At 68.9% G+C, this 173,076-nt stretch carries 156 protein-coding genes and 3 tRNA genes; 89 read left to right on the forward strand and 70 right to left on the reverse strand.

Going from position 1 to position 173,076, the window contains the following annotated elements:
• The first annotated feature begins 153 nt into the window (after window positions 1-153).
• Entirely contained in the window at window positions 154-822 is a 669-nt protein-coding gene (gene plsY, locus C5708_RS14615; RefSeq protein WP_242922276.1) for a glycerol-3-phosphate 1-O-acyltransferase PlsY, read from the forward strand.
• A gap of 25 nt (window positions 823-847) precedes the next feature.
• Here the strand turns inward: plsY and C5708_RS14620 are convergent, their stop codons facing one another.
• Window positions 848-2,407, reverse strand: coding sequence for a glycosyltransferase family 39 protein (locus tag C5708_RS14620; protein ID WP_242922277.1), 1,560 nt, complete (start codon window positions 2,405-2,407; stop codon window positions 848-850).
• Between the two features lie 346 nt (window positions 2,408-2,753).
• On the opposite strand from C5708_RS14620, the gene C5708_RS14625 reads away from it, so the two are divergent.
• The 3 genes from C5708_RS14625 to aguB all read left to right on the forward strand — a co-directional run bounded on the left by C5708_RS14625 (window position 2,754) and on the right by aguB (window position 8,112).
• Window positions 2,754-6,098, forward strand: coding sequence for a TonB-dependent receptor (locus C5708_RS14625; RefSeq protein WP_242922278.1), 3,345 nt, complete (start codon window positions 2,754-2,756; stop codon window positions 6,096-6,098).
• Between the two features lie 125 nt (window positions 6,099-6,223).
• The gene (locus C5708_RS14630; RefSeq protein ID WP_242922279.1) at window positions 6,224-7,231 is read left to right on the forward strand and encodes an agmatine deiminase family protein; all 1,008 of its coding nucleotides are present in this window, start codon (window positions 6,224-6,226) and stop codon (window positions 7,229-7,231) included.
• A 2-nt stretch (window positions 7,232-7,233) separates the two neighbouring features.
• Complete coding sequence (aguB, locus tag C5708_RS14635) at window positions 7,234-8,112, forward strand: N-carbamoylputrescine amidase (RefSeq protein WP_242922280.1); 879 nt, start codon at window positions 7,234-7,236, stop codon at window positions 8,110-8,112.
• A gap of 11 nt (window positions 8,113-8,123) precedes the next feature.
• Here the strand turns inward: aguB and C5708_RS14640 are convergent, their stop codons facing one another.
• Window positions 8,124-8,507, reverse strand: coding sequence for a DUF2237 domain-containing protein (locus C5708_RS14640; protein WP_242922282.1), 384 nt, complete (start codon window positions 8,505-8,507; stop codon window positions 8,124-8,126).
• Window positions 8,508-8,666: 159 nt separating this feature from the next.
• Between C5708_RS14640 and C5708_RS14645 the strand changes: the two genes are divergently transcribed.
• Together C5708_RS14645 and C5708_RS14650 are read left to right on the forward strand one after the other, a co-directional pair.
• Entirely contained in the window at window positions 8,667-9,551 is an 885-nt protein-coding gene (locus tag C5708_RS14645) for a CoA ester lyase (RefSeq protein WP_242922283.1), read from the forward strand.
• Between the two features lie 11 nt (window positions 9,552-9,562).
• Window positions 9,563-9,985: a hypothetical protein gene (locus C5708_RS14650; RefSeq protein ID WP_242922285.1), complete on the forward strand. Its 423-nt coding sequence runs from the start codon at window positions 9,563-9,565 to the stop codon at window positions 9,983-9,985.
• Here the strand turns inward: C5708_RS14650 and C5708_RS14655 are convergent.
• The 3 genes from C5708_RS14655 to C5708_RS14665 form a co-directional block, all read right to left on the reverse strand.
• The gene (locus tag C5708_RS14655; protein ID WP_242922287.1) at window positions 9,969-10,418 is read right to left on the reverse strand and encodes an HIT domain-containing protein; all 450 of its coding nucleotides are present in this window, start codon (window positions 10,416-10,418) and stop codon (window positions 9,969-9,971) included. The genes C5708_RS14650 and C5708_RS14655 overlap by 17 nt on opposite strands.
• Before the next feature lies 1 nt (window position 10,419).
• Entirely contained in the window at window positions 10,420-11,472 is a 1,053-nt protein-coding gene (locus C5708_RS14660) for a MaoC family dehydratase (RefSeq protein ID WP_242922289.1), read from the reverse strand.
• A 69-nt stretch (window positions 11,473-11,541) separates the two neighbouring features.
• The gene (locus C5708_RS14665) at window positions 11,542-12,924 is read right to left on the reverse strand and encodes an FAD/NAD(P)-binding protein (protein ID WP_242922290.1); all 1,383 of its coding nucleotides are present in this window, start codon (window positions 12,922-12,924) and stop codon (window positions 11,542-11,544) included.
• A 160-nt stretch (window positions 12,925-13,084) separates the two neighbouring features.
• On the opposite strand from C5708_RS14665, the gene C5708_RS14670 reads away from it, so the two are divergent.
• From C5708_RS14670 to C5708_RS14680, 3 genes are all read left to right on the forward strand, one after another.
• Window positions 13,085-14,608 carry a S41 family peptidase gene (locus tag C5708_RS14670; protein WP_242922291.1) on the forward strand — a complete coding sequence of 508 codons (1,524 nt, stop codon included), beginning with the start codon at window positions 13,085-13,087 and terminating at the stop codon, window positions 14,606-14,608.
• Window positions 14,609-14,697: 89 nt separating this feature from the next.
• Window positions 14,698-15,660, forward strand: coding sequence for a malate dehydrogenase (mdh, locus tag C5708_RS14675; protein WP_242922292.1), 963 nt, complete (start codon window positions 14,698-14,700; stop codon window positions 15,658-15,660).
• Between the two features lie 74 nt (window positions 15,661-15,734).
• The gene (locus C5708_RS14680) at window positions 15,735-16,271 is read left to right on the forward strand and encodes a GNAT family N-acetyltransferase (RefSeq protein WP_242922293.1); all 537 of its coding nucleotides are present in this window, start codon (window positions 15,735-15,737) and stop codon (window positions 16,269-16,271) included.
• Window positions 16,272-16,275: 4 nt separating this feature from the next.
• Here the strand turns inward: C5708_RS14680 and C5708_RS14685 are convergent, their stop codons facing one another.
• Entirely contained in the window at window positions 16,276-17,187 is a 912-nt protein-coding gene (locus tag C5708_RS14685) for a LysR family transcriptional regulator (RefSeq protein ID WP_242922294.1), read from the reverse strand.
• Between the two features lie 91 nt (window positions 17,188-17,278).
• Between C5708_RS14685 and C5708_RS14690 the strand changes: the two genes are divergently transcribed.
• The gene (locus C5708_RS14690) at window positions 17,279-18,274 is read left to right on the forward strand and encodes an NAD-dependent epimerase/dehydratase family protein (RefSeq protein WP_242922295.1); all 996 of its coding nucleotides are present in this window, start codon (window positions 17,279-17,281) and stop codon (window positions 18,272-18,274) included.
• Here the strand turns inward: C5708_RS14690 and C5708_RS14695 are convergent.
• On the reverse strand, window positions 18,271-19,074 hold the full coding sequence (locus C5708_RS14695; RefSeq protein ID WP_242922296.1) for a LytTR family DNA-binding domain-containing protein: 804 nt from the start codon (window positions 19,072-19,074) through the stop codon (window positions 18,271-18,273). The two genes, C5708_RS14690 and C5708_RS14695, sit on opposite strands and share 4 nt — an antisense overlap.
• A 98-nt stretch (window positions 19,075-19,172) precedes the next feature.
• On the opposite strand from C5708_RS14695, the gene C5708_RS14700 reads away from it, so the two are divergent.
• The 6 genes from C5708_RS14700 (at window position 19,173) to C5708_RS14725 (ending at window position 29,264) form a co-directional block, all read left to right on the forward strand.
• The gene (locus tag C5708_RS14700) at window positions 19,173-19,607 is read left to right on the forward strand and encodes a DUF2141 domain-containing protein (RefSeq protein ID WP_242922298.1); all 435 of its coding nucleotides are present in this window, start codon (window positions 19,173-19,175) and stop codon (window positions 19,605-19,607) included.
• A 40-nt stretch (window positions 19,608-19,647) separates the two neighbouring features.
• A complete protein-coding gene (locus tag C5708_RS14705) occupies window positions 19,648-21,108 on the forward strand; it encodes a carotenoid oxygenase family protein (RefSeq protein WP_242922300.1) in 1,461 nt (486 codons plus the stop codon).
• An 89-nt stretch (window positions 21,109-21,197) separates the two neighbouring features.
• Window positions 21,198-21,914: a TetR/AcrR family transcriptional regulator gene (locus tag C5708_RS14710; RefSeq protein ID WP_242922302.1), complete on the forward strand. Its 717-nt coding sequence runs from the start codon at window positions 21,198-21,200 to the stop codon at window positions 21,912-21,914.
• 252 nt (window positions 21,915-22,166) lie between these two features.
• On the forward strand, window positions 22,167-24,374 hold the full coding sequence (locus C5708_RS14715) for a TonB-dependent receptor (RefSeq protein WP_242922304.1): 2,208 nt from the start codon (window positions 22,167-22,169) through the stop codon (window positions 24,372-24,374).
• Between the two features lie 100 nt (window positions 24,375-24,474).
• On the forward strand, window positions 24,475-25,761 hold the full coding sequence (locus C5708_RS14720; protein ID WP_242922306.1) for an MFS transporter: 1,287 nt from the start codon (window positions 24,475-24,477) through the stop codon (window positions 25,759-25,761).
• Window positions 25,762-25,976: 215 nt separating this feature from the next.
• Complete coding sequence (locus tag C5708_RS14725; protein WP_242922307.1) at window positions 25,977-29,264, forward strand: polysaccharide deacetylase family protein; 3,288 nt, start codon at window positions 25,977-25,979, stop codon at window positions 29,262-29,264.
• Window positions 29,265-29,335: 71 nt separating this feature from the next.
• On the opposite strand, the gene C5708_RS14730 is transcribed toward C5708_RS14725, so the two are convergent.
• Window positions 29,336-30,166 (reverse strand): phosphatase PAP2 family protein, encoded by an 831-nt coding sequence (locus tag C5708_RS14730; protein WP_242922309.1) that lies wholly within the window; start codon window positions 30,164-30,166, stop codon window positions 29,336-29,338.
• Window positions 30,167-30,320: 154 nt separating this feature from the next.
• Between C5708_RS14730 and C5708_RS14735 the strand changes: the two genes are divergently transcribed.
• Window positions 30,321-32,453, forward strand: a complete 2,133-nt coding sequence (locus C5708_RS14735; protein ID WP_242922311.1) for a TonB-dependent receptor — start codon at window positions 30,321-30,323, stop codon at window positions 32,451-32,453.
• A gap of 60 nt (window positions 32,454-32,513) precedes the next feature.
• Here C5708_RS14735 and C5708_RS14740 read toward each other — a convergent pair whose 3' ends face one another.
• Window positions 32,514-33,368: a MaoC/PaaZ C-terminal domain-containing protein gene (locus C5708_RS14740; protein WP_242922313.1), complete on the reverse strand. Its 855-nt coding sequence runs from the start codon at window positions 33,366-33,368 to the stop codon at window positions 32,514-32,516.
• 176 nt (window positions 33,369-33,544) lie between these two features.
• Here C5708_RS14740 and C5708_RS14745 point away from each other — a divergent pair, with 176 nt between their 5' ends.
• Window positions 33,545-34,339, forward strand: a complete 795-nt coding sequence (locus C5708_RS14745) for a SapC family protein (protein WP_242922315.1) — start codon at window positions 33,545-33,547, stop codon at window positions 34,337-34,339.
• Window positions 34,340-34,374: 35 nt separating this feature from the next.
• Here the strand turns inward: C5708_RS14745 and C5708_RS14750 are convergent, their stop codons facing one another.
• Window positions 34,375-34,773 (reverse strand): acyl dehydratase, encoded by a 399-nt coding sequence (locus tag C5708_RS14750; protein ID WP_242922317.1) that lies wholly within the window; start codon window positions 34,771-34,773, stop codon window positions 34,375-34,377.
• A 235-nt stretch (window positions 34,774-35,008) separates the two neighbouring features.
• On the opposite strand from C5708_RS14750, the gene C5708_RS14755 reads away from it, so the two are divergent.
• Window positions 35,009-37,171, forward strand: coding sequence for a thioredoxin family protein (locus C5708_RS14755; protein WP_242922319.1), 2,163 nt, complete (start codon window positions 35,009-35,011; stop codon window positions 37,169-37,171).
• 16 nt (window positions 37,172-37,187) lie between these two features.
• Here C5708_RS14755 and C5708_RS14760 read toward each other — a convergent pair whose 3' ends face one another.
• A complete protein-coding gene (locus tag C5708_RS14760; protein WP_242922321.1) occupies window positions 37,188-37,661 on the reverse strand; it encodes a hypothetical protein in 474 nt (157 codons plus the stop codon).
• A gap of 96 nt (window positions 37,662-37,757) precedes the next feature.
• Between C5708_RS14760 and pgi the strand changes: the two genes are divergently transcribed.
• Entirely contained in the window at window positions 37,758-39,374 is a 1,617-nt protein-coding gene (pgi, locus tag C5708_RS14765; protein ID WP_242922323.1) for a glucose-6-phosphate isomerase, read from the forward strand.
• Here the strand turns inward: pgi and C5708_RS14770 are convergent.
• Complete coding sequence (locus tag C5708_RS14770; protein ID WP_242922325.1) at window positions 39,371-39,817, reverse strand: hypothetical protein; 447 nt, start codon at window positions 39,815-39,817, stop codon at window positions 39,371-39,373. The two genes, pgi and C5708_RS14770, sit on opposite strands and share 4 nt — an antisense overlap.
• Window positions 39,818-40,108: 291 nt before the next feature.
• Between C5708_RS14770 and hisS the strand changes: the two genes are divergently transcribed.
• From hisS to hisG, 3 genes are read left to right on the forward strand one after another with little or no spacing between them, the layout of a single operon-like run.
• Window positions 40,109-41,614 (forward strand): histidine--tRNA ligase, encoded by a 1,506-nt coding sequence (gene hisS, locus C5708_RS14775; protein ID WP_242922327.1) that lies wholly within the window; start codon window positions 40,109-40,111, stop codon window positions 41,612-41,614.
• Entirely contained in the window at window positions 41,611-42,759 is a 1,149-nt protein-coding gene (locus C5708_RS14780) for an ATP phosphoribosyltransferase regulatory subunit (RefSeq protein ID WP_242922329.1), read from the forward strand. Before hisS ends, C5708_RS14780 begins: the two co-directional genes overlap by 4 nt.
• A complete protein-coding gene (gene hisG, locus C5708_RS14785; RefSeq protein ID WP_242922331.1) occupies window positions 42,756-43,712 on the forward strand; it encodes an ATP phosphoribosyltransferase in 957 nt (318 codons plus the stop codon). The genes C5708_RS14780 and hisG overlap by 4 nt, the downstream gene beginning before the upstream one ends.
• A gap of 401 nt (window positions 43,713-44,113) precedes the next feature.
• On the opposite strand, the gene C5708_RS14790 is transcribed toward hisG, so the two are convergent.
• The gene (locus C5708_RS14790; RefSeq protein WP_242922332.1) at window positions 44,114-46,225 is read right to left on the reverse strand and encodes a M13-type metalloendopeptidase; all 2,112 of its coding nucleotides are present in this window, start codon (window positions 46,223-46,225) and stop codon (window positions 44,114-44,116) included.
• A 167-nt stretch (window positions 46,226-46,392) separates the two neighbouring features.
• Between C5708_RS14790 and C5708_RS14795 the strand changes: the two genes are divergently transcribed.
• The 12 genes from C5708_RS14795 (at window position 46,393) to C5708_RS14850 (ending at window position 58,556) form a co-directional block, all read left to right on the forward strand.
• Window positions 46,393-46,713, forward strand: coding sequence for a FeoA family protein (locus tag C5708_RS14795; RefSeq protein ID WP_242922333.1), 321 nt, complete (start codon window positions 46,393-46,395; stop codon window positions 46,711-46,713).
• Window positions 46,710-48,614 (forward strand): ferrous iron transporter B, encoded by a 1,905-nt coding sequence (locus tag C5708_RS14800; RefSeq protein ID WP_242922334.1) that lies wholly within the window; start codon window positions 46,710-46,712, stop codon window positions 48,612-48,614. The genes C5708_RS14795 and C5708_RS14800 overlap by 4 nt, the downstream gene beginning before the upstream one ends.
• A 4-nt stretch (window positions 48,615-48,618) precedes the next feature.
• The gene (locus C5708_RS14805) at window positions 48,619-48,756 is read left to right on the forward strand and encodes a FeoB-associated Cys-rich membrane protein (RefSeq protein WP_242922335.1); all 138 of its coding nucleotides are present in this window, start codon (window positions 48,619-48,621) and stop codon (window positions 48,754-48,756) included.
• Between the two features lie 114 nt (window positions 48,757-48,870).
• Complete coding sequence (locus C5708_RS14810) at window positions 48,871-49,164, forward strand: hypothetical protein (RefSeq protein WP_242922336.1); 294 nt, start codon at window positions 48,871-48,873, stop codon at window positions 49,162-49,164.
• 85 nt (window positions 49,165-49,249) lie between these two features.
• Complete coding sequence (locus C5708_RS14815; RefSeq protein ID WP_242922338.1) at window positions 49,250-50,116, forward strand: TIGR01459 family HAD-type hydrolase; 867 nt, start codon at window positions 49,250-49,252, stop codon at window positions 50,114-50,116.
• 190 nt (window positions 50,117-50,306) lie between these two features.
• A complete protein-coding gene (locus C5708_RS14820; protein ID WP_242922340.1) occupies window positions 50,307-50,729 on the forward strand; it encodes a MaoC family dehydratase in 423 nt (140 codons plus the stop codon).
• On the forward strand, window positions 50,730-51,671 hold the full coding sequence (locus C5708_RS14825) for a bifunctional riboflavin kinase/FAD synthetase (RefSeq protein WP_242922341.1): 942 nt from the start codon (window positions 50,730-50,732) through the stop codon (window positions 51,669-51,671).
• Between the two features lie 235 nt (window positions 51,672-51,906).
• A complete protein-coding gene (gene ileS / locus C5708_RS14830; RefSeq protein WP_242922342.1) occupies window positions 51,907-54,846 on the forward strand; it encodes an isoleucine--tRNA ligase in 2,940 nt (979 codons plus the stop codon).
• Complete coding sequence (lspA, locus tag C5708_RS14835; protein ID WP_242922343.1) at window positions 54,839-55,330, forward strand: signal peptidase II; 492 nt, start codon at window positions 54,839-54,841, stop codon at window positions 55,328-55,330. Before ileS ends, lspA begins: the two co-directional genes overlap by 8 nt.
• Before the next feature lie 81 nt (window positions 55,331-55,411).
• A complete protein-coding gene (locus C5708_RS14840; RefSeq protein WP_242922344.1) occupies window positions 55,412-55,963 on the forward strand; it encodes a DUF3035 domain-containing protein in 552 nt (183 codons plus the stop codon).
• A gap of 149 nt (window positions 55,964-56,112) precedes the next feature.
• Window positions 56,113-58,023 carry a DNA mismatch repair endonuclease MutL gene (gene mutL / locus C5708_RS14845; protein ID WP_242922345.1) on the forward strand — a complete coding sequence of 637 codons (1,911 nt, stop codon included), beginning with the start codon at window positions 56,113-56,115 and terminating at the stop codon, window positions 58,021-58,023.
• Window positions 58,024-58,283: 260 nt separating this feature from the next.
• Complete coding sequence (locus tag C5708_RS14850) at window positions 58,284-58,556, forward strand: YjhX family toxin (RefSeq protein WP_242922347.1); 273 nt, start codon at window positions 58,284-58,286, stop codon at window positions 58,554-58,556.
• Here the strand turns inward: C5708_RS14850 and rsmD are convergent.
• The 4 genes from rsmD to C5708_RS14870 all read right to left on the reverse strand — a co-directional run bounded on the left by rsmD (window position 58,542) and on the right by C5708_RS14870 (window position 61,503).
• A complete protein-coding gene (gene rsmD, locus C5708_RS14855; protein WP_242922348.1) occupies window positions 58,542-59,132 on the reverse strand; it encodes a 16S rRNA (guanine(966)-N(2))-methyltransferase RsmD in 591 nt (196 codons plus the stop codon). The two genes, C5708_RS14850 and rsmD, sit on opposite strands and share 15 nt — an antisense overlap.
• Before the next feature lie 16 nt (window positions 59,133-59,148).
• Complete coding sequence (locus tag C5708_RS14860) at window positions 59,149-59,784, reverse strand: TMEM175 family protein (RefSeq protein WP_242922350.1); 636 nt, start codon at window positions 59,782-59,784, stop codon at window positions 59,149-59,151.
• A 76-nt stretch (window positions 59,785-59,860) separates the two neighbouring features.
• Window positions 59,861-60,526 carry a lysophospholipid acyltransferase family protein gene (locus tag C5708_RS14865; protein ID WP_242922352.1) on the reverse strand — a complete coding sequence of 222 codons (666 nt, stop codon included), beginning with the start codon at window positions 60,524-60,526 and terminating at the stop codon, window positions 59,861-59,863.
• Window positions 60,517-61,503 (reverse strand): phosphatidate cytidylyltransferase, encoded by a 987-nt coding sequence (locus C5708_RS14870; RefSeq protein ID WP_242922354.1) that lies wholly within the window; start codon window positions 61,501-61,503, stop codon window positions 60,517-60,519. The genes C5708_RS14865 and C5708_RS14870 overlap by 10 nt, the downstream gene beginning before the upstream one ends.
• A gap of 133 nt (window positions 61,504-61,636) precedes the next feature.
• On the opposite strand from C5708_RS14870, the gene C5708_RS14875 reads away from it, so the two are divergent.
• Window positions 61,637-62,308: a CDP-alcohol phosphatidyltransferase family protein gene (locus C5708_RS14875; RefSeq protein WP_242922356.1), complete on the forward strand. Its 672-nt coding sequence runs from the start codon at window positions 61,637-61,639 to the stop codon at window positions 62,306-62,308.
• Window positions 62,309-62,326: 18 nt separating this feature from the next.
• On the opposite strand, the gene C5708_RS14880 is transcribed toward C5708_RS14875, so the two are convergent.
• The 6 genes from C5708_RS14880 to sdhC form a co-directional block, all read right to left on the reverse strand.
• Entirely contained in the window at window positions 62,327-62,647 is a 321-nt protein-coding gene (locus C5708_RS14880; RefSeq protein ID WP_242922358.1) for a 2Fe-2S iron-sulfur cluster-binding protein, read from the reverse strand.
• Window positions 62,648-62,675: 28 nt separating this feature from the next.
• Window positions 62,676-63,899 carry an FAD-dependent oxidoreductase gene (locus C5708_RS14885; RefSeq protein WP_242922359.1) on the reverse strand — a complete coding sequence of 408 codons (1,224 nt, stop codon included), beginning with the start codon at window positions 63,897-63,899 and terminating at the stop codon, window positions 62,676-62,678.
• Between the two features lie 151 nt (window positions 63,900-64,050).
• Window positions 64,051-64,833 carry a succinate dehydrogenase iron-sulfur subunit gene (locus tag C5708_RS14890; RefSeq protein WP_242922360.1) on the reverse strand — a complete coding sequence of 261 codons (783 nt, stop codon included), beginning with the start codon at window positions 64,831-64,833 and terminating at the stop codon, window positions 64,051-64,053.
• 13 nt (window positions 64,834-64,846) lie between these two features.
• Window positions 64,847-66,634, reverse strand: a complete 1,788-nt coding sequence (gene sdhA / locus C5708_RS14895; protein ID WP_242922361.1) for a succinate dehydrogenase flavoprotein subunit — start codon at window positions 66,632-66,634, stop codon at window positions 64,847-64,849.
• Window positions 66,634-67,026: a succinate dehydrogenase, hydrophobic membrane anchor protein gene (gene sdhD, locus C5708_RS14900; protein WP_242922362.1), complete on the reverse strand. Its 393-nt coding sequence runs from the start codon at window positions 67,024-67,026 to the stop codon at window positions 66,634-66,636. Before sdhD ends, sdhA begins: the two co-directional genes overlap by 1 nt.
• Entirely contained in the window at window positions 67,026-67,442 is a 417-nt protein-coding gene (gene sdhC, locus C5708_RS14905; RefSeq protein ID WP_242922363.1) for a succinate dehydrogenase, cytochrome b556 subunit, read from the reverse strand. Before sdhC ends, sdhD begins: the two co-directional genes overlap by 1 nt.
• 218 nt (window positions 67,443-67,660) lie before the next feature.
• On the opposite strand from sdhC, the gene C5708_RS14910 reads away from it, so the two are divergent.
• Entirely contained in the window at window positions 67,661-68,059 is a 399-nt protein-coding gene (locus C5708_RS14910; protein WP_242922364.1) for a response regulator, read from the forward strand.
• Here the strand turns inward: C5708_RS14910 and zapE are convergent.
• From zapE to C5708_RS14925, 3 genes are all read right to left on the reverse strand, one after another.
• Window positions 68,056-69,180, reverse strand: coding sequence for a cell division protein ZapE (zapE, locus tag C5708_RS14915; RefSeq protein WP_242922365.1), 1,125 nt, complete (start codon window positions 69,178-69,180; stop codon window positions 68,056-68,058). The two genes, C5708_RS14910 and zapE, sit on opposite strands and share 4 nt — an antisense overlap.
• A gap of 61 nt (window positions 69,181-69,241) precedes the next feature.
• Window positions 69,242-69,880 (reverse strand): hypothetical protein, encoded by a 639-nt coding sequence (locus C5708_RS14920; RefSeq protein WP_242922366.1) that lies wholly within the window; start codon window positions 69,878-69,880, stop codon window positions 69,242-69,244.
• 55 nt (window positions 69,881-69,935) lie between these two features.
• Window positions 69,936-70,085 (reverse strand): hypothetical protein, encoded by a 150-nt coding sequence (locus tag C5708_RS14925; RefSeq protein WP_242922368.1) that lies wholly within the window; start codon window positions 70,083-70,085, stop codon window positions 69,936-69,938.
• A gap of 136 nt (window positions 70,086-70,221) precedes the next feature.
• Here C5708_RS14925 and C5708_RS14930 point away from each other — a divergent pair, with 136 nt between their 5' ends.
• The 7 genes from C5708_RS14930 to trxA all read left to right on the forward strand — a co-directional run bounded on the left by C5708_RS14930 (window position 70,222) and on the right by trxA (window position 80,271).
• Window positions 70,222-71,097 (forward strand): 1-acyl-sn-glycerol-3-phosphate acyltransferase, encoded by an 876-nt coding sequence (locus C5708_RS14930; protein WP_242922370.1) that lies wholly within the window; start codon window positions 70,222-70,224, stop codon window positions 71,095-71,097.
• On the forward strand, window positions 71,094-71,564 hold the full coding sequence (tsaE, locus tag C5708_RS14935) for a tRNA (adenosine(37)-N6)-threonylcarbamoyltransferase complex ATPase subunit type 1 TsaE (RefSeq protein WP_242922372.1): 471 nt from the start codon (window positions 71,094-71,096) through the stop codon (window positions 71,562-71,564). The genes C5708_RS14930 and tsaE overlap by 4 nt, the downstream gene beginning before the upstream one ends.
• A complete protein-coding gene (gene amgK / locus C5708_RS14940) occupies window positions 71,548-72,657 on the forward strand; it encodes an N-acetylmuramate/N-acetylglucosamine kinase AmgK (protein ID WP_242922374.1) in 1,110 nt (369 codons plus the stop codon). The genes tsaE and amgK overlap by 17 nt, the downstream gene beginning before the upstream one ends.
• On the forward strand, window positions 72,654-73,373 hold the full coding sequence (gene murU / locus C5708_RS14945) for an N-acetylmuramate alpha-1-phosphate uridylyltransferase MurU (protein WP_242922375.1): 720 nt from the start codon (window positions 72,654-72,656) through the stop codon (window positions 73,371-73,373). The genes amgK and murU overlap by 4 nt, the downstream gene beginning before the upstream one ends.
• Window positions 73,370-76,438 (forward strand): double-strand break repair protein AddB, encoded by a 3,069-nt coding sequence (gene addB, locus C5708_RS14950; RefSeq protein ID WP_242922376.1) that lies wholly within the window; start codon window positions 73,370-73,372, stop codon window positions 76,436-76,438. The genes murU and addB overlap by 4 nt, the downstream gene beginning before the upstream one ends.
• A complete protein-coding gene (addA, locus tag C5708_RS14955; RefSeq protein ID WP_242922377.1) occupies window positions 76,435-79,857 on the forward strand; it encodes a double-strand break repair helicase AddA in 3,423 nt (1,140 codons plus the stop codon). Before addB ends, addA begins: the two co-directional genes overlap by 4 nt.
• Window positions 79,858-79,935: 78 nt before the next feature.
• A complete protein-coding gene (gene trxA, locus C5708_RS14960; RefSeq protein WP_242922378.1) occupies window positions 79,936-80,271 on the forward strand; it encodes a thioredoxin in 336 nt (111 codons plus the stop codon).
• 54 nt (window positions 80,272-80,325) lie between these two features.
• Here trxA and C5708_RS14965 read toward each other — a convergent pair whose 3' ends face one another.
• The 5 genes from C5708_RS14965 to C5708_RS14985 form a co-directional block, all read right to left on the reverse strand.
• Window positions 80,326-81,645 carry a folylpolyglutamate synthase/dihydrofolate synthase family protein gene (locus C5708_RS14965; RefSeq protein ID WP_242922379.1) on the reverse strand — a complete coding sequence of 440 codons (1,320 nt, stop codon included), beginning with the start codon at window positions 81,643-81,645 and terminating at the stop codon, window positions 80,326-80,328.
• Between the two features lie 108 nt (window positions 81,646-81,753).
• Entirely contained in the window at window positions 81,754-82,677 is a 924-nt protein-coding gene (locus tag C5708_RS14970) for an acetyl-CoA carboxylase carboxyltransferase subunit beta (protein WP_242922381.1), read from the reverse strand.
• Between the two features lie 2 nt (window positions 82,678-82,679).
• On the reverse strand, window positions 82,680-83,528 hold the full coding sequence (trpA, locus tag C5708_RS14975) for a tryptophan synthase subunit alpha (RefSeq protein WP_242922383.1): 849 nt from the start codon (window positions 83,526-83,528) through the stop codon (window positions 82,680-82,682).
• A 5-nt stretch (window positions 83,529-83,533) separates the two neighbouring features.
• Window positions 83,534-84,754: a tryptophan synthase subunit beta gene (trpB, locus tag C5708_RS14980; protein ID WP_242922385.1), complete on the reverse strand. Its 1,221-nt coding sequence runs from the start codon at window positions 84,752-84,754 to the stop codon at window positions 83,534-83,536.
• Window positions 84,755-84,791: 37 nt separating this feature from the next.
• The gene (locus tag C5708_RS14985) at window positions 84,792-85,430 is read right to left on the reverse strand and encodes a phosphoribosylanthranilate isomerase (protein WP_242922387.1); all 639 of its coding nucleotides are present in this window, start codon (window positions 85,428-85,430) and stop codon (window positions 84,792-84,794) included.
• Between the two features lie 89 nt (window positions 85,431-85,519).
• Between C5708_RS14985 and C5708_RS14990 the strand changes: the two genes are divergently transcribed.
• Entirely contained in the window at window positions 85,520-87,079 is a 1,560-nt protein-coding gene (locus C5708_RS14990; protein ID WP_242922388.1) for a glucan biosynthesis protein, read from the forward strand.
• A gap of 16 nt (window positions 87,080-87,095) precedes the next feature.
• Here the strand turns inward: C5708_RS14990 and mscL are convergent, their stop codons facing one another.
• From mscL to aroA, 5 genes are all read right to left on the reverse strand, one after another.
• Window positions 87,096-87,515, reverse strand: coding sequence for a large-conductance mechanosensitive channel protein MscL (gene mscL, locus C5708_RS14995; protein WP_242922389.1), 420 nt, complete (start codon window positions 87,513-87,515; stop codon window positions 87,096-87,098).
• A gap of 100 nt (window positions 87,516-87,615) precedes the next feature.
• A complete protein-coding gene (locus C5708_RS15000; protein ID WP_242922390.1) occupies window positions 87,616-87,900 on the reverse strand; it encodes an integration host factor subunit beta in 285 nt (94 codons plus the stop codon).
• Between the two features lie 205 nt (window positions 87,901-88,105).
• Entirely contained in the window at window positions 88,106-89,821 is a 1,716-nt protein-coding gene (rpsA, locus tag C5708_RS15005; protein ID WP_242922391.1) for a 30S ribosomal protein S1, read from the reverse strand.
• Between the two features lie 149 nt (window positions 89,822-89,970).
• Entirely contained in the window at window positions 89,971-90,624 is a 654-nt protein-coding gene (cmk, locus tag C5708_RS15010) for a (d)CMP kinase (RefSeq protein ID WP_242922392.1), read from the reverse strand.
• Between the two features lie 4 nt (window positions 90,625-90,628).
• Window positions 90,629-91,945 carry a 3-phosphoshikimate 1-carboxyvinyltransferase gene (aroA, locus tag C5708_RS15015; RefSeq protein WP_242922393.1) on the reverse strand — a complete coding sequence of 439 codons (1,317 nt, stop codon included), beginning with the start codon at window positions 91,943-91,945 and terminating at the stop codon, window positions 90,629-90,631.
• 132 nt (window positions 91,946-92,077) lie between these two features.
• Between aroA and C5708_RS15020 the strand changes: the two genes are divergently transcribed.
• The 4 genes from C5708_RS15020 to C5708_RS15035 all read left to right on the forward strand — a co-directional run bounded on the left by C5708_RS15020 (window position 92,078) and on the right by C5708_RS15035 (window position 93,973).
• Window positions 92,078-92,545 carry a TIGR02300 family protein gene (locus tag C5708_RS15020; RefSeq protein WP_242922394.1) on the forward strand — a complete coding sequence of 156 codons (468 nt, stop codon included), beginning with the start codon at window positions 92,078-92,080 and terminating at the stop codon, window positions 92,543-92,545.
• A 125-nt stretch (window positions 92,546-92,670) separates the two neighbouring features.
• A tRNA-Ala gene (locus tag C5708_RS15025) sits at window positions 92,671-92,746 on the forward strand.
• 433 nt (window positions 92,747-93,179) lie between these two features.
• Entirely contained in the window at window positions 93,180-93,605 is a 426-nt protein-coding gene (locus C5708_RS15030) for an Hsp20 family protein (RefSeq protein WP_242922396.1), read from the forward strand.
• 134 nt (window positions 93,606-93,739) lie between these two features.
• On the forward strand, window positions 93,740-93,973 hold the full coding sequence (locus C5708_RS15035; RefSeq protein WP_242922504.1) for a DUF1150 family protein: 234 nt from the start codon (window positions 93,740-93,742) through the stop codon (window positions 93,971-93,973).
• A gap of 33 nt (window positions 93,974-94,006) precedes the next feature.
• On the opposite strand, the gene ptsN is transcribed toward C5708_RS15035, so the two are convergent.
• The 3 genes from ptsN to rpoN form a co-directional block, all read right to left on the reverse strand.
• Window positions 94,007-94,471 carry a PTS IIA-like nitrogen regulatory protein PtsN gene (ptsN, locus tag C5708_RS15040; protein WP_242922398.1) on the reverse strand — a complete coding sequence of 155 codons (465 nt, stop codon included), beginning with the start codon at window positions 94,469-94,471 and terminating at the stop codon, window positions 94,007-94,009.
• A gap of 61 nt (window positions 94,472-94,532) precedes the next feature.
• On the reverse strand, window positions 94,533-95,153 hold the full coding sequence (gene raiA / locus C5708_RS15045) for a ribosome-associated translation inhibitor RaiA (protein WP_242922400.1): 621 nt from the start codon (window positions 95,151-95,153) through the stop codon (window positions 94,533-94,535).
• An 86-nt stretch (window positions 95,154-95,239) separates the two neighbouring features.
• Entirely contained in the window at window positions 95,240-96,751 is a 1,512-nt protein-coding gene (gene rpoN, locus C5708_RS15050) for an RNA polymerase factor sigma-54 (RefSeq protein ID WP_242922402.1), read from the reverse strand.
• Window positions 96,752-96,907: 156 nt separating this feature from the next.
• Between rpoN and greA the strand changes: the two genes are divergently transcribed.
• The gene (greA, locus tag C5708_RS15055) at window positions 96,908-97,387 is read left to right on the forward strand and encodes a transcription elongation factor GreA (RefSeq protein WP_242922403.1); all 480 of its coding nucleotides are present in this window, start codon (window positions 96,908-96,910) and stop codon (window positions 97,385-97,387) included.
• On the opposite strand, the gene lptB is transcribed toward greA, so the two are convergent.
• The 4 genes from lptB to C5708_RS15075 form a co-directional block, all read right to left on the reverse strand.
• Complete coding sequence (gene lptB / locus C5708_RS15060) at window positions 97,384-98,130, reverse strand: LPS export ABC transporter ATP-binding protein (protein WP_242922404.1); 747 nt, start codon at window positions 98,128-98,130, stop codon at window positions 97,384-97,386. The genes greA and lptB overlap by 4 nt on opposite strands.
• A gap of 76 nt (window positions 98,131-98,206) precedes the next feature.
• Window positions 98,207-98,815, reverse strand: coding sequence for an LptA/OstA family protein (locus C5708_RS15065; RefSeq protein ID WP_242922405.1), 609 nt, complete (start codon window positions 98,813-98,815; stop codon window positions 98,207-98,209).
• Window positions 98,816-98,863: 48 nt separating this feature from the next.
• Window positions 98,864-99,499 carry an LPS export ABC transporter periplasmic protein LptC gene (lptC, locus tag C5708_RS15070; protein ID WP_242922406.1) on the reverse strand — a complete coding sequence of 212 codons (636 nt, stop codon included), beginning with the start codon at window positions 99,497-99,499 and terminating at the stop codon, window positions 98,864-98,866.
• An 11-nt stretch (window positions 99,500-99,510) separates the two neighbouring features.
• Window positions 99,511-100,125 carry a ribonuclease D gene (locus tag C5708_RS15075; protein ID WP_242922407.1) on the reverse strand — a complete coding sequence of 205 codons (615 nt, stop codon included), beginning with the start codon at window positions 100,123-100,125 and terminating at the stop codon, window positions 99,511-99,513.
• Between the two features lie 408 nt (window positions 100,126-100,533).
• Here C5708_RS15075 and C5708_RS15080 point away from each other — a divergent pair, with 408 nt between their 5' ends.
• Window positions 100,534-100,926 carry a DUF1801 domain-containing protein gene (locus tag C5708_RS15080; RefSeq protein WP_242922408.1) on the forward strand — a complete coding sequence of 131 codons (393 nt, stop codon included), beginning with the start codon at window positions 100,534-100,536 and terminating at the stop codon, window positions 100,924-100,926.
• A 142-nt stretch (window positions 100,927-101,068) separates the two neighbouring features.
• Here the strand turns inward: C5708_RS15080 and C5708_RS15085 are convergent.
• Window positions 101,069-101,155: transfer RNA gene (locus tag C5708_RS15085), tRNA-Leu, on the reverse strand.
• 207 nt (window positions 101,156-101,362) lie between these two features.
• Between C5708_RS15085 and C5708_RS15090 the strand changes: the two genes are divergently transcribed.
• A complete protein-coding gene (locus tag C5708_RS15090) occupies window positions 101,363-102,325 on the forward strand; it encodes a complex I NDUFA9 subunit family protein (RefSeq protein WP_242922410.1) in 963 nt (320 codons plus the stop codon).
• 87 nt (window positions 102,326-102,412) lie between these two features.
• Here the strand turns inward: C5708_RS15090 and C5708_RS15095 are convergent, their stop codons facing one another.
• The gene (locus C5708_RS15095; protein WP_242922412.1) at window positions 102,413-103,219 is read right to left on the reverse strand and encodes an undecaprenyl-diphosphate phosphatase; all 807 of its coding nucleotides are present in this window, start codon (window positions 103,217-103,219) and stop codon (window positions 102,413-102,415) included.
• A gap of 232 nt (window positions 103,220-103,451) precedes the next feature.
• Between C5708_RS15095 and C5708_RS15100 the strand changes: the two genes are divergently transcribed.
• From C5708_RS15100 to C5708_RS15110, 3 genes are all read left to right on the forward strand, one after another.
• Window positions 103,452-104,891: an NAD(P)-dependent oxidoreductase gene (locus C5708_RS15100; protein WP_242922414.1), complete on the forward strand. Its 1,440-nt coding sequence runs from the start codon at window positions 103,452-103,454 to the stop codon at window positions 104,889-104,891.
• 14 nt (window positions 104,892-104,905) lie between these two features.
• The gene (gltB, locus tag C5708_RS15105) at window positions 104,906-109,462 is read left to right on the forward strand and encodes a glutamate synthase large subunit (protein WP_242922416.1); all 4,557 of its coding nucleotides are present in this window, start codon (window positions 104,906-104,908) and stop codon (window positions 109,460-109,462) included.
• 288 nt (window positions 109,463-109,750) lie between these two features.
• On the forward strand, window positions 109,751-111,322 hold the full coding sequence (locus C5708_RS15110) for an ATP-binding protein (RefSeq protein ID WP_242922418.1): 1,572 nt from the start codon (window positions 109,751-109,753) through the stop codon (window positions 111,320-111,322).
• Here the strand turns inward: C5708_RS15110 and C5708_RS15115 are convergent.
• Window positions 111,319-112,155 carry a hypothetical protein gene (locus tag C5708_RS15115; RefSeq protein WP_242922420.1) on the reverse strand — a complete coding sequence of 279 codons (837 nt, stop codon included), beginning with the start codon at window positions 112,153-112,155 and terminating at the stop codon, window positions 111,319-111,321. The two genes, C5708_RS15110 and C5708_RS15115, sit on opposite strands and share 4 nt — an antisense overlap.
• A 225-nt stretch (window positions 112,156-112,380) precedes the next feature.
• Between C5708_RS15115 and C5708_RS15120 the strand changes: the two genes are divergently transcribed.
• Window positions 112,381-113,574, forward strand: a complete 1,194-nt coding sequence (locus C5708_RS15120; RefSeq protein ID WP_242922421.1) for an aspartyl/asparaginyl beta-hydroxylase domain-containing protein — start codon at window positions 112,381-112,383, stop codon at window positions 113,572-113,574.
• Here the strand turns inward: C5708_RS15120 and C5708_RS15125 are convergent.
• On the reverse strand, window positions 113,541-114,692 hold the full coding sequence (locus C5708_RS15125) for a citrate synthase family protein (RefSeq protein WP_242922422.1): 1,152 nt from the start codon (window positions 114,690-114,692) through the stop codon (window positions 113,541-113,543). The two genes, C5708_RS15120 and C5708_RS15125, sit on opposite strands and share 34 nt — an antisense overlap.
• A gap of 83 nt (window positions 114,693-114,775) precedes the next feature.
• On the opposite strand from C5708_RS15125, the gene C5708_RS15130 reads away from it, so the two are divergent.
• From C5708_RS15130 to queG, 4 genes are all read left to right on the forward strand, one after another.
• On the forward strand, window positions 114,776-115,870 hold the full coding sequence (locus C5708_RS15130) for a citrate synthase (RefSeq protein WP_242922423.1): 1,095 nt from the start codon (window positions 114,776-114,778) through the stop codon (window positions 115,868-115,870).
• Between the two features lie 105 nt (window positions 115,871-115,975).
• Window positions 115,976-116,944: a cation diffusion facilitator family transporter gene (locus C5708_RS15135; protein ID WP_242922424.1), complete on the forward strand. Its 969-nt coding sequence runs from the start codon at window positions 115,976-115,978 to the stop codon at window positions 116,942-116,944.
• A 76-nt stretch (window positions 116,945-117,020) separates the two neighbouring features.
• A complete protein-coding gene (locus tag C5708_RS15140; RefSeq protein ID WP_242922425.1) occupies window positions 117,021-117,707 on the forward strand; it encodes a glutathione S-transferase family protein in 687 nt (228 codons plus the stop codon).
• Window positions 117,688-118,746, forward strand: coding sequence for a tRNA epoxyqueuosine(34) reductase QueG (gene queG / locus C5708_RS15145; protein ID WP_242922426.1), 1,059 nt, complete (start codon window positions 117,688-117,690; stop codon window positions 118,744-118,746). Before C5708_RS15140 ends, queG begins: the two co-directional genes overlap by 20 nt.
• Here the strand turns inward: queG and C5708_RS15150 are convergent.
• Together C5708_RS15150 and rfbC are read right to left on the reverse strand one after the other, a co-directional pair.
• On the reverse strand, window positions 118,737-119,648 hold the full coding sequence (locus C5708_RS15150; protein WP_242922428.1) for an NAD-dependent epimerase/dehydratase family protein: 912 nt from the start codon (window positions 119,646-119,648) through the stop codon (window positions 118,737-118,739). The genes queG and C5708_RS15150 overlap by 10 nt on opposite strands.
• Window positions 119,633-120,193, reverse strand: coding sequence for a dTDP-4-dehydrorhamnose 3,5-epimerase (gene rfbC, locus C5708_RS15155; RefSeq protein ID WP_242922429.1), 561 nt, complete (start codon window positions 120,191-120,193; stop codon window positions 119,633-119,635). The genes C5708_RS15150 and rfbC overlap by 16 nt, the downstream gene beginning before the upstream one ends.
• Window positions 120,194-120,232: 39 nt before the next feature.
• Between rfbC and C5708_RS15160 the strand changes: the two genes are divergently transcribed.
• Complete coding sequence (locus C5708_RS15160; RefSeq protein WP_242922431.1) at window positions 120,233-121,255, forward strand: glycosyltransferase family 2 protein; 1,023 nt, start codon at window positions 120,233-120,235, stop codon at window positions 121,253-121,255.
• Window positions 121,256-121,261: 6 nt separating this feature from the next.
• Here C5708_RS15160 and argE read toward each other — a convergent pair whose 3' ends face one another.
• The gene (argE, locus tag C5708_RS15165) at window positions 121,262-122,431 is read right to left on the reverse strand and encodes an acetylornithine deacetylase (protein ID WP_242922433.1); all 1,170 of its coding nucleotides are present in this window, start codon (window positions 122,429-122,431) and stop codon (window positions 121,262-121,264) included.
• 63 nt (window positions 122,432-122,494) lie between these two features.
• The gene (locus C5708_RS15170) at window positions 122,495-123,175 is read right to left on the reverse strand and encodes a glyoxalase superfamily protein (RefSeq protein ID WP_242922435.1); all 681 of its coding nucleotides are present in this window, start codon (window positions 123,173-123,175) and stop codon (window positions 122,495-122,497) included.
• 192 nt (window positions 123,176-123,367) lie between these two features.
• Between C5708_RS15170 and C5708_RS15175 the strand changes: the two genes are divergently transcribed.
• Window positions 123,368-124,003, forward strand: a complete 636-nt coding sequence (locus tag C5708_RS15175; RefSeq protein ID WP_242922437.1) for a glutathione S-transferase N-terminal domain-containing protein — start codon at window positions 123,368-123,370, stop codon at window positions 124,001-124,003.
• Here C5708_RS15175 and C5708_RS15180 read toward each other — a convergent pair.
• On the reverse strand, window positions 124,000-125,289 hold the full coding sequence (locus tag C5708_RS15180; RefSeq protein ID WP_242922438.1) for a sugar phosphate nucleotidyltransferase: 1,290 nt from the start codon (window positions 125,287-125,289) through the stop codon (window positions 124,000-124,002). The genes C5708_RS15175 and C5708_RS15180 overlap by 4 nt on opposite strands.
• 139 nt (window positions 125,290-125,428) lie before the next feature.
• Between C5708_RS15180 and purU the strand changes: the two genes are divergently transcribed.
• Window positions 125,429-126,271 carry a formyltetrahydrofolate deformylase gene (gene purU / locus C5708_RS15185; RefSeq protein ID WP_242922506.1) on the forward strand — a complete coding sequence of 281 codons (843 nt, stop codon included), beginning with the start codon at window positions 125,429-125,431 and terminating at the stop codon, window positions 126,269-126,271.
• A gap of 4 nt (window positions 126,272-126,275) precedes the next feature.
• On the opposite strand, the gene C5708_RS15190 is transcribed toward purU, so the two are convergent.
• The 4 genes from C5708_RS15190 to C5708_RS15205 all read right to left on the reverse strand — a co-directional run bounded on the left by C5708_RS15190 (window position 126,276) and on the right by C5708_RS15205 (window position 129,752).
• Window positions 126,276-126,875 (reverse strand): NUDIX hydrolase, encoded by a 600-nt coding sequence (locus C5708_RS15190; protein WP_242922439.1) that lies wholly within the window; start codon window positions 126,873-126,875, stop codon window positions 126,276-126,278.
• A gap of 4 nt (window positions 126,876-126,879) precedes the next feature.
• A complete protein-coding gene (locus C5708_RS15195; RefSeq protein ID WP_242922440.1) occupies window positions 126,880-127,365 on the reverse strand; it encodes an FKBP-type peptidyl-prolyl cis-trans isomerase in 486 nt (161 codons plus the stop codon).
• Window positions 127,366-127,374: 9 nt separating this feature from the next.
• On the reverse strand, window positions 127,375-128,577 hold the full coding sequence (locus C5708_RS15200; RefSeq protein WP_242922441.1) for a threonine ammonia-lyase: 1,203 nt from the start codon (window positions 128,575-128,577) through the stop codon (window positions 127,375-127,377).
• 92 nt (window positions 128,578-128,669) lie between these two features.
• Window positions 128,670-129,752, reverse strand: coding sequence for a GNAT family N-acetyltransferase (locus tag C5708_RS15205; RefSeq protein WP_242922442.1), 1,083 nt, complete (start codon window positions 129,750-129,752; stop codon window positions 128,670-128,672).
• 516 nt (window positions 129,753-130,268) lie between these two features.
• Between C5708_RS15205 and C5708_RS15210 the strand changes: the two genes are divergently transcribed.
• From C5708_RS15210 to C5708_RS19570, 11 genes are all read left to right on the forward strand, one after another.
• Window positions 130,269-131,207 carry a kinase gene (locus C5708_RS15210; protein WP_242922443.1) on the forward strand — a complete coding sequence of 313 codons (939 nt, stop codon included), beginning with the start codon at window positions 130,269-130,271 and terminating at the stop codon, window positions 131,205-131,207.
• Between the two features lie 208 nt (window positions 131,208-131,415).
• Window positions 131,416-132,852, forward strand: a complete 1,437-nt coding sequence (locus tag C5708_RS15215; protein WP_242922444.1) for an aminotransferase class I/II-fold pyridoxal phosphate-dependent enzyme — start codon at window positions 131,416-131,418, stop codon at window positions 132,850-132,852.
• Window positions 132,853-132,864: 12 nt separating this feature from the next.
• Window positions 132,865-133,695, forward strand: coding sequence for an ABC transporter permease (locus C5708_RS15220; RefSeq protein ID WP_242922445.1), 831 nt, complete (start codon window positions 132,865-132,867; stop codon window positions 133,693-133,695).
• 21 nt (window positions 133,696-133,716) lie between these two features.
• Complete coding sequence (locus C5708_RS15225; protein WP_242922447.1) at window positions 133,717-134,505, forward strand: ABC transporter ATP-binding protein; 789 nt, start codon at window positions 133,717-133,719, stop codon at window positions 134,503-134,505.
• A 27-nt stretch (window positions 134,506-134,532) separates the two neighbouring features.
• Complete coding sequence (locus tag C5708_RS15230; protein ID WP_242922449.1) at window positions 134,533-135,471, forward strand: NAD(P)-dependent oxidoreductase; 939 nt, start codon at window positions 134,533-134,535, stop codon at window positions 135,469-135,471.
• 683 nt (window positions 135,472-136,154) lie between these two features.
• Entirely contained in the window at window positions 136,155-137,642 is a 1,488-nt protein-coding gene (locus tag C5708_RS15235) for a glycosyltransferase (protein WP_242922451.1), read from the forward strand.
• 68 nt (window positions 137,643-137,710) lie between these two features.
• Window positions 137,711-139,243, forward strand: coding sequence for a glycosyltransferase (locus C5708_RS15240; protein ID WP_242922453.1), 1,533 nt, complete (start codon window positions 137,711-137,713; stop codon window positions 139,241-139,243).
• Window positions 139,244-139,314: 71 nt separating this feature from the next.
• A complete protein-coding gene (locus tag C5708_RS15245; protein WP_242922455.1) occupies window positions 139,315-141,219 on the forward strand; it encodes a hypothetical protein in 1,905 nt (634 codons plus the stop codon).
• A gap of 5 nt (window positions 141,220-141,224) precedes the next feature.
• Complete coding sequence (locus C5708_RS15250) at window positions 141,225-142,112, forward strand: hypothetical protein (protein ID WP_242922457.1); 888 nt, start codon at window positions 141,225-141,227, stop codon at window positions 142,110-142,112.
• 411 nt (window positions 142,113-142,523) lie between these two features.
• The gene (locus tag C5708_RS15255) at window positions 142,524-143,495 is read left to right on the forward strand and encodes a glycosyltransferase family 4 protein (RefSeq protein ID WP_347567026.1); all 972 of its coding nucleotides are present in this window, start codon (window positions 142,524-142,526) and stop codon (window positions 143,493-143,495) included.
• A 141-nt stretch (window positions 143,496-143,636) separates the two neighbouring features.
• Window positions 143,637-144,389 carry a class I SAM-dependent methyltransferase gene (locus C5708_RS19570; protein ID WP_242922458.1) on the forward strand — a complete coding sequence of 251 codons (753 nt, stop codon included), beginning with the start codon at window positions 143,637-143,639 and terminating at the stop codon, window positions 144,387-144,389.
• Window positions 144,390-144,472: 83 nt separating this feature from the next.
• Here the strand turns inward: C5708_RS19570 and C5708_RS15265 are convergent, their stop codons facing one another.
• Together C5708_RS15265 and C5708_RS15270 are read right to left on the reverse strand one after the other, a co-directional pair.
• Window positions 144,473-145,189 carry a sugar phosphate nucleotidyltransferase gene (locus C5708_RS15265; RefSeq protein WP_347567024.1) on the reverse strand — a complete coding sequence of 239 codons (717 nt, stop codon included), beginning with the start codon at window positions 145,187-145,189 and terminating at the stop codon, window positions 144,473-144,475.
• 54 nt (window positions 145,190-145,243) lie between these two features.
• Window positions 145,244-146,371: an NAD(P)/FAD-dependent oxidoreductase gene (locus tag C5708_RS15270; protein ID WP_242922460.1), complete on the reverse strand. Its 1,128-nt coding sequence runs from the start codon at window positions 146,369-146,371 to the stop codon at window positions 145,244-145,246.
• Between the two features lie 167 nt (window positions 146,372-146,538).
• On the opposite strand from C5708_RS15270, the gene rfbA reads away from it, so the two are divergent.
• The 5 genes from rfbA to C5708_RS15295 all read left to right on the forward strand — a co-directional run bounded on the left by rfbA (window position 146,539) and on the right by C5708_RS15295 (window position 152,015).
• Window positions 146,539-147,429: a glucose-1-phosphate thymidylyltransferase RfbA gene (gene rfbA / locus C5708_RS15275; RefSeq protein WP_242922461.1), complete on the forward strand. Its 891-nt coding sequence runs from the start codon at window positions 146,539-146,541 to the stop codon at window positions 147,427-147,429.
• 11 nt (window positions 147,430-147,440) lie between these two features.
• Window positions 147,441-148,487 (forward strand): dTDP-glucose 4,6-dehydratase, encoded by a 1,047-nt coding sequence (gene rfbB / locus C5708_RS15280; protein WP_242922462.1) that lies wholly within the window; start codon window positions 147,441-147,443, stop codon window positions 148,485-148,487.
• Between the two features lie 89 nt (window positions 148,488-148,576).
• On the forward strand, window positions 148,577-149,734 hold the full coding sequence (locus C5708_RS15285) for a DegT/DnrJ/EryC1/StrS aminotransferase family protein (protein ID WP_242922463.1): 1,158 nt from the start codon (window positions 148,577-148,579) through the stop codon (window positions 149,732-149,734).
• 298 nt (window positions 149,735-150,032) lie between these two features.
• Complete coding sequence (locus C5708_RS15290) at window positions 150,033-151,451, forward strand: DEAD/DEAH box helicase (protein ID WP_242922465.1); 1,419 nt, start codon at window positions 150,033-150,035, stop codon at window positions 151,449-151,451.
• Window positions 151,452-151,490: 39 nt separating this feature from the next.
• Window positions 151,491-152,015: an HAD family hydrolase gene (locus tag C5708_RS15295; RefSeq protein ID WP_242922467.1), complete on the forward strand. Its 525-nt coding sequence runs from the start codon at window positions 151,491-151,493 to the stop codon at window positions 152,013-152,015.
• Between the two features lie 13 nt (window positions 152,016-152,028).
• Here the strand turns inward: C5708_RS15295 and C5708_RS15300 are convergent, their stop codons facing one another.
• A complete protein-coding gene (locus tag C5708_RS15300; protein WP_242922469.1) occupies window positions 152,029-152,526 on the reverse strand; it encodes an SH3 domain-containing protein in 498 nt (165 codons plus the stop codon).
• 218 nt (window positions 152,527-152,744) lie between these two features.
• On the opposite strand from C5708_RS15300, the gene C5708_RS15305 reads away from it, so the two are divergent.
• From C5708_RS15305 to C5708_RS15315, 3 genes are all read left to right on the forward strand, one after another.
• Window positions 152,745-154,142 (forward strand): cystathionine beta-synthase, encoded by a 1,398-nt coding sequence (locus C5708_RS15305; RefSeq protein ID WP_242922471.1) that lies wholly within the window; start codon window positions 152,745-152,747, stop codon window positions 154,140-154,142.
• A gap of 2 nt (window positions 154,143-154,144) precedes the next feature.
• Window positions 154,145-154,615, forward strand: coding sequence for a hypothetical protein (locus C5708_RS15310; protein WP_242922473.1), 471 nt, complete (start codon window positions 154,145-154,147; stop codon window positions 154,613-154,615).
• A 133-nt stretch (window positions 154,616-154,748) separates the two neighbouring features.
• The gene (locus tag C5708_RS15315) at window positions 154,749-155,921 is read left to right on the forward strand and encodes a cystathionine gamma-synthase (RefSeq protein ID WP_242922475.1); all 1,173 of its coding nucleotides are present in this window, start codon (window positions 154,749-154,751) and stop codon (window positions 155,919-155,921) included.
• Here the strand turns inward: C5708_RS15315 and C5708_RS15320 are convergent.
• A complete protein-coding gene (locus tag C5708_RS15320; protein ID WP_242922477.1) occupies window positions 155,887-156,957 on the reverse strand; it encodes a mechanosensitive ion channel family protein in 1,071 nt (356 codons plus the stop codon). The two genes, C5708_RS15315 and C5708_RS15320, sit on opposite strands and share 35 nt — an antisense overlap.
• Window positions 156,958-157,088: 131 nt before the next feature.
• Between C5708_RS15320 and C5708_RS15325 the strand changes: the two genes are divergently transcribed.
• Together C5708_RS15325 and C5708_RS15330 are read left to right on the forward strand one after the other, a co-directional pair.
• Window positions 157,089-158,075, forward strand: a complete 987-nt coding sequence (locus C5708_RS15325; protein WP_242922479.1) for an ABC transporter ATP-binding protein — start codon at window positions 157,089-157,091, stop codon at window positions 158,073-158,075.
• The gene (locus C5708_RS15330) at window positions 158,072-159,499 is read left to right on the forward strand and encodes a hypothetical protein (protein WP_242922480.1); all 1,428 of its coding nucleotides are present in this window, start codon (window positions 158,072-158,074) and stop codon (window positions 159,497-159,499) included. Before C5708_RS15325 ends, C5708_RS15330 begins: the two co-directional genes overlap by 4 nt.
• Before the next feature lie 21 nt (window positions 159,500-159,520).
• On the opposite strand, the gene C5708_RS15335 is transcribed toward C5708_RS15330, so the two are convergent.
• Window positions 159,521-161,149 carry a cisplatin damage response ATP-dependent DNA ligase gene (locus C5708_RS15335; RefSeq protein WP_242922482.1) on the reverse strand — a complete coding sequence of 543 codons (1,629 nt, stop codon included), beginning with the start codon at window positions 161,147-161,149 and terminating at the stop codon, window positions 159,521-159,523.
• A 100-nt stretch (window positions 161,150-161,249) separates the two neighbouring features.
• Between C5708_RS15335 and C5708_RS15340 the strand changes: the two genes are divergently transcribed.
• Complete coding sequence (locus C5708_RS15340) at window positions 161,250-161,690, forward strand: PaaI family thioesterase (RefSeq protein ID WP_347567025.1); 441 nt, start codon at window positions 161,250-161,252, stop codon at window positions 161,688-161,690.
• On the opposite strand, the gene C5708_RS15345 is transcribed toward C5708_RS15340, so the two are convergent.
• Entirely contained in the window at window positions 161,669-162,685 is a 1,017-nt protein-coding gene (locus C5708_RS15345) for a ligase-associated DNA damage response exonuclease (RefSeq protein WP_242922510.1), read from the reverse strand. The two genes, C5708_RS15340 and C5708_RS15345, sit on opposite strands and share 22 nt — an antisense overlap.
• A 131-nt stretch (window positions 162,686-162,816) precedes the next feature.
• Here C5708_RS15345 and C5708_RS15350 point away from each other — a divergent pair.
• The 3 genes from C5708_RS15350 to C5708_RS15360 all read left to right on the forward strand — a co-directional run bounded on the left by C5708_RS15350 (window position 162,817) and on the right by C5708_RS15360 (window position 164,385).
• Window positions 162,817-162,906 (forward strand) — tRNA-Ser (locus tag C5708_RS15350).
• 129 nt (window positions 162,907-163,035) lie between these two features.
• Window positions 163,036-163,281, forward strand: coding sequence for a hypothetical protein (locus C5708_RS15355; RefSeq protein WP_242922486.1), 246 nt, complete (start codon window positions 163,036-163,038; stop codon window positions 163,279-163,281).
• Between the two features lie 57 nt (window positions 163,282-163,338).
• On the forward strand, window positions 163,339-164,385 hold the full coding sequence (locus tag C5708_RS15360) for a hypothetical protein (RefSeq protein WP_242922488.1): 1,047 nt from the start codon (window positions 163,339-163,341) through the stop codon (window positions 164,383-164,385).
• A gap of 116 nt (window positions 164,386-164,501) precedes the next feature.
• Here C5708_RS15360 and C5708_RS15365 read toward each other — a convergent pair whose 3' ends face one another.
• From C5708_RS15365 to istA, 7 genes are all read right to left on the reverse strand, one after another.
• Entirely contained in the window at window positions 164,502-164,963 is a 462-nt protein-coding gene (locus C5708_RS15365) for a type II toxin-antitoxin system VapC family toxin (protein WP_242922490.1), read from the reverse strand.
• Window positions 164,960-165,208, reverse strand: a complete 249-nt coding sequence (locus C5708_RS15370; protein ID WP_242922492.1) for a type II toxin-antitoxin system Phd/YefM family antitoxin — start codon at window positions 165,206-165,208, stop codon at window positions 164,960-164,962. The genes C5708_RS15365 and C5708_RS15370 overlap by 4 nt, the downstream gene beginning before the upstream one ends.
• A gap of 84 nt (window positions 165,209-165,292) precedes the next feature.
• On the reverse strand, window positions 165,293-165,538 hold the full coding sequence (locus tag C5708_RS15375; RefSeq protein ID WP_242922494.1) for a hypothetical protein: 246 nt from the start codon (window positions 165,536-165,538) through the stop codon (window positions 165,293-165,295).
• The gene (locus C5708_RS15380) at window positions 165,528-165,746 is read right to left on the reverse strand and encodes an AlpA family phage regulatory protein (protein WP_242922495.1); all 219 of its coding nucleotides are present in this window, start codon (window positions 165,744-165,746) and stop codon (window positions 165,528-165,530) included. The genes C5708_RS15375 and C5708_RS15380 overlap by 11 nt, the downstream gene beginning before the upstream one ends.
• Before the next feature lie 130 nt (window positions 165,747-165,876).
• Window positions 165,877-168,783 carry a Ti-type conjugative transfer relaxase TraA gene (gene traA / locus C5708_RS15385; RefSeq protein WP_242922496.1) on the reverse strand — a complete coding sequence of 969 codons (2,907 nt, stop codon included), beginning with the start codon at window positions 168,781-168,783 and terminating at the stop codon, window positions 165,877-165,879.
• Window positions 168,784-169,117: 334 nt separating this feature from the next.
• Entirely contained in the window at window positions 169,118-169,858 is a 741-nt protein-coding gene (gene istB / locus C5708_RS15390) for an IS21-like element helper ATPase IstB (RefSeq protein WP_242922497.1), read from the reverse strand.
• A 6-nt stretch (window positions 169,859-169,864) separates the two neighbouring features.
• A complete protein-coding gene (istA, locus tag C5708_RS15395) occupies window positions 169,865-171,400 on the reverse strand; it encodes an IS21 family transposase (RefSeq protein ID WP_242922498.1) in 1,536 nt (511 codons plus the stop codon).
• A gap of 467 nt (window positions 171,401-171,867) precedes the next feature.
• On the opposite strand from istA, the gene C5708_RS15400 reads away from it, so the two are divergent.
• Window positions 171,868-172,380: a helix-turn-helix domain-containing protein gene (locus tag C5708_RS15400; protein WP_242922499.1), complete on the forward strand. Its 513-nt coding sequence runs from the start codon at window positions 171,868-171,870 to the stop codon at window positions 172,378-172,380.
• 338 nt (window positions 172,381-172,718) lie between these two features.
• Here C5708_RS15400 and C5708_RS15405 read toward each other — a convergent pair.
• Window positions 172,719-173,076 (reverse strand): hypothetical protein (locus tag C5708_RS15405; protein WP_242922500.1); only part of this gene is annotated, 358 nt, incomplete at its 5' end.

The following is a 173,076-nucleotide window of genomic DNA, read 5'->3' on the forward strand; positions in this document are numbered from 1 at the left end:
CGGTTCGCCGGGCCCCTTTTCTTTTGGGCTTTCTCTTCTTGCGCTCTTTCTTTTGCGCTCCGGGATCGGCCGCCTATCGTAGGCCTGCGGATGATCGGGACGTAAGGGTTCGAGGTTCGATCGCTCCGCGATATCCGGCGTCGAGGTGAACTCATGGCCTTCTGGATCGCGAACCTGGTCTTGCTGGCGGCCGCCTATCTCCTCGGCTCCATTCCCGCCGGCTATCTGGCGGGGAGACTGCTCGGGGGCTTCGACATCCGAGCGCGCGGCTCGGGCTCCACCGGGGCGACGAACGTGCTGCGCACCCTGGGGTGGCGGCCCGCCCTGGCCGTGCTGCTGGCCGACGTGTCGAAAGGCGCGGCGGCGGTCGCCCTGGCTCGCTGGCTCTACGCCTGGCTTCCGGTATCGCCGCTCGTCAAGGCGCCGGCCGTGCATGATCTGCAAGCGTGGGCGCCGTGGGCCGTCTGTCTGGCCGGTCTCGCCGTCCTGCTTGGGCACGGGCGATCGATCTGGCTGAATTTCACGGGCGGCAAATCCGCCGCCACGGGGCTTGGCGTGTTGCTGGCGATGTCCTGGCCCGTAGGCCTGGCCGCCGCGACGGCGTTCGTCGTGGCGGCGGCCGTCTTCCGGCTGGTGTCTTTGGGTTCGATGCTGGCGGCGCTGACCGCGATCGTCCTGGTCTGCGCCCTGGAGCAGCCGGTCCCCTATCGGCTGTTGGTCGTCGCCGGCGGCGTCTATGTGATCTTGCGCCATCGCGCCAACATTCGGCGACTGCTGGCGGGGACCGAGCCGCGCCTCGGGGAACCCAAGCGGCGGGTCTAGCGCTCGCCGGGGCGGCCCCGGGGTGTCAGTGGGCGCTCTTCGGCTTCGGCGGCAGGCCGGTGACCGGATCGCGCGGCAGCGGCCGGAAGTCCTCGCCGACGAACAGCTCCAGCCGGCGGGCGTTCTTGCGGTCGAGCCGCACGTGAGCGATCTCGTCGCCGGCGGTGCTGGCGAAATCCTGGGCCATCTCGGCTCGATAGCCGTCCTCGAAGCTGATCGCCAGCACCCGGCGTCCTGCGGGCGGGGTCAACGGCGTCTCCGCCTCGGCCTGATTGCGGGGCCGGGCCTCGTGCACCCACATGGTCAGGGGCGGCGCGCCCGGCGCGCGGAAATAGTTCCGGCCGTAATAGGCCAGCTCGTTGAACAGGAAGCGGTTGTCCACGGCCACGGCGCTCAGGCCGCCGCGCGCCTGTTCCTGGCGGGCGCGGTCGACGATCAGCTGGGTCGATTCCGACCAGCCGCGGGCGCGCTTGAGGCCGTTGCCGAGACCGAGCGCGTCGGCCGCCTTGGGCGAGACCGAGCCGACGATGAACACCGCCGCCGCCGCCGCCTGCAAGCCCAGGCCCGCCGCGATCCACCCGCGGGCCCGCCAGCGGACCAGCCACGCGGCGGCCAGCACCGAGCCGGCGACATAGGCGGCCCCCGCCCAGTTGGCGTTGGCGCGGGAGACGAACGCCTGGACGCCGACCACCAGCAGGGCCGGGGCGGTGAAGCACAGCAGCAGCCGGTCTTCCGGCGTCAGCCTGCGCCGGAGCGCCATGATGGCGCCGCCGACGGTCAGCACCGCGAATGGCGCGGGCCCGAACACCGCGAACTGGCTGAGGACGAAGTCGGCCAGCTCGCCGGGATTGAACAGACGGTCGGCGCCCCAGTTGGCGTTGGCGGCGGTGTGCGCCACCGTGGCGAAGTGGTGGCGGGCGTTCCAGACCATGTTGGGGGCCAGGGCCGCGCCGAACGCGGCGGCGGCGGCGGCGATGCGCGCCGGCCGCCAGGCGCGGCGCGCCTCCGGCGACCAGGCCAGGTGCAGCGCGAAGCCCGCCAGGCCGTAGGCCGCCGCATATTTGCTGAGCACGGCCAGGCCCATGGCCGCGCCGATCCCGGCGGCGAAGGCCGCGCCGCGCCGGGCGTCCTCCTCCTGCAGCAGGCGGACATAGGCCAGCAAGGCCAGGGCTAGGAACAGCAGCAGCGGAGCGTCGGTGGCGATGACGCCGCTCGACAGCTGAACGCCTGGCATCAGGGCGTAGACGGCGGCGGCCGCCAGCCCTGTCGACGGGCCGTAGAGGCGCCGGCCGATGGAGAAGGCCGCCAGGGCCGCGCCGGCGTGGAGGATCGGCGCCGACAGCCGGATCCACGCCTCGCCGTCGCCGCCCAGGGCGGTGGTGGCGCGGATCAGCCAGGCGATCATCGGCGGCTTGGAGAAATAGCCCCAGTCCAGCACCCGCGACCACAGCCAGTACTGGGCCTCGTCGGGATAGAGCCCGATCGGGGTGACGAAGAGGGTGACCAGGCGGGCGACGGTCAGGACGCCAATCAACGTCGCGGCGAAAAGCCAGGCGCGCCGCTCGTCCATCCCGTCCGCCGTCATGCCTCGTTCCATCCGCAACCATCATCCCGTCCGGCGGCCGCCAGGATCGGGCCGGTTTGTCTAGCGCCAAAGCGTTTCAGCGTCGCGCCCCAACCGTCGGCCGCGTTGTCCGCAACCGGTTCCAAGCGTTTTGTTACACTGTGTGGCGCCGGCGCCGCACTGCACAAACCCTTTGCGCATATGGCTTATCTACGCCCGAAAGCCAGCCCCTATGAGGCGTTGTCATCGAACCTTCATGATTCAGTCACCAACGCTTCCAAAACGGCCGGTAAGGGTCCATTAAAGCCGAAAGCGCGCTGAAAAGGGGCCGCTTTTGGGGCTGATGAGGGGATTTTTGATGGTTTCCATGAGGAAGCTCGCCGGCGGCGCGGGTTTGACCGCGCTCGCCATGGTTTTGTCGACGGCGGCTTACGCCCAAGAAACGACGGGCGGCGTCCGTGGTCAGATCACCAACAGCGCGGGGGCGCCGATCGCCAACGTGACGGTGGTCGTGACCAACACGTCTCAGAACACTTCGTCGACGACGGTCACCAACGCTTCCGGCGCCTACGACGTGCGCAACCTGACCCCCGGCGGCCCCTACGTGCTGACCGCCAAGGGCTCGGCGGGCGAGAAGACCGTGCAGATCGGCGACATCGGCCTCGGCGCTCCTCTCCTGCTGAACTTCACCCTGGGCGAGGAAGCCGGCGCGGTTTCCGAAGTGGTGGTCACCGCCAGCCGTGCGGGCCCGAAGGAGACCCTGACCGGGCCGCGCTCCACCTTCACGGCCAAGGACGTCGAAGCCCTGCCCTCGTTCCAGCGTGACCTGAAGGACCTGGCGCGCCGGAACCCCTTCGTGACGCTGGACCCCACCAACGCCAACGCCCTGATCATCGCCGGCGCCAACAACCGCGTCAGCACGGTCTATATCGACGGCGTCAAGCAGGCCGACGACTTCGGCCTGAACCAGAACGGCTATCCGTCGCAGCGTTCGCCGCTGTCGACGGACTGGGTGTCGCAGTTCAACCTCGAAGTCGCTCCTTATGACGTGCAATACGGCGCGTTCGAAGGCGGCGTGATGAACATCGTCACCAAGTCCGGCGGCAACCAGTTCCACGGCTCGATCTACGGCGAGTACGACTCCAACCGTATGGCCGGCACCGATTTCACCGGCTACGCCATCGACCCGAAGACCGGCCTGAAGGCTTCGTCGGGCAAGATCAAGGCGTTCGAGGACCGGACCTGGGGCGTCACCCTTTCGGGGCCGATCATCAAGGACAAGCTGTTCTTCTTCGCCGGCTACGAGGACTTCCAGAACACGTCTCCGGCTGGCGGCTTCGGCCCGTCGGACAGCAGCGAGGCCAACAAGATCCCGGGCATCACGGTCGCCGACGTGACCAACGTCCAGGGCATCTTGAAGAGCGTCTACAACTTCGACCCGCTCGGCTACTCGTCCGGACCGATCCAGACCACCGACAAGAAGTACTTCGGCAAGCTGGAATGGAACATCACCGACCGCCAACGCGCGGTGGTCGAGTACCAGCGCGACGAGGGCGTCTCGCTGTCGAACGGCGGCTCCAACAGCACGTCGAGCACGGCCGGGCAGCTGGCCCTGCTGTCGCAGTACTACAACCTGAACCAGACGCTCGAAGTCTACAGCGGTCACCTCTATTCGCAGTGGACGGACAACCTCTCGACGACCCTGGAATATTCGCACAAGGAAGTCTCGTCGATCCGCGCCCCGCTCGCGGGCAACAGCTTCGCGCAGTTCCAGGTCAAGCTGGCGACCGGCGCCTCGATCGTCCTCGGGCCGGACATCTCCAGCCAGGGCAACATTCTCGACAACAAGACCGACGCCTACAAGTTCAAGGTCAACTACAAGCTGGGCGACCACGTCTTCAGCGCGGGCTACGAGCGTGAAGACCTCAGCGTCTTCAACGAGTTCGTGCAAAACGCCACCGGCGCCTACGTGTTCGACAACACGTGCGGGCTGAAGGACGCGATCAAGAACCTGCAGAGCCGCCAAGCCTGTTCGCTGACCTACGCCAACGCCGCCGACAACGTCACGGCGCACGGCGCGGCCAGCTGGGACAGCAGCACCAACGCGCTGTTCTTCCAGGACGAATTCACGCCGATCCCCGAGCTGATCCTGCGCGCCGGCGTGCGCGCCGAATGGTACACGGACGGCACCGTTCCGGTCCTGAACCAGCGCTTCCTGAACCAGTACGGCTTCGCCAACACCGCCAACTTCGACGGCATGCACATCATCATGCCGCGGTTCGGCTTCAACTGGCGTCCGGACCCGACGCTGACGGTCACCGGCGGCTTCGGCCTGTTCTCGGGCGGCAACCCGAACGTCTGGCTGTCCAACAGCTACACCAACACCGGCAACCTGCTGGGCAGCGCCTCCTGTAAGCCGACCGGCAGCAATTGCGGCGCGGCCCTGACCGGCGTCGACGGGTTCAACATCAACCCCGCGGCCCTGGCGGCCAACACCGCCTCGACCCTGGCCGGCACGGGCGTGACCAACGCGCTCGACCCGAACTTCCGGCCGCCGTCGGTGTGGAAGGCCTCGATCGGCGTCGTGAAGGTCTTCGACCTGCCCTACGTCGGCGACAACTGGCGCGTCCACGGCGACTATCTCTACCAAGAAGCCAAGGACGCGGTGACCTGGGTCGACCTGTGGGCCATCCAGAACCCGGGCGCCCCGGCTCCGGACGGCCGGCCGACCTACAATGTCGGCCGCTTCACCAACAGCCTTGGCCGCACCACCGGCTACGACCTGATGCTGACCAACGACAAGAAGGGCGGCGGCACGGTCTGGGCCCTGGGCGTCGGCAAGGATTGGAACGACGGCTGGGCCAAGGGCCTCGGCTTCGACGTGACCTACACCCATTCGGACGTGAAGGAAGCCAACCCGGGCACCAGCTCGGTGGCGCTGTCCAACTACAGCCAGTGGGCGATCTCGTCGCGGAACAACCCGCAACTGGCGGTCTCGAACTACAACATCGAGTATCAGACCAAAATCACCGCCAGCTACACCCGCGCCTTCTTCGGCGACAACAAGACCACCATCAACCTGTTCGCTCAGCGTCGTGCGGGTCTGCCGTTCAGCTACACCTTCCAGCAGATCACCCCGACGGGGACGACGCTGACCAGCGGCGCGGCCTACGATTACATGTTCGGCGAGTCCGGCTCGGTCGGCTACCGCAACACCGAGCTGCTCTATGTCCCGAAGACCGACTCGACCGGCAACATCACCGCCACCAGCGACCCGATCATCAAGTACGCGAACGGGTTCGACGTGGCCGGCTTCAACAACTTCCTGAAGCAGACCGGCCTGATCAACTACTCAGGCCAGATCGCGCCGCGTAACGCCTTCAAGTCGCGCGACATCACCACCATCGACGTGCGCCTGACCCAGGAGCTGCCGGCCTTCTTCCCCGGCGGCGCCAAGCTCAAGGCCTATATCGACATCATCAACCTGGGCAACCTCATCAACAAGAAGTGGGGCATCCTGGAGCAATACGGCTTCCCCTACACCTACGGGGCCGTCCAGGCGCGCAACTGCCAGTACTCGGCCAGCGCCTGCCAGACCGGCGTCGGCAACTTCTACCAGTACGACAAGCTGTCGACCCAGAACCCGACGGTGTCGGTCAGCAACCAGAGCTCGACCTGGTTCATCAAGGTCGGCCTGAAGTATCAGTTCTGATCGCAGCCGAAGCGATGCGGATCAGGGCGGCCTCCTTGGGGGCCGCCCTTTTCTTTTGGGGCGGCGTGGTTGACGGTCCCGGCGCCCCTTCCCATTTGCGCCCGTTCCGTGATTAAGGCTCACCCATGTCCCTGATCGTCCCCGCAGAATGGTCCGACCACAGCGCCATGTGGCTTGGCTTTCCCAGCCACGGCGAGCTGTGGCTGGAGGATCTGGAGCCCGCCCAGCAGGAAGTGGCCGACCTCGCCCGCGCCCTGGCCGGGCCCGGCGGCGAGCGCGTGCGGCTGATGGTCTGCGGCGACGAGGCCGAGGCGGCGGCGCGCCGCCTGCTGGACGGCGTCGCCGGCGTCGAGCTGGTCCGCGGCCAGTTCGGCGACATCTGGCTGCGTGACACCGGGCCGATCTTCACCCTCGACGGCGAGGCCCCGCGCGCGGCCGGCTTCCGCTTCAACGGCTGGGGCGGCAAGTACCAGCTCGAGGGCGACGACACGGTGGCCGAGCAGATCGCCGCCGCTTCCGGCGCGCCGCTCGACCGCAACGACTTCGTGCTGGAAGGCGGGGCGCTGGACCACGACGGCTTCGGCACGGTGCTGACCACCCGCCAGTGCCTGCTCAACCCCAACCGCAACCCCGGCTGGACCGAGGCCGAGGCCGAGGCCGCCCTGGCCAAGGCCCTGGGGGCCAAGACCGTGCTGTGGCTGGGCGAGGGCCTGCGCAACGACCATACCGACGGCCACGTCGACAACCTGGCGCGCTTCGTGGCGCCCGGCGTGGTCGCCTGCCCGATCGCCTGGGGCCGGGGCGATCCCAACGCCCGCGTCTATGACGAGACCGCCCGCATGCTGGCCGGCATGAAGAGCCATCGCGGCGCGCCCCTGACCGTGGTGCGCGTGCCCTCGCCGGGCTGGATCGAAAACCACGACGGCGAGGTGGTTCCCGCCAGCCACATGAACTTCCTGATCGCCAACGAGGCGGTGATCGTGCCTCTCTATGATGACGCCGAGGCCGGCGCCTTCGCCGTCGAGGCGCTGAAGAGCATCTTCCCCGAGCGCGCGGTGATCGGCCTGCCGTCCAAGGCCATTCTCACCGGCGGCGGCTCGTTCCACTGCATCAGTCAGCAGGAGCCTGTCTGATCATGCCCCGCACCATCAGCGTCGCCGCCATCCAGACCTCGTACGGCGAGGACATGGCGGCCAACATCGCCAAGACCGCCGAGTTCATCCGCGAGGCGGCGGCCCTCGGCGCGCAGGTGATCCTGCCGTCGGAGCTGTTTCAGGGCCCGTACTTCTGCGTCAGCCAGGAAGAACGCTGGTTCGCCCACGCCTATTCCTGGCGCGAGCATCCCTGCGTCACCGCCCTGGCGCCGCTGGCCGCCGAACTGGGCGTGGTCATTCCGGTCTCGATCTTCGAGCGCGAGGGGCCGCACTATTTCAACAGCCTGGTGATGGTCGACGCCGACGGCTCGCTGATGGGCCTCTATCGCAAAAGCCACATCCCCGACGGGCCGGGCTACCAGGAAAAGTACTATTTCCGCCCCGGCGACACCGGCTTCCGCGTCTGGGACAGCCGCTTCGGCCGCCTGGGCGTCGGCGTCTGCTGGGACCAGTGGTACCCCGAGACCGCCCGGGCCATGGCGCTGATGGGGGCCGAGGTGCTGTTCTATCCGACCGCCATCGGCTCGGAGCCGCACGACGCCAGCCTCGACACCCGCGACCCGTGGCGGCGCGCCATGCAGGGCCATGCGGTGTCGAACGTCATCCCCGTGGTCGGCGCCAATCGCATCGGCTTCGAGAAGGGACCGGAGGGCTACGCCGGCGGCGGTCAGGTCTTCTACGGCTCCAGCTTCATCGCCGACCATCGCGGCGACCTCGTCGCCAGCTTCGACCGCGAGGACGAGGGCGTGCTGACCGCCAGCTTCGACCTCGACTTCCTGCGGACGCACCGGGCGGCCTGGGGCTTCTTCCGCGACCGCCGCACCGACCTCTACGGCGTGCTGACCGAGCCTCGGCCGTAGGCGGGGCCGTCTCAGGCCTCGACGGCGTAGTCCTTGAGCACGCCCAGCGGCACGATGGCCAGGGTCTCCTCGTGGGTGGAATCGAGCACCACCGGCGGCGCGACCCCGGCGTCGTAGGCCTCCTTCCAGCGCGGCGCGCAAAGGCACCAGCGGTCGCCGGGCTTCAGGCCGGGGAAGCTGAGGTCGGGGCGCGGCGTCGACAGGTCGTTGCCGGCCGCCGCCGAGAACACCAGGAATTCGGCGGTCATCACCGCACACACCGTGTGCAGCCCCATGTCGTGCGGGCCCGTCTCGCAACAGCCGTTGCGGAAGAACCCGGTCACCGGGTCGAGCGAGCAAGGGATCAACTCCTCGCCCAGGACGTTGCGCGCCGTGGCGTCGTAGCGAATGGTCATGGCCCCATACTAGAGCGGGTTCTTCGAAACGGCGCGACGGTTTTGCATCGGCGCCGCGTCCGACGAAAATGAATGCGACGGCTGTCGCCGGGTGATGCCAAGCGCCGGCCGAACGCTCTAGGCTGGGGCCGACGATCCAGCAGCCGAGGAAGACGCCGCATGTCCCCCGCCGATACGCCACGCCCCCGCCGCAGCGCGCTCTACATGCCGGCCTCCAATCTGAAGGCGATGGAGAAGGCGCGCACCCTGGCCTGCGACGTGGTCATCCTCGACCTGGAAGACGCCGTGGCGCCCGAGGCCAAGGAGATCGCCCGGGCCCAGGCGGTGGCGGCGGTGCGCGCCGGCGGCTTCGGCCGTCGCGAGGTGGTGATCCGGGTCAACGGCCTGGACACGCCCTGGGGCCGCGACGACCTGCGCGCCGCCGCCGAGGCCGGCCCCGACGCGGTGCTGGCGCCCAAGGTCGGCGACGCCGACGACGTCTTCGCCTACAACAACGCCCTCGATGCGGCCCCTCGCCACACCGCCCTGTGGACGATGATCGAGACCTGCCGGGCGCTGTTCCACCTGCCCGGCGTCGCCGCCGCGGCCCGGGCCTCGCGCCTGACCGCCTGGGTGATGGGGATCAACGACCTGGCCAAGGAGATGCGCGCGCGCCAGACCCCCGGACGCGAGCCGTTCCACGCCGCCCTCGGCCTGTCGGTGGCGGCGGCGCGGGCCCACGGCCTGACCATCCTCGACGGCGTGCCCAACGACATCGAGGACATGGAGGCCCTGGCGGCGGTGTGCGAGCAGGGGGTCGATTTCGGCTTCGACGGCAAGACGCTGATCCATCCCAAGCAGATCGAGGTGTGCAACCGGGTGTTCTCGCCCTCGCCGGCCGACGTCGCCTGGGCGCGGGCGGTGATCGCCGCCTTCGCCCTGCCCGAGAACGCCGGCAAGGGGGCCCTCAAGGTCGAGGGACGTCTGGCCGAACTGCTGCACCTGACCCAGGCGCGCCGGCTGGTGGCGGTGGCCGAGGCCATCGCCGAGGCCGAGGCGGCCTGAGGAGGCGGTCGATGCGCCTGGCCATCGCGGCGCCGGCGGTCCTGGCCGTGCTGGCTGGCGCGGGCGCAGCCGCGCCCGCGCCCTATGACGCCTCGGTGGCGGCTTCGGCGGCCGCCGAACAGAGCCTGTTCGGGCCGCTGGACGGCGGCTGGCGGCTGGCGGGCCCTCGCGGCGTCGGGCTCTATCGCTTTGAGCTGGCCGATCCCGCCGCGGAGGCGCGCCAGCTCCAGGGCGCCTGGCGCGCCGAGGCCGCGCCCGGGCGTTCCGGCGTGCTGGAGACGGCCCGCCGGCGCGGCGACGGCCTGATCCTCGCCTTTCGCGACGGCGACCGCCTGGTGCGGGTCCGCCTGCGGCCGGGGCCGCAGGCGGGGGCCTGGCGGGGCGTCCTCGACGACGGGAGCCGCCGGGCGGTCGTGGCTATGCGCCGGCCTTGAGGGCCAGGCCCTTCAGGGCCTCGACGGCGGTCTCGACGGCGGCGGCCAGTTGGGCCGGCGGATAGGGGAGGGCTTCACCCAGGCCCCAGACCGGTCCCGGCCAGGCCGGGTCGTCGACGCGGCGGCCGACGACGTGCACGTGCAACTGCGGCGTGACGTTGCCCAGGGCGCCGACATTGAGCTTCTCCACCGGTCGACCCAGGGCGGCGGCGGCGGCGCGCACCGCCTGGCCGGCGGCCACCGTCTCCTCCATCAGGCGGGCGCGGTCCGCCGGACCCAGGTGCTCCAGCTCCCGCGCGCCGGGCCGGCGCGGGATCAGCACGATCCATGGATAGCGGGCGTCGCTCTGCAGGCGGGCCTCGCACAGGCCCAGCGACAGCAGCGGGACCGAAGTGGCCAGGATGGCCGGCGCGACGGAGAACGGCTCGCCCATGTCAGCGCCGGGGAACCGCGGCCCAGTAGTCGAAATCGAGCACCACCTCGGGCGGATAGCGTCCCTCGGCGTCCTTGTCGGGGAAGTCGGCGCACGGGCGGTCCTTGGCGGCGACGAGGCGCAGGCGCAGCGCGCCGACGTCGTCGCGGCCGGGCAGGGCGGCCTTGTCCAGCACCTCGCTCCAGGCGAACAGGGTGGCCCCGGCGAAGTACGGATTGACGTGCCGGCCGCCGTTGATCCCCAGGATCAGGCCGGCGTTCTCCAGGCCGTTGAAGGCCAGGGCCCTGGCCGTCGAGATCACCACGCCGCCATAGACCAGCCGGCGGCCCGACGGGTCCTTGGCCCGCTCGAACTGGTTGAAGTGCACCTTGGCGGCGTTCTGGTAGAGGCGGGTGGCCATCTGGTGCTCGGCCTCCTCGACCGCCATGCCGTCGACATGGTCGATCCGCTCGCCGACCCTGTAGTCGTCGAAGGCGTGGGGCGAGCCGCCCAGGGCGAAGTCGTAGCGGGAAAGATCGAGCCCGGCCGGAAGGACCAGGTCCCGCGCGGCCACGGCCTCGGGCAGGGCGGGAACCTGTTCGGCGGGCGCGACGGCCGTCTCGTCGCGCTTGCGCACCATCACCCAGCGCACATAGCTCAGCACCGCCTCGCCCCGCTGGTTGCTCCCCGTCGTGCGCACATGGACCACGCCGGTCTTGCGGCTGGAGTTCTCCTTGAGGCCGATCACCTCGGAGGTCGCCGTCAGGGTGTCGCCGGGATAGACGGCCGCCAGGAAACGGCCGTCGGCGTAGCCGAGATTGGCCACCGCGTTCAGCGAGATGTCCGGCACGCTCTTGCCGAACACCAGGTGGAACACCAGCAGCGGGTCGACGGGCGCGGCGGCGAGACCGCTCGCGCGGGCGAAGGCGTCGGATGAGAACAGGGCGTGGCGCGCGCCGGTGAAGGCGAGGTAGAGCGCCGCGTCGCCGACGGTGACCGTGCGGGGCGTGGCGTGGACGAGCGGCTCGCCCAGGCGGAAATCCTCGAAGAACCGGCCCGGGTTGGTCTTGGTCATGCGCGCCTCCGACAGCGGCCTTCTAGCCCTGGGACGCGCGCGGGAAAAGCGGTCTCGGCGGCCGGTCGATCACGCCGGCGCGAGCGCCTCGGTCAGACGGCGGGCGAGGTCGGCGGCCTGCACGCGGATGTCCGGCACGGCGGTGGTCTCCCAGAAGGCGCCGCGCGTCGCCGGCCCGAGGGCGAAGAGGCGCGCGTCGAGAACGCCCGCGCCGTCGCGCACCCGCCCGTCCTCGGCGACGTCGAGGCCCAGCCGGCACGGGTCCGGGCGGATCATGCCGTGGGCGAGCAGCTGACGCAGGAGGGGCTGTTCCGCCTGCCGCAGGTCGCTGTCGGGACCGGTGCAGACCACGACATGGGCGAAGGCGCCGGTCTCGGCCGCGCGGCCGCCGCGCGGCCGCCAGCGGGCCTCGACCCGCGCGGCCTCGCCGCCGGCGGCCAGGTGCTCCAGCCGCCCGGCCGCGATGCGCAGCCGCCCTTCGGCGCGCAGGGCGTCCAGCCGGTCGGCGGTGGCCGGCGCCAGCCGGTGCCGGTGGATGTCCCACCACGGCCGCAGGTGGCGCAGGAAACGTTCGCGTTCCGCCGGCGACAGGCTTCGCCACAGCCCCTGGGTGGCCGGGCGCAGGCCGTCGAACAGCGGCCGCCAGTCTCCCCGCCCGGCGGCGGCCCGGCGGAAGGCGGCGAGGGCCGTCGACAGCCGTTCGATCCGTTCGAACAGGGGCGGCTCGGCGCTCATCGGCCCGACGTGGCGATGGGGGGCGAGGCCCCGGCGCGACAGGGCCAGGATCGGGCCGCGATGGCCGTCGGCGTCGAGGGCGGCGACTACGTCGGCCATGGTCAGGCCCGCGCCCAGCAGCAGCACGGGGGCGTCGGCGGCGATCCCGTCCAGGGCGCCGGGACGCCAGGGGTCGTCGATCAGCAGCTCCTTGGGCAAGGCCGCCCGGCGGACCGCGTCCGGCGCGGCGGGCGGCGGGTTGCCGAAGGCGAGGACCACGGCGTCGGCGGCGATCTCGCGGCCCATGCCCAGGCGCAGCACGAGGCCGTCGCCGCCGTCGCGCACGGCGGCGACGGCCTCGTCCTCGACCAGCACCAGCCGGTCGGCCGCCGCGCCGCTGGTGGCCGCCTCGGCGATCCGCTCGCGCAGATAGGCGCCGTAGTCCGCCCGGCTGGCGAACGCGGCCGGGTCGGCCGCCTCGTCCCCGCGCCGGGCCGACAGCCAGTAGAGGAAGTCGAAGGGACGGTCGGGCCAGGCGCTCATATTGCCGGCGCGGACATTGAGCAGGTGCTCGTCGCGGCGGGTGGAATAGGCCAGGCCCGGTCCGAAGCGTCCGGCCTTCTCGATCAGGAAGACCTTGGGGCCGTCCGAGCGGGACAAGAGGTGCAGGGCCAGCAGCGAGCCCGAAAAGCCCGCGCCGACGATGGCGACGTTGCGACGTGGCGAGCGGCCCGTCATTGGCGTTTCAACTCCTACTGGTTTTGTAGGATTATAACGGCGAGCCGTCCCCCGCGCCAAGGGGCCTCGCGCCCACGGGACGTCATGTCACGGAAGGAAGGGATGGCCCTTGGCCCCGGCCTCCGCTACCAAACCTCAGGGTTGTCATGAGGGGGCCGACTTGCGTCATGGTTTAACGGGCCTGCGGGCCGCGCTCTCGCTCGCGGCCGTGGCGGTCGCCAGCGCGGCCATGGCCGCGGAGGCGAGGACGCCGACCACGGCGGAGGGCTGGCGCGCCGCCTATGTCGCCGATCTCGACTTCATCCGCGACGCCGTCGCCGCCGATCATCCGGGGCCGGTGGACCCGGCCAACCCGACCTTCGCCGCCTGGCTCAAGACCGGCTACGCCGAGGCCAGGGCCCGGGCCGGCCAGGTTTCCGACGACCAGGGCTATCGCTCCGGCCTGATGCGTTTCGCCGGCGGTTTCCACGATTCCCACACGGCGATCTGGTTCGACGAGCGGCCCGATCCGCCGCCGTCCTGGCCGGGCTTCATGGTCGCGCGCAGGCTGGAAGGCGACGTCGTGACGGTTCGCGACGAGGCCGACCCGGCGGCGCCGGCGATGGGGACCCGGATCCTGTCCTGCGACGGCCGCTCGCTCGACGCCCTGACGGCGCGCGACATCTTTCCGGCGTTCTTCGACCCCCGCCTGCCCGACGACCGGCGGCGGGCCGTGACCCACCTGTTCAATGACGAGGGCGACCCGTTCCGCAAGCGCCTGACCGCCTGCCGGATCAGGACGCCGGACGGCGAGGCGCGATCCCTCAAGCTGGCCTGGCGGCCGCCGCCCGACCGCAAGGCTTATGTCCGCGAACTGATCGCCGTGACCAACGGCGCCGCCGCCGCGTGGTTTTCGCTGCAGGAGCCGGCCGAGGGCGTGGCCTGGATCAGCCTGCCGACCTTCCAGGTCGAGGACCGCGCCGCCGACGTCCAGGCGCTGGTCGCGCGGGTGAAGGCCGAGGCGCCGCGCCTGCGCCAGGGCCGGCTGATCGTGTTCGACGCGCGCGGCAACGGCGGCGGCTCGTCGGTCTGGGGGCAGATGATCGTCGAGGCGCTGTGGGGACCCGAGGCCGTGGCGGCCGCCACGCCCAAGGACGCCGCGGCCGTGGACTGGCGGGCCAGCCCCCGCAACAAGGCCTATTTCGACGGGCTCCAGGCCAAGATGGACGCCCAGTACGGCGTCGGGTCGCCGGCCTCGAAATGGATGGTCTCGGTGCGCGAGGGGCTTGGCGCCGCCATCGCCGCGGGCAGGCCGCTGTGGCGCGAGGGCGATCCGTCGATCCCGGCGACCGCGACCGCCAGCATCTTCGAGCGGCCCAAGGGGCCGGGCCTTTTCCCGGCCAAGGTGGTCCTCCTGACCGACGGCCGCTGCGGCAGCGCCTGCCTGGACTTCACGGACGTGGTGCTGCGGATGCCGGGCGTGGTGTTCGCCGGCGGCCCGACCGGCGGCGACGGCCTCTATATGGAGCGAGCCGACAGGCCGACGCCCTCGGGCCTGGCCATGTTCGGCCATGCGACCAAGGTCTATCGCGGCCGTCCGCGCGGCGACATGGAGGTCTACCAGCCCGACGTCCCGTGGGGCGCCAACCGGGACGACGACAAGGCGGTGCGGGCCTGGATCTTGGCGATGGCCGGGAAGGGCTGAGGGCGGCCGGGGTCACTTGCCCCCGCGCGCGCGAAGGTCTAGACCGCCGGGCGACTTTTTCGCACCGCAACCAAAGCCCGGAGACAACCATGGCTCGCGCGAAGATCGCCCTCATCGGCGCCGGCATGATCGGCGGAACGCTCGCTCACATCGCCGCGCGCGAAGAGCTGGGCGACGTCATCCTGTTCGACATCGCCGAGGGCACGCCCCAGGGCAAGGCGCTCGATATCGCCGAAGCCTCGGCCGTGTTCGGCAAGGACGTCGCGCTGAAGGGCGCCAACGACTACGCCGACATCGCCGGCGCCGACGTGTGCATCGTCACCGCCGGGGTGCCGCGCAAGCCGGGCATGAGCCGCGACGACCTGTTGGGCATCAACCTCAAGGTCATGAAGGCCGTCGGCGAAGGCATCAAGGCCCACGCCCCCAACGCCTTCGTCATCTGCATCACCAACCCGCTCGACGCCATGGTCTGGGCGCTGCGCGAATTCTCGGGCCTGCCGCACGAGAAGGTCGTCGGCATGGCCGGCGTGCTCGACTCGGCCCGCTTCGCCTACTTCCTGGCCGAAAAGACCGGCGTGTCGGTGGAAGACATCCACGCCTGGACCCTGGGTGGCCACGGCGACGACATGGTGCCGATGGTGCGCCACTCGACCGTCGGCGGCCTGCCGCTGACCGAGCTGGTCTCGCAGGGCTGGCTGAGCCAGGAAGAGCTCGACGCCATCGTCAAGCGCACCCGCGGCGGCGGCGGCGAGATCGTCGCCCTGCTCAAGACCGGCTCGGCCTATTACGCCCCGGCCGAAAGCGCCATCGCCATGGCCGCGTCGTTCCTGAAGGACAAGAAGCGCGTCCTGCCCGCCGCCGCCCACCTGACCGGCCAGTACGGCCTGAAGGACCTCTATGTCGGCGTGCCGGTGGTGATCGGCGCCGCCGGCGTCGAGCGCATCCTCGAGTTCTCGATGAACGACGACGAGAAGGCGATGTTCGCCAAGTCGGTGGAATCGGTGTCGGGCCTGCTCAAGGCCTGCAAGGATATCGATCCGACCCTGGCCTAAGCGCCTTTCCGACCTAGATTTGGAAGGCCGCGGGGCGCAGGCGCCGCGGCCTTCCTGCGTTTTTGGAGTTCCCCATGAGTCATCCCGTCATCGAGACCGAGCGCCTGATCCTGCGGCCCTTCGCGCCGGAGGACTTCGAGGGCTGGGCGGAGATGATGGCCGACGAGGACACCGCCCGCTTCATCGGCGGCGTCCAGCCCCGCGCCGCCGCCTGGCGCGGCTTCCTGACCATGGCCGGGGCCTGGACCATCCAGGGCTTCTCCATGTTCTCGGTGGTCGAGAAGGACACCGGCCGCTGGGTCGGCCGCCTGGGGCCATGGGTCCCGGAGGGCTGGCCCGGAACCGAGGTCGGCTGGGGGCTGCACAAGGCCGCCACCGGCAAGGGCTACGCCACCGAGGGCGCGGCGGCGGCCATCGACTGGGCGTTCGACCATCTCGGCTGGACCGAGGTCATCCACTGCATCGATCCCGACAACGTCGCTTCGCAGAAGGTGGCCGAGCGCCTGGGCTCGCGACGCCTGCGTCCCGGCGCCTTGCCGGCGCCGTTCGAGAGCCTGCCCATCGACATCTGGGGCCAGAGCCGCGAGGACTGGCGCGCGCGCCGGCGCTGACCGCTCAGCGATAGGGCCCGCTGGTCCGGATGTAGACCGCCAGGGCCCTGGCCAGGTGGTCGAACATCAGGCGCATGCGCCGGCTGCCGCGCAGGTCCTCGTGCATCACCAGCCACATCGGCAGGTCGAAGCTAAGCGCCTCGGGCAGCACCGCGACCAGGCCGTCGCGACGGCCGAGGCCGTTCTGGCAGATGCCGACGCCGAACCCGGCGCGCAGGGCGGCGTACTGGGCGAGGTCGCTGTCGGCGCGGAAGGCGAACATCTCGCGGTTCAGCGACGCGCCCACGGCCTGGCCGATCGAGCGCACGATGGGGGTTTCCGCGTCGAAGCCGACCAGCGAGCACCGCTCCAGAGCGGCCAGATCCTCCGGCGCGCCGTGGGCGGCGAGGTGGCGCGGATGGGCGTGCAGGCCCAGGGTGATGTCGCCCAGGCTCTGGGCCAGCAAGGCGCCCTGGGTCGGGCGGACCATGCGCACGGCGATGTCGGCCTCGCGCCGCAGCAGGTCTTCGGTGCGGTTGGACAGCACCAGCTCGACGGCGATCCGCGGGTGGCGCTCGCGGAAATCGGCCAGGATCGGCGGCAGCACCTCGCCGCCGATCATCTCGCTGGCGGTGATGCGCACGGTTCCGCGTTCGGCCTCGCGCTCGCCCGAGGCGGCCCGGACCAGGGCGGCGGCGGCGGCGGCCATCGCCTCGGCGTGCGGCAGCAGCTCCAGCGCCGCCTCGGTCGGGCGCAGGCCGCGCGGTGAGCGGGTGAACAGCACCAGGCCGCCGAGCTGGGCCTCCAGTTCGGCGACATGGCGGCCGATGGTCGGCTGGGTCTGGCCCAGGGCGCGGGCGGCGGCCGACAGGCTGCCCTCCCGCGCCACGGCGAGGAACGATCGGCAGAGCTCCCAGGCCGGCGCGGCGTCAGTCATGCATATTTGTATATCAGGCGCAGGAATTTCTACAATTTTCTATATGCGTCGCCGGCGCGAGGATCGACATCGGCAAGCACAGGAGGCCGCCATGTCCGATCTCGAACCCAAGACCGCGCTGATCATCGGGGCCACCGGCGGGGTGGGCGGGGCCGCCGCCCGCGCCCTTCTGGCCCGCGGCTGGCGCGTCCGCGCCCTCAACCGCGATCCCAGCGCCGCCGCCGCGCGGGCGCCCGGCCTGGAACGGGCCGAGTGGGTCGCCGGCGACGCCATGAACCCGGCCGAGGTGGCCGCCGCCGCCGAGGGCGTCGAGGTCATCGTCCACGGCGCCAATCCGCCCGCCTACCGCAACTGGAAGGCCCTGGTCCTGCCGATGCTGGACAGCACCATCGCCGCGGCCCGCGCCGCCGGGGCCCGCATCGTCTTTCCAGGCACGGTCTACAATTTCGGGCCCGAGACCTTCCCGATGGTCGACGAGCGCGCGCCCCAGGCGCCGCGCACCCGCAAGGGGGCCATCCGCGTCGAGATGGAGCGCCGCCTGCGGGCGGCGGCGGAAGACGGCGTGCGGACCGTCGTCCTGCGCTGCGGCGACTTCTTCGGCCCGCACGCCGCCAACAACTGGTTCAGCCAGGGCCTGGTCTCGCCGGGGCGAGCCGTGCGTTCGGTCAGCTATCCGGGGGACTTCGAGGTCGGACACGCCTGGGCCTACCTGCCCGACGTCGGCGAGACCATGGCGCGGCTGATCGAGCTGGACGAGGTCCTGGCGCCGTTCGCGGCGTTCCACATGCGCGGCCACTGGCTGGAGCGCGGCGTCGAGATGGCCGAGGCCGTCCGCCGGGTCGCCGGACGGCCCGAGGCGCCGATCCGATCGGTTCCGTGGGCGGCCATCGGCCTCCTGGCGCCGTTCAACGAGACGTTCCGCGAGATGCTGGAGATGCGTTACCTGTGGCGCGCGCCGCTGCGGCTCGACAACGCCCGGCTGGCGGCCCTGCTCGGCGAGGAGCCGCACACGCCCCTCGACGCGGCGGTGCGGACCACGCTCGAAGCCATGGACTGCCTGTCGCCGGCGCCGGCGATGGCGGCCTAGAACCAGCCGGCCTCGCGCAGGGCCTTGGCGTAGGTTCGGCTGACCGGGACCTCCGCGCCGTCCTGAAGGATCAGGGTGGCGCGGCCGTCGCCGCGCCGGGCGTCGGCCACGGCCGAGCGGGCCACCCACCAGGAGCGGTGGGTCTGGGCGCCCTCGACCCCCTCCAGCTCGGTGACGGCGTCGGCCAGCCGCATGAGGATCAGGTCCTGCCCCTTGCTGGTGTGCAGGCGCAGATAGTGGTCCTCGGCCTCGACGGCGAACACCGCCGCGCCGCGCAGCTTGGCCGGCAGGCGGTCGAGGAAGCGGGGCGGGGCGGCGCCTTCCGGGGCGGCGTGGGTCTCGCGCGGGCGGCGCTCGGTGGCGTAGTTCAGCGCCGTCATGGCGCTGGTGATCAGGAAGGTCGGCGCGGCCAGCCACAAGAGCCGCGGCAGGCTCGGCCGCGAGCCCTCGAACACGAAGGTGGTCATCGCCCAGACGATCACGGTGACGGGGACGGTCAGGCCGGCGGCGATGGCCAGGCCGCGCAGGAAGGGATGCTCCTCCATCCAGCCGCCGCGCTCGACCAGGGTGGAGGCGACCTCGCCGCAGGCGGCGCCGATCAGCATCAGGCTGAACCAGTAGGCCGCCCGCACGGGCAGGGGCATGCTGTAGCTGCCGAGGGCGCCGACCGCCGTCATGAACGCGGCGGCGACCAACGCGATCAGCAGGCCGCGGCCGCGGCGGGCCAGGAAGGCCGCCGCTGGCGAAGCGCGAACGGCGGCGGGTCCCGCCTTGCGCAGTTGGTCTGTCCGTTCACGCATGTTGGACTGCACGCCGACCTGATCCCCTCTAAGCCTTTCGTCGTCGCCCCGGCGGGCGGATCGCCACGCCGGGCCCCTCGAACACGGAAGGCCGCTCCATGCGCCCGATCAAGACATTCGCCGTCGTCCTGTCAATCGCCGCGCTGGCCGCGACCGCCGCCGCCGCCCAGGAAGCCAGCCTGACGGTCGCCTTCGCCGGGGTGAAGGCGCACAAGGGCAAGATGATGGGCGTGCTGTTCGACAGCCAGGCCGCCTATGACGGTAAGGGCGAGGCGGTGCGCGCCTTCGCCGTCGCCGCCGACGGCGCGACGATCGAGGAACGCCTGCCCGGGCTCAAGCCGGGCCGCTACGCCATCAGGGTCTTCCACGACCTCGACGGCGACGGGAAGATGGGCCTCAACCCCTTCGGCATCCCCACCGAGCCGTTCGCCTTCTCCAACGACGCCAAGGGCATGATGGGGCCGGCGTCCTGGGACGCGGCCGCCTTCGAGGTCAAGGCCGGCGACAACGTCCAGACCATCCACATCGACTGACCGCAGACATCGACCGCAACGCCGCCGGAGACCCGACGCCATGGACCGCCGTTCCTTCCTCAACCTGGGCGCCGCCGCCGGCGCCGGCCTGGCCGCCGCGGCCTGGTTCGATCCCGACCGCGTCTACGCCCAGGCGACCGCGCCCTGGACCCTGGGCCTGGCCGACGTCGAGGACGATGTCGCCCCGCACAAGCTGCGCCGCCTGCACGGGCGCCTGCCCGCCGGCCTGGAGGGCGCGCTCTATCGCAACGGCCCCGCCAAGTTCCGCCGCCCCGGCCGCTCGGTCGGCCACTGGTTCGACGGCGACGGCATGGTCCGCGCCTGGACGCTGGCCGGCGGCGAGGCGACCCTGGCCGCCCGGTTCGTCGACACGCCCAAGCGCCGCATCGAGACGTCGGCCAAGGCCTGCGTCATGCCCGGCTTCGGCACCAAGGCCGCCCCCGGCTCCCAGCTGGAGGGGCCTGACGACTCCAACGCCGCCAACACCAGCGTCATCCGCGTCGGCGACGCGCTGTGGGCGTTGTGGGAGGGCGGCTCGCCCGCCGCGCTCGATCCGGTCAGCCTGGAGACCAAGGGCTTCGCCGTGCTGCGCCAGGACCTCAAGTCCATGCCCTTCTCGGCCCACCCCCGCCGCGAGGCGTCGGGCCGGCTGTGGAACTTCGGATGGTGGCGCGACCAGGTCGTCGTGTGGCGGCTGTCGCCGCAGGGCGCGCTGGAGGACGCCCGTATCGTCAAGCTGCCCCGGGCCAGCTACATCCACGACTTCACCGCCACCGACCGCCACCTGATCTTCGTGCTGCAGCCCTGGGTGCAGGAGCGCATGGCCATGCCGTTCAACAGCGGCTTCGCCTGGCGTCCGGAGCAGGGGACCCAGGTGGTGGTGATCGACAAGGCCGACCTCGACAAGCGCCGGGTGTTCGAGCTGCCGCCCTTCTTCTTCTTCCATCTCGGCGACGCCTGGGCCGAGGCCGACGGGACCATCCGTTTCGACGCCTGCATCGACCCCGACCCCAGCTTCGCCGTCACCGGCGCCGCCAAGCTGCTGTCGGGCGAGGCCTCCGGCGGTCCGGCCCCGCGCCTGGCCCTCGTCACGCTCGGCGCCGACGGCAAGGCCCGGCTGGAGCAGACCTCGGACGCCGCGGAGTTCCCGCGCAACGATCCGCGCTACGCCGGGCTCGCCGGCAACATGACCGTCCACACCGTGATCGAACCCGGCCGGCCGCTGTCGCGCGGGATCGCCACGCGCGACTGGCGCGGCGGCAAGGCCCAGGCCTTCGATTTCGGCCTGGACCATCTGGTCGAGGAGTTCGTGTTCGCGCCGCGGCCGGGCGGATCGGCGGCGTTCGACGGCTGGCTGGTCGGAACCACCCTCAACCTCAAGGCCAAGGCCAGCGAACTGCACGTCTTCGACGCCCGCCGCGTCGCCGACGGGCCGGTCTGCTCCCTGCGCGCCGAGGCGGCGCTGCCGGTCAGCTTCCACGGAAACTTCGTGCGCGGATGAGCCCGGCGGCAGGGCGCGCGCGATTCGGCGGTTGAGCCGCGCGCCCGACCGGGGATATGTGCGCAAAGGCGCAAATCTCCGGCGGCGACATGACCGACAACAAGACCCAGCCCCGCAGGCCGGCCCCGGCGCGGGGCCGCCCGCCGAAGTCGGCCAAGGGGCCGGACCTGCGCCAGAAGATTCTCGACGCCGCCGAGGGCCTGTTCGCCCGTCACAGCTTCTATGGCGTCACCACCCGCCAGGTGGCGTTCGAGGCCGGCGTCGACGTGGCGCTGATCCATTACTACTTCGGGGCCAAGAGCGGCCTGTTCGACGCGGTTTTCCTGCGTCGCGCCGAGATCCTCAACAAGGTGCGGCTGGATTCGCTCGACGCCTATGAGAAGACCCACGCCGGGGCCGTCACCGTCGAGGGCGCCATCCAGGCCTTCATCAACCCGCTGCTCGACATCTCGCTGACCGGCGGGGCGGGCTGGAAGAGCTATTTCGCCCTGGTCGCCCAGGTGAACAACACGCCGGCCTGGGGCGGCGAGACCATGACCCGGTTCTTCGACCCCGTGGTGCAGCGCCTGATCGCCGTGCTGCGCAAGGCCCTGCCGCACGCCCGCGACGAGGACCTGTTCTGGGGCTACCAGTTCCTCACCGGCTCGATGATGCTGGCGGTGTCCGAGACCGGCCGGATCGACCTGCTGTCCAAGGGGCTGTGCCACGCCAGCGACATCGCCGCCGTCAAGGAGCGGCTGTCGGCCTATTGCGCCGCCGGCCTGCTGACGGTGGTCGAGCGGCATACGCCCAGCCTGCCGGCCTGACGCCGCAACAATTGATCGTGCGCTGATGAATTAACGGCGCCGTATCGCCGAAAAGCCCTTTCTGCGGGTGTGGCGCCATTTCATCATTTGATGAAAATCTGTGGAGAAGCGCACGGAGGCTCTTCCGTTGCGACGCTGACACATGGATTGTCGCAATGTGTCCGGGGCCATGCGCCAAGGACGGCAAGTCGAAATAAAAGTCGGGCCGCGCACCGCCAATGGGGGAGGAAGCGGGGCCGTGGGAGGAAATCGATGAGCATGCTTTGGAAGTCCGCCTTGCTGGCGGGCGCGGCCTGGTTCGTGGTCGCCGACGTCGCCGCCGCCCAGGCTCCCGTCGCCGCCGGCGACTCGACCAAGGTCGAGGAGGTCGTGGTCACCGCCCGCCGCCGCGAGGAAAGCCTCAAGGACGTGCCGGTGGCGGTCAGCGCCTTCAGCGCCGAGAAGCTGAGCCGGGCCGGGGCCTCCGACATCACCGACCTTCAGCGCTCGACGCCGAACCTGACGCTGCAGACCGCCCGCGGCTCGAACTCGACGCTGATCTCGTTCATCCGCGGCATCGGCCAGCAGGACCCGCTGTGGGGCTTCGAGCCCGGCGTCGGCCTCTATCTCGACGACGTCTATGTCGCCCGCCCGCAGGGCGCCGTGCTCGACATCTTCGACGTCAGCCGCATCGAGGTGCTGCGCGGGCCGCAGGGCACGCTCTACGGCCGCAACACCATCGGCGGCGCGGTCAAGTACGTCACCAACCGCCTGGGCGACGAGGCCGGCCTCAAGCTGCGCGGCACGCTCGGCTCGTATAACGAGCGCGACCTGATCGTCTCGGGCAAGGCGCCCCTGGGCGGCGGCCTGTCGGTCGGCGGCGCGATCGCCATCTACAACCACGACGGCTACGGCAAGAACCTGACCACCGGCGCCGACCAGTACAACAAGGACGTCAAGGCCGGCCGCCTGAGCGTCGAGTACGCGCCCAGCGAGGACCTGTTCTTCCGGGCCGCCTACGACAAGGTGCAGGACGACTCCAACCCCCGCCACGGCCACCGCGAACTGCCGGCCCTGGTCGGCGGCTATCAGGTGCTGGGCGACGTCTACGACACCCAGGCCGGCCTCGGCGACGCCAACAAGGTGACCACCGAGGGCCTGTCGCTGCTGGCGCAGTGGAAGGTCAACGACACGGTGACGCTGAAGTCGATCACCGCCAACCGCAAGGGCCACACCACCACCAACATCGACTTCGACGGCACGCCGCTGCCGACGCTGGACGTGCCGGCGGTCTATCGCGACGAGACCTTCACCCAGGAGCTGCAGCTGCTCTACACCGCCGACCGGGTGCAGGGCGTGGCCGGCCTCTATTACCTGAACGGCTTCGCCGCCGGGGCCTTCGACACCATCGCCGGCAATCTCGGCCTGGCCATCGCCGACGCCGGCAAGGTCAGCACGGTCAGCTACGCCGCCTTCGCCGACTTCAGCTTCGACGTCACCGACCGGCTGAAGGTTTCGGTCGGCGGCCGCTTCACCCAGGACAAGAAGCGCGGCGGCACCTACCGGGCCTACTATCTGGGCGCGGTCAAGACGCCGATCCTCGGCGGCCCGGCGCGGCCGGTGTTCTCGCTGCGCACCAACTATTCCCAGGCGCGCAAGACCTTCGAGGAGTTCACCCCGCGCCTCAGCGTCTCCTACGTGCTGACCCCGGACCTGACCGCCTACGCCTCCTACAGCCGCGGCTTCAAGTCGGGCGGCTGGGACATGCGCGGCGACGCGGTGCTGACGCCCCAGACCATCGACGGCTATCGTCCTGAAAAGGTCGACGCCTACGAGCTGGGCCTGAAGGGCACGGCGCTGGACCGCCGCCTGTCGTTCGCCGCCGACGTGTTCTATTCGAAATACAAGGACCAGCAGGTCACCACCCAGGTCGCCGTGCCGTCCGGCATCGCCAGCTCGGTCGACAACGCCGGCTCGTCGACCCTCTACGGCGCCGAGTTCGAAGGGCAGGCGGCGCTGGGCGCCGGCTTCAGCGCCAACCTCGCCCTCGGCTACATCCACGCCGAGTACGACGAGTTCAACCGCTACGACCCGGTCAGCAAGACCATCATCAACGTCGCCGACCAGTACGTCTTCCAGAACACGCCGAAATGGACCGGCAGCCTGGGCGTGACCTGGCGGCATGAGCTGTTCGGCGGCGACGTCTCGGTGACGCCGACGGTGTCGTACCGCGGCTCGTACACCCAGTTCGAGCAGCCGTTGCCGACCCTGGACCAGAAGGCCTTCACCCTGCTGGACCTGACCGCGATCTGGACCTCGCCGGACCAGCGCTACAAGTTCTCGCTCACCGGCAAGAACCTGACCGACGAACGCTATCGCATCGGCGGCTACAACTTCCCGGGCGCGACCTACAACAACTCGGTCATCGGCTTCTACGGCCCGCCGCGCACCATCCTGGGCACGGTCGAGGTCAAGTTCTAAGGAACCGCGATGCCGGTCGGCGTCCGCCGCGCGCGGGCGTCGGCCGGTCTTGCGTGCGGCCCTCGCCGGCCGACGAGGAAGGACCGATGGGGGAAGATCGATGAGCGACGGCTCGCAGAGCGACGTCGGAACGCCGGAGCCGTCCGCCGCCTATCGCGTGACGGTGCTGGCGCTGCTGATCGTGGTCTACACGTTCAATTTCATCGACCGGCAGATCATCGGCATCCTGGCCCCGCCGATCAAGGCCGAGCTCGGCCTGACCGACACCCAGCTCGCCTACATGGGCGGGCTGGCCTTCGCCCTGTTCTACACCGCGCTCGGCGTGCCGATCTCGTGGCTGGCCGACCGCTGGAGCCGCACCTGGGTGATGACCCTGGCCCTGGCGGTGTGGAGCGGCTTCACCGCCCTGTGCGGGGCGGCGACCGGGTTCTGGCAGCTGTTCCTGGCCCGCATGGGCGTCGGGGTGGGCGAGGCGGGCGGCGTGGCCCCGGCCTATTCGCTGATCGCCGACTATTTCCCGCCCCGGCAGAGGGCGCGGGCGCTGGCGGCCTATTCGTTCGGCATCCCGGTGGGCAGCGCCCTGGGCCTGCTGCTCGGCGGGGTCATCGCCTCACGGTTGGACTGGCGGGCGGCCTTCGTCATCGTCGGCCTGGCCGGCCTCGTCCTGGCCCCGGTGCTGCGCATCGTAGTCCGCGATCCCAAGCGCGGCCGTTACGACCCGCCTTCGGCGACGACGACGGCCCCGCCCCTGGGCGAGGCCCTGCGCGTGCTGGCGGCCAAGCCCAGCTTCTGGCTGCTGTCGTTCGGGGCGGCCTCGTGCTCGATCCTCGGCTATGGCCTGATCTTCTGGCTGCCGTCGTTCTTCAAGCGCTCCTTCCACCTGTCCCTGGTCGAGACCTCGCAGGTGATGGGGTCGATCACCCTGGTCGGCGGCGTCGTCGGGGTATGGGCGGGCGGCTGGCTGGGCGACCGGCTGGCCCGGCGCGGCAAGGGCGGCTACGCCCTGGTGCCGGCCCTGGCCTTCCTGGTCGCGGCCCCGTGCTACGCGGCGGGCGTGACGTCGTCGTCGCTGCCGCTGACCATCGCCCTGTTCCTGCTGCCCCAGGCGCTGGGCCTGATGTGGCTGGGCCCGGTGATCACCGCCGTGCAGCATATCGTCGCGGCGCCGATGCGCTCGACGGCCTCGGCCGCCTTCCTGTTCATCAACAATCTCATCGGCATCGGCGGCGGCACGCTGCTGTTCGGCGCCCTGTCGGACTTCCTGAAGCCGAGGTTCGGCGACGAGGCGCTGCGCTATTCGATCCTGGCGGGCCTGGCCTTCTATCTGGTCAGCGCCGGCTTCTTCCTGCTGGCGTCGCGGCGGCTGGGCAAGGACTGGGTCGGCTGAGCGATGAGGGGACAGGCCGTCGGCGCCGTCCTCTGAGGGCCGATACGTCGCATCGATCCACGCGGCCTCTTCCCCCGAGGCCGCGGTTTCGACATTTTACGCGCCCATTCGGATCGATTTTTGCCTGACAAGGGAATCCCGCGCGTATGACCGGCTTCGTCTTCCATGATCCTTCCGGGCGAAGGGCGAAGCGTGCCGGGCTCTATGGCGGCCTGGTGCTCGCCTTCATAACCGTGCTGGTGGCGGGCTTCGCCGCCACCCTGGCCCTGGCGCCCAGGCTGCCGAACCTCAGCCTCAAGGACCCGCGCGTCCTCCAGGCGCTCCACCGCGAGAACGCCAAACACCTGAAGGGCAAGCCGGCCTGGACCCAGGTGCCGCGTCCGCCCCCGCACACGGCGGCGGCGGCCAAGCCGCTGACCGTCGGCTTCTATGTCAGCTGGGACGAGCATTCGCGCGAATCCCTGCAGCAGCATCTCAACGAACTCGACGTGGTGGCCCCGCAGTGGCTGGCCCTGAAGGGATCTACCGGCGAGGTGTCGATCATCGAGGACCCGCGCGCCAACGCCCTGATCACCAGCGCGGCCAAGCCGCCGGCGGTGCTGCCGCTGATCCACAACTCGGCCAACGCCGTCTGGAACGGGCCCGAGGCCGACAAGCTGCTGGCCGACCCCAAGGCGCGGCAGGCGCTGATCGACAACCTGGTCAACCTGGCCAAGACCCGCGGCTACGCTGGCTACATGTTCGACCTGGAAGAGCTGTCGCCGGCCTCGCTGCGCGTCTATCCGGCCTTCCTGGCCCAGGCCCGGGCCGCGCTGAAGCCGCTGGGCCGCGAGGTCTGGGTCACGGCCATGTTCGACCGCGAGGGCTGGCCGCTGGAGAAGATGCAGGCCGTCACCGACACCCTGGTGCTGATGGCCTATGACGAGCACTACGGCACCGGCGATCCGGGGCCGGTGGCCGGGCAGGACTGGTACCAGAAGTACCTGGCCCAGAGCTTCAAGACCCTCGACCCGTCGCGCACGGTGCTGGCGCTGGGCGCCTACGGCTACGACTGGACCGCCACCAAGGGCAAGGCCACGGGGGCCGCCCAGGCGACCACCTTCCACGAGGCGATGGTCAACGCCCTGGATTCGGGGTCGGACGTCAGCTTCGACGAGGCCTCGCTGAACCCGTTCTACGCCTACAAGGACGACGCCGGCCGCGACCACGAGGTCTGGTTCCTCGACGCGTCCTCGGCCTTCAACCAGGTCAAGGTCTCCGATCCCTGGCACCCGCGCGGCTACGGCCTGTGGCGGATGGGCTCGGAGGACCCCGGCATCTGGAGCGTGCTCGGCAAGCCCTACGGCCAGGCCAAGGCCGACGGCCTGGCGGTGATCGCGCCCAACGAGGCGGTGGACTTCGACGGCACCGGCGAGGTGCTGAAGGTCACGGCGACGCCGTCGCAGGGCCGCCGCTCGAACGTCTTCGACCCGCAGACCGGCCTGATCGCCAAGTCGCACTACGACGTGCTGCCGTCGTCCTACGTGGTCCAGCGCTACGGCGCCCATCCGGGCCTGGTGGCCCTGACCTTCGACGACGGCCCGGACGGGCGCTGGACGCCGAAGATCCTCGACATCCTCAAGCAGAAGAACGCCCCGGCCACCTTCTTCATCCTGGGCCAGAACATGCAGCGCCGGCCCGACCTGGTGCTGCGCGAGATCCGCGAGGGTCACGACATCGGCAGCCACACCTGGACCCACCCGAACATCGCCCAGGTGTCGGCGGCCCAGGCCACGGTCGAGCTCAACGCCACCCAGCGCCTGTTCGAAGTGATCACTGGCAAGTCGCTGCGCCTGTTCCGGCCGCCGTTCTTCGGCGACGCCGAGCCGTCGACCGCGCGCGAGGTCGCCCCGATCCTGCTGGCCCAGAACCTCGGCTACCTGACCGTCGGTCTGCGGGTCGACACCGACGACTGGCAGAAGCCGTCGCCCGACCGGATCGTCGCCCGCGCCCTGCAGCGCCTGTCCGACAAGAACCCCGAGACCGGCGGCCAGGTGATGCTGCTGCACGACGCCGGCGGCGACCGTTCGCGCACCGTCGCGGCCCTGCCGGCCCTGATCGACCAGCTGCGCGCCAACGGCTACCGGCTGGTCACCGTCTCCGACCTCGCCGGCATGACCATGGAGCAGGCCCTGCCGCCGACCTCGCGCAATTCGGTGGAGCTGCTGCTCGACCGCATGGGTTTCGGCTTCTTCCGGGGCGTGCAGCTGGCGCTGCAGGTGCTGTTCGTCTCGGCCATCGTCCTGGGCCTGGCCCGGCTGGCCTTCCTGGCCGTGCTGGCCATGGTCCACCGCGTCCGCGCCGCCTTCAGGAAGCCGCCGCGCGTCTCGCCCGAGACCGGGCCGATGGTCACGGTGCTGATCCCCTGCTTCAACGAGGAGAAGGTGATCGCCAGCTCGGTCGCCCGCATCCTGGAGTCCGACTGGACAAAGCTTGAGGTCATCATCCTCGACGACGGCTCGACCGACGGCACCGCCGCCGAGGTCGACAAGCACTTCGCCGGCGACCCGCGCGTGCGGCTGATGTCGTTCGAGAACGGCGGCAAGGCCCACGCCCTCAATCGCGGCCTCGTCCACGCCCAGGGCGAGATCATCGTCGCCCTCGACGCCGACACCCAGTTCCCGGCCAAGACCATCCGCCGCCTGACCCGCTGGTTCGAGGACCCGACCATCGGGGCCGTGGCCGGCAACGCCCTGGTCGGCAACCGCATCAACCTCGTCACCCGCTGGCAGGCGCTGGAATACGTCACCGCCCAGAACCTGGAGCGGCGGGCGCTCGCCGCCCTGGGCGCGGTGACCGTGGTGCCCGGCGCGGTCGGCGCCTGGCGCAAGACGGCGCTGGAGCAGCTCGGCGGCTATCCGGCCGACACCCTGGCCGAGGACCAGGACCTCACCCTGGCCGTGCAGCAGGCCGGCTGGCGGGTGGAGTTCGACCCGGCCGCCCGCGCCTACACCGAGGCGCCCGACACCGTCGACGGCCTGCTCAAGCAGCGTTTCCGCTGGTCGTTCGGCACGCTGCAATGCCTGTGGAAGCACCGCAAGGCGCTGTTCAGCCTCAAGTATCCGGTGCTGGGCTTCGTCGCCCTGCCGCAGATCTGGCTGTTCCAGATCATCCTGGCCACCGCCGCGCCGCTGGTCGATCTGGCCGTAGTGTGGAGCCTGATCATCAACCTGATCCAGCACTACTTCCACCCGGTCGAGGCCTCGGCCGACGACCTGATGCAGTCGCTGCTCTACTGGGCCGCCTTCGTGCTGGTCGACCTGTCGGCCGGGGCGCTGGGCATGGCGCTGGAGCGGCGCGCGCCGTGGAAGGACCTGTTCTGGCTGCCGATCCAGCGGTTCGGCTATCGCCAGCTGATGTACTACGTCGTGGTCAAGGCGGTGGTCACCGCCGTGCGCGGCCCGCGCGTCGGCTGGGGCAAGCTGGAGCGCCGGGCCACCGTGGCTGTCGATAAGGCGGCCTAGGCTCCCGCCGCGTCTTGCGGCCCCCCGGACGGCCCTGGCGGTCGATCCGGGCCGATCCGGGGCCGGCGGCGTCAGGCGCCCTGTTCGCCGCAGCCCTGCGGCGCCGGTCCCCTGGCGCGGGCGGCGGCCAGCTCCTTGCGGGCGGCGGCCAGGTCGGCCTGGAACGCAGGCTCGGCGTGCAGGCGCGCCATCATCGCCGCCGCCAGATCGCGGCCGGCCTCGACGTCGCTCTGGAAATGCACGCCGCAGACCATCCGGCTGTCGCCGAAATCCCGCCCGCGCTTCAGCGCCGCGTCGGCCCGATCGGGGGCGATCTCGGCCAGCACCAGCGCCCAGGACCAGCCGATCATCGAGTGGCCTGACGGATAGGAGCCGTTGGTCTCCAGCCACTTCTCCCGCGCGGTGCAGATCGGCTTGTCGTTGCCGATCAGCGGGCGGGGCCTCTTGTAGCGATCCTTGACCGGGGCCGAGATCTCGACGCTGTCGCGGAACATCTTGGCCCAGATGCGCGTCAGGGTCGGCGTGGTCGCGGGGCCGACCGTCGCGCCCACGGCGCAGGACGTCGCCTTGAACACCTCCGGGCCCGACAGGTCGGCGTCGCGGGCGGCCTGGCGCCAGCGCGGGCCGCCCTCCAGCGCCCGGGTGGCGTCGAAGACGGCGCGGTCGGCCACGGCGACGGGCGAGCCCGCCGCCGGCGGCGGCGGCAGGAGCGACAGGCTGTCGATCGCCGCCTGGCCGCTGAGATAGCCCTTGTCGGCGATGCTGATCTTGTCCGAGGGCGGGGCCACCGCCGTGGCGCCGGCCCGCGCCGGGCGGCCCGCGTCGCCGTTCATGGCGCAGGCGGCGGTCGCGAGGCCGGCCAGGACGGCGAGCCCGGTGAAGGCTGCGCGGCGGACGGTCATGGGCGGCTCCTGGAAAACGGTCGGGGAGCGGGCAGATAGGCGTCGCCCGTGACGGCTGACAACCATTTTTGCGTCAGGCTCTTGACCACTTGTAATGTTATTTCATAACACATGCCAACCGCGCACCTCCCATGCGCGATCTGGGGAAGTCACGATGCGTCATCGCCGCCTATTGTTCGCCGCCGCCAGCTTCTGCGTCCTGGCGGGCGCGGCCCAGGCCGAGGAGGCCGCCGCTCCGTCCGGCAAGGGTTCGTCCAAGGCTCCGGCCCAGGTGGACGAACTGGTGGTCACCGCCGAGAAGCTCGACGCAGCCCGCACAGGCATCCAGACCCAGCTGGGCGCCTCGACCTACACCATCACCCGCCAGTCGATCCAAGCCCAGCCGGGCGCCGACAACACCGGCCTCAACTCGGTGATCCTCCAGGCGCCGGGCGTCACCCAGGACAGCTTCGGCCAGCTGCACGTGCGCGGCGACCACAACGGCCTGCAGTACCGCCTGAACGGGGTGATCCTGCCCGAGGGCCTGTCGGTGTTCGGCCAGACCCTCAGCCCCAAGCTGGCCGACAGCGTCCAGCTGATCACCGGCGCCCTGCCGGCCGAATATGGGCTGCGCACCGCCGGCGTCGTCGACATCAAGACCCGCAGCGGGGTCCAGAGCGGCGGCTCGTTCGGCCTCTACGGCGGCTCGCACAACACCCTGCAGGCCAGCGCCGACGCCTCCGGCGGCACTGGCCGGCTGAACTGGTTCGTCAACGGCAGCATGCTGACCAACGACCTGGGCATAGAATCGCCGGACGGCAGCCGCACGCCCCTGCACGACCGCACCAAGCAGGGCCAGGTCTTCGGCTATCTCGACTACATCCTCGACGACACCAGCCGGGTGTCGATGCTGTTCGGCTCCGTGCGCCAGCAGTACCAGATCCCCAACCGCCGGGGCCTGCAGCCGACGCTCGGCCTGACCGTGCTGGGCCAGACGGCCTTCCCGAGCGAGGAGCTGAACTCGAACCAGCGGCAGATCTCGCACTACGGGGCGGTCAGCTACCTGAAGAGCGTCGACAAGTTCGACTTCCAGGTCTCGCTGTTCGGCCGCTATTCCAGCCTCTACTACAATCCCGACAAGACCGGCGAGCTGCTCTACAACGGCATCGCCCAGACCGCCTACAAGCGCGACATCGCCGGCGGACTGCAGGCCGAGGGCGTCTATCGCCTCAATGACGACCACACCCTGCGCGGCGGCGTCATCGTCCAGGGCGACCGCGCCACCAGCGACACCACCGCGCTGGTCCTGCCGGTCGACGGCGGCGGGGCCCAGACCACCGATACGCCGGTCGGCATCGTCGACAACAGCCGCAAGACCGCCTGGACCTACAGCGTATACGTCCAGGACGAGTGGCAGATCGTCCCCAGCCTGACCCTGAACTACGGCGTGCGCTTCGATCAGGTCGACGCCTACACCGACGAGAACCAGGTCAGCCCCCGCGCCAACCTGGTGTGGAAGCCGTGGTCGACGACCACCTTCCACGCCGGCTACGCCCGCTACTTCACGCCCGCCCCGTTCGAGCTGGTGGCCAGCGAGACGGTGGCCAAGTTCGCCGGCACCACGGCGGCGGCCCAGGGGACCCAGAACGATCCGCCCAAGGCCGAGCGCGCCGACTATTACGACGTCGGCGTCGAGCACAAGCTGACCCCGGCCCTGACCGTCGGCCTCGACACCTACTACAAGAAGTCCAAGAATCTGCTCGACGAGGGGCAGTTCGGCGCGCCGATCATCCTGACCCCGTTCAACTACCGCGACGGGATCCAGTACGGCATCGAGCTCAGCTCGTCATACGTCGCCGGGCCGCTGTCGGCCTACGCCAACGTCGCCTATTCGTCGGCGCGGGGCCGCAACATCGTCTCGAGCCAATTCAACTTCGACCCGGGCGACCTGGCCTATATCAGCACCCACTACATCCACCTCGACCACGAACAGAAGTACTCGGCCTCGGCCGGCGTCTCCTACCGGCTGGGCCAAACGCGCCTGAGCGCCGACGCCATCTACGGCTCGGGCCTGCGCAAGAACGGCTCGGTGCCCAACGGCGGCAGCCTTGGCCCGTACACCGTGGTCAATCTGGGCGTCAGCCATGACTTCCAGATGCCGACCCTGGGCGGCATCTCGGCCCGGCTCGACGTCCTCAACCTGTTCGACAAGGTCTACGAGATCCGCGACGGGACCGGGGTGGGCGTCGGCGCCCCCCAGTTCGGCCAGCGCCGCGGCGTGTTCGTCGGTCTGACCAAGACGTTCTGAAACGAGTTCCCCCTCCGATCCGAACGTCCTGGACAGGGAGCGTCCTCGGCTTGGCCCCACTCAGCCGAGGACGCTTTTCCCGTTCTTGATGACCGTCACGCCCCGCGCCTTCACGCGGGCCTCGAACGAGACCACATCGCCGTCCCTCCACAGGTCGACGGTCACGGTCTCGCCGGGGAAGACGGGCGAGGAGAAGCGCACCTGATGGCTCTTGATCCGGGCCGGGTCATAGTCGGCGAAGGCCTGCAGCACCGCGCGGCAGGTCAGGCCGTAGGTGCAAAGACCGTGCAGGATCGGCCGGGGAAAGCCGGCGGCCTCGGCCACCTTGGGGTCGGCGTGCAGCGGGTTGCGGTCGCCCGACAGCCGATAGATCAGGGCCTGGTCGGGCCGGGTCGCGAAGTCGAGCGACAGGTCCGGGGCGCGTTGCGGAACGGCGTGGGGCTCGGGCTGGCCGTCGGCCGGGCCGCCGAAGCCGCCGTCGCCGCGGGCGAAGGTCGACGAGACCAGGGTGGCGATCGGCTCGCCGGTGGCGGCGTCCTTCAGCACGGTCTCGGTGGCGATCACCGCGCCCTTGCCCGGTCCCTTGTCCCAGGCGCCGATCACGCGGCTGTCGGCCAGGATGCTGGCCTCGGTCGGCATCGGCCGGTGGAAGGTGACGGCCTGCTCGCCGTGGACCACCATCAGGAAGTTGATCCCCATGCGGCCGACGCCCGGCCCGGCGCCCCAGGCGACCACGGTGGCCAGGGTCGGCACCGCCTTCAGCCCGTTCTCATAGACGAAGGGCAGTTCGCGCTCGTCCATCGGGTCGGCGCCCATGCCCACGCCCAGCGCGTAGAGCATGGTCTCGCGGTCGGTCCAGGCGAACGCCTGGCCCTCGCTCTTCAGATCGAGGATGGCGGGATAGGAAATCGGCATGGCGGCCTCCCTGGCGCTTGGCGCCGCCACTCAACCCCTCTGACGTGGCGGCAGGCAAGTCTCGTCTCGGTTCGGGGCGTCCCGGATTGCCGCTCGCGTCATGATCGGCTAGAAGCGGCGGCCCCGATACACGCGCGCCGCCGGCCGCAAACGCCAGACAGAAACAGGCCAGTTCCATGGTAACGTCCACTCTGCCCGCCGGTTCGCAGCTTTCCGGCAACGTCGTGCTCTACGCCCAACCCGAGCCGCTCAGCCTGGAGCTGCATGGCAAGCTGGGCATGAACCGGGTCGACAAGCCCTGGGGCTTCGCGGCCAACACCCACTTCGTGCCGCTGACGGTCACCGAATTCGCGCCGGCCGCGCTCAGCTACCCGATCATCTTCGCCGGCGCCGAGCGCCAGCCGATCGCGGTCATGGGCATCAGCGACGGCCAGAACCTGTTCATCGACGCGGCCGGCGACATCAAGCCGGAAGCCTACCTGCCGGCCTATATCCGCCGCTATCCCTTCGTGCTGGCCAATGACGACGTCCAGCAGCGCATGGTGGTCTGCATCGACCGCTCGGCCAAGGCGATGGGCGAGAACGCCGACGTGCCGTTCTTCGAGAACGGCGAGCCGTCCGACTACCTCAAGCAGTGCATCGACTTCTGCCAGAACTTCGACGTCGAGCGCGCCCGCACCGAGTCCTTCGTCCAGCTGATCAAGGACCTCGACCTGTTCGAAAGCCGCAAGGCCTTCTACAACCCGCCGGTCGCCACCGTCGGCACCGAGCCGGAGCAGGTGCTGATCGCCGAGTACTTCGCGGTCTCGGAAGAGAAGCTGAACGCCCTGCCGGTCGAGAAGCTGGTCGAACTGCGCGACAACGGCGCCCTGGCCCAGATCTACGCCCACCTGATCTCGCTGCTGGGCTGGGACAAGCTGATCGCCCTGGCCCTGACCCAGCAGAACCAGCCCGTCGCCGGCAACGCCTAACTAAGGCGCCCGCGCCCCGCCCTGGCGGCGGGGCTTCAGCCCCGGCAGGCGAAGACGCTGCGGGTCAGGCAGGAAAAGACCAGCCGGCCCGCCTCGTCCAGCAGGTCGTGCTGGGCCATGACCACGCCCTTGGCGTCGCCGACCGGGTCCTTGGCCAGCACGGTCATCCGCCCGCGCAGCAGTTCGCCCGCCGGCGGATTGCGGGCCCAGCGCAGGGCGTCGACCCCGACCCGCTTGGTCTGCGGCCAGTCGGCCGAGGCGGCGGCGTCCAGCCGCGACCAGATGGCGTAGACCATGGCGTCGGGCGCGCCCCGGTCGGGGCTCCATCCCGGCGCGAAGGCGGCGATGAAGGCCGCCAGCGTCCTGTCGTCCACGGCGGTCGTCCCTAGCGACGCCACCTGGCCGACCGAGAGGTCTTCGAAATAGGCGGGCATCGGCGTCTCCAGGCTGGACCTTCCACCTATTGATCCGGGCCGAATCGGGTGCGGCGCAAGGCCGGCCTCGTCGCCCCCGCCGTCCGCCGGGCCCGCCACGCCGTCGATGAAATGCGTTGACGATTGGCTGGCGCGGGTTTCCATCCCATCTGAGCTTTCCGTCCCGCGTCGTCCCGGCGTGGAGGGGAGCGCGCGGCGGCGCCGCCAACGTCCAGCCAGGGTCCGCAACCAGCCCATGCAACGCCTGATCGCCGCCGTGTTCACGGCTCTCGCCCTCCTGTCGGCGCCGTCGGCCCGAGCGGCCCTCGTCGACGCCGGCCACGTCAAGGCCGAGCTGGTGGCCCAGGGGCAGGTCGCGCCGGGCGCGACGGTCTACGTCGCCCTGCGCCAGAAGCTCGACAAGGGCTGGCACACCTATTGGCGCAACCCCGGCGACGCCGGCGGGGCGACGACGATCAAGTGGGCCCTGCCCGCCGGATGGACGGCCGGCGACATCGTCTGGCCGACGCCGAAGCGCCTGCGGACCGGCCCGCTGACCACCTTCGTCTACGAGGACGCGGTGCTGCTGCCCGTGCCGGTCACGGCGCCGGCCGACGCCAGGCCGGGCCAGACCGTGCGGCTGGCCGCCGACGCCGGCTTCCTGGTCTGCCAGGAGGTCTGCATCCCGGCCGAGGCCAAGCTGTCGCTCGACCTGATGGTCGCCGCCGGCGCGCCCCAGGCCGACCCGCAGTGGGGGGACGCCATCGCCAGGACCCTGGCCGCCGCGCCCAAGCCCGCCGGCCTCGACGCGGCGATGACGCTCGTCGGCGGGGCGGTCAAGATCAGCGTCGCCGGCGCGCCGCTGAAGGGCGGGAACTTCCCCGACGCCTATTTCCTGCCCTTCGACCCCGTCGCCCTCGACCTTTCCAAGCCGCAGACCATCGAGCGCGGCCCGGAGGGCCTGACGCTCGCCGCCGGCCCCGGCTACGCCTTCCAGCAGGGCAAGTCGCCGCCCGGCCTGCAGGGGGTTGTCGACCTGGGCGATGGCCGCGCCTACGAGATCGACGCCAGGGCCGGCCCAGCCGTGGCCGGGACCGCTGGGCTGGGCGCGCCGGTCAAGGCCGCGCCCCGGGGCGGCGCGGGCCTGAACTTGGCCACGGCGGCGCTGTTCGCCTTCCTCGGCGGGCTGATCCTCAACCTGATGCCCTGCGTCTTCCCGGTGCTGTCGATGAAGGCGGCGTCGCTGGCGCGCCACGCCCACGCGCCGGCGCGGGCGCGGCTGGAGGGCGCGGCCTTCTTCGTCGGCGTCGTGGCGACCTTCCTGGCCCTGGCCGGCCTGCTGATCGCGCTCAAGGCGGCCGGGGCGGCGGTCGGCTGGGGCTTCCAGCTGCAGTCGCCCCCGGTGGTCGCCGCCCTGGCCCTGATCATGCTGCTGGTCGGGCTGAACCTGTCGGGCCTGTTCGAGATCGGAACCTCGGTCCAGGGCGTCGGCGGCCGCGCCGCGTCCGCCGGCGGCGTGGCCGGCGCCTTCCTCACCGGCGTGCTGGCGGTGGTGGTGGCCGCGCCTTGCACGGCGCCGTTCATGGCCGGCGCGCTGGGCTACGCCTTCACCCAGAGCGCCCCGGTGGCGCTGGCGGTGTTCCTGGCCCTGGCGGTGGGGTTCGCCCTGCCGTTCGCCGCCCTGGCCTTCTTGCCCGGCCTTCTGAAGGTCTTCCCCAGGCCGGGGGCGTGGATGGAGGGCCTGAAGAAGCTGCTGGCCTTCGGCGTCTACGCCACGGCGGCGTGGCTGGTCTGGGTGTTCAGCGTCCAGACCGGACCGGGCCTGCTGGCCTGGCTGCTGGCCGCCGTCGTGCTGACCGGCCTCGGCGGCTGGCTGCTCGGCGTCGCCCAGCGGCGCTCCGGCCGGGGCGCGGGCGCCCTCGTCGCCCTGACGGGCGGCGTGCTGGCGCTCGCCGCGGCCGTCGGCGCCGGCGTGGCCCAGCCGGCCTTGTCGCCGAACCCGTCTCCGGCCGGGGCGGCGGCCGGCCCCGTTTCCGGCCAGGCCGCCCCCGCGACCGGCGAGGCGGCCTCCGAGCCGTGGAGCGCGGCCCGGCTGGCCGAGCTGCGCGCCCAGGGCAGGCCGGTGTTCGTCAACTTCACCGCCGCCTGGTGCGTGACCTGCCAGGTCAACGACCGCGCCGCCCTGTCCAGCCCGGCGGTGGCCGAGGCCTTCAAGCGCACGGGCGCGGTCTATCTCAAGGGCGACTGGACCAACCGGGACGGCGCCATCGCGGCCGAACTGGCCGCCCATGGCCGCGCCGGCGTGCCGCTCTATCTGATCTACGACGCCAAGGGCGGCGAACCGGTCGTCCTGCCGCAGCTGCTGACCGAGGGCATGGTGGCCAAGGCGCTGGAGGAGGCCGCGCGGCCTGCGGCCTGATCCGGGGCGGCGGGGCTCAGACCGCCGGGGCCGGCGGGGCGGTGATCACCTCGACATTGTCGTTGAGCAGGTAGGCCATGTCGCGCAGGGCGGCGTCCTGGTCCTTGCCGGTCGCGGCCTTGCCGATCTCGCCCAGCTTCAGCGGCAGGTCTTGGGATATGCCGTGGAGGATGCATTTCAGGTCACCGTCGGTTCCGCGCGCCTTCAGCACCTCGTGCCCCTTCTGGTCGAGGGCGGCCAGTTCGCCGATCCGGGCGGAGAAGCCGTCGAAGCCGGCCAGGGAGGCGGCCGGACCGTCGGCCTTCAGATGGCCGCGCCAGGCCTCGACCTCGGCCTTCAGGCGGCCGGCGCGGCCGACGATGTCGGCGAACAGCGGCTCCTTGGCCACCGATTGCGGCGCGGCGACGGCGACGGCCGGCTTGGGCGCGGCGGCGGCCGGTCCGGTCGAGGCGAGCCAGAGGAAGGCGGCGAGGGCGACATCGCAGGACATTTTGGAATCTCTTTGCGCGAACGGCGTTGGATCAACCCGATTTGATGATATTTAGCCCCGCCGCGTAAACGCGATCCTACCAAAAGGGTTAACGACATGGCCGAGCTCGCCGCCGCCTGGAGCCGTCTGGACGCCGCCGCCCGCGAGACCGAAGCCATCCGCATCCAAGACTGCTTCACCGCCGAGCCCGACCGGCTGGCCCGCATGACCCTCGACGCCGCCGGACTGTTCCTGGATCTGTCCAAGCAGGCCTGGACGGCGGCCGGCCTCGACGCCGCCCTGTCGCTGGCCGCCGCCGCCGGGGTCGAGGCCCAGCGCGCGCGCCTGTTCGCCGGCGAGGCGGTCAACACCTCCGAGGACCGGGCCGTCCTGCATCCGGCCCTGCGCGCGCCGCGCGGCGCCGCCTTCGCCGCCAAGGGCCAGCCGGTGTCGAGCGAGGTCGAGGCCGGCCGCGCCGCCATGCGCGCCTTCGCCGACGGCGTGCGTTCGGGCGCGATCGCCGGCGCCGCCGGCAAGCCGTTCCGCAAGGTGCTGCACATCGGCATCGGCGGCTCGGACCTGGGGCCCCGGCTGGTGTGGGAGGCGCTGCGGCCGCTCGACCCGCAGATCGAGCTGCGCTTCACCGCCAATGTCGACGGCGCCGAGATCGCCGCCGCCCTGGAAGGGCTCGATCCGGCCGAGACCCTGGTGGTCGCCGTCTCCAAGACCTTCACCACCCTTGAGACCATGGCCAACGCCGAGGCGGCGCGGGCCTGGCTGCGCGCCGCCTTGGGCGAGGCGGGCGACGCCCATCTGGTCGCGGTGTCTGCCAATCCGCAGGCGGCCCAGGCGTTCGGCGTGCCGGCCGAGCGGGTGTTCGCCTTCTGGGACTGGGTCGGCGGCCGCTATTCGATCTGGTCGGCGGTGGGCCTGTCCTGCGCCGTCGGCCTGGGCTGGGAGCGGTTCCAGGCCTTCCTCGACGGGGCGGCCGAGATGGACGCCCACTTCGTCGCCGCCCCCATGGCGCGCAACGCGCCGGTGCTGTTGGCCCTGGCGCACCTGTTCAACCGCAACGGCCTTTCCCGCCCGATCCGCGCCGTCGTGCCCTACGCCCAGCGCCTGCGCCTGTTCCCGGCCTTCCTCCAGCAGCTGGAGATGGAATCCAACGGCAAGCGGGTGACGCCGCAGGGCCTGCCGTCGATGCACCACACCGCCGCCTCGGTGTTCGGCGACGCCGGCACCAACGGCCAGCACGCCTTTTTCCAGCTGCTTCATCAGGGCACGGACGTCATCCCCGTCGACCTCGTCGCCGTGGCCGAGACCGACGAGGGGCCGGCCGGCATGCACGCCAAGCTGTTGGCCAACGTCCTGGCCCAGGCCGAGGCGCTGATGGTCGGCCGGACCGAGGATGACGTCCGCGCCGAGCTGGCCGGCAAGGGCATGGCGCCCGCCGCCGTCGACGTGCTCGCGCCGCAGCGGACTTTCCCCGGAAACCGGCCCTCGTCGCTGATCCTGCTCGACCGGCTGACGCCCGAGCGGCTGGGCGCCCTGATCGCCCTCTATGAGCACAAGACCTTCGTCGAGGGGGTGATCTGGGGGATCAACAGCTTCGACCAGTGGGGCGTCGAACTGGGCAAGACCCTGGCCGTCCGCATTCTGGCCGAGCTGGAGGGCGGCGCGCCGCTGGCGCACGACCCCTCGACCACGGCGCTGATCGAACGGCTGAGGCGTTAGGGCTTCAAGGTCGCCTGGAAGCCGGCGACCTTGCCCGTGGCCGGGTCCAGGTCGCAGACGAAGGTCAGGTCGCGCCAGCCGGTCCCGGCCCGCACCTGGCCCTGACCCTCCAGCCGCCGGTCGCCGGCCAGCCGCAGCGTCGCCGGATCGTCGGTTCCCAGGAACACCTTGTCGGCGTCCTTCACCTGGCGTTTCAGCGCCGGCAGGGCCGCCGGGCGGCAGATCAGCTCGGCCGCCTTCTTGGCGTCGCTCCAGCCCATGGCCATCCGCCGCTCGGCCGGGCTTTTCAGCGTGGCTATGCGCCTGGCGACGACCTTGCGCTGGGCCGGCGACAGGGCGCCGACCGCCGGGACCAGGGGCGCGGCGACGGCGAGCGCGAAGGCCGGGGCGCCGCCGAGCGCCAGACAGAGAGCGGCCGTCGTCGCCTTGAAGATGCCGCCCATGCCCGCGCTCCTGTCCGTGCCTCGCCCCGGTTCGCGGCGAGCCTAGACCGGCCCTTGCGCCGCCGCCAGGGACGGACGAGATGGGCGCTGGCGCCGCACGGCGTTCTCCGCTAAGAACGCCGCCGATGAAGACGGTCCTGCATCACCACGCGCATTCGCATCCGACCTGCCTCGGCGGGGCGGCCCGGACGCGCGCGGCCTAAGCCAGGACCGCCCAGGCCCGAGCCCCGCCGAGACCCGGATGGGGCCGGCCTTGCTCCATCCGTCCCCGCACCGATCCGGAAGACGTTGATGGACACCACCGCCGAACAGACCGCCGCCGAAACCGAGGCGTTCCGACCCGAGGCCCGCAATCCGCGCGGCTTCGCCGACAAGCGCGCCCGCGACCTGCGCGCCGAGCGCCACATCGTGCGGGCGGTGTCCGAGGTCTACGAGGCCTGGGGCTTCGAGGCGCTCGACACCGGCGCGTTCGAATACGCCGACGCCCTGGGCAAGTTCCTTCCGGACGCGGATCGCCCGAACGAGGGCGTGTTCGCCCTGCAGGACGACGACGAGCAATGGATGGCGCTGCGCTACGACCTGACCGCGCCGCTGGCCCGTTTCGCCGCCCAGAACTGGGAGACCCTGGCCAAGCCGTTCCGCCGCTACGCCTACGGGCCGGTGTGGCGCAACGAGAAGCCGGGGCCGGGACGCTTCCGCGAATTCATCCAGTGCGACGCCGACACGGTGGGCTCGGCCCGGCCCGAGGCCGACGCCGAGATCATCGCCATGGCCGCCGCCGGCCTGGAGGCGGCCGGTCTGGTCCGCGGCGAGGCGGTGCTGAAGATCAACAACCGCAAGCTGCTCAACGGCCTGCTCACCGCCGTCGGCGTCGAGGACGCCGCCCAGAAGCTGGGCGTGCTGCGCGCGGTGGACAAGCTGGACCGCCTGGGCCCGGACGGCGTGCGCCTGCTGCTCGGCGAGGGGCGCAAGGACGAGAGCGGCGCCTTCACCAAGGGCGCGGGGCTGAACGCCCGGGGCGTCGAGGCGGTGCTGGCCTTCGTCGGGGCCGGGGCGGGCGGCGGCGACCGGGCCGGCGTGCTGGCGCGCATCGCCGACGTGATCGGCGGCTCGGCCGAGGGCGACGAGGGGCTGGAGGAGCTGGCCCGCATCGACGCGGCGCTCAAGGGCCTGGGCGTCGGCGCGGATCGGGCGGCGTTCGACCCGGCCATCGTCCGTGGGCTGGAATATTACACCGGCGCGGTGTTCGAGGCCGAGCTGCTCCTTCCGGCGACGGACGAGCGCGGCGCGCCCGTGCGGTTCGGTTCGGTCGGCGGCGGCGGCCGCTACGACGATCTGGTGGCCCGCTTCACCGGCGAGCGCACCCCGGCGACGGGCTTTTCCTTCGGGGTCTCGCGGCTGGCGGCGGCGCTGCGCGCCTGCGGCCGCGATCCGGGCGGCGAGGCGCGGGGACCGGTGGTGGTCATCGCCTTCACCGAGGCCGACATGCCGCACTATTTCGCCGTCGCCGCCGAACTGCGCGCCGCCGGCCTGCCGGCGGAGGTCTATCTCGGCCAGTCGGGCATGAAGGCGCAGATGAAGTACGCCGACCGCCGCATGGCCCCGGCGGCGATCATGCTGGGCGGCGACGAGATCGCCGCCGGCACGGTGACCATCAAGGATCTCGACCTCGGCCGCGAACTGGCGCGCGGCGTCAGCGGCAACAAGGAATGGCGCGAGGCGCGCCCGGGCCAGCAGACGGCGCCGCGCGCCGAGCTGGTGGCGGCCGTGCGCCGCATCGTGGAGGCGGGGCGGTGAGGCTCGAACCCGCGGTTCCCGCCGCCGTCCTCGCCGCCGTCCGGGCCCCGTTCCTGGACCACGGCGCCAGCCTGCTCGACCCGGCGGTGATGCAGCCCCTGACCCTGATGCTGGACCTGGCCGGCGAGGCCATGCGCGCCCGCCTGTTCGTGGTCCAGGGCGAGGGCGGGGAAGAGGCCTGCCTGCGGCCGGACTTCACCGTGCCGGTGGCCCGCGCCCATATCGAGGCCGGCGCCGTCGAGGGGCGTTATCTCTACGAGGGCAAGGCGTTCCGGGTGGCCCCGAAGGGCTCGGGCCGGGCCGAGGAGTTCCTGCAGATCGGCGTCGAGGCGTTCGAGGCCGCCGAGGGCGCCGAGGCGCGGGCGCGGGCGGACGCCGGCATGGCCGCCCTGGCCTGGCGCGCCAGCCTGGCCGGCGGCCGCGACGACCTGCGCATGCAGCTGGGCGACGTCAGCCTGTTCGCCGACTTCGTTCGCGCGCTCGACCTGCCGCCGGCGCTCGGCGGCCGGCTCATCCGCGCCTTCGCCCGCCCGCGCACCCTGAAGGCCGAGCTGGAACGCGCCCAGGCCGGCGAGCCGGAGGCGCGCAACGGCGACCGCCTCTCGGCCCTGCTCGCCGAACTGCCGGAGGCCGAGGCCGCGGCGGTGCTGGAGGAGCTGTGGGCCCTGGCCGGCATCCAGCCGGTGGGCGGCCGCTCCCCGGCCGAGATCGTCCATCGCCTGTCCCAGCGGTCCGAGGCGGCGCGCGCGCCGCGGCTCACCGCCGTCCAGGCCGATCTGATCGGCCGGTTCCTGTCCGTGGCCGACCGGCCCCGGGGCGCGCTCGACGCCGTCGCCGCCCTGGCCAGGGCCGGCGGCGCCGACCTCGACGCGGCGTTGCAGGGCTGGGCGATCCGGCTGGACGCCCTGTTCGCCGACGGCGTGCCCGAGGCGAGGACCACCCTGGCCGCGGCCTTCGGCCGGGCCTTCGGCTATTACGACGGCGCGCTGTTCGAGGTGACCAGCGACAGCCTCGACGCCGAGCGGCCGGTGGCCGGCGGCGGTCGCTACGACGGCCTGCTGGCCCGGCTGGGCGCCAAGGGCGCCGCCGGCGCCGTCGGCTGCATGGTGCGGCCCGCCAGGGCCTGGAAGGGAGCGGGCGCGTGAACCAGCCTCTGCTGATCGGACTGCCGTCGAAGGGCCGTCTCAAGGAGCAGGCCGAGGCCTGGCTCGCCGACTGCGGCTTCCGCCTGGAGACCGACGGCGGCGAGCGCGGCTACCGCGCCTCGATCGTCGGCCTGCCCGGCGCGCAGGTGCAGCTGCTGTCCGCCGCCGACATCGCGGCCGCCCTGGACGGCGGCGAGATCCACCTGGGCCTGACCGGCGAGGACCTGCTGCGCGAGCGGGGCGAGGGGCTGGAGGGGCGGGTGATGCTGCTGCGCGCCCTGGGCTTCGGCCGCGCCGACCTGGTGGTCGCCGCCCCCAAGAGCTGGGTCGACGTCGACACCATGGCCGATCTGGACGAGGTGGCGCACCTCTATCTGGCGCGCACCGGCGCGCGCATGCGGGTGGCCACCAAGTACGGGGCGCAGACGCGGGCCTTCTTCGCCGCCCACGGCGTCGCCGACTACCGCATCGTCGAGTCGGGCGGGGCGACCGAGGGCGCTCCGGCGGCCGGCGCGGCCGAGCTGGTCGTCGACATCACCACAACCGGCGCGACCCTGGCGGCCAACAACCTCAAGATCCTGTCGGACGGGGTGATCCTCAAGAGCCAGGCCCAGCTGGCGGCCGGGCTGGGGGCGGCGTGGACGGCCGCGCAGATCGGGACCGTCCGCCGTCTGATCAGCGTGGCCGAGGCCCGCGCCCGCGCCCGGGGGCTGGCGACGGTGACCTGGCCGGCCGAGCAGGACGCGGAGGCGGCCCGGGCGGTCGCGCCGTTCCTGGACCAGGGCGCGTCGCGGCGGGCCAACGGTCTGCTGGTGCGGTCGGGGGATCTGTTCGACGTCGCCGCGAATCTGGCGGCCGCGGGGGTGGGGCCGGCGGCCGTGGCGCGTCCGGACTATGTGTTCGAGGCCGAATGCCCGCCTGCGGAACGCCTGCGCGCCGCCCTGGGGTTGTAAGGTTTTTGACTCCTTCGTCAGTAATTTGGAGTTTTTGAACTCGCTGTCGAAAAATAGTTCGCCAGATCGCCGATATCCCGCGATTTGTTGTGTTCGGCCGTCGAAACGGGCGTTGACACTGACACAAATTTGCCGTCTCTTTTGTCTTGCGAGAGACACACGGGCCGCCAGACGCCCAGGGTCTTCGGCGTTTCGGGGAGGAAACGCCCTCTACTATTGAGTGCCGAGGAAAAGCCGGACCCGTCGCGAATATCCCCCGCGGCGGGTTCGTTGCGTGTGGACATCGGCTCGCAAAATTTCGACGTCATCGTCAAAATTCGTCCGCGCGACGGGCAAGAAAAAAGCCCCCGGCGCGTGAGCGCCGAGGGCTTCGGTTTCGACGGCGGCGATGCGCCGCGGCGTCACCAGATGCGGACGCGCTGGTCCGGAGCCAGGTAGTAGGTCTGGCCGGGCTCGACGCCGAACGCCTTGTACCAGGCGTCGTTGTTGCGCGTGGGGCCGATCACCCGGAACTCGGCGGCCGAGTGCGGGTCGGACTTGGTCTGCTGGATCGCCGCCGCCTCGCGCTGCTTCTGCCGCCAGACCTGGGCCCAGCCGAGGAACACGCGCTGGTCGCCGCTCAGGCCGTCGATCACCGGCGCCGGCTGGCCCTTGAGCGAGGCGTGATAGGCGTCGAGCGCCAGCAGCAGGCCGCCCAGGTCGGCGATGTTCTCGCCCATGGTCAGCTTGCCGTTGATCGGATAGCCCTTGACCGGTTGGTAAGAGCCGTACTGCGCGCCCAGCCGGTCGGCCTGGGCGTTGAACTTGGCGGCGTCCTCGGCCGTCCACCAGTCGGTCAGCACGCCGTCGCCGTCGGACTTGCGGCCCTGGTCGTCGAAGCCGTGGGTCATCTCGTGGCCGATCACCCCGCCGATGCCGCCATAGTTCACCGCCGGATCGGCCTTGGGGTCGAAGAACGGCGGCTGCAGGATCGCCGCCGGGAACACGATCTCGTTGTTGGCGAAGTTGTAGTAGGCGTTCACCGTCTGGGGCGTCATGCCCCATTCCTGCTTGTCGACCGGCTTGTCCAGGCGGGCCAGCTGGTAGTCCCAGTCGAAGGCGTCCGAACGCTTGACGTCGCCATAGAGGTCGGCGGCCGACACCTGATAGGTGGAATAGTCCCGCCACTTGACCGGATAGCCGATCTTGACGGTGAACTTGTTCAGCTTCTCCAGGGCCTTGGCCCTGGTCGCCGGGCCCATCCAGTCGAGCTTCTCGATGCGGGCGGCCATGGCGACGCGCAGGTCGCCGACCAGGGCCTCCATCTTGGCCTTGGACTCCGGCGGGAAGTACTCGGCGACGTACATGCGGCCGACCGCCTCGCCCAGGGCGCCGTTGACGAAGCCGACGCCGCGCTTCCAGCGGGGCTGCAGTTCGGGCTGGCCCGACAGCACCTTGCCGCGGAACTCGAAGCGGGCGTCGACGAAACGCTTGGAAAGATAGGGCGCGGCGCTGTCGATCAGGTGGAACGCCTGCCAGGCCTGCAGGGTCGCCACCGGCGTCTCGGCGTAGATCTTGGCGATCTTGGGCATGGCCGTGTTGGTCGGGATGATGAACCGGTCGACGCCGGCCAGGCCGGTGGGGGCCAGGAAGGTCTTCCAGGCGAAGTCGGGCGCGGCCTGCTCCAGCTGGGCCAGGCTCATCGGATTATAGGTCTTGTCGCGGTCGCGGCGCTCGGCCCGCGACCAGCTGGCCTCGGCGATGCGGGTCTCGTAGTCGACCACGGCCTTGGCCGCCCCGGCCGGATCGGCCCAGCCGACGGCCTTGAGCATGGTTTCGACATAGGCCTGGTACTTGGCCTTCTTGTCGGCCAGCGCGGCGTCGAGATAGTAGTCGCGGTCGGGCAGGCCCAGGCCGCCCGAGCCGATCGAGGCGACGTAGCGGGTCGGCGCCTTGGCGTCGATGGTGATGTAGGCCCCGAAGACGCCGCTCTGGAAGCCGCGGTTGGCCGAGCCCATCAGCGCGGCGAGGGCCTTGCGGTCGGTCGCAGCCTTGATCGCCGCGAGGTCGGCTTGCAGCGGCTTGGCGTCCAGCGCCTCGACGGCGGCCTCGTCCATGAACGCCTTGTAGGCCGCGCCGACCTTGGCGGCGTCCTTGTCGGCCGAGCGGCCGGCGGCGGCGTCCTCGATCAGCTTGCGCGTGCGGTTCTCGGACAGCGCCGACAGCTTGTCGAAATTGCCGTAGCGGGCGCGGTCGGCGGGGATGGCCGCGTGGTCGTCCCAGGTTCCGTTGGCGTAGCGGTAGAAGTTGTCGCCCGGCTTGACGCTGGCGTCGCGGCCGGCGAGGTCCAGGCCCCAGGCGCCGTACTTGGGCGCGGTGGTCTGGCCGTCGCCGACGTCGGCGGGATCGGCGATCAGGGCGGTCATGGCGCAGTCGGCGTCGAGGCAGGGATGCGTCTCGCCGGCGAGCGCCGGGCCGGAAGCCGCCAGATGGAGCGCCAGCGTGGCCGCGGCGCCGAACAGGATGTTTTTCATTGTTGAGTCCCGATGAATGCGGAGCGAGCGCATTCAAGCGTCGGATGCGGCCGGTGCGCATTAATTAAAATTCATATTTCTGAAGCGTCGGCCGGGGCGTTCTAGCGGCTCGACGCGAGAATGATTATCAATTACGAAGGTTCATCGTCATAGAACAGTCAGGTCCGATGGCGCGAGACGCCCACCTCCCCCAATCCGGCGCCGAACTTCGCCGGCTGAACGAACTGCGCCGCGGCGACCGCGGCGTGGTCGCGCGCGTCGGCGTGGACGATCACGAGGCCCACGGCGTCAGCGCCGAGGAACTGGAGCGCCGCCTGCTGGAGATGGGCTTCGTCGAAGGCGCGCGCCTTGCGGTGCTGTTCGAGGGGCTGATCCGCCGCGACCCGATGGCGGTGCGGGTCGACGACCTGCGCGTGGCCCTGCGTCGCCGCGAGGCCCAGGCCGTGGTGGTCGCCCTCGACGACGACAGCCGGAGCCGCGGCCGATGACCGACACGCTTGCGCCCATCCAGGACCGCCCCGCCGCGCCGGCCCGCGCCGAACCGCGCGTCGCCCTGGTCGGCAATCCCAACTGCGGCAAGACCGCCCTGTTCAACGCCCTGACCGGCGCGCGCCAGAAGGTCGCCAACTACGCCGGCGTCACCGTCGAGCGCAAGGAAGGCCAGGTCTCGACGCCGGCCGGCCAGCGCGCCCACGTGCTCGACCTGCCCGGCACCTACTCCCTGCGCGCGCGCAGCCCGGACGAGGAAGTCACCCGCGACGTGGTGATGGGCAAGTTCCGCGGCGAGGCCGCGCCCGACGTCATCGTCGCCGTGGCCGACGCCACCAATCTGCGCCTGGCCCTGCGCCTGCTGCTGGAGCTGAAGCAGGTCGGCCGGCCGGTGGTGCTGGCCCTCAACATGTACGACATCGCCCAGCGCCAAGGCCTGCGCATCGACCTCGACCGCCTGTCGCAGGAGCTGGGCATGCCGGTGGTCACCACGGTGGCCACCCGCCGGCGCGGCCTCGACGACCTGCTGGCGCAGGTCGACCGCCTGAGCGTCGACGGCCTGCGGTCGGACGACCAATGGCACGCCCCGTCGGCGGCGGAGCTGCGCGCCGCCCACCGCGAGGCCGAGCGGATCATGAAGGTCTGCGTGCGCCCGCCCGAGCGGCCCGACACCTGGACCGGCCGTCTGGACGGGGTGCTGCTGCATCCGGTCTGGGGCACCCTGATCCTGTTCGCCATCCTGTTCCTGATGTTCCAGGCGGTGTTCACCTGGGCCAGGCCGGTGATGGAGCTGATCGACGGCGGCTTCAAATCGGCGGGGGAGCTGGTCAACCACACCCTGCCCGACGGCATGCTCAGGAGCCTGCTGGCCGACGGCGTCATCGCCGGGGTCGGCTCGATCCTGGTGTTCCTGCCGCAGATCCTGATCCTGTTCTTCTTCATCATCCTCCTGGAAGACTTCGGCTACATGGCCCGCGCCGCCTTCCTGATGGACCGGATGATGGGGGTGGCCGGCCTGCACGGGCGGGCGTTCATCCCGCTGCTCTCCAGCTTCGCCTGCGCCATCCCCGGCATCATGGCCACGCGGGTGATCGACAACAAACGCGACCGCATCACCACCATCCTGGTCGCGCCGCTGATGACCTGCTCGGCGCGCATCCCGGTCTACACCCTGATCATCTCGGCCTTCATCCCGCCCAAGGTGGTGTGGGGCGTGGTCAATCTGCAGGGGCTGGTGATGTTCGGTCTCTACGCCGCGGGCATAGCTTCGGCCCTGATCGTGGCCGCCGTGGTGCGCCGCCTGTTCTGGCGCAGCGCCGTCGAGCCGTTCCTGATGGAGCTGCCGGCCTACAAGGCGCCGGACCTGCGCAACGTCGCCCAGAACGTCTTGATGCGCGGCCAGATATTCCTGCGCCGCGCCGGCACCGTCATCCTGTCGATGATGATCCTGATCTGGTTCCTGAGCTCGGTGCCCGGCGCGCCGGCCGGCGCGACAGGTCCGGCCATCGACTACAGCTTCGCCGGCATGATCGGCCACGCCATCGAGCCGATCCTGCGGCCGATCGGTTTCAACTGGCAGATGGGCGTGGCGCTGATCCCCGGCATGGCGGCGCGCGAAGTCGCCGTCGGCGCCCTGGGCACCGTCTATGCGGTGGCCGGCGGCGAGGCGGCCACCGGCACCCTGGCCAGCACCCTGGCCGGGCACTGGTCGCTGGCCACGGCCCTGGCCTTCCTGGCCTGGTACGTGTTCGCGCCGCAGTGCGCCTCGACCCTGGCGGTGGTCAAGCGCGAGACCAACTCCTGGCGCTGGCCGGTGGTGATGTTCTGCTACATGCTGGCGGCGGCCTATCTGGCGGCGTTCGTCACCTATCACGCCGCCGCCGCCCTGGGCGGAGGCTGAACCCGTGCTGCAGACCGTCATCGTCGCCGCCATCGTCGCCGCCGCGACCTTCTTCGTCGTCCGCCCGCTGCTGCCCAAGGCGCTGCGCTCCAGGAAGGGCGGCTGCGCCTGCGGCAAAGAGGGCGACCAGCCGAGGCCCTGAGAGCGCCGGAGCCTTTGGGGGCGATTGACATATCCGTGCGTCAGGACGGCGGCGCGGGCGCACATGGGGGCGAACTGGGGGAGACCCCGGGGCGGGCTCCCTGGAGGAAGCGCCATGCGCATGATGCTGAAGGTGGTCCTGCCGACCGACACCGGCAACGCCGCCGTCAAGGACGGCTCGCTCAGCCGGATTCTTGACGAGGCCATCACCCGCCTGAACGCCGAGGCGGCCTATTTCGGGCCCAGCGACGGCTGCCGCTCGGCGATGATCTTCTTCGACATGAAGGACGCTTCCGAGATGCCGTCGATCAGCGAGGCGTTCTTCATGAACTTCGAGGCCGCGGTCGAGCTGACCCCGGTGATGAACCGCGAGGACCTGAAGAAGGGCCTGGCCGCCCTGGCGCGCTGAGGCGCGAGGCCGGGGCCGGAGCCGGGCGAGGCGGCGGCGGCAAGGTCATTGACGCCCCGCGTGGGCATCACTAGCTCCACGGGCCATGACCGCGCCCGCCCTGCCTTCCGGCCTCTCCGAACTGACCGCCCGCTACGACGTGCTGCTGAGCGACGTCTGGGGGGTGATCCACAACGGCCGCGAAAGCTTCGCCGAGGCCTGCCGGGCCCTGGCCCGCTGGCGGGCCGAGGTCGGTCCCGTCGTGCTGATCTCCAACTCGCCCCGGCCGTCGTCCGACGTGGTCGCCCAACTCGACCATCTGGGGGTGCCGCGCGAGGCGTGGAGCGCCTTCGTCACCTCCGGCGACGCCACCCGCACCCTGCTGGCCGCCCGCGCGCCGGGGCCGGCCTGGACCATCGGCCCGGTGCGCGACGCGCCGCTGTACGAGGGCCTGGGCCTGATGTTCGCCGACGCCCAGGACGCGGCGTTCATCTCCTGCACCGGCCCCTATGACGACGAGGTCGAGACGCCGGAGGATTATCGCGAACGCTTCGAGATCGCCGTCGGCCACAGGCTGCCGATGATCTGCGCCAATCCCGACCGGGTGGTGCAGCGCGGGAACAAGCTGATCTATTGCGGCGGCGCCCTGGCCGACCTCTACGCCGAGATGGGCGGCGAGGTGCTGATGGCCGGCAAGCCCTATGGGCCGATCTACGACCTGTGCCTGGTCGAGGCCGAGGCCCTGCTCGGCCGCTCCGTCGAGCGTTCGCGCATCCTCTGCGTCGGCGACGGCGTGCCGACCGACGTCAAGGGCGCCAACGACCAGGGCCTGGACGTGCTGTTCATCGCCAGCGGCATCCACGGCGCCGAGGCGACCGGCCCGGACGGCCGTCTCGACCCGGCCAGGACCGAGGCGGTGCTGGCCCACGGCGGCGCCCGCGCCACCCTGGCCATGCGCGACCTCGTCTGGTAGCGAGGATGGACTTCGGGCGTCATCCTTCCGCCGCTCGTCCCCGCGAAAGCGGGGATCCAGGCTTTTTCAAGCCTTCCCGGAAGAGCGCGACGTACGCGAATAAAACACCTGGGTCCCCGCTTTCGCGGGGATGAGCGGAAGAATTTGGCTGCGGTCGGCGCGTCCGTCCCGAGGGCTGAAGGAGCGACACATGGCCGGCCTCTATCTCGAAGACCTCAGCGTCGGCCAGTCGGCGACTTTGAGCCGCACGGTGAGCGAAGGCGACATCGTCCGGTTCGCCGAGGTCTCGGGCGACCATAATCCGGTCCACCTCGACGAGGCCTATGCGGCGAACACGCCGTTCAAGACCCGCATCGCCCACGGCATGCTGGGCGCCAGCTTCATCTCGGCCCTGCTGGCCGGCGCGCTGCCGGGGCCGGGGGCGATCTACCTGTCGCAGTCCCTGGCCTTCAAGCGTCCGGTCAAGATCGGCGACGAGGTCACGGTGACCGCCACGATCACCGCCGTCGACGAGGCCAAGGCTCGCGTCACCCTGGCCACGGTCGCCAGCGTCAACGGCAAGGCGGTGATCGAGGGCGAGGCCGTGGTCATGGCTCCGCGCAAGGCCGGCTGAGTGGCGATCCGGGTTCTTCACGACTGGCGGGGCCTCGACGCCGCCGCCAAGGGCGCGGCGGTGGCGCTGGGCAATTTCGACGGGGTCCATCGCGGCCACCAACGGGTGATCGCCGACGCCGCCAAGGCCGCCGGGGCGCTGGGCGTCCCGCTGGGCGTGATCAGCTTCGAGCCGCATCCGCGCCGCCTGTTCCAGCCGACCGCCGAGCCGTTCCGCCTGATGACGCCGCACCAGCAGGCGCGGGCCCTGGGCGACCTGGGCGTCGACCTGTTCTACCTGCTGCCGTTCGGCGTCGAAATGGCCGGCATGAGCGACGAGACCTTCGCCCGCGAGGTGCTGGCCGAGGGCCTGGGCGCGCGCCACGTCGCGGCCGGCTTCGACATCACCTTCGGCAAGGGCCGCACCGGCGATCCGGCCGCCCTGCGCCGCTACGGCGAGGCGTTCGGCTTCTCGGTGTCGGTGGCCGAGGCCCTGGGCGACGACGAAGCCGACAAGTTCTCGTCCAGCGCCGTGCGCGAGGCCCTGCACCAGGGCCATCCCGAGCGCGCCGCCAAGATCCTCGGCCGGCCGTTCGCCATCGAGGGCGTGGTGGTCAAGGGCCAGCAGCTCGGCCGCCAGCTCGGCTTTCCCACCGCCAACGTGCCGATGGGCGACTACGTCCTGCCCAGGCTGGGGGTCTACGCCACCCGCACGCGCCTGCCCGACGGACGCGAGGCGCCGGGCGTGGCCAATATCGGCGTCAACCCGACCACGGGCCTGGTCGAGCCGCGCCTGGAGGTGTGGCTGTTCGACTTCGACGAGGACATCTACGGCCAGACCATCGAGACCGACCTGATCGCCTTCCTGCGGCCGGAGCTGAAGTTCGACGGCCTGGACGCCCTGGTGAAACAGGTCAACGCCGACGCCGCGGTCGCCCGCGCCATCCTGATGCCGGACCTCTAGCGTCCGCTCATCCCCGCAGTTCCACCCGCTCATCCCCGCGAAGGCGGGGATCTGGCGCGATCCCATGACCGGGGCTTTCGCCGCCGCGCCCGGCCTGCTAAATCCTCGGCATGACTTTCGTTCGGACGCTATCGCGAATTAACCGCCCGGCGTGACGCCGCCGGGCCTGTTGCTCCAGCGCGCGCCGGGTTCGCTCCGCCCTCCTGTTCCGAACTTTTCGCTGGACGCCCGACTCATGGCCGACGACGCCACCCCCGACACCGTTTCCGCCCGCGACTATCGCGACACCGTCTTCCTGCCCGACACGCCGTTCCCGATGCGCGCCGGCCTGCCCAAGCTGGAGCCGGACATCCTGGCCCGCTGGGCCGAGGGGCCAGGCCTCTACCAGTCGATCCGCAAGGCCCGCCAGGAGGCTGGCGCGCCGCTGTTCGTGCTGCACGACGGCCCGCCCTACGCCAACGGCGCCATCCACATCGGCCACTCGCTGAACAAGATCCTCAAGGACTTCGTCGTCCGCTCGCGCTTCCTGCTCGGCTACGACGTCGACTACGTGCCCGGCTGGGACTGCCACGGCCTGCCGATCGAGTGGAAGATCGAGGAGAAGTACCGCGCCCAGGGCAAGCGCAAGGACGAGGTGCCGGTCGGCGAGTTCCGCGAGAAGTGCCGCGAGTTCGCCGACATGTGGATCGGCGTGCAGAGGACCGAGTTCCAGCGCCTGGGCGTGCTGGGCGACTGGCCGAACCGCTACGCCACCATGGACTTCTCCAGCGAGGCGACCATCGTCGCCGAGTTCCACAAGTTCATCGCCTCGGGCCAGCTCTATCGCGGCTCCAAGCCGGTGATGTGGAGCCCGGTCGAGCGCACCGCCCTGGCCGACGCCGAGATCGAGTACCACGACCACGTCAGCCCGACGATCTGGGCCGGCTTCCCGGTGGTCGAAGGCTCCGACGCCGCGCGTGGGGCCAAGGTGGTGATCTGGACCACCACGCCCTGGACCATCCCGGCCAACCGGGCGATCAGCTACAATCCCGACGTCGCCTACGCCGTCTATCAGGTCGAGGCGATGGAGACGGACCTGCCGTTCGAGCCGTGGGCCAAGCCGGGCGACCGCTTCATCGTCGCCGAGAAGCTGGCCGAGGACGTGCGGGCCGCCGCCAAGATCGCCGCCTGGCGCCGCGTCGAGAAGGTCGACTGCGAGGGCATGGTCTGCGCCCATCCGCTGGCCGGGCTCGACGCCGGCTACGGCTTCCCCGTGCCGCTGCTGGCCGGCGACCACGTCACCGACGACGCCGGCACCGGCTTCGTCCACACCGCCCCCGGCCACGGCGCCGACGACTACCTGGTCTGGCTGGCCCATGGCCATCGCGAGATCCCCGAGACCGTCGATCCAGACGGCGCCTATTACGACCACGTGCCGCTGTTCGGCGGCCTCAAGGTGCTGGAGACCGAGGGCAAGAAGGCCGGCAAGTTCGGCCCGGCCAACCCCGCGGTCATCGACAAGCTGATCGAGGCCGGCGCCCTGCTGGCGCGCGGGCGGGTGGAGCACTCCTATCCGCACTCCTGGCGCTCCAAGGCCCCGGTGATCTTCCGCAACACGCCGCAGTGGTTCATCCGCATGGACGCGCCGATCGACGCGGACTCGGCCGACGCCTCGACCCTGCGCGAGCGGGCGCTGGACGCCATCGACGCCACCGCCTTCTTCCCGGCCGCCGGCAAGAACCGTATCCGCGCGATGGTCGAGACCCGTCCCGACTGGCTGATCAGCCGGCAGCGCGCCTGGGGCACGCCGCTGGCCATGTTCGTCGACAAGCAGACCGGCCAGCCGCTGCACGACGAAGAGGTCAACGCCCGCATCCTGGGCCTGATCCGCGCCGAGGGCGCCGACGCCTGGTTCACCCGGCCGGCGTCCGACTTCCTCGGCGCCCACGATCCGGAGCAGTACGAGAAGATCGAGGACATCCTCGACGTCTGGTTCGATTCCGGCTCGACCCACGCCTTCACCCTGGAGGGCCGCCCGCACACGAAGTGGCCGGCCGATCTCTATCTCGAGGGTTCGGACCAGCATCGCGGCTGGTTCCAGTCGTCGCTGCTCGAAGGCTGCGGCACCCGCGGCCGCGCGCCCTATGACGCCGTGCTGACCCACGGCTTCACGCTCGACGAGCAGGGCGAGAAGATGTCCAAGTCCAAGGGCAACACCATCGAGCCGCAGGCGGTGACCAAGGAGAGCGGGGCCGAAATCCTGCGGCTGTGGGCGGCGATGGTCGACTACGCCGAGGATCAGCGCATCGGCAAGACCATCCTGCAGACCACCATCGACGGCTATCGCAAGCTGCGCAATACGGTGCGCTACCTGCTGGGCGCCCTGGCCGGCTTCGACGAGGCCGAGCGCGTGGCGCTGGAGGACATGCCGCCGCTGGAGCGCTTCATCCTGCACCGGCTGTGGGAGCTCGACGCCCAGGTGCGCGAGGCCTACGGGACCTACCGTTTCCAGGACGTCTGGCGGCCGATCGCCGAGTTCTGCTCCAACGACCTGTCGGCGCTCTATTTCGACATCCGCCGCGACGTCCTCTATTGCGACCGGCCCGACGCCTTGCGCCGCCGCGCCGCCCGCACGGTGATGGACCTGGTCTTCGAGCGCATCACCGCCTGGCTGGCGCCGTTGGCCATCTTCACCATGGAAGAAGCCTGGACCACGCGCTTCCCGGATCGCGGCTCCAATTGCCTGCGCACCATCCCCGAAACCCCCGCCGCCTGGCGCGACGAGGCCGAAGCCGAGCGTTGGGCCAAGGTCGAACGGGTGGTCGGCGTGGTCACCGGCGCGCTCGAGATCGAGCGGCGCGAAAAGCGGATCGGTTCGGCCCTGGAGGCCGCGCCGGTGGTGCATGTCGCCGACGCCGGCCTGCTGGCCGCCTTCGACGGCCTGGACGCCGCCGAGGTGTTCCGCACCAGCCAGGCGAGCCTGGTCGCCGGCGAGGGGCCGGCCGACGCCTTCCGCCTGGCCGAGGTCGCCGGGGTGGCGGTCGAGCCGCGTCAGGCCGAGGGCCGCAAATGCGCCCGCTCCTGGCGCGTGCTGCCGGAGGTGGGGTCCGATCCGCGCTATCCGGACCTGTCGCTGCGCGACGCCGACGCCGTGGCCTTCTGGGACGCCCGCCGTGGCGGAGACGTCCATGCCTAAGGTCACCCGTCTCGGGGTCTTCGCCTATGTGCTGGCGCTGGGCGTGGTCGCGCTCGACCAGCTCAGCAAGTACTGGATCCTGTTCGTCTACGACCTGCCGGGCAAGGTCGCGGTCGAGGTGTCGCCGATCTTCAGCCTCAGCATGGTCTGGAACCGCGGCGTCAGCTTCGGCCTGTTCCGTTCGCCCGACGGCCAGGAGCTGATCCGCTGGCTGCTGGCCGCCTTCTCGGCGGCGGTGGCCGTCGGCCTGATCGTCTGGGCGCGGCGCATCGGCCGGCCGCTGCTGTCGGTGGCGATCGGGCTGATCATCGGCGGCGCCGTCGGCAACCTGATCGACCGGGTCCGCTGGGGCGCGGTGGCCGATTTCCTGAACTTCTCGGGCCTGCATTTCCCGTGGGTGTTCAACGTCGCCGACAGCGCCATCACCGTCGGCGTGGCCCTGTTGTTGCTCGACAGCCTTCGTACCGCCCCAAAGTCGGCGTAAACGACCGATTGCCGCCATGCGCCTGAATGCGCTATCGAGGCGGATGAAAAGGCCGGGGCGGACCTTGGGAGCTTTCTATTGATGCGTTTCAATCGTGTGGCGATCGCGGCCGTGCTGATGGCCGGGGCGGGTCTCGCCGGTTGCCAGTCCACCCAGAAGGCGCTCGGCATGTCCAAGGTCACGCCGGACGAATTCCGCGTGGTCACCAAGGCGCCGCTGGTGGTGCCGCCCGACTATTCGCTGCGTCCGCCGGCCCCCGGCGAGCCGCGTCCGCAGGAGCTGCAGCCTGAGAGCGCCGCCCGCCAGGCGCTGCTCGGCGCCCGTCAGGGCGAAGCCCGTTCCGACGGCGAGAAGCTGCTGGTCTCCAAGGCCGGCGCCGACAAGGCCGACCCGCTGATCCGCTACGTCGTCGACGACGAGAACGGCAGCATCGCCCACAAGGACAAGAGCTTCGCCGACACGGTGCTGTTCTGGCGCCAGGGGCAGGGCCCGACCACGCCCAAGGTCGACCCGAACACGCCGACCCCGATCGATCCCTCGGCGGAAGCCCAGCGCAACAAGGACCTGACCGGCGATCAGCAGATCGTCATCCAGCGGGCCAAGTCCACCAAGATCAAGCTGCCGGGCCTCTAGGGCCGGGCGTCGCCGCCTCCGCGCGGCGGCCAGGAGTCTACGAAAAGCCCTTTCCCTCCCGCCGAGGGGAAGGGCTTTTTTGCGCCCGCGCGGCGGCCGGGTCCGGAATCGGACTATGCTGGCGGCCCGTTCGGTCCCAGAAGTTTCCCATGCCCATCCGCCGCCTGCCGCTCGAGACCGTCAACCGCATCGCCGCCGGCGAGGTGGTCGAGCGCCCGGCCAGCGCGGTCAAGGAGCTGGTCGAGAACGCCCTCGACGCCGGCGCCCTGCGCGTCGAGGTCCAGGCCGACCAGGGCGGCCTGACCCGCATCCTGGTCGCCGACGACGGCTGCGGCCTGTCGGCCGAGGACCTGCCGATCGCGGTCGAGCGCCACGCCACCTCCAAGCTGGTTCCCGACGCCGACGGCGAGTGGGACCTGCTGCACATCTCCACCCTGGGCTTCCGCGGCGAGGCCCTGCCGTCGATCGGCTCGGTGGCGCGCTTGACCCTGACCGGCCGCGTGGCCGGCGGCGACGCCCACGCCCTGACCGTCGAGGGCGGCGCGGTGGGCCGGGTGCAGCCGGCGGCCTTCCCCGGCGCCCACGGGGCGCGGGTCGAGGTCCGCGACCTGTTCTACGCCACGCCGGCCCGGCTGAAGTTCATGAAGTCGGAACGGGCCGAGGCCATGGCCATCACCGAGGAGATCAAGCGCCAGGCCATGGCGCACGAGGCGACCGCCTTCGCCCTCGACATCGACGGCCGCCGCGTGCTGCGCCTGCCGGCCGAGGAGGCCGGGGCCAGGGGCCGGCTCAAGCGCCTGGCCGGCATCCTCGGCCGCGAGTTCGAGGACAACGCCCTCCTGATCGACCAGGAGCGCGAGGGCGTGCGCCTCAGCGGCTATGCCGGCCTGCCGACCTATTCGCGCGGCAACGCCGGGCACCAGTACCTGTTCGTCAACGGCCGGCCGGTGCGCGACCGCCTGCTGCAGGGCGCCCTGCGCGCCGCCTATGCCGACTATCTGGCCCGCGACCGCCACCCGACGGCGGCGCTCTATGTCGAGCTCGATCCGACCTTCGTCGACGTCAATGTCCACCCGGCTAAGGCCGAGGTGCGGTTCCGCGATCCCAGCCTGGTGCGCGGCCTGATCATCGGCGCCCTGCGCCACGCCCTGGCCGGCGCCGGGCACCGGGCCTCGACCACGGTGGCGGCCAGCGCGCTGGGCGGCTTCAGGCCCGAGACCCTCGGCTCGGCGCCAGGGATGGGGGCGGGCGGCTATCGCCCCGCCCAGCCTCCCGCCGCCGGTTTCTCCGCCTGGCGGGAAGGCGGCTGGGGCCAGGCGACGGCCCAGGTGCTGCCGGGGCTTTCCGAGGTCTCCGCCCGCGTCGAGCCGGCGGCTTGGACCGCGCCCGCCCACGGCGGGACGGCCGCCTTCGCCGGCGAGGCGGGTCTCGCCGAAGCGCCCGCCGCCTACCAGCCGGCGCCGATGGTCGACCCGATCGACTTCCCGCTCGGCGCGGCCAGGGCCCAGGTGCACGAGACCTATATCGTCGCCCAGACCCGCGACGGCATGGTCATCGTCGACCAGCACGCCGCCCACGAGCGGCTGGTCTATGAGCGCATGAAGGTCGAGATGGCCGGCGGCGGCGTCGCCCGCCAGGCGCTGTTGCTGCCCGAGGTGGTCGAGCTCGATCCGGCCGAGGCCGAGCGGGTCGCCGGACGAGCCGAGGAACTGGCCGCGCTCGGCCTGGTGCTGGAAAGCTTCGGTTCCGGCGCCGTGCTGGTGCGCGAGACGCCGGCCCTGCTGGGCGAGACCGATGTCGCCGGCCTGGTGCGCGACATCGCCGACGACCTGGCCGAGAACGGCGCCGCCCTGGCCCTGGAGGAACGTCTGGCCGAGGTCTGCGGCACCATGGCCTGCCACGGCTCGGTGCGGGCCGGCCGGCGGCTGACCGGGGCGGAGATGAACGCGCTGCTGCGTCAGATGGAGGCGACGCCCCATTCCGGCCAGTGCAATCACGGCCGGCCGACCTATGTCGAACTGAAGCTGGCCGATATCGAGCGGCTGTTCGGGAGACGCTGAATGCGAGCAGGCGCGCCCAGCCGCGCCGCCCGGGCGGCCACGTGATGCACGCGCGGGTCTGATCTCGACACCGGCGCAAACCTTGTTAGGTTGGCGGCCGTCATTCGATCCAGGCGAACCATGTCTCCCATTGTGACGAGGTCTGGCCGCGGGTTGGCCGGCTAGAAGCTTCTAGCGTCCGATCCGCAGGCCCTTTCGATCCCGCGCGCACGATCCGCGCGGGCGTCGAGCCTTGGCCTCAACGCATCGGAAGACTTTCCTTGAACATCTCGAAACCGGAGCAAAGGACGCTCCACGCGCTCGCCCAGGGCGGACGCATCGTGCTCGAACGCAACGACCGTGGCGACATCGAGGACGCCGTCTGCTGGACGCGGGACGGCTGGCGGCTGGCGGACTGCACCCTGGCGGTGTTCCGCAAGCTCAAGCGCCGGGGGCTGATCATCAGCCGCGGCGGCGGGCCCTACACGATCAACCGCGACGGCCTCGCCAACCTGCGCTCGCAGTTGGACAACCGGGTCTCAGGTCGCGGCTGACCAGCGCAGGAAGTGGACGCGCGCGGCGCCGTAGTCGCGCGCGTCCAGATTCTCGTAGTTCGGGATTTCGGGATCGGGTTCGTCCGAGCCGCGCTCGAACATGACCACCGCGCCGGGCTTCAGCCAGCCGCCACGGTCGAGTTCGGCCAGGGTCTTCTCGCCCAGGCCCTTGTGGTAGGGCGGGTCGAGGAAGGCCAGGTCGAACGGCTTGCCGTCCGCGCCCGGCTTGGGGCCCAGGTCGGTGGCGTCGCGGCGGTGGATGCGGGTGCGGCCGAACAGGCCCGCGCCGCCGGAAGCGTCCAGCGCCTCGACATTGTCGCGGATGGCGCCGCGGGCGGCGGCGTCGGTCTCGACGAACAGGCAGAACGCCGCGCCGCGCGACAGCGCCTCGAAGCCCAGCGCGCCCGAGCCGGCGAACAGGTCGATGACCCGCGCCTCATGCAGGTCCGGGGCCCAGGCGGCGTGTTCGAGGATGTTGAAGACGGCCTGCCGGGCCCGGTCGGAGGTCGGGCGGGTGTTCGATCCCGGCGGCGCGATCAGGGCGCGGCCGCGAAATTGTCCGGATACGATGCGCATGACGGGGAGATAGCGTTCAGCGGCGCGGCAGGAAACGGGGGCCGATCACCGCGACCGCCGACAGGGCCGCCACGCCCAGCCAGGCCAGGGGCTGGCGCCCGGCGATCGCCGCGATCGACAGCCAGCAGATCGCCGCCGGCAAAAGTCCGTTCGAGAGCAGCACGTAGACCTTGACGCCGCGCGGCAGTCCAGGCGGCGTCAGGCGGCCGATGAAGGCGGCGTAGGCCCAGGCGACGGCGTTGGCCGCGCCGATGGCGGCGACCAGGCCGATATAGATCAGGAAGGCGTCGGGACTGCCGTTCTCGTAGAGCAGGCCGGTGGCGGCCGGGATCAGGGCGATGAGGCCGAGGCCGGCGAAGTTGAGCACCGACAGCACGCCGTCCGCCCGCTGGAGGCGCGCGAAGGTGCGCCGGTGGCTCAGCCAGTAGACGCCGATGACCGCGAACGAGAGCGCGTAGGCCAGCAGGGTCGGCCACATCGTCGCGAACAGGTGCGCGGCGACGCCGTCCCAGTCGTGAGGCGGCCTGATCTCGATGGCCATCAGGGTGATGGCGATGGCGAAGACGCCGTCGGTGAGGAAGACGAGACGATGAAGATGGCCGTCCGGATGGCCGCCGGCCTCATGGTCCGCTTGCGCGGCTTCGCTGCTCATCCCCGTCCCCCCGATCAAGGCCCGCCCCTGGGACCAGTACTAGCCGAACGACGGCGGGCCGCAACATGGCGTTGGTTCAGCCGGCGCCGTCGGCGTCGTCCTCGCGCCAGCGCAGCGGCGGAGCCTGGGCCTTGAGCGCGTCGAGCGCCTCGCGCAGGGCGGTCATCAGCCGGGCGCGGTCGCCGGGCCAGGCGATCGGCGCGCCGACATGGATGGTGCAGTTCATCGGCACCGGCACATGGGCGCCCTTGGGCAGCACCCGGCCGGCGCCCTGCAGCCAGACCGGCGCGACGGGGGCGTCGGGAAAGGCCTCGGCCAGGCGGGCGACGCCGTTCTTGAGGCGGCCCATGCGGTCGCGGGCGTCGCCGCGCGTGCCTTCCGGGAAGATGATGATGATGTCGCCCTGGGCCAGGGCCTCGCGCGCCGGGGCCAGGATGTCCTCGCCGGTTCCGGCCCGGTCGCGGGCGATGGGGACGATGCCGATCAGCCGCCGGGAGAACCAGCCGACCACCGGATCGGTGAGGAAGTAGTCGGCCGCCGCCGCCGGCCGCAGGCGCATGACGGCGCGGGCGGGGAACATGGTCAGCAGCAGCAGGGTGTCGACATGGCTGTTGTGGTTGGCGGCGATGATGGCCGGGCCCTTGGTCGGCAGGTTCTCGCGGCCGAACACGTCGGCCCCGGTCCAGAACCGGGCGATCGGCCGCAGGATCAGCAGGATGAAGATCAGCCGGATCAGGGCCATGGCGTCTCGCCGAAGCAGAAGTACACCGTCAGGTGGAAGAACAGCGGCGCGGTGAAGGTCAGGCTGTCGACGCGGTCGAGCACGCCGCCGTGGCCGGGGATCAGGGCGCTGGTGTCCTTGACGCCGAGGTCGCGCTTGATGGCCGACATGGTGACGTCGCCGGCGAACCCGGCCAGGGGCAGGAGGGCGGCGACCATGGCCAGGCCGACGCCGTGCAGCGGGGTGAACAAGGGCCCGGCGAACCAGATCAGCGCCGCCGTGGTGGCCCAGCCGCCGATGAAACCTTCCCAGGTCTTGTTGGGGCTGACCTTGGGGACGATCTTGCGGCGGCCGATCAGCTTGCCCCACACGTACTGGGCCACGTCGTTGGCCTCGGTCGCCAGCAGCAGGAAGAACACCAGTCCGGCGCCGCCGGCCTGGGGCGCGTGGTCGGCGGGCGCGCGGCTGAGATAGGCGGCGAAGCCCAGGTTGTAGACGCAGGTCATCATCGCCCAGTGGAACAGGGCCGCCGTCGGCAGGTAGCCGCGGATCTGGCCGATGCAGGCCATCAGGAACGGCGCGGCCAGGAACACCCAGACCGGAATGAACACCAGATAGAGGCCGTAGCGGTCGGCGGCGAGCAGGGCGTAGCTGGCCGGGATGGTCAGATAGGCCAGCAGCACGATCAGCCGGTCCTCGCGGCGGATCGGGGCCAGCGACAGGAACTCGCGCAGGGCCAGGAACGATATCACGGCGAACAGCAGCAGCGTGGCGCGCCAGCCGGCGAGCAGGGCGGCGGCGAGCAGGGCGGCCATCACCCACCAGCTGTTCACCCGCCGGCGCAGGTCGCCATGGTCGACGCCCGGCCGCAGGCGCGGCAGGACCAGCGCCGCCAGGGCGCCGGCGGTCAGCATGGCCAGCACCGCCCCAAGGCCCCAGACCAGCGGCGCCGGCACGGCCTCGGCGAAGCGCAGGGCGGCGGCGATGACGTCCGACATTCGATCCGCTCCCCGCCCGGATGCTGGCGCGCCGCAAACTCGCCGCCAGGGCGCGGCGGGTCAAGCGGCCTCGCCCCGCTCTTGACCGCGACGGGCCAGGCGGCGAGCCTCGCCGCCGACGCCGGAGCCGCGCATGACCGAGACCGACAACCGCCGCCCCCTCAAGAGCCGCTCGGCGCCCTGGGCGGGGGCGCTGGCGGCGCGGCTGGCCGCCGCCGGGGCCCAGCCCGACGCCATCTCGGCGCTTAGCGTCGCGTTCGCGGCCCTGGGCGCGGCGCTCTTGCTGTGGACCGGGGCGCTGGAAGGCGGCTGGCGGGCGGCGGCGTTCGTGCTGGCGGCGGTCTGCGTCCAATTGCGGCTGTTGTGCAACCTGCTCGACGGCATGGTGGCGGTGGAGCATGGCCGCGGATCGCCCGACGGGCCGATCTGGAACGAGCTGCCCGACCGGGCGGCCGACGTGCTGCTGCTGGTCGGGGCCGGCTACGGCGCGGCGGCCTCGGGCCTGGACGCGGGACGGGCGCTGGGCTGGCTGGCGGCGGTCCTGGCCGTGACCACGGCCTATGTGCGCGAACTGGGCCGGGGGCTGGGCCTGCCGGCCGATTTCGCCGGGCCGCTGGCCAAGCCGCAGCGAATGGCCGTCCTGACGGCGACCTGTCTGGTCGCGGCCGTGGAGCCGCTCTGGGGCTGGCGCGGCGAATGCGTGCTGATCGGGCTGGGCATGATCGCCCTGGGGACGGCTCTCACCGTCGCGCGCCGCACGCGCCGGCTGTCGGCGCGACTGCGCGAGCGGGCCGCCGGCGGCTGATCGCCGCCGGCGCGCGTGTCAGTGCTGGCTTTCCGGCATGCGCACGACCAGACCGTCCAGGTCCTCGCCGACCTTGATCTGGCAGGAGAGCCGGGAGTTGGGTTCGACGTTCTCGGCGAAATCGAGCATGGATTCCTCCATGGCCGAGGCCGAGCCCGTCTTGTCGCGCCAGGCCTGGTCGACATAGACGTGGCACGTCGCGCAGGCGCAGGCGCCGCCGCAATCGGCGTCGATGCCGGGGATGTTGTTCTTGACCGCCCCTTCCATGACCGAAAGGCCGGGCTTCACGTCGACCGTGTGCTCGGTTCCGTCGTGCTCGATATAGGTGATCTTGGCCATTACGCTCCCTTGGGCTCTGGACGTCTGTCTAGGCCGCGACGTTCTTCATGGAAACCGACATATCGCGAAGTTTTTCCGGCGCAACGGCTTTGCGCTGGGCGATGAGCATTTTGCCCGCCATGAACTCCGGCGGCGCGTTGACGGCCTCGACCGCCAGCAGGCGGTCGCCCTTCAGGTGGAACACCGCGAAGCGGGCCTCGGCCGGGTCGCCGCGCACGATCACCTGGTCGGCCTCGAAGGGGATGCCGGCGATCTGGAGCTTCAGGTCGTACTGGTCGGACCAGAACCACGGCGTCTCGGGCGCGGGGGCCGGCCGGCCGGCGATGGCGGCGGCGGCCTGCTTGGCCTGCTCCAGGGCGTTGGGCACGCTTTCCAGACGGAACATGCGGTCATAGAGCGGCAGCGGCCGGTGGGCGACGTCGCCGATGGCGAAGATGTGCGGGTCGGCGGTGCGGGCGTCCTCGTCGACCACCACGCCGCCGGCGCATTCGAGGCCGGCGTCCTTGGCCAGTTCGTCGTTGGGCGTCGCGCCGACGCCGACCAGGGCGGCGTCGCAGGCGATCAGGCGGCCGTCGGACAGGCGCACGCCGACGATGCGGCCGCCTTCGCCCTCGAAGGCCTCGACCCCGGCGTCGAGCTCGAAGACCACGCCGCGGTCGCGATGGTAGTCTTGGAAGAAGGTCGACAGCGTCTCGCAGGCCACCCGCGCCAGCACGCGGGGCTCGCGCTCGACCACCACCACCTCGGCGCCGAGGGCGCGGCCGGAGGCGGCCGCCTCCAGCCCGACATAGCCGCCGCCGATCACCGCCAGCCGCTTGCCGGGGCCGATGGCGGCCTTCAGCGCCTCGGCGTCGGCGGCGGTGCGCAGCTCCAGCACGCCGGCCAGGTCGGCGCCGGGGATGGGCAGCTTGCGGGCCCGCGCGCCGGTGGCCAGGATCAGGACGTCATAGGGAACGGTCTGGCCGTCGGCCAGGGTGACGACCTGCTCGCCGCGATTGATCGAGACGGCGACCGCGTTCAGGCGCAGGTCCATGCCGTGCTCGGCGTAGAATTCCAGCGGCTTGAGCGCCAGGCTGTCGGCGTCGGCCTCGCCCTTGAGCCAGGCCTTGGACAGGGGCGGGCGCTGGTAGGGCGGGATGGGCTCCTCGCCGATCAGGACGATGGGGCCGGCGAAGCCGTACTGACGCAGGAACGCCGCCGCCGAGCCGCCGGCGTGTCCGGCCCCCACGATCACTACGCGCTGCTCGCTCAATGGCGTTCCCCTTGTCGTCGTGCGAAAATGACGGAGGCGTCATTTTTTGGCAAGCGGATCGTCGGGCGTCCGCGCTCCGCCCGGTCCCAATAAAGCATCGGCCGCGCTCCGAGGGAACGCGGCCGACGGGACGACAGCGGCCGAGGACGCGTCAGGCGACGCGCTCGACCATCATCTTCTTGATCTCGGCGATGGCCTTGGCCGGGTTCAGGCCCTTGGGGCAGACCTGGGCGCAGTTCATGATGGTGTGGCAGCGATAAAGCTTGAAGGGGTCTTCAAGGTCGTCGAGGCGCTCGCCCTTGGCCTCGTCGCGGCTGTCGATCAGCCAGCGATAGGCGTGCAGCAGGGCCGCCGGGCCCAGATACTTCTCGCCGTTCCACCAGTAGCTCGGGCACGAGGTCGAGCAGCAGGCGCACAGGATGCACTCATAGAGGCCGTCGAGCTTCTCGCGGTCCTCGGGGCTCTGGCGCCATTCCTTCTGAGGCTCGGGCGTCTCGGTGTGCAGCCACGGCTCGATCGAGGCGTACTGGGCGTAGAAGATGGTCAGGTCGGGAATGAGGTCCTTGACCACCGGCTGGTTGGGCAGCGGGCTGATCTGGCATTCCTTGCCCGGGATCTCCTCCCAGCCGTGGGTGCAGGCCAGGGTGTTGCGGCCGCCGATGTTCATGGCGCACGAGCCGCAGACGCCCTCGCGGCACGAGCGCCGGAAGGCCAGGGTCGGGTCCATGGTGTTCTTGATGTGGATCAGGGCGTCCAGCACCATCGGCCCGCATTGGTCGACCGCCACGTCGTAGGTGTCCCAGCGCGGGTTGAGGCCGCTTTCCGGGTCGTAGCGGTAGATGCGGAACGTCTTGACCGTCTTGGCGTCCTGCGGGGCCAGGAAATGGCGGCCTTTGCCGATCTTGGAGTTCTTCGGCAGGGTGAGCTGAACCATTGCGCGGCGATCCTCAGTACACCCGCGCCTTGGGCGGGATATAGGCGATGTCGTTGGTCATGGTGTAGGCGTGCACCGGACGATAATCGATGGTCACCTTGCCGGTCTTCTGGTCGAGCCAGGCCAGGGTGTGCTTCATCCATTCGCCGTCGTTGCGGTCCGGATAGTCCTCGCGGGCGTGGGCGCCGCGGCTTTCCGTGCGGTTCAGCGCGCCATTGACGGTGACGATGGCCTGGCCGACCAGGTTGTCCAGCTCCAGGGTCTCCATCAGGTCGGTGTTCCAGACCATGCCGCGGTCGCTGACCGAGACGTCGGCCATCGAGGCGTGGACCTTGGCCAGCCGCTCGACGCCGCTCTGCAGGCTCTCGCCGGTGCGGAACACGGCGGCGTCGTCCTGCATGGCCTTCTGCATCTCCAGCCGCAGGCTGGCGGTCGAGCGCGAGCCGTTGGCGTGGCGGAAGCGGTCGAAACGGGCGGCGTGGCTGTCGGTCCAGGCGTCCTTCAGCTCGGGCTGGCTGTCGCCGGCCTTGAGCGTCTCGGCCAGGTGCAGGCCGACGGCGCGGCCGAACACGACGAGGTCGATCAGGCTGTTGGAGCCCAGGCGGTTGGCGCCGTGCACCGACACGCAGGCCGCCTCGCCGACGGCGTAGAGGCCGGGCACCACCGAGTCCGGATCGTCGCCCGACTTGGTGACGACCTGGCCGTAGAAGTTCGTCTGGATGCCGCCCATGTTGTAGTGGACGGTCGGCAGCACCGGGATCGGCGCCTTGGTGACGTCGACGCCGGCGAAAATCTTGGCGGTCTCCGAGATGCCGGGCAGGCGCTCGTGCAGGATCTTCGGGTCCAGGTGGTCCAGGTGCAGGAAGATATGGTCCTTGTTCGGACCGACGCCGCGGCCTTCGCGGATCTCGATGGTCATGGCCCGGCTGACCATGTCGCGCGGGGCCAGGTCCTTCACCGACGGGGCGTAGCGCTCCATGAAGCGCTCGCCCTCGGAATTGGTCAGGTAGCCGCCTTCGCCGCGGGCGCCCTCGGTGATCAGGCAGCCGGCGCCGTAGATGCCGGTGGGGTGGAACTGCACGAACTCCATGTCCTGCAGCGGCAGGCCGGCGCGCAGCACCATGGCGTTGCCGTCGCCGGTGCAGGTGTGGGCCGAGGTGGCCGAGAAGTAGGCGCGGCCGTAGCCGCCGGTGGCCAGCACCACCGACTGGGCCTGGAAGCGGTGCAGGGTGCCGTCGTCCAGCTTCCACGCCGTGACGCCGCGGCAGACGCCGTCCTCCATGATCAGGTCGAGGGCGAAGTACTCGATGAAGAACTCGACCGCGTGGTTCAGCGACTGGCCGTACATGGTGTGCAGCATGGCGTGGCCGGTGCGGTCGGCCGCGGCGCAGGTGCGCTGGATCGGGCCTTCGCCGAAGTTCTTGGTCATGCCGCCGAAGGCGCGCTGATAGATCTTGCCCTCGGCGGTGCGGCTGAACGGCACCCCCCAGTGCTCCAGCTCATAGACGGCGGCGGGGGCGTTGCGGGTCAGGTATTCGATGGCGTCCTGGTCGCCCAGCCAGTCCGATCCCTTGACGGTGTCGTACATGTGCCAGCGCCAGTCGTCGGGGCTCATGTTGCCGAGGCTGGCCGAGATGCCGCCCTGGGCCGCCACGGTGTGCGAGCGGGTCGGGAACACCTTGGTCACGCAGGCGGTGCGCAGGCCGGCTTGGGCCGCGCCGAGCGCGGCGCGAAGGCCCGAGCCGCCGGCGCCGACGACGACGACGTCGAACTTGTGATCGGTGAATTGATATGCGGCCATCAGTAGGCTCCGCCGCTGAACGCGACTTTCAGGATCGAGAAGATCGCCAGCACGCCGACGCCGGCGCAGACGAAGGTGTTGAGCAGCAGGACGGCCAGCCGGTTCAGGTGGGTCTCGACATAGTCCTCGACGATCACCTGCATGCCCAGGCGCATATGGTAGAAGCCGACGGCCAGCAGCAGCACCAGCAGCACGGCGTTGAGCGGCTGCTGCGTCCAGAGGACGGCGCCCTGGTAGTCGGAGGCCGCCAGCTTGAGGGCCGAGAACACCGCCCACAGGACGAGCGGGACGAGGGCCACGGCGGTGGCGCGCTGGGCGATGAAATGGCCGACGCCGTGCTTGGCCGAGCCCAGGCCCTGGGCGCGGGAGCGGGGGGTGCGGAAGTCGGTCATCAGAGCGCTCCGGTGATGGCGGCGATCAGCCACACGGCGACCGTCGCGGCGGCGGCGAAGGCGATGGCCGCGGCGGCGGTCATGTCGGCGGTCTTGGGCTCGAAGCCCTCGCCGGCGTCCCAGACCAGATGCCGCACCCCGTTGGCGAGGTGGTAGAAGATCGAGAAGGTCAGGCCGAACAGCACCAGTTTGCCCAGCAGCGAGCCGAGCAGGTGCTTGCAGGCGGCGTAGGCGTCGGGCCCGGCGGCCAGCGACGCGGCCCATCCGGCCAGGATCAGCGCGCCGACATAGAGACCGACGCCGGTGGCGCGGTGCAGGATCGAGCCCGCCATGGTGATGTGCCAGCGCCAGACCTGGACGTGCGGCGACCGCGGCCGCTCCTTGGTCACGGGCGCCCCGGCTTTGACCTCGGCCATCTGTTCTCCTGCCCCTGAAAGCTTCGCCAACGCCGGGCCGTTTTAAGCTCCGCGCCGGGGGTGTCAACGAAGCTGAGCCGACCGGCGGTCTGCGAGCGGCGCCCTTGATGCGCGCCGGGGTCCGTCTAATCTGGCCGGCGTATCGGGATTCCTACGCATGGCGCGAAGGACGCGGCGTCGTTATGCGTTAGGGACCGGAACCCTGGGAGGGCGAGATCATGTGTTCCGACGTCGCGTCGCTGGCGGGCCTCAAGGTGCTGGTCCTGGAGGACGAGCCCCTGGTCTCCATGATGCTGGAGGACATGCTCCTCGACTTCGGCTGCGAGGTGGTCGGACCGTTCGCCAGCGTCGGCCAGGCCCTGGCCTTGGTTTCCGACGGCCGCGAGGGCCGCGTCGACATCGCCATCCTCGACGTCAACGTCGCCGGCGAGCACAGCTTCTCGGTGGCCCAGGCCCTGATCGACCGGGGCACGCCGTTCATCTTCTCGTCCGGCCTCGACGATTTCCGCATGGACCCGCGCTGGGCCGGGCGGCCGAACCTGCAAAAGCCGTTCGTCAGCGCCAACCTGGAGAAGGCCCTGGTCGAGGCCTGGGCCGCCGCCTCGGCCTCGGCCTAGCCCTCGCGCACCCGCTCCAGATAGTCGGCCGAGCGCATCTCCTCGAGGCGCGAGGCCGTGCGCTCGAACTCGAACGCCCCGTCGCCGGCCGCATAGAGCGCCTCGGGCTCGCCGTCGGCCAGCATGATCAGCTTGGCGTCGGCCTCGTAGAGGGCGTCGATCAGGGTGACGAAGCGCCGCGCCTCGTTGCGCTGGGTCGGCGAGAGGCGCGGGACGTTCTCCAGGAACACCGTGTGGAAGCGGGCGGCGATGGCCAGATAGTCCTGCGGCCCCAGGGCCTGGACGCACAGGCTGTTGAACGACGAACGCACATAGCCGCCCGCCGCCCGCGGCAGGCGCAGTTTGCGGCCCAGCACCTCCAGGGTCGCGCCGGTCTCGTCGGCGCCGTCGAGCAGGTCCGTCCACAGGGCGTCGAACGCCGTCTCGTTGGCGCCGTCCAGGGGGCAGAACCAGGTCTGGGCGCCGCGCAGCCGGTCGAGCCGGAAATCCACCGGCCCGCGCACCGCAACGATGTCGAGCCGGTCCTTGATCAGGTCGACGAACGGCAGGAACAGCTGGCGGTTCAGGCCGCCCTGATAGAGGTCGTCGGGCGGCCGGTTGGAGGTGGCGACCAGGGTGACGCGGCGGGCGAACAGCGCCTCGAACAGCCGGCCCAGGATCATGGCGTCGGCGATGTCGGTGACCTGCAGCTCGTCGAAGCACAGGAGCTGCGCCTCCTCGGCGATCAGCTCGGCGGTCGGCGCGATGGGATCGTCGCCCTTGGCCTGGCCGAAACGGGCCTTGCGCGCGGCGGCGTCGCCCTTGCGCCATTGGCCGATGAGGTCGTGGACCTCGGCCATGAAGGCCTGGAAGTGCACCCGCCGCTTGCGCCGCACCGGGGCGGAATCGAAGAACAGGTCCATCAGCATGGACTTGCCGCGCCCGACCGGGCCCCAGAGATAGACCCCCTTCACCGGCTTGGGCTTGCGCAGGAACGACAGCCCGAAGCCGGGCTCGGCGGCGGCGTTCAGTTCGCCCTCCAGCCGCGACAGGGCCTCGACCGCTCCGGCCTGGGCGGCGTCGGGCTTGATCTCGCCCTTGGCCAGGAGGTCGCGATAGGCGGAACGGAGGGACTGGGGCATGGCCGCCGGTGCTAGCGCGACAACGCGCCGGTGAAAAGCCGCCGCTGCGCCGGACCGGCCGTCAGCCGGCGCCCAGCTCCTTCATCATCGCGTCGTAGCGCACGCCCTCGCGCCAGGCGAGGGTGTGCAGGCCGCCGTCCTTTGCCTCCCAGATCAGGGTCGGGTAGGCCAGGGCGACGCCGTTGTCCTTGAGCAGCGGGGTCATGGTCGCGACGAAGTCCTCGCTGACCTTGACCAGGGCCGTGCGGGCGGCGTCGCCGTCGGCCGGCGGCACGCCCTCGGCCTTCCAGGCGTCGGGCGGGACCGACCGCCACCGCTCGTAGAGCGGCCAGCTGCGGTTGGCCCACAGCTCGGCGATGGTGGCCCGCTCGGCGGGCGAGGAGCGCACCACGCCGTTCCGGGTCGGGCGCGGCGTCATGATCACCCGGGTCTCGACCCCGGCCGCGCGCAGGGCCGGCATCTTGGTCTTCTCGAACAGGATGCAGTCCTCGCAGGCGCGATACGAGATGATGTAGAGTTTGGGCCCCTTCAGGCCGGGCGAGACCCAGCCGGCCGATTGCAGGGCGGCGGCGATCTGCGGGGCGTTCTTTTTCAGCGTCGTCGGCCGCCAGCGCAGGTCCAGGCTCCACCAGGCGTAGAGGCCGGCGAGGACCGCCGCTGCGACTAGGACGATCGACGCCCAGACCTTGAACCTTTTCATCGACGGCTCCCTGCGTTGGCCCGCCCCATTCGGCGAAGGCCCAGGCGCATAACGCTCATCGGCCGGGGATCGTCGCGCCGGGCGGCTGATTTTCGGCGTGGCCGATGATCGAGAGGCCGGCGCCGGCGGCGACCAGGGCGGCGGCGGCCAACAGCGCCAGATAGGCGACCGGCCGTTGCGGCTTGCGGTGATGGCGTTCGCGCATGGATGGCCCCCAGAAGGACGGCGCCGAGGCGCCGGCTCGATTCCTAAAGCCTGTCGGCCCGGTTGTGGAAGGCTGTTTCGGCGACCGGCCGCGCGGGGGGTGTGACGGCCGCCCCGCATCGTGCGAAAACCGGCGGATGACCGCGACTGCGCCAGCCGCATCCTTGCCGACGGTCCGCCCGCGCGGCGGCCACATCATCGACGTGCTGATCGAGGAGCGCGCGCCCCGGCTCTCGGCCTCGCCCCTGTGGCCGCTGCTGCGGCCGGTCCTCTACCGGGCGCTGGACTACGCCAAGGCCCGCCGCATGGCCGACGCCATCGCGCCGATGTCGGGTCGCGCGGCGCTAGACTACGTGTCCGACCTGCTCGGCGTCTCGGTCGAGACCTACGGCCTGGAGCGGGTCCCCGCCGAGGGCCGTCTGGTGCTGGTCTGCAACCATCCCACCGGCATAGCCGACGGCGTGGCGGTCTACGACGCCCTGCGCCCCCTGCGGCCGGACGCGGTGTTCTTCGCCAATTCCGACGCCCACCGGGTGTGCCCGCGCTTCGACGAGGTGCTGATCCCGGTCGAATGGGTGGAGGACAAGCGCACGCGCGAACGCACCCGGCTGACAGTGACCATGGCCAAGGCCGCCTTCGAGGCCGAGCGGGCCCTGGTGATCTTCCCGGCCGGCCGCCTCGCCCGCCGCGAGCGGGACGGGGTGCTGGTCGACCCGCCCTGGATGGCCAGCGCCCTGTCGCTGGCCCGCAAGTACGACGCGCCGGTGGTCCCGCTGCATCTCGAAGGGCCCTGGTCGACCCTGTTCCACCTGTTCGACCGCTTCTCCCAGGAACTGCGCGACATCACCCTGTTCCACGAGCTGTTGAACAAGCGCGGCCGCCGCTTCCGCCTGATCGCCGGCCCCATGATCCCGTCGCAGGCCCTCGACCCGGACGCCCAGGTGGCGACGCTGGCGGTCAAGGCCTATGTCGAGCAGATCCTGCCCCGCCATCCCGACAGGCCCTTCGCATGATCACCCCGGCCGACGGCGAGTTCCGCCTGAACGACGCCACCGCCACCGCGCGGCTGGGCGCGGCGCTGGCCCGCGCGCTGGGCCCGGGCGAGGCGGTCTGCCTGTGGGGGCCGCTGGGCGCGGGCAAGTCGACCCTGGCGCGGGCGCTGATCCGGGCGTTGACCTCGCCCGAAGAGGACGTGCCCAGCCCGACCTTCACCCTGGTGCAGTTCTACGAGCCGCCCGGCCTGCCGCTGGCGCATTTCGACCTCTATCGCCTGTCCGACCCGGACGAGGCCTACGAGATCGGCCTGGAGGAGGCGCTGGAGGACGGGGCGGCGGTGATCGAGTGGCCCGAACGCCTCGCCGGCCGCCTGCCGCCGGACCGACTCGATATAGAGCTGAGCCAGGACGAGACGGACGAAGGCGCGCGCCGGGCGCGCCTGGTCCCGCACGGGGCCTGGGAGGGGCGTGGGTTTGAGTTCTGAGAGAGACGCGGCCAAGCGGGCGTTCCTGGCCGAGGCCGGCCTGGGCGCGGCGCGGCGCGAGATTCTGGCCGGCGACGCCTCCACCCGCCGCTACGAGCGGCTGCACCGGCCGGACGGCGCGAGCCTGATCCTCATGGACCAGCCGCCGGCCCTGGAGAGCCGGCCGTGTCCGCCCGAAGCCACGCCGGCCGAGCGCGTGGCGCTGGGCTACAACGCCTCCGCCCGCCTGGCCGCCGGCCGCATCGAGGCCTTCGTCGCCGTGGCCGGCTGGCTGCGCGGGCGCGGCCTGTCGGCGCCGCAGGTGCTGGCCCACGACGACGCGGGCGGCTTCGCCGTGCTCGAGGACCTGGGCGACGCCCTGTTCGCGCGGCTGATCGAGGACGGGCAGGCCGAGGCGCCGCTGTACGAGGCCGCCGTCGACGCCCTGGTCCGACTGCACGAACAGCCGCCGCCGCCGCGCCTGGAGGCCGACGGCTCGGCCTGGCCGCTGCTCAGCTACGACGACCTGGTGCTCAAGACCGGCGCCGGCCTGTTCCTGGAATGGTGGCCGAAGTTCGCGGGGATGGCGGCTGTCGACCCGGAGCAGGCCGCCGAATGGGATCGCATCTGGGCGCCGGTCCGCGCCCGCGGCCAGGCGGTCGCCGAGGGGCCGCTCGGCGTCTTCGCCCATCGCGACTACCACGCCGAGAACCTGATCTGGCGGCCGGAGCGGGACGGGGTGGCGCGGGTCGGCATGCTCGACTTCCAGGACGCCCTGCGCGCCCATCCGGCCTGGGACCTGCTCAGCCTGCTGCAGGACGCCCGCCGCGACGTCGACCCGGCCCTGGAGGCGGCCATGCTGGACCGCTACCTGGCCGCCCGCCCGGCGCTCGACCGCGCCGCCTTCCTGGCCGACTACCGCGCCCTGGCCGCGCTCAACGCCGTGCGCATCCTGTTCATCTTCGCCCGGCAGGTGGTGTTCTTCGAGCGGCCCCGCTACGTGGCCTTCATGCCCCGCACCTGGGCGCACCTTGTCCGCAACCTGGCCGACCCGTCCCTGGCCGAGGTCCGCGCCTGGTTCGACCGCAACGTGCCGGCCGAGGCGCGGCGATGAGCGGCCCCCGCGTCGCCATGGTGCTGGCCGCCGGCCTGGGCACCCGCATGCGCCCGCTCACCGACGACCGGCCCAAGGCCCTGGTCGAGGTCGGCGGCCGCGCCCTGATGGACCACATGCTCGACCGGCTGGTCGAAGCCGGGGTCGAGCGGGCGGTGGTCAACGTCCACTACTTCGCCGACCTGGTCGAGGCGCACCTGGCCGCCCGCCGGGCGCGGGGGCTGGGCCCGGCCGTCGCCGTCTCCGACGAGCGCGCCCAGGCGCTGGAGACCGGCGGCGGTCTCAAGAAGGCCCGCCCATTGCTGGGCGACGACCCGGTCTGGGTGGCCAACATCGATTCGGTGTGGATCGAGGAGCAGGTCTCGGCCCTGGACGAGGTGGCCCGGGGCTGGGACCCGGCCCGCATGGACGTGCGGCTGCTGCTGGCCCCCGTCGGCCGCTCGGTCGGGTTCCACGACACCGGCGACGTGTTCCTGGAGGCCGACGGCCGCGTGCGCTTCAAGGCGGCCGGCGAGACCGCGCCCTACGTCTATGTCGGCGTCCACATCGCCAAGCCGCAGGTGGTGGAGAACGGGCCCGACGGGCCTTTCGGCCTGTTGCCGATCTGGCGCGAACTGGCCGCCGCCGGCCGGGTGTCCGGCGTCGCCCCGCCGGGGCTGTGGATGCACGTGGGCGACCCCCAGGCGCGGGAGGCCGCCGAGGCCCGGCTGCGGTGAACGGCTTCGACCGCCTGTTCGGCCGTCCGCCGCCGCGCTGGTTCACCATTCCCGCGCACCGGCCCTTCGTCGAGGACCTGGCGCTCGGCCTTCATCAGGCGCTGACGCCGCTGGGGCCCGACGCCCTGTCCGACGCGGTGGTGCTGACGCCGACGCGGCGTGGCGCGCGCACCCTGGCCGAGGCCTTCGTCAAGGCGGCGGGCGGCCAGGCCATGCTGCTGCCGCAGATCCGCGCGGTCGGCGACCTCGACGAGGGCGAGCCGCCGTTCGAGCCGGGCGACCTGGCGCTCGACCTGCCGCCGGCGGTCAGCGTCCATCGCCGGCGGTTCGAGCTGGCCCGTCTGGTCGCCGTCAACGCCCCGCTGTTCGACCGCCGGCTGGACGCCGCCGCCGCGCTAGAGCTGGCCGACGCCCTGGCCGGCTTCCTCGACAGCGTCGAGATCGAGGAGATCGCCGATCCCGGCCGCGTCGAGGGGCTGGTCGAGGGCGAGCTGGCCCGCCACTGGCTGCGCTCGGCCGAGGTGCTGAAGCTGGCGCTGGAGGCCTGGCCGCGTCGGCTCGAGGAGATGGGCCTCGTCGACGTCTCCCGCCGGCGGGTCGCCCTCCTGCGCGCCCTGGCCGAGAAATGGCGCCTGGACCCGCCCAAGGGCGTGCTGGTCGCCGCCGGCTCCACCGGCACGGCGCCGGCCACGGCGCGGCTGCTGGGCGTCGTCGCCCGCGCGCCGCTGGGCGCGGTGGTGCTGCCCGGCCTCGACCAGAACCTCGCCGAAAGCGCCTGGGAGCAGGTGGGCGAGCAGCATCCGCAAGGCGCGATGAAGCGCCTGCTCGACCGCGAGGGCGCGCCGCGCGACGCCGTGGCCTCGTGGCTGCCCGACGCCGAGGCCGAGCCGCGCGGGCGCTGGCGGCGGCGGCTGATCAACGAGGCCCTGCGCCCGGCCGAGGCCACCGCCGACTGGCGGGCCCAGATCGACGGCCTGCGCCGCGAGGGCGCGGCCGAGGGCGTCGACCCCATCGCCGAGGGCCTGGACGGGCTGTCGGTGGTCGCCGCCCGCACCGAGGAGGAGGCCGCCGCCGTCGCCGCCCTGATGCTGCGCGAGGTGCTGGAGACGCCGGGCAAGACCGGGGCCCTGGTCACGCCCGACCAGGTTTTGGCCCGGCGCGTGGCCGCCCGGCTGGCGCGCTGGGGCGTCGGCGCCGACTCGTCGGCCGGCGCGCCGCTGATCGGTTTTCCGGTCGGGGTGCTGGCCAACCTCGTCGCGCGGGCGGCGGCCGAGCCCCTCGACCCGGTGCGCCTGCTCGCCATCCTGAAACATCCGTTCGTCCGTCTCGGCCGGGACGAGGCGGACCTCGCCCGCGCCCGCGAGGCGCTGGAGCGTTACGCCCTGCGCGGGCCGAGGCCGGCCGACTGGGCGGCGATCGCCGACCGGCTCGACCGCCGCCGCGCGCCGAATCGCGAGGGCGAGGCCCCCGGCCCGGACCGCCTGGCGGGGCTGGACGCCGCCCGGGCCCTGGCCGACGACCTGGCGGCGGCCATCGACCTGGCGGCCTCGGCCTGGGGCGGCGGCCTGGCCCCGCCTCCGGCGGCGGCCCGCGCCCTGGTCGGCGCGCTGGAGCGGCTGGCGGCCGACCCGGGCGGCGATCCCGGCGGCCTGTGGGCCGGCCCGGCCGGCGAGGCGGCCGGCGCGCTGCTGGCCGCCCTGATCGGCGAGGGCGACGGGCTGCCGGCCGCCGCCGCCGAGGACTTCGCCGACCTGCTGGAGGCCCTGGTCTCCGGCGAGACGGTGCGCACCGGCGGGGCCACCCATCCGCGCATCCGCATCCTGGGGGCGATCGAGGCCCGCCTGGTGCGCGCCGACCGGCTGATCGTCGCCGGGCTGGAAGAGGGCGTCTGGCCCAAGGCCCCGCCGATCGACCCGTTCCTGTCGCGACCGATGCGGGCCCGCCTGGGCCTGCCGCCGCCGGAGCGCCGGGTCGGCCTGGCCGCCCACGACTTCGCCCAGGCCGCCTGCGCGCCCGAGGTGGTGCTGCTGCACGCCGAGCGGCGCGGCGATGCGCCGGCGGTGAAGTCGCGCTGGCTGTGGCGGCTGGAGACCCTGGCGCGCGGCGCGGACCTGGCGCTGCCCGAGCGGCCGGAGGTGCTGGCCTGGGCCCGCGCCCTGGACGCGGCGGACGCCTTCCGCCCCGCCCCCCGACCCCGACCCCGGCCGCCCGTCGAGGCGCGGCCGCGCGAGCTGCCGGTCACCGGGGTCGAGCAGTGGGTGCGCGATCCCTACGCCACCTACGCCCGCCGCATCCTGCGTCTGCGTCCGCTCGACCGGCCCGACGCCCCGGTGGAGGCGATGGCGCGCGGCACGGCGATCCACGCCGCCTTCGAGCGGTTCGCCAAGGAGCACGCGACCTTGTCGGGGGACGGCGACGCTGCGGCGTTCGAGGCGATCCTGATCGACAGCCTGATCGCCGCCGGCATGCCGATGGCGCGCATGACCCGCGAGCGGGCCCTGGCCGCCAACGCCGCCCCCTGGGCGGCCGGGTTCGAGCGCCGCCGCCGCGACGGCGCCCGGCTGCTGATCGAGCAGGAGGGCGCGCTGACCTTCGCCGCGCCGGGCGGGCCGTTCACCGTCACCGCCAAGGCCGACCGCATCGAGCTGCGCGGCGCCGTCGCCGACGTGCTCGACTTCAAGACCGGCATGCCGCCCAGCCAGCCGCAGATCGAGAGCGGGCTGGCGCCGCAGCTCACCCTGACGGCGGCGATCCTGCAAGGCGGCGGCTTCGCCGAGGCCGGCCGCGCGACGCCGGGGGACCTGATCTATGTGCGGGTGTCCGGCGGGCGCAAACCGGGCGAGGAGATCGTCCGCGCCGCCGCCGGCGAGAGCGCCGACCTGGCCGCGCGGGCGCTGGAGGGGCTGCAGGCCCGCGCCGCCTTCTTCGACGATCCGTCCACGCCCTATGTCTCCTGGGCGACGCCGCAGTTCATCGACCGCTATGGCGGCGACTACGACCATCTGGCCCGCCTGTGGGAATGGCACGTCATCGGCGAGGGCGACGCCGGGGAGGGCGGCGAATGATCCGGCCCGCCCTCAACCCGCAGATCCTCGCCTCGGACCCCGACTGCTCGGTCTCGGTCACCGCCAACGCCGGCTCGGGCAAGACCTCGACCCTGGTCAGCCGCGTGGCCCGCCTGCTGCTGCGCGGGGCCTCGCCCGAGACGATCCTCTGCGTCACCTACACCAAGGCCGCCGCCGCCGAGATGCAGCGCCGGCTCTATCAGGACCTCGGCGGCTGGGCGGTGATGGCCGACGAGGCGCTGATCAAGGCGCTGGAGAAGATCGACGAGCAGCCGCGCGACCTGTCGCGGGCCCGGGCCCTGTTCGCCCGCGCCCTGGAGACGCCTGGCGGGCTGAAGATCCAGACCATCCACGCCTTCTGCGAAAAGCTGCTGCGGCGCTTTCCGCTGGAGGCCGGCGTCTCGCCGGGCTTCAGCGTGCTGGAGGACGCGGCGGCGGCCGAGGTCTCGGCCCGGGCCCGCGACGACCTGGCCCGCTTCGCCCTGGCCGACGGCGACGGGCCGCTGGGCCGGGCCTACGCCCACTTCTCGGTCGAGCTGGACTACGGCCGCTTCAACGACATGTTCGCCGCCTTCGAGGCGCGGCGGCTGGCGATCGAGGCCTATGTCGACGCCTGCGAAGGCGGCGCGTCCGAGGATGTCTGGGCCCGCTGCGGCTTTTCCGAACCGATCGAGCCTGAGGCCGTCGAGGCCGAGGCGGCCGCCGGCGTCGACTGGGCGGCCTGGACGCGCGCCGCCGAGGCCCTGGCTCGCGGCACGGCGGCGACCGACCAGCCGCTGGCGGCGGAGATGCGGGCCGCCGCCGCCGATCCGGACTTCGCGGCGATCTGGTCGGTGTTCCGCACCCAGGCCGGCAAGCCCAAGGCGCGGCTGGGCACCAGCGGGGTCGATCCCGCCGCCCGCGAATGGCTGATCGGGGAGCAGGCCCGGCTGGCCGAGGCCGTCGAGCGGGCCAAGGCCGCCCGGATCGCCCGCGACAGCGTCTACGCCCTGACCCTGGCCCGCGCCTACGCCAGCCTCTACGACGCCTCGAAGACGGCCAAGGGGGGACTGGACTTCGGCGACCTCATCGCCCGCACCCACGACCTTCTGACCGTGCGCGCCGACGCCGCCTGGGCGCTCTACAAGCTGGACGGCGGCGTCGACCATGTGCTGCTGGACGAGGCCCAGGACACCGCCCCCGACCAGTGGGACATCCTGGAGGTGCTGACGGGAGAGTTCTTCGCCGGCGCCGGGGCCGACGCGCGGGCGCGGACGATCTTCGCCGTCGGCGACGAGAAGCAGTCGATCTACTCGTTCCAGGGGGCCGCGCCGGAGCGGTTCCTGGCCGAGACGCGCGCCTATCAGAGCCTGGTCGAGGCGGCCGGGCGGCCCTTCCGCCGCGTCGACCTGCTGGAGAGCTGGCGCTCGACGCCGGAGGTGCTGGCCTTCGTCGACGCCGTGTTCGCCGATCCCGAGGCCCGCGCCGGCCTGCGCCCGGACGCCCTGACCGCCGAGGAGCCGGTGGTCCATATCGCCAACCGGCCGCCGGGCGGCGGGACGGTCGACCTGTGGCCGCTGGAGCGGACCGAGCCCGAGGACGACCCCGATCCGTGGACGCCGGTCGACGCCGAGCCGCCCGAAGGGGCGAACAAGAAGCTGGCCCGGCGCATCGCCCGCGAGATCAAGGCGGCCGTCAACCGGGGCGAGGCGGTGTTCGACAAGGAGACGCGGGCCTGGCGGCCGGCGGGCTACGGCGACTTCCTGATCCTGGTGCGCCGGCGCAAGGCCCTGTTCCACGAGATCATCCGGGCGTTGAAGCGCGAGGGCGCGCCGGTGGGCGGGGCCGACCGGCTGAAGCTGTCGGACCACGTGGTGTTCAAGGACCTGATCGGCCTCGCCCAGTTCGCCCTGTTTCCCAAGGACGACCTGACCCTGGCCGCTCTGCTGCGCAGCCCGTTCTGCGACGTCTCCGAGCAGGACCTCTACGACCTCGTCCAGCCGCGCGAGGGCTCGGTCTGGTCGGCCCTGGCCCGGCGCGGCGACGAGCGCGAAGGCTGGGCCGACGCCCGCGCCTTCCTGGGCTGGGCCAAGGCCGAGGCCCAGGCCCGCGCGCCGTTCGACTTCTACGCCCGCATGCTGACCCGGCTGGACCGGGACGGCCGCTCGATGCGCGCCCGCATTCTCACCCGGCTGGGCCCCGAGGCCGAGGACGCCCTCGACGCCTTCCTGGCCCAGGCCCTGGCGGCCGAGGCGCGGGGCGTCCACGCCCTGGAGGCCTTCGTCGCCGACATGGCCTCGGCCGAGATCGACGTCAAACGCGAGCAGGAGGACGGCAAGGGCGAGGTGCGGGTGATGACCGCCCACGGCGCCAAGGGTCTGGAGGCGCCGGTGGTCTTCCTGCCCGACACCACCAGCCGCGCCCTGGCCCTGGGCGGGCCGCTGCTCGACGCCGAGGGCGGCGGTTTCCTGTGGGCGCCGCGCAAGGCCGACGACTGCGCGCCGTCGGCGGCGGCGCGGGCGCGGCGCGAGGACGCGGCCAGGAACGAGAGCTTGCGCCTGCTCTATGTCGCCCTGACCCGCGCCCGCGACCGGCTGGTCGTCTGCGGCGTGGCCGTCCAGGACCGCTTCTACCGGGGCAGCTGGCACGACGTCGTCAGCCGCGCCCTGGCCACGCCGGTCGTGCAGGCGGGCCTGCGCAAGGTCGCGGTCGGCGACATGCAGGTCGATCGCTACGGCGCCGATCCCGACACCCTGCCGGCCGCCGCCGCGACAGTCGCCGCGACGGCCTCCATGCCGGACTGGGCGCGCCGCCTGGCCCCGGCCGAGGCGGCCGGCGCGCGCTACGCCGCCCCGTCGACCCTGGCCGAGAGCGGCCGGGGGCCGTCGCCGTCGCCGACCGCCGTGCTGGGCGGGCTTGGGCGTTATCGTCGCGGCGAACTGGTCCACCGGCTGCTGCAGGCGTTGCCGGACCTGCCGCCGGCCGAGCGGGCCGCCGCGGCGGTCCGGCTGCTGGAGCGCGAGCGCGACCTTTCCGACGCCCAGCGCGACGAGATGGCCGCCGCCGCCCTGGGGGTGCTGGACGATCCGCGTTTCGCGGCGGTGTTCGGCCCGGGCTCGCGCGCCGAGGTGGCCGTCGCCGGCGCCGCGCCGGAGCTGCCGCCCGGGCTGGCGGTGTCGGGCCGCGTCGACCGGCTGGTGGTGGAGGTCGACCGCGTCCTGGTGGTCGATTTCAAGACCAACCGGCCCTCGCCCGCCCGCATCGAGGACGCCGACCCGGCCTATCTGGTGCAGATGGCGGTCTATTCGGCGGTGCTGCGCGCGGTGTTTCCCGGGCGGCGGATCGAGGCGGCCCTGGTCTGGACCGATGGACCGAAACTGATGCCGGTGCCAGAAAACATCATCGTGAACACCTTGGCCGGGCTGTCAGGCCGCAGTTGATCGCGGCCCGGCTCGGCCCTACATCGGACCATCGAAGCGCGCGGCGAGGTGAGTCCGGCGCGCAGCAGGAGCCTGTTCATGAGCACCGTTAAGGTCACGGACGAAACGTTCGAACGCGACGTGCTGAAAGCTGAAAAGCCGGTCCTGGTGGACTTCTGGGCCGAGTGGTGCGGCCCGTGCAAGCAGATCGCCCCGGCGCTGGAGCAGATCGGCGAGGAGCTGGCCGACGTGGTCACCGTCGCCAAGCTGAACATCGAGGAAAGCCCGACCACCCCGTCGCGCTACGGCGTGCGCGGCATTCCGACCATGATGCTGTTCCGCGGCGGCCAGATGGCGTCGATGAAGGTCGGCGCCATGCCCAAGCAGAAGATCCTCGACTGGCTGAACGAAGTCGGCGTCCAGGCGGCCGCCTGACGTCCTTGGCCCTCCCGGCCGGCCCCGCGCGGGCGCGCCGGAGGGCGGCGAGGATCAGACGGGCCAGGTCTCCGGGCTGAGCGCCAGGACCTCGCCCGCCAGGTGCAGCGATCCGCAGATGACGATGCGCGGCGGCGCGCCCTCCACGGCGAGGGCGCGCCGCATTGCGTCGTGGACGCCGTCGCAGGGATCGGCGACCAGCCCGGCCTCGCCGGCGGCCAGCGCCAGGTCGTCGGGCGAGGCGGCGGCCTCGGCCTCGAAGGCGGTGGTCAGCACCATCGGCGACACCTCGGCCAGCGGCGCGAAGAAGCCGCGGGCGTCCTTGCGCGCCAACAGACCGCAGATCAGCACGGTGGGACGGCCGTCCCGCGCCTGCAGTGCGGCGAGGGCCTGAGCCAGGGCCCGGCCGGCGTGGGGGTTGTGGCCGCCGTCGAGCCAGAGGTCGGCGCCGCGCTCGGCGGCCATGGCCGCCAGCGGTCCCTGGGTCAGGCGTTGGAACCGCGCCGGCCAAACGGCGCCGGCGACGCCCCGGGCGATGGCGGTCTCGTCGATCCGCGCTTCCTCCAGGGCCAGGGCGGCGGCCACGGCCAGGCCGGCGTTGTCGAACTGATGCGGGCCGAACAGGCTGGGCGCGGGCAGGTCGAGCAGGCGGTCGGGCGTTTGCACCATCAGCCGGCCGCGCTCGCTCCAGGCGTCGATCTCGCGGCCGATCACCGTCAGCGGCGCGCCCAGCGCCTCGGCGCGGGCCTCGATCACCGCCATGGCCTCGTCGTGCTGGCGCGCGACCACGGCCGGCGCGCCGGCCTTGATGATGCCGGCCTTTTCGCCGGCGATGGCGGTCAGGGTGTCGCCCAGGAACTCGCGGTGATCGATGTCGACCGGGGTGACGACGCTGACGGCCGGCCGGTCGACGACGTTGGTGGCGTCCAGCACGCCGCCCAGGCCGACCTCCAGCAGGCACAGGTCGGCGGGGGTCTCGGCGAAGGCCTGGAACGCCGCCGCCGTGGTGATCTCGAAGAAGGTGATCGGCTCGCCGGCGTTGGCCGCCTCGACCCGCTCCAGGACGTCGGCCAGGCGGTCCTCGTCGATCAGCCTGCCGGCCAGGCGGATGCGCTCGGCGAACCGCACGAGGTGCGGCGAGGTGAACACATGCACCTTGAGTCCGGCGGCCTCGCCGATGGCGCGCAGATAGGCGACGGTCGAGCCCTTGCCGTTGGTGCCGGCCACATGGACCACCGGCGGCAGCAGGCGTTCGGGATGGCCCAGGGCCGCGCACAGCCGGCGCATGCGGCCCAGCGACAGGTCGATGCGGTTGGGGTGCAGGGCGCGCAGGCGCTCCAGCGCGGCGTCGTGCGGGCGAAGCTGATCGGTCATGCGGTCCATCCTCCCCCGGAGGGCCCTTGGGGCCGCCGGGGCGCGGGGACGGGATAGCACCGGCGGGGGCGGGGGCAAGCCCCGATCCCCGGCCGAGACGGCCTGGCCTCAGGCGGCGGCGCGCCCGCGGCCCATCATCAGGGTGCGAAGGACCGAGCCGAGCACGTTCGGCAGCTCCTTGCGCGGAACCACGCGGTCGACCATGCCCTTTTCGAGCAGGTATTCCGAACGCTGGAAGCCGGCGGGCAGGGTCTCGCGGATGGTCTGCTCGATCACCCGCGGACCGGCGAAGCCGATCAGGGCGCCGGGCTCGGCCAGATGGATGTCGCCGAGCATGGCGTAGGAGGCGGTGACGCCGCCGGTGGTGGGGTCGGTCAGCACCACGACGTAGGGCAGCTTGGCCTGCTTCAGCTCCTGGATGGCCAGGGTGGTGCGGGCCATCTGCATCAGGGACAGCGTCCCTTCCTGCATCCGCGCGCCGCCGGCGGCGGTGTAGGCGACCAGCGGGGTCTCGCGCTTCAGCGCCTCGCGGGCGGCGGCGATGAAGGCTTCGCCGGCGGCCATGCCCAGCGAGCCGCCCATGAAGGCGAAGTCCTGGACCAGCACCGTGGCCGGCACGCCCTTGATCTCGCCCACGGCGGCGGCGATGGCGTCCTGCTCGCCGGTGGCCTTGCGGGCGGCGGCCAGGCGCTCGCCATAGGGCCGCCCCTCGAAGAACTTCAGCGGGTCTTCCTTGACGCGCGGCGGCTCGAGCTCGTCATGGACGCCGCCGTCGAAGGTGTAGGCGAAGCGCAGCTCCGGCCCGATCCGCATGTGCCGGCCGGCCGGCGTCACCCACTGGGCGGTCTCCAGGTCCGAGCGGTAGATCATCTCGCCGGTGTCGGGGCACTTGACCCAAAGGTTCTCGGGCGTCTCGCGCCGGGCGAAGGCCCCGCGCACCCCGGGGGCGATCTTGGCCAGCCAGCCGCCGCGCTTGCGCTCGCCGGAAGGCGATTGGGACTGAGGCCCGGACGGCGTCTTTGCTTCAGTCATGCTCATGCCTGGACCCCGGCGGCCGGGGCCGTGTTTGCTCGCGCCATCCGCACAGCCTTAGCCAGCGCGGCGACGGATTCCAGAACTTTCGGCGCCGGCGGCTGGTTTCCGGCCAAGCTCGCGGCAATTTGATCGACCAGGGCCGAGCCGACCACGGCGGCGTCGGCGACCCGGGCCACCTCGGCGGCGCGTTCGGGGGTCTTGATGCCGAATCCCACCGCCACCGGCAGGCCGGAGGCGGCGCGCACCCGGGCTACGGCCGGGGCGACGGCGTCGGCGTCGGCTTCCTTGACGCCGGTCACGCCGGCCACCGACACGTAGTAGACGAAGCCGGAGGTGCGGCGGACCACCACCTTCAGGCGGTCGTCGTCGGTGGTCGGGGTGGCCAGGCGAATCAGCGACACGCCGGCCGTGTCGAGCGCGTCGGCCAGGGGGTCGGCCTCTTCCGGCGGGCAATCGACCACGATCAGGCCGTCGACGCCGGCCTCGGCCGCGTCGTGGGCGAAGGCCGCGAAGCCGTAGCTCACCAGGGGATTGAGATAGCCCATCAGGATGATCGGCGTGTCCCCGTCGGTCTCGCGGAAGCGGCGGACCAGGGCGAGCACGCCGCGCAGGGTCATGCCGGCGGCCAGGGCGCGCTGGGCGGCGCGCTGGATCGGCGGCCCCTCGGCCATCGGGTCGGAGAACGGAAAGCCCAGTTCGATCAGGTCGGCGCCGGCGCCCGGCAGGCCCTTGAGAATCTCGAAGGCGGTGTCCGGATCGGGATCGCCGGCCATCACATAGGCGACGAAGGCGGCGCGGCCTTCGGCCTTCAGCGCCGCGAATCGGGCGTCGATGCGTTGCTTGGTCATGTCTCTCAGATCGTCCGGCCGACGGCGTCGGCGACGGTGAAGATGTCCTTGTCGCCGCGGCCCGACAGGCACAGCACGACGACGCCGTCCTTGCCGACGTCCTTGGCCACCTCGCCCAGCTTGGCGATGGCGTGCGAGGATTCCAGGGCGGGAATGATGCCTTCCAGTTCGGCGCAGAGCCGGAACGCGTCCAGCGCCTCCTGGTCGGTGCAGGTCAGGTAGGAGGCCCGGCCGATGTCGTGCAGCCAGGCGTGCTCGGGGCCGATGCCGGGATAGTCGAGGCCGGCCGAGATCGAGTGGGCTTCCTGGATCTGGCCGTCGTCGTCCTGCAGCAGATAGGTCTTGTTGCCGTGCAGCACGCCGGGGCGGCCGCCGGTCAGCGAGGCGGCGTGCTTGTCGGTGTCCAGGCCATGGCCGGCCGCCTCGACGCCGTAGAGGCGCACGCCCTCGTCGGCCAGGAAGGGGTGGAACATGCCGATGGCGTTCGAGCCGCCGCCGACGCAGGCGACCACGGCGTCGGGCAGGCGGCCCTCGATCTCGAGAACCTGCCGCTTGGTCTCCTCGCCGATCACCGCCTGGAAGTCGCGGACCATGGCCGGATAGGGGTGCATGCCGGCGGCGGTGCCGATCAGGTAATAGGTGTCGTGGACGTTGGTGACCCAGTCGCGCAGGGCCTCGTTCATGGCGTCCTTCAGGGTCGCCGCGCCCGAGGTCACCGGCCGCACCTCGGCGCCCAGCAGGTTCATGCGGAACACGTTGGGCTTTTGCCGCTCGACGTCGGTGGCGCCCATATAGACCACGCAGGGCAGGCCGAAGCGGGCGCACACCGTGGCGGTGGCGACGCCGTGCTGGCCCGCGCCGGTCTCGGCGATGATGCGGGTGCGGCCCATGCGCTTGGCCAGTAGGATCTGGCCCATGCAGTTGTTGATCTTGTGCGCGCCGGTGTGGTTCAGCTCCTCGCGCTTGAAATAGATCTTCGGTCCGCCGAAGTGCGCGGTCAGGCGCTCGGCGAAATAGAGCGGGTTCGGCCGCCCGACGAAGTGCTTGAGATGGCCGTTCAGCTCGGCGTGGAAGGCCGGGTCGGCCTTGGCCTCGGCATAGGCGCGGTCCAGTTCGTGGACCAGCGGCATCAGGGTCTCGGGGACATAGCGGCCGCCATAGTCGCCGAATCGGCCCTCGGCGTCGGGATAGGCGGAATAGTCGTTGGGTTTGGACGGCGCGTTCAAGGCGATCCCCGGCAGGCGCGAAACTCGGGCCGCAAGCTCAGCTGCGGCGGACGGCCTCCAGGAAGGCCGAAATAAGGCTGGGGTCCTTTAGCCCCGCGCCGCGCTCCACGCCAGAGGAAACGTCGACCAGGGGCGCGCCGGACAGGCGCACGGCCTCGGCCACGTTCCACGGATCGAGGCCGCCGGCGAGCAGGTGCGGCCGCTTGAAGCGCCGTCCCTTCAGCAGGGTCCAGTCGAAGGACGCGCCCAGGCCGCCCGGCCGGTCGGCGTCCTTGGGCGGCTTGGTGTCGAACATCAGGTGCTCGGCGACGTCTTCATAGTCGGCGGCGGGCGCGAGGTCCTCGGCGGTCGCAACGGGCAGGACCTTGATGATCCCGGCGCCGGTGCGGCGGGCGATCTCGGCGGCGCGGGCGGGCGTTTCCTCGCCGTGCAGCTGGAAGAGGTCGGGCCGCAGAACGGTGTTGATGGCTTCCAGCGTCGCGTCGTCCGGATCGACGACCACGGCGCAGACCTGGGCGTGGCCGCGGGCCGGCTCGGCCAGGCGCGCGGCGGCCTCGGCCGTGACGTTGCGCGGGCTCTTGGCGAAGAACATGAAGCCGAGGAAGGCCGCGCCGCCGTCCAGGGCCGCGCGCACCGCCTCGGGCGTCGACAGACCGCAAATCTTGGCTTTCGTCATGGTCTCCGCAGCCCGAACCGGCGTTTGGGCGTTGTCATAGGCCCTGGTCCGACAATAAGGCGAGAGAAGAATCGAATGTCGGAGTTCGCATGCGGCGCAGGGACGTGATGACCGGGGGCGTGGCGATGGCGGCGGCGGCCGCGACGGGAGCGACGGAGGCGCGGGCGCAGGAGCCGGCGGCCGACGTCTTCGCCCAGGTGCGCCGGATGGCCGCCGAGCGGGCCCGCCGGCCGTTCGAGCCGGTCGACGTAGCCCTGCCCGCCGCGCTGCGCGATCTCAGCTACGACCAGTACCGCGACATCCGCTTCCGCCCGGACAAGGCGCTGTGGCGCGCCGAGGGATTGCCGTTCCAGGTCCAGTTCTTCCATCGCGCCGGCCGGGCCCCCAACCGGGTGGACATCTTCGAGGTGGTCGAGGGGGCGATCCGCCCGATCCGCTACGATCCGGCGCTCTACAGCTTCGACGGCCCCAAGCCGCCGGCCGCGCCGGGGGACATCGGCTTCAACGGCTTTCGCATCCACGCGCCGGTGAACAGGCCCGACTATTTCGACGAGGTCTGCGTCTTCCAGGGCGCGGCCTATTTCCGGGCCCTGGGCAAGGGGCAGATCTACGGCCTGTCGGCGCGCGGCTTCTCCATCGACACCGGCGAGCAAACCCCCGAGGAGTTCCCCGACTTCCGCGCCTTCTGGCTGGAGCGGCCGGCGGCGGGGGCCGCCTCGGTGACCGTCCACGCCCTGAGCGACAGCCCCAGCGGCGTCGGCGCCCACCGCTTCGTCATCACCCCCGGCGAGGCCGCCGTGTTCGAGGTGGATTTCGAGCTGCACCCGCGCAAGGCGATCGCCGGGCTGGGCGTCGCGCCGATGAGCAGCATGTTCCTGTTCGGCCCCGACCGGTCGGGCGCCCCGGCCGAGGTCGAGGACGACTATCGCCCCGGCGTGCACGATTCCGACGGCCTGGCCATGGCCAACGGCGTGGGCGAGCACCTGTGGCGGGTGCTCGACAACCCGGCCTCGACGCAGGGCAGCCGGTTCGACGACCCGGGCGTGCGGGGTTTCGGCCTGGTCCAGCGCGAGCGGCGCTTCGCCGCCTATGAGGACCTGGAGGCGCTCTATCATCGCCGTCCCAGCCTGTGGGTCGAGCCCAGGGGCGACTGGGGTCCGGGCGGGGTCTACCTGCTGGAGATCGCCACCCGCCAGGAGACCGACGACAACATCGCCGCCTTCTGGCGGCCGGCGGCGCCGCTTCCCGCCCTGGTTCCACGGGCCTTCGCCTATCGGCTGTCGTGGGGCGCGCGCCTGGGCGAGGCGGCGGGGCTGTGCCGCGTCGTCCAGACCCGCTCGGGGGCCGGCGGCGGCAAGGGCTGGGCCGATGCTTCCGACGCCGCCTCGCGCGGCCTGCGCCGCTATGTCGTCGACTTCGATTTCCCGGTCGGCCTGCCGACCGACCTGAAGGCGGCCGTGCAGGTCAGCGCCGGCGAGGCGCGCAACATCGTGCTGCACCCCAACCCCGAGGCCGGCGGCCTGCGGCTGGCGTTCGAACTGGCGCCGGGGAGCGCCAAGGTGGTCGATCTGCGCGCCAGCCTCCAGGCCGGCGGCCGCATCGTCTCGGAGGTCTGGCTGGACCGCTGGACCGCGCCCAGGCAGGGCTGAGCGCGGCGGGCGTCGGTCAGGACTTGGGCTTGGCCTGCAACAGGTCGCGGATTTCGGTGAGCAGGGCCTCGCTCGGGGTCGGCGCCGCCGGCGCCGCCGGCTCGGCGGCCTCCTCGCGGCGCAGGCTGTTGACCAGCTTGACCAGCAGGAACACCACGAAGGCGACGATGACGAACTGGATCAGGGTGTTGACGAAGGCGCCGTACTGGATGGCGACCTCGGGGTGGAGCTTGGCGTCGAGGCCCGCCGGCTGCAGCACCCATTTGAGCTGGGCGAAATCCACCCGCCCGAGCGCCAGGCCGATCGGCGGCATGATCACCTGATCGACCAGGCTGCCGACGATCTTGTTGAACGCGGCGCCGATGATCACGCCGACGGCGAGATCGATGACGTTGCCGCGAGCGATGAACTCACGGAATTCCTTGAAGATGCTCATGATCCCTCCCGGGCGCTGGCCTTAAATCGCTGAGAGAAAGGTTTCGCGCGGCGGAAGGTTCCGTCAAGCCGCCGCCCCGAGCCTCGCCGCCGGCCGGGCTTCAGGCGTCGACGTTCAGGCGCTCGCGCAGCTCCTTGCCGCTCTTGAAGAACGGCACGTGCTTGGCCTTCACCTCGACCGGCTCGCCGGTGCGCGGGTTGCGGCCGGCGCGGGCCGGCCGCGAGCGCACCGAAAAGGCGCCGAAACCGCGCAGCTCGACCCGGCCGCTGGCTTCCAGCGCCTGGATCATCCGCTCGAAGATCACGCTGACGACGCGCTCGACGTCCTTCTGAGTCAGATGCGGATTTTCGTTCGCGAGTTTCGCGATCAGCTCCGACTTGATCATGGCTCTCGCCCCCAACCCCTTACCGGCGCGGACCATGTGCGACTCTCAAAACCATTTCAAGGGGTTGCAATCGTTAACAGGATCGCCTCGCCGCCTGGCGGCGCATTTTCCCGCTCAACCGGCCTGGGGCGCATGAAAAAGGGCGGCCCGATCGCTCGGGCCGCCCTCGGATCGCTCCGTCAGGAGGCGTTCCTAAGCCGTGGGCTTATTCCTTGCCGCCGGCCTTCTCGCGAAGGGCCGCGCCGAGGATGTCGCCGAGCGAGGCGCCGGAGTCGGACGAGCCGAACTTCTCGATCGCTTCCTTGTCCTCGGCCATCTCCAGGGCCTTGACCGACAGCGACACGCGGCGCGCGGCCTTGTCGATGTTGGTGACCTGGGCGTCCAGACGATCGCCGACGGCGAAGCGTTCCGGGCGCTGCTCCTGGCGGTCGCGCGACAGGTCCGACTTGCGGATGAAGGCGCTCATCGGCGCGTCTTCCTCGCCGAACTTCACCTCGATGCCGCCCGAGGTCACTTCGACGACCGTGGCGGTCACCGTCTGGCCCTTGCGGAAGGTGTCGTTGGCCAGCGGATCGCCGCCCAGCTGCTTGATGCCGAGCGAGATGCGCTCCTTCTCGACGTCGACGTCCAGCACCTTGGCCTTGACGACATCGCCCTTCTTGTAGCGGGCGATGGCTTCCTCGCCGGGGGCCGACCAGTCGATGTCCGACAGGTGGACCATGCCGTCGATGTCGTTGTCGAGGCCGACGAACAGACCGAACTCGGTCGCGTTCTTGACTTCGCCTTCGACGGTCGAGCCGACCGGATGGGCCGCCAGGAAGGCTTCCCACGGATTGGCCATGGCCTGCTTGAGGCCCAGGCTGACGCGGCGCTTGGACGGATCGACGTCCAGCACGACCACTTCCACTTCTTGGCTGGTGGAGACGATCTTGCCGGGATGGACGTTCTTCTTGGTCCAGGACATTTCCGAGACGTGCACCAGGCCTTCAACGCCGGCTTCCAGCTCCACGAAGGCGCCGTAGTCGGTGATGTTGGTGATGCGGCCGACGAACTTGGCGCCGACCGGGTACTTGGCTTCGACGCCGTCCCACGGATCCGACTGCAGCTGCTTCATGCCGAGGCTGATGCGCTGGGTGTCGGGGTTGATCTTGACGATCTGGACCTTGACGGTGTCGCCGACGGCCAGGACCTGGCTCGGGTGCGAAACGCGCTTCCAGCTCATGTCGGTGACGTGCAGCAGGCCGTCGATGCCGCCCAGGTCCACGAACGCGCCGTAGTCGGTGATGTTCTTGACCACGCCTTCGCGGATTTCGCCTTCCTGCAGCTGCGAGACCAGCTCGGTGCGCTGCTCGGCGCGGGCTTCTTCCAGGATGGCGCGGCGCGAGACGACGATATTGCCGCGCGGACGGTCCATCTTGAGGATGGCGAAGGGCTGCTCCTTGCCCATCAGCGGGCCGACGTCGCGCACGGGGCGGATGTCGACTTGCGAACCGGGCAGGAAGGCCGAGGCGCCGCCCAGGTCGACCGTGAAGCCGCCCTTCACGCGGCCGACGATCGAGCCCATGACCGGCTCGTTCTTGGCGTAGACGCCTTCCAGGCGGGTCCAGGCTTCCTCGCGGCGGGCCTTGTCGCGGCTGATCACCGCTTCGCCGAGGGCGTTCTCGACGCGCTCGAGGTAGACCTCGACGGTGTCGCCGACCTTGATGGTCGCCTTGCCGTCGGCGCCGACGCCGAATTCCTTGGTGGCGATGCGACCTTCGGTCTTCAGACCGACGTCGACGATCGCGAAATCCTTTTCGATCCCGACGACCTTGCCCTTGACGACGGTGCCTTCAGCGAAGTCGCTGCCGCCGCCCATGCTCTGGTCGAGAAGCGCGGCGAAATCGTCGCGCGAGGGGCTCATGCTCATATCGTCAGCCATATGACTCTTCTCAGTGTTGAACGCGAAAAGATCGCCGCACGGCGGTCGGACCTCGGGTCCGCGTTCGGTTAGGGGTTGAACCGAAGAGCGCAGAACAAGATCCTGCGCTGAGTTTCGCCCGCGGCTGACGAGAGAATGGCGCGGGTGGATTAGCCCTTGAGGGATTTCTCCCAGCGGGCGCGCGCCGTCTCGATGATGCGGCGGGCCGCATCGGCGGCCTGGGATATACTCATTTCCGTCGTGTCCAGCAAGACGGCGTCGATCGCGGCGGCCAGCGGCGAATCCGCCCGGCCGCTGTCGCGGGCGTCGCGGAGGCGGATGTCGGCGAGAATGTCGTCATAGCTCGCCGCCTCGCCCTTGGCGGTCAGCTGCAGCCAGCGCCGCTCGGCCCGGACCTCGGGGCTGGCGGTGACGAACAGCTTGGCCGGGGCGCCGGGAGCGATGACCGTGCCGATGTCGCGGCCGTCGATCACCGCGCCGGGCTCCTGCTCGGCGAAGCGCATCTGGAAATCGCGCAAGGCCCGCCGGACGCCGGGATGGACGGCCACCCGGCTGGCGGCCTCGCCGGCGGCGCGGGTGCGCAAGGCGTCGTCGTCGAGGGCGCCGGCGTCGAAGGCGCGCGCCGCGGCCTCGGCCTGGGCCGCGTCGTCGAGGTCGCCGCCGGCGCGTTGCAAGGTCACGCCGACGGCGCGATACAACAGGCCGCTGTCGAGGCAGGGAAGGCCGTAGGCCCGGGCGAGCTGCTGGGCGATGGTGCCCTTGCCCGAGGCGGCCGGGCCGTCGACGGCGATGACGAAGCCCATGCGGTCAGGCCTCGGCGATCTCGCCGCCCAGCCCGGTCATCAGGCTGCGGAATGTCGGGAAGCTGGTGGCGATCATGCCGGGCTCGTCGACCGTGACCGGCGTCTGCGCGGCCAGGCCCAGGACGAGGTGCGACATGGCGATGCGGTGGTCGCCCTGGGTGCGGACGAGGCCGCCGCCCTTCACCTTTCCCGCGCCCCTGACGATGAAGCCTTCCGGCTCTTCCTCGACGGCGACGCCGCAGGCGGCGAGGCCCGCCGCCATCAGGGCGATGCGGTCGCTTTCCTTGACCCGCATCTCGCCGACGCCGCGCATCACCGTCTCGCCCTCGGCGAAGGCGGCGGCCACGGCCAGGATCGGATATTCGTCGATCATCGACGGCGCCCGCTCGGGCGGCGCTACGACGCCCTTCAGCGCCGAGTGGCGGGCGGTGACGTCGCCGACGGTCTCGCCGCCTTCCTGGCGCTCGTTGGCGATGGTCAGGTCCGCGCCCATCTCGCGCAGGGTGTCGAACAGGCCGGTGCGCAGGGGGTTGAGCAGCACGCCCTCGACCGTGACCTCGGAGCCGGGGACGATCAGCGCCGCGACCAGCGGGAAGGCGGCCGAGGACGGATCGCCCGGCACGCGCACGTGCGTCCCGTGCAGCTTCTGGCCGTAGCCCAGGTGGATGCGGCGCACGCCGCCCTGGTCGGCGACGTCGACCTCGGCCCCGAAGGCGCGCAGCATGCGTTCGGTGTGGTCGCGGGTCGGTTCGGGCTCGAACACCTCGACGCCGCTGTCGGCGTGCAGCCCGGCCAGCAGCACCGCCGACTTGACCTGGGCCGAGGCCACCGGCAGGCGGTAGGTCAGGCCGTGCAGGTTGCCGCCCTTCATCGTCAGGGGCAGGCGGCCCTTGTCGCGGCCCACCCAATAGGCCCCCATCCGCGCCAGCGGCTCCAGCACCCGGCCCATCGGCCGCGAGCGCAGGGAAAGGTCGCCGGTGAAGGTGGCGCAGATCGGGAAACCCGCCGCCGCCCCCATGATCAGGCGCACGCCGGTGCCGGCGTTGCCGCAGTCGATGACGTCCTCGGGCTCGGAGAAGCCGCCCTGGCCCTCGATCCGCCAGCGGCTGTCGCCAAGCTGCTCGACCCGGGCGCCGAAGGCGCGCATGGCCGCGGCGGTGCGCAGGACGTCGTCCCCTTCGAGCAGGCCCTCGACCGTGGTTGTGCCGGTGGCCAGCGCGCCCAGGATCATCGAGCGGTGGGATATCGACTTGTCGCCGGGCGCGCGCACGCGCCCTCTCAATGGCGACCCCGGGCGGGCCGTGAGGTTGGCGCTGGCCATGTCGGAATCGAGCCTTGCCTGATAGGTTCTCTGGAACCGGCGGAAGTTTGGGGGCTTTGCTTTTGACAGCGGCTTTGCGCCGTGGCAAGGGAGCCGCCGCTTTCGCCACGGAAATCCAGAGGATATCTGCCCTTGGCCAATCCCGAATTGGGCGCGAAACAGATTTGCCCCAGCTGCTCCGCCAAGTTCTACGACCTGGGCAAGCGCCCGGCCGTCTGCCCCAAATGTGGAACCGAGTTCGATCCGGAAGAGGCGCTGCGCAGCCGCCGCGTCCGCGCTCGCTCCGTCACGCCTGACTACGAGGCGGAGGAGGAGAAGGAAAACAAGGTCGTCGACACCGACGGCTTTGAGGACGAGGCCGACGAGACCCCCGAGATCGACGAGGCCGCCGAGGCCGACGCCGGCGACGCCGGCGACGACGACGGCGACGCCGATCCGGGCGCGCCCGCCTCCGGCGACGACCTGGGCGTCGACTTCGCCGAGGAAGACGGCCTGGAAGAGGACAGCGAAGACGTTCCGTTCCTTGAGGACGAGGACGAAGACGAGTTCGGCGGCGAGGACATCGAGGGGCTTCCGAACGCCGACGACGAGGAGCGCTGAAAAAACTCCGCGTCACCCGAAAAAAATCTTCGGGGCGGGCTTGCAAGGCGGAAACGCTCAGCATAGGTTCCGCCGCCTCGCCGGGGGGTTCCACAAGACCCCTCCGGCCGGGACCCGAAGACCTCGGGGCTATAGCTCAGTTGGTAGAGCGCTTGAATGGCATTCAAGAGGTCAGCGGTTCGACTCCGCTTAGCTCCACCATAGGACCCTCGCCGTAAAACGGCGGGGGTCTTTCCTTATGGAAATCCGGCGTCGCGGCCCTCGCGCTGGCGATCCTGGGCGGCGTCCTCTCCCACAGGGTCTTTGAGCGCCCGGTCGCGCGGGCGCTGAAGACGACGCCCGCACGGCCGCTCGCCGTGGCGGCGGAACCACGGGAGGCCTCAGCCTCGTAAGCCAGCGACAACGGCAAGGGGAAAGGCAGGGGCGGCCGCCGGGCCCGTTCTCCGAGCCCCGGCGGATCGACGGCTTCCAGTCCGCCCCGGACGGCTGGCTTGGGGTTTTCCCCGATCCTTGGACCAGGAGCCGCTTGAAACGACATGGAGGCGTCGCCAAATACGTCGCGTGTCGATGAGGCCGGCGCCTGAAAGGGCTGGTCTCGTCGAACGAAGTCGCTTCACGCACGAGGGCTTCGCCTATGACCCGTACGATCCTGTTCGACAGCCCTTTTCTGCTGGGGTTCGAGCACACTCGCTCGCTGATCGAGCGGGCGGCCAAGGCCGCCTCCGAGAGCTATCCCCCCTACAATGTCGAGGACGTCGGCGAGAACCGCGTGCGGATCACCCTGGCGGTGGCCGGGTTCGCGCCCGACCAGCTGCACGTGACCATCGAGGACAACCAGCTCACCGTCGCCGGCCGGCGCGAGCCAGAGGCCGCCAACGGCGGCGACAAGGCCTATCTGCATCGCGGCATCGCCGCGCGCGGCTTCCTGCGCACCTTCGTCCTGGCCGACGGCATGGACGTGGAGAGCGCCACCCTTGAGCACGGCCTGCTGCATGTCGACGTGGTGCGGCCCGAACCCGAGAAGCAGGTCCGCCGCATCGCCATCCGCACGGCGGGCTGAGGTCCTCGCCGACGCCCCAGGGGCCGATCGAGACGGCGGCCCCGCATCCTTCCCCGTCCGTCTTCCGACGCCCCGCGACCGGCTGCAACAAGCGGTCCGTTGAGGCGTTCAATTTCTCAGAGGAGGTGGTCATGATGACGCCGCACCTGACAAACGAAGCCTTCGCCGCCCTGGGCGCGCCCGACCTGGTCTATGTGCGGCCCGTCACGGCCGCCGAGATCACGGCCCTGGGCGTCGATCTGGATCCGGATCAGATTCTTTACGCGGTCCACCGCGCCGACGGCGAACGCCTGGCGGTGATGGAAGACCGTGATTCGGCCATGGCCGCGGCCATCGCCCACGAACTGGCGCCCGTCTCGGTCCACTGAGGCGAAGAAGGGGGCGCCAGGCCCCGGCCGCGGTCAGGCGGCCGAGGGCTGGGCCTCGCGCGCCAGCAGGGCGTGGATGGCGTCGACGGCCCCGGCCTGACGCAGCTGCTCCCGGATCTCGGGTTTGCGCAGCAGGCGCGAGACGCGCGCCAGGGCGCGCAGATGCTCCGAGCCCGATTGCTCCGGCGCGAACAGGGCCAGCAGCAGGTCGACGGGCTGGTCGTCCATCGAATCGAAGGCGACCGGCGCCTCCAGCCGCACGAACACGGCCCGCATGCGGTCCAGGCCCGGCAGGCGGGCGTGCGGCACGGCCACGCCGAAGCCCACCCCCGTCGAGCCGGCCTCCTCGCGTTCGATGAGCGCGTCGAGAATCTCGGCGGGCTTCAAGTCGAAGCTGCGGGCGGCGATCTCGGCGATCACCGCCAGGGCCTGGCGCTTCGACGATGCGCTCACGCGCGGCGAGATAGCGCCGCGATCCAGCAAATCCCCGATGTCCATACGCTCAGTCGTGCTCCAACAACCCGCCAGCCTCCCAACAACTCGGTGAGGCGGCGGCGGCTCAGCCCTTATCGCGCCCGTTTGACGATTTTGTGCGTTCGGGATCGATCCAGCCGATATTTCCGTCGGTTCGGCGGTACACAACCGACAAGCCCCCGTGGGCGGCGTTCCTAAACACGATCGCCGGGGTTTCAGTCAAGTCCAGCTCCATCACCGCCATCGAAACGGTCATGGTCTTCAGCTCGGCCTCGGTCTCGGCGATGACCACCGCCGCGGGCGGAGTCGAGGGGTGTTCCTCGTCCGTGTCCCAATCCTCGGCGGAGACGTCCTCGGGCGCGCGCAGCACGTAGAAGGCCGCCGTCTCGGCCGCCTTGGCCGTCGCGGCGGAGGAATGGCTCTTGAGCCGCTGCTTGTAGCGCCGGACGCGCGTCTCGATCTTGGCCAGCGCGGCGTCGAAGGCGCCATGCGCGTCGCCGCCGAGGCCGTGGCTTTGCAGCTGCTGGCCCGAGGCGAGCTTGACCGAGCAATCGACCCGGAAGGCGTAGCCTTCGCGGCTGACCACGACGTCGGCGTCGCCGCCGCGTTCGAAATACTTGCCGATGCTTGTGGAGATTTCGTCGGCGACCCGCATTCGCAGGGCCTCCCCGACGTCGACATGCTTGCCGGAAACTTGGACTTGCATGAGGCCAGTGCAGACCCGGGCGACCCCGGTGTCAAGCCGGATGAATCAGGAGTCCACGCACGCTTTCTTGAACGCCCGGGATGGAACTAGGACGCCTCGCGCAGAATGCGCCGGCGCTCCACCGACGACGGAATCCGCATGGCCTCGCGGTATTTCGCCACGGTGCGCCGGGCGATGTCGACGCCGGCCTCCTTGAGGATCTCGACGATGCGGTCGTCGGACAGCACGCCCTCGGCGGCCCGTTCGGCGTCGATCAGGCCGCGGATGCGGTGGCGCACGCTCTCGGCCGACAGCGCTTCCCCGCCGACGCTCGACTGGATGGCGGCGGTGAAGAAGAACTTCATCTCGAACACGCCGCGCGGCGTGGCCAAGTGCTTGTTCGAGGTCACCCGGCTGACGGTCGATTCGTGCATGCCGATGGCGTCGGCGACGGTCTTGAGGTTCAGCGGCCGCAGGTGCTCGACCCCGAAGGCCAGGAAGCCGTCCTGCTGGCGCACGATCTCGCTGGCGACCTTGAGGATGGTCTTGGCCCGCTGGTCGAGGCTGCGCATCAGCCAGTTGGCGTCGGCCAGGCATTCGGAGACGAAGGTGCGGTCGGCCTCGCTGCGCGCGCCGCCGGCGATGCGGGCGTGGTAGCGCTGGTCGACCAGCAGGCGCGGCAGGGTGTCGGCGTTCAGCTCGACGTGCCACAGCCCGCCTGGCGCCTCGCGCACGAACACGTCGGGGATCACCGGCGCGGCGGGCTCGCCGCCGAAGGCCGCGCCGGGACGCGGGGTCAGGCCGCGCAGTTCGGCGATCATGTCCTTCAGGTCGTCCTCGTCGACGCCGCAGGCGCGGCGCAGGGCGGCCATGTCGCGCCGGGCCAGCAGGTCGAGGTTGTCGAGCAGGGCGGCCATGGCCGGATCGAGCCGGTCGCGCTCCCTGAGCTGCAGGGCCAGGCATTCGCGCACGTCGCGCGCCGCCACGCCGGTGGGCTCGAAGCCTTGCAGGCAGGCCAGCACCGTCTCGACCGCCGCCAGGGCGCAACCCAGCCGCTCGGCGGTCTCCTCCAGGTCGCAGCGCAGGTAGCCGCCCTCGTCGACGGCGTCGATCAGCACGGCGGCGATGGCCCGCTGAGTCTCGGGCAGGCCGGCGACGGCCAGCTGGTCGTGCAGGTGCTCGGCCAGGGTCTTCTCGCGCGCCATCTGGGCGTCCAGGCCCTCGCCGTCGGTGTCGAACGAGCCGCCGCGCCCGGCGCGCGACCAGTCGAGCTGGCCGCCGGCCTGCTGGGCGCCTTCGCCGGCGTCGCCGGTGGCCCGGTCGCCGGGCGAGGCGTCGGCGTAGACGTCGTCGTGGCGGGCGTCGAGGTCGGCGGCCGCGCCGGCCTCGTCGATTCGGTCGGCGGCCTCCTCCGCGGCCTCGGCGGGGCGGGCGCCCTCGGCGTCGGGTTCATGGTCGCGTTCGTCGCGTTGGAGCAGGGGATTGCGCTCGAGCTCGGCCTCGACATAGGCCTCCAGCTCGAGGTTCGACAGCTGCAGAAGCTTGATCGCCTGCTGCAGCTGCGGCGTGATGACAAGGCCCTGGCCCTGCCGGAGCTCTAATCGCGGACTGAGCGCCAATGCGCACCCCTGGCCTGAAACTTGCTTGCCAGCCTAAGGCCGTCAATGCCACCGAATGGTTAACGGGCGCTCAGGAATCCCCGGCGGCGGTTCGGGACGGGGCGCGGCGGGCCGTCCTGCGTTGAACGACCCCGTCCGACCGACTAGGTGATGGGGATGAGCGTCGCCTTCACCAAGGAACAGGACAGCGAAGCGGCCGCCGCCGACCTGCCGGACCGGCCGATATCGCCGCACCCCAATCTCGTCACGCCGAACGGGCTGGCGGCGCTGGACGCCGCCCTGGCCGAGGCGCGGGCGGCCTACGCCGCGGCGCAGGCCGGCGACGTGCAGGCCGACCGCACGGCGATGGCGCGGGCGACGCGGGACCTTCGCTATTACGCGGCCCGGCGGGCCAGCGCGCAGCGGGTCGAGCTGGATGAGAGCGTCCAGGCGGTGCAGTTCGGCGGAACGGTCACCTTCGACCGCGAGGACGGGCGGCGGCAGACCTTCCGCATCGTCGGCGAGGACGAGGCCGATCCGGCCAAGGGCGCGGTGTCCTACGTCTCGCCCCTGGCCCAGGCCCTGCTGGGCAAGGCCGTCGGCGATGTCGCCGCTCTGGCCGGGCGGGAGATCGAGGTCGTGGCCGTCGGGGTCTAGCTGAAGCGGTCGCCCAGATAGACGCGGCGCACTTCCGGGTCGGCGAGGATCTCGTCGGGGCGGCCCTCGAACAGCACCTCGCCCGCGTGGATGATCGAGGCGCGGTCGATGATGTCGAGGGTCTCGCGGACGTTGTGGTCGGTGATCAGGATGCCGATGCCCCGCCCCTTGAGATAGGCCACCACCTCGCGGATGTCGTTGATGGCGAGGGGGTCGATGCCGGCGAAGGGCTCGTCCAGCAGCATGAACGACGGTTCGCTGGCCAGGGCGCGGGCGATCTCGACGCGCCGCCGCTCGCCGCCGGACAGCGACACGGCGGGCGCCTTGCGCAGGTGCTCGATGCGCAGTTCCTCAAGCAGTTCGGTGACGGTGGCCCGGGCCTTGCGGCGGTCGCGCTCGCGCATCTCGACCACAGCCATGACGTTCTGCTCGACGGTCATGCCGCGGAAGATCGAGGCCTCCTGCGGCAGGTAGCCGACGCCCATGCGGGCGCGCTGGTACATCGGCTGGGCGGTGATGTTCTCGCCGTCCAGGTAGATCGCGCCGTAATCGACGGGGATCAGGCCGGTGACCATGTAGAAGCAGGTGGTCTTGCCCGCGCCGTTCGGCCCCAGCAGGCCGGCGACCTCGCCGCGCTCCAGGCGCAGGCTGACATTGTTGACGACGGCCCGCCCGCGGAACGACTTGCCGATGGATTCGACCACCAGGCCGGCGCCGACGTCGGCCTGCGTCCCGAAATTCATGAACTGCAACGTCAGGTCTCCGACGCGACGGAAAAGAACAGGGCGGCCCGGCGCGGCGCGCCGGCGCCCGCGAGGATCATTGCGGCTTGCTCGCCGGCTTGTCGGTCGGCTTGGCGGCGGGCTTGCCCGAGGCGTTGTCGTCCTTGGGGTAGAAGACGCCGCTCACCCGGTTGGGCTTGCCCCGGCCCTTGGCCGCGGCGTCCATGGTGCCGCTGCCGTCCTTGACGTGGATGACCATGCGGTCGCCCTTGACCACGTTCTGGTCCTGCACGGCGACGACGCCGCCGGTCATGACGATCTGGTCGTTGTCGGCGGTGTAGACGGCGTGGTCGCCGCGCACCCGGCGTTCGGGCGTGACGTAATAGACGTCGCCGTCGGCCTCCATGCGGTCGAGGTCGCCGCACTGCTGCTGGCCCGGCTGGCCGTTCGGGCCCGGCTTGGTCGGCGGACCCTTCTTGAAATAGACCTTGAGCACGGCCGAGCGCAGGCGGCTCTGGTCCTGCACCGCCTCGACCGCGCCGCGCCAAATGTTCAGGCACTGGCTCTGGGCCGCCTCGGTCTCGTCGCCGGTGACATGCACGGGGGACTTGCTCGAAGGCTGGAGCTGCGCCCAGGCGGTCTCGCCCAGCAGGCTGGTCGCGCTCAACAGTCCTGCAAGGGTCAAGGTGGCGGCTACGCGCTTCATTCGCTCGGGGTCCTTCGGCACGGCGCGGTCTCGCGCGCCAAGTCCTTCTTAGTCTCGTTTGATAACGCCGTGAACATTGCCGCGAAAGATGATGCGGTCGCCCTTGTCGTACACGGTGTAGGTGTCGCCCTGGATCTGGCCGCGCGGGCCGTCGCCGGCGATCGGCGCGTCGCCGGTGATGATGCCGGTGTTGGTGTCGACGGTGGCCTTCTCGGTCTTGAAGGTGGTGCCGTCGGCGTGGACGAACACGACGTTGGTGTCCAGGTGCATGATCTTGTCGTCCTCACGGTAGATGCCGTGATCGGCGGTGATCCTGGTCTGGTTCGGGGCGTTTATGTTCATGTTCATGGTCGGGTGGTCGAGCGCGATCCGTTGCAGGTCGTGCTCGTCGCGCACCGCCGCGCGGGCCCCCATCACATAGGGCTGGCCGCTGGTGTTGCGGCCGTAGAACAGCGGCGTCAGCATGCGCAGCGCCACCGGACCGCTGGGGGCCTCGACCGGCCGGCCGACGGTGGACTTGTACAGCACCCAGCCCCCCAGCGCCGCCAGGATGGCCAGGATCACCACCGGCAGCAGCACCCGGAAGACGTGGATCATCGTCGAGCGGGCCCGCCAGCGGGCCATGCCGCGGCGTCGACGCGCGGCGTCGGGGGGCAGGGCTTGAGCGGATGGGGCGGCGGTCATGGGACCGGACCTCAGGAATGAGCGAAGATGTCGACGTCCTCCCAGCCCGCCAGGTCGAGCTTGGCGCGCCAGGGCAGGAAGTCGAAGCAGGCCTGGGCCAGGTCCGTGCGGCCCTCGCGGGCCAGCATGGCGTCGAGCCTGGCCTTGAGGGCGTGCAGGTTCAGCACGTCCGAGGCGGCGTAGGTCAATTGTTCGGGGCTGAGCGCGGCCTGGCCCCAGTCCGAACTCTGCTGGGCCTTGGACATGTCGACGCCGAGCAACTCCTTGGTCACGTCCTTGAGGCCGTGGCGGTCGGTGTAGGTGCGCGCCAGCTTCGAGGCGATCTTGGTGCAGTAGACCGGCGCGGTGGTCACGCCCAGGTGCAGGGCGAACATGGCGATGTCGAAGCGGCCGAAGTGGAAGATCTTCAGCACCTTCGGATCGGTCAGCAGGCGCTTGAGGTTCGGGGCGTCGTAGGCCGGCCGGTCGAGCTGGACCACGTGGGCGTCGCCGTCGCCGCTCGACAACTGGACCACGCACAGCGGGTCGCGGCCCAGGCGCAGGCCCATGGTCTCGGAATCGATCGCCACGGTCGGGCCCAGGTCCAGACCGTCGGGAAGGTCGCCTTTGTGCAGGTGGATCGCCAAACGAGGCTCCAGAGTTAGCGGCGGCCGCCCATGCTGTCACCGATTCCGGCCTTCCGCCATCGCGGTTTCGGCCTGTCGTCGAAGGAGGGCGGCGACCAGGGAAGGACCGGGTCCATCCTGGCGACCAATTGATTTCGTTGAGGCTTTTCGGCCTGGCGTGTGTCTTGCGCAGTCCCCGGAGGTGCTCTCAGGGGGCTGCGTCGGGCGCTTATTTAGTCGCTCTGCTCTGGGGCGACAACAGGGCGGCGGCCGTAGCCGGTTCGGCGAGGCGAGCCTGCTGCGCCGCAGCCACACCGTCTTGATGGCTCGCGGGTTTTGGGGCTCCTTGCCCGGGCGGCGCCAGATCGGGCGACCAGCCCGGCCGCGGGGGTTCCGACGGGGCCGGAAGAGAAGGCATGGAGGCCTGCATTGAAGAAGAGCGCAGCGTCCGGAGACGAGGCCCCGTCCCGGCTGATCGACGCCAGGATCGCCGAGCTGGGCGACTGGCGGGGCGAGGCGCTCGCCCATGTCCGCGCCTTGATCGCCCAGGCGGTCCCGGACGTGGTCGAGGAGTGGAAGTGGAGCGTGCCGGTGTGGTCCCGCGACGGGCTGATCTGCACCGGCGAGGCCTACAAGAGCGCCGTGAAGCTGACCTTCCCCAAGGGGGCGGCGCTGGAGGACCCGTCGGGCCTGTTCAACGCCAGCCTGGAAGGCGGCGTGAGGCGGGCCATCGACATCCGCCAGGGCGACAGGATGGACGAGGCGGCGTTCATCGCCCTCATCCGCGCCGCCGCCGCGCTCAACGAAGCGAAGACGCGATGAAGAGAAGACGCGATAGGCGGGACGGCGAGCGTCCGACCGCGAGCGGGCCCGAAGGCGGCCCCGGCCCGGTGCGACGTTCTTAAGGTCGATGAGAAGCCGCAAGGCCTCGCGAGGCCCGCAATTGCACCACCTTGGTAAGGGGTGGTGCCCAGGAGAGGACTCGAACCTCCACGGCCGTTAAGCCACTGGCACCTGAAGCCAGCGCGTCTACCAATTCCGCCACCTGGGCCCAATCCGTCTTGCCGGATCGGCGAGGCGCGCTGATTAGGGCGCCGCTTCCCGGCAGTCAACAAGGATGTGACGACTTTCCGCCGATTGCGAAGACGGGCGTGGTCGTCTATCCCCCTGGCCTGTTCGCCAGGGCCTTGCCGGCGCGATGGAAACGCCTTCCTCCGCCGGCCCGATCCCGACCCTGGCCTGAGACTGCGAGGACGCCATGCAAGGGCTGGTTACGGTTTTCGGCGGATCCGGCTTCATCGGAAGCCAGGTTGTCCGCGCTCTGGCCAAGCAGGGGCTGCGCATCCGCGTCGCCGTCCGCCAGCCCGGCCGGGGCTACAAGCTGCGCATGCTCGGCGACGTCGGCCAGATCGAGGTGGTCCAGGCCAACATCCGCGTTCCGGGCTCCATCCGCCGCGCGCTGGAAGGGGCCGAGGCGGTGGTCAACCTTGTCGGCGTGCTGCACGAGGCCGGCCGCCAGAAGTTCCAGAGCGTCCACGTCATGGGCGCGCGCAACATCGCCGAGGCGGCGGCCGAGCGCGGGATCGCCCGCTTCGTCCAGGTCTCGGCCCTGGGGGCGGACGCCGAGTCCGCCTCGAAATACGCCCGCACCAAGGCCGCCGCCGAATCGGTGGTGCGCGCCCTCGTGCCCACGGCGACGATGGTCCGCCCCTCGGTGGTGTTCGGCCAGGGCGACGGCTTCTTCAACCGCTTCGCCGCGATGGCGGCGATGGCGCCGGCGTTGCCGCTGATCGGCGGGGGCGAGACGCGCTTCCAGCCGGTGTTCGTCGGCGACGTGGCGGCGGCGGTGGCCCGCTGCGTGGTCGACCCGCAGACCGCCGGCCGGGTCTATGAGCTCGGCGGCCCGGCGGTCTACAGCTTCCGCGAAATCCTCGAACTGGTGCTCAAGGAGACCCATCGCGACCGCGTGCTGCTGCCGCTGCCGTTCCCGGCGGCGAGCCTCCTCGGATCGGTGGTCGAACTGGCCGGCGTGCTGATCGCGCCGCCCCTGACCGCCGACCAGGTCGAGCTGCTCAAGACCGACAACGTCGTCTCGGCCGGCGCGGCCGGGCTGGCCGAGTTGGGCGTGCAGGCGACCGCCGTCGAGCCGATCCTGCCGACCTATCTCTATCGCTACCGCAAGGGCGGCCAGTTCGCCGAGGCCATCGCCGCCGAAGCCTGAGCGGCCTTCGCCAAGCTGGAAATGCAAGAGCCCGCCGGAAGCGATCCCGGCGGGTTTTTTCATGTCGGCCGCGGCTATGCGCTGGCGCTAGCGCCCGGTCAGGGCCAGGGCGATCAGGCCGCCGGCGCCGATGACGATGCGCCACCAGGCGAACGGGGCGAAGCCGCGCTTGGCGACGAAGTCGAGCAGGGCCCGCACCACCACCAGCCCTGACAGGAACGCCACCACGAAGCCGACGGCGATCAGCCCGCCGTGGTGCAGGTCGAGGTTGTGGCGGTTCTTGAACAGGTCGTAGGCGAAGGCGCCGGCCATGGTCGGCATGGCCAGGAAGAAGCTGAACTCCGCCGCCGAGCGCTTGTCGGCTTTGAGCAGCAGCGCCCCGACGATGGTCGCGCCCGAGCGCGACACGCCGGGGATCATCGCCAGGCACTGGAAGAAGCCGATGCCCAGCGAGGTCAGCAGCGGATAGCGCATGGCGTCGTCGTGCGTGGGCTTGGGCGGCCAGCGGTCGAGCGCCAGCAGGACCAGGCCGCCGAGGATCAGCGACCAGCAGATCAGCTTGGGGCTTTCGAAGAACACGCCCTTGATGATGTCGTGCAGGGCGACGCCCAGGACCACGGCGGGCAGGAAGGCGACCAGCACGCTCAGCACGAAATGCCGGGCGCGCGGATCGTGGCCCAGGCGGGTCGCCACCAGCCACAGCCTTTGGAAATAGAGCAGCACCACGGCCAGGATGGCCCCGAGCTGGATCAGCACGATGAAGGTGTCCCAGCCGGCGTCGGTGAGGCCGAGGGCGTCCTTGGCCAGGATCAGGTGGCCGGTCGAGGAGACCGGGATGAACTCCGTCAGGCCCTCGATCAGGCCCAGGATCACCGCAATCAGCCAGTCGTTCATCTGTGCTCTCCACGCCGCCTCGCCCGAGTGCGCCCGTTACGGTAAATGAGAAGTTTATCCATAAAGTGGACCATATTCCCGCATGGTTCGCTCGGCCCAGGGCGGCTTCACGCGGATTTGCCTGAAAAGTGGTCTAATAATGGGACTAAAGGGTTTTCATTGCCAAACGGCCTCCATAATAGCCCGTCGCCGCAAAGAATTTCCCTCAAGTCGTCGAAGGAAGGCCCCGGCCATGGCCGAGCGCATGTTGAAGTTCACCACCGTCGACCGCGCCACGCCGCAGAAGCGTGAGGCGGAGACGCGCAATCGCGACTTCCACGAGATCTACGCCGACTACATCGACGCCAAGGCGGCCGAACAGGCCTCGCGCTGCTCGCAATGCGGCGTGCCGTTCTGTCAGACCCACTGTCCGCTGCATAACAACATCCCCGACTGGCTGCGGCTGACCGCCGCCGGCCGGCTGCAGGAAGCCTACGACATCTCGCAGGCGACCAACTCCATGCCCGAGATCTGCGGCCGCATCTGCCCGCAGGACCGCCTGTGCGAGGGTTCCTGCGTCATCGAGCAGTCGGGCCACGGCACCGTGACCATCGGCGCGGTCGAACGCTACCTGACCGACCGGGCCTGGGAGGAGGGCTGGGTGCAGCCCCTGCGCGCCGGCGCCGAGCGCCCGCAATCCGTGGGGATCGTCGGCGCCGGCCCCGCCGGCCTGGCCGCCGCCGAGCGGCTGCGCGAGCGCGGCTATCAGGTCACCGTCTACGACCGCCACGACCGCGCCGGCGGCCTGCTGATCTACGGCATTCCCGGCTTCAAGCTGGAGAAGGACGTGGTCGAGCGCCGCACCGCGCGCCTGGCCGAGGGCGGCGTTCAGTTCCGCCTGGGCTTCGAGGTCGGCCGCGACGCCGGCCTGGCCGACCTGCGGGCCCGGCACGACGCCGTGCTGATCGCCACCGGGGTCTACAAGGCCCGCGACCTGTCCGCGCCCGGCGTCGGCTCCGCCGGCGTGGTGGCCGCGCTCGACTATCTCATCGCCTCCAACCGGGCCGGCCTCGGCGACGGGGACGCCGACCCGGCGCTCTACGCCGAGGACAAGGACGTGGTGGTGGTCGGCGGCGGCGACACCGCCATGGACTGCGTGCGCACCGCCATCCGCCAGGGCGCGCGCTCGGTCACCTGCCTCTATCGCCGCGACAAGGCCAACATGCCCGGCTCGATGCGCGAGGTCGCCAACGCCGAGGAGGAGGGCGTGGTGTTCGAATGGCTGGCCGCGCCGCGCGCGGTGCTGGGCGACGCCGCCGGCGTCGCCGGCGTGCGCGCCGTCCGCATGCGCCTGGGCCCGCCCGACAGCTCCGGCCGCCAGACCCCGGAGGAGATCGAGGGCGGCGATTTCGACCTGCCGGCCCAACTGGTCGTCAAGGCCCTGGGTTTCGATCCGGAGGACCTGCCGACCCTGTTCGGGGCCGAAGACCTGAAGGTCTCGCGCTGGGGCACGGTGCGGGCCGACTTCAAGACCCAGATGACCTCGCTCGACGGGGTGTTCGCCGCCGGCGACATCGTCCGCGGCGCCTCGCTGGTGGTCTGGGCCATCCGCGACGGCCGCGACGCCGCCGACGCCATCGACCGCTACATCCAGGCCCAGGCCGGCGCGTCCGCCGCCCTGGCCGCCGAATAGGCAGGGAGCCCGCCATGTCCGCCGACGGCGCTCAACATCCGCAAACCGCCCAATACCTGGCCGACCGTCAGCGCCTGATCGAGGCCAATGGCGGCTATGACATCACCGCCCAGCACGACGCCTGCGGCGTCGGCCTGGTCTGCGCCATCGACGGCGCCCCCCGCCGCGAAGTGGTCGAATTGGCGATCAAGGCGCTGAAGGCGGTCTGGCACCGCGGCGCGGTCGACGCCGACGGCAAGACCGGCGACGGGGCCGGCATCCTGGTCTCGGTGCCGCAGGACTTCTTCGCCGATCAGGTCCGGCGCACCGGCCACGAACTGCGCCCCGGCCCGGTCGCCGTCGGCCAGATCTTCCTGCCGCGCACCGACCTGGGCGCCCAGGAAATGGCCCGGACCATCGTCGAAAGCGAGGTGCTGCGCTTCGGCTTCTATATCTATGGCTGGCGCCAGGTGCCGGTCGACACCTCGGTGATCGGCGAGAAGGCTAACGCCGCCCGGCCCGAGATCGAGCAGATCATGCTGGCCCCGCCGGCCGGCCTCGACGGCGAGGCGCTGGAGCGGGCCCTGTTCCTGTGCCGCAAGCGCATCGAAAAGCGCGTCGCCCAGGCCAATCTGGCCGGCGGCTTCTATGTCTGCTCGCTGTCGGCGCGCTCGCTGATCTACAAGGGCATGTTCCTCGCCGAGCATATCGACGAGTTCTATCCCGACCTGCGCGACGCCCGTTTCGCGGCGGCGGTGGCGATCTTCCACCAGCGTTACTCGACCAACACCTTCCCCGAATGGCGGCTGGCCCAGCCGTTCCGGATGCTGGCCCACAACGGCGAGATCAACACGCTGAAGGGCAACGTCAACTGGATGAAGAGCCACGAGATCAAGATGGCGGCCGACGCCTTCGGCGATTTCGGGGACGACGTGAAGCCGGTGATCCAGCCGGGTGGCTCGGACTCGGCCGCGCTCGACAACACCTTCGAGGTGCTGGTCCGCGCCGGCCGCGACGCGCCGATGGCCAAGACCCTGCTGATGCCCGAGGCCTGGAACGGCAAGAGCGAGATGAAGGCCTCGCACAAGGCGCTCTATTCCTACTCCAACGCCGTGATGGAGCCGTGGGACGGCCCGGCGGCGGTGTGCGCCACCGACGGCCGCTGGGTGGTGGCCGGCAAGGACCGCAACGGCCTGCGCCCGCTGCGCGTGGCCTATACCGACGACGGCCTGGTGATCATGGGCTCGGAGGCCGGCATGTGCGGCGTCGCCGACGAGCGCATCACCGCCAAGACCCACATCTCCGCCGGCCGGATGATCGCCGTCGACCTGGTCGAGGGCCGCCTCTACGGCGAGGAGGAGATCATCGACGAACTGGCCGACCGCCATCCCTATACGGACTGGCTCGGCAACATGGTCGACCTGGAGGCCGAGATCGGGCCGGGGCCCGAGCCGCGCCGTTTCGGCCGCGAGGAGCTGATCCGCCGCCAGGTGGCCGCCGGCATGAGCCTGGAGGACCTGGAGCTGGTGCTCGCGCCGATGGTCGAGGACGGCAAGGAGGCCATCGGCTCGATGGGCGACGACGCGCCGCTGGCGGTGCTGTCGGAAAAGTACCGGCCGCTCAGCCACTTCTTCCGTCAGAACTTCAGCCAGGTGACCAACCCGCCGATCGACCCCTTGCGGGAGACCGGCGTCATGAGCCTGAAGACCCGGTTCAAGAACCTCGGCAACATCCTGGCCCAGGACGAGGCCCAGACCGATGTCTACGTGCTGGAAAGCCCGGTGCTGACCACCGGGATGTACGAGCGCATCCAGGGCTATATCGGCGCCAAGAACCTGGCGGTCATCGACTGCACCATGCCGATCCCGGCGCCGGAGGCCCGCCCCGGCGACGCCCTGCGCGCCAATCTCGACCGCATCCGCGCCGAGGCCGAGGACGCCGTGCTGCGCGGCTGCGCCACCATCGTCCTCACCGACGAAGGCTCGGGCCCCGACCGCGTCGGCCTGCCGATGATCCTCGCCACCGGCGGGGTGCACAGCTGGCTGGTGCAGAAGGGCCTGCGTTCGTACATCTCGATCATCGTCCGTTCGGCCGAATGTCTGGATACGCACTATTTCGCGGTGCTGGTCGGCGTCGGGGCGACGGCGGTCAACGCCTATCTGGCCCAGGAGGGTTTCCAGGACCGTCTGGAGCGCGGCCTGTGCGGCGACCTGACCCTCCGCGACGTGTGCATCAACTTCAAGACCGCCGTCGAGGGCGGCCTTTTGAAGATCATCTCCAAGATGGGCATCAGCGTCATCTCGTCCTATCGCGGCGGCCATAACTTCGAGGCGCTCGGCCTGTCGCGCGCCCTGGTCGCCGAGTTCTTCCCCGGCATGCCCTCGCGCATCTCGGGCATCGGCCTGGCCGGCCTGGAGAAGAAGGCGGTCGAGGTCCACCGCAAGGCCTGGGACGCGGCGGCGATCAGCCTGCCGATGGGCGGCTTCTACAAGGCGCGCCGTTCGGGCGAGGCCCACGCCTTCGAGGCGCGGCTGATCCACACGCTGCAGCACGCCTGCGACAGCGGCGACTACGCCGTCTACAAGCGCTGGTCCGAGGGCATGCGCGGCCAGGGGCCGATCCAGATCCGCGACCTGCTCGACTGGAGCCCGGCCCACGGCGAGGTGCCGCTGGACGACGTCGAGAGCGTCAACGAGATCCGCAAGCGCTTCGTCACCCCGGGCATGAGCCTGGGGGCGCTGGGGCCGGAAGCCCACGGGGTGCTCAACATCGCCATGAACCGCATCGGGGCCAAGTCGGTCTCGGGCGAGGGCGGCGAGGACTCGGCGCGCTACAAGCCGCTGCCCAACGGCGACAACCCCAACTCGGCCATCAAGCAGGTGGCCTCGGGCCGGTTCGGCGTCACCGCCGAATATCTGAACCAGTGCCGCGAGCTGGAGATCAAGGTCGCCCAGGGCGCCAAGCCCGGCGAGGGCGGCCAGTTGCCCGGCTTCAAGGTCACCGAGATGATCGCCCGGCTGCGCCACGCCACCCCCGGCGTGATGCTGATCAGCCCGCCGCCGCACCACGACATCTATTCGATCGAGGACCTGGCCCAGCTCATCTACGACCTCAAGCAGATCAATCCCGATGCGCGGGTGACGGTGAAGCTGGTGTCGATGACCGGCATCGGCGCCATCGCCGCCGGCGTGGCCAAGGCCAAGGCGGACGTCATCCTGATCTCGGGCCACGTCGGCGGCACGGGCGCCTCGCCGCAGACCTCGATCAAGTACGCCGGCGGTCCCTGGGAGATGGGGCTGTCTGAAGCCAACCAGGTGCTGACGCTCAACAACCTGCGCCACTTCGTCCGCTTGCGGACGGACGGGGGCATCCGCACCGGCCGTGACGTGGTGATCGCCGCCATGCTGGGCGCCGAGGAGTTCGGCATCGGCACGGCCAGCCTGATCGCCATGGGCTGCATCATGGTGCGCCAGTGCCATTCCAACACCTGTCCGGTGGGGGTCTGCACCCAGGACGAGGCCCTGCGGGCCAAGTTCACCGGCTCGCCGGAGAAGGTCATCAACCTGTTCAGCTTCATCGCCGAAGAGGTGCGCGAGATCCTGGCTTCGCTGGGCTTCAGGCGGCTGCAGGACATCGTCGGCCGCACCGACCTGCTGGCCCAGGTCAGCCGGGGCGCCGAACACCTCGACGACCTCGACCTCAACCCGCTGCTGGTCAAGGCCGACCCGGGGGCGAACGCGCCCTACTGCACGATCGAGGGCCGCAACGAGGTGCCCGACACCCTCGACGCCCAGATCGTCCGCGACGCCGCGCCCCTGCTCGAGCGCGGCGAGAAGATGCAGCTGACCTACACCGTGCGGAACACCGCCCGGGCCATCGGTTCGCGCATCTCCAGCCACATCGTGCGCAAGTACAATCTGCGCGGCCTGCCGTCGGGCCACCTGACCGTGCAGCTCAAGGGCTCGGCCGGCCAGAGCCTGGGCGCCTTCGCCGTGCAGGGCCTGCGCATCGAGCTGACCGGCGAGGCCAACGACTATGTCGGCAAGGGGCTGTCGGGGGCGACCATCGCCGTCCGGCCGGCACCCTATCTGGCGATGTCGCAGGCCAACGCCATCCTCGGCAACACCTGCCTCTACGGGGCGACGTCGGGCCGGCTGTTCGCCGCCGGCCAGGCGGCCGAGCGTTTCGCCGTGCGCAACTCGGGCGCGGTGACGGTGGTCGAGGGCTGCGGCGCGAACGGCTGCGAATACATGACCGGCGGCATGGCGGTGATCCTGGGCCCCACCGGCGACAACTTCGCCGCCGGCATGACCGGCGGCATGGCCTTCGTGCTCGACATGCACGGCCGGTTCGAGACCCGGGTCAACCGCGACAGCGTCCTGGTCGACCGGCTGCGCTCGCCCTACTGGGAGGGCATGCTCCGTTCACTGATCGGCGAGCACGCCCGCGAGACTGGCTCGTCGTTCGCCGCCGACCTGCTGCGCGACTGGGACCGGACGCGGGCGTTCTTCTGGCAGGTGTGCCCCAAGGAGATGGTCGGTCGGCTCAGCCACCCGCTGGCGGTCGAGGGCCCGGTTCCCGAACGCGCCTGACGGCGGCGAGGGGGCGCCGGCCGTCGCGCCGGCGCCCCCTCGCGCTGAAATTGTCCTTTTGAGCCATTTTTCGCGTCTGGCGACGGCTGCATTTATTCGCGGTTAAGTCATGGCCAGCAAGTTTCGCCAACCGGTGGAGTAATGCGGTTGGTTCAGAGTGACGCTTCAATGTCGTGGACGAATATCGTCCGCTTTCGCCGACGTGACGCGCTAATTATTGTTCCATTGACCATCGTCGCCGCGTTCGGCGCAGGGATCTGGCTTAGCCCTTCCTATGCGATTGCCTGGTTGGTCCTGGCCCTGGCCCTGATCGGCGTCAGCCAGTGCCTCTGCTGGGCCATAGAGGCGTTCAAGCTGACCGGTCGGGGGGGCGAACGGGCGCTGGCCCTGTTCAGCTTCGCCTATACCGGTCTCTACTGCCTGCTGCCCCTGGCCCTGGTGGTCCGTGGGGATCGGACCGCCATGCTCGGCGGCATGGCGATGTTCGGCTGCGTGGCCATCAGCTGCACGGGCGAGTTCGTCATATCGCGTCTGATCGGCGGCGCCTGCCTGGCGGCGACCTTCGCGGCGACGGCCGTCGCCGCCGTGCTGGCCCTGGCCGGCTCGCCTCTTCCCCATGCCCTCCTGGCGGTCCTCGCCGTCGCCGCCTTCTTCGCCTATGTCGCCCACTACGGGGCGGCGCGCGTCAGCAGCGACCGGCGCATGCGCGAGGCGCTGGGCGAGGCCGCCCGCAAGGAGGCGCAGGCCGAGGCCGCCCAGGCCGCCAAGAGCATCTTCCTGGCGACCATGACCCATGAGATCCGCACCCCGCTCAACGGCGTGTTCGGCATGACCCAGGCCATGGAGGCGGACGAGCTGTCCGGCGTCCAGCGCGAGCGGCTGGCGGTGATCCGGCGGTCGGGCGAGACCCTGACCGGCATGCTGGACGAGGTGCTCGACCTGGCCAATATGGACGCCGGCCGGCTGGAGATCGCCGCCGCGCCCTTCGACCTGGAGACGGCGGTCGAAGCCGCCTGCGCGCCGTTCGCGGCCCAGGCCGAGGCCAAGGGCGTGGCCTTCGCCGTAACGATCGCCGGCGAGGCCAAGGGGGTCTATCGCGGCGACGTCCGCCGCCTGACCCAGATGATCCGGCACTTGGCGTCCAACGCCGTCCGGTTCACCGAGGCCGGCCGCATCGACGTGCGCGCCCGCCTGGCTGGCGGCCTGGAGATCGCCGTCGCCGACACCGGGCCGGGCGTGCCGGTTGAAGAGATCGACCGCCTGTTCGCGCCCTTCGTCCAGCTCGACGCGTCGAGCACGCGCCGTCACGGCGGCCTGGGGCTGGGCCTCGCCATCTGCCGGCGCCTCTGCGCCCTGATGGGCGGCGAGATCGTCGCCGACAGCCGGCCCGGAACCGGCTCGACCTTCCGCCTGGTCCTGCCCCTGGCGCGGATCGCCTCGCCACCGCCGGCTTCGTCCGGACCGGCCGTCCCCTTGCCCGGGGCGCTGCGGGTGCTGGCAGCGGAGGACAATCCGGTCAACCAGCTGGTGCTGCGCACCCTGCTGCGGCAGGTCGGGATCGAGCCGCTGATCGTCGACGACGGGGCCCAGGTGGTCGAGGCCTGGGCGCGACAGGGCTGGGACGTGGTGCTGATGGATCTTCAGATGCCGGTGATGGACGGGCTGGCCGCCACCCGGGCGATCCGGGCCCGCGAGACGGCGGCAGGGCTGCGGCGCACGCCGGTGATCGGCCTGACCGCCAACATCCTGCCCCATCAGGTCGACCAGATGGCCGCCGCCGGCATGGACGACCATGTCGGCAAGCCGATCGACGTCGCCCGGCTGTTCGCCGCGCTGAACGGGCTGGACGGAACGCCCTAGTTCGGCGACGGGTCGGACGGCGGCTGTTCCACCGCCTTGGCGCCCTCCATCTGCCGGATGCTCTCGGCCGTGCGGCTCATCGGCGTCTGCGAGATGGTCACCAGGCCCGACCGCGGCTGGTCGAGGTCGATGATCAGGGTGATCGACAGGGCCAGCAGCACGAACAGCGTGGTCGAGGCGACGAAATGCCGCCGCCGCGCCCGCGCCAGGCCGTAGCCCATCAGCGCGGCGGCGACCACGGCGTAGGCCGCCAGGGTGCGCAGGATGGCGGCGGGCACCCGCGCGTCCAGGGCGGCGCGTCGGGCCGAGGCGATGTCGAAGGCCTCGTTCATGGCCTGGAGCAGAGACGGGTTGATCGTCGCGGCCGGCGCGGCCCGCACCGCGCGGGCCGTCTCGGCCCATATCCTGGCCTGCAGGGCGCCGGTGCGGGCGTCGGCGTCGGCGATGGCGGCCTTGTTTTCGCCGGCGGTGAAGAAGTCCTCGCGGGCCTTGATGTAGCTGCCGAACAGGCCGCTCAGCCGCCCCCGGGCGGGCTCGTCCAGCAGCTGGGCCCGCAGATAGGCGGTCGAGATCGCGTTGGCTTCCGCGACGACCAGATGGCGACGGGCGTTGTAGCGGTCGGCCGACATCGACACGGTGAAGGCGATCAGCAGGCCCAGCAGGGCGAGGGTCGCCGACAGAAGGTAGCCGACGCCGGCCTCGTCCTTGCCGTCGTCCCGGTCGGTGAACCGTCCGAACAGGCTATGGCAGCGATAGCCCAGCTCCTCCGCCGCCAGGAGGACCAGGGTCATGACCAGCGCGATCAGCCAGAGGGGCGTGGTTTCAAGGCGCATTCGAACGGGCTCCGCGAGACGTCGCTGCCGGCGAGCTTAGGCGAGCCGCCCGCCGGCGCCAGCCCGCGGCGCCGGCGAAATGGGCGCCGGGCGCATCGAAGCACAGGGACGCGGCATCCTGTCGCAGCATTACGAAACTGTAATCAGCGCCGTCGCGCCGCCGCCCCCGCCGATCTAGATTCGCTGAACACATGCGGCGTGGGGCGCGCCGCCGGGGACCGTACGATGATTGCCGACGTGGTCGACGTCGAGGAGTTGCTGAGCCGGGCGAATGCGGCCTTGGCGCGGCGGGACGCGGACGCGGCGCTCGACATCCTGCGGCGAGCCGAGCGCGCCGCGCCCCGCGACGTGAATGTCCGCCTCAATATCGCCCTGGCCTTGCGCCTGCGCGGCGATCTGCCGGCGGCTCTGGCCGCGCTGGACGCCGCCCTGGAGATCGAGCCCTACCTGTTCATCGCGCTGCTTTCGAAAGGCGCGATCCTCGAGCGGATGGGGCTGATCCGCGCGGCGGCGTCGATCTACAAGGACGCGCTGACCATCGCGCCGTCGCCGGACAAGACGCCGCCGGGGCTGGCGCAGCCGTTGGCGCGGGCGCGTCAGGTGGTGGCCGAGAACGCCGAGGCGTTGCGGGCGTTCATGGCCGGGCAGGTGGACGCGGTGCGTTCCAGGCACGCGCATGCGGCGCAGCGCCGTTTCGACGAGGCGCTCGACCTGTTCGCCGGCCGCAAGCGCGTGTACCAGCCCCAGCCCCTGCTGATGCATTTTCCAGGCCTGCCGGTGGTGCAGTTCTTCGACCGGGAGCTGTTCCCTTGGCTGCCCCGGTTGGAGGCGGCCACGGACATGATCCGCGACGAGCTGGCCGCCCTGGTCTCGACCGGGGGCATGGACCGGTTCGCGCCCTATATCGCCTATCCGCCGGGCGCGCCGGTCAACCAGTGGGAGGAGCTCAACCACTCCCGCAAATGGAGCTCGCTCTGGCTGTGGCGGGACGGCGCGCGGCAGGACGAGATCTGCGACCTGTGTCCCGGTACGGCGGCGCTGTTGGAAAGCCTGCCGATGGCGGACCAGCCCGGCTTCGCGCCCACGGCGGTGTTTTCCGCCCTGCAGCCGCGCACGCATATTCCGGCCCATACGGGCTCGACCAACGCGCGGCTGTTGACCCACCTGCCGCTGATCCTGCCGGGGCCGGCCCGCTTCCGGGTCGGCAACGACGAGCGTCCCTGGCGCATGGGCGAGGCTTGGGTGTTCGACGACACCATCGAGCACGAAGCCTGGAACGACGCCGACGAGACCCGCGTTATCCTGATCTTCGACGTATGGAACCCTTATCTGTCGGAGGCCGAGCGGGAGATGGTCGGGGCGATGATGGCCGCCCGCAACGCCTTCTACGCCGCCGAGTCGGGCGCCGGTCCGACGTAGCGGGCGCGGGGGCGGATCAGGCGTCCGGCGGCGACCTGCTCCAGGGCGTGGGCCAGCCAGCCGGCGCAGCGGCCGGTCGCGAACAGCAGGAAGGGCGCCTCGGGCGGCAGGTCCAGCCGTTCGGCGAGGGCGGTCAGCGCGAAATCGATGTTGGGGGGCTCGCCGGTCAGGGCGGCGACGGCGGCCTCGGTCTCGGCGAACAGCGGCGGCGGCGCGAAGGCGTCGAGCAGGGCGCGGGCGCACGGATCGCCTTCGGGATAGAGCGGATGGCCGAAGCCGGGGATCGGCAGGGCCTGGTCCTGGCGCGCGGCGATGGCGCGATGGGGGCCGCGGCGGCTGACCTCGTCCATGAAGGCCTGGACCCTGGCCGCCATGCCGCCATGCAGCGGGCCGGACAGGGCGGCCAGTCCCGCCAGGGCGGCGGCGGCCAGCGAGGCGCCGGTCGAGGCGGCCACCCGCGCCGCGAAGGTCGAGGCGTTGAGCTCGTGGTCGGCCAGCAGCACCAGGGCGCGGCGGATCAGATCCGCGCCGTCCTCGCCGCAGCCGCCGGATCGGGCCAGCCTCTGGTGTATGCGGCCGACCCCGGGGGCCCCGGCCACGGCGTCGGCGAGGCCGTCGAGCAGGCTGGCGGCCTCGGCGTGCAGGACGTCCGGCGCGCGGCGGCGGGCCGGCGGATCGGCGGCGGCCCGCGCGGCCAGGCTGGCGAACATGCGGGCGCGCGGGTCGCGACCGTCCGGGATCGGACCAGGCCGGCGGTCGAACGGATCGACGGCGGCGCCCCACAGGCGGGCGGCGACGGCCTCCAGCGTCTCCCGCCCGGCCAGCGCTGCCGCGTCCTCGCCGCGATAATAGAGCCTGCCGTGCGATACGGTGGTGATGGCCGACGGCAGCACCGGCTCGCCCCAGGCGATCGCCTCCTCGGCCACGGCGGCGGCGGCCCGGCCGCGCGCCTTGCGCCGGGCCAGCCGCTCGATGTCGGCGGCCCGATAGACGCTCTTGCGCGGATCGTCGTCCCGGGCGCGAGCCTCGACGCGGCCGCGGCTGACATAGGCGTAGAGGGTCTGCGGCCGCACCCCCAGCGCCTCCATCGCCTGTTTCGCCGTCAGCCAGTCGGTCATGTCGATATATTGATTAGATTGATCAAGATTGACGATAGCGGAGCGTGCGCCGATCTCAAGGGAAACCTTCGAGGAGAACTCCGATGTCTGATGGTCTGGAAGGCGTCGTCGCCGCCGAAACCGTGCTGTCCGAGGTCGACGGGGCCGCCGGCCGCCTGGTGATCCGCGGCCGCTCCCTCGACCAGCTCGCCGGCCGCGTCAGTTTCGAGGAGACCGCGCGGCTGCTGTTCGACGGCTTCTTCGACGACCTGCCGGCGCTCGAAGGGTTCGCCCGCGACCTCGGCCGCGCCCGCGCCGCCGTGTTCGCCGAGGTCGCCGCCCTGGACGCGCGCCTGCTCGACCGGCCGCCGATCGAGGTTGTGCGCGCCTTGCTGGCCCGGCTCGCCGACGGCGACGATCTGGCGACGGCCTACGCCCTGCTGGCCGCGCCCGCGGTGTTCGCCGCCGCGGCGGCGCGGGCGCGCCGGGGCCTGGCGCCCGTGGCGCCGGACCCGTCCCTGGGGCACGCCGCCGACGTGCTGCGCATGTTCCGGGACGCCCCCGCGAGCGCGGCCGAGGCCGCCGGTCTCGACGCCTATCTGACCACCGTCAGCGACCATGGCCTCAACGCCTCCACCTTCGCGGCGCGGGTGACCGCCTCGACCCGGGCCGGCCTGACCTCGGCCGTCATCTCCGGCCTCAGCGCCCTGAAGGGACCGCTGCACGGCGGCGCGCCCGGTCCGGTGATCGACATGCTCGACGCCATCGGCCGGCCGGAGGACGCCTTCGCCTGGCTCGACGCGGCGGTGGCGCGGGGCGACCGGCTGATGGGCTTCGGCCATCGCATCTACCGGGTGCGCGACCCCCGCGCCGACGCGCTCAAGCAGGCTGTGCGGACGCTGGGAGAGAGCCGCGAGCTCGCGTCCGGCCGGCTGGCCCTGGCCGAGGCGGTGGAGGCGGCGGCCCTGGCCATCCTCAAGGCGCGCAAGCCCGACCGGCCGCTGCAGACCAATGTCGAATTTTACACCGCCCTGCTGCTGGAGGCGCTGGGCTTTCCGCCGGACGTCTTCACCTGCGTGTTCGCGATGGGGCGGACGGCCGGCTGGATCGCCCACGCCCGCGAACAGGTCGCCGGCGGCCGCCTGATCCGTCCGCAATCGGTCTATGTCGGTCCGGCGCCGGAAGCCCAGGCCGCTTGAGCGGCGGCCGGGGTCCAAGGCCGGCGCCGAAAAGGCGGTGCTGAAAACGACTCGCGCGAGTCGTTCGCGCTGGGGCCGGCGCGGCGCGGCCGTTAATCTGGCGGCATGACCGCGCCCAGCCTGTCCGTCGCCGAGACCGCCGCCCTGACCCGTCGCATCACCACCTTGTCGGTGGTCGTGGCGGTGGCGCTGATCCTGCTCAAGGGCGGGGTGTGGCTGGTCAGCGGTTCGGTCGCCCTCCTGGCCTCGCTCGCCGATTCGGGGCTGGACCTCGTGGCCTCGCTGATCACCTTCTTCGCTGTGCGCTATGCGGCGGCCCCCCCCGACGCCGAACACCGCTTCGGCCATGGCAAGGCCGAGGCCTTCGCCAGCCTGATCCAGGGCGGGCTGGTGTTCGCCTCGGCGGCGCTGATCGGCCAGGAGGCCGTCCGCCGCATCATCGACCCCGCGCCGATCGCGGCCGAGGGCTGGGGCGTGGCGGTAATGGCGGCCTCGATCGTCATCACCGGCGTGCTGATCGCCGCCCAGTCGCGGGTGCTGCGCCAGACGGGTTCGGTGGCGGTCTCAGGGGATCGCGCCCACTACGCCGCCGACCTCGCCTCGAACCTCGTCGCCATGGTCGGCATCGGCGCGGCGGCCCTGTTCAAGGCCCCGGTGCTGGACGCGGTCGCCGGCCTCGCCGTCGCCGGCTGGCTGGTCTGGGGGGCGGTCGGGGTGTTCCGCGAAGCCTCTCTGCAGCTGATGGACCACGAACTGCCGGACGACGCGCGCGGGCGCATCGTCGACCTGATGACCTCGGACGCGCGCATCAAGGGCGTGCACCAGCTGCGCACCCGCGCGTCTGGACCCTATGTCCACATCCAGATGCACGCCGACCTCGACCCGAATCTCAGCCTGCGCGAGGCCCATCAGGCGATCGTCGCCGCCGAGAACCGGGTGCTGGAGGCCTTTCCCGCCGCCGACATCATCATCCATCCCGACCCGCGCGGCTTCGCCGAACCGCACGGCGGCGCCTTCGCCGAGACGGGCCACGCGCCGGCCGCGGCTGAAGCTGTTGAAAACGCGAGGTCTTGAGGCCGGGTAAACGCCGCCTTAAGAGGTCCTGGATCTATTGGCCGATCACCCCAACCAAGGATCCAGCACGGCGCGGATGTCCGTCGAACGCACCCTCCACCATTTTCCGCTCGACCCGGCCTCGCGTCAGGTGCGCCTCGCCCTGGGCGAAAAGCGGCTGCCTTTCGCCGAAATCCAGGAGCGGGTGTGGGAGCAGCGGCCGGAATGGCTGGCGCTCAACCCGTCGGGCCTGACGCCGGTGCTGGTCGAACAGCGCAACGGCGAGAAGGTGGTGGTCTGCGAGGGGCGGGCGGTGCTCGAGCACCTCGAGGAGACCGCGCCCGAGCCGGCGCTGCTGGGCCGGACGGCGGCCGAGCGGGCCGAGACGCGGCGGCTGCTGCAATGGTTCGACCGCAAGTTCGACGGCGAGGTCAACGGCTTCCTCCTCTATGAAAAGATGGAGAAGCGCCTGATGGGCCTGGGCGCGCCCGACCTGTCGGGACTGCGGCGCGGCCGCGAGGCGCTTAAGACGCACCTGGCCTATGTCGAGACCCTGCTGGCGGACCGCGACTGGCTGGCGGGGCGGCGGCTCAGCCTGGCCGATTTCGCCGCCGCGGCCCACATCTCGGTGATCGACTATTTCGGCGACGTGCCCTGGCGCGACTTTTCCATCGCCAAGACCTGGTACATGAAGATCAAGTCGCGCCCTTGCTTCCGGCCGCTCCTGGCCGACCGTTGGCCCGGCATGCCGCCGGCCGGCCATTATGACGACCTCGACTTCTGACGACCTGAAGGACCGCATCCGCGCCCAGGCGGCGACCCTGGGATTCGACGTCTGCGGCTTCGCCTCGGCCAGCGAGCCGTGGCCGGCGTCCGGGCGGCTGGCCGAATTCATCGAAAAGGGCCGGCACGGCGACATGGCCTGGATGGCCGAGACCGTCGAGCGGCGCGCCCACCCCCAGGCGATGTGGGCCGCGGCCCGCTCGGCCCTGGTGCTGGGCGTCAATTACGGCCCGGAGGTCGATCCCCTGGCGGCGCTGGAGGACCGCAGCCGCGCGGCGATCTCGGTCTACGCCCAGGGCGACGACTATCACGACGTCATCAAGAAGCGGCTCAAGGCGCTGGCCCGCTGGCTGGTCGAGGCCGAGGGCTGCGAGCTGAAGGTGTTCGTCGACACCGCGCCGCTGATGGAGAAACCTCTGGCCCAGAAGGCCGGACTCGGCTGGCAGGGCAAGCACACCAACCTGGTGTCGCGGCGGTTCGGGTCATGGCTGTTCCTGGGGGCGATCCTGGTCACGCTGGAGATCGCGCCCGACGCGGCCGAGGGCGATCATTGCGGAGTCTGCCGGGCCTGCCTGGACATCTGCCCGACCGGGGCCTTCCCCGCGCCCTACCAGCTCGACGCCCGGGCGTGCATCTCCTACCTGACCATCGAGCACGCCGGGCCGGTGCCGCACCGCTACCGCGCCGCCCTCGGCAACCGCATCTACGGCTGCGACGACTGCCTGGCCGTCTGTCCCTGGAACAAGTTCGCCAAGGCGGGCCAGGAGGCCAAGCTGCAGGCGCGCCAGGTCCTGCGCGGCGCTTCGCTGGCCGAACTGGCGGTGTTGGATGACGCCGGCTTCCGGGCGTTGTTCTCCAAGAGCCCGATCAAGCGCATCGGCCGCGACCGCTTCGTGCGCAACGTGCTCTACGCCATCGGCAATTCCGGCGACCCGGCGCTGGCGGCCTCGGCGGCGACGCTGCTCGACGATCCGTCCGAGGTGGTGCGCGACGCGGCGCGCTGGGCGGTGGAGCGGCTGGAGCCCGCCGCTCAGGCGTAGTGGGCGACGTAGGCGTCCCAGAAGGCCGCCTCGGACCAGCCGTGGTCGGCCGGGTTCAGCGGCTCCAGATTGATCCTCGCCTCGGGCTCGTCGAAGGACTGGCTGTCGGCCAGGGTCAGGCGGCAGGCCAGGCCGGTGCGCGCCCGCGTCTCCTGCGCCATCCGCTCGAAGAACGCGCCCACGGGGCCGGCGTAGAACGAGGGTGACGGGTGCGCGCCCGAGCGGCCCTCGACGGCGTGCGCATAGGCCAGGGCCAGCAGGTCGACCGGCACGTTGTCGCGGACATAGAGCGGGTGGGAGACATGGATCGCCTCGCCCGCCGCCCAACCGCTCATCACCCGCCGCTGGAACGTCGGGCCCTCGTGCGGGCCGAACGGGTTGGGGATGACGAACTTGACGTAGTCCAATCCCGCCTTGGCCGCCTCGGCGGCCATGATCTCGGCGGTGCGCCGCTTGGAGGCGCCGTAGGGGCTGAAATCGGCCAGGGGTTCGGTTCCGCGGCCTTCGCCGCCCTCGAACACCGTGCCCGTGACCACCAGCCGCCGTCCGCCCGCAGCCTTCATGGCCTCCAGCGCCTGCGGCAGGCCGGCGGTGTTGGCGGCGACCGCGGCGTCGGCGTCGAAGCCCGGGCTCTTGTAGTCGGCGGTCTCCGCGCCGTGGCAGCACAGGACGTCGAACGGCCCTTCCGTCGCGATCAGGGCCAGGAAGGCGGCCGAGCCGAACGGCGCGGCCGGGACCAGGCGGGCGCGGCCTTCCAGCGCCGCGACGCGGCGACGGCGGATCGGGTCGTCATAGCCGCCGGCGGCGCGCAGGGGGGCGACGACCTCGTGCCCCTCCTCGGCCAGCGCATGGACGAACCAGGCGCCGGTGAACGAGCTGGCGCCGGTCAGGAGAATGCGCACGGCGCCAGCTCCGCAAGCTTGGGCCAGGCCGCGTCGCGGGCGTTCAGCCGCGCCCGGTCGGCGGGGAAGGGCCAGTCGATTCCCACGGCCGGGTCGTTCCAGGCGAGGCCGCCCTCGGCCTGAGGGGCGTAGTAGGCGCTGGCCTTGTAGAGCACGTCGCAATCGGGGGTCAGGGTGGCGTAGCCGTGGGCGAAGCCGGCGGGGATGTAGAGCTGGGCGCCGTTGTCGCGCGACAGCTCGGCCCCGACCCAGCGGCCATAGGTCGCCGAGCCTGGCCGCACGTCGACCGCCACGTCGAATATGGCGCCGCGACAGGCGCGGATCAGCTTGGCCTGGGCGTGCGGCCCGGTCTGGAAATGCAGGCCGCGCAGGGTGAAGGGCTCGGCGGTGAAGGCGTGGTTGTCCTGGACGAGCGCGACGTCGACGCCGGCCTCGGCCAAGGTGTCGGCGCGCCAGGTTTCGGAAAAGAACCCGCGCTCATCGCCAAACCGCTTCGGCGTGATAAGCAGCACCTCGGGGATCGCCAGCGGCGTGACAGTCGTCATGGGGCCTTTACTGAACGCATTGGACTCATAAGGACCCGCATGGCCCGCGCGTCGCAATCTGGCAAGATCGAAAGCGGCGAGCCGCTGATCAGCGTCGTCGTGGTCGCCTATCAGAGCGGCCCGACCCTGGGACGCTGCCTGGCCGCGCTCAAGGCGCAGACCTTCACGGACTTCGAGACCTTGCTGGTCGACAACGCCTCGACCGACGGGGCCGCCGTGGCCGCCGCCGAGGCCGACCCGGCGATCCGGCTGCTGCGTTTCGAGGACAATCTCGGCTTCGCCGCCGGCAACAATCGCGCCGCCGAGCAGGCGCGCGGGCGTTGGCTGGTCCTGCTCAATCCGGACGCCTACGCCGAGTCCGACTGGCTGGAGCGCCTCGTCGCGGCCGCCGAGCGCCATCCGGGCGTCGCGTGCTTGGCCTCGCTGCAGCTCGACGCGGCCGACCCGACGCGGCTCGACGGGGCGGGCGACGTCATGACCTCGGCCGGCATCCCGTTCCGCGGCGGCTACGGCAAGGCGCGGCGGCCGTTGGAGGACGGCGAGGTGTTCTCGGCCTGCGGCGCGGCGATGATGATCGACCGCCGCCTGTTCCTGGAGATCGGCGGCTTCGACGAACGGTTCTTCTGCTATTGCGAGGACGTCGACCTCGGTTATCGCCTGCGCCTGCTCGGCCACGCCACGGTGCTGGCGGCCGACGCGGTGGTCAGCCATGTGGGGTCGGCCACCCTGGGGGTTCGTTCCGATTTCGCGGTGTTCCACGGCAGCCGCAACCGGGTATGGACCTTCGTCAAGAACACTCCGCCGCTGCTTCTGTGGCTGACCGCCCCGTTGCACGCCGCCGTGACGGCGGGCCTGCTGCTGCTGGGCCTGAAGCGCGGCCTGACGCGGGTGACCTGGCGAGGCGTCCGCGCCGCGCTCGGCGACCTGGGGCCGGCCTTGGCGGCCCGCCGGGAGCTGCAGGCGCGGCGCAAGGCGGACAGCGGCCGCATCCTGCGGGTGATGGCCTGGGACCCGGTGGCCTTCTTCGGTCGCCGGGTCGTCTTGCGGTCGATCCGCGGCTGAACGAAATCAGGCGCGCAAGGCCTCGATCAGCCGGGCCATGAAGGCGGCGCCGCGCTGCATCTGGCTGATCTCGACATATTCGTCGGGCTGGTGGGCCTGGTCGATCGAGCCGGGACCGCAGATGACGGTCGAGAAGCCGGCCTGCTGGAACTGGCCGGCCTCGGCGGCGTAGGCGACCACGCGGCCGGGGCCGTTGTCGCCGGCCAGCCGCCGGGCCAACGCCTCGGCCGCGCCCTCGGGCTCGGGCGCGAGGGGCGGGGTCATCGAGCGGGTTTCGACCCGCACGCCGGCCTCGGGGGCGCGGGCCTTCAGCTCGGCGTCGAGGGCTTCGGCCTGGGCGAAGAACCCACCGAGCAGGGCCGTGGGGTCGAGGCCGGGCGGCGTGCGCAGGTCGAACAGGAAGACGCATTCGCGGGCCAGGATGTTGACCGCCGTGCCGCCGTTGATCTGGCCGACGGTCAGGCTGGCGCCCTTGGGCAGGAAGGGCGAGGCGGGGTCGGCCTCGCGCTCCAGCCGCGCCGACAACTCGGCGAGGCTGCTCAGCAGGCGGATCGCCGCCATATTGGCCGAGACGCCCAGATGGGTGAGGCTGGAATGGGCCTCGCGCCCGGTGACCGTCACCCGGAACGAGGCGATGCCCTTGTGGCCCTGCACGGCGACCATGTCGGTCGGCTCGCCGACGATCACCGCCGCCGGGCGGGGCAGGCTGGCCCCGATCTCGCGGATCAGGTCGGGCGCGCCCAGGCAGCCGACCTCCTCGTCATAGGAGAAGGCCAGGTGCGCGGGCCGGGCCAGGGGGCGGGCGACCAGGTCCGGGACCGCCGCCAGGGCCAGGGCCAGGAAGCCCTTCATGTCGCAGGTTCCCCGGCCGTACAGCCGGCCGTCGCGCTCGGTCAGCACGAACGGGTCGCTGGTCCAGGGCTGGCCGTCGACCGGCACCACGTCGGTGTGGCCCGACAGGACGACGCCGCCTTCGACCGCCGGGCCGATGCTGGCCAGCAGGTTGGCCTTGGCGCCGTCGGGGCTGACCACGCGCCGGCTGGACACGCCTTGCCGGGCCAGGAGGTCCTCGACGAAGGCGATCAGGTCGAGGTTCGACAGGCGGGAGGTGGTGTCGAAGGCGACCAGCCTGGCCAGCAGGTCGACGGCGCGCTCGGCGAGGGCTTCGGTGCTCATGGGCTAGAGCTTAGCCCGGCCAGGCGATCAACCCAATGGCGACGGCGCATCCTCGGCGAGGCGCTATGGAGCGCCGGCGTCCTTGGCGTCCGGCGCGTCCGGCTCGGCGGTCCTGTACTGGACGAACGAGATGACGTTCCCGTCGGGATCGCGGATCTGGAAGTCGAGACCGCCCCAGGCCTGCTGGACGAGCCGCTGGGCGAACGCCGCCCCGCGTCCCTCGATCTCGGCGAACAGGGCCTTGACGTTGGAGACCGCGACGGTCGCCAGGATCAGCGAGGTCTCCCGCTGGGCGAGATCGGCGAAATTGGGCGCGCCGACCAGTCTCAGGTGCAGGCAGGCGCCGTCGCGGGACACTGAGCCGTAGAAGGGCGGACGGCCATGGAGGAAGTCGATGTCGAAGCCCAGGCGCTCGCCATAGAACCGGGCCGCCGCGGCGACGTCGCGGACGAAAAGGATCGGCGTGGCGTTGAGCAGGCGAGGCAAGGAAGGCGGCGGCGCGGGCCGGGCGGCGGGCGCGGTCTCGAGCGCCCGCTTCAGCTCCGACCAGTCCGCGTATCCCGCCTCGACCGCGACGATCTCCTGGGCGACGGCGAGCGGCATCGGCTGTTCCAGCGCCTCGATATCGCTCAGGTGGTGAAAGCGCGGCAGCAGGCGGACCTTGCCGCCCACGGAATGGTTGCGCTCGCGACGCCAGCGCATCAGCAGCTTGGCTCGCTTCCGATAGGTCTCGATCGTCGTCATGATGCACGCTCCGGCTGGAATTCAGCGGGCGGGCCAAGCCCTTCCGGCGGTGTCGCCGATGCATCCCGTAGAGCGCGTGGCTGAGTATCCCGGCGTGTGCGTCATCGTCAACGGCGGGCGGCGATCTCCCGGCCCCTGGCCAACCGCAACTGCAACACTATCTGTTCCTCGAAGGATGAAACGGAGCCGACGATGATCACCCTCTACACCTGGAGCACGCCCAACGGCCGCAAGATCTCGATCCTGCTGGAGGAGCTGGGCCTGCCCTACGAGGTCAGGCCGGTGAACATCGGCAAGGACGAGCAGTTCGACCCGGCCTTCCTGGCGATCGCGCCTAACAACAAGATCCCCGCCATTGTCGACCATGACGCCGAGGGCGGCCCGCTGTCGCTGTTCGAGAGCGGCGCCATCCTGACCTATCTCGCCGACAAGACCGGCCGTTTCCTGGCCCCGTCGGGCCCGGCCCGCTGGCGGACGCTGGAATGGCTGTTCTGGCAGGTGGGCGGCCTGGGGCCGATGCTGGGTCAGCTCGGCTATTTCGCCGGCCGGGCGCCGGAGAAGCTGCCGCTGGCGATCGGCCGGTTCAGCGACGAGGCCCGCCGTCTGCTGGGCGTGATGGAGACCCGGCTCGCGGCCTCGCCCTATCTGGGCGGCGAGGACTACACCATCGCCGACATCGCCAGCTACGCCTGGACGCTGGGCGCCTCGACCCTGTTGCGCAAGGCCGCGCCGGAGATCTGGGGCGACCTGCCGGCGGTGGAGCGTTGGCTGGCGACCCTGGGCGAGCGGCCGGCCGTGCAGCGCGGCATGGCCGTTCCGGCCGTCTAGGCGGCGCCGGGGGCGGTGCGGCTGGTGGTGATGACCGCCGCGCCGCCGGGCGCGTGGACCGTTGTCGCGCGATCCAGCCGGGCGAAGCCTTCGCCGTCGAACGCCAGGCCGTCGACGGCGCCCGACAGGAGCTGGACGATCCCCGCCGGCAGTTCGGCGTCGATCCCAGGGCGCAGCCGCCACAGGCGCACCTCGGTCCCGGCCTCCGAAAAGACCGGCGCGTCGACACGGCCGCCAGCGGCCGCGCCCAGCGCGTCGACCAGGCCGCGCACCTGCTGGGCCTGGTCGCGCGGACAGATCAGCAGACCACCGGCCTCGGCGACGATGACCAGGTCGCTGACGCCGGCCACCGCCACGGCCGGGCCGTCGGAGCGGACCAGCAGGCCGCGGGCGTCGCGCGTGGCGACCGGGCCGGCGAGCACGTTGCCGTCGGCGTCCTTGGCGGCGGCCGCCCAGATGGCGTCCCAGGCGCCGAGGTCGGACCATTCGAAGCGAGATTCGACCACGGCGGCCTTCTGGGTCTTCTCCATCAGCGCATAGTCGATCGAGCGCCGGGGCGCGGCGGCGAACGCCTGGCGATCCAGCAGGACGAGGTCGCCCGTCCGCGCGGCGCCGGCCATGGCCGCCCGCGCCGCGGCGGCCATGGCCGGATCGAAGCGTTCCAGTTCGGCGAGCAGCACCTCGGCGCGGAAGGCCAGATTGCCGCTGTTCCACAACAGGCCTTCGGCGACATAGGCCCGGGCGCGATCGAGATCGGGTTTCTCGACAAAGGCCGAGACCCGCCGCACGCCGGCTGCCAGGGGCTCGGCGGGGCGGATGTAGCCATAGGCGGTGGCCGGTCCGGTGGGGCGCACGCCGAAGGTGACGATCAGGTCGTCGTCGCCAGCCGCCTGGACCGCCGCGGCCACGGCCCCGGAAAAGTCCGCGTCGCCGGCGATGTGGTGGTCGCTGGCCATCATCAGGGCGACGGCGTCCGGCGTTTCGGCGGCGATCAGCGCCGCCGCCGCCGCGATCGCCGGCCCGGAATCGCGGCCTTCAGGTTCGACGACGAAGCGGGCCGTGCGCCCGAGGGCGGCGGCCTGGGCTTGAGTCTCGGCCAGCATCGCCTGGCCGGTGACCACGATCGGCGGCAGGGCGTCGGCGATCAGGTCGAGCCGCAACAGGGTCTGCTGGTAGAGCGAGCGGTCGCCCAGGATGCTCAGGAACGGCTTGGGCTTGTCGGGCCGCGACGCCGGCCAGAGCCGCACGCCGCCGCCGCCGCACAGGATCACGGGTTGAACCTTCATCCGCGCCTAGTGCCACAGCCTCGTGGCAGGGTCGAGCGCGTGCGCGGCGACGGCCGCCGCGAGCTAGGCGCGTGGCGCGAGAATCCCGTTCAGCCCGGCCGTCTTTCGGGCTAGGAGGACGGCCATGTCGGCCATCTCGATGATCCTCACCCTTTCCTGCCCGGACAAGCCCGGCATCGTCGCCCGCGTCTCGACCTTCCTGTTCGAGCGCGGCTGCAACATCCTCGACGCCCAGCAATACGACGACGAGGAGACCGACCGCTTCTTCATGCGCGTGGTGTTCGCCCCCGACGGCGCCGGGCTGGAGGCGCTGCGCGAGGCGTTCGCGGCGCTGGCCGCCGACTACGGCATGGACTGGACGATCCGCCCGCGCGCGGCGCGGCGCAAGGTGCTGATCCTGGCCTCCAAGTTCGACCATTGCCTGGCCGACCTCGTCTATCGCTGGCGGATCGGCGAGCTGCCGATGGACATCGTCGCCGTGGTCTCGAACCACGCCGCCGAAACCTACGCCCATGTCGATCTCGGCGGTCTTGTCCTGCACCACCTGCCGGTCAGCCGCGAGACCAAGCTGGAACAGGAGGCGGCGCTGTGGGCGCTGGTCCAGGAGACCGGGGCCGAGCTGGTGATCCTCGCCCGCTACATGCAGGTGCTGTCGGACGGGCTGGCCGCCAAGCTGGCCGGCCGTTGCATCAACATCCACCATTCCTTCCTGCCCGGCTTCAAGGGCGCGCGGCCGTACCACCAGGCGCACGCCCGGGGCGTGAAGACCATCGGCGCCACGGCCCACTATGTGACCGGCGACCTCGACGAGGGGCCGATCATCGAACAGGACGTCGAGCGCATCAGCCATCGCGACACCCCCGACGACCTGATCCGCAAGGGACGCGACATCGAGCGGCGCGTCCTGGCGCGGGCCGTGCGCTGGTGGCTGGACGACCGCGTCCTGCTCAACGGCAAGAAGACGGTGGTGTTCACCGACTGAGGCGTCAGTCGAACAGGGCGGGACGGCGCAGGCGCAGGGCCTGCAACAGCAAGGCCAGCTTCATGTCGGCCAGCCGTCCGGCTTCGAGGTCGGCCCAGAGGTCGGACAGCCGGGCCTCGATCACCTCGATGTCCTCGTGCTCGCCGGCGACGCCGCCCCCGGGGCCCCGGCGGTCGGCGGGCGTGCAGGCCGCCAGGTAGGCGCTCATCCGTTCTGTCGAGACGCCGGGCATGGTCCAGAACGTTCCCACGGGCTCGAGGCTGTCCAACTGGACGCCGGCCTCCTCCAGCGCCTCGCGGCGGGCGGCGATTTCGGCGGATTCGCCGGGGTCGATCAGGCCGGCGATCGCCTCGACCAGTCGCGGCTCGGGTTCGCCTGTCAGCACCAGCGGCGGACGCGGCAGGCGCACCACCAGCGCCGTACGCCGCGCCGGATCGTAGGGCAGCACGCAGGCCGCCGCCCCATGGTCCTCGACCAGGCGTTCGACCACGTCGCCGCTGGCGACGCGCATCCTGATCCTCTGCAGCGTCGTCCAGCCCGAAAAGATCGTCTCGACCCCGACCAGGCGCGAGGGCGGCGGCGCGTCGCCGGCGGGGTGGGACAACGGCCTAGGCTCCCGGCGCGGCGGGGTGCTGGAAGACGTCGATCAGCTCGATCTTGAAGATCAGCACGCTGTTGGGCGGGATGGGTCCGCCGCCCTGGTCGCCGTAGCCGAGCGCGGGCGGGACATAGAGCGTCCACTGGTCGCCCGGGCGCATCAGCTGCAACGCCTCGACCCAGCCGGGGATCAGCCCTTCCAGGGGGAAGGCCGCCGGCGTCCCGCGCTGGTACGACGAATCGAACACCTCGCCCGTGACCAGCTTGCCCTCGTAGTGGACCTTGACCTCGTCGGAGAGGCGCGGGTGCGGGCCGGCGGCGGGGCCGGAGCGCTCCACCTTGTACTGCAGGCCGGAGGGCAGGACGACCACGCCCCGCTGCTTGGCGTTCTGGGCCATATAGGCGCCCGCCGCCGGCAGGTTGTCGGCGGTCTGCTTGGGCGAGCCGCAGGCGGCCAGTCCCGCGCAGAGGGCGAGGGCGAGGAACAGAGGGCGCATGAGGGGCTCCTAGACCGCGCGCGGCGGATAGCCCCGCTCGCGCAGGGCGTCCATGATTTCCTGGGTGTGCTGGGCGTCGCGGGTCTCGATCATCACGTCGAACTCCGCGCCCTTGGCCGGCACGTCGAGGGCCAGGCGGTTGTGGGCCACCTCGATGATGTTGCCGCCCAGCTTGCCGATGGTGTCCGACACGGTGGCCAGCAGGCCCGGGCGATCGTCGCCGATGATGCGCAGCGACACCAGCCGTTGGGCGCGGACCAGTTCGCGGGTCAGCACCGAGGCCAGCAGGCGCGTGTCGATGTTGCCGCCGGTGATGATCAGGCCGCACTTCTTGCCGCGGAAGCGTTCGGGATAGGCGAGCAGGGCGGCCAGTGCCCCCGCCCCGGCGCCTTCGGCCACGGTCTTCTCGACGTTGCACAACAAGGCGACCCCGCGCTCGAAATAGGGCTCCTCGATCAGCAGCACGTCCTCGACCAGGGGGCGCATGACCGCATAGGTCAGGTCGCCGACCTGCTTGACGGCGACGCCCTCGGCGATGGTCTGGCCGCCGCATTGGGCGGGCATGCCGCGCATGCGGGCGGTGAACGAGGGGTACATGGCCGGCTCGACGCCGAAGATGCGGACCTGGGGGTTCAAGGTCTTGGCGGCGGTGGCCACGCCCGAGATCAGGCCGCCGCCGCCTACCGGCACGGGCAGGATCTCGAGGTCGGGCACGTCCTCGAACATCTCCAGCGCCACCGTGCCCTGGCCGGCCATGATGTCGAGGTCGTTGAAGGCGTGGACGAAGGTCAGGCCCTGCGCCTCGCACAGCCGCAAGGCGTGGGCGTAGGCGTCGTCATAGGTGTCGCCGTCGATGACGACGTCGGCGCCGTGGTCGCGGGTGTGCTCGACCTTCACGAACGGCGTGCCGCGCGGCATGACGATGGTGGCCGGCACGCCCAGGCGCGCGGCGTGATAGGCCAGCCCCTGCGCATGGTTGCCGGCCGAGGCGGCGATGACGCCGCGCCGGCGCTCGTCCTCGGACAGCAGCAGCAGCTTGTTCAGCGCGCCGCGCTCCTTATAGGCGGCGGTGAACTGCAGGTTCTCGAACTTGAGCCACACCTCCGCCCCGGTGATCTGCGACAGCGTGCGCGAATAGCGGCAGGGCGTGCGCTCGATATGGCCGGCCAGCCGCTCGGCGGCGGCCCTGATGGCGTCGAAGGTCAAGGTCATGCGGGGAAGAACCGGTCGGGGAAGAGCGCGGGCAAACTAACCGCAAGGCGGCCGCGAAGCAAAGGCCCGAGCAGCCCCGTCCGACCCCGGAATCAACGCAAGGCGCGAATGATGTCGTACCGCCGCATCGCCTTGCCGGGCAGCGCCGAAAACCGGCCCAACGGCAGCCGTTCGGCCGTGTCGCGTATGCTGTAGGCGGCTTGACGCACGAGGCTGGACGCGCTCGGCCTGCCGATGAAGCCATGGGCCACCATGCGATGATCGTTGGCGAGCTGTTGCTTGAAGCGATAGTCCCCCGCGCCGAGATCGAGCGTGTCATAGGGCGTGTCGTCCATCCAGCGCATGACGTCCTGGAAGAGCAGCAGGCCGGGGGAATAGCGTTCGAAGGCCGGATCGTGGGCGATGATCCAGGCATGGACGGTGCGCTTGCCGCGAAGGTGCAGATGCGCCGCGGCCAGCTGATCGCCGATGTGCAGGGTGAAGAAGACGCCGCCGAAGTCGGGGTCGCGGCTTTCGAACATGTCTTGCAACAACCGCCTGGGCCAGCCCGTGGCGAAGATGTCGGTTTGACCGGTGGCGCGATATTGCGCGCGCTTCCAGGCGACCAGCTTTTCGAAATCGGCGGCCGATCGCGACCAGGCGGTGAATGTGACGGGTCCGACTTCGCGCTCCACCTTCCGCCTGCGCTTATCCAGATCCTTCAGGACGCCCGATCCGGCCGCGCGCTTCTCGACCTGATAGGCTTCATAGCCGTTTGACAGCCGGATGACATAGGATGGCGCCGAGCCGCGCATATGCGCCGAGAACGTCGATTGATCCTGGAGCATGTGCGTGAAGTCCAGCCGGTCGACGCCGAGGGCCTGCAGCAACTGGTTCGAACTGACCTGGACGCCGGGCTCGGCGACGAGACCTTGGTAGTCGCACATGGGCGAGCCTGCGGGCATGGCCGTGAACGCCGAAACCCTGACGGGGAAGAACCCCTTGAGCGCGCCATTCTCATGCAGGACCGCGATGCGCACGTTGTCCCGGTTGCGATTCTGCGCGCGGTCAACCGCCCGCGCCCATTGTGGCGACAGGAACGGGCTGCCGAGCATGGGGTCGGCGGCCTGAATCTCCGCCCATGTCCCCACGTCCATGGCGGACAAGTCTTGTGGTCGAGCAAGGTTGATGGGCAAATGGAGTTTCCGATCGCCTTGACGGGCCGCAGGCTTAATGCGGAAGCCGTTTATTTAGATTTAAGTCGAACGAATCCGCTTGGCATCTGCAGTTTTAGTTCTGGCCCATGGTCGGGGCGAAAGTGATTAGCTTGTTTGGTCTCGGTTAGCGCTACTTGGTAAAGGATGTCGGCGCGAGGCGCGGGGAAGCTCGCTTCGCCGTCAATCGGCTCAAAATGAAATGAATTCCAGCGCTGATGTTTCGACACATTTTTTCAATCTCAGGTTGAATGAATGATTCTGCCGGCAGGCTGCAGCCTGCGTGTTTGAATACTTTTTGCTCTGCACCGTTGTGTATAATGTCCGGATCAATTAGCACGTAACCCAGAGGTGGAGGCAGTGATTATCGTTCGAACGCCGCTCCGAGTTTCGTTTTTCGGTGGTGGTACTGATCATCCTGGGTGGTTCAAGAATTATGGGCGGGGGGCCGTTCTATCCACAACTATTGATAAGTATGTGTATATAACGCTGAGGCATATGCCGCCAGTGTTCGATTTTTGTTATCGTGTTGTGTGGCGTCAGGTTGAGCAAACTAAGACGATAGATGAGATTGAGCATCCCGTTATTCGTGAGGTTCTGCGCCATTACACCGATGATGGCGATAGTGGGTATGAGATCGCGTACAACGCAGATCTCCCAGCCCGATCGGGGCTCGGTTCATCCTCGGCCTTTACTGTAGCGGCGTTGCATGCGCTCTGGCACAACAGTGATCAGGACACGTCGAAGATGCGACTGGCTCGGGAAGCTATCCGGGTTGAGCAAGACTTGCTTGGCGAGCCAGTCGGCAGCCAAGATCAAACAGCCGTGGCGTTCGGCGGGTTAAATCAGATCGATTTTGGCCGGGACGGAAGCTTACTAGTTAATCGAGTTCAAATTTCCGAACCTAGAATGCAGATGTTAGAAGATCATCTTATGCTGTTCTTCACTGGGTTCACGAGAGACGCTGGATCTATCGAAAAAAATAAAGTCGAAAACTTCTCTATGAAGAAGGAGCAGATGGAGAAGGTGTATAGTATGGTCGCGGATGGTCGCAGAATCCTTGAGGATGAAAGCGCTTCCATGTCCGAGTTCGGTAAGCTTCTGGACGATGCTTGGCAAGCGAAGCGCAGCTTGGCGGCCGGTGTTTCCAATGGCCCCATCGATCAGGCATATAGCCGCGCATTGGGGGCAGGCGCGATAGGCGGTAAACTGCTGGGGGCTGGAGGGGGGGGATTCCTGCTCTTCTTCGTCCCTCCCGAGCGGCAGTCGGCTGTAGCTACGGCGATGCGCGCTTTTGAGTTCCAACCCGGAAAGCTTACGGCTCACGTGCCGATAAGGTTTGATCGAGCCGGCAGTGCGGTTGTGTTGCACCGGCCGGAGCTGACATCCAACTACAATAGGGTGCCAATCTATCGTGCGGCAGCGGCGTCTCGATGATGGCAACTGAGAGCTCGGCATGACTACGGCGGCGGGTTGCGTGGTGGTAGGGCATCCTGTAGACCGCGCTCGCACTCGTCCGTCGCGCCGCGCCAATTGGCGAGCATCGATGGGGTCTTCGAGTGCTAGGTATTGAGTGCTCCAGTTTTAAAGAGCCAAGTTCATATGCGAGCGCTGTAATTCAACGTTTGTGCGAGCGGAGATCTAGATGGACGGCGCAAATGTATTGCAGTTGGCAAGCTTTGCTCTTAGTGCAGTCCCGCAATGCAAGCCTGAGGACGGCTTGTTCGCCGCGGCGGAGCGTATTCTCGCTGGCGGCATTGGTCTTTGCTGGGTGGTTGACGACGGCGGCGTGCTCGTAGGAGAGATCCCCATGAGCGCCATTCGTGACGCTGTTAAGTCGGGCGCTTATCTCCAACCGTTGCGAGCCGCCGACATCATGCACAGGCCGGCGCGGGTGCGCGCAAACGGGCAGTTCAGCGACCGCGGTCCAATTGCAAGTGTTGATATTGACGGCCGTTTGATCGGCATGCAGGCTAACCCGTTGGGCAACTTCCTACCGGTGGCGGAGCCTGATCTGTCCGGCGCTGAGTTTCGCAACCTGATGGACGCCTTTCTGTCCACCTGGATATCGTCAACCGGAGACTACATCAGGGAATTCGAACGACACTTCGCAGCGTGGAATGGGATGGCGGAAGGGGTCGCTGTTTCGAATGGGACTGTATCTTTGCACTTGGCGCTCGCCGCGTTGGGCATCGGTCCGGGCGATGAAGTGATTGTTCCCGATCTGACATTTGCTGCGACAATTAATACTGTCATACATGTTGGGGCTACACCCGTAATTATAGACGTTGATCCAACCACTTGGTGCATGTCTGCCGAAGGGTTTGAGCAAGCGATAACGTCCAAGACTCGCGCTGTTATTCCGGTTCACGTCTTTGGCCGTCCTGCGCCAATGTCCGAGATTGCCGCAGTCGCGCGGCGTCACGGCGTATACATAATCGAAGACTGCGCCGAAGCTCACGGGGCGCAGTATGATGGAAAAAAGGTTGGAAAATACTCGGACGTTGCGAGTTTTTCTTTCTTCGCCAACAAGATAATGACAACAGGTGAAGGTGGGATTTGTCTTACAAACAGCCCGGAGTTTGCAGAGCGGCTGAGAATGCTGCGCGATCATGGCATGCGCCCCGACCGGCGGTATTGGCATGAGGAGGCTGGCTTCAATTTCCGCATGACGAATATGCAGGCTGCGATTGGGTGTGCTCAGTTGGAGCGTATCCATACCTTTCTGAATGACCGTTCCTCGGTGATGGCTCTTTACGAAGAGGCTTTTGCTGGAATTCTTGGTGTTAGACTCCCGCCCGCTTTGCCCTCGAAATGCGAGCCGGTGACTTGGTTTGCATGTGTTACGGTTCCCGCTGAGAAGCGTTCGGCGCTGATAGGCGCTTGTAAGGATAAGGCGATCGATATCAGGCCGTTCTTTAATGGTCTGTCCGCTATGCCCGCATATCGAAAGTACGCCCGGCCATGCCCGGTCAGTTACGAGTTGTCGAAAACTGGCATAAATCTACCGACTTCGAATAAAGTGACCCCGGGCGTCGTTAGTGTAATTGCTGCGGTGTTTCGCGAAGTTCTTGCTGGATAAAGAGCATTTTCGATGGTGAAAGTTGGTGTTTACAAGAATTATGGGCCTACGGCTTCTGGGGGTTGGCTGGACGCCTTCAATTGGCTTCGGCACCGGCACCTTCTATTTCATCTTGTAGGCGCCGATTTGAGGGCGCGCTATAGGCGATCTCGCCTTGGCATACTTTGGGCGTTGTTGTGGCCTATCCTATTCGCTTCCGTTTTTACCTGGGTAGCGATCAATATTTTCCACCAGCCGTTTACGACGTACATAGTCTATGTTCTCACCGGTGTGGTTATGTGGGACATGCTTGGGGGCGCGTTCAATCAGGGCGCGTCGGCCTTAGTGGTTGGTGAGGGATACCTGCGCCAAGCCCGTATTCCTTACTTGCTGTTCCCGATCCGGACCGTAGCGTCTATGGCGGTTAACTTCGTTTTCGGCTCGATCGCTGCGCTTGGAGTGACGCTGGTTTTAACACCGCAAGCTTTTGGTTGGACTTGGCTTTGGTGGCCCTTTGTTCTTCTGTTGACAGTACTCTTCTGTGTTCCGTGCGCGACTTTTAGTGCGATCGCAAATTTGAAGTTTCGAGACTATCAACATGGTATTTCGATCGTAATTTTGATGTTGTGGTATTTAAGTCCTGCTCTTGTAATGCGGGACGTTTACGAGCGGCCAAGCATAAAGTGGTTCACGGACCTCAACCCTTTCGCGTCGTTGCTTGATATATTTCGTGACCCTCTGATGTACCATCATGCGCCGAGCCTTCATGATGTTGGTTTGGTGGCGGCCTACACGGTTGTGATGTGGGCGGTTGCGTTGATATGGCTGAAAATTGAAAGCCGAAACCTGATACATTACTTCTAGTTCAGCCAGCTAAGGCGATACATGGCGAAATTTCGGGAAAGTGATGCAATGCGTCCGCACGATTGCAGCATCTCACTTCAAGGTGTCGTCCTCGATTATCCATTGGGGCCTGTTGCCCGCGGCAGCATAAAGTCTGGCCTATTCTCGTTATTCGGCGGCGCGCGGGACGCTGTCCGTGCGCCGGATACTGTTCGGGCGCTTAATAATGTTTCCTTGAGTGTGGGCTACGGCGAGCGGTTGGGGATCATTGGCAGTAACGGTTCGGGAAAATCGACGTTGCTGCGTGCAATAGCCGGAATTTATCCCATAACTGGTGGTTCGATAGAAATTCACGGACGAGTTCAGGGAATATTCGACATTGGGCTGGGCTTTGAGCCTGAGTCGACTGGTCGGGAAAATATCCTGTACCGAGGTCTGACAATGGGTATGAGCCCTAGCCAGATCGCCAGCCGTGAAGCTGAGATCGTCGAATTCGCTAACATTGGGACCTTTATTGATCTCCCAATCAGAACTTATTCAAGCGGGATGGCCGTGCGGCTCGCATTCGCCATTTCGACTTATCTCCAGGGTGATGTTTTGCTTCTGGATGAAATGCTCGGGGCCGGAGATGCGGCATTCCAAGCGAAGGCGAGCGCGAGGATGCGCTCCCTAGTGGAGAGCGCCAAGATACTCGTTCTTGTCAGTCATGACATGAATACCATCAAGACGGTTTGCACTCGCGCTATCTGGGTGCTCGGCGGGCGCATCGTGGCTGACGGCACTCCAGATGACGTTGTCGAGGTCTACCTCGAAAAATCAGCCCAGGTTTGAACACTAACTCTAGAGAGACCATTTGTGATGTCGCAACGCATTCTTATAACCGGTGCTGCCGGGTATATTGGTTCTGTACTTATACCCGAACTGTTGAACGCCGGTTACGCGGTGGATGCGTTGGATTTGTATCCCCGAGGCGACACGGTTCTGGCGGCTTGCTGCGCGAACCCGAATTTCAACCCGATAAAGGGTGATACGCGTGACGAGGTTCTCGTAAGGGGGCTGCTATCGAAGGCCGATATTGTAATACCGCTCGCTGCGCTTGTCGGCGCGCCGTTATGCAACCAAGATCCGTTGAACGCTCAAACGACCAACTCAGATGCGGTTCGAAAGATTGTCGAAGCTATCAGTTCAGACCAGAAGATTATTTATCCAACGACGAACTCGGGCTACGGGATTGGCCAAGCGGGGCAGTTCTGTACCGAAGAAACGCCGCTGAATCCCATCTCTTTATATGGTACATCCAAGGTGGAGGCAGAGGCCGCGATTTTGGACAGCGGCAATGGCGTAACCCTTCGCCTTGCGACCGTTTTTGGACTGTCGCCCCGGATGCGTATTGATCTGTTGGTGAACGACTTTACCTGGCGCGCTGTCACGGATCGTGCTGTCGTAATCTTTGAAGGGCATTTCAAGCGAAACTACATTCATATCCGTGACGTCGCAAAAGCTTTCATGCATGCGGTAGTCAATTATGGCGCAATGACCGGAAATGCCTACAATGTGGGCTTGTCGACGGCTAATCTTTCCAAGTTAGAATTGTGCGCTAAGATCCAAGAACACGTGCCGCAGTTCGTGTTCTTGGAGGCTCCCATCGGGGAAGATCCCGATAAGCGGGATTACATCGTTTCCAACGAAAAGCTTGAGAGAACGGGTTGGATGCCGGATTGGTCGCTTGATCGCGGCATTCAGGAACTACTTCGCGGCTACCGCATGCTGCTTAATAGCCGTTACGCAAACATCTGAAAGTGGGAAGCCGTAGATGGGCGCACCTATTCTGGTGGTAGGGGCGGGCGGTTACGGGCGTTGCGTAGCCGATGCGGCGATACTCGCGGGGTACGAGGTTTTAGCCTTCGTAGACCGTGAGCCCGCTCCGGGACTGGAACTGTTCGGTAAGCCAGTCGTGGATGAGCGGGCGGTTCTGGACGGAAGGTTCAGCGATGCCGCCGTTGTGGTTGCCGTTGGGGATAATTGTTTAAGGGAGCGGATAGTCACGCGCTTTTCGGAGGCGCGAAATTGTCTGTTCCCTTCCATAATCCACCCACGAGCAGTCGTTTCATCGAGCGCAGCGATAGGTCCCGGAACGGTCGTGTTAGGTGGCTCCGTGGTAAGTGCATCAGCATCTATTGGCCAACATTGTTCGCTTTACCCAAATTCTGTGACTGAACACGAGGCCGATCTAGGCGATTTTGTTACGCTCGCACCGGCGGCGGCGCTTGGCGGGAAAGTGTCACTGGGAGCCCGTACGTTTGTAGGTCTAGGGGCGGTAGTAAGACACAACATCTCACTTGGTGAAGACTGTGTCGTGGGGGCTGGTGCAACTGTGCTTTCCGATGTTCCCGCGCGTCAGATCGTTGTGGGAACGCCTGCGAAACTTCTCCGAGACCGGAAGGTCGGAGAACCCTATCTATAGTTTGAGGGCACCTACAATGCGTAAGGTCTCTGTCTGGCTGCAGCTCGAACCAGGCCAGCAGATGCAAGGTGAAGGGATCGGCCAGCATCTAGTCCACCTTCTTGCTGGCCTCAAAGCTGGCGGGAAAACCCAAGCAGTGGTGGTAGCCCCGGCATGGGCGGGGCAAACGGTGTCAGATCTGTTGTGCGCCCACGGACTCTCGAATCTGGACTTGCGTCTTTTAGAGCCCCGCGGCGCATCGTGGCTCCGTCCTTTTCTTATCCCTACGACCATTCAGAGAATGGATGGCCAAAGCGGTTCCGCTGAGCCGGCAATTGAGCCTCGCCAAAAGCGTGGACTGGGGCACCGAGCTCTCCGCTTCACGATAAAGCCCTTGCGTTCTCAATTGAGATTTCTGCGCCCAGTTGTTCAGGCGCTACGCCACAGACTCGCCTGCGCTTTGAAAGAACGCACATACAGGGCTATGGCGCAGGTGATTGATGAAGATGTCACGATTGAAGGATGCATCCTCCCCATAGGGGTTTGGGATACTAGCCTTCTAATTAAAAAAAAGCCGATAGTTGTTCAGATTCCGGATTTGGTGTTTGCCGAATTTCCGGAATACTTCGAGGGAAACCCAGATGTTCCGTTGCTTCGAAAGCGCATTGAACAAGTGGCCTGGCGGGCTAAGGCCATAACTTGTGCATCCGAGCATGTACGTACTCACCATCTTATTGGGACGTTGGGGGTTCCTCCGGAACGGGTGTTTGTGGTTCCCCATGCGCCTATGGACCTCAGCAAGGCCCTCGAGGCGCAATGCTCGCGCGAGGGGCTGGTTGCTTCACGCTCTTCAGCGATAACGTTGAGCAAACGCTTCCAGCAAGAGGAGTTGAATGGGAGTGATTATGTGCGGCGTCTGGGGGGCGCGGAGGATTGGCTGGTGGCCGCCCGAGGAGCCAACATTTGGGATGGACCGATAATTTACTGTCCAACCCAGTTTCGTCCGTACAAGAATATTCCAAGACTGATAGAGGCCCTTCATCTTCTGAGACGTGATGGCGGGGTTGACGCCTCCTTGGTGTTGACTGCGGATTTAGCCGAGACCGGCATCTTGGATCTCGTTCGGTCTCACGATTTGTTGGGGGCGGTAGTTCCCCTTCCCCGGCTGAGCCAAGGGGTTCATGCACAGTTCTACGCGGCCGCTTCGTTGGCGGTGAGCGCCTCTCTTTTTGAAGGAGGAATGCCGTTTACGTTTTCAGAAGCGGTATCCGTAGGAACGCCCGCCATTCTCGCGCGAATACCGGTGACCGAGGCGAGCGTCCCAAATTATTTGCAAGCCCGTATGTTGTTCGATCCAACAAATGTTCGTGACATGGCGAGAGTAATGAAGGAAGCCCTAGAGGACTCCTCTCTCCTTCGTGCCCAAGGCGAATACCATTCGGAACTCTGTCGGAGAAGTTGGCGTGATGTCGCTAGTGAGTACATAAACGCACTCAGCGCCTCTGTACCGGAGAGAGGCGAGTGACCTTGCGGCGCAGGCCAAAAGTATTGTGGTGCTACGACCATGTCACGGCGCGAGCCCAGGAGCCCCGATTGCTTCAGGAAGCTGGCTTCTCCGTTATCCTCTCTAGCGGCGATACCGCGGGCGTTGTGGTTGAACAGCATTATCATGACGAAGGTGACCTCTGGTTTCCCGATTGGCGGCGAGATTTGCGGATGTCATCCGCCGATGTGGAAGTCATTCGGCGCACGCCGATCGCCATGTCAGGGGGGCGCCCGCTTGGTCCGGAGCGTGAACTGATCAACGCTTACGTAGATGCGATCGTCACCGTCGCCGATCCAGACGTGATTGCGGGTCTAGCGGAATGGTATCGCGGCACCGTCGTTTGGCGCGTGAATGGTGTGACCGATGTCGATGGCTTTCGCTCTAAGCTGGCCGCCCTTGCGATTGTGGCTGAGAAGCTCGGGCCCCGTTTCGTGTACACGGCGGGCATGCCGAATCTGATTCCTGATGCGGGAAAGCTAAACGAGCACGCGATACTGTTGCCTGTATATGTAGATGCCGCGCGGTTGCCTTTCGAGTGGCTTAGGCGCCACAGCAGAGCGGTGGTTGCGACGGCCATATCGCATGTGTCCGAGAGCCAGTTCTTTCGCCGTCAGCTCGATGAACTCGGAGACCTGGACTGCGAGATACTGGGGCAGAACGACCCAGGTGGCCCATCTGGCTCGGACCGACGCGTAGTCGGTCGGTTGCCAAGGGGGCAGCTCTATAGCCGCATTGCGTCAGCGCGCGTGTTTCTAGATTCGGCCGATCGCGCGGAACACATAGTTTTCCCCCCTCTGGAAGCGATGACAATCGGAACGCCGGTGCTATTCCCGGAAGCTGGGGGTCTCGCGTCCATGGCCAGGGATAGTGGTGTTCGCGACAAGGAATTGGTGGCGGCAGGTATGTTCTCAGGCGATGTGCGCCACCGCCTGGCTCCGCTGATGCATAATTTCGATGAACTGGAAGCAATTGCTCGAAATCAGCGTGAGATATTCCTGGATGGTGTTTTCTCCTTTCAACGTGCTTTAGCCTCCGCCCAGGCGCTGCGAGAGCTAGTTAAAACTAGGGTAAAAAAAATCAATCCCACTTTGTGGGCTCGCCGGTGGCTGCGCCCTAATCAATGCCTGTCCCAGCGAGCGCCGCCGTCTGTACCCGTAGTCTCGCGCCTGTCCGGCGGTGAAGCCTATTTGCCGGGCCGGTTTGTAGGCGTTCACGAGCTACGCGGCCAGGTGGGCCGTTTAGAAGGTGGAAGTGGGGGCCTGGTGCGGCGGAGTGTTGTTCCAGGACGTGACGGCCCAGGAGTTCTAGTCGGTGACTATGTCCCCGCCGGTCGGCCGGGCGAACGGCTTGTGATCGAGATCACGGCTGATGGAGTTGGAGATTTCGGATCTGTCACATATGACGTAGCTGGCGCGCAGCGATTAACAAGAAAGATCGCGTCCTATGCGGCCGGCCCGGTACGATTCGAAATTATCATCCCATCTGATTTCCATGGCGCGCGTGCAGAGTTGACCATTGAATGGGCGGGAAGCCTTGGTGGAGCGCTGTTGAGATGTCTCTATCTGCCAGGGGTTAAGTAAGTAGCTAAATCGCAAGCGCGAACGCGCTTTGTGGTGTGGAAATCTGAACTTCAAGCTTGGGGCTAATATCGGTGCGCCAGAAGAACACGGATAAATCTCTATCAAGCGGCACCGACGCAAGGGGTAGACGCATTGCGTATATAGCCTTCCATAAGGCTGGGAGGGATGTTGAGCTTCCGGTTTTAAGGGAATTGGGATTTGAAGTATATACTATAAAGAAGTTTTCCGAACACCACCGAAGCGGTGCATTTGATTATTCTGACGACAATTATTTATCTATTCCCAGGGATGTAATAAATTACTTGAACGGGATAAATTTCATAGATGTGCAAGATTGGCCACCTATGGCTGTATACTATTTAAATAAATACTTTAAGTACATATTTGTAATACAAAATCATCATACGGTTTATTCTGCTCTTAGAAGATTTAGGGGGAAGGTTGTTGTGCGATTGGCGGGATTGGACATCCCGAAATCGTATACTAATTATTGGAGTAGGAATGAGCCACGATTGCTTCCTCTTGCGAAGGCCAGGGGGAAGGATGTTTGGATGTCGGTGCAGTATGAGAATCTGACGGCTGTTGAGGATGAATTTCTGAGAAGTCGAGCTGTATTCATGCCTCTTGGAATGCCGTCCTTTGCCAAAGAAAGCGCCGATACATGGCGGGGGGATCACAGAACCATCGCTGCGGTTATCCCGTGGATACATATGCCGTACTATCAGACGAAGTATCAATCTGCGCTGCGTCACGTGCAGGAAAGGCCATTCTCAATTCTTGGTGATCAGCGTGAGGAGATCAATGATCGTCGGGTCGCGGGATATCTTGATAAGGCCGAGTTTGTGAGGCGCTTGCAGGGGGCGAGGGCTCTATTCTACGAGAGCTATGAGCCCAGGCATGTGCATTTTCCGCCCTTTGAGGCCGCGATGATTGGATTGCCTGTTCTATTCACCCGGGGTTGCTTGCTGCATGAGCTTGCCGGAGGTGATGTCGCGGGCTCCTTTGGCGATATGGAGGAGTTCCGAAAGAAGGTTGACTGGCTGTTGGCTGGGGATGAGGGGTTTGTCCGTGAGGTGCAGGAGGGGCAGAGGGCTTTCCTAACCTGGTTTGCGGACGATTTTGTCGCGCGTACATGGCGCGAGGCTTTCGGCAGAATGGAAGAGGTTGCAAAAGGGCGGGAGAAGCCTTTGGGACTTCACTCCGGAATAACCGTTCCGGGGGTGTTGATTACTCAAAACGATAGTGGAGGTTTCAGCTTCCAGGGGCGGGTTCAGGACGGAAGGAGGCTTGGCGACGCGAGGTTTCTGCTTCGCGCTCGCGTAATCGCCGGGCGGGACGCGTTGCCCGGTGACCTTAAAGTTGCGGTGAGCGGTATGGGGGCAAAGGCCCTCAGTGTGCACGCTTCGCCTCTTGAGGAGTTCACGATGATGGAAGTTGTTGGACTTTTTGAGGGCGTGGTGGTTGGCCGCGGCGAGGTGGATGTAGCGGTCTCGATCGAGGGGGCTGGGATTCCGCTTGAAACGATTGTTGACGTTGCACTCGCCCGTGAGGTGATCGGGCTGGATGAAGTTAAAAGCTTCAGGGGGGCGAACGGTGAGGTCGGAGATTTCATACTGACTGGCTTCCGCACAGATGGGGGGCTTGGAATTGATTCTTTTGGAAGTAAATCTGAAATAATATTCGCTTCGACGGAAGATTTGGCGAATGCTGAGGGTGTTCGCATGCTTATGAGTTGCGATTATCATCAAGATTCATCCGATTATTACTTGGAAATACACCTGAACGGAAAGCCGATTGTATCGGCTCCTTGCAATAAGTTTCGGGGAGATCTGACGTTCGACGTCAAGGAACATTTGGGGATTTTGAATAGAATTTCGATTTTTGTGACATCTTCCCGGCCAACCGACGGGGTGGATGAAAATTCTCTATTTTTACACCTGAGCAGATTAGGTTTTTTGGGGGCAGAAAATCGATGATTTTAATGGATCTTCTGAAGGTGCCGTATAGGGCGGTCACTTATTCTTTGTCCAGAATTCTTGATTCTGTCCTTTATCGTAGCGTGTATCTGAACAAAGGTGGATTGTCGCGGCAAATCTCCCATTTGGAGACGCATGTCGGATACTTGGAGACACGCATCGGTGGTGCCAATGTGGGAGGGCCACCAAGCATTTTCGGGATTGGAGACTATTATGCCCTCGCGCTCCAAAGCGGTGATGTTTTATTTGTGGACCGCATTGGTTCGGATGTCCTAGCGAAGGCCCTCCCCGGGGGGGAGGTTCATTCCGCAGCGGGCGATCTGGCGGAAATCAGCCGGCGTTTTGACGCTAGGCGGGTAGTTTTCTGCGACCTGAAGGATTCGGTGCTTCTACAGCTTTTTGCGGCTCGAACTCCCGCTGAATGCGTCATACAGGTCTTGGATGGGGGATGCCGCTTAGAACCGGTGTTCTGGCGTTTTCTGCAAGAGCAGCTCGTCCTGAGCGGGCTACGTCTTCAGGTTCTTTCCGGGGGGGAGGCGACGCCTTCCGAGAGTTGCGATGACGTGCTCTCCTTAAACCCGTCTATCGATATTTTTGTTTTCGATGCACCCAGTCCCGCGGAAATATTCCGTGTAATGACCGAGCACTCAGAACGGTATCGCGGCGGTAGTCTATTTCTATTCGTTTCGAATCCGTCACAGCCCTACAATAAATTCGAGCTCCGCGGCGTGATTGACGCCCTTCGTCGGGAAAGTCATTTCTTTTTTGCTTTTGGCCGAGCCGGCGCTTGCTTTAGCGATGCTAGCTCGGCGACGATCGCGCAGATCTGGGCCTGCGGCCCATACGAGGAAGCAGCAGGGCTTAATCGTCAGGCTATGTTTACCCGTGTCTAACAGCGGTTCGGGGCGCCTCGGACCGTTTATGGAGCTTCTGCTGTGCCCATAAGGTTGACCGCTGCTTCCCGGGCACTGTGGCGCCGCCTTCCGGTTGGCGAAGCTGGTCGTGAAGGGGTGCGGCAGGCCATAGGCCCGTTGCTTTGGCGTTTGCGCATGGCCGAGGAACGGCGGCGGTTTGCAACCTTGATCAGGCAAACGGGGCGGATCCCAGGGCCTGTCCGCATCGCTGCGATGTTTTCAGCAGCGCATGGGATCGCGTCGTCGGCGGTTCACATCGCCAATGGACTCCGCAGTTTGGGGATCGAGCCGGAGTTGTACGATCTGGGGGAGCCGGCTCCGGGGATGGGGCTGGCCTCGGGTAGTGTAGAACCCGGTGGAGCATGGATTATAGTTGTAAATGCGCCCGAGATGCCGTGGGCCTTGGCGCGCTTGGGGGCTCAGCGGCTTTCGGGGGCGCACATATGTGCCCTGTGGGTCTACGAGTTGGAAGAACTGCCGTCCGGCTGGCGTAACGAAAGAGGTCTTGCGCACCAGTTACTCGCGCCGAGCCATTTTGCGGCCGATGCTATCAGCAGATCAGTGTCAAAGACGGTTACTGTAACCCCTTTCCCTATGTCTATGCCATTCCCAGATAGGCGTTCTGCGCGCCAGGCTTTGGGGCTACATGAGTTCACTGTAGTGACCATGTTTGACATGCGCTCATCCGCAGCTCGGAAGAACCCGAAGGCGACGATTGACGCATTCAAGAAGGCGTTTGGAGACGATGCGGGCGTCAAACTCATAGTTAAGATGCAAAACGGAGGAGAGCATCCGGCCATGGTCGAGCAGCTAAGGCGATCGGCTGGGCCGAATGTGGAATTTATAACTGCCCGGTGGCCCCTGGAGAATGTGCATGCTCTGATCTCTGGAGCGGATGTATTGATTACTTTACATCGGTCGGAAGGTTTTGGCCTGACGGTGGCGGAAGCGATGCAGGCCGGAACGCCAGTTGTCGCCACCGATTGGTCCGCAACAACCGATTTCGTTGACGCCAAGACCGGCTGGCCCGTTCCCTATAGTCTGATTGAAGTCGACGATCCGCAGCGAATCTACACGCAAGGTAGGTGGGCGGATGCTGACACAGATGTAGCGGCTGCGATGTTGAGGCGGATCCGATGCGAGCCGGCGGTAGCGATATCGCGTGCGGAAGTGGCGCGCCATCGGGTGGCGCAGCGCCTTGCTCCAATATGCTTTGCGCGGAGCCTCGGCGACCGATTCTGGGACAACGTTTATGATGATCTCGCCTCTCGAGTTCGGGGGGAGCTTTCAGTTGGGGGGGGCTTGCCCAAGTGGATGAGGCGAAACCACGAAGTTCGCATCTTAAAAGGCGCAGAAATATAAGGGGCGCGGCCTAGTCTTGTGTACTTGTAGCGAAGAGCTACTTCTAATTTGGTGAGCTTAGAATCTCGACGCAGCAAAGGTAGGCTGTCTTTGTGCGATCTGATCGCGCAGAAGCGGAAGTGGCAAAGTTAGGAGCGGCAAGTGGAAGAATCTCGGATTAAGGATTTGGTTAAGGAGGCGATAATTGAGCTTCTGACGGACCCTAATATACCGATACAGGAGTTCAAGCCGCACCTTCCCCACACAGCGAAGCTTCTGAGCCATTTTACCAGTGCTGAATACCTTAGATCTACCCCCGGGTTCGATGGCATTAAGGGGTGTTGGGAGAGGGGGGATTTCTATGACTGGATTTTCGGCAATCATTTGACCTCATCGCAAGCTAACGGATTGTTCGCGGAGTTCGGGGTCGCTTGGGGAACCACCATTAATCACATGTCGGCTCTTCGCCCTGATGTGACTTTCTACGGATTTGATGGATTTGAAGGCATTCCAGAGCCCTGGTACAATAATCCTGCCGGTTCATATACTCAAAATGGAACACTTCCAGTCGTAAATAAGAATGTTGAGCTGGTCGTCGGTTGGTTCGATCAGAGTTTGCCGAAATTTACCGAGGTTCATGGCGACTTTCTGCGTGAGCATGGTGTGTCTATGCTTCACGTCGATTGCGATATTTACAGCAGTACGGTCACCGTTTTGGAGCATTTGGGGAAATTTCTTCGCCCTGGTTCGATAGTAATTTTTGATGAGTACTGGAATTATCAGAATTGGGAGAAGCACGAACATAAGGCGTGGACTGAATTTTGCCTCGCGAACGAAGTGAGCTATAAGTTTATTGCCTATACCGTTGGTAGTGTGCAGGCCGCTGTAGTTATAGAATCTGTAGGGTCGATTTGATCATTAATGGCGTTGGTTTATAAGGGAGTTTTCTAGGGATCACATGGGGCCAACGCTCCCCTGTGATCCCTCCAAGACGGGCGCTAGGGTTTAGAATGGAGGCCTAGCGATGGAAGCTCTCGTCTTGCTTGCTCAAGGGTATTCGGTAGGCCTATGTCGATGAAATACCCGTTGAAAGCCCTTCCAGCGATCCTCCCTTCCTTGGCGAGAGCCGGGAACACCTCAGATTCAATCGAGCAAGGAGTGCTCGAAATATAATCGAGAATTTCTCTACGCAGAGCATAGGTTCCCGCTGATATCCAACAGGAAGATGCTAGGTCGCTTCTCTTCTCCCGAAAGTCCAGTATGCGGCCGTCTTTCACGTTTACGGTGCCGTATCGACCGCCATCGTCAACTTGGCGCAGGGCCAAGGCGGCAATATCCTGCTCCTGCAGCGCGGGCGGGAGCAAGGCGTATTCAAAATCGAAAAGAGAGTCGCCGTTAAGCATTAAGAACGTGGGGTCGAGGCGTTTCCCTACGTAGAGAAGCGCCCCTCCCGTTCCCGCCGGCGCCGGTTCTTGAATGACTTCCACGCGCGCTCCGCGGAACCTTCTTCCGTGATAGTAGCGCTCAACGACATTGCCGAGGTGTCCGGCCAGTAGCAGGATTTCCTCAACGCCATGGCGGGCTAGTCTATCAAGAAGATAGTCGATAAAACGGACGTTTTCCTCAATTTCCAGGAGCGGTTTGGGCACGGCGCGGGTGATCTCTCCCAAACGTGTGCCTTTCCCACCAACGAGTACCACAGCTTGTCGCATCATCTTTCCCGAGTGTGTCGCCAAATCCAGCAAGATCTATTCTGATAGTAGGGATCCTTACTCCTTCAAGGCTTCTTGCACGTATTCTGCGATAGCCAATGCGCTGGTGAGCCCGGGGGATTCAATGCCGATCAGGTGCGCTAAGCCGGGCTGGCCGTGGTCACAGGGCAAATCTATGCGGAAGTCCGTTATCGCTTCCCGCCGGGTTCCAGCTTTGGGGCGGCATCCCGAATAGTCCGCAATAAGAGCGTTGTCGGGTAGGCCAGGCCAGTAGCGACGTATCGCGGCATAAAAATTCTTCGCGCGATCAATATCAACAGCGTAGTCGATCTTGCTTGGATCCGCATGGTCGAGCCATTCCACGTCGGGGCCAAACCGCATGCGTCCGGCTAGGTCCAATGTGAGGTGAACGCCAAGGCCCCCCTTCACAGGGGCGGGATAGATCAGCCTCTCGAATGGGGATGTCGCAAGGCAGCTGAAGTACGAGCCTTTCGCAAAGTGCGTCTGCGCACGCACCGGGGACGGCATTTCCAGCGCTTCGGCCACTCTGGCGGCATAAAGGCCTGCAGCGTTTATGAGGAACTTACATCGAATATGAGCGGGGCTCTCCCCTGCGATGAAAACGTCAAACCCTCCCTTGTCCAGGGCGCGGGCTCCTAAAACTGGCGTCCTGAGGACGACGTTTCCTCCACGATCCTCAATCTCGGCTGCGAGGGAAAGCATCAGCCCGTGGCTATCGAGTATTCCTGTGTCTTCAGACGAAATGGCGGATGTGCAGTAGATTTCTGACTCTAGAGCGCGGGCCTGCGAGGCGGTGAGCCGGTTGACGTTTTTCACTCCATTGACTTGGGACAGCTCGTAAATTTGTTCGAGCTTTTCATCTTCTTCGAGGGATGTAGATACTATCAACTTCCCGCAGCGGCGATGCTCTATTTTGCGCAACGCAAGATATGAGTATAGTAGATCGCGACCTCTTATGCAGAGCCGGTGTTTGAGGCTTCCAGTTGGATAGTATATCCCAGCGTGGATGACTTCACTATTGCGAGAAGAGGTATGGGATCCGATTCGGCTTTCCGAATCGAGAACAAGCGTTTGCGTTCCGGAGCGCGCAAACGCGGCGCCGCATGCTAAACCAACTACGCCCGCACCGATCACGACCAAATCGGTCTCGTAAGTGTCACTCATGACGCCTTGCTCTCCTGCGGCGCACGGATATATCCAAAATGGCTTGGTCCTGAAATCGCCCTTGTCGCCAAGACGGCGACTGCCGCTTTGGGTGTGTGCTAAGAGGCACGGGGCCGGCGGGGAGGCCCTTCCTTTGAGGGGGGGGCTGTCGAAATGGGAAATTTTCCATGAAGGGAATAGTCCTCGCGGGAGGAGCGGGTACTAGGCTTTGGCCTGCGACGCGGGCGCTCTCAAAGCAACTGCTGCCAGTTTACGACAAGCCAATGATTTACTATCCGATATCGACCCTAATGTCGGGGGGGATTCGGGAAATGTTGATCATTACGACGCCCAGAGACCTATGTCTGTTTCAAGATTTGCTCGGAGATGGTGCCGCTTGGGGGGTTTCATTCGAGTATGCCGTCCAGGACCAGCCGCGCGGAATAGCTGACGCCTTTCGGGTCGGCGAAAAGTTCGTTAGCGCCGAGAGAACAGCGCTTGTCCTTGGGGACAACCTGTTTCTTGGTCAGGGGCTTGCCGGGCGAATTCGAGCGGCCACAGCGAGCGTCGAACATGCGACGGTTTTCGCGTACCGCGTTTCCGACCCCCAACGCTACGGCGTCATCGAATTCGACGACAGCGGTGCCGCTGTGTCGATTGAGGAAAAGCCGATTGCCCCAAAATCAGATTGGGCCGTTACTGGGCTTTATATCTACCGGTCTGATGTTGTCGACATCGTTGCAGGGCTGCAGCCTTCGGAGCGAAATGAACTCGAAATCACAGCGGTGAACCAAGTTTATCTAGATAGGTCGCAGTTGCAGGTTGAACGTCTTGGACGTGGAGTAGCTTGGCTTGACGCAGGCACTCATGATTCCCTGCTTGAGGCTGCGGATCTGGTTCAGGCCGTCGAGCACCGCCAAGGCGTTAAGCTGGCTTGTCCCGAGGAGATGGCGCTTGCTTGGGGATGGATAGACCTTGAGCAGGTTGCGCGTTTGGGGCGCAACATGGGCGGGTCTACCTATGCGCAGTATCTGAGCAAGATCGCCAGAACAGGTGGAACCCCCTTGGAATTGTTATAGTTGCAGATGCCATGAAAATTTTCGTCACCGGCGGTGCGGGGTTCATTGGCTCTGCGTTCTGTCGCCAAATACACGCGGAAACAGGCGCATCGATCGTCAATCTGGATGCGATGACCTATGCGGCGGCGGCGGGGTCTTTGCGCGAACTGGACGGCGACGATCGCTACGCCTTAGTCCGCGGGGATATTGTAGATAGGGCGGTCGTCGCTGAGATTTTCGCGGAACTCCGCCCGGATGCAGTCGTCCATTTTGCGGCTGAAAGTCACGTCGATCGGTCGATAGCAAGGGCGGCTGATTTCATTCGGACCAATGTGGTCGGCACCCAGGTGATGCTGGACGCCGCGCTAAACTATTGGCGCGGGTTGGGAATGCCTTCGCGAGGGCGATTCCGTTTCGTGCACGTTTCCACAGATGAGGTCTTTGGCAGCCTGGGTCGTGAGGGACGCTTTAACGAAACAACTGCCTATGATCCGTCCTCACCATATTCCGCCTCGAAGGCTGCGTCGGATCTGTTGGTGCGCGCCTGGGGCCGGACCTACGGGTTGCCGGTCGTCATCTCCAACTGCTCAAACAATTACGGCTCGCACCAGTTTCCCGAAAAGCTCATTCCCTTGATGATTCTGTCCGCGTTGGAAGGACGGCCATTGCCCGTCTACGGTGATGGCAGACAAATTCGGGACTGGTTGCATGTCGACGACCACGTTCGAGCGCTGCGCGCTATTCTGGAGCGGGGACGTCCGGGCGAGACATACTGTGTCGGCGGCGAGGCGGAGCGGACCAATCTACAGGTGGTCGAGGCGATCTGCGATCTGGTTGACGAGATGCGACCAGGCAATCGCTCACGCCGAGAACTGATCACGCACGTGCAGGATCGTCCAGGCCATGACCGCCGGTACGCAATCGATGCGTCGAAGCTGAAGCAAGAGCTTGGTTGGTCGCCTCGTCACACGTTTGAGGAAGGGCTGCGGGAAACAGTTAGCTGGTACTTGGCGAACCAGGACTGGTGGCTACCTTTGCGGGGACTTTACGCCGGAAACAGACTTGGATTGATCGGCTGAGCCGAAACACTCGGTCACCAAGTTTGTCTCGCGGCAGCCGCAAGCGCGCTTTAATCAGCGCCGGCGCAGTTAGACGTCAGGGCCCCTCCATGAGCATCGCTTTTATCGACATCGCCGCCCAGCAGCGCCGGATTCGTCCGCAGTTGGACGCGGCCATCGCCAGGGTGCTCGATCACGGCGCCTATGTGATGGGGCCGGAGGTGCGTCAGTTTGAGGCCGAACTGGCCGCGTTCGCCGGGGCCGGGCACTGCGTGTCGTGCGCCAACGGCACAGACGCCATCGCCCTGCCGCTGTGGGCCTGGCGGGTCGGGCCGGGCGACGCGGTCTTCTGCCCGAGCTTCACCTTCGCGGCGACGGGCGAAGTCGTGCCCTGGACGGGTGCCTCGCCGGTGTTCGTCGACGTGCTGCCGGACACCTACAATCTCGATCCGGTCAAGCTCGACGCCGCCATCGAGGCGGTGAAGGCCGAGGGTAAGCTGACGCCCAAGGTGATCATTGCCGTCGACCTGTTCGGCCAGCCCGCCGACTATCCGGCCATCGCGGCGGTGGCCAGGAAACACGGCCTCAAGCTGATCGCCGACAGTGCGCAGGGGTTCGGTTGCACCCTGAACGGCGACCATCCCGGCCATTGGGCCGACGTCGTCACCACCAGCTTCTTTCCGGCCAAGCCTCTGGGCTGCTACGGCGACGGCGGGGCGATCCTGACCGATGACGCCGCCCTGGCCGAGTTGCTCGACAGCCTGCGGGTGCATGGCAAGGCCGTGGCGAGCGACATCGCCGGCCGCACCTTCGACCACGACCCCAAGTACCTGAACATGCGCGTCGGCATGAACTCGCGGCTGGATTCCATCCAGGCGGCGGTGCTGATCGAGAAGCTCAAGCTGTTCCCCGAAGAGATCGCCCTGCGCAACGTCGTCGCCGACCGTTACGCCGAGGGGCTTACAGGGCACGTGGCGGCCGTTCCGACGGTGATCGAGGGCGGCGTCTCCGTCTGGGCGCAGTACACCATCGAGCACAAGGATCGGGACGGCCTGGCCGCGCACCTGAAGACCCAGGGCGTGCCGACGGCGGTCTACTACCCGATCCCGATGCACAGACAGGACGTCTATTCGGTCTATCCGCAGCCCGGCGGTCTGCCGGTCACCGAGGCCAAGGCCGAGACCGTGATCAGCCTGCCCATGCATCCCTATCTCGACGTCGAGACCCAGGACCGCATCATAGCGGCGGTGAAGGGTTTCAACGGCTGAGCAGGGTGTGCGGCCGCGCGCCCCGCGGGGACGGAACCCGGGAAACTAAAAGGGTTCTGCACCTGGCGCCTTGACTTTTCGCGCTGCAGCATGGATATGAGAGCGGCGCGAGGGCTCAAGGCCTGCGCGATATCCGGCGCTGCAGCCGCGTGAGGGGGCCTGGGTTCAGGCCCTCGCCTGCAGGGCGCCGCTGAAGTTTCCATAGATCGCCCATTACGCGGGGGCGTTTTCCGTTTGACCCCGCGCTCGCCGCTAAAGCCGATGCTTTGGCGGGTGCGGCCGTTCATGAAAGACTCGCGTGACCCAGTTCACCGACACCAAATTCACGTCCCTGGGCCTGGCCCAGCCGATCCTGAAGGCCCTTGCGGCCGAAGGCTATGAGACCCCGACCCCGATCCAGGCCCAAGCCATCCCGTCCGTGCTGGCCGGCAAGGACCTGCTCGGCATCGCCCAGACCGGCACCGGCAAGACGGCGGCCTTCGCCCTGCCGATCCTGCACCGCCTGGCGGAAGACCGCCGGCCCAGCCCGCGCCGCGGCGCGCGCTGCGTCGTGCTGTCGCCGACCCGCGAGCTGGCCACCCAGATCGCCGAAAGCTTCCGTCGCTACGGCAAGCACCTGAACATGAGCGTCGCCGTCATCTTCGGCGGCGCCAAGTACGGCCCGCAGATCAAGGCCCTGGCCGGCGGCCTCGACATCCTGGTCGCCACGCCCGGCCGCCTGCTCGACCACATCGCCGAGCGCAACGCCGACCTGTCGACCACCGAGATCCTGGTGCTCGACGAAGCCGACCAGATGCTCGACCTCGGCTTCCTGCAGCCGATCCGCAAGATCATCGGCCGCATGAGCCGCCAGCGGCAGAACCTGTTCTTCTCGGCCACCATGCCGACCGAGATCGGCAAGCTGGCCGGCGAGATGCTGGTCGACCCCGCCCAGGTGACGGTGACGCCGGTCGCCTCGACGGTGGAGCGCATCAACCAGCGCCTGCTGTTCGTCGAGGCGCCGCGCAAGCGGGCCCTGCTGGCCGAGCTGATGGAGGAGGAGAACATCCGCCGCGCCATCGTCTTCACCCGCACCAAGCGCGGCGCCGACCGTGTGGCGCAATATCTCGATAAGGCCGGTATCACCGCCGCGGCCATCCATGGCGACAAGAGCCAGGGCCAGCGCGAGCGCGCCCTGGCCGCTTTCAAGAAGGGCGAGGTCCGGGCGATGGTCGCCACCGACATCGCCGCGCGCGGCATCGACATCGACGGCGTCAGCCACGTCATCCAGTACGAGCTGCCGCAGGTGCCCGAGGCCTATGTCCACCGCATCGGCCGCACCGCGCGGGCCGGGGCGGAAGGCGCGGCGATCGCCTTCTGCGCCGACGACGAACGCAACCTGCTGCGCGACATCCAGCGGCTGATCAAGCTGACCATCCCGTCCTTCGACCGTCGCAACGACAAGGGGCTGGCGCTGATGGCGGCGGCCACGGCCAGCCTGCCGGCCGCCGAACAGGCCTTGCCGCAGAAGAAGGACAGGCCGGCCCGTCCGCCGCGCCGGCGCGGCGGCGGCGGCCAGCGCTCCCCGCGTGACGGCGAGGGCCGTCCGCAGGGCCAGGGCCAGGGCGCCGCTCGCCAGGACCAGGGCGCGGGGCGCAAGCGCAACAACGGCCCGTCCGGCCGTCCGGCCGGCCGCGCGCCGGCCCAGAAGCCCAAGTGGAGCCCGCTGGAGGGCTGACGCCTATGGCGCCGGTCTGATGTCGGCTAAGGGAGGGGGATGACGAATCCCCCTTCCACCTCTCGCCCGGCGGCCTTTCTGGACCGCGACGGCGTGCTCAACGTCGACCATAACTATGTGCACAGGCCCGAAGACCTCGAATGGGTTCCGGGCGCGCGGCGGGCCGTGGCGCGGCTTAACGAGCAAGGTTTCCTGGTGATCGTCGTCACCAACCAGTCGGGGGTCGGCCGCGGCTACTACACCGAGGCCGACGTCGATCGGTTCCACGCCCGGCTGCAGGCGGACCTGGCCGAAGATGGCGCTCATATCGACGCCTTCTACATTTGTCCCTTCCACCGCGACGCGACCGTCGAGCGCTATCGCCATCCGGACCATCCGGACCGCAAACCCAACCCCGGCATGATCCTGCGCGCCGCCGCCGATTGGAATGTCGACCTCGCCGGCTCGTTCATGGTCGGCGACAAGAACAGCGACATCGAGGCGGCGCGGGCGGCGGGGGTTCCCGGCTGGCTGTTCGAGGGCGGCGACCTCGACGCGTTCATCGCCGCCCGCCTCCCGCTCTGAGCGGGTTTCAGGTTCAGTAGGCGGCGTAGCGGGGCGCGGCCGGCCTGACGTGGTCGGCGCGGACATAGCCCACCCCGACGCCGTCGCGGCCGACCAGCAGCCAGTCGCCGCCGCGCACCCGCGCCATGACGTGGAAGGTCTCTCCCCCCGCCACCCGGCCGACCTTGGCCGCCCGCGCCGACGGCGCGGCGCGCAACGGCTCGGCCGCCTGGGCGCGGAAGCGGTCGTTCACGGCGTCGAAGGGCGCGGCCGTCACGTAGGCCGCCAGCCGATAGCCGTCGTTGGCGCGGGCCGGGCCCGATCCGCCGCCGGCGCCCCAGGCGCGGAACCCGCTTCCGCCGCTGATGGGGTCGCAGCCGACGTGGAAACCGAAACTCTGATTGCAACCGACGATGCCGCCGCCGATCGAGCGGCTCTGCGCCTGGGCGTCGGCGGCGGCCAGAAGGCCGAAGACCGCCATCGCCGCGGCGGCCGCGGCGGCGCATGCGGGCGAGCTGGCCGGGCTCGACATCGGAAAGCCTCCCCTCCACCAGGGCCTCGGCCCTGTGACGCCCACCTTGGCCGACCTTGTCTGAACGGGCTTCGGCAGGGCCGGTCAGCTTCTGTTCAGGTTCGGGCGAGACCGGGTTTCGCGAAAGATTTACGCGGAAGGGTGCGAGGGGCGGCGAAATCCCCACGGTTCTGCGCTAGACGGGGATCAATGATGCCCTTTTGGCGGAGAATCCACGCATGAGCGACCGCATGCCCGGTCTGCCCCCCGTCGTCGCGTCGGCCCTGGATCTGATCGGCAGGACGCCGATGATCGAGGTGACGCACTTCGACGTCGGCCCCTGCCGGCTGTTCCTGAAGCTTGAGAACCAGAACCCCGGCGGCTCGATCAAGGACCGGGTCGCCCTGTCGATGATCGAGGCGGCCGAACGGGACGGCCGGCTGAAGCCCGGCGGCACGATCATCGAGGCCACCGCCGGCAACACCGGCCTGGGTCTCGCCCAGGTCGCGGCGCTGAAGGGCTACAAGCTGATCCTGATCGTGCCCGACAAGATGGCGCGCGAGAAGATCCTGCACCTGCGGGCCATGGGCGTCGACGTGCGCCTGACCCGCTCGGACGTCGGCAAGGGCCATCCCGAATACTATCAGGACATGGCTCAGCAGATCGCCCAGCAGACCGGCGCGTTCTACGTGAACCAGTTCGAGAACCCGGCCAACCCGCTGGCCCACGAGACCGGCACCGCGCCGGAAATCTGGGAGCAGATGGGCCACGACGTCGACGCGGTGGTGGTCGGCGTCGGCTCGGGCGGCACCATGACCGGCATCGGCCGTTTCCTGCGCAAGCACTCGCCCAAGACCGAGATCGTGCTGGCCGACCCGGTCGGCTCGATCCTGTGCCGCTATGTCGAGACCGGCGAGCTGGTCGAGGCCGGTTCGTGGACGGTCGAGGGCATTGGCGAGGACTTCATTCCCGACAACGCCCAGATGGACCTGGTCGCCAAGGCCTATTCGATCAGCGACCGCGAAAGCACCGAGACCTCGCGCGAGCTTCTGGTGCGCGAGGGCGTGCTGGCCGGGTCGTCCTCGGGCACCCTGCTGGCGGCGGCCCTGCGCTATTGCCGCGAGCAGACCGAGCCCAAGCGGGTGGTCACCCTGGTCTGCGACACCGGCTCGAAATACCTGACCAAGGCGTTCAACGACTTCTGGGTCGCCGCCCAGGGCTTCACCCAGCGCGAACTGAAGGGCGAGGTCAGCGACCTGATCACCAAGCGCTATTCCGAGGGCGGCGTCATCGTCATCGGGCCGGACGACACCTTGCTCACCGCCTACAACCGCATGCGTTCGTCGGACATCAGCCAGCTGCCGGTGGTCGATCACGGCCGGCTGGTCGGCATCCTCGACGAGAGCGACATCCTGGCGGCGGTCGAGGGCTCCGAGCAGCACCGCGCCGCCAAGTTCAAGACGCCGGTGCGCGAGGCGATGACCAGCCGCGTGCGGACGTTGCAGGCGCACGAGCCCGTCGACGCCCTGCTGCGGGTGTTCGACCGCGACGAGGTGGCGGTGGTGCTCGACGGCGAGGAGTTCGTCGGCCTGGTCACCCGCGTCGACCTCATCAACCACCTGCGGCTGACGGCCTGACCGTGCCGGGATCGGAGCCTTCGCCGCCCGGCGCGGCGCGGGCCTCGTTCGCGGGCGAGGACGACATCCGCCGCATCGGCGAAGGCGTGCTCGCCCGCACCCTGCCCAAGGCGGAATGGACCCACGCGGCCCATTTCGCCGCGGCCCTGTGGATCGTCGCCCGGCGGCCGGACCTTGCGGCCGAACGCGACATGCCCGGCCTGATCCGCGCCTATAACGAGGCGACCGGCGTGGCGAACACCGACCATGGCGGCTACCACGAGACCATCACCCTGGCGTCGCTGCGCGGCCTGCGGGCCCACCTGGCCGCCGCCCCGGCGGGCGAGCCGCTGCACCGGACCTGCAACGCCCTGCTGGCCTCGCCGCTGGGCGACAAGCGCTGGCCGGCGGCCTACTGGTCGCACGCCCTGCTGTTCTCGCCGGCGGCGCGGCGGGCCTGGGTCGATCCCGATCTCGCGCCCCTGCCGTTTTGACCATCCCTGCGGCCGGCCGGATGTTTTCTGACCTGTCGTCTCCGCCCGCCAGGGCTATAAGCCGACCTCCAACCGAGCCCGGCCCGTCCGTTTTGCGGACGGGCGCGCGGACTTCGAGCACAAGGACTTCTCGATGAGCGCCCCGGACGGCAAGAACCGCCTCGCCTTCGCCACCCGCACCATCCACGCCGGCCAGAGCCACGACCCGACCACCGGCGCGGTGATGACGCCGATCTACGCCACCTCGACCTACGCCCAGCAGAGCCCCGGCGTGCACAAGGGCTTCGAATACGCCCGCAGCCAGAACCCGACGCGCTTCGCCTTCGAACGCTGCATCGCCGACCTGGAGGGCGGAACCCAGGCCTTCGCCTTCGCCTCGGGCCTCGCGGCCGGGGCGACTGTGATCGACCTGCTGAACGCCGGCGACCATGTCATCGCCTCCGACGACATCTACGGCGGCAGCTTCCGCCTGTTCGAGCGGGTGAAAAGGCGCACCTCCGGCCTTGAGTTCAGTTTCGTCGACCTGTCCGACCTCGCCGCCGTCGAGGCCGCCGTGCGGCCGACCACGCGGATGATCTGGGTCGAGACCCCGACCAACCCGACGCTCAAGCTGGTCGACCTGGCCGCCGTCGCGGCCATCGCCAAGGCGCACGGCCTGATCTCGGTGGCCGACAACACCTTCGCCAGCCCCTACGTCCAGCGTCCGCTGGAGCACGGCTTCGACATCGTCACCCATTCGACCACCAAGTACCTGAACGGCCATTCCGACATGATCGGCGGCGTGGCGGTGGTCGGCGAGAACGAGGCGCTGCGCGACCAGCTCAAGTTCCTGCAGAACGCCCTGGGCGCGATCTCGGGGCCGTTCGACAGCTTCCTGGCCCTGCGCGGCCTCAAGACCCTGGCCCTGCGCATGGAGCGCCACTGCGCCAGCGCCCTGCGCATCGCCCGCTGGCTGGAGAGCCGCCAGGACGTCGAGCGGGTGATCTATCCGGGCCTGGAGAGCCACCCGCAGCACGACCTCGCCAAGCGCCAGATGCACGGCTTCGGCGGCATCGTCACCGTGGTGCTCAAGCGCGACCTGGAAGCCACCCGCAAGGTGCTCGAACGCACGCGCCTGTTCACCCTGGCCGAGAGCCTGGGCGGGGTCGAGAGCCTGATCGAGCACCCGGCGATCATGACCCACGCCTCGATCCCGGCCGAGCAGCGGGCGGCCATCGGCATCACCGACGGCCTCATCCGCCTGTCGGTGGGCATCGAGGACTGCGACGACCTTATCGCGGATCTGAACGCGGCTTTCGCCGGCTGACCTTGGCGGCCAGCTTGCCGGCCGCCGCCTCGATCCGGTTGGACGGGGCGGCGCGCTTGGCCGGCGCCGGCGTCGGCGGATCGGGAATCCTCGGCGGCGGGATCAGTCCGGCCAGGTCGGAGGGCGTCGCCTTCGCCCGGGGGGCGGCCGTCGGCCGCTCAGGCGGATTGATCTGGACCTGGTGCGGATAGGGGATCGAAAGCCCGGCCGCGTCGAAGGCCAGCTTGACCCGGCGGATCATGTCGAACCGCACGTCCCAATAGACGTCGAGGTCGGCCCAGGCGCGCAGGGTGACGGCCACGGCGCTGTCGCCCAGGGCGGTCACGTTGGCCCACGGCTCGGGATCGGTCCGCACCCGCGGGTCCGAGCGGGCGCAGCTGAGCAGGATGTCGAGAGCGACCTGGATGTCGTCCTGGTAGTCGATGCCGAACTTCAGCTCCATGCGGCGGTAGCCGATCTCGGTGTAGTTGACGATCACGTCGCCGAACGCCTTGCCGTTGGGCACCACGACCTTGAGGTTGTCGGGGTCGGACAGGGTGGTGGTGAAAAGGTCCAGCGCCTTGATCGTGCCGGTGCGGCCGTTGACCTCGACGAAGTCGCCGATGCGGTAGGGCCGCAGGATCAGCAGCATGACGCCGGCGGCGACGTTGCTCAACGCCCCCTGCAGCGCCAGGCCGATGGCCAGCGACGCCGCGCCGAGCACGGCCAGGATCGAGGTGGTCTGCACGCCCAGCTGCTGCAGCACCGCGATCAGGCCGACGATGATGACCAGATAGCGCGCCAGCGAACCGGCGAAATTCTGCAAGGTCGGGTCGGGCGCGGCCCGGTGCAGCCGGCCGATGGCGCGCCGCACCAGCGCCGATATCCATCCCGCCGCCCAGAAGGTGACGGCCAGGATGATCACCGCGATCACCAGATTAACCGCCAGGCCGCTGAACGCGTCGCCGAAGCGGGTGAACAGCTGCTCGTCGAAGCGGAGCGTGTGCAGCGCCGCCGGATCGACGGTCTTCAGGTCTTTGGCGATGGCGTCCAGCATGGCTCCTGCAGTTACAGCCGAAGATTGAGGCGTCAAGGCGGCGTCGCGGTTTTCGCGTTACCTGAGCGTAACTTGGCGAACGCGCCAACCGCGCATAGGCTCGCTGCAAACATCGAAGGAGCCCTGGCGCAATGATCACCGTCCAGGACGTGGTTTTCGACTATCCGTCGTCGCGGGCCCTGCACGGCGTCGGCTTCGAGGTTCCATCGGGAGTGGTGCTGGCCCTGGTCGGCCCCAACGGCGCCGGCAAGAGCACGCTGATGCGCTGCATGGCCGCGCTGGAGACGCCGACCGAGGGACGCATCGCCGTCGCCGGGCTGGACACCCAGGAGGACCCGCGCGGGGTCCACGCCCTGCTGGGCTATCTTCCCGACTTCTTCGGCCTCTATGACGAGCTCACCGTGCGCCAGTCGCTGACCTACGCCGCCCGCTCGCGCGGCGTCGAGGCGGCGCGGACGGCCCAGGCGGTGGAGACGGCGGCGGCGCGGGTTCAGCTTCACGACCGCCTCGGCGCGCGGGCGGGCGAGCTGTCGCGCGGCCTGCGCCAGCGCCTGGCCATCGCCCAGACCATCGTCCACGCCCCCCGGGTGCTGCTGCTCGACGAACCCGCCGCCGGCCTCGACCCCGAGGCGCGGCGCAGCCTCTCCGAACTGATCACCCGCCTGGCGCGCGAGGGCATGACCATCGTGGTCTCGTCGCACATCCTGGCCGAGCTGGAGGACTACTCCACCCGCATGCTGATGATCCGCGACGGCCGCGTCGCCGGCGGCGGCGTGGTCGAGGCCGGCGCGGCGACCCAGGCCGAGACGGCGGCCGTGGCGGCGATCTTCGCCGATCCGCCCGCCGACCTCGCCGCGCGCCTGGCCGGGCTCGGGCTGGACGTGCGCCATGTCGATGGCGGCGAGGCCCATATCGCCGTCGGCGACGGCGACAAGGCCGAGACCGAGGTCCTGGCCAAGCTGGTCGCGGCGGGGCTGGCCGTCCGCAGCTTCACGCCGGTCCGGCGCACGTTGGAGCAGGCCTATCTCGAGGAGGCCGGCCGGCCGAAGGCGAGCGGCGAGGCGTCCGCCGCCAAGAAGGCCGCCGCCAAGAATCCCGTCGAAGGAGGCGTCGCGTGAACCCGGAACTGCAACGCAACGTCTGGCTCGAGACCTCGCCCCGGCGGCTGGCCTGGGTGGCGGTGGCGGTGGCGCTGGTCTACGGCTCGGCGGTGCTGCTGGCGCAGCTGTCGTCGCGGCCGGACGCCCTGGCGGCGATGGGCACGGCCGGCGGCCTGATGTTCTTTTGCTCGGCCTATGTCTGGGGCGTGCGCAACGCCGGCCAGTCGGTGATGGTCGAGATCAGCCAGCGCACCTGGGACTTCCAGCGGCTGTCGGCGATCTCTCCCTGGGCGATGACCTGGGGCAAGCTGGTCGGGGCCACGTCGCTGGCCTGGATCGTCGCCCTGGCCGGCTGGGTGGTCTCCGCCGCCGTGCGGCCCGGCGAGAACCTCGGCCCGACCCTGTTCAGCGCCCTGGCGGTGGCCATCCTGCTGCAGGCCATGGCCCTGTGGGCGACCCTGGTCGGGGTGCGCAAGGCCCGCGCGGAAGGCCGGGTTCCCAGCCTGCGCTCGGTGGTCGGCGGTTTCCTGCTGGCCCTGTTCGGCCTGTGGCTGATCAGCAGCTTCGGCCGCCTGCTCGGCGACGTCGGCCATTTCAACGGCCTGGGATCGGTGTGGCTGTGGGGACGCGGCGTCTCGATGGGCTGGTGGGGCGTGAGCCTGCCGGTCGACGTGTTCGCCCTGCTGTCGACCCTGGCCTTCGCCGCCTGGGCGCTGGTGGGGGCCTGGCGGTTGATGCGGCTCGAAATGCAGATGCGCAACACGCCGTGGATCTGGATCGCCTTCCTGATCTTCCTGGCGGTCTATGTCGGCGGCCTGGCGCCGCCGCGGCTGAGCGTGGACCCGCAGGCGGTCGAGCTGCACCTGAGCGAGCTGCTGCGTTCGGGCGGCGTGGCCCTGGTCCTGGGCCTGACGCTCTACGCCGCCGCCTTCGTCGAGCCGGCCGACCGCGTGCGCCTGCGCCGCTTCGTCGAGACGGCCCGGCGCGGACAGTTCAAGACGGCTCTCGACCTGACGCCGCTGATCCTGCCGGCGGCGGCGGCGGGCCTGATCGCCGCCGTCGTGTTCGCGATCTGGGCCGGCGGCGTGCACACGGCCATCCAGCGCCAAGGCGAGTTGAACGGCGGCGGGCTCGCCTGGCTCAGCCCGGTGACGGTGCTGGCCGGCTTCGCCTTCGTGTTGCGCGACGTCGGCGTGGTGTTCTTCTTCCGCTTCGGCCCCCGGCCGCGCCGCGGCGACTTCTCGGCGGTGGTCGGCCTGGTGCTGGTCCATCTGGTCAGCCACGCCCTCGCCGCCGCCCTGGGCGACAACCCGGCCCGCGCCGCGCTGTGGCCGATGGGCGCCCACGCCGAGATCAGCCTGATCTCCGGCCTCATTCAGGCGGCGGTGGTCTGGTGGTTGGCCTGGCGGCGGGTCGGCGCGCCGGAGCGCCCGGCCGACTGACGGCGGGGCTGCGCCACGGCCCTAGCCGCCGCGGCCGCCCTCCATCGTCGCCAGCATCCGCTCCAGCGTCGTCAGCGTGTCGGCGTCGCGGGCCGGCTTGTCCCAGCGGATGCGGCTGATCCTCGGAAAGCGCATGGCCAGTCCCGACTTGTGCCGGGTCGAGCGTTGCAGCCCCTCGAAGGCGACTTCGAGGACCAGGCCGAAATCGCGGTCGGCCCGCACCGCCCGCACCGGACCGAAACGCTCGACCGTGTGGTCGCGCACGAACTTGTCCAGCTGCTTCAGCTCCTCGTCGGTGAAGCCGAAATAGGCCTTGCCGACCGGGGTCAGCGATCGCTCGCCCGGCGCGTCCTCCCGCCAGACGCCGAAGGTGTAGTCCGAATAGTAGCTCGACCGCCGGCCATGGCCGCGCTGGGCGTACATCAGCACGGCGTCGACCACGGACGGGTCGCGTTTCCACTTGAACCAGGGGCCCTTGGGCCGGCCGGCCTCGTAGACGCTGTCCCAACGTTTCAGCATCAGGCCCTCGGCCGCCTGCGGATCGCCCGGCGGCGGCGCGGCGCGCAGGGCGGCCAGGGCCGGCCAGCCGTCGAACGCCAGCAGCGGCGACAGGTCGATGCGCCCGCCCGTCAGCCGTCCGACAAAGGCTTCCAGCCGCCTTCGCCGCTCGGCGAAGGGAAGGGCGCGCAGGTCCTCGCCGTCCTCGGCCAGCAGGTCGTAGGCGCGGATCGCGGCCGGGAAGGCGGCGAGCAGCCTGGCGTCGACGCTCTTGCGGTTCAGCCGCTGCTGCAGGTCGCCGAACGGGGCGACCCGGCCGTCGCGCAGGACCAGCAGCTCGCCGTCGAGCGCGCCGTCGAACTCCAGGGCCTCGATCAGGTCGGGGAAGGCCGCCGAGAGGTCGTCGCCGGTGCGGCTGTAGAGGCGGCGCACGCCGCCCTCGCTGACGGCCTGGACCCGCACGCCGTCCCACTTCCATTCGGCGGCGTAGTCGGCCGGGTCCAGCCGGGACCGGTCGGCCTCGTCGTCCAGGGGCTGGGCCAGCATCGCCGGCCGGAAACGGCCGGCCGCGTCCGGCGTCGGCCGGTCGGCGTCGCCGTCCAGCCAGGCGAACAGATCGCCATAGGGCGGCGCCTGGCCGTGCCAGACCTCCTCCAGGGCCTCGACGGTCACGCCGCCATGCTCGGCCGCCGCCTGCTTGGCCAGCCGCGCCGAGACCCCGACCCGCAGGCCGCCGGTCACCAGCTTGAGCAAGGCCCAGCGGCCGTCGGGGGGCAGGGCGTCGAGCCAGCCCTCGATCAGGTGCTGCACCTCGCCCCGGCCGGCGCCGCGCAGCGCCTCGACCACCTCCGCCAGCCCCGGCTCGCGGTTCGCCCCAGGGGGCGCCGGCCAGACCAGCGAGACGGTTTCGGCCAGGTCGCCGACATAGTCGTAGGACCAGGCGAACAGCACCGGGTCCATCCGCGCCTCGACCGCCCGGCGGATGAAGGCCGGCTTGGCCGCCCGGAACGCCAGGCCGCCGGTCAGGGCGGCCAGGGCCCAGCCGCGGTCGGGATCGGGGGTCTCGCGCAGATAGTCGCGCACCAAGGTCAGCTTGGCGTTCCGCGACGCGGTCAGGGACAGGCGGTCGAGCAGCTCTGCGAAGGCGCGCATGCGTCAAGTCTAGCGCGGTCGGCGGCGGCGTGGCGACGCGGACTCGACAATTCAAACAAACGTTTTAAACATTGAGATCCGATCTTCAGGAGCCATGACCATGTCGTCGCCGCCGGCCGGATTCGAGCTTCACGAACGCACCAGCCCGCTCACCGACCCGTGGGGGCCGATCTATGCGCGCCGCCTGGCCGACCGGCTGGTCCTCGGCCTGCACGTGCGCGAGGCCCACACCAATTCCCGCGGCCTGCTGCACGGCGGCCTGATCGCCGCCTTGGCCGACAACGCCATGGGCCTGTCGTGCGGCGTCGTGCTGGCGGCGGGCCGGTCGCCCGCCAGCGGTCTGGTCACCGCCTCCCTCAGCCTCGACTATCTCGGCCGCGCCCAGGTCGGTCGGTGGCTGACCTTCGACACCGACTTCATCCGGCCCGGGCGGACGCTCTGCTACGCCCAGGCCGGGGTTCTGGCCGACGGCGAGACCATCGCCCGGGCGCATGCGACGTTCCGGCTGCTCGGCGAGGCTCAGTCCTCTTCGTCGTCATAGCCGACCAGGCGAAGGGCCCGCGCCGGGACGCCGTTGAGCGCCGCCCAGCGCTCCAGCGCCTCCTCGCGGCCGTGGGTGATCCACAGCTCGCCGGGGGCGATCTCCTGGACGGTGGCGGTCAGTTCGTCCCAGTCGGCGTGGTCCGAGATGATCAGCGGCAGCTCCACGCCGCGCTGGCGGGCGCGGGCGCGGATGCGCATCCAGCCCGAGGCGAAGGCATCGACCGGATCGGGGAAGCGCCGCGACCAGCGGTCGGCCAGGGCCGAGGGCGGCGCCAGGATCACCGCGCCGGCGAAATCGGCCTTGCCGCCCGCCATGGCCGGGACCAGCGGGCCGAGGTCGATCCCGTGGGCCCGATAGAGGCCGTTCAGCCGTTCAAGCGCGCCATGGACATGGATCGGGCGGTCGTAGCCGGCCTCGCGCAGCAGGGCGATGACCCGCTGGGCCTTGCCCAGGGCGTAGGCGCCGACCAGGTGCGAGCGTTCGGGGAACTGGGCGACCGATTTCAGCAGGCGGGCGATCTCGTCCTGGTCCGGCGGGTGGCGGAACACCGGCAGTCCGAAGGTCGCCTCGCTGACGAACACGTCGCAGGCCACGGGTTCGAACGGCGCGCAGGTCGGGTCGCGGCGGCGCTTGTAGTCGCCCGACACCACGATGGCCAGCCCCTTCCAGCGCACCACCGCCTGGGCCGAGCCCAGCACGTGCCCGGCCGGGACCAGGGTCACCTCGACGCCGTCGCGGCTCAGCGTCTCGCCATAGGCCAGCGGCTGGGCGCGGCCGGCGAAATCGTCGCCATAGCGCGCGGCCATGATCGCCAGGGTCGGCGGGGTGGCGACCGCGACGCCGTGGCCGGCGCGGGCGTGGTCGGCGTGGCCATGGGTGATCACCGCCCGCGCGACGGGGCGCACGGGGTCGATATAGAAGTCGCCGGGCGGGCAATAGAGGCCGTCCGGCCGGGGGCGCAGCAGGCTTTCGGGCTTGATCACGCGGGCCAGCTTCGGCGGCCCGGCGGGGGCGCGCAAGCCTTGTTCACAAAACCGCGAGGAGGGGGCTTGCGGAAGACGGCGCCCGCCGCTAGGTTCCGCGCCCTCGCTCTAGGGCGGCCGCGCGCCGTCATGACGCTTCCGGAGAGGTGGCTGAGCGGTTGAAAGCACCGCACTCGAAATGCGGCATACTCGCAAGGGTATCGAGGGTTCGAATCCCTCCCTCTCCGCCACTTCAGGCCCTGAGTGGGCACAGAGTTTACGCCACTTTTTCCGGTAAGCGCCTGAAGCAGCCGGGTCTTCGATCCCATGATCCGAACCTCGCCGTCCGCGACCTCGACACGCTGGGCGAGCGCGCGCAGGTGGTCGCGGCGGTAGCCGCCGCCGTCGAGGCGGATGCGTTGGCGGGCTGTCTTGGCGAAGGTGCGGACCATTTGCGGGGTGATGGCCTTGGAGCCGGAGTTGTCGAGCATGGCCTGGGCGCGCTCGGCATCGGCCTTCGCCTGATCGCGGATAGCCTTCAGGCCGTCGATGCGGTCTTTCAGGGCCGGATCGTCGATGTCGGCCACGCCCGCCTCAATGGCGTCGTAGAGGCGTTTCAGGCGTAGTTCCGACTCGGATGCACGCTTGTTCAGTTCGGCGATGTGCTCGCGGCGGCGTTCGGATTGCTCCTGTCGCCGGTCGAGAACGCTGGCGAGGATGGTTTCAAGCCGCTCGGGCTGGAGAAGCTGATCTTCCAGATGGCTGGCGACAAGATCGTCCAGCTTGTCCATCGGCACGGCCATGCCCTCGCAGGCGGTCGGTCCCTGACGCGCCTTCATGGAGCAAGCATAGTAGCGATAGCGCCCGCCCTTGCCGGTGCGGATGGTCATGGCCCCTCCGCACTTGGCGCAATGGATAAGCCCGATCAGCATGGTCGGGCCGCTGATGACGGCGGAAGGGATGACCTTGGGATTGCGAGCCTTCAAGAGCGCCTGCACCGTGTCGAACGTCTCCCGGTCGATGATCGGCGGCACCGGAACCGTGACGATCTCGCTGACGGGTTTCAGCTCCTTGGTCTTGCTGCGCTTGTTGAACTCGTGCTCGCCCATATAGGTGCGGCGGGTCAGGATGCGGTGAACTTGGCCGATGCCCCAGCGCCCGCCGTCGCGGGTGAAGATGCGGCGGCTGTTGAGGTAGGAGACGATGTTCTTGACGCCCATCTGGCCGGTCGTGCCGTCGCCTTCCAGCGCCAGCCGGTAGATCAGCCGCACGGTGTCGGCGTGGAGCGGGTCAATCTCCAGCTTCTTCTTGGTCTTGGCCCCGCGCTGCTCGGCCGCGACGACGCGGTAGCCGATAGGGGGAAGCGAGCCGTTCCAGAAGCCTTGGCGGGCGTTCTCCTTCAAAGCCCGTATGACGTGCTTGGCGTTTTCCTTGGACTGGTATTCGTCGAACAGCGCCATGATCTGCCGCATCATGACGTGCATGGGGTCATCCCCCATTTCCTGCGTGATCGAGACCAGTTTGACGCCGTTCTTCGCCAGCTTGCGGACATAGAACTCAAGCTCGAAATGATCGCGGAAGAAACGGCTGAACGAGTGAACTACTACCACGTCGAACGGCGCGGGTTTAGACGTGCCCGCCTCGATCATCCGCTGGAACTCCGGGCGGCGGTCGTTGGTGGCGGATGCGCCTGGCTCCACATAGGTTTCGACAAGCTGATAGCCGCGTGAGGCGCAGTAGGCTTCGCCCTGCCGCTTCTGGTCGGGGATCGAAACATCATGCTCGGCCTGCCGTGCCGTCGAAACCCGCAGATAAAGGGCGGCACGCAGAGGGATTGTGGAAGCGGTCATGCCGGGCCTCCTTGTGCAGCCGCCTCGTCAGGCGACAACACGGCGACGCCGAACGGCAGGAAATGCTTCGTGTTTCGGGTGATAACGATGAGTTCATGCGCTGCGGCGATACCGGCAATCACGGCATCGGCCATGCCGGGGTCGTGACCGGCCGCAAGCGCCTTTGCCTCCAGCCGCCCGCCGATTGCGGCGGCCTGCGCGTCGAAGCCAATGATCTTGTCATCGTATGTAGAGACGAGACCACTGAGCCATGCTTTCAGGCTCGCGGCTTTCGTCGTCGCCCCCTTATGCTCGAGGAGCGCGATTCCCTTCTCGATCTCGTGGATGGAGACGACTGACAGAAATAGCCGTCCATCGGTGTCCATGCGGTCCAGCCAGGTGAGGAAGCCTGCGGATGCTTCCGCCTTCGACGGCGCGAGCATCGAAACGACGTTGGTGTCGAGAAGGAAGCCGCTCAAAGCTCGACATCCCGCGATGCTTTGCGGTTGCGCGGGAACTCTCCGCCTGGGAACGTCCTGAGATAGCTGACAAGGCCCGCCCGTTTGCGCGTCAGCGCCTTGCGCGCGATCTCCGCTGCTTCGACCGAAACCAGGGCCGCAACGGGCTTGCCATGACGGGTGATGGTCACGATCTCTCCTTTGACGGCTTCATCGACCAGGCTGGAAAATCCGGCCTTGGCGTCTCTGAGGTTGATGGTCAGCATGTTGCGCCTCCATATGTAGCCATATGTGACTACACGTAATCTATTGGAGGGCGGATTTCAACGTCGATTTCGACGCTTGGAGCATCAGCCGCCGGAACCGAATAACTCGTCGAACAGGTCGCCGAACCACTGCTCAAACACCTCGACCTCGGCCTGCGTGACCGGAACGGGGCGCGGCCAATCATCGGTGACGGTCCATGTGGACAGGTCATGCTTGGCTGGCCGGCCGGGGAACGGCCACGGATAGCCCAACAGCGCCTCGAGCTGCTCGGATGCCATCGACGGCCTGACGCGCCGGGCGCGAGAGCGCACGCCGCGATCAGACGGCATCGAGGCCGCGCCCGCTTCCGGGCCGCCACGCCACGGGATCGGCGACCCATCGGTTGATGTCGGATTCCCGCCAGCCCGCGCCATTGATGCTGATCTTGATCTGGGGCGGGAACGTGCCCTCGGCGATCTTGCGGTAGATAGTGGACCTTGAGAGACCCGTCCGGTCGCGGACGGTGTCCATGCGGATGATACGGTCTGGTTGGCGCATGGCCGCGATGCCTCCCGCTGACTGTTTCTGAAAACTTCCAAGTCAGGCAAGAGCAATGATTTGTTGTTATGCAATAGATATTTAGGCGTCGTAGTAGTGTGGCGAAGAGAAGGCGGCAAATAGGATGGTTCTACAGCCCGAGACCCCGGCCCCGGCCAAGCCCGAACGTGAGGGTAAGGTCGCGGCCGACGCCCATCCCCGAATCGAACGCGATGCCGAGTTCGCGCTTGCGGCCAGCCAGAAGGGACTCCATTTGCGGATCGCGTTCCAGGCTGTGCGCCATGTTGCCCATCTCCGCCCGCGCGGCCCTGTGGCCGGAATAATCGCCCGCCCCATAGCGTTCGTCGCTGGCCCTGTGGAGGTTTTGCCAGCGTTCCACGAAGCGGTCGGCGCGCAGGCCGGGATCGGTGCGTAGCTCGGTTTCCAGTTGCAGGGCGCGGATGGCGCGCCGCGTGTTGCCTGACGCCGCCTCCGTCGCAAGCTCCGGGTTCTTCTTGTAGGCCGCTTCGGCATCATGCGAGCCGTGGGGGCGCACCTCCTCGAACCGCTGGCGCGCCTCCTGCAATTCCCTGACCTGATCGGGGCTGGCCTTGCCGCCCTGCTCCTGCGCCGCGAAGATCACATCGACGGCGCGGGCATGGCGGACGAGCGCCCGGCCACGGGCGCGGCGCAACGCCGCCTCCGGGTCTTTCTCCACCTTCCTTTCCGGCCCCTGTCCGCCTTCGGCGGGCAGGCGCAGCCCGTCGAACATGCCGCGCACCTTTTCGGGAACTTGGCGCACGATCTCGACAACCCGCTCCACCCGCTCGCGGAAGGTGATGCCGCGCCGCTCGGCGTAGTCACGGGCGGGTTCGTAGTCGCTCGCCATGTCCTTGGAGCGGTTGCGCGACAAGACGTTGATGAGCTTGTCCTGACTGGCGAAGTCGTCGCGGCCGTAATGCAGGTCCATGCTGTCGCGGTGGCGCGAGAGGGCGACATAGCTGCCGTGACCGTCCATGCCCGGCGTCGCCAGGACATGAGCGCGGTCCACGGTCATGCCCTGCGCCTTATGGATAGTCACGGCATATCCGTGGTCGATGCGATTATAGTCCTTTAGGTCGAACGCGACATCGCGGCCGTCGTCGGTGCGCACGGTCATGCTCTGCGCGCTGACCTGCTCGATAGTCCCGAGCGTGCCGTTCTTCACGCCAAGGCCGCGCTCGTTAGCCAAGAACATCACGCGGTCGCCGGGGGCGAAGGTTCGCGCGCCACGCTCGACTGTGACGCGCACGTCCTTGTCAAGGTTGCCGGATTCCCGCATCCGGTCGCGAGCGGCTTCGTTCAATTCCCGCACTTCCGCATTGGTGTGGGTGAGGATGATGCGGCTGGCGTCGGGGTTCGCCTGCCGCTCGCGGTTCCAGCGATCGATCAGGTCGCTGCGCGCCTGTTCGCGGGTTTCGGCGGAATGCACCATGCCATGCTGCCCATAGACATGAATCGCATCGCCCGTCCGGCCGGTCGCCAGGTCGCGCGTGGCATCACGCTGCCAATCCTCCCGCTGGCGGCGCACCTCGCCGATCTCCGCGCCGCCGTGGCGTTCGTGTATGGAGCGGAACGCCGCGCCCGCTTCGATGGACTGTAGCTGCTGCGGATCGCCGACCAGCACCACTTTCGCGCCAGCGTCGGCGGCATTGGATAGCACGCGCTCCAACTGGCGCGTGCCGACCATGCCTGCCTCGTCGATGACAAGCACATCGCGGGATGTGAGGATGTCACGGCCCTGCGCCCAACTATGTTCCATGCTGGCGATGGTGCGCGACGCGATGCCCGATCCGCCTTCCAGATTTTCGGCGGCGATACCGGACAGGGCCGCGCCGCGCACGCTGTAACCGGCATCCTCCCAAGCCTCGCGCGCGACACCCAGCATCGCGCTTTTCCCGGTCCCGGCATAGCCGACGACAATGCCGAGATCGCGCCCGTCCGTGACATGCGCCAGGGCGTCGGCCTGCTCGCCGGACAGGACAAGGCCGCGCGATTCCGCACGCGCCAGCGCCGCCCGCCTGCCGGCGTCGTTCACCTCGTGGCGCTCCCTCTCGGCCATGAGTTCGGAGGCGCGGTGCAGGCGCTGTTCCGCCTCGATCATGTCGCGGGTGGTGAAGCGGTCCTGCCCGGCATCGTCCTTGCCGAGTTCGACAAGATCGGGCACGCCGCGCATCGCGCCCATGACCTCGTTGAACTGGTCGATCCCGTCACTGTGCCGGTGCGCGAACATCGCCATGTCGCGCCGAGTGAACGTCGATTGCTGTTGCGTAATCGCGTCGAGAGCGGCGGAAGGATCGGCGACGATCCGCGCGCCGTTCTCGCGAGCGATGCGCCGGTGATTCTCGGCGCGGTCGGCCTCGATCCCGGCGGCCTCGATGCGCTGCGCTGGCGCGCCAATCTTGGTCTGCGGCTCAAGGCCGATCCTCTGCGCCTCAAGGCTGCGATGGTCGATCCGCGCGTCAATGTCGAGTTCGGTAAGGCGCTCGTTGACATGATCGGCCCACCGTTCCCGCCAGCGCCCGATCATTTCCGTGCGGTTCCAGTCTCGCACCTTCTGGCCGAAACCGTTATCGTTCACGCTACGCATGGTCAGCATGACATGGGCGTGGGGCTTGGGCTGGCCGTCCTCGGCCATGTCCCAATGCACATTGAGGTCGGCGATCATGCCCTGGTCCACAAACTCGGCCTGCACGAAGTCGCGGGCAAGTTCGATGCCCTGCGCCTGTGTCATCTCGCGCGGAAGGGCAAATTCCACCTCGCGGCAAAGCTGGGAGTCCTTTCGTTTCTCGAACGCCTCGACATCGTTCCAAAGCTTTTCGCGGTCGCTCCATCGCTCCGGTGCGTTCTCCGGCAGCATGATCTCGGAATGGACGACGCCAGGCTTGTTCGAGAAGTCATGGTCACGGTCCAGCCGGTCATCGCGCAACCGCGAGGCTGAACGGTAGGCAGCGGCTGCGACCACGCTGCGGCCCGCCGCGCGTCCGATGATCTGAACGGAGAAATGGTAGATCGCCATGGCGACCGACCAACTACTGCTCTCAAGCGCACGTCGGAACGACGTATAAGCGCGCCCTCGAAACTAATTTCTCGGGATGACCCGCGCCATTCCAGGCCGTCCCGGCAACATAGAAGCATTTCAGCAGGCACGAAACTATCATCCCTCCATCGACTGCTCATGGAGGACATGATGCGCAAGCCACGGGACTTTGATGCGGAACTGAAGGCGCTTGAGGATACATGCAGCCACCAATCTGATCACCCAGCGCCAGCTGAATTTGACACCTCGCGCCAAAGCGAATGGTCACGCCGCGCCAACTGGATGGGCGGCCGTCGCAGCGTGACCTCGGCCGTTAGCTCGTCGGGCCAGCCTTCAACTTGCGCATAGACTCGCCGCTAAGCTGCACCCGGTGACTGGTATTGATCATCCGATCCAGGATCGCATCCGCGACCATCGGGTTGTCGATGTAGCTATGCCATTCCTTGAAGGGTAGTTGGCCGGCCAATAGCGTTGAGGCTGTCTTGACCCGTGCATCTATGATGTCGAGCAGGTCCTGCTTCCCCAGCTCCGTCATTGGCGCCAGCCCGAAATCATCAAGGATGAGCAGATCGAACCGACTAAGCGCTGCCCGGACCTTGCCGATCGAGCCGTCTTGGTGAGCGAGCGCCATGTCCTCGAGCAATTGGTTGGTTCGGACATAGCGCGCCGTCATCCCATGACGGGCCGCCTGACCGCCGAAGGCGCACGCCATGTGCGTCTTTCCAGTGCCGGTTGCGCCAGTCAGGATCAGGTTCTCGCCCTTGAGAATCCAGGCGCAGGTGAGAAGTTCGGCAATCTGTGAACGATCCAGATTGCGGCCCGGGCGATAGTCTATGTCCTCGGCCGCAGCGGGAATTTTGAGGCGGGCGGCGCGCAGGATACGCTTGTGCCTTCGATCATCGCGCCATGCCGCCTCCGCTTGCAGTACATGCATGAAACGATCGGAGAACGGCAGTTCAGAAAAAGCTGGCGACTCGGCATGATGCTCGATCGCCGAAATCATGCCGTGGAGACCAAGGTCACGAAGCTTGTCGATTATGTGGTTGGTGTTCATCGCGCCTTACTCCCCCGCGAAGTAATCTGGGCCGCGGACGTTTTCGTTCGTCAGCGCGATTGTGTTCGGCGGCATGAGGGCGGCAGGGTCTGAGAATTCCAGGCCGCGATCCAGGACGTTGCGCACACGGTGTAGGCGTGGGTCGCCGGTCCGAATGGCCCGTGAGCACGCCGCTTCGAGGCGCTCGCTGCCGACCCGGCGTGCGAGCTTGCTGAATGATCGGAAAACTCCCGACCGGGCGGCGCCCGATAGACCTCGCTCCGTTTCGGCGCGAGCTACTTCCTGCACAGCCGGCCCAAAAAGCCTCGACCAGAGCAGCAGGTCTTCCTCGTCGATTGCGCGCCGAGCAAGATGATTGCTTGGCATGTGCCCCGGATCCGTCGAGGCCTCGCCGGCGATGTCCAAAATCGGATGCACAGCGACGATGCGATTGTCGCACCAGATTTCGAGTGCCGCAGCGCCAATGCGGAAATCAACCTTTCGGCCAATCAACGAATGATGAACGGAGTAGCGCCGATGGTCATGCATCACGTGATAATCGGGTCCAACCAGGAGCTGGCGCCGCACTTCATAGGCCGTGAACCGCTCGCTGGCCAAAGGTCGCAGTGCTGGGCGATCAAGCGCTTCAAAAAGTGTTTTGCGTGTCTCGCCGGGCGCGCGCCGTAGCGGTCGATTGTTCAACCGTTCAACAAGTCCGAGGAGGAAGTGATTTATCTCTTCCAAGCTGGCCAGCGGTCGGTCTCGGAGTGCCAGGCGCAATAGCCTTTGGACAAGCTTCACACCAATCTCGACCTTGGCTTTGTGTTTCGGCTTACGAGGGCGGGCGGGGCGGGCAACGGCGCCGTGGTGGTCGCAGAAGGCTTGGAAGGTCGGGTTGAGCACGGGTGGCTTTCCGTGCACATGCGACAAGACGGCGGCCTTGAGATTGTCACTTACGATGGTCAGAGGCGCGCCCCCAAAGAAGCGCAAAGCGAGCTCGTTCGCCTCAATCCAATCTGCTGTCCTTTGTGAGCGGGTCACGCAAGCAAACGTATAATCCGACGCAGGCAACACCGCGACGAAGAGCTCGAAGGTCACTGGCGCTTCGCCAAAGCTCGAGCGACCGACAGGTCGATATCCGGCGAAATCGACCATCATTGCTTCGCCGGGGCGATGGCGTTGACGCATTATCGGGTGACTTGAAGCCACCTGCGAGGCGTATGCACGCAAGAACGTGCGGTAAGACATTGTCTTCTCGCCGGCGAACTCCGCCTCGTATTCTTGCTGCAGTTCCTTACAGTGGTAGCCTTCCTTCACCTTCAACATTACCTGCGGCCAGTCCGGTTGGACAAAATCAGATTCTTTTCCTCCTCCGGGGTGTATGATTGCGTACAACTCACTGTCGGTGATCGCCTCTAATCTTTGAGAGGTAAGGCTGTGTTCTCCCGCTATGCGTCTGTAACGGGCTACAGTTGAGGGAGAGCATCCTGCTAAGCGGCCAATTTTGCGGTTGCTCTCGGCAGTCGTCAGGATCAGGCGCAGCGCGCCTCTTGGGTCGAACATCGGTTCTCCCTTTCAGGTCTTTCAACATGGGTGAGATCGGAAAGACCCGCGTGCGCCATCGCTTCCGCGCCGAGCAAGCTCGCGCGGATTGTTGACGGCAAAGACGCTTTGAGGGAAACTGATTGGGTCGGATTGGATCGACTAATCAGATATCCGAAAGGGCCTACGCTTTCCCGAGCGCAGGCCTTTTCTCTTTCCGGCGGCTTTTCCTAGATGAGCAGAAATCTCTAGCCGTGCGGCATCGCGACCTCCTTTTCTGGAAGCCGCCGCGCATTTTGGCGGCTATATCGGTCAGGCCATAGCTCCTCGGCGCTGAAACCAAGCGCTGCGGCGATGGCGTGTTCGATGCGCCTTGAGCGGCGGAAGCCTCGGCTGACAATTGAGACGGTGCCTGGAGAAACTTCCAGCGATCGGGCTATGTCTGAGAGCGTCAGCTTTTTGAGACGCAGAGCCGACTTGATGTTGGCGTGGCGCTTGTCATCTATCATCATCCGACTCCGCAATTTGCGACAGGCGAACATAATTTGCGACAAGTCGCAACTTCGATTGACGATAACCCGCTGCTGCCGCTCGCCGGTAGGCTAGCGCGCGTCCGTGCCGATAGTGGTCTCAATCAGGCTCAGTTCGCAGACCGCCTAGGCTTTCCCAAGCGGACCTATCTGGGTTGGGAGAGAGCAGAGACCGAGCCGCCAATCGGACTGCTTCGCGCTATGCGACGAGAGTTCGGGATTGATCCGGATTGGCTTTTAAGCGGTCCGGGCGACGTTCCTAGGCTCCACGTCTCCGGGATGGATTGGGAACGCCTGCAGGGGTTGCAGGAGCAAATCCGTGAGCACGCTTACAAAATTGGCTTGGAGTTGAGCTGCCGCCAATTGCTGGATCTTGCGCGGGCGGTGTTTGAGGAAGAGCCTGGTGCCGAAGAGAAGGCCCTGGCGCAAATGAAGCGAGCCTTGAAGGCATTGAGCACGGGAGATCTCTAGTGCCCTTTGGTGATAATGCTGCGGCTCACCGATATGATGATCGGGTTTACGACGCCATCATGCGGCTCAAGGAGCAGCCGATAAGGGGCGTCAATTGGCCCGCAGTTTTCGGTCTTTTGGCCGCTGGAGCTGCCGGTTTGATTGCTTCGGCGCTCGCGTCACTCATGGCTAGCCACGAACCAAGCTGGGTCGCATTCGCGTGTCCTTTGCTCTCAATGACAGCTGCCGTTGGGGCTCTGCTATATCGCCACGTCCCCGCGCTCTGGGTGGCGCAGAGGCATGGCTCAAAGCGAAGAACGTAATTGGCAGCCCAACAGCGGCAACCGTCTGGCTAAGCTTCACGGTCTCTTTCGTGCCGCGGTCGAATTCGATTGCGGCTTGGGGGCCCAATTCACCATTCGGCGGGCGAACATATACGCCTCGTCACTGACCAGCCGCCCACCAACTAGCTCACCGCGCACAACCTGCCTGGCCAAGGCGAGCAACGCCTCCTCAAGGATGAGTGCCTTGTCGTCGTTTTCGCCAGCAAGCATGCGGATGAAAACCAACTGATAGCCGGCCATGTAGAAGTTGACGGGGTAGATGTTGCCCCGCCCGGGTTCCCGGCGCGCCTCCTTGGCTGCGTTTCCGTAGCCCAAGTGACGCTCGCGGGCCGTAACTTCGAATGGCTTGCACTGTGAATCGGCGTGGAAAATT

It is taken from the genome of Caulobacter sp. CCUG 60055 (genome assembly GCF_022750545.1).
Taxonomy (GTDB): Bacteria; Pseudomonadota; Alphaproteobacteria; order Caulobacterales; family Caulobacteraceae; genus PUIC01.

Coding starts and splice junctions, on each gene's coding strand:
- plsY (WP_242922276.1), top strand. CDS start 154: ATGGCCTTCTGGATCGCGAACCTGGTCTTGCTGGCGGCCGCCTATCTC.
- C5708_RS14620 (WP_242922277.1), bottom strand. CDS start 2,407: ATGACGGCGGACGGGATGGACGAGCGGCGCGCCTGGCTTTTCGCCGCG.
- C5708_RS14625 (WP_242922278.1), top strand. CDS start 2,754: ATGAGGAAGCTCGCCGGCGGCGCGGGTTTGACCGCGCTCGCCATGGTT.
- C5708_RS14630 (WP_242922279.1), top strand. CDS start 6,224: ATGTCCCTGATCGTCCCCGCAGAATGGTCCGACCACAGCGCCATGTGG.
- aguB (WP_242922280.1), top strand. CDS start 7,234: ATGCCCCGCACCATCAGCGTCGCCGCCATCCAGACCTCGTACGGCGAG.
- C5708_RS14640 (WP_242922282.1), bottom strand. CDS start 8,507: ATGACCATTCGCTACGACGCCACGGCGCGCAACGTCCTGGGCGAGGAG.
- C5708_RS14645 (WP_242922283.1), top strand. CDS start 8,667: ATGTCCCCCGCCGATACGCCACGCCCCCGCCGCAGCGCGCTCTACATG.
- C5708_RS14650 (WP_242922285.1), top strand. CDS start 9,563: ATGCGCCTGGCCATCGCGGCGCCGGCGGTCCTGGCCGTGCTGGCTGGC.
- C5708_RS14655 (WP_242922287.1), bottom strand. CDS start 10,418: ATGGGCGAGCCGTTCTCCGTCGCGCCGGCCATCCTGGCCACTTCGGTC.
- C5708_RS14660 (WP_242922289.1), bottom strand. CDS start 11,472: ATGACCAAGACCAACCCGGGCCGGTTCTTCGAGGATTTCCGCCTGGGC.
- C5708_RS14665 (WP_242922290.1), bottom strand. CDS start 12,924: ATGACGGGCCGCTCGCCACGTCGCAACGTCGCCATCGTCGGCGCGGGC.
- mdh (WP_242922292.1), top strand. CDS start 14,698: ATGGCTCGCGCGAAGATCGCCCTCATCGGCGCCGGCATGATCGGCGGA.
- C5708_RS14680 (WP_242922293.1), top strand. CDS start 15,735: ATGAGTCATCCCGTCATCGAGACCGAGCGCCTGATCCTGCGGCCCTTC.
- C5708_RS14685 (WP_242922294.1), bottom strand. CDS start 17,187: ATGACTGACGCCGCGCCGGCCTGGGAGCTCTGCCGATCGTTCCTCGCC.
- C5708_RS14690 (WP_242922295.1), top strand. CDS start 17,279: ATGTCCGATCTCGAACCCAAGACCGCGCTGATCATCGGGGCCACCGGC.
- C5708_RS14695 (WP_242922296.1), bottom strand. CDS start 19,074: ATGCGTGAACGGACAGACCAACTGCGCAAGGCGGGACCCGCCGCCGTT.
- C5708_RS14700 (WP_242922298.1), top strand. CDS start 19,173: ATGCGCCCGATCAAGACATTCGCCGTCGTCCTGTCAATCGCCGCGCTG.
- C5708_RS14705 (WP_242922300.1), top strand. CDS start 19,648: ATGGACCGCCGTTCCTTCCTCAACCTGGGCGCCGCCGCCGGCGCCGGC.
- C5708_RS14710 (WP_242922302.1), top strand. CDS start 21,198: ATGACCGACAACAAGACCCAGCCCCGCAGGCCGGCCCCGGCGCGGGGC.
- C5708_RS14715 (WP_242922304.1), top strand. CDS start 22,167: ATGAGCATGCTTTGGAAGTCCGCCTTGCTGGCGGGCGCGGCCTGGTTC.
- C5708_RS14720 (WP_242922306.1), top strand. CDS start 24,475: ATGAGCGACGGCTCGCAGAGCGACGTCGGAACGCCGGAGCCGTCCGCC.
- C5708_RS14730 (WP_242922309.1), bottom strand. CDS start 30,166: ATGACCGTCCGCCGCGCAGCCTTCACCGGGCTCGCCGTCCTGGCCGGC.
- C5708_RS14735 (WP_242922311.1), top strand. CDS start 30,321: ATGCGTCATCGCCGCCTATTGTTCGCCGCCGCCAGCTTCTGCGTCCTG.
- C5708_RS14740 (WP_242922313.1), bottom strand. CDS start 33,368: ATGCCGATTTCCTATCCCGCCATCCTCGATCTGAAGAGCGAGGGCCAG.
- C5708_RS14745 (WP_242922315.1), top strand. CDS start 33,545: ATGGTAACGTCCACTCTGCCCGCCGGTTCGCAGCTTTCCGGCAACGTC.
- C5708_RS14750 (WP_242922317.1), bottom strand. CDS start 34,773: ATGCCCGCCTATTTCGAAGACCTCTCGGTCGGCCAGGTGGCGTCGCTA.
- C5708_RS14755 (WP_242922319.1), top strand. CDS start 35,009: ATGCAACGCCTGATCGCCGCCGTGTTCACGGCTCTCGCCCTCCTGTCG.
- C5708_RS14760 (WP_242922321.1), bottom strand. CDS start 37,661: ATGTCCTGCGATGTCGCCCTCGCCGCCTTCCTCTGGCTCGCCTCGACC.
- pgi (WP_242922323.1), top strand. CDS start 37,758: ATGGCCGAGCTCGCCGCCGCCTGGAGCCGTCTGGACGCCGCCGCCCGC.
- C5708_RS14770 (WP_242922325.1), bottom strand. CDS start 39,817: ATGGGCGGCATCTTCAAGGCGACGACGGCCGCTCTCTGTCTGGCGCTC.
- hisS (WP_242922327.1), top strand. CDS start 40,109: ATGGACACCACCGCCGAACAGACCGCCGCCGAAACCGAGGCGTTCCGA.
- C5708_RS14790 (WP_242922332.1), bottom strand. CDS start 46,225: ATGAAAAACATCCTGTTCGGCGCCGCGGCCACGCTGGCGCTCCATCTG.
- C5708_RS14795 (WP_242922333.1), top strand. CDS start 46,393: ATGGCGCGAGACGCCCACCTCCCCCAATCCGGCGCCGAACTTCGCCGG.
- C5708_RS14800 (WP_242922334.1), top strand. CDS start 46,710: ATGACCGACACGCTTGCGCCCATCCAGGACCGCCCCGCCGCGCCGGCC.
- C5708_RS14810 (WP_242922336.1), top strand. CDS start 48,871: ATGCGCATGATGCTGAAGGTGGTCCTGCCGACCGACACCGGCAACGCC.
- C5708_RS14815 (WP_242922338.1), top strand. CDS start 49,250: ATGACCGCGCCCGCCCTGCCTTCCGGCCTCTCCGAACTGACCGCCCGC.
- C5708_RS14820 (WP_242922340.1), top strand. CDS start 50,307: ATGGCCGGCCTCTATCTCGAAGACCTCAGCGTCGGCCAGTCGGCGACT.
- ileS (WP_242922342.1), top strand. CDS start 51,907: ATGGCCGACGACGCCACCCCCGACACCGTTTCCGCCCGCGACTATCGC.
- lspA (WP_242922343.1), top strand. CDS start 54,839: ATGCCTAAGGTCACCCGTCTCGGGGTCTTCGCCTATGTGCTGGCGCTG.
- C5708_RS14840 (WP_242922344.1), top strand. CDS start 55,412: ATGCGTTTCAATCGTGTGGCGATCGCGGCCGTGCTGATGGCCGGGGCG.
- mutL (WP_242922345.1), top strand. CDS start 56,113: ATGCCCATCCGCCGCCTGCCGCTCGAGACCGTCAACCGCATCGCCGCC.
- rsmD (WP_242922348.1), bottom strand. CDS start 59,132: ATGCGCATCGTATCCGGACAATTTCGCGGCCGCGCCCTGATCGCGCCG.
- C5708_RS14860 (WP_242922350.1), bottom strand. CDS start 59,784: ATGAGCAGCGAAGCCGCGCAAGCGGACCATGAGGCCGGCGGCCATCCG.
- C5708_RS14865 (WP_242922352.1), bottom strand. CDS start 60,526: ATGGCCCTGATCCGGCTGATCTTCATCCTGCTGATCCTGCGGCCGATC.
- C5708_RS14870 (WP_242922354.1), bottom strand. CDS start 61,503: ATGTCGGACGTCATCGCCGCCGCCCTGCGCTTCGCCGAGGCCGTGCCG.
- C5708_RS14875 (WP_242922356.1), top strand. CDS start 61,637: ATGACCGAGACCGACAACCGCCGCCCCCTCAAGAGCCGCTCGGCGCCC.
- C5708_RS14880 (WP_242922358.1), bottom strand. CDS start 62,647: ATGGCCAAGATCACCTATATCGAGCACGACGGAACCGAGCACACGGTC.
- C5708_RS14890 (WP_242922360.1), bottom strand. CDS start 64,833: ATGGTTCAGCTCACCCTGCCGAAGAACTCCAAGATCGGCAAAGGCCGC.
- sdhA (WP_242922361.1), bottom strand. CDS start 66,634: ATGGCCGCATATCAATTCACCGATCACAAGTTCGACGTCGTCGTCGTC.
- sdhD (WP_242922362.1), bottom strand. CDS start 67,026: ATGACCGACTTCCGCACCCCCCGCTCCCGCGCCCAGGGCCTGGGCTCG.
- sdhC (WP_242922363.1), bottom strand. CDS start 67,442: ATGGCCGAGGTCAAAGCCGGGGCGCCCGTGACCAAGGAGCGGCCGCGG.
- C5708_RS14910 (WP_242922364.1), top strand. CDS start 67,661: ATGTGTTCCGACGTCGCGTCGCTGGCGGGCCTCAAGGTGCTGGTCCTG.
- zapE (WP_242922365.1), bottom strand. CDS start 69,180: ATGCCCCAGTCCCTCCGTTCCGCCTATCGCGACCTCCTGGCCAAGGGC.
- C5708_RS14920 (WP_242922366.1), bottom strand. CDS start 69,880: ATGAAAAGGTTCAAGGTCTGGGCGTCGATCGTCCTAGTCGCAGCGGCG.
- C5708_RS14925 (WP_242922368.1), bottom strand. CDS start 70,085: ATGCGCGAACGCCATCACCGCAAGCCGCAACGGCCGGTCGCCTATCTG.
- C5708_RS14930 (WP_242922370.1), top strand. CDS start 70,222: ATGACCGCGACTGCGCCAGCCGCATCCTTGCCGACGGTCCGCCCGCGC.
- tsaE (WP_242922372.1), top strand. CDS start 71,094: ATGATCACCCCGGCCGACGGCGAGTTCCGCCTGAACGACGCCACCGCC.
- murU (WP_242922375.1), top strand. CDS start 72,654: ATGAGCGGCCCCCGCGTCGCCATGGTGCTGGCCGCCGGCCTGGGCACC.
- addA (WP_242922377.1), top strand. CDS start 76,435: ATGATCCGGCCCGCCCTCAACCCGCAGATCCTCGCCTCGGACCCCGAC.
- trxA (WP_242922378.1), top strand. CDS start 79,936: ATGAGCACCGTTAAGGTCACGGACGAAACGTTCGAACGCGACGTGCTG.
- C5708_RS14965 (WP_242922379.1), bottom strand. CDS start 81,645: ATGACCGATCAGCTTCGCCCGCACGACGCCGCGCTGGAGCGCCTGCGC.
- C5708_RS14970 (WP_242922381.1), bottom strand. CDS start 82,677: ATGACTGAAGCAAAGACGCCGTCCGGGCCTCAGTCCCAATCGCCTTCC.
- trpA (WP_242922383.1), bottom strand. CDS start 83,528: ATGACCAAGCAACGCATCGACGCCCGATTCGCGGCGCTGAAGGCCGAA.
- C5708_RS14985 (WP_242922387.1), bottom strand. CDS start 85,430: ATGACGAAAGCCAAGATTTGCGGTCTGTCGACGCCCGAGGCGGTGCGC.
- C5708_RS14990 (WP_242922388.1), top strand. CDS start 85,520: ATGCGGCGCAGGGACGTGATGACCGGGGGCGTGGCGATGGCGGCGGCG.
- mscL (WP_242922389.1), bottom strand. CDS start 87,515: ATGAGCATCTTCAAGGAATTCCGTGAGTTCATCGCTCGCGGCAACGTC.
- C5708_RS15000 (WP_242922390.1), bottom strand. CDS start 87,900: ATGATCAAGTCGGAGCTGATCGCGAAACTCGCGAACGAAAATCCGCAT.
- rpsA (WP_242922391.1), bottom strand. CDS start 89,821: ATGGCTGACGATATGAGCATGAGCCCCTCGCGCGACGATTTCGCCGCG.
- cmk (WP_242922392.1), bottom strand. CDS start 90,624: ATGGGCTTCGTCATCGCCGTCGACGGCCCGGCCGCCTCGGGCAAGGGC.
- aroA (WP_242922393.1), bottom strand. CDS start 91,945: ATGGCCAGCGCCAACCTCACGGCCCGCCCGGGGTCGCCATTGAGAGGG.
- C5708_RS15030 (WP_242922396.1), top strand. CDS start 93,180: ATGACCCGTACGATCCTGTTCGACAGCCCTTTTCTGCTGGGGTTCGAG.
- C5708_RS15035 (WP_242922504.1), top strand. CDS start 93,740: ATGACGCCGCACCTGACAAACGAAGCCTTCGCCGCCCTGGGCGCGCCC.
- ptsN (WP_242922398.1), bottom strand. CDS start 94,471: ATGGACATCGGGGATTTGCTGGATCGCGGCGCTATCTCGCCGCGCGTG.
- raiA (WP_242922400.1), bottom strand. CDS start 95,153: ATGCAAGTCCAAGTTTCCGGCAAGCATGTCGACGTCGGGGAGGCCCTG.
- greA (WP_242922403.1), top strand. CDS start 96,908: ATGAGCGTCGCCTTCACCAAGGAACAGGACAGCGAAGCGGCCGCCGCC.
- lptB (WP_242922404.1), bottom strand. CDS start 98,130: ATGAATTTCGGGACGCAGGCCGACGTCGGCGCCGGCCTGGTGGTCGAA.
- C5708_RS15065 (WP_242922405.1), bottom strand. CDS start 98,815: ATGAAGCGCGTAGCCGCCACCTTGACCCTTGCAGGACTGTTGAGCGCG.
- lptC (WP_242922406.1), bottom strand. CDS start 99,499: ATGACCGCCGCCCCATCCGCTCAAGCCCTGCCCCCCGACGCCGCGCGT.
- C5708_RS15090 (WP_242922410.1), top strand. CDS start 101,363: ATGCAAGGGCTGGTTACGGTTTTCGGCGGATCCGGCTTCATCGGAAGC.
- C5708_RS15095 (WP_242922412.1), bottom strand. CDS start 103,219: ATGAACGACTGGCTGATTGCGGTGATCCTGGGCCTGATCGAGGGCCTG.
- C5708_RS15100 (WP_242922414.1), top strand. CDS start 103,452: ATGGCCGAGCGCATGTTGAAGTTCACCACCGTCGACCGCGCCACGCCG.
- gltB (WP_242922416.1), top strand. CDS start 104,906: ATGTCCGCCGACGGCGCTCAACATCCGCAAACCGCCCAATACCTGGCC.
- C5708_RS15115 (WP_242922420.1), bottom strand. CDS start 112,155: ATGCGCCTTGAAACCACGCCCCTCTGGCTGATCGCGCTGGTCATGACC.
- C5708_RS15120 (WP_242922421.1), top strand. CDS start 112,381: ATGATTGCCGACGTGGTCGACGTCGAGGAGTTGCTGAGCCGGGCGAAT.
- C5708_RS15125 (WP_242922422.1), bottom strand. CDS start 114,692: ATGACCGACTGGCTGACGGCGAAACAGGCGATGGAGGCGCTGGGGGTG.
- C5708_RS15130 (WP_242922423.1), top strand. CDS start 114,776: ATGTCTGATGGTCTGGAAGGCGTCGTCGCCGCCGAAACCGTGCTGTCC.
- C5708_RS15135 (WP_242922424.1), top strand. CDS start 115,976: ATGACCGCGCCCAGCCTGTCCGTCGCCGAGACCGCCGCCCTGACCCGT.
- C5708_RS15140 (WP_242922425.1), top strand. CDS start 117,021: ATGTCCGTCGAACGCACCCTCCACCATTTTCCGCTCGACCCGGCCTCG.
- queG (WP_242922426.1), top strand. CDS start 117,688: ATGACGACCTCGACTTCTGACGACCTGAAGGACCGCATCCGCGCCCAG.
- rfbC (WP_242922429.1), bottom strand. CDS start 120,193: ATGACGACTGTCACGCCGCTGGCGATCCCCGAGGTGCTGCTTATCACG.
- C5708_RS15160 (WP_242922431.1), top strand. CDS start 120,233: ATGGCCCGCGCGTCGCAATCTGGCAAGATCGAAAGCGGCGAGCCGCTG.
- argE (WP_242922433.1), bottom strand. CDS start 122,431: ATGAGCACCGAAGCCCTCGCCGAGCGCGCCGTCGACCTGCTGGCCAGG.
- C5708_RS15170 (WP_242922435.1), bottom strand. CDS start 123,175: ATGACGACGATCGAGACCTATCGGAAGCGAGCCAAGCTGCTGATGCGC.
- C5708_RS15175 (WP_242922437.1), top strand. CDS start 123,368: ATGATCACCCTCTACACCTGGAGCACGCCCAACGGCCGCAAGATCTCG.
- C5708_RS15180 (WP_242922438.1), bottom strand. CDS start 125,289: ATGAAGGTTCAACCCGTGATCCTGTGCGGCGGCGGCGGCGTGCGGCTC.
- purU (WP_242922506.1), top strand. CDS start 125,429: ATGATCCTCACCCTTTCCTGCCCGGACAAGCCCGGCATCGTCGCCCGC.
- C5708_RS15195 (WP_242922440.1), bottom strand. CDS start 127,365: ATGCGCCCTCTGTTCCTCGCCCTCGCCCTCTGCGCGGGACTGGCCGCC.
- C5708_RS15200 (WP_242922441.1), bottom strand. CDS start 128,577: ATGACCTTGACCTTCGACGCCATCAGGGCCGCCGCCGAGCGGCTGGCC.
- C5708_RS15210 (WP_242922443.1), top strand. CDS start 130,269: ATGCCGCCAGTGTTCGATTTTTGTTATCGTGTTGTGTGGCGTCAGGTT.
- C5708_RS15215 (WP_242922444.1), top strand. CDS start 131,416: ATGGACGGCGCAAATGTATTGCAGTTGGCAAGCTTTGCTCTTAGTGCA.
- C5708_RS15220 (WP_242922445.1), top strand. CDS start 132,865: ATGGTGAAAGTTGGTGTTTACAAGAATTATGGGCCTACGGCTTCTGGG.
- C5708_RS15225 (WP_242922447.1), top strand. CDS start 133,717: ATGGCGAAATTTCGGGAAAGTGATGCAATGCGTCCGCACGATTGCAGC.
- C5708_RS15230 (WP_242922449.1), top strand. CDS start 134,533: ATGTCGCAACGCATTCTTATAACCGGTGCTGCCGGGTATATTGGTTCT.
- C5708_RS15235 (WP_242922451.1), top strand. CDS start 136,155: ATGCGTAAGGTCTCTGTCTGGCTGCAGCTCGAACCAGGCCAGCAGATG.
- C5708_RS15250 (WP_242922457.1), top strand. CDS start 141,225: ATGGATCTTCTGAAGGTGCCGTATAGGGCGGTCACTTATTCTTTGTCC.
- C5708_RS15255 (WP_347567026.1), top strand. CDS start 142,524: ATGCCGTGGGCCTTGGCGCGCTTGGGGGCTCAGCGGCTTTCGGGGGCG.
- C5708_RS15265 (WP_347567024.1), bottom strand. CDS start 145,189: ATGATGCGACAAGCTGTGGTACTCGTTGGTGGGAAAGGCACACGTTTG.
- C5708_RS15270 (WP_242922460.1), bottom strand. CDS start 146,371: ATGAGTGACACTTACGAGACCGATTTGGTCGTGATCGGTGCGGGCGTA.
- rfbA (WP_242922461.1), top strand. CDS start 146,539: ATGAAGGGAATAGTCCTCGCGGGAGGAGCGGGTACTAGGCTTTGGCCT.
- rfbB (WP_242922462.1), top strand. CDS start 147,441: ATGAAAATTTTCGTCACCGGCGGTGCGGGGTTCATTGGCTCTGCGTTC.
- C5708_RS15285 (WP_242922463.1), top strand. CDS start 148,577: ATGAGCATCGCTTTTATCGACATCGCCGCCCAGCAGCGCCGGATTCGT.
- C5708_RS15295 (WP_242922467.1), top strand. CDS start 151,491: ATGACGAATCCCCCTTCCACCTCTCGCCCGGCGGCCTTTCTGGACCGC.
- C5708_RS15300 (WP_242922469.1), bottom strand. CDS start 152,526: ATGTCGAGCCCGGCCAGCTCGCCCGCATGCGCCGCCGCGGCCGCCGCG.
- C5708_RS15305 (WP_242922471.1), top strand. CDS start 152,745: ATGAGCGACCGCATGCCCGGTCTGCCCCCCGTCGTCGCGTCGGCCCTG.
- C5708_RS15315 (WP_242922475.1), top strand. CDS start 154,749: ATGAGCGCCCCGGACGGCAAGAACCGCCTCGCCTTCGCCACCCGCACC.
- C5708_RS15320 (WP_242922477.1), bottom strand. CDS start 156,957: ATGCTGGACGCCATCGCCAAAGACCTGAAGACCGTCGATCCGGCGGCG.
- C5708_RS15325 (WP_242922479.1), top strand. CDS start 157,089: ATGATCACCGTCCAGGACGTGGTTTTCGACTATCCGTCGTCGCGGGCC.
- C5708_RS15335 (WP_242922482.1), bottom strand. CDS start 161,149: ATGCGCGCCTTCGCAGAGCTGCTCGACCGCCTGTCCCTGACCGCGTCG.
- C5708_RS15340 (WP_347567025.1), top strand. CDS start 161,250: ATGTCGTCGCCGCCGGCCGGATTCGAGCTTCACGAACGCACCAGCCCG.
- C5708_RS15370 (WP_242922492.1), bottom strand. CDS start 165,208: ATGCTGACCATCAACCTCAGAGACGCCAAGGCCGGATTTTCCAGCCTG.
- C5708_RS15375 (WP_242922494.1), bottom strand. CDS start 165,538: ATGCCGTCTGATCGCGGCGTGCGCTCTCGCGCCCGGCGCGTCAGGCCG.
- C5708_RS15380 (WP_242922495.1), bottom strand. CDS start 165,746: ATGCGCCAACCAGACCGTATCATCCGCATGGACACCGTCCGCGACCGG.
- traA (WP_242922496.1), bottom strand. CDS start 168,783: ATGGCGATCTACCATTTCTCCGTTCAGATCATCGGACGCGCGGCGGGC.
- istB (WP_242922497.1), bottom strand. CDS start 169,858: ATGAACACCAACCACATAATCGACAAGCTTCGTGACCTTGGTCTCCAC.
- istA (WP_242922498.1), bottom strand. CDS start 171,400: ATGTTCGACCCAAGAGGCGCGCTGCGCCTGATCCTGACGACTGCCGAG.